Origin of the sequence: Paraburkholderia sp. BCC1876, from assembly GCF_902833695.1 — a bacterium.
GTDB lineage: Bacteria > Pseudomonadota > Gammaproteobacteria > Burkholderiales > Burkholderiaceae > Paraburkholderia.
In genome coordinates this window covers 57,672-284,912 of sequence record NZ_CADFGI010000008.1, presented here as the reverse complement: position 1 = coordinate 284,912, position 227,241 = coordinate 57,672, and the positions used below count along the sequence as shown (strand labels likewise).

The window sequence follows — 227,241 nt, the reverse complement described above, 5'->3', positions numbered from 1 at the left end:
AGGAGAACATCCCGAACATCATCTACCTGCCGAACAGGGATGCGAAGAACAACCTGCATCTCTACCAGGAAAAGTTTGGCCTGACGCTTGACCAGATCCAGATGATTTCCGACGCAGTGCCCAATCGTGACTACCTGTGGGTGCAGCCAAACCAGACGCGGATGCTCCAGGCGAGTTTCCCGAAGGAAACACTCGCTGCGCTGCGCTCGGACGGCCGCGCCCAGGCGGTGCTTGACAAACATTTTGCATCGGGCGTGCCGCACTGGAGGGAGGCGTACATGCAGGAAATGCTTGCGATGGACTGACAGGGCATTGACGACGGGCGCCGTCAATGAGATTGCGAATCCGCGGCATGCGGCTAATTTTGTGTGAAGGAAAAATGATGAAGAAAACGTTCATTCAACTCGTGGCATTGGCGGGCCTCATGTTCGGCATGGTCCAGGGCGCGTGCGCGCAATGGGTGGTGTTCGACCCGACCAACTTCGCACAGAACGTCATCACGGCGGCGAAGGCGGTGAAAGGCGAGATCTATCAGGACACGAACATCGTCTACCAGTACCAGATGATGGCGAACCAGCTTCTGCAGGCAACCAACCTTGACCCGACGGCGTTGAAGGCGCAGTACGACCAGATCACGGGCGACATCGACAAGTACAAAGGCCTGATCAGCAACGCGACCGACCTGTACGGCGACCTTCAGAAAGGTAACGAATGGCTCACGCATGTCCAGACGCTGGCGACCCGGTCGGGCAAGTCGAACACGCAATGGTTCGCGGACATGGCCACGTTGTACCAGCAGAACGACGCGCAGTCGAAAGGGCTATTCCAGTTGGGCAGCGACGTCATGCAACACACCCAGCAGTTGGCGCAGCGGCGCTCCCAGTTGCAGTCACAGATGGCACTGACGCCGACCGCGCAGGCAACGGCGGAGCTGACGACTCACTACCTCGATATTGTGACGAGCCAGAATGCTGATCTGCTGCAGCTTACCGCTGCCAAACAGCAGCAGGACGCGCAGAAGGCGTCGATTGCCACCGAAGACGATAAGGCCAAGGCGTCGGCGATGCAGAGCTTCACGGCCCAGCAGGCGGCTGAGCGGGCCGCTTTTGACAGTCTCAAATAATGAGCCAGGTCATGACGCTTCCGCCGCGATTGAAGGTGCTAATGATGATACTGATTGCATCATTCTCCCTCGGGGTAATCTGGCCGGCCGTCGCGCACGCGCAGGAGATACCGATAACACTGCCGGACGGGTCGATTGTGATGCCCGACGGATCGACAGTCGGCGCCCCTTCCGTTCCCTCGGGCACGGCAGGCTCGTCGGGTTCGTCGGGTTCGTCGGGCTCGGCGGGGGCGACCAACGCACCCGGCGAAATCGGCAAGGGTGCGTCATTGGCTATCGGCAAGCTGGACGCACTTTTCGATTCCGTGATTCCTGCAGCGGTCACTGCAAGCCAGCTGATCAAGGACGACGCGGACAAATTCGCGGGTGGCCTCGCAGTCATTACGATCGTGCTCGCGGCGATTCGGTTTGCGGGTACCGGCGACCCCGTTGCGGCATGGATCGCGCTGTTCGAGGAACTCGCGATGCTCGGCATATTTGCATCGATCTACGTCGGTTACGTGAAGGCGGCCCCCGGGTTTTATAACTGGTTCGTCCTGCTGTCCCAGAAGATCACCGCCAACATGCAAGGCGGGCAGGGCATCTTCGCATCCGCGTCAGGCCAGATTTTCGACGCGGTCATCGCCGCGTTCGCGGCAGAGCACTGGTACAACTATGTGAAGCTGGCCATCACGATGGTCCCGCTGCTGTTTGCCTGGGCGATCATGATGGTGACCTCAGTCGTGTTTATTTTCTATATACACATTGGACAGTTGCAGGCCGCCGTTGGGATTGTTCTCGGGCAAATCGCGTTTGCCTTGGGCTTCTCGTCTTTCACGCGTGGGTACTTCAAATCGTGGCTTGATTACATGATCAGCGCGGGCATGTATATCGTGGTGGCCGCGATTCTGGTCCGTCTCGTGACGGGGTCCATTACGACTGCTCTGGCCGGCGCACAGCAGATCGGGCTGTCCACGGCATATGGCTCGGCCTACGTGCTCGACCTGTCGTTCTTCGTTCTGTTGCTGGCGTTTGAAATCCCCAAAATGGCAGGCATCTTCGGCGGCGGCGCGAGTGCGTCCGGCTCGATTCTCGGCAAGATGGCCACGGCGGCGACAAAGATTCCCATGCCGGGAGCAGGCTGATGACCAGTGCTTTGCACAGACCGCTTTGCGCGAGTGAGCTGGTCGAGCAGCATCGCAAACGCGTGGACCTCATCTCGCAGTGCGCGAATGAGTCGAGCCGAACTGAATTCGACCGCAAGTGGATGGCCGTACTCCTGCGTTGCGCAAACTGGTTTTCCTCGTTGCCGTTGAACGCCGAAATCTACCGTGAGCCGGGTGGCGCATTCCGGTTCACGATCGAGACGGCGTTTTATGCGATGCGTCTTGCGGGTGGCCAGAAATTCGGCACGAACCTGACCTCCGAGAAGCGCCGCCGCATTGAGCCGCAGTATAACTACGCGGTGTTCCTCGCAGCGGTCTGCTCCGGACTGGACGAACCCCACCGGCACTTCGTTGTGACGCGCGAACGCGATATGGCGGAATGGAATCCGTCGGCGAATGGACCGGCTGCTGCGTGGCTAGGCGACGCTCCGTACCGCGTCGGTCGCCGCGACGCCGCGCTGCCTGTCGAGCGGATGCGCACCGGGATGCTGGCGCAGATGCTGGTCGGTCCGGACCTGCTGGGATGCCTCGATGCCGAGGTGCTGTCGGAATTGTTCGGCGCCATCAACCCGAGCATGCGGCCGCTGGAGTCTGAGTCACTGTCGCACAAGGTCGTGAGGCAGGCGATCACTACTGCCGCGGAGTTTGACCGGAAAGCGCAACGCGCGGTATTTGAACCGGTGCAGTTCACGGTGCCGCCAGCGGTGGACGTCGCTGCGCTTCTGCAGCCTGCAGTGACGCCGGCCGGCGGCAGTGGGACGATGCCTGTGGACGCCGCCGCGGCTGCCGATCCAACGGTCGGCTTATCGGGCACAAGCGGGAGTCCGGCACAGCCCAATGCGACGGCATCATCTGGTTCACCACTGGCGACGGCGCTGTCGCCGGCCGCGACCGGGACGGTAACCGCTTGCGATCCAGCACCGACTGCGGCTGCCGGCGCTCCCCAGTCGCGGGCGTCGAAGTCACTGATGGATGTGCTGGAGATCGAGGCCGACCCGCCCGCGAACATCGGGAGCACCGCCTCATCTCAAGTATCAGGCAAGGCGGCGAAAGCGGCTGACCAGATGGGGCTGCCGTTCGCTGCGGACGATGCCCCGGCCTCGGGAGCGGTTAACCCGGCTGATATACCCACTGTCTCAGGTCAGCAACGCCAGGCAGCGCCCGCCGCTGCCCCGGCACTCGACGACGTGCTTAACGGCGCGCCCAACATCATCCGCGAACTGTTCCGCGCATTGCGCGAGGACGTGGCAGACGGCAAAGCCAAAGTCGAGTGGTCCGAGAAAGGTCTCGTGCTCACAAAACGCCTGATCGGTAATTACGGCGTAACGAGCGATACCCTGGTCGAACACCTGCGCAAACGTAGCCTGTTGCTAACGAATGCCAACGGCGAAATCACACTGGCCCCCCGCGCTGGTGAGCTGATTCTCGAGCGGAGCGTTTCATGAACTATATCAACCACTTCCGGCCAATTTATGAATTTCGTGCCGGTGTGTTCTGGCTTCTTGCTGCCCTGGTCCTCCCATTGTCCGGGATGCCGTACGGCTGGGCTTTCGCGCTTTTCGCGGTACTCGTGCTGCTGCTTCGTTCGAGCCAGATCTGGACCGCGCTCAAATTCCGCATGGCGATCTCGACCAAATGGCTGACCACCCTTGACGTTTCCAGGCTGCTGAAAATCCAGCAACGCATGCGCAAGGAAGCCAACTCGATGTATCTCGGGATCGGCTACGAGTGGACCCAGAAGCATTGCCAGATTGCGCATGACATCCTGCGCATGCCGACCACGGATATCCCGGGCCTGCCGCGGTGGCTTTCGACGTCGCGAACGGGGCGCAAGATCGAGGATGCAATTGAGTCGATCTTCGCGCCGGCCGATAGCATTCGTGACCGGATGCCGCAAGGCGCATCGTGGATCCACGGGATGGAGCCGAAAAAAGGCCTCGTTCCATTCCACTATAAAGCGATGGGTGGGCATACGCTCGTTGGTGGCACGACCGGCAGCGGCAAGACCAGGACCTACGAGGTCATCTCGACGCAGGTTATTCATCTTGGCGATGTGCTGATCATGGTCGATCCGAAGAATGACAAGGATTGGCGTGAACGGGTGGAGAAAGAGTGCGCCCGCGCCGGCCGCAAATTTCTGTACTTCAATCAGGCGAAGCCTTCCGAGTCGATCCGGATGAGTCCGATCGAGAACTGGTCGCAGCCGTCGGAAATCCCGAGCCGTATCGCGCAACTGCTCGAGGAGGGACCCTTCCGGGACTTCGCCTTTCTCTTCATTGACCGGGCGGTCAAAGGCGAACTGTACATCGGCGACAAGCCGACCCTGCGCTCGATCCTCAAATACGCCCAGTCGGGCGTGACGACCCTGCTTGAGAAAGCGCTTAAGCGGTTCTTCCGGGAAAACGGGCTGGCCAACTGGGAGGATCTCGTCACGGCTAACGCGGCGAACATCGGAAACAGGCAGGGGGCGGGGCCCGTCGACGGGATGGTCGCCCTGTACAACGCCCGGTTCAGCGCTTTCGACAAAGGTCATGAAACGATCGACGGACTGGTTGCGACGCACACGCACGACAAGGAGCATTACATGCGGATCATCGCATCCGTGCTTCCGCTGCTGCAGATGCTCGCGACCGGGGAGACGGGACTCATGCTTTCGCCGAAGGCCGACGATTTCGAGGACGAGCGTGAGATCTGGGATATCGACAAGGTCATCAAGCAGAAGGCCGTGCTCTACATGGGCCTCGACTCACTGTCGAACAATATCGTCCAGAAGGCGATTGCCTCGATGGTGCTTGCTGACGTCGCCGCAGTGTGTGGCTCGATCTACAACTTCTACGATTCGCCGCCCGAAGTGGTGCTCATCATTGACGAGATCGCCGAGGCCATCAACGAACAGGTAATCCAGATCCTGAACAAGGGGCGAGGCGCGGGATTCAAGGCGTTTGTCGCATTCCAGGCGCGCGCTGACCTCGAAGCGAGACTCGGAAACGCCGCGAAAATGCTGCAGGTTTTGGGCAATCTCAACAACCAGATCATCTTACGCTTGGAAGATAGCGACACGGCGCAGTGGTTCTCGGACAAGGTCGGTGAAACCGCCATCCGGAATCTCGTTGTTACGGGCAGCACCAGCACGGGGAGCGAGGCGCATGTCGGTGAATTTAACGGGAGCGTGTCGCGCTCGCTGCAACTGGAGAAGGTCCCTCTGATCCCAACCCGCCTGATTCACAGCCTGCCGAACCTGCAGTACTTCATGCGGATTTCCGGCGCGGCGGTGTACCAAGGCCGCATTCCAATCCTTCAAGGCTGAAAACCTACGCATGTCTGCCGTATTCAAACAAATTATCCGCGACCACAAGCTCTCGTCCCGCCTCATTCCGGTCTTTACGCTGGCGCCGGAGCTTGAACTGGCGTGTGCGCGCGTAGCTGATTTCATCGGCGAGCGGTTCATGGGGGAAACCGATCCGCTCGTTGTCGAGATGCTGCAGTCGGGGCTCGCTGCTTTCAAACGCACGCGCAAGAGCGGCACGCCGCACGTCGCGTTCATGCAGGGCCTGTTCGAGCGTGCGCATCTCCTCTACAACAGGCGTTATGTAGCAAGCCAGGGCGAGAAGTACGCCGTGTGGTCGCCTATGTTCGAACCGATTCCCGCCTTCGAGGCGCGGTACGGCGAGTGGGAGATCGGCATGGTCGACGAGCGTTGCCCGGAGATCATTACTCACCGGTCAGCAGCATTCCAGCTGGCTGCGCGCGCGCTGACGGGAGAAAGCTTCCGCCTTTATTTCGAGGATTACGATGTCTCTCACAGTCTGGCTGATTGCGAAGCTCTCGCGGGTTGACGAGCCGGTCGCGCGCCGCGCGCTGTCCACCGCGCAGTCGCAGGACGAAATGTCCGCGTCGCCACCCGCCGACTTTGCGAAGGGCCGCGAGGCACTGGCCTACGCACTCGCCATCTTCATTGAGCGCAAGCCCATCCACTTCTATCTGGGCTTGACCGGGCTTTTCATCTTCCCGTTGTACCTGCTGGTCGAGGTGGGGGCGCACTTCTATGGCAAATAGCCGTTTTGTTTCCCACGTGAAATGGTGGTTTTTTATCGTGCCCATCATATCCGTGTTCATCATGCCGGTGATTCCTGAGCGTTCGCTGTTCGAGATTCCGGATCAGGAATCGGGCTCGGTCGTCGCAACGGTCGGAGAAGCCCGGGCGGACGAAGCGGTGGCGCACACCAATCTGCTGTTCAAGCGCCTGTTCGTCGAGCCAGGCTTCGTGCGGGCTACGATCGACGCGACACGCGAAGACACTCTGAGCGATGGCGGCGTATCGGACTTTGCCCACACCTGGGTGCAAAACTTCTGGTTGCTGATTTACCGGCTGCTCTACCGGGCAATCGTGATGAAGCTCTGGCTGCTCGGCACGGCTGTCTTCTGTCTTGCAATGTTTGTCGACGGATCGATGCGACGGAAGATAAAGGCGGCTGCCGCCGGGATGGCCAGTCCGCTGTCGTTCCACCTTGCAGGTCACGGCATTCTGCTGGTGTTCGGTATCACGTTCGCCGTGCTCGTCGCGCCGGTGCCCGTCCTGGCGCAATATTGGGTCGTCGTCGCGATCTGCCTGGGGCTGCTTCTGTGGAAGGCGTCGTCGTCCTATCAATAGCCACCGCGATATCCGGAAAGCTACCTGAAAATCGGGGGCTTTCCGCCTGAGTGCGCCCAACGTGTTGGACGCCTGCTATGTCCGCTCACTCCCGGTCGTGGCAGGATAAACGAGAAAAACAGTATGCATACCCTTCTTCGCAGCTCGTTTTATTCTTTCCTGATCGTGCTGCTCGCGGCGCTGTACTACATGAACCCCGAAACGACGCAACTTCGCGACGTGCTGTTGCTACTGCACTCAGGCCGCTTCTGGACCGCCGTTGAAACGGTCATGCTCATTCTTGTCGCTCTCCAAATGGCCACAGGGTCGACGGCCGGCACCGTTATGGACACGTTGATGTATCGGGGCTCCCGCCGAAGCACGCGCCGCTAGGGGCGCGCCCGTTCGGTTCTTTCCTCCACCCGAGCGCATGGCGTGTTGGCGGCCGCCCGGCGCGTCAGTGCCGTCCCTCTTCGTTCCGCACGCCCCGGCTTTCCCCGCCTGGATTCGCTTTCACGCGACGGTTCAATCCCTGCTCTTTTGTGGTCGCGGTTCCCGGACTTCGACCCTGCACGAAGGGTCGCCCGCACTTCGGGCCGTTCCACTCCCGCGGTAACACCTCAAAAGCGCTTTGAAATCGGGCATGTTTTGGCCTGCGGAGGGAATCGTTCCTCGCAACAATAAGCTCATGCCGCGCGGGTGCGCGTGCACACTCCAACAGGGACATCCATCGACATGAGTACCATCAACGACGAAAACAGGCTGGACGACGCCGAAGTGGCTATGCGGGGCACGGCGGCCGCTGATGGCCCGGGCGTGACCGCTGGCGTGACTGAGGCGGCCGATGCTTCGGGCCGGGCGCTGACGGACGGCGCCGACGACAACGAGCTCGAGCGGGAACTCGCGCAGATGGAGGGCGACGCCGCCATCCTGCAGAAGGAAGGCATGATCTCCGCGACCGAGGCGGAAGAAAAGCGCGCGCAGGTTGCGCGCACGCGCAAGATGTTCCGCGATCTGCCGCCTGACGAGCGCGCCCGGATCGTGCGCCGGCGCCGTGAGATCGGTCGCGAACTCATGGACCGCCAGCTCTCCGGCGCGGCGGTGGTGCCTGCCGCAGTTCGACTCAATCACACGCGCATGAAGCCGCTTTTTGAGCAATGGTGGCCGTATCTGAACCGGATGAGCATCAACATCCAGCGCTTCGGTCGCTCGACTTTCAGCGCGCAGGATCAGGGTGCGGTCGAGGAATGGTTCGAGAAGCAGGTCGGGCAGCTCGAAGAGTACGTCAATGAGCAGCTGTCGGTCGCCGGCGGGTTCCGCGAACGCACCGAGGCGGAAATGCGCGCCCGCGGCGACATCGTGTTTGAGCCGACGGTCACGAAAGCGTCGCTGGAAATCGAGGTCGAAGCATATTCCCGATTCGCGATGCGTCTGCTGTCGTTGATCATGAAATTCGATCGCGTCATGGACCATTTCGACTTTCTCGTCTGGAACGGCGTGCGCGACCAGTCGGACGTCGACGAGGAAACCTCGCGCTTCCTGCGCAAGTTCCATCCGGTGGGCGTTCGTGGCTATATGACCCACCTGAAGCTGATGACGACCGTTCGCGGCCGCTGATCGATGATGCCATGCTCGACGAACTGAATCCGCAGCAACGCGAGGTGGCGCTGACGCGGCGGCCCTGCGTCGCGATCGCATGTCCGGGCGCCGGCAAAACCAAGACGATCGCAGCCAAAGCGGCGCTCCTGCTTCGCGATCCGGCATTGAAGGTCGGGGCCGTCACTTTCAGCAAGGACGCAGCAGTCGAATTGCGCGACCGGATACTTCGGTCTGCCTCGCCAGACGCCAAAGGCCGGCTGACCGCGGGCACGTTCCACTCGCTGGCTTTCCGGCAGCTCGGCCTGGGCGGCGGCGCGCGACGCGATATCGCGTCCGATGGCGACCGGACCGGGCTGCTCGCACGCGTGCTGGCGGAACTTGGCCTGAACTGGAAGGTTGAAGAAGCGATTCCCGTCATCGAGCGTATCAAGACGAATTTTGGTCGCGTCGAGCAAGGCACGACTGAAGCGGAGTTGTACAACGCCTATCAGGAAGCGCTCGCCCGCAACGGCAAGATTGACTTCCAGGACATGCTGCGGCTCGCCGTCGCCGGCATGGAAAAGGGCGATATCAAACCTTATGCTTTTACGGATCTGCTTGTCGACGAGTTTCAGGACACCGACCCGTTGCAGTATCGCTGGGTGGAGCTACATGCCCGGGCTGGCGCGTGCGTCACGGTGGTGGGCGACGACGATCAGAGTATCTACGGGTTTCGCGCTTCGCTGGGTTATCGCGGCATGGAGGCCTTCGCCAAAGCGTTCGATGCCCAACGGATTGTGCTCGGCAGTAACTATAGGTGCCGCAGCGAGATTCTGGATGCGGCCGACCGCCTGATACGCCACAACGAAGACCGGATTCCGAAGCTGCTGCGCGCAGAGCGCGGCGCGGGTGGCGTTGTCGATTCGCAGCGCTTTGACGATGAATATGTCGATGCCGTCGCTGCAATCGAATCGCTCCAGCCGAAGCTCGCTGGCGGCCACTCGTGTGCCATCCTCGCTCGCACCAACCGCATTCTGGATCCGATCGAGTCCGTGTGCCGTTCCCATGGCGTGCCGTATTTCCGCGCCTCCGGACAGTCAATCATTAACAGGCCCCAAGGTGCCCTGATGTGTAACCTGCTCGAAATCGTGCAGGGCACCAAACTCAACGGCATCGACGCCGTTCTCGGTCATAGCGGCATGAGCTCGGTACACCTCTCCGTCCTGCATCGCGATATGGGCCCGGTGCTCGTGCAGCGGCCGAAAAAAGATCTGGTCGCCCTTGGGCTACCCGAGGACACAGCGACCGCGTACCGGGCCTTCATGAAGCGGCTGTCCGAATGGCAGGCGCTGCGGGAGCGGAAGTATTTCGAACTCGCGCTGGAGGGCGTGCGGGAATGGATGCTGACGTACGCGAAGACCGACGCTGCAATCCGGTCGATCCAGGCGACTTATGACGTGATCGCGCGCCTGAATGGCACTTTCACGGAGCGCATCGAATTCCTGAAACGCGACAACAACAGGCCCGTCGACGGGGCGCTGGTGCTCACGACCATGCACAGTTCGAAGGGGCTTGAGTGGGATCACGTGTGGATCTCGCGCGCAGAGGAAAACGTCGTCCCGGACGACAAGAGCCCCGAGTCGGAAGAACGTCGGCTGTTCTATGTGGCCATGACCCGCGCCCGTGACACCCTGACTATTGCCACCATCCGGAAAAATCCAATTTCGCGCTTCGTGATCGAATCCGAAGTGCAATAAGCTCGTGGAGAATCCGTGCTGAACCGCCTGTTTGCAATGCTTGGCTATGTGCCTGCGGCCCCTATGGCGCTGGTCCACGAAACACCCGCGCTTGAGCCTGAACCGGTCGTGCCGACGTTACCGCCGCATCGCGAGGCGGCCAGGGCGTTCCGCTTCGCTGGCGCGGCCCGCGATGACCTCTGTTTCTGGTATCGGGAGGGTGAGGACACGTACTGCTATGCGGTGGGCAAGGACGACTGGGCGCCGCTCGCCGTTGTCGGCTTTTCGCTCGTGGCAAACCGGGCGTGCGAAGACGCATTGAACAGTGGCATCGCGTCCAGTCTCTGGCTCAACTCGCGCGACGACGCTCTGAGAACGTGGAGGCAGGCCAATGCCGTCGCGCTTCACTCGCTTGGCCAGCGGCCCGCAAACGACGCGGGAGCGGTGCACGCGCTGAATCAGTCCAGCGATCTGGAGCGGGAGGTGATTCCCTCCGTCGACGGTGCCGGGATGGCATCGCTGTTTGTGACGACGTGGCGGCGCCGGTATGCCGACTCACCAGTGTTCTTTCTGGCAAATTCGCAGGCGTACGCGCTGCTGCATTCCCATCAGGCGCTCCAGTTGTCGGCCAACGCGGCGGCTCACGCGCTAGAGTGCGTGTTTGAATGGCTGGCCGTGTGGCTGGAAAGCCGCGGCGTCGATGTGGATCGGGAGAACTGGCTGGTGCATCTGCCCGGGTATCAGGCGCTTTTCTATCGGGCGGACCAGGGAATCTGAGCGGGGTGCGTCGGAGTTCGCGGGAAAGGAAAAAGGGGCTGTCGAATTTGACGGCCCCTTTTTTGTGTCCCGCGCGGTGAACAGAGTCGATGCTGGTGTCGCGCAGATCGAGAATCCGGGCTGCCGGTTAGTGGTCCTGAGACCGGGGGCGGGGCGCCCTGGTAGCGCGCATGGAGATGACACAGATGGTCAGGATGATTGCCACGAGCGCGGCGAATTCGATAACTACGGTTCCCCAGTCGAGATCCGGCATGATTGGCTCCGTTTCGTGGAAAGATTTACGTGATAACGGCCGGTTGTCGTGAAACTTGAAAAACTGGCCCGATATCCGCTCACCGCCCCCGGGTAAAGCGACGGTAGTAGGGTGTCGAAATCGGTGTTGCTGTCCGTTTTGGACTGCTGCCTGCCTTGTTCCCGGAAAGCATCAGGATTTCAGCGACGGTTTTTTTCAAGGCCGTTGGACCGAAGCCAAGTGTATGTCCCACGCCGTCGGCCAAATCGCGAGACTCCGCCCGCAGTGATGTTGGTGCCGCTGCGTCCGGTTCTGCGCCCAGATCGAGTATCCGGCGCTTTTCGTCGTCCGTAAGCGAAAGCGCGCCGTAGTCGACGGCCCGGTGGATGCTTCGGTTGCTAGCGTGAAAAATGGTGGTCTTTTTCATGATCAGTTCTCGTCCGGCTGCCGGCCGGTATGCGGGGCGCGGTTTGTGCCGCTTGCGGGTCCGCCCGATCGGCAACGGTGCTCCGCGAAGCGCTCGTACCCGTAATCCGTTATGCGGCCAACGGCCGGAGCCGCGAGTGCGGGATGCGACAGACCAACTGGTCGCGCTGGCGAGGGACCATGCGCCGACTGCGGTGCGGAACTCTCTCGAAGTAGCTCAGCCGCTTCCTGCCAGGCGGCACCTCCCCGGATAAATGCGTTCAGCAGATAGGTACAGAAAACAGTCAGCATCAGGCAGCAGAGCGAAAACATCGTTACAGCTCCGCCCATCCATACGAGACTTGGGAGGTCCAGATATGGCTCGGCGAAGATGTGCGTCCCCCATACGGCAAGGTACAGCTGATCCAGCGTCTCGTAGAGCGATCCGTGCCTGGCTAGAGTTGCGGCGTCGACGCGATAGAGCGTGGCGAGACCCGAAGCGAACAGCGCGCACGAGACCGCAAACGCGAAAAATGGGCGGACGCTGGCGGCAGCGCGGCGCCAGCCGCCAAGTGAATAGAACATGGGATGGAGCTCCGCTTCAGGATGTGACGCCCGTGCGCGTCAGGGGCTGGACGTTGCTCGCGGCGTTCTCGATCGTCAGCTCGCGCGCGACACGCGATATCTGACCTTCGAGCGCGGCGCGCGGGCCCAGCCGGATGGTGCCGCAATAGAAAATGTTGCCTTTGACGCGACCGTTGATTTCAAGTGAACCGCGTGCATGCACATCGCCTTCAACCATGCCATCGATGCGGACATGTTCACCTTCGACACGGCCCTTGATCATGCCTCCGGGTCCCACATGAAGCAGCCCGATGTTGGCGACCAGATTGCCACTGATAATGCCGAACGTGCTCAGGCCGTGGTCCAGAATGACGTCGCCATGGATGGTTGAGCCGGGGGCCAGCAGGGTGACGGTGAGCGGTTGGGATTTCATGATTGCCTCAGAAAAGTTGAACGTCGCTGACTCGGGCCGCAGCCGACGGCGGCTTGGTCGCGCTGACTGGCGTGGAAGCGGTGGGGTTAGCCGGGTCACCGGCGCTCTCACCAGCCGGTTTGCGACGAGGCACCACACGATGCATCGGACGCAGTGCACGGGCAGCTGCTTTATCGGCGGGTGGCGGCGCGGGGGCCGCCGGGGTGGCCTGGCCGACAGCGGGCGCTGCTTCGCCTGCGACCTTGACTGGTGCAGGTTGCGTTAGCGCCGGTGCAGACACGGCCGGTTGGGTCGCGCTGGCAGTGGATGCAGCCGGGGCGGCTGGTGCCGCGACGACAGCAGTGGCGGCAGCATCCCGATGGGCGGGTGCATGGATGGGCGAGGCGGCGGCCGCCGCGTTGTCCGGGAGCGATCGGCCTGGATCTGGCCGGGAAGAAGCACCGGTGCGCGCCGCATCAGCCGATCTGGCCAGTGCCCGCGGATCTATGGCCCCGAGGCTGTCCGCGCGGGAAGCGCCAGCGTTATCAAAGTCTGCCGAACTAAGCGGACGTGGCGGCGCGACATTGAGCGGCAAGGTTCCGTCACCGGTCGCCTGCGCCGTCGGCCGTTTCGACGACTGTGGCGGGGCCGCGATCGCGGCCGCCTGAGTACTCGCCGCGACGTGTGGCGCTGTCTGGTTACGTAGCACCTGCCAGATGCGCGCGGCGCTGGCGCCGGCCCCGGCGGCGAGCACGCCGACTGCCAGTGCGATCATCGCGTGGCGCCGGTACCGGGTAAATGCACCGAGCCGGATTCTGCGGCGTCGGACGCCGTCACCGGGCGCAGGCAGCGCGGGCATGCCCGCTATCTGGCCAGCCAGATCGATCGTATGTGCAGGCGACGCATATTGTGCGTGCAGCGCCTGGATTTCCTTCAGATCCATGTCGTCCTCGTTGGGTTACAGGTCGAGCGTAGCCATCCGGCGCACGAGTCAAGGCAGCCAGACGGAGTTGATGGGATGCTTCGGGTAGACAGGTAGCGAAAAGCTACATATTGCGAAAAGCTACAGGTAGCGATCAGCCGTCAATGCGCGTGCCGTCGGCCGCATACTGGTCGTTGTCAGGGATGCACACATGCCGGATGTGCCGGATGCGTTTCTCTGCGTTGGCCAGCGCAATCTCGCGGGCGTCATCAGTATCGAACTTGCGAGCAAATTGCACCTCAAGCGTTCGCACCCAGAGGCGATCGTATTGCGTAAGACATCGCACCAGACTTCCGGCAAGCGGCCGGGTGATGGTCAACTCGATTTCTTCATATTCCATACGCAGTTCGCGGGCGTTGTGTTTCTCGACCCATGCGATGGCCTTGGTGAGCCATTCGGACGTCTCGCGAAGCGCGGCGTCGAGCGCGCGGACCTTGCCCTTGCGGGCGACGGCCATTTTCGAGGCACAGAAGTTGTAGTCGGACCGGATGAAGTCGCGGGCGAACTGCGAGCTGTAACGCAGAATCGTGCGCGCGTTCGACTCAGGAATGATCCTGTCGATACGTGAATCGCTCGTCAGTCGTGCGATCGGCTTCAGGCCTGTCCCGCTCGACTGGCTCACTGGCCCGGGTGAGCCTGTCTGCATCACCACAACCGCAGTGCCCATCGCAGCGGTGGACCCGATGGACGACTGTTGGGCGTCGTCCTGACTGGAAGGCGGGAAATCCGGATCGGAAGAAGTATCTAGAACGGCGGCCATTGCTTTCAGGTGTGGTCTCTCTCACCGGCCATTGTGATTGACTAATGTCTGAGCAATCAAACCAAAAGCTACGCTGATTTCATTGTCTTTCCGCGGCTCGACGCTTCGGTTTCACGCCATACTGGCTTCATTCCTGGCGTCTCCGACGCATCGACCTCGACTCCCTAACCCGGAGTCCATCTTCTGTACCAAGCCGTGCCTTTGGGCATGCTCCGGCCAGTTCGCTACTGGTGTGGAATCTCTTCTGATGAGCGCCTCGCCCGCGCTCCCCGTCTTTCAGCCATGAAACTCGTTGCCGGCCGCATTCACTTGCGCCGCGACATCGTTCGAACCCGAAGATTCGGGTGTTCTCTCTCCAGAGCCCATTCGGGTAGAACGATTGAAGTAGGCTGATCCGTGATCCTGCGGCGGAATGCATTTTCCGAAAATGGGCTGTTGCGCAGCGTGACCATGCTGCGCGGGAACGACCTAACGTTCCCGATTGTGAGCCTCGCGGCTCCCTGGACACCACATCCCCGGAAGGGATGTGGTGTCTGGGTCATTTCATACCGAATACCGAAGCGCGTTCCTCTGACCGGGGAGCGCGCTTTTTTTTTGTCCTGTGATTTTCTCTTTCCCTGACCACCGGAGGTTTTGTGCTGCTTCCCGACCGTCTCAACGCGCGTAATGCCGAATCGATCAGCCGCACGATCGATGAGGAGCGCGCCTGTGCAGATACCGCTTCGCCAGCCTGGCAGCAGCGGTGCGAGGTTGCCCGGATCGCCGCGTATAGCGACCCCAAGCGCCGCGTCTTTCTTTCACACATTGCCGAAGTCCGCGGAGAAGCGGCTGCAACGGAACTGGCGCAGTCGGCCAGTGAGTTGCGCACGACGGCAATCTTCTTTCTAGCGAGGAAACCTTCATGAACGCTGTTCTCAGTCTGTCCGGTGCCCCTCCCCGGAGCATCGTCGAAGAAAGGGCATTGCGCCCGCCGACCATCGGCAAGATCCGGCCCGGCATCAAGGTGATCAAGCAGGCGATCGCGAATGAGAAGCCGGAAGCCGTCGCCCTCTATCGGGAGATGGTCGCCGCAGGCGACTCGTTCGAGACAATCGAGAAGACGCTCGAATCGCGGTTCCGTCTCAAGAATGCGTTGATCCCGCGCAACGTGCCGTATTTCACGTGTCGCCGCTCGGACTTCACGAATCCCGATGTGGCTGACGAAATTCTCCGCCTCTACGGCGAAGATCGCGGGCAGGGGATGAGGCTCTATCGGTTTCCGGTGCTGTTCGCCTTCAATGACTGGATGGGCAATCTTCCCAACCAGATGGCCACGTGGGGCGCTACCGGCCGGAAGTTCTATTCCGAGTACGGCGGCGACGGACAGCGATACTGCAGGACCTATGCTGAGGTGGAACGTGACTCGCGCGCGCAACGCGCGAAGCGTTCTTTCGGCGGCCGGGACATCATCCTGCGCAAGGACGGTGACATTCCTGACGGGGTGTGCAATCCGGAGCAATGTCCGCAGTACCAGTCGCGGCAGTGCAATCTCTCGGCAAGTTTCATCTTCGCGGTGCCGGACATCAAGGGGCTCGGTCTGATCGAGTTGCCGACCAACAGCATCTACGTCCTGCAGAAGGCGTACTCGGCCATGCAGACGGTGGTGCTCGCACGCGGCAGGCTGACCGGCACGCGGTTCTGGATATCGAAGCGGGAATTCGATATCACGCGTATCGGCGAACACGGCGAGCCCTTACGGGCAAAGCAGATGCTGACGGTGCTGGATGCGGAGATCGACATCGCTTCGTTGCTCGATGGTGCCGACGATACCGAACCGGCCCTGGAGTTGGCCAGCCGTGCAGTCGCGCTGGTGGAGGCGAACGGCAACGTTCATCCTCTTCACGCCGGCGGCGGCATTGCGATAGCCGATGCTGATCCGGATCCTCAGGAAAAGGCCGAGTCTGTGCCGCAGCAGACGCCAACGCGACACGACGCCACGTCAAAGCCGGATGCTACTTCAACCGGCTCGTTGCTCGCGCACGTCATGAGCCATGCCGGTGGGCAACCTGACACCGGCCCGGCGCATGAAACGCTTGAGGAGAAGCGGCACCGCCTGGCGGATCTGCTTCAACGGCTTGGCCTGAACGCCGACGACCGTAAGCACGATTTCCGTGTCTACGCTCACGCGCGATTGGGCCGCGGCTGGACCGACCGGCCGCAGGATGTCGATGCGATGAACGCACGGCTCGAACAGGCGCTCACGGACCGCGCCGCGCTCGACAGGGAAATCGTCGATGCACGGCAGCAGGCGTTGCTGATCTGACCGCTTCCTCACAACCTTTGCCAGCCCTTCGGGGCTGGTCACCTTTCCGACGCGAGAACATTTCAGCAAGCAGGCTTGCTCAAGTGCTTTCGACGGCGCGCTCGCGCATCGAAACCAGCGCCGTGATTTACGGCCATTTTCTGTTACCCGGTGACCCGTACCCCTAATCGCTTCGGCGAAATCGGCGACGGCTCTGAGCCCATTTACATTTTTGGAGAAAAACATGCTTTTGATTTCCCACAACGATCTGCTCCGTTTGCTCTCCGACACGAACAGCGTTCTACACGACCGCGATTACCGGAAGCCAGTATCACGCGGATTGCTTGAGACGATGTTGCAGGCCGACGGATATCTCGCGCCGGACCTTGTTCCGGTCGCGCATGCGTTTCTGGTAAGCATTCGACGTGGCTGTGAAGAGGTTGGTAGTTTCTTCCTTAATGAGGCGGCTCTTAATGACCTCATCGGAAATCTAGCCGAGTGCGGGGTGGAGTCGGAGCGCTACGAAACAGAAATCTACTGTGCTGAACAGCGTAGAGCGTTCATTTCGACGACGAATGGGCGTCGCGGGTCGACCACGTGAATTAGCAAGCGCTTGCGGGCCCGGTAGGGCACAAAACGCTTCGGAATTCCTTCCGATGCCCAATTTTTTCTGGAAGCCAAAGTCGACTCGCTGAGTCGCGCACACGATAGATGGCTTACGGACACGCATTACGACAGCTGGTATGGCTATCTGTTTACGTCATCACGTCCGGCGCGATTCCCCCTATTTTTTTCCGTGTGCCAGGCTATGGCGATCACTCAATGAGGCTGCCGATGGCGGCCTTTTTCTTTTATGGAGACGACCTTGAAAATCGCTCATTTTTCTGACCTGCATTACGCGCCGGACAACCTCGCCGAATCGGACCGCTGTTTCAGTTTCGCCGTTAAAGACGCGATCGATCGCCGCGCGGATGTGGGTGTCATTTCGGGCGACTCGACGGATCATCGACTCGACGCGCACGCGCCGGCGCTGCACGCGCTGGCCAGCCAGATCCACCGGCTGGCCGCAACGATGCCGGTGATCATGCTTCAGGGCACGTTTTCGCACGAGCCTCCGGGCACGCTCGATAACTTCGCGCTGATGGGAAGCGTGCATCCGGTCTTCATCGCGGACCGCGTCTGCCAGGTAGCACTGGTCGATGGTCATTTTCTGGCGTCGCATGGTCCGGTCTTTTCGGCCGACGAGTTGCGCGATCTCCTCGCCGTGCCGCCGCAGGCTGTGTTCACCTGTCTTCCCACGGTGAACAAGGGTCAACTCGCGGTGAGCGTTGGGGCGACCGCTGCGGCGACGGAACTGGGAGACGTGCTGGCCGCGTATCTCTCCGCGGCCGGTCGGGTCAATGCTGCGTTGCGCGAAGCGCGCATTGCGACCATCGGGGTATCGCACGGCACCGTGAACGGTTGTACGACCGAACACGGCGTCACGATGGCGGGGTTCGATCATGAGTTTTCGCTGACGGCGCTGTTCGAGGCCGGATGTGATGGCTTCATGCTTGGGCACATCCACAAGGCGCAGCAATGGGGCCGCGAAGGCAGGCTTGTCGCGTATCCGGGATCGATCGGCCGGTTTCACTACGGCGAAGAGGGCGACAAGGGTTACCTGCTATGGGACGTTGAACCAGGCCGCGCAACGGCGGATCTGGTCACGACGCCCTCGCGGCAGATGCTTAGCGTCGAGTTCGACGGTCCGCCGGATATGAAGAAGCTTCAGGAGATCGCAGGTACCGCGGGCGACAAGTTCGTCCGCGTTCGCTGGCAGATCGACGAAGAGCATCGGCAACTGGTGGATCGGGAGGCAATCGCCGCGATGTTTGCTGGCGCTGCGGGGCTTAAGGTCGAGCCACGGATCCTGCCCGTCGTTCGCAGCCGTGCCCAGGGGATCAGCCTGGAGACGACTGTCGAAGGCAAGGTGATCCGCTGGTGCGAGCTGTCGGACGTCGCGCCGGCGCCGGTAGTTGATTGTCTCCAGCTTCTTGAGATTGGGGACGCGGAGGCGATCGCGGCCCGCGTTCTGGCGGATATCGACAGCGCACCTGCGGCGCCAGCACTCAGCCTGGTTCAGGCGGTCGGGATTCTGGATCAGGAAGCTGTGCCTGACGGTGTGTCTGACGTTATGCCTGACAAGCAGGAGCGGGTACCGGTGACTGGCGCAGAACCGGCGGCGGAAGTCGCATCTGCGTCGCCGTCGCTTGCCTGGCTTTCCGATGATCTGTTCGCGGCCTGAGGCCGCATTTTCGTGTGAGCGGCCGGTACGGCGCTCACACGCGGACACCGCCGTGTTCCGATAGCCCGTCCGTTATCCGGGCTATCGAAACAGGGTTCACCCCGCGTCTTCGACGCATCGATCGCAGTCTGCTGCATCCATTTTCTTTCTGACCCTGGCGGGGAGCGATCCCCAACGGGAGCACTCCGCCGTTTTTCGTGGAGTGTGACCATGTTTGGACTGTATCCCGCTGGCTCGAGCTGGGTCCGGCATTACAACGCAACCGTATCTGCCCGCCTGCTGCAGCAGGATCTTGTGACGTACGCAAGATTCACTGCCGGCATTTTTCATCAACCTTTTGGCGTCGAACGCGGCGCCGTGCTCGCTCAACGCGACTGTTGTCTCGTGCTCGCGCACTCGACCGGCTGCGATCAGCCCGGCATCGTGGTTGTTCCTGATGTCGAGATGCAGAATCTCCTGTGGTCGTTCAACTCAGGCTACGCCAACCAGTGGAGTGGGCGCGAGCTCAAGGCGCTGACTGGCTGCGACGACTGGGATCGCCTCATCAGGCAGGTCACGTCGCAATTCTCGCAAGGCTGCGACGACGTCGCGAAGGCGGTTGCCGGGAAGCTGGTGCCGGCGCCTGCAGTCGAGGTATCGGCCGGCGTTGAAGCCCCCGATCCGGTCGTCCCGGCGTCGTTTTACAACGATGACGATGCGCCGTGCCTGCCGTCGGACTATCTTCACGATTCACCCGAGCCGGAGGTGCCGTCATGCGGCCGCTGATCCTGACGCTTGAAGGGTTTTACGGCGTTCGTGACGGGATGAAGCGCGAGAGCGTCACGCTCGATCTCGAATCGTTGCCGACTGGTCTGATTGCATTGACCGGTGCGAATGGCGCAGGCAAATCCACCCTGATGGACAACCTGCATCCGTACCGGATCATGCCGTCCCGAGCAACGAAGCTTTCGGTCGACGCGTTTTCGTACTGGGACAATATTTCTGGTGCGCAGGCGAGGAAGGAATTCGAATGGGAGCACGATGGTATCCGGTACCGCTCTTCATTCGCTTTTCGCAAGCCCGGCAAGGTTGGCAAGGCCGAGTACTTTCTCGCATGGCGCGGCACCGACGGTACGTGGCAGCCGTTCACGCTGCCGGACGGGACTGTCTCCGACGGCAAGGGCGAGACCTACGACCGCTGCGTCGAGGCGATCTGTGGCTCGCTTGAATCGTTCTTCACCAGCGTTTTCTGTGCGCAGAACCGACGTCCGCTTGCGTCCTACAACGCGAGCGAGATCAAGGGGTTGCTCGCTGAAATGCTGAAGATCGATCACCTGCGTGCGCTGTCGGCAAAAGCTGCAGAGGTTGCAAAGGTGCTCACGCGATCGCTCACGGCCGTGCAACAGGAAATCGTTGCGCTGTCCGGAAAGCGTGAACGGAAAGCGCAGACCGAACGTGCGATTGCAATTGACGAGAGCTCGCTCGTGGCTGCCCGGACGGAGCGCGATGCGCTGCAACTGGGCGCAACAAACCTGTCCACCCAACGCGCCTCCCTTGTCTCGAAACAGGGCGAGAACGCGACTGTCGAGACCCGACTCCGGGAACTGGCGACCCGTCGCAATGAGCTATCCGGCTCGTTGCAGACGATCTCCACTGAGCAGACGACTGCCACGCAGCGAGCGGACCAGCGACGCGTAGTGATCCGGCAGACCATCGCTGGACACGACGCGACGTTAAAGGATCGCGATGCAATCGCCGGCGCTGCCGCCGCGCGCGACGAAGCAACGCTGCGGATCAGCCGTGAGGAATCACGCGTCGCGCCGCTGCAGGCGGCGATCGCCGATCTGGACGCCAAACGCCTGTCGCTCACCTCGGTGACATCCAGTCTGCAAGGCCTGCAGTCTCAGGGGACGTCGCAGGCGGCTTTGCTCAAATCGTTGCAGCAACAGGCAGCGGTGGTGAGCGAAGTGCCGTGCGCGGGTCATGCGATGCACGCTACCTGTCCTCTTCTTGCACAGGCGCACAACGCCTCGGCGCAGGCTGCGGAGCAGGTGATCTCGCTGCAGAAGCTTCGGGAGAGTTTCCGGGCACATCGTGAGCAATCTGAGCTGCTGACCCCCCAGGTTGCACAACTGGCGGCGAAGCAGCTTGAGTTGCGAACAGCGACGGACGCTCTTGCGACAGCGCGCGCGGATCTTCAGAAAGCGACTGAGCTCGCGGCACGCAAACCGTTGCTCGATGCCGCCGCCTCCGGTCTTGACGTCGCCCGGCAGGAACTGGCGACGATGGAGGCGGAGGAACTGGAGAGTCGAACCCGCCGGGAGGCGGAAACGACCCGGCTGACCGGCCTGTTGCGTGAGGTTGAGGCGGAAGTCTCGCGCCTCGCCGCGGTGGACGTCTCGGCCGCGATCGCGGAGCTTGATCGTCAGCTGACGGCCGGTCGCGAAGCGATTGTGGCGCTCGACGCCAGGATCGAAGTACTGATCCGCTCCCATGCGACGCGGCAGGCCGAATGTGACGCGATGACGAAGGAGCTTGCCGGATTCGACGCAACGCAGTTGCGCGCCGACCGCATCTCTGACGCGATCGCCCGGTGGAAGCTGACCGCGAAAGGTCTGGGCAACGAAGGCGTTATTGCCCTGACCATTGACGATGCCGGCCCGGCACTCACGCAGAAGGTCAACGACCTGTTGCTCGCGTGTTACGGCATGCGCTTCACGGTCGAGATCCAGACGCAGAAGTCACTGGCCACCGGCGAGATGCGCGAGGGATTTGAAATCCTCGTGCACGACGCCGACAACGACAGCACCAAGGCGGTATCGGTGATGTCGGGCGGCCAGAAGGTCTGGATCAACGAGTGTCTGACCCGCGGTATTGCGCTGTACCTGGCGCAGAACGCTGGCCAGCCCTACCAGACGTTGTTCAGCGATGAATCCGATGGTCCGCTCGATCCGCAGCGCAAGGTGCAGTTCATGCGGATGAAACGCGAGGTGCTGAAGCAGGGCGGCTATGAGCGGGAGTTTTTTATCTCGCAAACGCCCGATCTGGTTGCCGAAGCCGATGCCGTGATCGACGTCGAGGCGCTTGCCGCGTAGACGTTCAATTCTTTAACTCTGTGGGGAACGCTCCCCACAGGGGCGTTCCTCGTCCATTTTTTTCGAGGCACGCAATGCAATCGAAATTCAATCTTTATGCACGCACGTCGGCAGTCACCGTCGCCGTGCGGCCGGCAAAACCGCGCGTCGGTACGAACCACTCGTATGAACTGAATGGCACGCTCATGCATGACATTCTGGTCGACGGTGTGTGGCTCACCCGCAGCGCGGTGCCGGCTGGCAATGTGCAAAAGCGCGCTGCCTAGGCGCAACCTTCACCCGCGCGCCCTTCGGGGTGCGCGTCATTTTCTCTCCATGTCCAACTTCCTGATGCTGTTGCTCGCTGCGGCGGGCTCCTCGTCGTTGTGCGCCTGTTCGGCCAACGCCCCTGTTACCCAACCCTCAATCCGTCCGGCGATCGTTGTCCATCGGCCGAAAGGCGAAGAGGGCGACTTCGTGATCTGCAAGGATGGCCAGGTGCTGGTCTTCACGACAGCGCACCCGAAAACCTGTTCCTGACGCGGTTTCCGTGTTCGGTCCTTTTGTGCCCCGCCTTCGAGAGAAGCGGGGCTTTTTGCGTATACGCTAAGGAGAACTCTCATGAAAAAGCAGATCCTCACTGCGGCGATCGCCGCTTCGCTGCTCACCGCCGGCGGTCTCATGTATGTGTCGCCGGCGGCCGCCGCTGGCCACGCCGAGATAGAGGTGGCGTTTTCGCCGGATGGCGGCGCCGAGCGACTGGTCCTGCGCACGATCGACCGTGCCCAGCGATCTGTTCGCGTGATGGCTTACACCTTCACGTCGCCGGCGGTTGTGCGCTCGCTGCTTCTGGCGAAACGCCGGGGCGTCGACGTGCAGGTGACGCTCGACTACCGGAGCAATATTGACGAAGACCGCAGCGGACGATCTCATGCAGCCATCGGCGCGCTCACCTATGCCGGTGTGCCGGTTCGCCTGGTACGTGCGTACCCCATTCAACACTCGAAATATATCTGGACGGAGACATCGGTTGAGACAGGTAGCTACAACTACACCCAGCAGGCAGCGCGCGCCAATTCCGAAAACGCCGTTGTGATTTCCGGTGATGACACCGTGATCCAGAAGTTTCTCGCGAACTGGACGCAGGTGACTTCGCTCGGCGAGCCGTACCGGCCGCAGTAATCATCGCGCCGTAGCCGGCGCTTCATCACTCCACCCATCACTTCAACTATCTACCTTTGCGGGGCACGCTGTCCCGCAGGGGATCGTGTTGCCGCTCGCACAACCCATGCGGAGCTTTTGATGACCTATTCATGTAGTGATTTTGCTAGCGACGTCCAACGGTGTCTGGTGGACTGCGGCGCCCTTCCGGAAGACGCGATCGCTGCCGGCGACATCGGCGATCAGGCCGATGCGTGCATCGCCGCCATCGTCTCGATGAATTGCCCGGCGGCGAGCGCGCTTTTTTCGCGCGAGCTGCTCGAGTCGGTCGAGACGATCAGCGGAATCGCGGAGCAATTCGGTAACGAGGCCGTGGTGACACTCTTTTATCTGCAGACCGCGATCCTTCGTGGCACCCATGTCGAGCTTGATCCGCGCGATGCGGAGATCGCCGCGTTTGTGCGAGCGCTGCCGTCCGGTAGCAGATGGATGACTCACATCCGGATGAACCACGGCTGAGGTCGCCGTCGGCGTGCGTGGTTTTCGCTACAAGGCGTCGCCATCCCAATCGGGAGTCTGTGATTGATTTTCTCTTGACCCCGCCCACGCGTTCTTCGGAACCGTGGGCTTTTCTTTTTGCATGAGTACGGTGATGACGCCGGGGCGAAACGTTACCGAAGGCCGACCGGCGCATCCTCGAAGACCTTGAGGAGATCCGCCTTCACTTCCGACAGGTCGAGAAGCTTGCGCGCCCGCGTGAACGCGACGTAGGCGAGGCGCGCTTCGTCGTCAGCGAGCGTCGTGCGGCCGTCGTCTTCTGCGCGGAAACGGAAATCGCCCGTGACCTTCACGCGATCCCATTCAAGTCCCTTTGCGCGGTGGATGGTCGATACCACGTAGTCGGCCTCTCTTTCGGACGATACGCGTGCGAGCAGCTCGCGCAGATAGTCGGTGCCGTGGTTGTCGATCAGCATGACGGCCGGCAAAAGGTCTCGTCCGGCCTGGCTTCGCGCGTACTCCTGGACGTCGCGCCACGACTCGAACAGCGTCAGCGATGTGGGTTTGTGGGCACGCTGGCCGCGCATCAGGCGGTCGGCGCAGTCGGCAAATGCCAGAATCTCTTCAATGTTCGCGCGTACCGCGACCTAGTGTCCGGCGGCGAGACCGTTCGCAAGGATGCCGATTACGGTTATGTTCTTCCGGCAAAGCACCGCGTCGACGTCTGGCCGCTCGTCCGGATCTTCGACCAGGATGGATTCTATGCCGGGTCGGCCGCGCACGGGAATCGACTCGCCGAACAGTTGCAGGACACGCGTCGCAAGTGCGGCGAGGGTGCGCCCGAAGCGGAATGACATGGTGAGCGCGCACTGACTCGCCTGGATATGTTCCATGGCGTTGACCGCGCCCCGCCACTCATAGATTTGCTGATAAGGGTCGCCGGCATAGATCACCTGTGCGTGGCGTTGCCGGCGCAGCACGGACAGCATCAGACCGTCACTGTCCTGCGCCTCGTCGATGAGAATGAAATCCGCGCCAATGGTCGGCTTCGACTGCTCCCAGAGTTTCAGATAGACGTCGGGCGTGATCGCGGTCCGTCCATGCGGATCAGCGCTCTCGGCCCAGTGACGCGTCACGTGCGGCAATAGCATCGCACGCAACTCCTCGGCGGCCACCTCCTCGATTTTGTCGTCGACGGGAATGTGCCATGCCACCGGCGCGGATTGCGCGGACCGGCAGAATCGGGCACTGCCGTCTGCCACCATGCGTCCAATCTGGAAGGCCGATAGTTCGACCGTTTTTCCGATGACGGTTGGCACCTTGAGCGGCCCCAGCCCGTATCGACCAGCGAGATGATGGGGCGGCTCCTTGGCGAGGTTCAGCCGCGCGGTAAGCGCCCGATCGCTCGCGGAGAAGGCGAGCGAATGCCAGGTCTGAGTCGAGACGTTGGAGGGGAATCGTTTCTTCGCGTCGACCACGATATCCTTGTTGAACGCCAGGTACTTGCCGCGGCGAGCCGACAGCCGCTCAGCGATCATAGTGAGCGTAGAGGTCTTCGTCGCGCCCGCGTAGGCCTTCAGTTTCAGGTGTTCGCCGGTGACGGCGGCGTCAATCGCGGCGAGTTGCTCGTCGGTGGGTTTGAGGGATGAGGAGGTCATTGTCTGGAGGTTGATTGGACACCTTCCAGCTTACGTGCGCGCGGCGCGTGTCAAGATGTCCGGTAAGTCAGTGTCGGTCAGTACATGATCGGGCGGCGCGGAGAAAGCGCCAGAAAAGCGGCACGCTATTGCGGCGCGCCGCTGGGTCCTTCGAACGGCGGGTGGGTCGCCTGCCGTCACCGGTTACACGATAGCGTCGGCAACTTCCTGTGAAAGGGGTTGCGGCGTCGCATGCGCAGTGTGGACGCGCACGCTACCGGCGATGGCACGGTCAGAAGCGATCGAAAATTCTTCCCGGAATCGACCACCGGCCGCCAGCACCGGCGTCGAGTCGAACGGCAACCCGCGCAGCAGGTAATCGTGCAGGTCGAATTCCAGCGCGAACTCGAACACCCCGCTCGGATCTTCGATCGCAACGCGGATCGAACCGACGCGTATCCCGGTCAACTGCTCGGCGACGATGCGGTTCAGGACATGGTCGCGGGCGGTTAGCGAGGACATCGGACTGACGAAAGACGGGTCAAGCTGCCGCAGATGGATCACGGCGAGCAGCTCGGGCGTGTTGGTGAACGCAATCCGGTACTGCATGACGGCCGGTGAGCCGCTTTCGTCCGGGTAGATGAGATCCATAAAACTTCCCTGATAAGCCATAGGGCGCTCCGTTGATGGTTTTACGCGGCAGGATAGACGCGCAAAACCAGCCTACGGAGTGCGAAGCAAAGTCAAGATCTTGCAGAAGAGGTCGGGGGAGAATCAGGGGACGGCGAGCGTAGCCCGCAGGCGGATAACGGTGCGCTGGCTTGCCAGCCCGAGAAACCGGCTCACCTCATCGTTGGTTCGGCCAGCCAGCAGCAACCGACGCGCAAAGGTATTGCGCAGCACACGCGGGCTCATATCGGGCGCGGCGAAGCCGATCGCTTCTAACGCTTCGCGCACGATCGCGCCGAGCAGCACGTCGTTGATCGGCTTGTCCTCCGTGCGAGGTGCCGGAAAGAGCACGGCCGTTTGCGCGGCCGAACGTGATCGTCGCCAGGCGATCAGTGCGGGTACGCTGAAAGCTGGCAACGAGACGATGCGCTCAAGGCGAGGGCCGCGCTTGGGCACGCGCAGATGCGGCCGCGTGTCGTCGAGAATGAGATGATCCCCGCATGTCGAGCGCAGTTCCGCAGCCGTAATGCCCGCGCCGAGCAGCAGCGCCACGACGGCCCGGTTGCGCAGCATCCGCGCGTCATCGCCGGCATCCGGCTGCGCATGCGCCTGCAGGGCGGCGTCGGCCGCAGCATTGAGAAAGAGTGGCTCGGGTTCGTCGTCCGGCCATTCGGCGGCCGCAGCGAACATCGCGGCAGGATTGCTTTCGCGCACACCCACGTCGACCAGGTGGCGGCACAGCCTGTCGACGAGCTTCGTATAGCGAAGACGCGTGGTGGTGCCGGGCGCGCAGCGATTGTCGACGTCGTTGAAGAACGTCTCGAGGTGGTCGGGCCCGAAGCTGGCCACCGTCGTACCGAGCTGGATCAGGTGCCGGACAAACCGCTCAAACATCGCAGTGTGCTGGACGATCGAGCGCTGCGAGAACGGGCGGCGATCCGCGCCAGCCGCCTCGCCGGTCTGCCATTCACGATACGCGTCATGAGGCAGTGCTATCCATCGCGAGCGGATATCCATATCTCGAACCTTATATACTGGATTGGCGTCGCCCCTCCACCTGGCGAATCTCCGATCCGCCAGCCTGTCTACAGGGGGAGGGGGTGCTTCCTGTCCCATACTCGGCCGCCATCGCACGCAGGCAGGCTTCCGGGCCGCCAGTCACGATACGCGAACTGCAGGCGAGCATGAGATTGACTGGCAACCCGAAGTCTTCCACCAGAAAACCGCGCTCGCAGACGCGGCCCGCTCCCGTCATCGTCGTTGGAACGTGACGGAGGAGGGGAGTCGCGCAGTCACGATAGCCCCATATGTCCTTGCCTGATGCTGTGGCGAAGCCAATTTCGAACGCCGTGCCGCTGTCCGGCTCGCCGGCGCCCCGAAAGTCGGCCAGATTGGCCATGACGATGTCGGCCGCGCCGATCGCCGCGATATTGGCGCGATAGATCCAGGCCGCGAGTTCGGCCCGCGGGAGACCGGTAGGTGCGACCGAGTCCAGCGGAAATGTTGCGTCGAAGCCAAATCGCGCGCACAGCCGCTGCAACGAGCGACCGTAGTCGGCTGCGTCAGTCCTGAAGACATCGAAGCCGGCGAGGTAAATCCGCTTGCGCGTGGCCGCGCGCGTATCACTGTTCATTCGGTTATGAGAAACGGCTCGCGCTTCTGACCCGCTAACCACAACGGAACCCGGCCGCGGCCGCTCCAGGTGTCGCCCGTTTCCGGGTTCCTGTACTTTGGCGTGGCCGGCACGGCTGAACCTTTGCGGCGCTTGCCGAAGACGTCCTCAGCAGTAAGGCCGAACTCAGCGACGATGTTCCGTACGGTTTCGAGCGCTGCGGCCGCTTCTCCGCGTCGCGCCTCCTCGATCAGCCGTTCCAGATCCCGCTTCTGTTCGAGCAATTCCTTGTATCGTGCCATCGTGCGAATCTCCGTTTGTAAGTGGTGGCCCGATTTTAACTGGATGCAGGCGTTGTCAAGGCTGACAACTCCGACACTTGGCTTATCCTTTTGTTTTACGAATTTTCCGGTGCTTCAGTACACTTCGCCGTTGACCAACAGACCGGCTGCGCAAGCTTCAAATCGGTACCGGCGATGCCTTCATCGTATTTTTCGACCATGAGCGCGGCCAGAGCCGGAGTCTTTGCCCCACGCGCTACATCGCTTTTGCGGCCGTCAGCGTAGGTCTGGATTTCTTCGATCAACGATACGTCTGCCATTTCAATTCACGCTCTTGTTCGGGCATCCGGCCTCGTGCGGGGCGCAGCTCGCTCCGACTTTCCTATCCAAGTTCGATGACACCCGATTTCCAGCGCTCGTGCTTGCCGAGCGTCTCCTGTTCCGCAGCGTCCGCGACCTGCAACAAAGCGTTGGCCAACGCTCGCAGATCCGCAGGATAAATGTCTTGCCCGTTCCCCATCGCAGAATCGAGTGTGACGAGCGGCGCACCGTGTCGGTCTTTGCATAGCCTGTATTCGAGTCGCTTCATGCCGTACCTTCCTTGTCGCGGCCAGCGCCGCTTTTCCTATTCGCGAATGGAGCAGGGCTAGCCCGCATACGAAGTTCTGACGAAATCGGCCAAAAGTGCGAAGCCGATCGAATACGCATGAAGGCACATCGGCAGCACCATTCCCAGTGTTCTAACTCGCGCTAAGCCGAGAATGATACCCATCAGAAAGATCGTAACATCCGATGTCAGATACACGTACGAGTGCATGTGCGTAAACCAAAGCGCAGTGAGAATCACCGCAACGAAGGCCCACACAATACTCTTCCGGAATGGGAAGAACGAGGCCAAAAAGTGCCGAAATGCGAGTTCCTCAACAATGGGAGGCAAGCACAGCAGGGATCCAATCAGGAAGCTTGTCTGAGTCGGCGTCAGCGAGCGAAACATGCCCTCCATGATGGGCTCGCGCGGCTGATGGATCCACACGGCGATACAGTTAGTCGCGACATATAACGCCGAGATCGCGGCGACCCCGACGATGACGTCTTTTGCTCGAAAACTCCCAACGAAGTTAATGGAGTTTGCGAAGTACCGCCTGTGTAGCAAGAACATCGCCCCCAAAAACACCGCGGCTGGCCCGTAATTCACGAGGATCGTGTAGTTCCCGACAGGTGAGCGGGCCAGCAGAATCGCGCCACCGGGCAAGATGAAGAATCGATAGAGAAGGTACACGCAGGGCCCAAACCAGGCCGCTCTGGTAAATTCCTTCGCAAAAAGCCCCCGAGGGCGCTTGGACTGAACCAATGCAGCCACGGATTCTGCCTGATTACTATCCATTTATTGTTCCCCCAACAGCCGGTTTTTTCCGATCAATGGAACACGATAAGCACAACGCCCGCAGCGCATGCGAACGTGACGGCCAACAGCGCCAATTTCGTTCCGATATTCATTTTCAGATTTCTCTTTTCTGCTTTCAATTGCCGCGCGTGGCGGCGATTTTCCGTCTCAATTGACCCTGATGACTTCAAGATCGTACTCAGCCATCCAGTCGGCACCAGCACCGCCGTCGCTCGTCACGACTCCATTGTCGAGCTGACTGCGAATCTGGTCCTCGAACTCATCAAGCGAGTCACAGTCCATCGCTTGAAGTTCTGCGTTCGAAACTTCAATCCTGATAATCATTGTCATCCTTTCTAAGATCGCTTCGCGTACGCGGCTATTCGCGAGCAAAGCCGGTGAATCAGCATCGTTCTAGGCCTCGCGAATATGGCGCATGTCTGCCCCGGCAACGACGAACGTTCCAGTGCTGTCCATGATGCTATCCAACTTTGCTTGCGCGGCTTCGTTATAGCCCAGGTCGGTCAGCGACTCACGTAGCGTCTTCGAGCCGATCGCCGAGGCCGAAGTACCGGCCCCTATCATCACACTTTGCTCCGAAGCGAATCGCGCGTTGATTTCGTGGGCAAGCGCACTCACTTTCTTATCGTCCATTGTGTTTTCCAATGCCGCGCGTGGCAGCGAATGTCCCGTGTGCTTTAACCTGCGGTCTCCACGTCGTAGCGCACGCTCAAGGCCACCGTCGCAAGCGACAGCGCACCCACAATAGCCACCAGGGGCCATTTCCCATGCGTGGCATCCAGCACGGCCGCGGCTAACTGGCTGTAGGGACCTGCTGATTCGGATGCGTGAATCTCTGCGGCACTCGGGATGAAAATTGCGAGGTAAACCGTGGAGAGAATCCCGAGGCCTGCCACGACTCTCAATATTCCGCCCATCCCCGATCGCCTGTAGACGAGAGGTAGTGAAGAGACAATCAAAATGAGTGCAAGCACAAAACCAAAGTCAAATCCTAGTCCGTCCATTTTCTTCCCCGTCAAGCTTCAGGCTTCCGTTGTAGCGGTGTTCGGTCAGCCTACGTCGTTGCTAAAGATACCGGTCTCGCCGCGGCAGATACTCTCTCACGAACCACGGGCCTTCGTTAGGGTAAAAGCTATAGTAAAAAATGGAGCTTTCGACTTTAGACATTTTGAACGGACCGTGTCAAAGCTCGCTAGCCGAAATCTTTCACGCTCCGACTGCGACGGGCCAGCGCCGGCGAGTAGGCCCCACGCATTAACGTCAACGATTTTCCGATGGTTATGCGAATCGGTCGAGGAACGCACGCACCCGGCTCCGACGCGGCGCACTGTCCGACTGGACGCCGGCCACCAATTGTCCGAGCGCCATTCGTGCGGTCAGCACACGTCCAGCAATCTCTGCCTCAATAGCGTCGAGTTCGTCATGATGCTCCGGCGAAAATGTTGCATCATCAAGCGCACGGCTTACGTGATCCCACGCCTGATGAAACATGTCATGCTCGACCTGTAGGCTACGGCTCACGCGATCAAATTCCTGAATCGCTGCCTCGACTAATCGCGCGGCATGGCCGCATTCTTCGCTGTCCACGCGGCGCAATCGCGTCGCCAGATACTGAAGCTCCGAAATTTTCAGCATAACGTCCCCCCTGAATTCCTTCGTATTTTCCGAGGTTTCCCGCTTACCAAACCCCGACAATGGCCGGCGCATCCAAGCTCAGCTTTGATACCTGCCCGAGGTCGTTCATGATGCTCATTTCTCGTGCCATCGCCATGGGGGCTTTGCGATACCACGTCGACGCGACATTAATAAGATCGAGCACATCATTCCTCTCAACGTTTAGCCTCATCAACTCTCTCGTCAGTTCAACGTCGACGTCGAGAAAATAATCCCCCGCTCGCTCCAATGCGTACGGACTCTCCGCCATACTCGCGACCGATTTTTGAAACATCTTGCGATCGCATTTCGAGGTGGAACCGGCATCCTGCATCATCTCTGGAAACAAAGGAGCTGTGAAGTCGATGCACCATCTATCAGTTTCAACCCAGCAATGGAACCCACCATCGAGGGAACTCGATTCAAAATTCTTCGTCGGATCAGCAACGGCAAGGACTACATCGCTTTCGTCCAGTTTGAAGTACGCAGAACCTGCTACAGGTCGGGCCTGAATTCCGTGATACTTCTTCAAGATGAACGCCCCGACCATGCTGAAGAAAACACAACTTTTAGCCTTGTTCTTCCCGAGTTCAACGATGATCCCGTGTGCCACCTGAAAAATTCTCTGGTAATCAACTAGCGTGAGCGGTCGTTGTCCTTGCTTCATATGTATCCACCTATTTTCCGTTGTCAAAGCGTGAGCATCTTCACGAGGCCAACGCCACCGAGAAACAAGACCACTACGGCCCAAGCGGGTAGACCGACCGCAAGGCCAACCGCGCCGCACGCTATGGCAAAGACGATGCCGCTGACGACCTTTTCGCGTTGTATCTCGCGGTACTGCTTTACGGCATTGACGTACTCCGACTCTGCTGCGGCAAGGCGGGAATCGCCTTCGATTCGCCCGGCACGGTACGCGGCGCGCGCGGCGTCGCGGGCTTTCAATGCACGAAGCATGTTCTCTCTCGAAGCGCTCACCATTTCCCCGATGTTTTCGAATGCCACACGTGGCGGCGAATTTTCCGTTGCCTAGCGATCTTCGTTCTGTTCTTCGATCGCGCTCAGGAAATCGCACGGGCCTGTTATGACCATGTGCGATTTGCTGGCACGGCTGTCGAACGCAACACGTTTGTTATCGTGACAGTAGTACGGCATGACCTCTACCGGTTCTTCGTCTTCACGACCCGCGCCAACATCAATCAAATCCTGTTCATCGTCCCATGCGGCATCAGCTTGGGAAGCGTCATGGTAGAGGCGTCGGCGAGCCATATCGACCGTGGCGTTGTACACGAAGTACATCACCGACTTGTCGGGGAACCGAACCGCGCCTGTATATCTCGACATAGTAATTTTCCTATCAATGCGAACCGCTAAAGGCGGCCATGAGAAGCGGCACCGCAAGAGCAACGATCGAAACGATTAACGCAAGAATCGCCACCAGTAGCGTCGAGGTGTTTGTCATGCGCGCGTAATAGAAGCTACGCATCTGTTCGATCATGGCTTCTGTGTCGCGTGCGCCCTCAGGAAACAGCTTCTTAAACTCAGCTTGCACGTTCGCCTCAATAGCCTCATGGAACTCTCGGTTCCAGCTATCGGTCCAGTTGACAAACCATTGGACTATCCGCCTCTTAGTCATGAACTGAATTTCCCTACCCGTTCAGGGTGCATTTGAGCGCGCGTATCGTCGCGCGTTCAGCTTCATTGATATCTTCACCCGGAGCCACGTTCCGCAACAGCGTAAGGGTGATTCGATCACCTTTCCGAACCGCTTCGGCCAGCGCACGGTGTACGCCACGATAGTTGTCCGGCCTGCCCTTGCGGTAAGCCAACCCAGCAAGCAGCCGCCTCACGTTCCGCGCATAGTGCTTGCGGGGCCTGCGACCTCCGGCCGACGCCTTTCCGACGTACCGGCCAAGCAATTCTCCGGTTTGAGCATCGTGGATCTCCCACTGGTAGAGCAGCGGTTGCGTCTCGACGGTGCCGTTCGTGACCACGTGGAAGTCCACCTGCTTTTCCTACTCTGGTTCGTATCCGGGCTGGTGAATCGGATCGGTCGGATGACCACCACAAACTCGACACCAGAACACGCCTTCGGACGATTGATCCATTGGAACGAGCTTATGACCAATCATCTCTCTGTCCTCGTTGTAGTAAAGCAGATGGAGGCAGGGCATTGCGCTCCAATCGATAACTTCCTTCCGAACTCGGCCCACGGGCGGTTTCCTACAGTTCGTCGTTAGCGAGCCACATGAGCGCGCCGTCGCGCTCATTGCCCGCGATGGTGGTCCATGTGCGCCCGTCCTCATCGACCGCGATGCAGCCGGGTTGCCAGTGGTCGGGATTGCGCAATGTGTTCACCCAGCCTTGTACTTCGCCGTTGAACAGCACGACAACGCCACCGCGACCGACGCGCCCTGTTTCTTTCCGCCACTGAAGTGCTGTGTCAAAGGGCGACATGCTGATTTTCCGATTTCAGTTAAGCGGCTTACCGCACTCAGGCTGACCGACCTCGCGGACTTCCATAGCCACCTTGCCATGCTGATACGAGCAGGCAAACAGAACCGGTGCGTCGGGCTTTTCTTCGCGCGTGAGCTTCGCAACCCGCTCGAAGGCGTCATCAAGACTCGGAGCCGTGGCGAGTTGTCCCCTAGCGTTCAACCGGGCCGCATTGCGCAGCGGGAAATCGCCAGTTGCCTCCCACTTGACCGTTCGACCATCGAGTGCGGCCCACCGCGATACCAGCGCCGAAGCCGATGCGTCGGCATCGGTTGCGACGTAGCGACCGGCTTCCGCGTGGGCTGCGACGCTGACTACGGCCAGCAGTGCAAGTGCGACTCTCTTCATTTCGTCAATCCCCTTTTTCCTGCATGTAACTGACAACGTACCCACATGCCACGATCAGTAGGGTGGCAATCGGTGAGGCCACGACGAGCCAGTCGGTTCGATGAAAGGAACTCATTTCTCTTGTGCTTTTGCTTTATAGCGCGGGTGGGTCGTCAACGGGGGGGCTGCGTGACGTTGTCGTTCGGGTGTTTACCTTGTTGCGAGCCTATTCCCGTTCAAGGCGAATTTCGCAGACTTGCGCTTTGTTCTCAATAGCTTTTACCGTACGCCGCCGACCGTCTATCACGACCCCGACTACGCTGCCCTGAGCAAACTCATGTCCACGAAGCCAAATCATCCCGCGTCCACCGAAAAATTCGACCGAGCTAACGTTGGTCGCTGTTCCATCAGCCATCAATAGCTGCACATCAACACGCGAGGTAGGGGTAGCCATCAACATCCTCTCCTTTGTCTGTTCTACGACTAAAGCTGAAAGACTTGGCGCGTCCAATCATCATCGGGACCGAAGGGGCCATGGATCGATTTGAAGCATCCCTTTGACGTTACCCGACGAGCCATGTCCTTTGCCGCCCAATGCACGTAAGTGCGCTTGTCCTTTTGATCATTTTCCGTGGTTATCGTCGCGCTCGGTCGTCAAGGCTCCGAACCGACCCGCGCACACGCGACGGTCCGCCAGCCAAAGAGTGCCGTTGCGGCGCAGACGACGCCCAAACCAACGGCGCCGCCAGGAGGCACTGTGAAGGAGAACGCCAAAGCCAAGAAGCACAGCAGCAGCCCTAAGGCCCCGGCGCTTGACAGCAAAAAGCCTAGTGCGAGCAGTAGCACGCCAGTTGGTCGCAGTTTTATTTGTTGCACACCACTCATGATGGTTTTCCGATTTTCCGTTCTAACGATATCGTTCGGGGCGTTTGATGCAGTCCTGCAGAACAATCGTTTCGATTTCATTCGGAGTCTGACTCTGCATTACTTCCCAAACCGATGTGATGATGTCCATGTGTTGGGTAATTTCACGCTTGGTATGGTCGCGAAGGATGTAGGCCCACGTCCTCTTGCCATAGTCTTCGTCTTGGTCGCTCTGCTTGGCGGCGAATTTGTCGCGATCTTGAGAAACCATGAGCGCGAAATGCGCGCGCTCGTAGCAAAAGTCGGTTGGATATGCCTTCGTCGAGCCGCTTACGCAAAACGCTGCGAAACCAAAAGCCACTGTCGAAAAGAGTTTAAGCACAATCACTCCCCCGTTTTCCGGGCTGGCTGATGTGAACCGACAATACTGTTTGACACAGGGCTCCGTTTCCGATCAGGGACATACCATCGCCGTAGCTGTCGCGCAATACGAATAGAGTTTGACACAACGGCTTCCATGCACGACACCTCATCAAACTTGCGACAATAGTGTTTGACACAACGCGCGCCGTGGACGGCGATCCGAGTGGACCGCAGGACTCACTCGCCAACGGTTCCGGCTTCTGTGTAACCCTCCTCGTTTTGTACCGCACTCACTTGTCGGGTCACCGCAATCCACAAGTCGCTGATCGACTGGTTGAGCTTCTCAGCTTTAAGCTCTAAGCGAGCAGCAAAGCCGAACGGCTCGATCTTCACGTATGGAACATGCAATACGCCTACACGATGGGAAGTAGCCTCGTGGAACGACACCTTGGTGTTGCGAGTGCGAAGCAGTGCGATGGCGACCATGATTGGGCCGTCAACTCCGAGTGCAACGAACGCTGCGCGCAGCGCCTCCGCGTCGTGTTCCCTGATCGATTTTTCAATTGGACCAAATCCGACCAGTCCGTGAGTGTTGTCGATAATCTCCCCAGAGACTATTTCGATCATGCCTCGCTCGGCGACGTGAACGTACGCGTAGCGTGGTACCGACTGGTCGGGGAATTCAGAGCCAAAGGTCCTGGAAGGCGCAGTGCGCCTGGTGCGCCCAGAGATCACATATCCACCGGGCTCCGCCCTTCGTAGCGCTTGAGCCGCGGCGTCACAGGCGCCGGACTCGGGTCGGACCAAGTCGGCATGGTCTGTAGCCAGCGCGAGCAAAACAAAGACCGGTCCGACTGTCACGGGCATCTGTAGCGGGCCGTCTATCATTGCGTCGAGTCGCGTCGCAAGTTCGCGTGCTGCCTTGTCGCCACCCGGGATCGAATTCTGCGCCATGGTTCAATACCCCCGTTTTCCAAATTCTGATTCTGTCTCAAACACTATTGTTTTGTGTCGAACTCTATTGTCGCGTCACAGCTGAGTTTGCTGGGGCAATACGAAGCGCTAAGCTGCCTCGGCTCCCTTTACGAGGACTTGCAATTCCTCTGCGCCAAGCGCTGGCAACTCCACCCCCGCGACGATCGCGGGCAGCGCAGCCATGATGCCGTTCCATGCCTTAGCGGCTTCCTCGTGAAAAATCCTCACGTACTGGTTATCTCCTGCCGCATTTTCAGCGTCGGAGAGATGTTGCGCGCGCGTCTCTGCGTGGCCGACGGCTTTCCACACTGCCATTCGTGCGTCGCCAGTTAAGTAGAGGCAGTTTGCGTCCATCCAAGCGCGGCATTTGACGACAACATCGACATTCTGGCGGGCCGCAAGTAGTTCCTTAACGCGGAGAAACGCCTCTTGGTGCGCGGCCATACGTCGCTCCGCAACTAGCGTCCGCAATGCATGGCGTTGCTTCGAAGCTTCGATCAACTCGTTGAATCGATGCTCTACCGCTTTTTGCGCAGCCGTGATTTCTGCGATGTCTTCTTTCGTGGCCAGGTTCTCACCCTTTTTTCGGAAATAGCTAGGCAAGAAATCGCGGACAAGCAAGCCGAGCAGGAAGGCCAAAATCCCGATCAAAACATCGATGACTGGAGTCATGGAATTTTCCTATTCGCCAAAGCCTGTTGCACGCGCCCACTCCTTGCCCGCCATGAAGTCACGATGCGGGTAGAGAGGAAACAGCTTGCGCGCTTTCGCATGCAGAGCAGTGCCTGCCTCAGAGTATGCGTCTGCCATTTCTTCGTGTGCCAGTGACGAAAACGGCAGGTTCTGTTCGTGGCACTGGCTAGCCAAGCTGTCGAGTACTTTGGATCGCAGGTAAGCGGCCCGGTTGAATGCGGTCGATTCGGTAGTCATGAGTTCCATGTTTTCCGTCGTTTCTATCAAACTCTCAGCGCTCATGCTTCAGCGACAGCGCGCCAGCATCCCAGCGATCGGCATTCATGACCAGAGCGGCGACAGGGCTGTTTCACCCGAAAGGCAACGCCGCATAGAGGAACGGCGAAAGCAATAAGGGCATGACGAAAGCGATCAGTTCCAAGAGCATATCGGTGTAGAAGCGACGCCGTTACCTCCAGCGGCTTCCCCTACCTGTCGCTGACCGGGACCCGGACCTGAGCCGCAAGCAAATGTCTCGTTCGGATTATGTTGCTGTTGACCTACCCCCGAACCACGGCTGAGACGACTAGACTCGAGTACGTTTGCTATTGCATTATTCATCGCCGTCGATGGCGCCAGGAAGTCCTCCACCGCTTTATTTCTCGCTTCCACTATAGCTCGATACTTACTCTGCCATATGCGAGCGCGCGCTTTGTCATGGGCAGCAAGAATTGCTTTCGCCTCCGGCATCATTTTTACGATTTCCAAGTCATACTTTAGGACTTCTGGCGGCTCTTGTCCGGTCCGGATCATTTGTTTATCAAAATTTATTTGCCGGTCTATATCGGATTGGTTAAGGGTTGCGTTTTTCTGTTCAGTTTCATATTGAGTAAGAGCCACATTCGGCTTTACGGTAACCGCGTTCGAATTGACTGAGTCGTGAACATGGCCGCTCTGTGTGGCCTTCACCTCGGTTTGTGGAGATGCTACTAATTGCTGTGAGCATGACAGCAATGGCAGGATTGCGATAACAGTAACAGCAATACTGATCTTCATTGTTTTCCTTTCGTGGATTACTCAAGCCACTGCGGCTTTGCGCTTGAGGTAGGCGCGCTTACCATAACGATAGGCTGCCCAACTGCCGAGGCCCACCATGACTGCTCCGCAGACCACCCACCCGACGACAGGTACGGCTGCCGATCCCGCCGCGGCGCCAGCGATCGACGACACCCCGCCGACCATCCCCGCGCCCCCAGCTGCGATGCTGCCACCGCCAGCAGCCGCAAGAGCACCGGTCGTTGCAGCTGCACTGCCGGCCACGCCTGCCAACGTCGCCCCCGCAGCAGCCTCCGCCGCGCCCGCGACCATCGCCACGCCTATTGACGCACCAGCTGCCGCCCCGGCAGTAGCGCCGGCTCCCGCTGCTATGGCTTCGCCTACGTCCAGTTGGTATTGTTTCATGTTCGCTTACCTCAGATCCGGCCGACGGCTGCCGGCCGTACGCGGGGCGCCCACGCGCCAGTTGTTTTCCGTGATTACTGATTGCGGCTCGCCGCGCGCTCTTGCCTGTCAAACCGCGCGCTGCATATTGCGATATATGCGCTGCCTATCGTGCGGCCCGCCAACGTATTCGAGCGCCACGCATTGAACGAACGTGCCTCGCGCGTTTGGCCGTCTTGCCCGGTGACGATGTGCGACTCGACGCCGATCCGTGTTACCGAACGACCCAGCACCACAAACACAGCAGCCGTCACGATTACGAATGCCCCAACAACGATGATTGTCTGCATGATTTTCCGGTGGTTTAGTGAGCGAACCGCGCGGCGATATCGAGTGCGCCCGCGAGCGCGACATAGAACGCGACCGTGCCGAATGCAGCGATAGCGATCCTCTGGTCCTGGCCGCGCTGAAGCGCGAACAGGTGCGTCGCAACCTTGCCCGTCTTGCGCCAACTGTCCGCATACGCGGCCTTCACTGACGCAGCGGGTGACATGACGAACATCATCATCTGGAGGGTGAGAGCCAGCAGCATAGCCAGCCCGATTGCCTGAAGCACCATCTAACTTCTCCTTTCCTCGTTGTCAGTCACAGTTCTCGCCTAGAACGAGCAACTGGGCGTCCGCCGGTACATCAATATCGGCGAGGCCGAACATACCCAACGTCTCGTGATCAGGGCGAAGGGGATAGACCGCCTGCTTCAGCTGGGTCATCTCGCCCGCTGCCAAACCATGCTTCGCGAGCCAGTCGAGATAGGCTTGCCGGTGTTCCGCTTTTACCCCGTAGTCCAACCGGTCCGCCTTGCACGTCCGGCAGAACTCCTCGTCGGCGAGCGCTGCCATCAGCTCACCGCCACGGGTCGGCTTGAGTTCAAGCGCGTATCCGTTGAGTTTGTAGATGGAGAAACCTCCGCACGTGTGCGATAACGCGCCCCATTCGCTTTCGTCCCTTCTGATCGATGGTCGCCACAACACCAGCCAAGGCCCGTTATCGTCAAGCCAGACCTCGTTCGAGCGAGCGTCATTTCCCCATCGCCTCAACATAATTTTCCGGTCTGTTTATTTGTGTCCGCTTGATTGCACGCGGTCGATAACGTCCAGCGCCTGCTCCCAAGCCCAACGAATGCCGGAAGCACGCATATCAGCGGCCAGTTCGGACAGGCCGACACCATCAAGCATTCGTGCGTAGTCGTCGTTGTGGGCCGCGTGTGCCTCGTCGCCCATGGCGACGACCGGCTTGTAGACCAACGAGGCCCACGCCATCATCACGCCCTTGGCCCGATTCTCGAAAGCCGCGCGCTCCCGCCGATTTTTGGTGCTCCTGGCCTGCGCCATGAATGCGCTAACTTGAAGTTCGACGTGCCGAGTCAATTCCGCGTAAGTGAAGTTGATTTCGCTCATGGCGTTGTCCGAATTTTCCGGTGTTACTCGACCGCGAGGCGGATAGGCTCCGCACGGCCAAAAAATGAGTCGGGCATCGCAAGCAGGCTTCGCAGTCGTTCAACGCTCGGTTGATCCCAAACCAAAAATCGGCGGGGAGCGTTTTGCGCATACACATCAGGTCCATCCCGGAAGCTGGTTGCAGGCCACTCGACCTGAGAGCTGCCCCCTTCGCTATCAGAAAGCTCGTTCGCTAAACAGCGAACAACCACGAAAGAATGGGGTAGCCCCTCGCCGTCATACGTGACGCCGCCACGAACGGAAAGCGTCCCGATGTTGTCGTGTGTCGCGTTTTCGCGCGGCAATTCTTGAAACACGACCGGCGCGGGCAGTGCGCAAAAATCCACGAACGAAACGATTTGCATGTTGGTTTTCCGTTATCAGTTGGCGCGTTGCTTCGGAAGGTACTTGCGCTCGATAGCGCGTTCGATTACGACGCTGGCGAGTAGACACGCGATGCCGACAGGTACGCCAAAGTCCCACAACACCCCGGCCACTTTGCACGACCACACTATTGCCACGCTGGCGATGCACCAGGCAATCGGCACCAACAACGTCCATCCGGGTAGCTTGCCCTCGACTGTCATTTTTCTCATGGTTTTCCGTGATTACTGATTGCGGCTCGCCGCGCGCTCTTGCCTGTCAAACCGCGCGCTGCATATTGCGATATATGCGCTGCCTATCGTGCGGCCCGCCAACGTATTCGAGCGCCACGCATTGAACGAACGTGCCTCGCGCGTTTGGCCGTCTTGCCCGGTGACGATGTGCGACTCGACGCCGATCCGTGTTACCGAACGACCCAGCACCACAAACACAGCAGCCGTCACGATTACGAATGCCCCAACAACGATGATTGTCTGCATGATTTTCCTAGGTGCGAGCGTGGATACGTTCCCACGTCTTCGTCAACGCCTTACACGTTGCGGTAACAACCGCTTCGACGTACGCGCAGTCTTGTGCGAGCTTGATGATTTGCGGGTCATTCTCGCCCGCGCCCGATGCGCGGAGAGAATTCGTCTCGCGTTTCAATTCTTCGACCAGGGCACTTGTCGTTGCCACAAGGTCGGCCGCGCGGGCCCCAATGTCCAATGCTCGTTGCGAAGCATTCACCGGGTTGTGCGCTGCGGCCAGAAGGCGATTGATTGCGTCCATTTCCATGTGGCTATTTTCCGTCGTCAAACCGTGGATGCACGAACCAGTTCGCCAAGCAGTGTTTCGGCAACTCTAAGAACTGGCAATCCCCCGACCTGCGTGCTTTTCGTTCCATAGGCCGAATGGACCGTCACCAAGTTGCCGTCCACTTCGAAGCGACCACTGTAGAGCTTTCCGTTGATAGTGATATTTATCTCGCTCATATCCCTTCCTGTTTTCCGTTGTCACGCTTTAGCGAAATGTTCCAGCCGATACGTATGCGTCTACGAGTTCTCGACCGATCTCATAGCGAAGAACATCCCCATTCTCACAGCGCAGAATAGGACCTTGCTCCCCAAGCACATTGGTGCCAACTTGAACAACTCCGCCCGCAGCCTGGAATTGGGCCACAGCGCCATCGAGGAAGGCGATGATTTTCTCTCGATTCAACGGAGGCGTTTTCGGCAATAGGCTGTGCACCGCATATAGTTTCTTGGCAATTTCGAACTGCTCGTACAATCGGAGCCGCTGTGCTTCGCGTTCCATCTGCCCGCCTTCATCAGTTTGCTTGCTCATACCCTTTCCCTTGTACCTGGGCTACCGGCGTTTCGCGATCACTGCGTGTCATATTTCGCGAGCAATTCCTGATAGTCGAGGCAACGCGCGTCCATGGCCGTCAACGCTGCTCGATACGCCTCGCTATGTGCGTTCGAAATCCGTTGAAATTCCTCTTGCGCCTTCGACCACGTGTGCCCGTTCGCCCGGAGAGAGTCGATTAGGGAACCGTGACTGCCAAGCGTTAGTCGCCATGCCTCGTGCTCACGCATGGCTGTTTCGCGTGCCACATGCCAAGCCTCAAGCGCCTTATCCAGTTGTTCTTTGGTAACCATAATTTTCCCTATTCTGCAAAGACTTCCTGCAAGGTTCGCAGGGTATCCAACAACGTGTTATCGGCTACTTCGCCCTCTTTCTTGACTAGGCGCACCTTGTCTACTGCGCGAATCTGATCCAGAAGGATCAAGCCCTGTTTGCGCTTGAACGTCACGGGAATCCGAAACGGCGCAGCACGCCCCTTGGAAGTCATCGGCGCGACGACTACTGTGCGCAAGTGGTCGTGCATTTCGGGAGGTGAAACGACGACGCAGGGGCGCGTCTTTTGAATTTCGCTACCAAGCGTCGGATCGAGCGCAACCAACCAGACTTCCCCGCGCATTACCATGCAAGCTCCGCGTCATCGGCATTCGAAAACTCGCCCATGACAAGCGTATCGCCTCCACTTTCCGCCAGAGCCTTGCTTGCTTCCGCCCAACCATCGCGGGCCTTGTGCTTCGGGCGTCGCAAAACAATCGCGTCGTTCTCGACCTCCATTTCCACCTCGCTGTCCAACCCGAGTTGCGCAAGGACGGGCTTCGGAATCAGCACGCCCTGCGAATTGCCCATTCTGCGAATCGTCGTTCTCATAGATCCTCCAAAGTAATAACAATGTTAAACCATGCGATCTAAGCCGTCAACACAATGTTATTACGACGGGCGTTCCGTGTCGTGCCCGCCGCATCGGGCCGGACGCCTTTGTCAGACGGCTCTCACAACACTTCGCAAAACATCTGTCGTAGCCTCTTATCGGACACGTCGAGATACGGCAAAACGTGGTCGAATTCCGTTTTTATAAGTGGCGAATACCACAATCTTGGCGGGGACACGGTTGGCCGATATGACTCTCATATTTCGGATGCGCCTGCTGTGGCTGATGCTGACAGTCGTTGTTGCGTTGCGGAGATAGAGCTGACCGCCTCCACGTCTGCCACCGAGCCCGTTCCGCCCCCCCCGTCAGACACCCACAGCGGTCAGTCAGTCGAATCAGCGTGTTGTGGACTGGAGCACCATAAAGCGGCCGTCGGCGACTTCACCCAACGGCCAAGAAGCGTGAATTGCCCGTACCATTGTTCGGATATTCAAACGACGGCTAGACTCTGATGCCAGCCTTCGCGGCTCCGGCGGCTCGCCGGCAGCAATGGGTCGGGCCGTGTCAGTTCGATCCCCGAACTCATCGCGCTAAAGCGGTCGCTGGAGTTCAGCGGCCGGCAAGCGGCCAGTCGGCAGTGCGTATTCCCGACCCGTTACCGTCATTTGTTTAGGGCTACCGCGACGGCCGCTTTGAAACACACAATGGCCAGTGAGTGCCGAGATGGCTAGGTTTCCTGACCGCTCACGGGCTAGGCATGCAGCATCGCTTGAACTTCTTGCCGCTTCCGCACGGGCAAAGCTCATTGCGCCCGACTTTGCCAAAGTTGGCGACGGATCGCGCCAGGCGTTTTTCTTTCAAATCGGTCGCGTTCTTTTTCAGTTGTTCAAGGTGTTCGCGAGAAAGTCCGTGCAACGAGACGGTCGACATCGAGGCTCGGGTAGGGCCATTGGGACCGTACGCCAACTCGAGCAGAACACGGTTCGATTCGCCACTGGCAATCATGGCGGCTTGCGCGTGTTCAGTGGCCTTTTCGTGGCTCAGCTCGACTATCCCCTCGATGTTTAGAAATATCGTCAACCGGACGTTACCGACCGTCGACAAGGGCAAACAGCGACCGCGTTTGGGGATCGCCGCTAGCTCCTCGTCAATCCATTTGCTCAAGTCCGACCGCCAATCCCCAGCAAGATCGAGCAGGTAGCTCGCGATTCGGGAGCGGTGCATCTGGCTTTGCTCCGCTAGGAAATCGATAAGCTCCCGGATTCGAGGCGGAACTTTTTGCGTCGGCAAAGCTGGTTCATCGGCTCCTGTGAGCTTCGCTGAGAAGTACGCGTCGATCGCAGAACGATAGCCACTGAAGCTTAATCGCGCCCCTTTGTTCGAAAGATCGTCGGCGTGCATCGCATAGTTGTTGTGCTCAAGGTAGAGCCCGAGGTGGTCCAATTCGTCGTCAAGCTGAAGTTTCTCAGACGGAGCAGCACGCATGCGCTGCTCGACAAAGTGGAGGAAATCGAGTGGGCCGGCGAAGATGTCGCCGTACACACGTAGGTCTGACAGCGAAAAGGGCCAGACTGGCACCTCGCCAACGTCAACTCCAATTTTGTGTAGATGCTGGGCTTGAGCTGCGAGTTCGGTAAACGGATCAAGCGTGACTGCGCAAATGGTCTTGCAACGAAAATCGCCCTTGCGCAGCTTGCCGACTGGTCGACGTTTTGCGTCAAAAATGTCGACCTCGTCGGCACTTTCCAAATATTTCAGAAACCGCTGTGCTTGCTTGCTTGGTGCACCGACAAGTGCTTCCAACGACTTGACGTATGCAGGCAGGTCATTGGCAGGCGAGGTGTAAGTGAACGCACCGGCCTTCACCTCAATAATAAACAGGTGGTCGTCGTAAATGATGACGCAATCGGCTTCAGCTAGGTTTTTTGCGCTGCCAGATTCCGAGATGACCGGATAGTAGATCTCACGAAGTACGGTCGCCCCTGGCAGCAGTCGGCTGAAATAATCCAGAGGTAGGTTTTCCGAAATTTCCTTCCGGTTCCGGATCCACTCCTGCTTTTCAGCCTCTGACTGCTGAAATATTCGTTTTTCTAGCTGGCGATAGAAGTTGTCAAAGAGCGAATGAAGTTCAAAGCAGTAGTACGTGCCGTTGAATTTCAGAAACGGTCGTCGGAATATCGGCTGGATCCGGAGTGGCCAGCCGTTGAACTCACCATCGGCAAGAAAATCTGGTTCTTGGCCCGGCGCCCACGAGAAATCGTCGAGAAAGGCAACTGGTAAATCCGTAACCTTTCGAAGGTCGAAGAGATCCATATTCCCGAGCGCGCCAGCGCTTCGAGTCAAAGTGTCGCCATGGCCAAGACGTTCAGCCACCGCAAAAATCAATTCACCTACAGACTGAGACTGCAAGTCAGCCTCATTCTGCTCGATCATCCGTTGGACTTCCGTCATGACTTCGGTGTGCAAGTTAAACATCGAAGTCATTGCCTCATGAAGGCCAAAAATCAACGACCGCCAAATCTTCCTGAGTTCCGCCACAAGATCGTCCGACGAGATCCCATATGCCGCTTCGATCAGTTTTGACTGGCTTCTCAGCAAATCCGCAATGGCGTCGACTTGATGTACCTGATAGTAGTCGCCCCGAACGTTACACCAATGCATCTGGGCCCGAACGAAAAACTCCTCCATTGCATCGTCGTACACTGTCCCGGTCGCTTTTCGATGAGCTGTCGCGCAGCTTGGATACTCGAAATTCAACTTCTGGAAAAGCGCACCGATGTTGATTCGAAGATCGTTCCAATCCTTGTCGGATAGCTCACTCTTTTGCGCTGCGCCCCGTGGAGCCGCCGCGATCACGCTTTGCACATAGTCGATCATCCGCAACGCAGTGGCGTCATCTTGCGTTACGTCCACCTCGACCTTAATGTGCCGGCTAGACATGACCTGCTCCTGCCACGCCCGAGTCAATAGTTGATCTGGCGGCAGAACACCCACCACAGAGACGATCCGCCTGACAAGGTCGTCTATCTCTTGAACGACAGTGGCGTACCGGGCCGACAATTCTGCGAGGACCTGTGCATGATGCTCTTCAGTCCAGTTAGATGTCAGCACGACTTGCTTGCCAAACCGGGCGACTTGGAACGGGCCGTTGGAGAATACCTCGTCCGGAAATGCCCGCTTAGTTTTGCGAGGGCGCTTGTTATGCTTTCCCATATTTTAAACGTCGCCCCGTATTTGTTGGACCGTTGTCCAGGTTTGTTGAAGTAATGTTGGATACATCGCCGCGTACGCTAGGTCCAAAGGACCCGTAGTCTTAAAGGGAGCCCTGGCTCCGCAAATCAGACGACATCTAAGTATATCGAGACGGCGGTGACGGCAACTGTAGACGAGCTTGATAATACTAACCTGCGCTAACGCGAATCACTCGCCTGTCACCACGACCACCGTTTCCGAAGTGAAAACGGCCTTCGAGTTGCGCGAATGAACGACTGAAAGTGGCCGGGTTGAGGTAATGCCCTCCGCAATCTGCTCGCCGGCAACTGGCCATTGAGCGGGGGCGGACGGAGCCTCATCTATGCAAATTGGAAGGAACCCTCGACCGGCGGCTCTTAGGCCGCGCTGCGACACCGGGCTGCCAACGCATCTCGCAGATAACGTTGCGCCGCGCAATGATCACAATGATCGGGAATCGTGGTATGCCCTTATATTCCCAGTCGGGGCTAAGCGAGGATTTTGCGGATGGCAGACGCGAACCCGGCCGGGAACACCACCTGACCGCTGTCCGTCAGAACGCGGCCGATTTTGTCGATCTTCCAAGCCCAATGACCCATCGTCTTATCGGATATCGCGGTCGCTAGGGCCTTTTTTTCGTGTGCGGTCAGTTCCATCCCATTGCCTACAACTGAAGGCGGTTCCAGTTGTGTATCGCCCAGAACGAGGACGGCTTTCTGGGCAGCGATATGCCGGACCGCGATCAGTTGGGCGCGCGTCGATTCAAGATCGGCAACGAGCAGATTGATCCGGGTGCGCAAGACGGGATCCGATATGCCCTCCAGCAATTCCTCAGCCGCGGAGGGCTTGGCCGCAGAGACGCGCTTTTTCCTACCGCCTGCATGATCCGCACAAGCCGCAATGAGGGCTCGGTATTTCTCGCCGGTCTTGTTCCGAATCGCCGGAGCACTTGGCCCACCGCGCTCGGCCGACAGCCTGCCCATCGTCGCAACGGAATAGTCTGCGCTGCCACGACTCTCCTGTTCTTGGCAGAGCGCAAAAATTAAGCGCAGAGATGCCTCCGTGCGCGGGTGTACGTTCCGGCAAAGCTCTTCGAGAAACGCGGTCGGTTCAGTCTTCGTCATCGTTAAGCCGTTTTCCGAAGTTTGAGAAGTTGGTTTGAGGTCAGCTTGTTGGCGGACAACACTCGCTCCACTTCGTCAGTCATACCCAACTCCTCGAGCAGAAGACGACCTTCGATCAGTGCGTTAGTGTCGGCCCTCCCGACACGCGCCATCAGCAATTCGACAAACTGGTTGCCCACGGTCAGAGCCTCAGATTCCGATAACGCAGCGAAGACGGCTGACCGACCATTGCGCGACAACAGAGCATCGAGCAGGCGACCGCGTCGGAGATTTGCGACGAGCACGTTCTCGTTGGGGTAGACGTTCGCACGCTGGCAAATCGCGTCATATAGCTCGAACTCGGTGCACTCTGCCAATGCCGCGCGCAAGTCAGTAAGACCGCCGCTCATTACGAGAGTCAGTTTCTTGTCGTCCTTTTCGGCTGCGGATGACATGGCCGCCTTGCAACGCTCTATGAGGCGGTAATTGGCATGCCATGTGTGCGCAATGGAATCAACCTCATCGAGGACGCGATCCCGCCTGTCATAGGCAAGGCCAATCTTGCCTGGCTGATCCTGATCGCGCCCGTCAAAGGCTGCCTCCTCCAATCGATAAATTTCGTCCTCAAGCGTGCGCAGTCGCTCTGCTGCTGTCGTCAATGACACACCAACGGCGTTGAAGCGGGCAACGAGCCCTGGGAGGAAAGCAGGACCAGTTATGAAAAACCGGCAGCGAACACAATTCTTGGCGCCACCCGGGACAGGCGAGTACAACGGCTTACTCGCCGCGCCGTTCTGAACTTGACCACCCTGATCGCAGCGAGTCCCCCCAACGGGGCAAATGCCAATATCCCCAACGACCCATGACCCCGGCGAGCTTTGTTCGAGGGCGGTTGCCCCCGCGCCGTCGTTCGAGATGACCAACGAGCTGGCATTTCTCACCTCTTCGTTTTGCAGAAACCTGAGGAAATTGCTAGTCTCTGCACGTTGAATTTTTTGCTGCGCCTCGGCCAAGACCTCCGTAACATGCGCGGGCCCTGGCTTGTTGTAATAGAGGGTCATCAGAATCATCGCGTGTCCAGCAACACACTTTGACAGGATCTGTATCGGCACGCCTCCTTCGGTGGCATACGCCGTAATAAGGGAGACCCGCAGGGTATGCAAATCGTAGTTTGCCCGACAGTTTCCACCTGACTGCGGCGTCACGAATCGGATCGCTTCGCCGTTTGCCAACCGCTCGCCGCGCGCGATAACGCGAGTTTCGAGCTGTCGAAGCAACAACGCCCAGAAAACCTGAAGACGCGAGTCCAAGACCGGCTCAGACGGGTAAACCGCGCAGGGATCGCGGAAGAGGAAGCACGCCGGTTCACGCAGTCGCAGCATCTCCGGCGTGTATGAGCGCAGGACCGTCCTATCATGAATAGCCTGCCACGGCAACGGAGCCATGACGGGGTTGAACGTTTCCTGCCACTCTCGCAGCTCACGCGCGATCCCTATGACCTCGTCATGCTGCCACGGGATTTCATATCCGCGATCGTTCTGAACCTTTCCAGAATCAGCAGTTTTGTTCGTGCTCACATAAAAACCTGTGAACTCTCGGCCTGTAACTGCGTCTCCGAATTTTCTCAGGAAGCCGCGCCGGGTCTTCCGCCGACGGTCCTTTTTCGGGGCAAGTCGACCAGCGTTTGGCAGCCACTCCTTACCGTCGTATTGCTCGGTATCTGCTTCGCCGGAGTCAAGCATTCGAACTTGATACGTTCGCAGTGGAAGCATTAGTTTGACGAGGATAGCGTATGCCCTGACGGGGTTCCACTGCTTCGAGAACTCTCCGGTGATTGGATTCTTCCACATGAAGTAGTCGCCCCGCAGCGTTTTGGGCCACGCGTAATCCTTCTCGGTGACGATTCGTACTAGCTCGTGCAAATAGCGCAGCGGCAATGCCTCTCGGTGCGTTTCCGCCTGCCTTGTGCGTACAGCGAGCCGGGTAATCGGGTTGTAGTGATTAGGACTGGCCACGGGGCGCCCGAAATCATCTTCACCCGTCAGCGCGGTGGCCAAATACCAATCGAAGAAATCGGCAAAATAGTTTGTGTAGTGCCGTCGGCTGCTGTCCGCCAAACCGCGCGAGCCGACCCACTCGGACCAGGTCGGCTTGATGCTGGCAGATCGGTCGCAATACGCAGCGACCGTTCGCGGAAGACCTGGGTTGTCGATCAGGTACTGAAGTGCCCGCTCGGCCATATACGTTCTCAAAGCAAGCCCTTGGCGCTGATCGCTCAACCACTGAGACATAGCGCGCTGCCAATCGGAAAGCGTCGGGTCGCTTTCGGTCGCCCACGCGAACGTCCGATCTACGCCCACCTTGCGCTTGATACGCCCAAGACCCCAGGAGCTACGGGAGTATGTGGCTTTCGATCCATAACGGTCACGCTGCACGAGCAGCAGCGGTGGCACCATAAACGAGAGGAGCCGATTTTCGTCAACGTGAGGTGCAGACGCGACAGTCTGCGGAACAATATCGCCCGGCTCCATCACACCGAGCGTGCGCCCGGCAATTCGAAACACCGTCGTAACCACTCTCGCTCGATTAGCGCCGCCGTAAGCCGCCTGAAGTTCCCTCAACCAAGGGAAGCCGTGCATCATGAACGGGTTGGGAAAAAGCGAGGTTTTCGTCGCGAAAGGGAAGTCGCGAGGAATCGCGACGATGCCGCCGGCCCAGAGACGGAGCAGCCAGCCATAAATGTGATTCTTCTGCCCCGGTGACTTCTCGCACTCGCGACCAGCATCCATCAGGGCGTCGATTTTCTGCGCGAAGTCGTGTGGCGACTCGATGCTGGCGAATGCGCGAATCGCGGCAGACACTGCCCTTGTAGGATGCTTCATCCGCCTATCCGGCGAACGGAAGGCCTCAACCCATTCCGCCGCGATCGCGGGGGCAGCGAATACCCTCTCAGGGTCCACAAGGAGCCTGTCCGTAGATTGGTTCACTTTCAGCTGTCGCCCGGTGATAGGCGATTCGCGGACATCGAACTCCTCGGTTTGGCAAAATCGCGCCCCTAACGTCATCAATCGTTCCCCTCAAAGGCACCCGGGTTCCACGACACGGACTGCAGCAGCCTTGATTCAGCAGCACTGAGCGCGCTGTCGATAGCACTTGGCGTAGGTACGGTGTACGGGGCCTGTGACTCAATCGCCTTGTGATGCAGCGCGTATTGAACAACCTTCCGATCGATACCCGCACTAACGAGGCTTTGTCCGTAGGCATGTCGATGCCCGTGCGGCGTGGTGCCAAATTCTTTGCCGACGACGAGTCCGATTCGTCGAACTGCTTTTGCGTGCGACTGACGATACGAGTCAATGGTATAGGGGTCGCCCGCGACCGTCTCCTTGTGGCTGACGAACAGATACGGATGCGCGTATCGGCGCGATCGATAGTGGTTTATGTAGATGCGAAACAGGAACAGGAAGACCTCACCCCAAAATCCGGGAAACCAGTGGACCAGCGCATATTTCTCCGACTGATCGGTCAGTTGAAGGTCCTTCCAGCCGGCATGGAATCGGCCGTGCAACAGCGTGCGAGGTTCCAGCTGCCATTTTGTCCGTAAGTAGATCTCGCGATCGCCGTGGAACTTCTTCTTTGTCACCGGATCGAGAAAGTCGGGCGGCGCAACTCCCTGCTCGGGATGAAACAATCGCACCATAGCCCTGTTTGGAGCGAGGGGGTCAATTGCAACGTCGGTCACGTACAGATGAAACGGTTCGGATTCGCGCAGGCCACCACCGTGCAGCAAGATCGTGATCATCGCGTCGCGGACATTGATCCGCTCATACCACGGCAGGAACAGGTCTTTTCTGGGCAGCGCGAAGCCCTTGGTGATAAGGTCCACCATGGCCGCGTCCGGAAATGTCTTGGGCGGCGAACCATGGGCAATCGCAATTTTCCGCAATATCTGGACAGTCCTCGCGCGCTTCGCTGCATCCACATGATTGCTGCGGTTCATGGTATGGCTCAGCAATGCATGTGCGTGGCGCTTCTCGAAGCGTCGCCAATACGCAATCTGCTCCGCAACCGACGCCGACCTCGACGGATTCAGGGCGGTCGTGTCGTAGCGGTTCACCAGCCAATCGGAGAATGCCGTGACCGCGCTCAAGATCACCCTGGCGCGAGAAACGGATTTCGGCTCCCAATAAAGGCCTGACGGGTCCGATCCGCTCAAGTCAATCGTGCCGCCAACAAGCGCATCGGCAAATGCAGCCAACACTTGCGGGCGGTTTGGTTCACTACGAAAGTGCGCCGCGTTCGCGTGCAGGAAGTCGGCCAGAAGCCCCACTGCACGGGCCAGATCCCGCTGCCATGCGATGGAACGCGTTCGGCCATGTTCAATGACGTACTCAACGAGCGGCCGCATTGCTTGAGGCACGCTGCCCTCGCCGGTGAGTACATACAGGACGTAGATCCGGATATCTGACTGGCCAGCGCGACGCACAAGCGTGTGCACGACCGTGTGATACCGCGCCGCTTCTCGCCTAAAAGTCATGTCCAGCGCTGGTGGCCGTTGCAATCCCAGCCGTAGGCTGGATTCTCGACCATCGCCATCTCGTAGTAGCTATTGCGAAACGCGTTGTACCAGTAGCGCCGCTACCGGATCTCGATGAGGTTCTTCGGGATCGTCCGTGGAATGAGGTAACCTTCGCCCTCGAACAAGATGAGGTAGTTCTCTGCCAAGGACTAGCTACTCTGGCTACCGTTTCCTCTTTCCCTTGCTCGCTGTCGTGAAACTCTGTCGCCATAAAGGCTTCCAGAACCCTCTCGATCGTCGCGGGCATTGCCACTTCAGTACCGTTGGTCAAGAGAATCTCGAACCACGGCTTGCTCTCGGTGACGATCAGGGCATTGACCGCCGCCATCGCCGGCAGCTGGTCTTCGAGCAGTCCGACGCGCACGCGGGTCCAATCCGACAGGCTGTCGTCACCCTCGACGAAAAGATCGTGGTCGTCGCGGAGATCGGCCAGGTGCCAATTCGACGCCCTCACTGCCAAGGTAGCGCGATCATAGGCCCTGACAAGGGCAACCAGGTGCTCAGAATAGGTTGGGTAGTTCGACACGCGATCCCCTGAGATGTTTCGGCCAGCGTTGATGCGACATCTTGATCTTGCGGTCCACGACTACGGCGCAGACGTCTCCGGCTGCTGCATAGCAGCCTCCTTGTACATTTCGTAGCGCACACCATGCAAAAGTTCTGGATGCCGCCGCTGGAATGTTCGCAGAGCTTCGTGGGCAATCTGACGAATCGACGCGTCGATCGCGCCCACAAGAGGCATCACTCCCGCGCCGGGCATCTGTAGAGACCACCCCAATGCGTTCCCTCTCGACAAATGGTGATACGCAGCCGTTAATCCGGGATCAACGTGGCTTCCACCGTCTTCGTTTGCCATCCAGCAAACTAGCTGTCGGCGATTGAATTTAGCACATGTATTGTCACAAATGACCGGCGACACCGCCCACCAGTCTGAAAAGCGAGCGAGAGTCCTGCCCTGCTTGTCCAAAACAGGGAGAGGTCGCATTCTCGGCGGCTGGACACCGAAATCGATCTGTACGGATATCAGCCCTGAAAAAGTCGACTGATTCTTTTCAAAAAATGGAGCCGAGCTATCGATAAATCTCCACTGCGTCGCACCCACCTGGGCCGCCAGAGATACGCTATCGCGGCCGCTAGAATTGAGAATAACGCGGAGAGCCTGTGCGATACGTATTATCTCGTCCCGATCACCTTCATCAAAGTCACGACACGATTTCGATAGCAGTCCGAGTTGTGATCGAAGGGCATCCATCGTTTCAGCCTTGGATCGCATAACTCGTGGTTCACGACTTTTTCGCATCTATCTAATCCTCTACTCAGCTCTCAAGCTAGCGGTGTCTTGCCAAAACGTTTTGTGTTTTCAGACTATTGAGTTTCCATGCTTTCGCTCAATGATGCGATTCAATCGGAGGCCAACTCGAAGAGCAGCATTGAGATCTACAGCTCGCGCGACCACGATCTGCGGAACTCGTTATGGCAGATAGACGCTCGCGTGATTTTTCGCCGTCGCCTTTCGCATGAGTTACGTTCACTAATCAACAAGCACCGCGAACAGGTCATCCTGATCTTCAAGAAGTGACACTTCCGGGCGAAACCGAATCAATTCCTTCTCTGTTTCAGATAATACGGCTGTTGCGTGACCGGGCGCCGTTGCAAGCAAAGATCGTACAGCGTCTTCATTTCCCGCGAAACCTACGACACGTATTGAATGATTCCACTCAAATGCCCATAGCCAGACCTCCGTACCCCCGGGGTCACGGCGGACTAGCGCTTTGAAGAAGGTGTCTGCTCCTATCGCACAGAGGCGGATGTCCCATTCCCGAGCGAGAGCCATGAACCAACGGAAGCGCGGCGACCCCCAATCGGTCCGGCGGCAAGCGCCCAAAGGGAAGAATCCGCCTCGAATGAAGCCGCCAACATTGGCTTCGCGTTGATACGAGAGCCAATAAAAGAAACCTCGAAAATGGTAGTGGGCCAGTCGATACAACCGGGCTTCCTCCACCTGGACGGGCGCCGTAAAGTTAAGGGCTAAAGTGGCACCGCGGAACGCGCCTCCAATCGTGATCTGCTCTCGACTATCGGCGACTTTTTTTCCCGTACGCCGGCTTTGCGATTTGGTGGCCTTACGGAGCACTTCGTCTTTCAGGCGTTGATCATCGATTGCGTACTGCCCGAACTGATCCGGCATCATGGAAATGACGGAAATATCGTCTTCTAGGTCCGACTTGTCACCATTGCAATCGTTGCAGGCGTTCAGAATCACATTCCACTGCCCTGCGAGAGTCCCCTTTGGAACGAAACGTCGACCGATGACGTGTTCCTTCGTCTCTTTGCGGTCTGCCCCGAAGAGACGCCCACAGTAAGCACACGTCGCATTGCGCAACACGATGGCGCGGTTCGCCGGAAGTTGCGTCGCGTCGGACATGACCTCTTTTCCTCAATTGTTCCTGCTCCAATCGTTGCGTCACCGCCTCCCTTCGGTTGCCAAAACCAATGAGATATATGGGGCCAGTTGCGAGCGCAATATTACACTATGCACTTGCAAAATGTCTGTGGCGGGGACACAAAAAAAGGTCCCTCGACCCGTACCGCCTCATGAAAGGCTTCAAATATTATGTTCCCGTCACTAGCATAAGGTTCCGCATGACCTAGAAGCTGCTGCACTGTCTCAATATCGTGCCCTTGCTCTACGAGGTTACTGGCAAACGAGCGTCGGCCCGAGTGGGACGATCCACCGCGTATCCCCGCATCCCTATAGAGCTTTGTGACGTGGGATTGCAAGCTGTCACACGCTGAGTAATCAACCTGATCGCCGGCCTCGTTGATGCGACGCTTGGCGTTCATCGCAAACTTGCGACCCTTGCCAGCAAGGACCAGGCAACTTGAAGGCGCGAGTCCGCGATAGCGCTCTGCGGTTAGCTCGGTTCCCATGCCGCGCGCAATGCGATGGTTCAAATAGCACTCCAGAGCCCACACCGTTTTCGGATGCGTGAGATAGACGCATCGCTGCCTACAGCCTTTCGTAATTGCGGCCCGAAGACTGACCTCTGAACGAATCGCGCCCGAAGGGAACAGTACGTCTTGAACTTCGATTTGACCTATTTCGCTCACGCGCATTCCGCACGTAAGGCCTAGCAGGAGAACGAGGCAATCGCGCTCTGGATGGCGCGATGTTGCAGACGTGACGGCGAGTAGATGCCGGATTTGAGCCGGTCGAAGTGTTGCTGCTTGGGCCATGCGCCCCTCTGAATGAGATCGGTAAATGACGTATTCAGAGAGAGATTTGGTTAGGCTCTTTCTCAAGCGTATCACGGCTTGTTTATTCGATTCCTCGGAAAAACCGGCGCGGCACGAACGATGCTGTGTGCATCGCACACCAAGGAGAACACCATGGAACGGACGTTTGAACAGACGATATCTGATCTGCGCATGCTGCTGCGTGATCAGCCTCCTTCCACGACCGCCGACGTGACCGACGGCGCGGTCGTTTTTCTCGCCGGCGACGAAGTGCGGGGCGCGTTTCTGAGCGCTGACGAGCCCGACGGTCTGGACGAGCCGTTTGTCGTCGACGCGTGGTTCGTCGGTCAGATAACTGACAATCTTCGGGACTGGTTCACCGAACCGCGCTTCACACGCCGGCCGTCGTTGCGCGCCTGGATACTCGATGCACCGCCGGCGGCGGTGGCGGATTAGCTTCCGCGCCGCAGTTGTAGCCGTTCGACGTGCGCTGCCCAGTCGGTGCCGCGGCGACGACCGGCGATAGAGCGGTGGAGTCGGCCGCCGCAAACTGCCCGGCACCGGGCGCCTACGGCAGCACTCCGGCTGCTTTGATGCTACGCGTCGCGCGCGACGGGCTGGTCGCCGCCGAGCAGACCCGTCAACGTGCGCGCGTTGCGCTGGCCCTGATCTTCATAATTGTTGTTGAAAATCACGTGTGTGCGTGCAACAAGCGCGGCGACTCTTCTGATCTCATCGGCAAGCCCTGCGAGTTCCTCGTCGTTGTAGTCGTAATTGAAACGGTCGCTTGCTGATGTGGCATCCTTGATATTCCAGGTGGCGTGGTTACGTCCATGCAAGCGGACGAGTGCCAGCCGGTCGTTAGTCGCCTCCCACACCGATGGAATGCTGTTGCCCGAGCCCTGCGGCTCGTCGACGATCACATTGACGAGGCCGCGCTCGCGCTCAAAGGCGAGGGTAGACGGCGCGTGCTTTTCGTCGAACCAAGATTTGTTGCGAAACTCGACGGCCATCGTGTAGCCAGTCATCACGTCCGCACAGTGCGCGACATGTGCCATGTCCTTCGGCGCGGTCGTCACCCACGGCGCGAACTGGAAGTGAACGGCGCCGAGCTGGCCTGCCGCGCGAAGTGGCTCGATCGCTTCGAGGTACCGGCGCCACAGTTCCGCGCGAATATCGTCCGGCACGTCCTTGTAGTACAGGTTTTTTTTGCCATTCTGGGGCAGGGCGGCCTGCATGTCCTTCGGAAACATGTCGCGCGCCGTCTGGTGTCCCGTGAAGAGCCGGAACGCCTTGATGTTGAAGGTGAAGTCCGCAGGCGTGCGTTCGACCCACAGGACCGAGTTCGATCCGCTGGGCATCGCGTAGTAACTGGAGTCGACCTCCACGATCGGGAACTGACTCGCGTAGAAGCGCAGGCGCGCCTCGGCGCTGCTGCAGCCGGGCGGGTAGAAGCGCTTGCTCTTGATCAGCGTCGGGTCAGTCCAGCTTGCCGTGCCCACGAAAATACTCATGCGGTTGTCCCCTGTAGTGGTTCAACGGATCAACAGAAGTTACGACTGACGGTAGGAAGTTCGCCAAGCAGCGCCGACACGTCAACGAGCCGCTGCGCGACCAGATGCCTGACCTCGCCCTCGCGCTGCCAGACGCCGTAAACCGCGAGCAGCGACGCACCGAGCGCCTCGCGCCGGAATTTTTCGAGCACCGATTCCCACACGATGATATTTACCGATCCCGTCTCGTCCTCGAGCGTCATGAACATCACGCCGTTGGCGGTGCCTGGGCGTTGCCGCACGGTCACGATGCCGCACGCGCGGGCGAGCTGTCCGTTACGATAACGCATCAGGACGTCGACCGGCATCAGGCGGTTCTCCAGCAGGCGCGGCCGCAACAAGGCAACAGGGTGGCGGTTGAGCGTCAGGCCGGTAGACCGGTAATCGCCCACGATGTCTTCGCCCTCGGTCGGCGCGGTCAGTTCCGGCGTTTCCTCGCCGCGTGCGGTGCCGCGTAGCAGATCGCGATCGGGTACGGCCGCAACCGCATGCCACAATGCCTGCCGGCGATTCCCGGAGAGTGCCGCGAGGGCGTTGGCGTCAGCCAGCACCTGCAGGTCGTGCCGGTCGAGCTGCGCGCGATTGGCCAGATCCGCCACGGTGTCGAAGGGTCTTACGGCCCGCGCGGCTTCAATACGCGCGGCAGCATCCACCCGCATGCCCCGAACGAGCGACAGGCCAAGCCGCACTGGCGCGAGAGACCCGTCGCCTTCGAGCGCCGAATCCCAGCCGCTTATGGTGACGTCGACGGGCAACACGATGACCGCGTGCCGCTTGGCATCCTGGACCAGTTGCGAGGGCGAGTAGAACCCCATCGGCTGGGAATTAAGCAGCGCGCAGAGAAATGCCGCCGGCTCATGGCGTTTCAGCCACGAGCTCGCGTACACCAGCAGCGCGAAGCTGGCCGCGTGACTCTCGGGAAATCCGTACTCGCCGAAGCCCTGGATCTGCGCGAAGATCGACTCGGCGAATTCGCGGTCGTACCCGCGCTCGAGCATGCCGTTGACGATCCGGTCGTAGTAGTGCTGCAGACCGCCCTTGCGCTTCCATGCCGCCATTGCGCGACGCAACTGGTCGGCTTCGCCCGCCGAGAAACCCGCCGCGAGCATCGCCACCTGCATCACCTGCTCCTGGAAGATCGGCACGCCGAGCGTGCGCGCAAGCGCCTTTTCGACGTCGGGACTGGGAAACGAGACCGGCTCAAGTCCCTGCCGGCGGCGCAGGAACGGATGCACCATGCCGCCTTGTACGGGGCCCGGCCGCACGATCGCCACTTCGATCACGAGATCGTAGAAAACGCGCGGCCGCAGCCGCGGCAGCATGCTCATCTGCGCGCGCGACTCAATCTGGAATACGCCAACCGTGTCGGCGCGGCAGATCATCTCGTACGTGGCCGGATCTTCGGCCGGTATGTCCTGGAGTTCGAATGGCTCGCCGCGCTGCTGCGCGACGAGGTCGAGCGCGCGACGGATTGCCGAGAGCATGCCGAGCGCGAGGATATCGATTTTCAGCAACCCGAGCGCTTCGAGGTCGTCCTTGTCCCACTGGATAACGCTGCGGTCGGGCATCGATGCGTTTTCTATGGGCACAAGCCGGGACAGCTTGCCGCGCGCGATGACGAAGCCGCCGCTGTGCTGCGAGAGATGCCGCGGAAAGCCGAGCAGTTGCATCGCGAGCGTCGCCCATTGCTGGATCAGCGGCGTCTGCGGATCGAGTCCGCTTTCCGCGAAACGCTTCAGCAGATCCTGGCTCGAATCGAACCAGTGGTGCGCCTTTGCAACGCGATCCACGATGGATGGATCAACGCCGAGCGCCTTGCCCGATTCTCGGATCGCGCTGCGCGGCCGGTAGGTCGTGACAGCGGCCGCGATCGCGGCACGCGTGCGGGTGTACTTCCCATAGATGTACTGGATGACCTCTTCACGCCGCTGGTGCTCGAAGTCAACGTCGATATCCGGCGGCTCGCCGCGCTCCCTGCTGATGAAACGTTCGAACAGCATGCTGCTTCGCGCAGGATCGACCTCCGTGACACCCAGGCAGTAGCAGACCGCCGAGTTGGCGGCCGAGCCACGTCCCTGACACAGAATCCCGGCATTACGCGCGAAGCGCACGATGTCGTAGACCGTCAGGAAATACGGCTCATATTTCAGGTCCGCGATCAGTTCGAGCTCATGCTCGATCTGCGCCTGCACGCTGTGAGGAACGCCGGCAGGAAAGCGCCGGTGCGCGCCGATGTATGTCTCCTGCCGCAGGTACGCCGTGGGTGTCGTGCCATGCGGCACCAGTTCGTCGGGATATTCGTAACGCAACTCGTCAAGCGAGAACGAACACCGGCTTGCAACGTTCAACGTCTCGGAAAGGGCCGCGCGTGGATAGAGATTCGCCAGCCGAAGCCGCGAGCGCAGATGCTGTTCGGCGTTGGGCGCAAGGTCAAAGCCGCATTCGGCGACCGGGCGGCCCACGCGGATTGCGGTCAGCGTGTCCTGCAAGGGCTTGCGTGAGCGCACGTGCATCAGCACGTTGCCGGTGGCCACGACAGGGACGTCAAGGCGGGCCGCGATGCGCTCGACCGAATCCTGGTGGATATCATCCATCGCACGCGCGAGAAGCGTGAGTGCTACCCACGTTCTGCCGGGGAAGGTCTGTGATGCCCACTCCAGTTGCGCGTCGAGCCGTACTGCGTTCGCAGGAAAATCCGGCACAACGATGACCAGACAGTCGGGCAGGCCGCGCAGGTGAGAATAGGGCGCTTCGCCGTGATCGAGATCGCGCGGCGCGAGCAGGTAGGTGCCTTTCGCGGTGCGCGTGCGGGCGAGCGTGATCAGTTCGGAGAGGTTTCCGTAGCCTTCGCGGTTCTGGGCAATGACAAGCAGATTGATAGCCGGCGAGCCGTCGGCGTTGGTCAGGCGAAAACGCGCCCCGACCAGCAGTTTGATCCCGGCCTCTTTCGCCGCTACGTGGGCGCGCACGATGCCGGCCAGCGAGCACTCGTCGGCGACCGCTATGGCCTCGTAGCCGAGTTGCGCGGCGCGCGCCGACAGTTCCTCCGCATGCGAAGCGCCATGCAGAAACGAGAAGTTGGAAGAGCACTGCAGCTCGGCGTAGCCGGGCAGGCCGAACGATGCGCTATCCACGGTCCGTCAGCCAAAGAGGCCATGCAGATACCAGCGTGCTTCCTCGTCGTCGCGACTGCCGACGCGCTCCCGGTAGATCCAGTAGCAGACCGCGTCGTCGGATTCGGCAACGAAGTAGTCGCGCGTGACAAGTTCGCCGTCAAACCAGCCGGCCTCCACGCGTTCACCGGGCGAGACCATGCGCAACGGCGTGCCGTAGAACGGACGGTGCGCGCGCATGAGCAGCTTCACTCGCTCCTCGAGTAACCAGATCGGCCGCGGCGTGTCGGCCGGCGGTGATGCCCATTTTGCGGGGTCAGCGAGTGGCACCCAGCGCGCGGCTATTTCCGGTCGATGATCGGCAACCGGGGCCGGCCGCAGCACGTTTTCTGCACCGAGCCGCGCAACGAGCAGCTCCATCAGGCGTGCGTGATCCGCCGGCGAGCCGCCGGGCTCCGGAAAGAGCGAATCTGACTCAGGCGCTGCCGCCTGAACGTCGCGTGCCTCGATCCCTATGGCGATCACGGCCGCAGCCAGATCGACACGCGCGAGACGCTCGCGCAACAGTCTGACCAGATGGTCCTCGCGCCACGTTGGCTCGGCGAGCGCGATATCGATCGTCGTTGGCTCAATAGCGGCGCGCCCGCGTTCATGTTCGAGCACCACGCTGAGCCGGACGATCGCCAGTTGCTGGTTCACGAGCCATCCGGTCATCTGCACGATCAGCCGGCGCGCGGCGAACAGGCAGGCCTCGGCGTTCTCGATGCGATCGGGCATTTCGATGCGCGCGGCAAACGTCGGCGGCAACTCAAGCCATTCATGAACTTCCGGCGCACCTCCTGCGGCGCGATCGAGCAGTTCCAGCAGGGCAACGCCACAACGCTTTTTCAGGCCCGCGCGCGGCAGCCGCATCAGTTCGCCAACCGTCTGGCAGCCGATACCGGTGAACCAGTCGGCGTACTTGCGGGCAGGTGGGAGCAGTGCGACCGGCAACGCAGACAGTGCACGCAAAAGCGAGCGCTGCGAGAGCGCTCGGCCGCCGCCGCGTCGGGCAAGGAGCCACGCTCCTTCGCCGGTCGGCGCGACGCCAAACGTTGCGGTCACCCCGATCGCTTCCGCGATGCGCTTCATCGCGCGCAGCAGCGCGCGTACGCCGCCGAACAGACGCAGACTCGCAGAGACGTCGATCAGTACCGTGTTTTCCGACGCCGGCGCGACCTGAGGCGAGAACTGCATCAGGCCAGTGGCCAGTGCGATAGTCGTGTCGTGCTCACGGGCCGGATCACGCTCGCACAGATGCGCGTCGGGAGACATGGTCAGAACGCCGCCGCGCCGCATGCCCGGCCGTGCCCCAACGACGCGCGCGGCCTCATCCAGCGAAACAACGCGCTCGTGATCGAACACGACGAGACCTGCGCCCGCGTCAGGCGACCACTTCGGCCGGAACACTTCGAGGCTCAGCAACGGGAGATGAACGCCGATCCACACTTGCATTTCGATTCACATTCAGGATGGGCGACGGGGAGAGCGGCACGAAGAGCGCGTCGTCGCGCCGGGGGCCCCGACGCTTTAAGAACTCCACATTCACACCGTCGCGCGCCGGACGGATCGCCAGCCGCAACGGCGCGGTCGACGCGTCGCTGGCGCTTGCCAGCGGGCGCATCATGAAAAACAGCGTGTCGGACGCCTGGGCCGCCAGATGAAGCCGGCGCAGGGATTCCGGCCGCACATGGTTTTGCCACAAGATCAGTGCGCCAGCGGTTCCGGCGCGCAGGATCTGCTCGGCGGCCCACAACGCATCGGCGGTTTTACTGGCATGCAGCACGCGCACATGTTCGGCAGACAAGCCCCACCATGCCAGAGCCGCTGGCTGGATCCGGTGCGGCGGCTGCAGCAGCATCACGGGGCGGCCTTCGACCGTGGCAAGGCTTGCGCGCAGCAGCCGAATCTCGCCCACTCCCGGGCTTGGCAACAGCAGGTCGGTGAGAGCGCCCTGGGGCCAGCCGCCACCGGGCATTTCAGCCCCCAGGTCTGCGCTACCACAGGGGACAACCTGCGCGCGCGAACCTCCCAGTTGAGATCCACGCCACAAACTTATTCCCCCCGACTCCGAATACATAGTTGTGTCGAGGGCACCATCAATGGAACGCGCCCGTTCTTCGGGGGTGCGTAACTGCTGTCCAGCTGTGGCAGTCCGAGTCACGATCAGGCTCCAATGGTACTGTATAAATATACAGGTATTTTAGCCCAAGATCCCAACTTTCAGATAGGCGACGCCGGGCTGCCAGGAAACCGCATTCGTTGGACTAGCACGCAGTTAGCCAGACGCAAAAGTACGGAATTGACGGGACTGCCGGGATAAGCGAATGTTCAAAGGACCACCGGGGGGCGCAGTTACGTCCCAGCAACTTGCCGACGCTGCTTCGCTCAAGGAGGGTGAGAGGCGCTAGACGACCCACAGCAGCCCTTCATCGAACATGCCATTCAACGGCCGCTAGTGGATTTCAAACGGACCGTCAGGAAAAGCCGTTACCGCGAAAGTTGGCGCAATCCAAATCTTCCCCAAGCTGAATCAGGGAAGAGAGACGGTTGTTCGCTGTCATCGGATGCTATATAGTCCGAGTTGATTCTGGAGATGGCGTTCCTCCTTTAACCATCGCGCTCACGGCGCGGTTAATGACGCCTACAGTTACCTGACTATCGTCGGGGCTGTAGGCGCTCGCGCCCACATCCTTCTCGTTGGTCAGGCCAAGCAACATCGCGCACATGACCAATGCACAAACTCAAACGCTTTGAACAACTCGAATTGCTGCCTTATCTGGGCAAGTGGTTTCTGATCGCCTGCGTCGCCGCGGCTCTCGCAGGTAGCGCCTCGGCCTTTTTCCTAATTTCGCTCGATAGCGCAACCGCGTGGCGCGAGGCTCACCGCTGGGCGATCTGGATGCTGCCCGTGGCGGGTTTCGCAGTGGGCTTGCTGTACCACCTGCTGGGCAAGCCGGTCGTTGCGGGCAACAACCTGATCATCGACGAAATCCACGATCCGAAGAAGGTCGTGCCGTTGCGCATGGTGCCGCTCGTGCTCGGCGGCACGATCGTCTCGCATCTGTTCGGCGCCTCGGTCGGCCGAGAGGGCACGGCGGTCCAGATGGGCGCTGCACTAGCCGACCAGTTGACCCACGCATTTCGCCTTGAACGTGAAGACCGTCGCATCCTGCTGATGATCGGCATGAGCGCAGGGTTCGCGTCGGTGTTCGGCACACCGCTAGCCGGCGCAGTGTTCGGCCTCGAAGTGCTCGCAATCGGGCGCATGCGTTATGACGCACTCTTTCCTTGCATCGTGGCGGGCATCGTCGCCGATCAGGTCTGTCTGGCATGGGGCGTCCATCACGTCCACTATGCGGTCGGCGCGATCGCGCCCATCAGCGCATGGAGCGTCGTTGCCGTCGTGATCGCCGGCATTGCGTTCGGTCTGGTCGGCATGGCATTCGCAACCAGCGCGCACAAGCTCGGCGCGCTGATGAAGCGCTACATCATGTATGGGCCGTTGCGCCCGTTCGTGGGCGGGATCGTCATAGCGACTGCCGTGTGGGCGCTCGATGCCTACCGGTACATCGGCCTTGGCATCCCCGATATCGTTCGCTCGTTTCAGCAACCGATGCAGCCGTGGGACTTTCTCGCAAAGTTCGGCTTTACGGTTGTGTCGCTTGGTACAGGCTTCAAGGGCGGCGAGGTCACGCCGCTGTTCTACATCGGCGCGACCCTCGGTAATGCACTGGCGCCGCTGCTGCATATGCCGTTCGCGCTGATGGCAGCCATCGGCTTCGTTGCAGTCTTCTCGGGGGCCGCAAACACGCCGATCGCCACCACCATCATGGCCATGGAGTTGTTCGGCACGGGCATTGGCCCGCTTGCCGCTATCGGTTGCGTGACCGCTTACCTGTTTTCTGGCCATGCAGGCATCTATCACGCGCAGCGCGTCGGGCATGGCAAACATCGCAAGCACCCGCTGTCGGTGCCAGACGGAATACGGAGTGCCGAACCCGGCGGGTCTCGCCCGCAGAAAGCAACAGCGGCGACACCAGTCGCGAATGGCAAGCAGCCGCGTAGGTCGATTGATACGGCAGTGACGACAGGGGAAAACGGTCAATGATTCAGCAAATCAACAAACAGCGCATTGCGGCGCTCCGACTTTACTTCCCGCTTGCGACCCGCGCCCGAGCGACGCGGTTCTGGCATCGCCTCAGCGCACCTGCACTCGCCCATCACCTGATAGCTGTAGCGAAGAGGTCTAACATCATGCAAGCGATACTGCATCACGTTAGCTCAGGGTATCTGCCGGGGGAGCGGCTCTCTCACCAGCATCCAGAAATCAGCGGAATGCGGCATCCGCAGTGTCTCGAACTGGTTGACACCGAAGAGCGCCTGCGTGATTTCATGCGCGAACACGCCGACGAGTTGCGCAAGGTCCACGCTGTAATGTTCCTCTGTGAACTGCCCGTCGCGCATCTCCTCACGGCCCGTGCGCTTTCAACATCAAGCGGAAGTTAAACCATGACCGGGGCGTACTCGCTTATCGCCATCAGCTTCGGTGCAATGCTGGGCGCACTCGCCCGCTATGGCTTGAGCGTCACGATGAACGCGCTTGTGCCAAACATTCCGATGGGGACGCTCGCGTGCAATCTGATTGCCGCGTATATCGTCGGGTTTGCGATCGCATTCTTCGGTTCGACAACTGGTCTGTCCGTTGCTTGGCGCCTTTTCCTCATCACGGGTCTGGCTGGCGGACTCTCGACATTCTCGACTTTTTCTGCCGAACTGCTGACTTTGCTTCGGGACGGTCGTCTCGGGTGGTCGGTCGGCATGCTGGCGCTGCACGTCGGCGGTTCGTTAGTCATGACCGCGCTGGGCATGGCCACGCTTTCTCTAACCCGTCACACCTGAAAAGGAGTCTGTCATGCAAGGCTATCAATTGACGTTTTTTACTGAACAGAACCGTAAGCATGGGCATCAGTCAATCTGCGACTGGCTGCTGAAATTCGCCGAACAGCACGGCGCTTCGGGCGGAACGTTGATGACTGGCGCAGAAGGGTTCGATCGCGCGGGCAAGTTCCATTCGGCCGGCTTTTTCGAACTCGCCGATCAGCCGCTTGCCATCACCGTTTCCGTCGATGAGCAGGCATGCCAAGGCTTGATGAACGCGCTCGCGGAAGAAGACGTCGATCTCAGCTACGTGAAGATTCCGGTCGAGTTTGGCCGAGTGGGCCGCTCTGTCGCGTAACAGGTTGTGATCGATTTATCAGATGCTACTGATCTCTTTTTACACCCTGGGAGCGCGCTAACAGAACGTACGCTGTCGTACCGACGTGCATCCGGACTGCGACGATAATTAGTGGGCGTTCGGCTGGTTGCCGCGTGTAATTCCACGGGCCGCAGCAACCGCTGCGGCTTCTTTTTAGCGTACAGCCGAGCCGCTGGGGCGAAGGTGTCTAGGGGCGCGTCATGATGCACGTTTTTCTCGCGAACAATCGCGATGAATTGATAGCACGTTGCCGTGCGAAAGTGGCGCTGAGGCATGGTCGGGAGGCAACTGCGCAACAACTTCAAAATGGGGTCCCGATTTTCCTGGATCAGCTCATCCGAACACTTCGAATTGAGCAAACATCAGTGCCTATGGACAGTCGCAAAATTTCTGGGCCTTCGGGGGGTGGGGCGTCGCTATCCGAAATGGGCACAAACGCAGCGCAGCATGGGCGGGAGTTGTTGAAACTCGGATTATCGGTTGACCAGGTTGTCCATGATTACGGCGACCTGTGCCAGGCGATTACGGATCTCGCGTTCGAGCGCGACGCGCCATTTGAAACGGACGAGTTTCGAACGCTTAACCGTTGCATGGACAATGCAATTGCGGATGCTGTCACCGAATTTAGCTATCAACGCGACTTTGCCATAGCGGATAAGCAAGCGCTCGAGTTGCGTGAGCAACTGGGGATGGCCTTGCATGAGCTACGCAATTCCCTTCAAGCCGCGACGCTCGCGTTTGACGCGATAAAAGCCGGAAATCTAAGTCTATTTGGTGCCACGGGCTCGCTTCTGGAACGCAGCCTGAACAGATTAAAGGGGCAAATCAATCGCGCTCTGGACGAGGTACGATCGGAAGAGGGTACTACTCTGCAATCTGGATTTTTTTCCGTTGCTAATTTCATCGCCGACGTGAAATCTTTCGCAGAACTTGCCGCTCTTGTTCGCGGATGCACAATGACGGTCGCTACGGTAGATCCATCCCTTGCAATTAGCGGAGATCGTGATGAGCTTTACGCGGCCGTCATAAACCTGCTGCAGAATGCTTTCAAATTTACGTACAATCACACCGAAGTGACGTTGGAAGCCTATGCGTTGTCGGATCGCATCCTGATCGACGTGTCGGATCAATGCGGTGGCCTGCCCCCTGGTAATGCAGAAAGGATGTTTACGCCCTTTATGCAAAACGGCGTGGACCGATCCGGACTGGGGCTAGGCCTTTCAATCGCCAAGCGCAACGTTGAAGCAAATGCAGGTGTTCTCAGCGTCCGAGATGTTCCGGGCACTGGCTGCGTCTTCACCATTACCCTGCCGCGATTTTCGTTGACTGCATGATGAGTATGATCGCTCGCCGTTCGCCCTCTTCGAATCGCGGAAGGCCGGCGAACTGACAAGCGCTCGGGACCCTAAATTGCTGCACTTCGAAGTAATTTAGGGGATCGGAATGTCACGGGACCAAGGCAAGTGCCTTCTTATTGCTGACGACGATCCGGAAATGCTGGCCGCATACTCAGTGTTCTTTCGTGATCAGGGTTTTGATATCCGGACTGCCGCCAACGGTGCTGATGCGTTTGCAGAATACTGCGTGTGGCGTCCGGACGCTGTATTGCTCGATATCGAAATGCCTCTTCTCGATGGCCGTGGAGTAGCAAGAGCGATCCGACTTGCTCGTGCGATCCCGGCACCGTTGCTGTTAGCCACGAGCGGCCTGACATCGCTCTCTGAAAATGACGAATCGATACGCGCCGGATTCGATGACCATTTCACGAAACCGGTTCTGCTGCCAGTCATACTCGCTGCTATCATCTGCGGGCTTGCGTCGAGTAAAACACAAACCTTTAGCCGCGTTGCGAACAAGCCGGCAGAAGAATCCTAGTCCAAACGTATCGTCAGGCAGCGAGCGAATCGTCAAGCGCCTGTGCCTTTCGACGTGAGCGTCCGCTAAGGGCGGCGGAGTGAACCCGTTACTGACATGCTGCTGCCAGACGTTTCTTGTTACGAGCGAGCGACCGCCGGGTACGCCTCGGACCGAATAGAATTTCCGGTAATCGCGTTGCCCGATAGCGAGCTCGCTTCACGATATGCGTTGACAGTTCTGATTTGTGACTGTATCGTAGGCTTCGAAATATTCAAGAAGCTCGATTGCTGATCACCATTTTCCGCCTCTCCTGCGCGGTACTCGTTATCCTCTCCTCTTCCTTGAAGTTTTTGTCGCTCCGCAACGGAGCTGTTATTTTTATTTCAAGGAATTCTCATGGATACCGGTACTGTTAAGTGGTTCAACGATAGCAAAGGCTTTGGCTTCATCACTCCTGATGCTGGCGGCGACGATCTCTTCGCTCACTTCTCGGAAGTTCGCGGCGACGGTTTTAAGACGCTCGCAGAAAACCAGAAGGTGACCTACGAGACAAAGCGCGGCCCGAAGGGCATGCAGGCCTCGAACATCTCGCCGCAGTAACGTATTTCAAGGGCCGGTCTACCGGCCCTTTGCATGTCTGCCTGACTAGTATCCTCGCGGAGCCGTGCGCTCCCGATCTGATCGCCGCGTTCGTCGTGCGCGTCATTTGTCTTCTCGACACGATCCGTCTCGCCTCAATCTAAAATTATTTCGCCTGTACGATATCGATGTCGTGCGGGTGATGGTCAGTTATCGCTTATGCAAAACAATAAACATCTTCACCACTACAACGGTTATTCAGTCGCACCTTCCGCACATCGTCTGCCGGACGGCTGGTTTGCCGCCAACCTCCTGCTCGTCAGGGGGGATGCCCTCGAGGCTGATCCGGTTTCCTACAAATTCCACGCGCTCGACTATTTCGATAATGAAACGCAGGCCCTGGGACACGCTACGAACTGGGCGCGTGACTGGGTCGACAGTCGCGGATAGTCGGCAATACACCTGCCTCGTAGCGGCAAGATGGACGGCGGCGAGGATCGACGAGCCAGAGGCACAGGCCTCGTCCGATCGCAGCGATACACAGCAAGAACACTTCTGCCTGCATGAACTGATTTCATTGCGGCGACACCGTTTGGCGCCGCGCCAGTGGTCCGGTGGAGAGGGGCGCGCAGGATGCCCATCGCATGACGCGTGAAACACGCCACGCCTATCACCCGCGCCAACATACTGTTCACACAACGTCGCAATGAAGCGCCTCGAAGCTGCTCGAGCTTCCGCCCGCCAGAACGTCACTCAACCGGATCACGGGATCCGGTCGCCTGATCGACACAACGCTGTTCCCGTCGATCGCATCTCCAGGAGCAGATATGGCGCTATTGATCATGCAGGTCGCGGTAAGCGGAGAACTGGTCGAGATTTTCGAAATGCCGGTTGATGATGTCGACGGCCACCGGATGCTCGCTGCCGCCAATGAGGACGAACGGGTGATTCATCCCTCGGGACACGCTCTCGAAGACGGTGAGGTCTGGATCGATCTGATCGACGGAGATGGCGAGACGCTGTTCGATCAGGTGGCATGTTTTCACCGGGTGGATGCATCGGACGCTTTGCAGATTCATTTCGGCATGAATGTCGATGTCGTGAGAGATTGCCTCTCGAAGTCGAACATCGCATCGCTCCATGCAAGGCACCGTCTGGCAGCCCAAGCCTACTTTCGCAAGGTTGACCGTCTGGTCGATTGCTCGCTGGTGGGCTCCCGGCAGAGCAATCGTCGTCGGGTCGGTGATGCCAGTGTCATGGACCTCGTGATAGAACTTCGCAGGCGGCTGGACAGTGTTGTCACCCAACTCGCGCTTAGCGAGCTGCCAACGCCCGTGCAGGCAGCAGCAGAGCAACTGAAAGACGCGGCAAAGAGTTATGTGGGCGCGGTTCAGCGTCTGTAAAGCAGCGGACTAACCCGAGTTGTGGAATGTGAAGGAACTGTATGCAGAGAACGGTGAACTATCGCGGGTTTGAGATTGATGTTGACCTGGTGCCCACGTCCAAAGACATGTTTGACGCGTGGTTCCGCATCGAGGGACCGACTCACACCCCCGGAGTGGCTGCGCTAGGCCAACGGATCAAAGTCCGCGGCGGACCGTTTTCGCGCCGTTGGGCTTACTTCGTCGCGGAGATCGCCGGTCAGGCGTCAATCGACGTCATCCTTGGTCCCGACGGCTAGTTGGCATCGCCAACAATTGCGAAGAGCGGGCTTATCTGGCGAGCTTCGCCGCTTGTCGTCAAGACAAGCATCGGACACGATTGAAAAGGAAAGAGGTTCATGGACGAACGCAAGCGAGACAGCATGATTGCCTATCTCCGGCACCGCATGGAGGACTTCGGCATCAGCCCGGACGATCTTGCCGCCGCACTCGCGGCGGTACCTGAAGCCGGCCGCTACCGCAGCGCGAATGGCGATAGCTGGAGCGGTGAAGGCGCTATGCCTCAATGGCTGAAGCAGGCCATTAGTGCTGGGCAATCCATCGGGCACTTCGAGCGATCGTCAGGGGCAGTTGTCAGGCCGCCCTCGCAGGCAGGCGCAGACTGGACGAACGACCCATTCGCAGGCAGTCCACTCGCGCGGCTGAGCCCCCGTTAGTTAGATCCTGCCTGTCTACCTGACTGACGGTTACCTGAGCAGTGCATTTTCATGAAGCTTTTGCTATCGCTCCCGCCGCGCAGATTAACCTGGCGCGAGCTGGTTTGCTTACCGAACTATTGATTACGCATTTCGAATGCGACCGCTTGATCGTGCGGCGCCAGCTTCGGCGAGGCGGCTATATAAGCATCCCGTTAATCATCTTCAAAAGCGGCGCGTGCGAGCCCCCTTTCTGACAATAGCCGTTAAAGTCAATGTCGGGACCGGTCGCGACAAACTCAGCTTTCCCCAACGCAGTGAACGCAATGATGCCCGCATCGCGGGAGGCCGGCATACCCCGCAGCACACGAGCTACGGCGAAACCATTATGTTCCGGCATGCTGATGTCGAGGACGAACACATGCGGTTGCCAAAAATCCAGCATCTTCAGTGCATCAACTCCGCACAAAGCAAACCGCGTCTCCAGACCATCAATCGCTAGGGATGCCGCCAACGCCTCGGCGTTCGCCCGGCTGTCGTCAACCACAAGGACGCGTGCAGAATTTCCGTTCAGCGGAATCTGTCGTTTTCTGAAAAGTACAGGCGATTCAGAAAATGGAATGTTTTGCATGGCTGCTCTCGCATGGGCAGGCACTACTAGCATGCCGTGTGCCTGAAGCATAACAGGCTGGTTTCGAGGTGCCGTCGGGGGCCAAATTCGATGTCGAGCGCCTCAAAGCGTCCAATCTGTCACCGTCCGAAGTTCAGTGATGATCCGATGTCTGAGAGTTCGCTTGGGCGGCCCGTAGATGGGGGAGGAACAAGGTAAGTGCGAATTCCTATCATAAGCGTCAAGGTTATATAGACCGGAAAGTTCATGCTGTTTCAGGGCGGTTCAGCTTGAATCTTATCTTTCGGCGAAGGCATTCCGGATCTGCTGGGCACGCTTGACTTCGTCGCTGTGCAGGTAGATCGACGTCGTCGCAATCGAGGCATGACGCAGGTTATCCCGTACCGTGGTCAGTTCGGCGCCGCGAGCGAGGGCGTGGGTTGCGTGGGTGTGCCGGGTCCAGTGCGGGCTCGCGCGACGCAGCTTCTCCGCGAGCACCGGATTGTCGGCCTTGATAACTTCCGCCGCTTTCGCAAAAAATCGCCGTGTGATCTCCCATAACCGGACACCGCTGATGCCTGCCGCGCTGTCCTGCTCGAGGCTGCCGATGAGAGGCGTATCGGGATGCCAGCGGCCCGGCGTGACCGGCAGCCTTCGCTCCACCAGGTAGCGGTCCAGCGCAGTACGGGCCAGTGGTGGCAGCGCGACCTTGCCCGCCTTGCGCCCTTTCCCGATGATGCTCAGCCAGTGATCGCCCCGGGCATCGGTTTCGACGTTGCCGAGACGGGCGCCGACCAGTTCGCTGACGCGCAGGCCGGTCGCATACGCTAAGTCCAGCGCAAAGCGCGGGCGTTGCGCAGCCGGCGCTTCCCAGCCATACGACCACTCAAGTCCGTCAGCAATGGCGCGCACGAGCATCCACTCGCCCTCGGTAAAGGCGTGGGACGTGTCGAGCACGCTTGAGCGGCTGGTGCCGCGCACCTTGACGCCGGCGAAAGGATTGGCCAGGAGATAGCGCTGCCCGATCAGCCAGCGGAACATCGCGCCGAGTACGGACAGCGCATAGGCGGATGAGCGGGCCGACAGCCCACCGGAGAATGGTCGCCACTCCGGCGAGGTGCGCGGGCGCATGGGTCCCACCCAGCGCTCGCGTGGCGTCGGCCGACGCAGAAAACTCCGGTACGCAATTGCATCCTCCGTCGTCAGCGACGACAGGGCCCGCTCACGGTCCACGATCGCCCAGAGGATCAGGCGTTCCGCTTCCTTACGGTAGGCTCGCTGCGTCGCAGGGGATTCGTGCAGCGACAGCCACGCCTGCACGGCGGCGTAATCGTTGTTGGCGTCGAGCGTGCAGGTGTGCCGGGGCGCGCGAAAAGCGCCCGACGAGCCATCGACCTCGTGTGGCAGCCGCAGCGACTCCCAGGGGACGACTGCGCCAGGACCGCGGACCGCGATCAGGGCGCGCGCCCGCTCGGACAGTGCAGGATGCGCGGCGAAGAACGCTTCGATCCGCCGTGCACTCGCCGGACCGAGCCCGGGGACCGCTTTCCACCACTGACGCCGCCGCGGAATCCGCACTGTGAGATCCGCCAGCGTCGCAATGTCATGTGCACGCAGCACGGAAACGGCGCGAGCCGTCAGCCACAAGCCGATGTCGTCACTGATCCGCGGTGACGGCGGGCCTGCATGTCGCAGAACTTCGATCGCATCTGCGACCGCCTTCGCTTCCCGGAAACGCTCACCGTCGGCGTGTTCAAAAACAGCAGCGAGATCCGGCCGGCAGACCTGCCGCGCGAACTTCGCCAGCCGTCGCCGAAGCTCGCCGAGCAGGCCGCGTGCCGACTGCCCTGCCGGGATTCGATCCGGCACATAACGCTCCGCGGCTTTGCGAACCGGCATGCCGGCGTACCAGGCGCGCAGCATGGCGAGTTCGTCGGCATCGGGAAAATCCACTCGCCGAGATTCGGGTGAAGGTGTCGAGGTCAGGCGCGTTTTCATGACAACGAGTTTAGTCGAGAAACGTTGCCACAGAGATAGTAGGAGTTATCTCAATAGTATGGTTAGCAATCGCATTTGTAGCCAAAACCTCTCCTTCCAATAGCGCGTCTCACGGTTTGTGAGCGGCCGTTATCGGCAATCGCGAATGCCTCTTGTCGACCCGGAGCGGTCAATCGTGGTTTTCCAAAGCGGCCGTTCGCGATCTCCGTTTCTCTCAGGTAGGTTGGAGCTTGCGCGCACAAAAACCATATTCTGTGGGCGTAAAAACTGAGAACCCGAACTCGACGAGCGCAGACCGCAGTCGCTCGGTAAGCGGTGTCCCATAGACCTCCAGGATTGAATAACCGGGATCGTACGAGTAACAATTGTGGTGATCGTCGACAGAATCTAGGATTGCGTCGCACCAGCCTTCTCGATCCACCCCATATTGAATGAACGTAGTGATGCCGCCTTCCATGTTGAGTTCGGGCGGCTTCGGCAAAGCTCTCCATATTTGCTCGGCAACGGCAACGTTCGCAGGGGTAGCAACGACCCAAGTGTGTCGAACTCTAGCAACTACTTCTTGAATACGAGCACTGAAATCAGGATCTACGATAAGTGCAACCGTGTCGTTCGTCGGCATTCGTCCTCTCCCGTTGCTCGCAATGATCCCGTCAGGAACAAATTGTCGACTATCTAGCCGCCAGAGTCGAATTTCAGAAACTGACCGTTCTCACCCTTTCTCGCGGCCAGGTTCATCTGGCTCTTGCTCGTCCTCGGAAAGAAGGTCGGATAGTTCAGACGGTGAGAGGCGCTTCATCTTCTTTTCGAGCTTGCGATCGTATAGCCGGCCGTTGGGCTCTGAGGTCTGAGCCTTGCGGGCGTACTGCTGCACGAAGCGACTGAGTTCGCCAGCGAGCCGAATTTTTGTGCGGTTCGTAGTCATGTGTCGAGCTTGTGCCAATCCAAGTCATGCCGTACGTCAGCCTGACGCCGATTGTTGACGATTCAGATACTGACGTCGAGTGACCGTTCGTGGCCGCTGCATGACGCATCGGAGCGTTTACAACCAGCGTTCGAATTCTGTTAGCTATCCCGTACTTCGCCGGTCGCGTAATCAAGCCGATACACGGTTCGATTGAAATCCACGGCTTCGATGTGGGCTGGCAGCAGGCGAAAGCCTTCTGAGAACACGTCGGTGCCAGATGCCTGCCACATAAGGTTTCCCTCTAATGAAAGGCGAGAAATCCCGAGTTCCCCATGTGAAATGAGTGCACCTCGACCATTTTCCCAGTGGATACCAAAGCACGTGGCCATATCGACCTGTGTTGACCATACCAACCGACGGGGCAATGAAAACGAGAGGCAGGCGACGTGATCGCCGACCGCAAGGTAAAGCTCGTTGCCGAGCACTATCGCAGAGTGATCATGCACCGATGAGCAGCCTCCATCTGCGCCAACGACCATTATTCCGCTACCGTTCAGCGCTATCCCATGGACAGATGTATGCGTGTGTTGTGTGAGCAGTACCTCGAACTCGTACGATCGCACATTGTCTTGCGACTCGAATGAGTACGTGGGCTCGTTCACAACGCTAAGTAAACCAAACTGCGTATCTATTTCTTGCACTTGGAGTTGTCGTCCGTCCTAGTAGGTAGGATTGTCGACGATTCCTGCATCGGCGTCGAACGTCCGATTGGCCGAAACCGGCGACTACTGGTGCGAGTTGCAGCTTGCGAGGTTGTAGAATTGATCAGCGGCGGACGGATGGGTTCCGCGAGCACACTTCGCCTGTCCTTTCGCGATCATGTGCATAACTTCAATGCCGGCCAGAAGGATCCGGGCACAGCGAAAAGTCTTGAACCCCAGCATCGGCCGCGTTCGTCGCCTGATCGCCCGATGGTCCTGCTCGACCAGGTTGTTGAGATATTTCGACTGGCAGATCTTGATGGGCGTTTCACGATCGGCATTGATCGATTCGAGCGCGGCGAGATTGGCCCCGCTTTTGTCAATGATTACCGTCTCGGGTGCCCCGTTCTGGGCGATCGATTTCTCAAAGTAACGCCGGGCTGCAGTCTTGTCCCGATGGGCGCGTAGCAGAAAGTCAATGGTGTGGCCGTCCTTGTCGACAGCGCGGTAAAGATACCGCCATTCGCCCTTGACGCGGATGTACGTCTCGTCCATTCGCCAGCTCTTGCCAACCGGCCGCTTGCGGCGCCGAAACGCTTTCTCCAGCACCGGCAAAAGCTTGATGGCCCAGCGGTGCACAGTCGAATGATCGACCGAAACGCCGCGCTCAGCCATCATGTCTTCGAGGTGCCGCAGGCTCAGCGGATAGGCTACGTACCAGCGCACGCAAGTCAGGATCACGTCGAGCGGATAATGCAGGCGTTTGAGCACGCGGGCCACCGCCGGATTCAACGTCTTCATCGAGCTTTCAGTCGTTCATGTCGTTCCGCTCATCATAGCGGACCGCCTTACTGCAACAGAACCGTATCTCGGTCGCGACGACCGCGAAGCCGCGAACGTGTGCGCCGGCGCGTGCGGCTTCGACGGCCGCATTGAGTGCGAGGGTGTTGGCCTGGAACGCGATTCGGCGTAGTGCTTACGCACGGCTTGCGGCGGCACCTGGTTCGCCCGGGCCTGCTGGCTCCCGAAAATCCTCACCTTCGGAATCAGGTGGAGCAGCACACCCTCACGTACGCCTTCCAAACGCGGCATCGAGTTGCCGTGCCCGTTTGCCTTCGTCGCCCAGTCTGGCCGGCAGCAGAACCTTCGGCCGCAGGCGTGCAGGCGTCACTAGCGCTGCGCTGCGGCAACGATGTTCGAGCGCGTGCCACCCATGTACGTCCACGCACCTTGACGCCCGCAAACGGATTAGCAAGCACGTAGCGCTGCTCGATCAGCAGCGGAACAGTGCGCCGACCACTGGCAGCGCGTAAGCACCCGAACACGAAGACATACTTTGCAGTCGGGCACGCTTGCGCAGCAGGTCATAGGTAGCCCCAAGCCACGGCTGCGGCGACATCATCCGGAAAGATGACGCCCATCCATATCCTGGTGCAAAAGTCGGAAATGTACCCGGGTCGGGTTTCGCCGTTTGTCTTCCGGTTGCGATCTGTTATATGCTGAATTCGATAGCTGCGCATAAAAACACAGGAGCGGACTTGTGGAAAATCGTTCTGGTCAACAGCCGCGCTCTCGTTCTGCCGCTGGCGACCTCTGGAGGGCAATGAAAATAGCAAGCGTTGCCAGCATCGTGCTGCTTTCTTTCGCAACAGGGCTTGTTCCCACACTATCGATTGCCGCGACTCCAGTCTCGGACACAGCAGTCACCATCGGTTTCATCACGGATTTCTCGGGTCTATACGCAGACAACGACGGTCCCGGTGGGCTCGAGGCAGTACGTATGGCAATCGCGGATTTCGGTGGAAAAGTGAATGGAAGGCCGATAAAGCTGCTCTATGCCGATCACAAAAACGAGGCAGACATCGCCGCGTCACGCGCGCGCGAGTGGGTCGACCGTGACGACCTGAACATGCTGCTCGGCGGCACGAACTCGGCGACCGGTCTTTCGATGAACCAGGTGGCGGCCGAAAAGCATCTGGTGTACATCAACGTGGGTTCGGGCGTCGATGCATTGACGAATGAACAATGCACGCCCTACACCGTCCACTATGCGTACGACACGACCGCGCTCGCAAACGGCACCGGTGCGGAGGTGACGAAGCAGGGCGGCAAAACGTGGTACTTCATCACGGCAGACTATGCGTTTGGCAAAGCGCTCGAAAAGAACACGTCTGACGTGGTGAAAGCGAATGGCGGCCAAGTACTGGGCTCGGTACGCCACCCGCTATCGGCTTCGGATTTCTCGTCGTTCCTGTTGCAGGCGCAATCGTCGAAGGCGCAAATTCTCGGCCTCGCCAACGCTGGCGGAGACACCGTCAACGCGATCAAGGCGGCGCAACAATTCGGAATTACGACGACGATGAAGCTCGCCGCCTTACTGGTGTTCATCGGCGACATTCATAGCCTCGGTCTCGAGACCACGCAAGATCTCGTGCTAACGGATAGCTGGTATTGGAATAAGGACGAGAAGACGCGTGCCTGGGCGCGGCGCTATTTCGACAAGATGAAGAAGATGCCGTCGAGCCTCCAGGCCGCCGACTACTCCGCTGCTACGACCTACCTGAACGCCGTGAAAAGCGCCGGCACCACTGATCCTGACAAGATTATGGCGCAATTGCACAAGACACGCATCGACGACATCTACGCGAAAGGGTATATCCGCGAGGACGGCAGCATGATTCACGACATGTATCTGATGCAGGTAAAAAAGCCGTCCGAATCGAAACAGCCGTGGGATTACTACAAGATCGTCGCAACGATATCGGGCGAGCGCGCATTCGGCAGTAAAGCGCAAACGCGCTGTACGTTATGGAAATAAACGCTCGCCCGGGGCGTGGGAATGTCGGAACGACGAAACGCGGAACCAGAAAAGCCAGAACTTAAGCGTCGCGGTCTTTCAGGAAAGACAACACGCTCTTGACGAAAGAATCCGAGTACTGGAATAGCGACCCGTGATTCGCGTCGGGGTAGATGATCAGTTCCGCGTTGGGCAGGTTCTTTTTTAGAATGAACGAATTGATCGTCAGAATGATGATGTCGTTGTCGCCATTCACAACCAGAACCGGTTGCTTGATCTGTTTCAGGTAAGCATACGGATCGGGCTTCGATGCACCCCATGTCGCGATCGCGGCGAGTTGTGCCGGCGCGACCTTCTTCTCGTCCACCTCCACATCGCGATTCTTTTGCCGCGCTTCCATACGCTTCAGGAAGGCTTGGCCCGCCTTCTGGCTAGCCTCGGACGGTGTAAAGAAAACGCCGAGCCAGAGGTCGTCCGGATGTGCGTACTTCTTGCCGAAGACGGCGCGTGATTCCGGCGTCTGCGTGGTCATACCTTCGCCACTACGCGGCCCCGTTCCGGCAAGCACAAGGCGGCGTACGAGTTCGGGATGATCGAGCGCGATCTGTTGCGCGATCAGGCCACCCATCGAAAAGCCCAGCAGGTCGACCCTGGTTAGACCCAGCGCGGTGATGAAACTGGTCGCGTCGCGCGCCATTTCGTCGATGGTGACAGGCACTTCGCCGCTCGTACCGGCAATGCCTGTGTTGTCGAAGATGATCACTTCACGATCGCGCGCGATTCCACCGGTGATCGCCGGATCCCAGTTGTCCATATTGCCGAGGAAGTGCATCAGGAATACCAGCGGCACGCCGCCGTTCTTGTTGCCGAAGCGCCGATACGCGAAGCGGATGCCGTCTGCTTCCACGAATTGCGTGGGCGCTGTCATAGGCAAGCGGTTGAGGCCCGCCGTCATCGTGGTGCCGGTGCCTTGCACCGTGGCCGCCGATGCATTCGCCGTGGAGGCGGCAGTCGCGGCAATCAGAGTGCCTGCTGCGGCGAGGAAATTTCGTCTTAACATGTTGCTCTCCATCAAAATCCGTGTGCCCGTGGCACGCACGGCGCCGAATTCGTTGCGCTATCAAGGTTGGAGCGCACTATAGATTCTTCCATCAGCGCTGAGAAAGACTTCTTGGGCTGAGTGGCATGCCTGACAGGCATGGCGTCCGACACGTCACGCTGTGCAATTACACGCTGACTACGATTTTCCCAAACTGATTATTGGTTTCCAGGTAGCGGTGCGCCTCGACCATCTCATCGAAGGCAAAGGTCCTGTCTATCATTGGCTTCAGAGCGCCTGCTGCAAGACCCGCCGTAATAAATTCGACCGCTGCTTTCTGGCGGACCGGATCGCCGCTGGTATTCCAGATCGTATAGCCGAGAATCGTCGGTAACTTGATCAACAGATCGAGATAGGAGAACTGCGCGGGCTCCTCACTCAACGCGCCGTATGCGAGCAATATCCCACCCGTCTTCATGGCCTTCACCAGCTTGCCGAGACTCGGTCCGCCTACCGGGTCGAATACGACACGAGCGCCGACACCGTCGGTAATTCGCATGACTTCCGCAACCAGATCCTGTTCTTCGGTCACGATGACAAACGCGGCGCCGGCGTCGAGCAACTGCTGGCGTTTGGCCGCTGTACGGGTCAACGCGATCGGCGTGGCGCCTACCATGTTCACGAGCTGGATCGAGGCGAGTCCAACGCTGCTGGATGCGGCAGGAATCAACACGACGTCGCCGGCTTTAAGGTCTGCGGCCTCGATGAAGGCGCCGTACACCGTGATGAACATCATCCAGATCGACGCCGCTTCTTCGAAAGACAAGCCCGGCGGGTGCTTCACCACTGCCGATATTGGCGCAAGGACCAACTCGCCGTACATGCCATATTGGTTCTGTGAAAATGCCGGAACCGTATTGACGGCTTCGCCCACGACAAAGCCCGTCACGCCCTCGCCGATAGCCTCGACAAAGCCGGCCGCCTCGTAGCCGAGCCGTGCGGGAAGCTTTACCTCTTCGATGTACTCGCCGGTTCGCCACATCGACTCGGCGCGATTCAATCCCAGAGCCTTGACGCGAATGCGCACTTCGCCCGGACCTGGTGCGGGCACTTCGACTTCCTTGAATTCGAGAACTTCGGGACCGCCGGTAGAGGAAAATTCAATGACGCGTGACATAGTTGTCCTTCGGAGCAGTTAAGAGTCAGATCCGGTCGGATGATCCGGGCCGCAATCTGATTCGTTCGGAACCAATATAGGCCTGGCGCGTCATTAGAGGAATGCTCGTAACGGGATATAAGTCATTCCGCGCCGGGATAACTGTGCAGTGCAATCAGAATCACATCGTGCGTAATAGCGTGCGAATGCAAGGCCGGTCGAACCCCATTCATGCGTCGCATACATAACAGATAACCGGATTCCACATCTACCGCGCGAGCGTGCCGGAAGCTATCTTATGTCTCACAACACAAATATTAGAGTGAGGATGACGATGAGCCGTTCGGTACGCATATACGAGTTCGGTGGCCCCGAGGTGCTGCGAATCGAGGAGGTGCCCGTCGTCGTTCCCGTTTCCGGTGAGGTCCGCTTACGCATTCACGCAATCGGACTTAATCGGACCGAGCTGACGCTACGATCCGGCCGTGCGTATGCAAAGCCGGTGCTGCCGAGTTGTATCGGTTTCGAAGCAGCGGGAGTAGTCGATGCTCTCGGGCCAGGCGTCACCGGCTTCGCGATTGGCGACAGGGTAGCGCTCGTGCCGGCATACAGCGCAGCGCAATATCCTTTATACGGAGAGATGTCCGTCGCGCCAGCCCGTTCGCTGGTCAGAATTCCGGCGCATTCCAGTTTCGTGGAAGCAGCGGCGACGTGGTCCGCTTTCGGCACGGCATGGAGTGGACTGGTCGCGCTTGGAGAATTGCGCGAAGGGCAGGTCGTATTGATTTCCGCTGCATCGAGCAGCGTCGGCCTCGCGGCAATACAGATCGCCAGACGTCTCGGCGCGCGACCCATTGCCGTCACCCGACGCGCGGCCAAAGTGCCCGCTTTGCGCGAACTCGGCGTTGCCTCCGTCATCGTGTCGGACTCCGAGGACGTGGCGGCCGAGGTTGCTCGGCTCACTGGCGGCCGTGGCGCTGATCTTGTCTTCGACCCGGTTGGCGGACCGGGTTTAGCAAAACTCGCGAAAGCAACCGCGAGCGGCGGCTTGGTCGCGCTTTACGGCGCACTCGCGCCGGAGACAATCGCGATCGCACCTTTCGACCTGATCGGCCGCGATATCACGCTACGCGGGGTTTCGTTGACGACCCGTATGCTCGACGATCTGCAACTCGCCGCAATGAAAGCCTTCGTTGAAGAAGGAATCGCGGAAGGTGCGTTGCGTCCTGTAATTGCGCGCACATTCGCGTTCGATCAGATATCAGAAGCTCACCGCTACATCGAAGCAGGTGAACAGGTTGGGAAAGTCGTGGTGACGGTGTAGTTCGATGCCGCGACTCAATTGCCGAGTAACGCTCGCGCTGCCTTGAGGTCTTTGGTGTTACGTCCTTCGTCGAATTGCCTGTATAGCGGTGACACGAGTTCTTCGACAGAATAGTTCGGGTCCCGAGATTTCAGAAAGGACGCGAGACCGGTTGCGCATCGAAGTTGCCATGAAAGAAACCCGCCACTCGTGGCTCTGGCAAGTGCTTCCGAAAAGAGCGAACCGACCAGCGCGTTATCGACCGGCCCCTGGCTCGTCCACAGCAACTGCGCTTTTGCGCGCATCATTTCGGGAAGAGAGCATTCGTCTTTTGTATCGACTGCGCGCTCGACCGACGGCATCAGCAACTCATACGCCTGAGCATGCTTTCCATGTCCGACAAGCGCTTCGGCCGTAGCGGTGACGAACGGCGTCAACGAGAGATAAAAGCGCTTGGACCCAATGCGAGTCATGGCGGGGTAGATGATCTGGCTGTAAGCGGATGAGTTGCCCGACCGCAATTCAATCAGCCCCTGCCACATCTCGGCGCGCGCGCGCCAGGTCGCGATGCTGTGACGCCGCGTCTGCAACGCCAATTCATCGGTGGCTTCCTCCAGCATGAGATCGTCGCCGATCAGGATTGCCAGCGTGCAAACCGCCTCGCTCAGTGCGTAGCAGATCGACACCGGATGATCGAATTCGCGCGCATCTTCGCGCGCCTGCAAGGCAGCCGATCGGGCCTGGTCAACGTGTCCTTTGAACCATAGCGCGTGCGAAAGCGACGTATGCGAAAGCATCTTTTCGTCGTAAAGGAAACGCATGCGTTGCGCGCGTGGCAGCGCAGCGCCAGTGTTGGCGGCTCGGTCGAGTTCCAGCAGCGCAACATCGAGTTCGCCCTTCAACAATGTCGACATGCCGCCAAGCCGGTGCGCTGCCAGCTTGTCGCACAGCCATTCCGAGCGCGAGGCGACAGCCTCGAAAGTTTCGGCAAGCGCGGGCATTTGCGAGTACTGGCCGTTCAGGTAATAGCACATCCAGCGGCCCCAGATTCCAAGGAGCTGATAGCCGCCATTGCCGATCTTCGCTGCAATCTCGATCACCTTCTCGAAGGCATCGCTTGTCCGGCTGTCCACCGCGCAACAGAGAAGGCACATTCCGCGCGCGGCAAACAGCTTCATTTCGCGCTCGCTGCTGCGATCCGATGCATCAGCCAAGGTTTGGAGCGCCTTGTCGACGCGTGCGAGGCATTCGTCCAGCAAGGCAAGCTGCATCGACAAAGGAATGGCCGCGATCGTCAGATCGACAGCAATATTCGAGTTGCCCGAGGCGGAAAAACTCCACTCCACCGCCGCGCGAAGATCTTCGAGGTGCGACGCATAGCGACCTCCCCAGTCGACATCGACTCGCGCGGAGGCCTGGCTTTCCGCTTCCGCGAATATCCCGAGCAGGTATGCCGCGTGACGGCTGCGCCACTCGGACCAGGAGCCGTCTGCATGAAGTTTCTCCCGAGCATACTCGCGAGTCGTCTCCAATAAGCGGAAGCGGGCTTTCCCTTCTGCGGGAACCGCTGAAATCAGCGATTTGTCGACCAGTTCGAGAACGGCAGTGAACACGGCGTCTGCGGGAATTTCACTCGTTGCAGCCAATACCTGTGCCGACTCGATCGAGAAAGCGCCGGCGAAGACACTCAGGCGGTTCAGAATCGCGCACTGCGTCGCGGACAACAGGGTGTAACTCCAGTCGAGCGTGGCGCGCAGGGTTTGTTGCCGCGGCAATGCCGTGCGCGAGCCGCGCGTGAGCAACTGGAAACGGTCGTTAAGGCGATCCGCTATTTCTTCCAGTGGCATCAAGATCGCGCACGCCGCGGCAAGCTCGATGGCAAGTGGTATGCCATCGAGTTGCCTGCAAATGCGGATCGTCGCAGACAAGGTCCGCTCGTGACCCTGGCCGGTCGCGCACAGGTTGCCAGCCCGCTCTTCAAATAGCTGTACCGCGCCGAACTCGCGCGCGTTGAGAGCGTTTTCGTCGAGCGGAACGCTCAGTGAAGGGACGCGGTAAATATATTCTCCGCAAATGCGAAGCGGCTCGCGGCTTGTCGCCAGTACGGTCGCGCCGGGCGCGATGCAAAGCAGCCGTTCGCAGATTTGCGCCACTCCGTCGATGAGATGCTCGCAATTGTCCAGAATGAGCAGAAAGCGCCGGGTGGCGAGGACTGGCGCCAGTCGGTCGAGAGAGGGCGTACCGTCGCCGGGAGGAAAACCCAGCGCGACGGCGATCGTGCTCGGCAAGAAGTCGGCCGATGTAGTTGCCGCGAGTTCCGCCAGATATACGCCGTCCGGAAAGTGCGGCGCGAGTTGACGCGCGGCTTCGAACGCAAGCCGGGTCTTGCCGATTCCACCGGTGCCTGCCAGTGTGACGAGGCGACGGTTTAGCGCCGCATGGCAGACGTCCGCCAGCGCATCCGAACGTCCGAGTATGGGCGCGATATCCGCGGGAACGGGCACGCCGTTTCCTGCGGGAAGTTCCAGACGCGACTCGACCGATCCGCACGCGGCAAGTTCGCCCGTAAATTGATAGCCGCGTCCTGTGATGGTGCGAATAGCCGTACGGTCGCATCCCAAGGCGCGGCGCAATGTCGAGATTTGCCCTTCGACCGTGTTTTCCTCCACGATCCGGCGGGGCCATACGTGCGTAATGATCGCGTCCTTGCTGGCAATGTTGCCGCGCGACTCGACGAGAAAAACCAGCAGGTCGAACGCACGATCCCCAACGTCGACCTTTTTGCCATTGTGTAGAAGCTCTCGCCTTCCCGGCGCAACGGTGGTCGCCCCAAAAGAGAAGTCGCCTAGCGGAGAAGTTTGCGCATTCATGTCGGCTTTTTGGTCATCAAGCTCGGTTCTGGGGAGGGCGTCTCCAAGTATGGCATAGATGGATTCGGAAAAGCGATCCCGTCTATCGGCCATTATTGAGGTCAAAAGGACGTTCATTCTGCCTTCAGATCAGACCCGCACAATGAGTTGTCGGGTAGGTGAAAGCATTGTTCAATCTTTAGGATCTGCTCATACAGGCCACGTCCCCAAGGCTTCGCGCCAGTCGCATATAACGCGGCATTTGCAGCACTTCTCAGCTTGGCTCAGGCGGAATCAAGGATTAAATGCCGTGGTCGCAGTAGATTGCCTGCTGACGCGGCAGTCACTCTGTCGGCCCGTAACGGCCCGCCGCCCGTCCGCATATATGCAAGTACTTATCCTGCTTTGGAATGAGCGTTATTCGAAACGCCGTCTTTGTCGGGCTTAAGGGAATGGATAGAGTGCGATCGGGACGCCGGCAAAACCGTCTCATGCTCATCAGACGAAACCGGAAATATCATGGATAAACTTTTTTCCCCAATTACGGTTGGCCCATTTGTTTTGTCCCATCGCGTCGTTCTCGCACCGATGACGCGATTACGCACGATACAGCCATGCGATATCCCGAGCCCGATGATGGCGGAATTTTATGGGCAACGCGCGTCGAATGGTGGTCTGGTGCTTATCGAAGGTACCAGCATATCGCTGACGGCCAGATCCTACCTCGGCGCCGCCAGTTTCTTCCATGACGGACAGACCGACGGCTGGAAGGCGGTCGCGGACGCGGTGCACGCGAAGGGCGGCCGGGTGTTCATGCAATTGATTCATGGCGGCCGCCAAAGCCACGTCGAGATGACGGGTGGCGAAGATCCAGTGGCCCCCTCCGTGGTGCCGTTCGACGGCGTTGCGCTGACGAAAGACGGTTTCGTACCTGCCTCACCGCATCGAGCGCTCGAGCTAGCCGAGATTCCCGGGATCATCGAAGATTTTCGTATTGCGGCGCAGCGTGCAATGGACGCCGGCTTTGACGGCGTCGAGCTTCATGGCGCCAACGGCTATCTGGTCGACCAGTTCATTCAGGACGGAACCAATAAGCGGGACGACGCGTACGGCGGCCCGGTCGAAGCTCGCGTCAGATTCCTGCGCGAAGCGGTCGAAGCGCTGATTTCGGTCTGGGGAGCGAATCGTGTCGGCGTGCGCATTTCGCCGTCGGGAGAATGGGGCGGTATTTCCGATAGCGACCCGGAGGCAACTTTTAGTCACGTAGCCAAGGTGCTGCACGGGTATGGCATCGCCTACCTTCACGTGATCGAACCGCGCGTGAAGGGCGACGACACCCTGCACGATGGTCATCCACCGGTCGCATCGAGCTATCTTCGACCGCACTTCAGCGGACCGATCATCGCGGCGGGTGGATTCGATGGCGAGAGCGCGCACGCCATCGTCAATTCTGGCAACGCCGACCTGGTCGCCTTCGGCCGGCACTTCACGTCGAACCCCGACTTACCCTACCGCATTCAGAACAGACTGCCGCTCGCGCCGTATGTACGCGCGGGCTTCTGGGGCGGCGACGAAAAGCTTTACACGGATTTCCCCACTTACGACGGCAAACATGGACGCTGAGCCGTACGTCACCCACACCGGTTATTCCTGGAGATTCAGATGACGCGTATTGTTCAGTTTGCCAAAGCGGGCGGTCCCGAGGTGTTGGAGTTTGTCGATGCATCCGATCGTGCGCTCGGCGCGAGCGAGGTCCGGATTAAAGTCAAGGCGATCGGGATCAATCGCGCGGAGTCGATGTGGCGTACGGATATGTACATCGAGCCGGTGCAATTTCCGGCCGGTCTCGGTTACGAAGCGGCCGGCGTGGTCGATGCGGTTGGCGCCGACGTGACGGGCATTGCCGTAGGTGACGACGTGAGCGTGATTCCGTCGTTTTCGATGAACCAGTATTTCACCTACGGCGAAGTGGTCGACCTTCCGGACTACGCGGTGGTCAAGCATCCCGGGACGCTCTCGTACAAAGAGGCGGCTTCCGTCTGGATGATGTTTATCACGGCCTACGGCGCGTTGATTGAAGACGCGAAAGTCGGCAAGAGCGACTTTGTTCTCATACCGGCCGCATCGAGCAGCGTGGGATTGGCTGCGATTCAGATTGCCCGATACGCGGGCGCGACGCCGATTGCGCTCACCCGTACATCGGCAAAGAAGGAACAACTGTTGGCTGCCGGCGCAGCCCATGTCATCGCTACCCACGAAGAGGACATGGTCGCGGAGGTCATGCGAATTACCGAAGGAAAAGGCGCGCGAGTCGCGTTCGACCCGATAGGCGGACCGGGCTTTCCGAAGCTAATCGACGCACTGGCTTTTCAGGGCATCGTTTATATATACGGTGCGCTGGCGGAGGGCGTGACGCCCATGCCGGTGCTTGCGATGATCGCGAAGATGCCGACTATCAAAGCCCACAACATCTGGCTGACGAGCGGCGACGAAAACCGCCGCAAGGCCGCCGTGGAGTATGTCACTGCCGGTCTGGCTAGCGGCGCACTGAAGCCGGTTATCGATCGTACGTTCGCGTTCGACGATATGGTCGAGGTACATCGCTATCTGGAGAACAACGGGCAGTTCGGCAAGGTCGTCGTGACGGTCTGAAGCGCGCTGAAGACAAGATAATGGGTGTTTGGGGCATGCTGGCCCCGAACACCCGTGCGCGCGTCGTGTGCACGATAGGCGAATCGCTTTCCTCTGATCGCCGGCCTCGGGGTCGTGACAAAGGTAGCAAGCATTCTCTGGAGGCCACCCCGTGCGTGGGGTGCGTCTCGCCACGCCCCAATGATTTCACGCTAGCAAAAGTAACGATCAGCACAGCATCCGGAATCCGCTCATGAGCCACCAAAGCATTGCAAAAGACGAACCCGTTCTCGAATGGCTGGCGCGACGGCCAACATCGGAGATCGAGGCTAATGAAACGATTACGGCAGCGTACTCGCGCGTTCGGGCCCAGACCGACGCGCTGGTTCGAACACTCGAGCCGGAGGATCGGGTCGTGCAATCCATGCCCGACGCAAGTCCGGCAAACTGGCATCTTGCGCACACTAGCTGGTTCTTCGAAACCTTCGTGCTGGTGCCGCATGTGCAGAACTATCGCGTGTATAACGACCAGTTCGCGTATCTCTTCAATTCCTATTATGAAGCGGTCGGCCCGCGCCAGCCACGGCCTCGGCGCGGTCTGCTGACAAGACCGACCAGCCGGGCAATCGATGCTTACCGCAAGAGCGTCGATGTGCAGATGCAAAAGCTGTTCGCCGCCGGACTGCCTGAAACCATCGAGCCAATCGTCCGGCTCGGCATCGCACACGAACAGCAGCATCAGGAACTGATACTGACGGACATGCTGCATCTGTTCGCGCAGTCGCCATTGAAGCCCGCGTTTCGGCCGGACTGGCCCCGGCTCAAAAAAAGCCGGAACGCGCAGTTCGTCCGTCACCCGGGCGGGTTGCGAGATGTGGGTGTAACGGGAACCCAGTTCGCATTCGATAACGAAGGACCGCGACACAAGGTTTGGCTTGAGCCCTTCGAGATCAGCGATCAACTCGTGACCAACGGCGAGTGGATCGAGTTCATGCAAGACGGCGGCTATTCTCGCGCGAGTCTCTGGTTTTCCGAGGGATGGGCGCTCGTGCAACAGGAGCAGTGGCAAGCCCCGATGTACTGGCAACGATCCGCCGACGACACCGGCTGGCTTTCGATGACGTTAGCCGGATTGCGGGCAATCGAGCCCGACGAGCCCGTTTCGCACATCAGTTATTACGAAGCCGCAGCGTTTGCCTGTTGGGCAGGCGCGCGCCTGCCCACCGAGCATGAGTGGGAAATCGCAGCAAGCGCGGGACTTCTTTCTCAAGTCGACACTGAAGTCTGGCAGTGGACCCAAACCGCCTACGCGGCCTACCCAGGGTTCCGCGCCAGCGACGACGCGATCGGCGAATACAACGGCAAGTTCATGGTCGGTCAAATGGTGTTGAGAGGTGGGGCGCAAGCCACACCGGATCAGCACACCCGGCTGTCGTATCGCAACTTCTTTTATCCCTCACAGCGCTGGATATTTTCGGGCCTCAGACTGGCTCGTGACGCCAGCTCGCTCTTGAAGAGCGATCACGAAAACGCGGCATTCAGAAAATCCGTTCTTGATGGCCTGTCCGATGGTCGCAAAAGAACGTCACCGAAATACTTCTACGACGAGCGCGGCTCGCAACTCTTCGAGGCAATATGTCGCGCTCCAGAGTACTACGTGACCCGCGTCGAGAATGAATTGCTTCGTCGTATCGCCCCCGAGATTGCCGACGCCATTCACGATAGCCGCGTGCTGGTCGAATTCGGCAGCGGCGCGAGCGAAAAAACGCGTTATTTGCTGGACGCCGCCGGACAGATCGACACCTACATTCCCGTGGACATCAGTCGCTCCGCGCTCGAAGAGGCCGTGGAGAAGATCACTTCGGCGTATCCACGGCTGCGCGTCGAGCCTGTCGTGGCGGATTTTACGGCGGAGTTCAGGCTACCTGTCGATCAATCGCAAGGGCCGCGGGTCGGATTCTTTCCGGGCTCCACGATCGGCAATTTCTCTCACGCGGAAGCGGTCGAATTTCTTGCTGCCGCCAGGACTTTGCTTGGCGCGGACTCGCGTTTCATCGTCGGCGTGGACCTGGTCAAGAGCCGGGAGACGTTGATCGCCGCATACGACGACTCGCAAGGCGTAACCGCAGCCTTCAACAAAAACCTGCTGGTGCGGATTAACAGCGAGTTGCAAGGCGACTTCGCGGCCGACGAATTCGACCACGCGGCGGTCTGGAATGAAGCGCTGAGCCGTATTGAAATGCATCTGGTCAGTCGCCGCGACCAGATCGTCACGGTGTCCGGCCGCGCGTTCGCATTTAAGAGCGGAGAGAGCATCCACACGGAAAGCTCGCACAAATTCACCTTGCGCTCCTTTGGCGAACTCGCCCGGTCGTCCGGATGGGCGGTGGGCCAATACTGGCTAAGCGCCGGCGGCGAGTTCGCGATTATCAGTCTCGCGGCTGGCGGACGGTTGGATCAATGATGAATGGCGAGCATGTCTTTGTCTTCCCTACTCAAATATTAAGGAGCACCCTGTGCCGTTAGTTCATGTTTATATGGTCAAAGGACGAGGCGCGGAGGAGATTCGTCAGACGCTGGACACTATCCACCGTGTGGTTGTGTCGACCTTCAAGGTGCCGGTGCGTGACAGATATCAGATCGTCCATGAACGTGACCCGTCGCACTTTATTGTCGACGATACCGGGCTCGGAATAAGTCGATCCGAGAAGGTCCTGCTCATCCACGTTATCAGTCGAGCACGCACGCAAGCGGCGAAGGTCGAGTTCTATCGAGCCGTCTGCGAAGCGCTACAGGAGTCGTGTGGCGTGAGCTCGGACGATGTCATGCTCACGTTCACGACCAACGACGACGAAGACTGGAGTTTTGGCCGCGGACGCGCGCAGTTTTTGACAGGCGATCTTTGAGCAGACAAAGCTCGCCGCAACACCACGGGAGACTAACTGTGAAGACTACCCCTAAGCAGAACAAGGCGCTTCTGCTTGAAGCGTTCGACACGCTTTTCAATAAACGCGACTATGCCGCCGCCGAGTCTTTCTGGTCTGAAGACTACATCCAGCACAGTGCTCATATTGCGCCGGGACGTAACGGGCTTTTCGATCTCATACGGGCCCTGCCCGAAACGCTGCGCTACGAGAATCAACTAGTCGTGGCCGAGGGCGATTACGTGATAGCTCACGGTCGGTTTTCTGGAAACGGCCGGCCGGCGGCCTGGATTGCTGCGGACGTAGTGCGTTTTGCCGACGGCAAACTGGCCGAACACTGGGATGTCTTGCAGGACGAGGCAACGCGGGCTCAATCAGTGAGCGGGTTGCCGATGTTTGGAGACAGCTTTCCCCTGTGATGACGTTGTAGCGGCGAGCGAGCAGAGGTTTTATCGCCGCACGGCAGACGCCGTGCGGCACACATCAGGAAAGTTCTTCGATCGAATCCACTCGGTCGGTATAGAACGCCACATGGTCCTTGATCTGCTCGACAGCGGAATAGGGCGACTCGTAAGTCCACACCGCGTTGACCGAGCGTTCTCCACCCAGGGGAATGGAAAAGTACGCGGCGTCGCCTTTGTACGGGCAGTAGCTCGCATGCGCGGTCCGTTCGAGTTTCGTCATGTCGAGATCTTTTCTCGGTATGTAAAAAACCGGCGGATAGCTGGCTTCCCGAAGGGTCAACGCATCGGTCGAATCGGCTATCACTTCTCCTGCCAGCTTCACGACGACACGTTTAGCGTTGCGTTCGATTGAAATAGGATGGTCGGGGCCGGGAATCTTCACGGTTTTTCCCGCGCCTGCGGCACTGGTTGTCGACATGGTGTTCTCCTTGAGTGATGGGGAGTAATTGCTGGACGCGGGTCCGGCAGATGGGAATCGGGAAAAATTGCGCAACGGCGTCTTAACCGTTCACGCTGTCATGCCGCCATCGACACTGATGTTCTGCCCGTGAATGAAGCGGCCTGCTGATGACGCCAGAAGCAGCGCGAGCCCTGCTACGTCGCCGGGTTCGGCTATCCGCTGCATGGGTGTTGCTGCTGCAACCTGCGCTTCGCGGCCCGGGTCTTCCCATAGCACGCGCGAGAAATCGGTTCTCACAGGCCCAGGGCAAATCGAGTTGACGTTCACGTTGAATGGCCCAAGCTCGATCGCAAGGTTTCGCACATATTGATCGATTGCAGCCTTCGCAACGGCGTAAAGCCCGAGTTGGGCGGTTCCGCGTTTGGCAACACGGCTCGACATGAAGATGATCGACCCATCGCGCCGGTCGATCATGTCCCGGCTGAAGGCGTTGATCAACGTGAGGTTGCGCTTCACGTTGTTGGCCATCACGTCGTCGAACTCCTTCTCCGTGCGTCCGATCATCGGGCCATTCGGCGTGTTTGCCGCGGCGTTGAGCACCAGCACATCGATACGGCCGAATGCGTCTTTGGCTGTGCGAGCAAACGTCTCGACGCTTTCAGGATCATTCAGGTCCATCACCAGCGCGCGGGCGCGGAACCCCCGGCTTGAAAGATGAGCCTCGGTCTCTGCGGCGCTCTTTGCGGACCGTCCTGATATCACCAGTGTTGCTCCGGCGGCGCCGAGTGCTTCGGCGATCGCCTGTCCCATGCCTTTGGTGGCGCCGGTAACCAGCGCTACTTTTCCCGACAGATTGAACATGTCCATCCGATGATCCTCTGACTGTGTTTGGCGCTCTGCTTAGTGCGAGTCAAGCTGACAGCCAAGACTATGGCGTCGGCGATCAGAAGTAAATGTCGAAGATGGGATAGGGCTTATTCCGAACCGGGATGACCGAGCGTTTCCTCGACGTCGAATACTCACTTCCGTTGCTCGCGGTTTTGCCATTTTTCTGGAATGAAGCCTATCCAGTTTCGCCTCTATTTCAACCGGAAGACGGCGCATAGAGTTCACCTCGACGCGGCGTGCCGCATACCGCAGCGCGCTTTAACGCTTCCGAGGAGTCGAACATGTCGACACAGTTTTCTTCCAGTCCAGTGTCTCGCGGACAGTCTGCGCAAGCAGCCACATTGCCTATAGCCGGCCTGCTTGCCTTGGCAATGACGGGTTTCGTGGCCATCGTAACCGAGACATTGCCAGCGGGCTTGCTTCCGCAAATTAGCCATAGCCTCGCAGTACCTGAATCATGGGCGGGTCAGCTCGTCACGCTCTATGCGCTCGGCTCGGTTGCCGCCGCCATTCCTGTCACCGCGGCAACGCGAAGCTGGCCGCGCCGTACGGTGCTGCTCATCGCGATTGTCGGCTTCCTCGCGTTCAACACCATCACGGCGTTGTCGCCGTGGTTCTGGCTGACATTGATCGCGCGTTTCATGGCCGGAGTCGCAGCGGGGATCACGTGGGGGCTGGTGCCCGGCTACGCGCGGCGTATGGCGCCCACTCATCTGCAAGGCAGGGCGATGGCGATTGCGCTGGTCGGTACGCCTATCGCACTTGCGCTCGGCGTGCCCGCCGGGACGTGGCTGGGTGACCTCCTGAACTGGCGCGCCGCATTCGGCGTGATGTCGGCGTTGACGGTCGCTCTGATTCTGTGGGTTATCTGGAAGGCGCCGCGGCTGTCGGGTCAGCCTGCTGGCGAGGGCCCAGGCATTCGTGCAGTTTTTGTGACGCCCGGCGTGCGTCCGGTTCTGTTCGTCATCCTTGCCTGGATGCTGGCGCACAACATTCTTTATACCTATATCGCGCCGTTCCTCGCGCTGGCGCATCTGACCCAGCACGTCGATCTCGTGCTGCTCGTGTTCGGATTGTCCGCGATTGTCGGGATCTGGATCACGGGTGTTCTGGTCGACCGGTGGTTGAGAGTGCTGGTACTTGCCAGCCTCGCGGCGTTCGCTGCGGCGGCCGCTGCGCTGGGCATCGACGGCACCTTGCCGGTGGTCGTGTATCTCGCCGTGGCTATCTGGGGACTCACATTCGGCGGTGCCGCTACGTTATTGCAAACCGCTTCCGCGGATTCCGCCGGAGACGGCGCCGACACCGCACAGTCGATGATCGTCACCGTATGGAATGCGGCTATCGCGGGTGGCGGGTTGCTGGGGGGCATTCTGCTCGACACGACCGGTGTCGGCCCGATGGCGTGGGTTCTCCTCGCCTTACTGCTGACCGCACTCCTTGCTGCGTGGCGCTCACGCGCCCACGCGTTCAAACCAGGCCGCCGGGCGGCAGTCTGAAGGTCAAGCCCGCTTATCCGCATTTCTCTGGAGTCGCATCATGCCTCTTGCTCTTCTCGCATTAACCATCGGCGCATTCGCCATCGGAACAACCGAATTCGTGATTGTGGGCCTGCTGCCCACGATAGCCGGCGATCTCGGCGTCACGCTACCCTCGGCCGGCCTGCTGGTGAGCTTCTATGCCTTGGGCGTGGCGATCGGCGCCCCTGTTCTCACCGCGGCTACGGGCCGCATGGAACGCAAAACGCTGCTGGTCTCGCTGATGACGTTGTTCACGGCGGCGAATCTGCTGGCATGGTGGGCGCCCGGATACGACACGCTGGTGCTCGCCCGCATCCTGAGCGGGTTCGCGCATGGCGTGTTCTTCTCCGTCGGCTCCATCATTGCGACGAGCGTCGTTCCGAAGGAGAAATCAGGCAGAGCGATCGCGACGATGTTCAGTGGGCTCACCGTCGCGTTCGTTACGGGCGTGCCATTGGGAACGTTTGTCGGGCAGCACTTCGGGTGGCGGGTGACCTTTCTCGTCGTGTCACTGTTTGGGCTGGTGGCCATGGCGAGTGCGCTCATGTTCGTGCCTCGCAATATCGAGCATGTGCCGCCTGCATCGATCAGAAAGCAGGCCGAGTTATTCCTTCAGCCACGGCTTCTGCTCGTCTTCGCGATGACAATTGTCGGCTACGGCGGTTCGCTCATCGCCTTCACCTATCTCGCGCCCATTCTCGAACAGACCGCGGGCTTCAGCCCTTCGGTTGTGGGAATCGTGCTGCTGCTTTACGGCGGATCCGTCGCGGCGGGCAACATGTTCGGCGGAAAACTCGCGGATACCCACGGACCGGTGACGGCGCTCAAGCTGATCTTTGCCGTGCTGGCCGTCGTGCTGCTGTTGCTCGGCTTCGTCGCGACGAGCAAGGTGCTCGTGATCGCCGTGGTTCTCGCATGGGGCGGCGTTGCGTTCGGCAACGTGCCCGCATTGCAGGTGTACGTGGTGAAGCAGGCTGAGCGTTACGCTCCGCACTCGGTGAACGTCGCTTCGGGGATGAACATCGCGGCGTTCAATCTCGGCGTGGCCGGCGGCGCATGGACGGGCGGAATCGTCGTCAGCCATCTCGGCCTCATGCACACGCCGTGGATCGGTGCGATGGTCGTCCTCTTCGCGCTCGCGCTGACGTGGATCAGCGGAAGGATCGACCGCCGCGATCAGCTTCTGGCTGCCGCGCCATCCAGCGTTCACAGCGCCTGAGCGCAGCGCTGCGCGGCCGCACTAATCCGGTTTTGGAATGATCCCTATCCCTTGCGATACCTATCTGAGCATCAGCTAAAGCCCTACATTTGAATGCGACGAAGCATGCGTGCCGGGGCCTCCCGGCAGTTCCCAGACATTGAAAGGTACCATCATGGCAAAGCTCTTCACCTCCGCGAAAGTCGGCGCTTACAACCTGACTCACCGTGTCGTTCTCGCACCGATGACCCGCGTACGTACCATCCAGCCGGGTGACATCCCCAGCCCGATCATGGCCGACTTCTACGGTCAGCGCGCTTCCAAAGGCGGCCTTCTCGTCATCGAGGCTGCCAGCATTTCGATCCAGGCGCGTTCGTACCTCGGCGCGGCAAGCATTTACCACGACGGCCAGCACGAAGGCTGGAAAGCAATCGCCGATGCGGTTCACGCCAAGGGCGGCCACGCGTTTCTGCAACTGATCCACGGTGGCCGTCAGAGCCACGTGGAAGTGACGGGTGGCGCTCATCCGGTTGCTCCGTCCGAAGTACCGTTCGATGGTGTCGCGCTGACGAAGGACGGCTTCGTGCCGGCATCGCCGCATCGCGCGTTGGAAATCGATGAAATCGCGGGCATCGTCGAGGATTTTCGTCGCGCTGCGGAACGCGCCAAAAAGGCTGGTTTCGACGGTGTCGAACTGCATGCCGCAAACGGCTATCTCGTCGACCAGTTCATTCAGGACGGTACGAACAAGCGCACGGACGCTTACGGCGGTCCGGTCGAGAACCGCGTACGGTTCCTGCGCGAATCGCTCGAAGCACTGATCTCGGTGTATGGTGCAGACCGGGTTGGCGTACGCATTTCACCGTCGGGCGAGTGGGGCGGTATCTCGGATAGCGATCCGCAAGCAACCTTCAGCTACGTAGCCAAGGTGCTGGATAGCTACAAGATCGCCTATCTGCATGTTATTGAACCGCGCATCAAGGGCGACGATACGCTGCACGAAGGTCAGGCCGTCGTGGCGGCTTCCTACCTTCGACCGCATTTTTCCGGCCCGATCATCGCAGCCGGCGGCTTTGACCGGGACGGCGCGATCGCGACTGTCGAGAAGGGCGATGCCAACCTCATCGCATTCGGCCGTCACTTCTCGTCGAATCCGGATCTTCCGTACCGTCTCGAACATGACTTGCCTTTGACGCCGTACGTGCGCGCCGCCTTCTGGGGCGGTGACGAAAAGAACTACTCGGACTTCCCCGCGTATAGCGGGCAAAACAAGGACGATTCCTTGCAGGATGTGGTCGACGCCGAGGCGGTTTGATCCGGTGCCGCGCTTCGTGCGTCCTGTGCGATGCGCGGCATTTATCCGTGACGGTGTTGGCAACGTAACATTTCGGGAGCTGACATGAGCCCAATTTCTTTCGGGTCGAAGTTCGACGTCGATCGCGCGGCAAGTACGGCGATGACGGCGGCCGCTGGCGCTGTTTCGAGCGCCCTGCGTGCCGGCAAGCGAGTCCCTGCGTTCGAACTCCCCGATACCGAAGGCAACGCGGTGTCGCTCGATCAGGCGCTCGGAGCGGGGCCGGTGGTACTCAACTTCTTGCGAGGCGCCTGGTGCGCGTTTGGCGAAGAAAGTCTGGCGCAGTTGGCCTCGACCTACGAGAACATCGTGTCGGCGGGGGCGTCCGCGTTCGCGATTGCTCCACCTGGCCGGATCTCGCAGTCTGGCGGATCGGTGCCGATTCCCGAACTGGCCGACCGGGACATGAAGGTTGCGCGCGCATTTGGCCTCGCGTTCGAACTGCCAGTCGAACTCAGGCCGAGGTATCTGGAGCTAGGCTATGTTCCGCCGAAGACGCGCAAGTCGGACAGCTTTCTGGTCCCGATTCCGGCCACCTATCTCGTCGATCAGGAAGGCGTGATCGTGTTGGCTCACATCGACGCCGACTACCGCCATCACCTTGATAGCGAAGCGTTGCTGGCGGCGTTGAAAGCGTTGCAGGCGCGCACCGCCGCGCGTAAGCGGGCAGGCACAGGGCCGACAGGCAAATGGCGGCTGGGGCGCGATCTTTGACGGTATGCGTAAGAGCATGGTTAAGAGCGGGACGGGCGCGACAGAAAAAATCACACCGCCAGTACACGGCGCATGCACGCACCTTCCGCATAAGGTAACCTCCTGAGATCGCTGCTTAGGCTCATTGTTCGCACGGATGTGCGCTGCGGGCCAAGGCATCAGTCAGCGTTTAAACGCCATTTCACGGGAGAAGCTCGATGGACCGCCTCGCCGCGATTGAAATCTACATCCGCGTCGTCGATACGGGCTCATTCTCGGCGGCGGCGCGACACTTCGATATCGGTCAGCCCGCCGTCTCCAAAGCGGTCGCCCAGTTGGAAGAATGGCTGGGTGTGAAGCTTCTATTGCGCTCTACGCGATCCTTGACAGCCACCGAAGCTGGCCAAAGCTTCTATGTGCGCGCGAAACGTGCTGTCGAAGAGGCGGACGAGGCTGTGCTTGCCGCGCGGGGTACAGCCGCGGGTCTCGCGGGCAAACTGCGCGTCTCGGCGGCCGTGTGTTTTGCACGGCTTCATATCGTGCCGCGTTTGCCGGAATTCCTCGACAAACATCCCGATCTCGATCTGGAACTGGTACTCGACGATCGCAATATCGATCTCGTCGCCGAGGGAATCGACCTCGCGCTGCGCATGGGCGATCTCGCGGACTCGAACATGACAGCGCGTCGCATCGGCGAGGCGCGGCGCAGGGTGGTCGCCACTCCGGCCTATTTCGCACGTCACGGAACACCCACGACACCGTCCGGGCTTCTTGCACATCGCGCCGTCATCTACACACGCGATCTGGGCGGCGGCGACCACTGGACTTTCAGCAAGGACACGATCGAGCAATCGGTGCAACTCGAAGGACGGGTCTCGATCTCGGCAACGGAAGGTCTTCGGGCTGCTGTGTTCTCGCACATGGGTCTTGCCGTGGCTTCGGAGTGGGCATTCTCGCCGGAACTGCGCTCCGGCGAAGTCGTATCCGTGATGGACGACTGGATGCTGCCCACGATTGCGTTGTCCGCGCTGTATCCGACCGGTCGCATGGCGAGCAGCAAGGCGAGGCAGTTTGCCGCTTTCGTCGAGGAGTGTCTGGCGCCGGAGTTTGCACCTGAACTGCCACGAAGCGATTCTCGTCAACGAGCCGCGTGAAGGCCCGTTGGCCTTCCATGTCGTTAGACACCTGGAAGAGTGGCTCTGCGAATAAGTATCGACGACTTGAGGCGGTTCGTTCAGAACGGGATATTTCAGCGTAATTCGATAAGACACGAATCCGCGCTTTGTTTCTCCAGGCTTTGCAACACGGCCGACAGAATCATTTGTGCGCAGTTGAGCGGGCGAGCCGCTGCGCGACTTGCCGGACTATAAACGGTGTCTCCGCGCCTGACCGCCATGCCGGTTACGGCGCAACGTCCGGATGACCTTGCGGTCTTTTGTATCCAGAGTTGCTCGCAGTAACAGGCCTGGGTCGAATCGTGCCAGGTCAGCGATACCGTCTTTGCACCGCAACGCTCGACAAAGCTGACGCGTACGTTTTTGTTCAGCGTGGACTGGGCATGCGCGTGTTTGACTGACACAGCCGGCGCACCGTTAGCCGCCCAAAGTGGCCGCGTCTTGAATGCACCGACATTCCTTCCGGCCGTCTCGGACTCGTAAACTTCCAACAGACCGGACACGAGCTTCGTCCATGGATCTGCACGGTCCGGGATCGCCCTCGGGCACGGCGTACGCGTCGCAGGTGGCGTCCGAATTGCCGCCATGGGGGCGCGTGATTCCTTCTGCGTGTCCTCAACTGCAGGTCGGTCGACGCTCGCCGCTCCGAAGCTGTGTGCGTGCGATATTACGCGAGCGTGATTGTCTATCTGATTCACAGTCAGGTCCATTTTCAAACTCCTCTTTGCGGGTCGGCCAAAGTGCAGGCTGCTACCGGAAATCGTGCCGATAGAAGGAAAAGACCGCTTGTCGGGCCTTGCGCATGACCATGCTGGCTAAATTAGCGGTCGTTCCGAGGTTGGTCCTTGGCCGATTCTGATGCCACCTGAGAAAAGCTGTGAAAGCGCTGAATGACTTGGAATGCGCGCGTGGCGCTTCCTACAATGTCTTCTACCGTGGCGTATTTATCCGATCGCTAATGCATCACCTCAAATGGAATGAACATTGTGACTACTCATACGCACCACACCGCGCCCACTCAGTACGTTGAAGCTAACGGAATTCGATTCGCGTATCGACGATTTGGAAATGCCGACGGCGGCCTTCCGCTCGTCTTCAATCAGCATTACACCGGGACGATGGACTACTGGGACCCCGTTGTGATCGACGGTCTCGCCGCATCTCGCGAAGTGATCCTGTTCAACAACGCTGGGGTGTCGAGCAGTTCCGGCGAAGTGCCTACCACGATCCAGGAAATGGGTGCTAACGCAATCGCATTTATCCATGCACTCGATCTAAAGAAGGTCGATGTATTGGGTTTCTCGATTGGTGGGATGGTCGCGCAGGAAATCGCATTGCAGGCACCCGCACTGGTGCGTCGCCTGATACTGGTTGGTACTGGGCCTCGTGGTGGCGAAGGCATTGCTCCGATGACCGAAGCGGCCGCGGAAATTTTCAGTGCGACGTATGAGCCCGCTGAACACCTCTGGCTTGCGGTTCACTTCACGCCGTCCGCACCCAGCCAGGCGGCGGGCCTTGAATTTCTGAAACGTAAGCATTTGCGTCAGGAAGGTCGTGATCCCGAAGTCAACGATAAGGTTGGCCCGGCTCAGATCGAAGCGCTCGACAAATACGGAGTGCAGTTCGAAGGCGTGCTTGACTATCTGAAGGACATCCGTCAACCGACGCTGATTGTGCAGGGGCATAACGATGTCATCGCGCCGACGATCAATTCCTATACGATGCAGCAGATCATTCCGGATGCGCAGTTGATCCTGTATCCGGATTCTAATCATGGGTCGTTTTATCAATATCCCGAACTGTTTGTCCAGCATGCGCTTCTATTCTTGAACGCCAAACCATAACGGGCGCGTACCACCACGGACTCGCCCTTAGGTTTAATTCGTGAAGGACATCTTTTCGCTCCGTCTTTACACCCGCGTCGCCCGATTGGGAAGTTTCTCCGCCGCGGCGCGGGAGTTCGGATTGTCGCAGTCGCAGGCTTCACGTGTCATCGCGGACCTCGAGGGCGAGCTTGGCGCGCGCCTGCTGAACCGCACGACCCGGGCTGTCGTGCTGACCGACGCGGGGGCGCAATTCTTGTCGCGAATCGATCCGATTCTCGTGGCTCTCGACGAAGCGGAGCAGAGCGTGCGCGAGGGCGGCGACTTGCGCGGCATGTTACGCATGAGCATGCCTAGCAGTATCGCGACGCGGACGGTCATTCCGGCGCTCGCTTCGTTTATGGCGGCGCATCCGGAACTGCGCGTCGAAGTGATGCTTGGGGACCAGCCGCAGGATTTGATCCGCGACGCGGTTGACGTCGCAATCCGACTCGGCCGGATGCTGGATTCCACGGCGACCGCCCGGCTTATCGCGACCATTCCTCGTGTCGTCGTTGCTTCTCCCGCTTACCTGGATTTACACGGCGCACCCGATAAACCCGAAGCGTTGAGGGCGCATCGCATAGTCGGTGGTCCAGCATCGATGGTGCCGACCGCGTGGCGGTTCGAGCGAAACCGGCAAGAGGTCACGGTGGAACTCGATGCACACTTCACAGCCACTGAAAATGACGGCGCTGTAGCTGCGGCGAAGGCCGGTCTCGGCGTCACTTCGACGAGCGAGTGGTCATGCCGACACGAACTGGCGGACGGTGCGCTCATCCGGCTGCTGCCGGAGTGGAAACTCGCGGCCATTCCAGTTCACGCCTACTTCCCATTGGGCCGGGCGACCCGTGCGGCGGGTCGTGCGGTGGTCGAGCATCTCGTAGCCGTTATTCGGCGCGACGAAGGCGCTGATTGGTAACACTTGCGCCGCGTCTATCGTAAAACGAAGGAAAGTTGTCACTGGACTGTGCTCGCGGGGGTGACGGTTTAGCCATTGAATTGACAACATTGCTTCGTTAGCCCCTAGTCGGTGCGAGGCATTCGCCAGTCGGCCATGGCCGCCGAAATTCCATTCCGCTTGTCTCGCGTGCGTTGACGCAACTCGTACCGTAACGGCGTCACCTTTAATACGATCTACTCTGCTTCGTTACCCTGACGAGCGACCAATCGTAACCAAGCGCTCTCACGCGAGCCTCCAGACTGGCCAGGACTTCAGGGGCCGGGTGTGCAGTGCGCGTCAGTACCCATAGGTAGCGACCCGACGGCTCGCCGACGATCGTCCAATCATAATCGTCGCCATGGTCCAGCACCCAGTAATTCCCGTAGAACGGTCCGAAGAATGAAACTTTCAGTTTCGCATTCGTCGTGGGATCCGCGATTTTCGCTTTGCCAACCGATTGGCTGAAATCGCCGGAGCCGCCGGGTTTGCGGCCGCTATTGATGACCTTGACCGTGCCGTCGTCGTTGAGCGAATACTCCGCTGTGACGTCGTCCATGTCCCGTTCGAAAGACGCCTCATAGCGGAATTGCTCGTACCACCGGCCCATGTATTTGCTTAGGTTGACGGATCTGGCCGGTTGCGGCACGGCGCGGTTGCCGACCGGCCCGGGTCGAGGGATGTATGCGCAGGCTCCCAGAAGTAGTGCTGCCCCGGTTAGCGCGGTCGCGATAATCTTTTTTTGCATAGTTGGATTGTCCTTTCAAGAGCGGCGTGGGCAATATACTAATCGTCTGGAAAGAAACGACATGCCAAGAAATCAATTTGACGCCAACGGAAGGCAAACCACCGGGCATCCTTGAAGATTGCCTGATGTTCAGTGGCTCGAGTCGTGAGAAGCCTCGTGACGGAGGGGGAAGCGGATATCAAAGGTCGTGCCGAGTCCTTCGCGGGTCTCAAAGCGAATCCTGCCGTCGAGTACCCGGCAAAGCTCCTTGACGATCGCCAGTCCGAGGCCCACGCCGGGTATATCGTCGCCCGCGGCCCGTTCAAATTCGTCGAATACGCGGTCCCGGTCCGCGGGCGCAATGCCTACCCCTGTATCGGCAACGCGCAGATACCAGCTGCTTTGGCCGTAGCCGCCCATCGCCAGCTCGATTTCACCGGTTTTCGTGTACTTTGTCGCGTTCGACAGCAGGTTCAGCGCCACCTGCTTCACCTTGATCCGGTTCGACAGCACCGTGGTCACGTTCGCATGGAAGCGGGCTGACAGGCGTAACCCCTTCGCCTCGATAGCGGGTCGGCAGGCCGTGACCAGCTCATCAAAGAGTTCGCGCAGGTCGAACGGCTCGACGGCCAGCGGGGTGCTGTCGCCAAGCACCACCGAATATTCGACCATGTCGTCCACCAGCTGCTTCATGTCCGCGGCCTGCCGCGTGGCCAGCGCCAGTCCGGACTCGGCTTTCGATGGTGCGCGCGAAATCAGCTGCAGCGCGATGGAGAATGCGTTCAGGAAGTTGCGCAGATCGTGCACGACACTGCGGGTAATCTGCATGCGCGATTCGTACAGGTCACTCACCAACCGCTGCTTAAGCGTCAGTTCGTGGTTTGCCCGCTCCAGACTGCCAGTGTATTCATCAATTTTCCGGTCGCGCTCGGTGTCTGCTTCCAGAATACCGAACTCGCTGAGTTGGACGATCTCTTTAATGGTTAAGACGTTGTTGATTCTTCGTCGAGTGATCATAAGATAGGAGACGCCCCCGTCAGTGTCTACCTCGTAGAAGTGAAAACCCATCACGCCGAGCACCGGATTGACCTGCATGCTCTGCGTGCCCCAAAGGACGAAGAGAAGCATCGCCGCCGCGAAGAGCCACGCGACGAGATCGGGCGAGGACGGTTGGCCCCTAAAAATCATGGGAAGCGCATATGCGATAAAAAAACCTATGACTTCTTTGTCGGCACTCTTCGCCTTGAGAATGGTTACTTGGAGCGTTTCGAGCCGAGAGGAGGCAAAGCCAATTATTGCGCGAGCCAAAAAGCCGAGGCCCAAGCAGAGGGCGAACGCAAGCACCGCCCACGCGTAATTTCGCGAGCGCGCGAACTGAAACGCCAAAGACACCGATAAAGGTGAAATGGCGGTGAGCGCGAGAAGAATTCGGACGAGCCGGCTGAGCATGTCCTTATTATCCGCCAAATGGACTGCGTGAGGCAGCCGGCAGCGCTGAGTGAATACATCCTGCTCTCAAAAACGCGCTATCGAACCGATCCATCATTGCTGTGAGCTCAGCCAATCGCATCGCACGCTGACAATGTACAAAATGTGGCCACTGCTGCCGCGTGGCGGTTGCCCATCAGCACCTTGGCCACGCTCACGTCTTCGTCGGGCCTTATGTAGCGAAGCTGCGTGCCATCATGAAAAATTGAACCGAACTCTTGATGCTTTCCACATCCAGGTCAAACTCCGCAATGGTTGTCAGCGGGGCGACCCATCGATTCTTAGGCTATATTCATCGTTTCGGCTTCTTGGGAAGGCGCGCAGCAAGATGGACATTTTTGGCGTTATAAGAAAATGGGAGCTTGATAGTCCCAACCTTGATTTCAATAGATTCAGTCGGAAAGCCGTGGGGCAAATGGCTGATGATATTCAGAATTGTTATTTGAAGCCGTTGCCGCCATCCGTAGGACGCTTCAACCAGAGTCTCCACACGGCGACGCAGATTGTCGAAAGCAGAACGCGTGCGGAGGAGCTTGCGCTACCTCTGTTGTTCTCGAAGCAGATTATGTTGCCAGACCCTCTGTACAGCCTAATGTCGCCGCGCGCTTCGGCGCTCTGGAAGCGTTTGCCGGAAGGTGGTAACAAGAGCTATTCCAAAGCTCCTCCGATAAGCTCCGGGTGGATGAACTATTGGTCCACGGACATATCAGAGCGCTTCGCGTTCCTCAACTCGACGCTGCCGCCGCTCGTAGCGCAACTGCTCAAGCTTCGGCCTATGATCGATGCACGACACATCGTACTCCAACCGTGGGAGGTGGCGGTGGAGCCCGAGGTCGAATCACTCAGGCAGTCGGTTGTTGAGTTGGAGAGGAAGCCGGACGTAATCAAGGAAATTACACAGCGGTTTATCCAGGCCAATTATTCAGCCGGTGTGCGTCTTGGCCCAATCGGTCTCGAAGTCAGTGAGGACGTCCCATCGCAAGGGCTGCGGAAGGGCGATCCGATGTGGCTCGGCGACAAGGTAGAAATACTGGTGATGGGACTTATCCATTCCATCGTAGCCACCAAGTATTCGTCAAGTCTTCTGGACACGCTACCTGGCGATCGGCTGGTTTACGACTATGTAAGAACGGGTGGAATCTTGAAGCCGAAAACGGACGACATCGTCAGTTCCATCCAGGTGCCGAATCTGTCGGAAGCTGTTTGGAACGACATCGTTGCAATTAAGAATGATTCTGAGTTGCTCAATCAACTCAAGGAGACGATTGCCGAGGTCGCGTACTGCAACGACGACGACCAGAAGGTCCTCCTCAAGGAGGAAATCGCGAGCATTGCGTCAAAGCTCAAGGCCGATGCGGCTCTGAAAAAATACACCAAATTTTCAGTCTCGGACTTCGGTGTTGGGCTGATTACGGGCTCCGTTTCGAATGCGATGACCGGTTCTACTGTTGCGGTTGCAGCGACTGCGGCCGCAGTCAGCACCGGCATTTCGTTCGGGTACAGGCTAGTGTCGGAATATTTCGGAACGGAGAATAAAAGTTTGCGGCGGCGCAGGGATGTAATCGTCCGGATCAACCAGAAGCTATAAATCCCGGCCGTGCATTAGCGCTCGAACTGCATAGCACCACGTTCTGCGAGACGAGACATGTTTGGGCAGACTAGGGATCACGACACTTGAGTGTCTATTACCGCCTGCGGTGCGTGATCCGGCTTTCTTGACGTCAATGCCTCTGTCGGACGCGACGATTGAGGCATTCGAAAACCGCGGTAGTATCCCATCCACTGGTATCTGGCAAGGGTGCAGCCGACTCTTTGAGAGCGGATTTGGAGTGTATATTTAACACTGCCGATGAGGTCGAATTCGCAAGATGCAAGATACAAGAACCCGACAGCGTCGGCAATATCACTTCCAATCACAGATTTGGGGGCGATGTCGGCCAGATGTCGAGTGTGAACCGAGCCTCATCGGCACGAGGTTCGATGCGTTGATGCATAATGCATCATCTAGGCCCGAGAACGATGACTGCGGACGGTAGGGTATGCCGATTTTTGTGGGACAATTCGGTATAAAGAACTCACGCCATAAGAAAATGAGCGCTCAAACATTTCCCGCACACATCCCTATAAAAGTCGCCCCATACGCGCCGAGCGACCAGCAACTGCCTAAGCTGAAATCGCGAATCACTGAGGAACTCGTCATCGCGCTCGTAGGGCCAGTGGGATCGGGCTGTACAACGACGGGCCAACTGATTGGCAGCATTCTGGAAACCGATTTTGGTTATAAAGCCTGCCATTACAGATTGAGCGAATTCATCGTTTCTCACGCATCCGTTGTGCGGGAAACGGTTGATCAGAATGCGGACGGTGCAAAGCGGATCACAGAATTGCAGCGAATCGGTGACCGACTTCGCGAAGCATGCGGAGAGGGCTATCTCGCGGCAAAGGCGGTTGAGGCCATCGCAGCGGAACGGGAACAGGATGGTTTTGGTACTAGCGCAGACGGCGGTGAGGTTCCGCTCAGCCTGCGTCGCGTGCATATTATCGATTCCTTGAAAAATCCCGAGGAGCTCACCTTGCTGCGCGACACCTACGGAGAAATGTTCTGGTTGTTTGGCGTTTTTGCTCCCGAATCGGTGCGGCGGGAGCGTTTAGAGCATGATCGTCGTCTAGATCGGGCCGCGTTGCAAGCCATTATCACCCGTGATTATCGCGAAACGCAGGACTATGGTCAGAATGTCCGAGATGTGTTCCATCAAGCAGACTTTTTCGTTCGGAATGACAGGTCAAACAATCAGACGTTGAAAACCGCAGTGACTAGATATATCGAGATACTGTTTGGCTTTCCCGTGCACACCCCGACCCGCGACGAGTCGGCAATGGCGGCCGCTCACGCGGAAGGTTCAAAATCGGCATGTTTGTCGAGACAGGTAGGCGCAGCGATCGTCAGCTCGGCGGGAGAACTGATCGGGCTCGGACGGAATGATGTTCCGAAATTTGCCGGCGGCCTGTATAGCGAAGATGACAGTGAGAACGATCACCGGTGCTTCAAGTGGAGCGGCCACTGCTGCCATAACGACGAGAAGAAGGACCGCTTGTATGACCAGATTGCCGAAAAACTCCTAGAGAGGGAATTGATCACCAGTCGCGCGCTGCTTGGCAAAGTGATTGAGGCGCTAAAGGAGACAGACGTACGCTCCCTCATCGAGTATTCGCGCGCGGTCCACGCTGAGATGGACGCCATCGTGTCCGTAGCACGTGCCAACAAGGCGGGATTGGCCGGCGGCACGTTGTATGCCACGACTTTTCCGTGCCACTCGTGTGCCCGTCATATCGTAGCCAGCGGTATTGCTCGGGTCTTGTACATCGAGCCTTACCCGAAGAGTTTGGCGCTTGATCTGCACCGCGACGCGGTCTCTGACGACGAGTCGCAATCTTCCAGTAAGGTCGTGTTTCTTCAATACTCGGGAGTAGCGCCCAAAAATATGTTGACGTTTTTTAGCACGCGATTGACACGCAAGTCCAGCGATGGAAAACTACATGTGATGGAAAAACGCACTGCAAAGCCATTGGTAGGCGTATCGTTGGATGACGTTCCGACCCACGAACGAATGGTTGTCGCGGAGTATGCACAAAATGAAAGAAAGGCAACCGGTGCCGAGCAAGCAACTCTCTTTGGATCTGGGACAACCTGAGGATCGGCCGGTCGCAGCTGTCTGTGGACCGTCGCAACCGAATTCCGTGGTCATGTTTCCACTTCGTGCCCCGACCGCTGGCTTCCAAGATCGGGTGATCGAGAAACTCATGCGGACGCGGGTAGTCGTAACGAAATGACTGAGCAAGTCGGTCAAGGAAAGGGCGCCATGACGCCTTTTTTCTTTGTTGTTAAATTTGACATAACATAATTTATCAACAATTTTAACGGGGTCCGATGCTATAATCGCGGCGACTTCAAACAGTTCCAGCTTGTCGATTGCCGGCTCCCCCAAGGATAATCTCTGTTCTGAACGCGATCATCAGCGCCCACTGACCAAACGCATGACCAAAGATCCGGATACTCCCGTGTGGGCTGAGGACTACCGTCACTGGTTCGCCGAACTCAAGCAGCGCGTCGAGCGCGCGCGGCAGCGCGCGGCGGCCAGCGTCAATCGCGAACTGGTCGCACTGTACTGGCAAATCGGCCGCGACATTATTGACAGGCAGCAGAAACAAGGCTGGGGCGCGGGCGTTGTCGACCGGCTGGCGCGCGATCTCAAGGCGGCATTTCCTGACATGCGCGGCTTCTCGCCGCGCAACCTCAAGTACATGCGTGCGCTCGCGCAAGCCTTTCCGCAGCCGGAATTTGTGCAACAACCCGTTGCACAATTACCGTGGTCGCACGTAGTGACGCTGCTCGATAAACTGAACGACCCCGCGCAGCGGCTTTGGTATGCGGAGAAATCCCTTGAGCACGGCTGGTCGCGCAGTGTGCTGACCATGCGATCGAGACGGTCGCCCACGCGCGTACCGGCAAGGCTGTGACGAATTTCGCCGACCGGCTGCCTCCAGCGCAATCGGATCTCGCACGCGACGTGCTCAAGGATCCTTATATCTTCGACTTCCTTGGCCTGACCGAAAGCGCACAGGAGCGAGACGTCGAGCGGGCGCTCACCCAGCACATCACGCGTTTCCTGCTCGAACTGGGCGCAGGGTTCGCTTTCGTCGGGCGTCAGTACCGGCTGGAGGTAGGCGGTGACGAGTTTTTCATCGATCTGCTTTTCTACCATCTCAAGCTGCGTTGCTATGTCGTTGTCGAACTGAAAACGACGCCGTTCAAACCCGAGTACGCAGGCCAGTTGAACTTCTACCTGTCGGCTATCGACGCGCAGGTCAAGGCACAGGAAGACCAGCCCACCATCGGTCTGTTGCTGTGCAAGGAAAAGAACCGACTCGTGGCGGAATATGCGTTGCGTGGCGTAGCCAAGCCAATGGGTGTCGCCGAATACCAGTTCATGCGCGAGGTACCGGAATCACTGGAGACCGATTTGCCCACCATTGACCAGATTGAGGCGGAATTACGTCCCGATCTTCCTGACCCGGCCACGTAGTAATTGTCAGCACCCGCCCTGCTCTCGACCGGCCGCAAGGCAACCGCCGGTCACCTGATCAGAAAGTCGTTCACGGTCAGCCACAGCGGCTCATCTGGTCGCGCGAGTAACTTTCTTTGTGTGACCGCGACAATGCGGTTGCGACCGTTTTCAAATGCTTTGAGCGTACGCGCCGGGTCCGCGCTACGTGGTAACCAGAAATGCTGTTCGAGTGCGTCACGCGCAATTGCGCCTTCGACCTCGCGGCCGCGGATCGACACCATGAAAACCACGGCCCGTCCGTCCAGCGAGACGGCGTGCGCGCGATCAAGAACTTCCATGACGTACCTCGACAATATCATTCGCGGTCTTTGTACTTGTACTGCGCCGCTCAGGGATTAATCTACCAGAAGTCGAAAGCAGCGCAATCGTCAATGACGCAACGGCCCAGCTTCACCAGGTATCTATTATCGGTAACCGCCGGCGACGCACCTGCCCGTTATTTTTTCAGACGCCTGACGTGTTGGAGACGGGTTTGTGATTTGACGTGTACGCGATTGCCAGAGACGGTTAGTTGCGTATTTGAAATCAGGATTCTCCATTTTGGTGAGCGTTTTCGGGAGTACATGTGTACCGCCATCTGGCGAGTGATCTGGCGCTACGGCGTGAAGACACTTGCCTATAAAGCTGAATTTACCAGCGAGAACGCAATAGTCGTTTCTGCAGAAGCGTTCGTAGATCGCGGCGCGCATCAGTGACGATGTGGATGTAAATCGTGTCGTCGCGCATCTCATAGATAACCCGATTCTGTCCGCTCAAGGCTTCCCGGAAATTCAGACCGCCGAAATCTGCAAGCTCAGCCGGTACATAACAGCTCTGTGGGAACTGCCTGATATTGCCAAACGTGACGGTCAATTCCGCGGATGTCTGCTTCCACGTCCCGGCACCGAAACTTTTGAGGATGTAGCGGCGCAAATCCTTCGTATCCCTCTTGCACCTCGTCGAGAATCAGAAGCTTCAGCTTCGCCTGCCCCATCAGCGGATTTTCTCCTTCCGATCAAGGTCGTCGAGCTCGGCAAGAAACTCATCAGCATCCCTGAATTTTCCCCGCTCGATGTCCTTCTGGCCTAAGGCCAGGAGCTTGAGCAACGCCAGCGTTTGCTGGGTGTCTTCGTAGCTCTGCACGTCCTGCACGACGAGCTTCGCCTCACCGTTCTGCGTAATGAGCAGCGGCTCGCCAGAAGCCGTCAAATCCTTGACGATCTGCGCTGCGTCGCTTTTCAGGTAGCTGATTGGTTTTACGTGGTCTGTCAGGCGCATGTCTGATCCTTCGTTTTCCACCTCATTCAGACCGAATCTAGACTAAATTCAGTTTTATCCAAAGCCCTAAATCAGGCAGTGGACCCTCGTGATCTGTCATCGGGGGCTCGATTTACCCATTCACAACATACGCTGCAGTTCGGCAATATTCGTCGGTCGCATGTTGGCAGTGCCGTTTAGTTTGCTTCATCAAGGGCTGCATTCACTCCTTTCCAGATCAGAATTCACCACTCGCGCGCCATCCGCCCGAGCGGAAGTGAATGCGGTGCCAGCTTGCCCCTGGTTCTCCCGGCCACCTGACGACCGTTTGCGACGCAGATGCTTGACGCAGCCAGAACAGAATGAGGAACAACGCCATGCTCGAGGCCGTCAGGTACTCAACAGAATTGGAGAGTCGGATGTTCCTCCGAGGAACGTCCTGAGCTTTTGCTCGGCTTCGAGTACAGCATGCAGAGGCGCACTGGCGAGTTGTGAGTCGTGGAGGGCCAGCAGCGCTTCAAAATCGACGACGACATCGGAAGGAATTTGCCACTGCCCAGTCTCGTGGGCGTAGGCCAGGGTCGCTTCAACGGCGCACTCGGCAATCTTGAACTGCTCGGCTGGATAATTGCCATATCCAGCACGCTGCAGAAACCAACTCAAATACACGGCGCGTATGAGCTCGTTCACGAGGTGCCCATTTCCGTGACCAGTCCGGCACGCGACCAGTGCAAGGTGATTTGCCAAGGACTGTTCGTTCGCAGACGCTCGATCCATCGGCAACAGCAGCGCCTTTGTCAGCGGTTTATGGGTTCGGCCGCCGCGAGATTTGGTTCGTCGGGAAGACATTGATTCGGAGTTGGACGGTACGGTTCGAGAAGCAGTGAATTAGAGCTGGGCCCCTCGCGGCATCTCCGGTTCTCGCGGACTGCAAAGCGACAAGCCGTGCCACTAATCAACGTCAGGACCGTCCTTCGGCGGTAATTGATTCACTCTGTTTTCAAGCCGGCTAGTCACGTCAGACCCAAGGCAATTGGGCAGCAGGTTGTTGCACAAATTCAGCGTCCGGCAAGCCTGCGCCAGCGAGCGAACATGTATACGCCCACAAGATATCCGCTTTGACATATCCACCTTCAGATCCAAGCGCAGTCTCACAGTCCTGACCGCCATAAAAGACGCCCACGACGGAGACAGTTTCGTCGTCCAGCAAGTAGGCGATGATCGCGCGCTTGCGAACGTGCGTAATTCTAAGTCCCGGCAACAGGTCTTCACGCGCGACCCCGCGAGCCGCGAGCGTCTGCATCGGCATAACGTGCCTCAGTGATTGGTGTACCAGCCTGCCCGATCCGTTCTTCGAGTGCCTGCAACTGGCCGAGTACTTCAGGGGCAAACTGAACCTTCCAATTCATCCGCGACGCGCCCGGGATTTATTGAGCTCAGCGCGCAGCTGATCGGCAGATAGTGCTCGCCCGGGATTATCGTGCAGTGCTTGCGCAGGAGGAACAACCTGATCGCGCAACCATGCTTCGACTGCCCGACCCCGCTCACAAAGCACCCGGAGCGCATCTCGAAGCACTCCGCTGTCGGATGCGTAGTCGCCGCGAGCGACCTTGTCGCGGACAAACTAGGCCATTTCATTGGGTAGCGTGATACTCAACTGCTGCGTCGTTCGCATCTCAGCCTCCCGACATTGAATAGGATTAAATCCTCCTTCCGAGGAATTTGTCATGCAACTAGTCCCGGTTTAAAAATTGGGGCCAATTATGTTATGTAAAATTGTTAGGGCAATTAACAGAAACAGACAGTTGTGTCGGCTTTGGCGACCAGACATGGAGAATTTAAGAAGACGGTACACTGGCCATTGCGAGTGGCGATTGCGAACTAAAAACTAGAAGCCACGTCCCAGTCGTTTCCGTTGAGGAGCAAATCGTCGAGGCGAGGCTAGCCGACCTCCATCGTATCTAGGAGTGTCCGACCGTCGGCATAACAAAAAGGCGCTCATCCCACACCACGGGTTGCGGCTCGGTCACAACGATCCGCGTTGCGTCGGGGTGTGCGGGATTGACTAGCACGTTGAACTCTGCACGGACGACGACGGAAGGTACCATCAGGAGCGCGGAACGCGACTCGGTCAGCCAGGCGTCGCCGAACTCCCTTGCCGCCTGCAGTGCTGGCGCATCCCATCCTCTTGGCAACGATTCGGCCGAACGGAGTTCGACGCGAATGTCGTCGGGAACCGCTGCTTCAACCCATCCGTGTGTCTTCGGTACCTTGCCGATGCGCGCATGAACAAGAACCTCGAGCATCGCACCGGCGAAGGTCGACGCGGCGTAGATCACCGGTCGCCCCGGGCTATTGAAACGGCCGCCCACCAGCATCGCGCCGGTGCCGCTCCAGACCGCATGTCGAGTGTCGGCGATTCGAAACAACTTCACGCCGGCAACCCATAAAACAGTTTCCAGAGCAGCTCTTCGACCCGGCGCGCGCCGAGCTCGGTCAGCGCAACATCGAGTGGCGCCCGCCCTTCGAGCTCCGGGTGCGGCGTCGACAGGAATTCCCGCGCGTCCTCTTCGTCGTTCCAGACGTAGGCCGTCGTCGCGACGATCCTGGCCAGCCGCTCAGTCTTTTCCGATTCGTCTGGCGTCAGCCGATCGCGACGCCGCTTATAAGTCGCTTCGGGGATGATGCGGGCAAGCAGCGCACGCCGAGCGTCAGCGCCCTGCGTCGCATGTTCGACGCCCGCGCGCAGCGCGGACTTGGGCAGTCCGTCGCGGACAAGTGCTTCGAGTTCCGCGAGCGTGTGCGGGACCTGCCGCAGTTCCATGACTGCGGCCACTGCCTCAGGCGTAATCAGTGGCATGCGCCCCCCGATTAAAGTATCAGTTGATACCAAATGATAGCGCAATTGATACCGTTAGCAAACCCATCTTCAACTAGCAGACTCCATCAGGGAGACTGCCGGGACGGCTTCCTCGACATCGTCCATGCTTGCAAGAATCACCCACATAGCATGACGGCCCGTTACGCCCTACAGAAATCTTTCATACACGAAATGCTCAAGCAATTAAGCATCCGCTCGCGACGGGATGTCGCACTGGGCATACGGATAAACCATTTATAGTGCACCGCACAAGCCCGTGTGATCGGCAGACGCGATCTAACGGTTGTGTTATAGTGCACTGCACAAACTTCGTCCGATCGGCAAGCGCGATCCGACGGCCGCGTCCGGCGTTGCCGGGTTGCGGACCGAGATGCCGCTGAAGTTGAGTCGACACGCCTGTCAGGTACGTCCAGTTTCTGTCTACATCATCAAAATGAGGTCCCTGTGAAATACCTTACCCGCATCGCCGCGTCTGGAGCACTCCTGCTCGTCGCTCTCGGTATCGTCACCTTCGCCCAGATCAAGTTCGCGCCGCAATCCGCAGACAACAACCCGGTGGCACGGATCGTCCTGAACGTCGAATCACAACTGAACGGTTGAGAGACTCCACGGCGTATGTAGCGCGCGCCCCGCAGGCAAAGAAAAACCCGCCGGACTCCGAAGAGAACTGGCGGGTTTGAGCTATTGATTTCGGATTCACATACCAGGCGACGGTAACGGAGTTGACGCCTGCTCAGGCTCCTCTAGCGGCCAGTCAGCCTCCATGTCCACGGCATCCAACACCTCGGCCGGTCACCAATCGTCAATTCGAGACGCTTCATCGTAGCCTCGTGAGACAGCCAATCCTTCCCCTTCGACGTTTCGATTATCAGAAACTGAAGAGCGTGTCGCCACACTGATCCAGCGCAAGCCAGCCCTCCCTGCCCTGCGCAAATTGTCACCGCGCAACCTGAAGGCATGAGCGAATCCAGAATTTGTGCAGCAGACTCCCGCACAAATTGAAGCTTCTTTGGCTTGGTAGCCATAGGACTACGAATTAAACATCGATCACTTTAATTATGCAAAGTTATGCGGCGGATGAATGCGAAGTGTCGTGCTACAACAACCGACGGAAATCGTGCTTCCGGTGATCTCTGCGTTTCCTAAAGCAATGGCTGTTGCGCCGAGACTATTCGCTTCGCGTTGGTTCCCACCGCATATGCTGGAATAAGTGCCCGTTCGTGGACAGCCATGCAACTCTGCGAATCGTGTTTAGATCTGAAGGGACAGCCATCCGTCGTGGATATGCGCAGCGGAGTGGCGCTTCTTGGCGTAACCCCGCTGTGCGGTATGCCGGCCGTCGAGCACAACCGGTGCGCCGCTTGCGGGACCTCGTTTTCACGGGTTCGGCTAGACGAATTGTGCTATTGAGTCTTGCACTTACTCGGGCGGCCAGATCCTCAACATGCATAGCGCAAGACGCTCAACGGGGTTCGAGCTGCCCGTTCAACGGTTATCTTCGTGCCGCGGCAAGGGCTTCCAGCCCTGCCGTCGACCCGCGTATCACGATCGCCCCGGGCAAGACCAGCGAGCGCGTGGACATCGACGGATCGGCGAGCCGTTGGGTCAGCAACTGCATGGCCATCTTGCCGATCTCATAGACCGGCTGAGCGATCACCGTGATGCCCGGCGACACCAGTTCGGTCCAAGGGTCGTTGTCAAAGCCCGTTAAGGCGATTGCTTCACCCGGAACCGCGCCCTGCGCCCGCATGGCCCGATAGGCGCCGAGCAGCAGGAGGCCGTTGCTCGCCACGATCGCATCGGGCCGGCTGGCCGCGCGTCCCGTGAGCCAACAGCCGACATGCCTCACCGCGCCCGCAGGGTTGGGCTCGACGAATTCCGCCTGCACCGGCAAGCCGTGCCGCCCCAGCGCCTGTACAAACCCCTCGTGGCGCTCGCGCCCGGTTGTGCTGGTGTTGCCGAACAGCCCGGCGATACGCCGGTATCCGCGCTCAACCAGATGCTCGACGAGCCGCGCCGACGCATCGCGGTTATCGAGCACCACCGCATCCGCGCTGCCCGCCGGACCAGCGCGGTCGATCATCACCACCGGGAAATCGTAAGCGTCGGCCTTGAAGCTTTGCGCGGCGTCGTGAGTAGGCGAGTAAATGCAGCCAGTGACCCGCTCCTCTTCCATCAGCCGAAGATACATCGCCTCCTTCTCGGGGTTTTCGTCTGTATTGCAGAGGATCACGCGTAGACCTTGCTGATAGGCAGCGTCCTCCACCGCGCGACTGACTTCGGTAAAAAAAGGATTTCGCACGTCCGACACGATCAGGCCGATGGTCGCCGTATCCCCAGAGCGCAGACGGCGCGCCGCCGCATTCGGGCGGTAGCCCAACTGCTCGATGGCACCGAGCACCCGCTGGCGGACCGTGTCGCGGACCGGGCCGTTATTCGACAGCACGCGCGAGACCGTCGTGACCGACACCCCCGCCGCCTCGGCAACATCCTTGATTCGCAGATTCATGAAGTGGTATCGATTCCGTAACCGGCTCGGTATTTTCCCTGGATTGCCTATCAGGCAGCTGAAACGTCTCACTATGGCGACTCCCGGCTGCACAGCCTTTGCGGACCATTCTACCTGGCTTTCAAGCAAAATCATTGAAATCTGCGAAGACGGCGAAGACTTGACGGCCAAAGTGGTATCGATTCCAATACGACCACTTTAATGATTCGATTTCAGGAGACGCGATGCCGTCGCTGCTTACCGCAGAGTTGGTTCGACTGAACGCACGTGCCAGCTCGAAAGACGACGCGATCGTCCAGGCCGGCGAATTGCTAGCCGCCGCCGGCTATATCGAGCCCGCCTATATCGAGAGCCTGCAAGGCCGCGAACAAGTCTCGAATACTTATCTGGGTAGCGGCGTCGCGATTCCGCACGGCATGCAGGAAGATCGCCATTTGATCCGGCGCACTGGCGTGGCCGTGCTGCAATTGCCAGAAGGCGTCCAATGGCATGACGGCGAACGCGCGAATCTGGTCGTGGCGATTGCCGCCCAATCCGACGAACACATCGCGTTGCTGCAACGGCTCACCCGTCTGATCGGCGACCCCGCGCAACTGCTGGCACTCGTCGAGGCCCGCGATCCGCACGTGCTGGTCGAAGCGTTGAACGGCGCGGCGCACGCCACACCCGCTGTGATCGATACCACCCCGGCCGACTTCGAGCGGCGCCTCGAATTGATCCTCGACTATCCGCAAGGCTTGCACGCGCGCCCGGCAAGCGCATGGGTCGCGACGTCGAAGCGCTATCGGGCCGCCCTGCGCGTGCGCCACGGCAAGTTAGCCGCCGACCCGAAGAATCTTGTCAGCCTGCTGCAACTGGGCGCAACGGCCAACGCGCAACTGGTGCTCTCGGCGCAAGGCGTGGACGCAGCCGACGCTCTCGCGGCGCTGAAGCGCACCATCGAAGCCTTGTCGGCCGAAGAACACGAGCGGGCGGCTGCCGCCCGGGCGCGCCGGCAGAAAGCCCAGCCGGTGGCATGGACACCACTCGACCCCGCCACGCTATTCGAAGGTGTCAGCGCGGGTCCCGGCCTTGCGATCGGTCCGGTACGTGTGCTGCGCACCACACAACCAGACATTCAGGACCGTCCCGCCGACACCTTGGAAGCAACCCATCAGTTGGAGCGGGCCCTGCGCGAAACCGCCGGCGAACTCGATGCGCTCACACGCGACACCACCGCGCGTCTCGGCGCAGCCGAGGGCGAAATCTTTGCCGCTCACCGCGAATTGCTCAACGACACCGAACTGCTGAACGCCTTCGCCCGCATGCTGCTGGACGGCCACGGCGTCACCTGGTCATGGCATCAGGCGGCCGAGCAACAGGCCGCGCGCCTCGCTGCCCTGCCCGATCCGCTGCTCGCGGCGCGCGCCACCGATCTGCGGGACGTCGCGCGTCGCGTGCTGAAACATCTGGGCGAAAACGTCGCCACCGACACGCGTCTCGACACGCCCGCGATCCTGATCGCCGAAGACCTTACGCCATCCGACACGGCCATGCTCGATCCGGCGGTCACGCTCGGCTTCTGCACGGTGTCGGGCGGTCCGACCTCGCACACGGCCATCCTTGCCCGCACGCTCGGCGTGCCGGCCGCCGTCGCCTGCGGCGCCGCGCTGATGGATATCGCGGACGGCAGTGAAGCCGTGCTCGACGGCAGCAGCGGCCGCCTGTACATCGGCGTATCGGCGCAGGACCGCGATCGCGCCCGCCACACGCAGCGGCAACTGGCGGACGAGGCGCAGCGCGACGCCGCCAATCGTGCCCTGCCCGCCGCCACACTCGACGGTCACGTGCTCGAGATCGGTGCGAACATCACGCGTCCCGAGCAGGTGCGCGACGCGATCGCCAACGGCGCAGACGGCGTCGGCCTGATGCGCACCGAGTTCCTCTTTCTCGAACGTCACGACGCGCCCAGCGAAGACGAGCAATACGACTGCTATCGCCGCATGGTCGAAGCCAGCGGCGGCCGGCAGCTGATCATTCGCACGCTCGACATCGGCGGCGACAAGCAGGTGCCGTATCTGAACCTGCCGCACGAGTCGAATCCGTTTCTCGGCGTGCGCGGCCTGCGTTTGTGCCTGCGCCGTCCCGACCTGTTCCTGCCGCAATTGCGCGCGCTGTATCGCGCCGCCAAGGACGGTCCGCTGTGGATCATGTTCCCGATGGTCTCGACGCTCGACGAAGCGCGTCAGGCGCTCGCCCTTGCCGAAACGGTCCGCGTCGAACTTGGCGCGCCGACGGTGCCGCTCGGCATCATGGTCGAAACGCCATCCGCGGCGGCCTTCGCCGATCACTTCGCCGCGCTGGTCGACTTCCTCTCGATCGGCACCAACGATCTGACCCAATACGTGCTCGCGGTGGATCGCGAGCATCCAGAACTGGCACGCATGGCCGAGAGCCTGCATCCCGCCGTTCTGCGCATGATCAAACAGACCGTGGATGGCGCGCGCCGCCATCGCAAATGGGTCGGCGTGTGTGGCGGGCTTGCCGGCGATCCGCTCGGTGCGTCGATCCTCGCGGGTCTCGGCGTGGATGAACTGTCGATGAGCGCCCGCGACATCCCGGCCGTCAAATCGCGGCTGCGCGCCTCGCGTCTCGACGCTTTGCAGGCGCTCGCGCACCGCGCACTCGATTGCGAAGATGTCGACGCCGTGCGTGCGCTCGACAGCGACGATATCAAGGCCGCCGCATGAAAACCGTCGTTACCGTGACCCCCAATCCTGCGCTCGATCAGACCGTGCGCGTGGCCAACCTCAAGCTCGGCGAGGTCAATCTGGCGGCGTCGCTCGAATTCAATGCCGGCGGCAAAGGTGTGAATGTGGCCGGATGTCTGGCCGACTACGGCATCACGACGATCGCCACCGGCCTGCTAGGTTCAGAGGATGCCGAAGCATTCGCTGCGATGTTCACGGAGAAGCGGATCGCCGACCGCTTCGTGCGGATTGACGGACGCCCGCGCATCAACGTGAAACTCGTCGACACGGCGCGCAACGAAACCACCGACATCAACCTCGCGACCTCGCAGCCCACCGTGGCCGATGTCGCGGCGCTGGAGCAACGCATTGCCGAACTGGCCGTGCCGGGCCGCTGGTTCGTCATGGCGGGCAGCTTGCCGCCGGGCGTCGACGTGTCGTTCTATCGCCGCGTCACGCGCAGCTTGCATGCGGCAGGTGCACGGGTTGCGCTGGATACGAGCGGCACGCCGCTGGCCGACATGCTGGGCACCGCCGAAGCTGGCGATCTGCCGGATCTGGTGAAGCCGAACCGCGCGGAACTGGAGGCGGCGCTGGGCCGCACGCTTCTTGACGACGATGCGCTGATCCGCGCCGCCTGCGAGCTGCTCGAGCGCGGGATTGCCTACGTCGTGGTGTCGCTGGGCGAGCGCGGCGCGTTGGGGGTGACCCGCGCAGATGTGGAGTCTTCCACGAACGCAACCGCCAATGCGACCGCCTACGAAGGTTGGCGCGCGGCGCCGTTGCGGGTGCCGGTTGCGAGCACCGTCGGCGCGGGCGACGCGCTCGTCGCCGGTTTGATCGCCAGCCTCGTCGAGGCGCGGCCATGGCCGGAACTCGGCCGGCGCGCGACGGCGTTCGCAGCGGGCAAGCTCGCACGCGTCGGCCCTCATCTGCCCGATCATGCGCACCTCGACGCGCTCGCCGCGCAAGTCGAGCTCGTCAGCTTCAGCGTCGCTGCGGATTCGCTGCGCGTCACCCATCATCAAGCCGTGTAAGCCAGAGAGAGCAATGGACAAGCTGATTGGACTGGTATCGTCCCCGCAACAAAGCGCAGCGCCGATGGTCGCGGCGCAAGCCCTCAATCGCGCCGCACAGAAGCGCGGCGCCCGGCTCGCGATCGAGACGCGCAGTGCGCTCGGCGTGGAGCATCCGCTGAGCCCCGCCGAGATCGCCGGCGCGCGAACCGTGCTTATCGCAGCCGACGCAACGGATCACGTCGACGAGACGCCGTTCGCTGGAAAGACCATTCATCGTGTTTCGCTCGACGATGCCATTCGCGAGGCCGACGCGGTGCTAGCGCGCGCCGCAGCCGGCAGCGTGGCGGCAGGTGTGCCGACGTCGGCAGCGCCGGGCAAGCTCAGGATCGTCGCGATGGCTCCGGTGCAAATTGGCTGGTGCGAGCGAAAAACGGCCTATTCGCCGTCACATCATCGTAATGAAAGGACAGCCATCCATACAGCAGGCGCAGTAGTATCTTTGAGGCGCAGCTTTGTGAGGTTAAATTGACCCTTTCGAATGCGATGAATCAGTTCGATTCCGGAGATCGCAACGGCTGCATTCCTGAAGCGTTTGAAGCCGAGCATCGTATTGATTCTGGACTTGATGTTGCGATGATCCTGCTCGATCAGGTTGTTCAAGTACTTCGACGATCGCAACGTCGTGTCCTCGGGCAGCAACTCGTCAGTCTTCATTTCGCGCACCGCGCGATGCGACGCCGCGTAGCCGTCCAGTGTGATGGTCTTCGGAGCGAGCCCTCGACTCCTGATCGCCTTCGCAAAGAAAGCCTTGGCTGCAGCGACATCGCGCCGGGTGCTAAGCCGGAAGTCGACTGTCTTTCCCGCTCGATCAACTGCACGGTAAAGATAGACCCATTTGCCACGAATTTTCACATAGGTCTCGTCGACGCGCCACGAACGACCAGCGGATCTCGCAAGCCGATCCCAGCGCTTTACGAACTGTGGTGTGAAGCGTTTGACCCAGCGCATGATCGTCGTGTGCGAAAGCGACAGGCCGCGCTCGGCCATCATTTCCACGAGGTCTCGAAGGCTGAGCTTGTAACGCAGGTACCAACGCACGCATAGGACGATGACTTCGCGGTCAAAATGCCGCCCTTTGAACAACCAGTCGATGTCTCTCAGCGTACTCATAGCGGGCTCGCGCTCGTCAAAAAACCGAGCTTACCTCACCGACCTCGCTAATTTGCACCAGAGCCTTTGATCGCAGGCAAAACCCCGGACCAAGCAGGAGTCTTTCATCATGATCCTTAGCGAATTAGTTCTTGACATTCGATCGCCTGAGCAGGTCAAGCTGGCCCGCATAACAGTTCAGCAACTGGCCGTACGGCTCAGTTTTGATGATCTTGTTCGAACCAAGTTCGTGACAGCTGCGAGCGAATTGGCACGTAATACGCTCGTGCACGGGAAGGGCGGCACGCTCACCATATCGGAGATCGAATACGAAGGGAAAGTCGGAATCCGCCTCGTATTTGAGGACACCGGGCCGGGCATTTCGGATATCGGCCGAGCCCTACAAGACGGCTTTAGTACGGCGAAAACTATGGGCTATGGATTGGGAGGTGCGCGCCGTCTCGTGGATGAATTCGATATCGAGTCCACGGTCGGTTCGGGAACAAAAGTCACCATCGCTCAATGGAAACGATGTTAAAAATTGTGACCCTAACTATCGTAAGGATGGTGAACGCGGACCAGCTCGGATTTACGCGCATTGGGAGTAGCCCAATATCCGACTCTGAGGTGAAAAAGACCAGGGGCGGTGACGCGCGCTGCGTCAGAGGTCGCGATTTAACTCGTTTTCGCAAGCTGCATAGATCCCGCGAATGACCGGCGACCGGTAGTCGAGCCGCCAGCCGTGGGTAAATAGCTGCGCGAGCCAGTCCGGATCGGCGAAGCGCGGCTCATGAATGAAGTGAAACGCCACGTTCTCCGAAAGCGCGCCGAGGCGTACACGCTCTTCCCAGCCTGCGGCGGCGTCGTTGTTGTCCAGCCAGACCCGCGTTGACTCAACGAGGTGATCAGTTCTGAGCCATCCGCCTGTTCTGGCTCGGGCGACAAGCTGCACGACAACAAGGTAGGTCAAAAGCTCGGCGCAGGCGGCGTCATCGTCAACACGTCGTGGACAACAGCGTTTGTCGTCTTCCATGGTTCCCTCGGGGCTCTGCAGAAAATCGCTCTGCTTGCAACCGGCGTACCCGATGCCGCGTATAAGAATGACCAATAGTAACCGGGGTCGCGGACGAGGCGCGACGCCCGATCTGATCGGGGGTTCATTCCATGTCATACGTACTCAACGACTGTGCTCGCATAGACTGTCTCTGCTTTCTCGTCATTGGCCAGCTCATCGCCAGGGTGAAAACGGGAATCTGGCTTCATTCCGACCGGATAGCCCAGCTGCTCCTAATCTGGAGCGCTGGACGGCGGGAACACGGCGAGGTCGAGTTCTCCGTTTTGGACGAGCCTTCCGAATCGATAGCCGCCGATCTGTTAAACATCCCGGATCTGCAAGATATAGAAACCTTGACGAAGCTTTTCTCAAGCAAGGGAACGCTGGACTATCACGCTGCAAACGTTCAGGCGATCCTCAGGATTTGCATGGCGCGGCTAGCGACGTCTTGAACGAGGCTATTGGGGGATCGGGCGCGGGTCGTCCTCGAGATTGCCCGGCTCGGGGTTCACCGCCTCGGCCGATCGCTGCTCGACGCGCCTCGCCGGGCAAGTCCCGCGACGGTCACTCTTCCTAGCAGCCCGCACGCAACGCTAGTCACCCGAGGGTGACTAATCCCTTCCGACCGTGAACGACGCCGCCCCGTGCCTCGATACGCAGCGCCGGCGCCATCAAGAATGGCACGGAGAGGATGGGGCCGGCACCTTTGAAGATTTAAAACGCAGTCCCCCTCCCCGCCTGCTCATCTCTTGAGCCACTGGTTTTGATGCAGCAAGCCGCAGACAGTCAAGATGCAAGGCTACATGGGACTCCGGACCGTTTCAGAGCCAATCTAGTGATGCGATGTGATGCGCGTACGTCCGACGACGACTGCCTCCGATCGACCCTGAGCGGACTCCCACGCGCACCGGAAACGGCCATTGACGCTCCTGTTGTCGGCGGGCTTCAGGCGGCCATTAGTCAAGGGAGGTATCAAACATACCGGTAGGAGAAGTTGCCTTGTTAGGCGGGCGGGGCGTTGGAATAATGCCCGTGAGTCAACTGGCTAGACCACGGTCGCGGAAGCGACGAACCTGACATGAGCAATCTAACGAAGGTAACTGGTAATGCGCATATCGCTTTTGCACACGATTGATGGCAACAGGCGTGTATTCGAGGACGCAGCCAACCATCTTGGCCTGCGGGTCGAAGATCTCCGCCATGAAGTCCGGCCGGACCTCCGTGAGGCTGTCCAACATGCGGGGACGTTTTCAGCCGAATTGAAGGCGCAGACGAATCGTTGCCTCTTGGGCCTGGCGGCCGACTCAGATGCAGTCATCCTGACCTGCGCGACGCTTGGGCCGGCTGTCGAAGAAATTGAAAGTTCGCCAATTCCCATTGTGAGAGCAGATGCTGCATTGGCCGCGGCAGCAGGGAAAGTTGGCGGCAAAATCGCAGTGTTGTGTGCCGTTGAGTCGGCCATCGAGTCAACCAGACGACTCTTCGCTCAGCACGCGAGCGACATTGCTACGTCAGTGGAAGTCATCCACGTTGCGCAGGTGTGGGAGCTATTTAAGAATGGTGACATCGACGAATGCTTCGCTGCTATCGCAGCATCAGCGAATGAAGCATATGGAACAGGCGCAACCGTTGTCGCGTTCGCTCATCCCTGGATGGCACCGGCGGTCAACCTCGCCCGCAAGGGAAGTCGACCGCTCGATAGCGCCCATGTCGCGTTGCGCACAGTGATGCAGCAGATCGGCGGCCCCTCTCTCGGCATCTGATATTCGAACGCGGTGTCCGATTGTCGATGAGCTTCAGTGCAACGTCGAATGTCTCAAACTGGCCGAACCCTGTCTTATGCAAACAGCATGGACCACGCGAATCTCGCACGGTCGCCATCGACATCACACGACCCATCTCAGCCCGTCAGCTAGTCGCGTGGAAAGTCAGAGCCTCGGCCAATTGCGGCCGCTCATAGTCGCAGGTCCGCAGTACTTCTCAGGCTGATTTGCCACATCAGGTTTTCCGCGTGTGTCGCGCATACGTTCAGTTTCCACGAAAAACTGCAGCAGGCGCGCCAGAGGGTTCGTGTCGCTATCGGGCCACTACGCGCGCGACGACCCTTGAATCCCCGCGCCAAATAGCCGGATCAATGCTTCGTAGTCGACCGGCTTGGTCAGATGATGGTCGAACCCGGCCTCAGCCGATCTGAGGTGATCCGACGGCAGTCCATATCCGGTGACCGCCACCAGGATCACGTTCCGGTTGGACCCGGATTCGCGTAACCTTCTCGATACCTCGTAACCATCCATGTCCGGGAGGCCGATATCGAGAAGTACGACGTCGGGGCTGAAAGTTGCCGCCGCACTGATTCCCGAAACACCATCCAGGCAGGTCTCGACCTCGTGGCCTTCATTCGCCAGAAGCATTGCGAGGGCCTCACTCGCGTCGGCGTTGTCGTCAATGATAAGAATCCGCTTCGGTCGCACGGCAACCGGTTCTGGCTGCGAATTGACCTGCTCCCCGAAGACGGCTCCCGGAACGAGCGGCAGATTGACGACGAATTCACTGCCGGTCCTGCCATCGCTAATGGCCCGGACCGAGCCGCCGTGTAACTCAACGAGCCTGCGCACCACGGACAGGCCGACACCCAGGCCACTCTGGCGCTGGCTATCGGATACGGGTCCCTGGACAAACATCTCGAAAAGACTCCCGAGCATCGTGGACGGAATGCCTCTCCCGTTGTCCTTGATGCTGAGCGAAATCCGATGGGCCGTTCTTGTCGCCCGCAATTGTACGGCCCCGCCAGGCGCGGTGTATTTCGCCGCATTGATCAAGATATTCTCGATGACCTGCGACAGGCGCGTCGGGTCCGCGTTTAGCCAAATGGATTCTTCCGGCAGCGAGACGGACAGCGTATGACGGCGCTCGTCGAAGATTGGCTGGCAAACTTCAATGGCGCTCTGGACAATTGTTTTCAGCAAAACCGTCTGTCGATTCAACTCGATATTGCCACTCGTTATCCGGCTGATATCGAGCATGTCGTTCACGAGGTGCATCATTGCGCGACCTTGCCGCTGGATGACACCGGCAGCCCAGTCCTTCTGTGTGACTGCGACCGTTTCCGACGCGAGCAGATTTCCGGCTGAGACCAGCGCAGCAAGCGGATTGCGCAGTTCATGGCCGAGCGTCGCCAGAAATTCGTTTTTCCGTCGGTCGGCGACCGCCAGCTGTTCGGCACGCTCGCGAAGGTGAGCATTGCTCACGCTGCGGTTGACGAGATCGCGCTCGGTCGATGCCACGGCAATCGCATTGCCCCCGCTGTCCGACAGAATCGACAGCGTAAGCCATATGTCGACCACGCGGCCGCCCTTCGTTACTCGCTGTGTCTCGTAGGAGTGCAGTGCCTCGTTATGCTCAGCATGGTGGACGAAGTCGAGGTGATCTTGCCTGGCACCCCGTGGCACCAGATCGGAAACAGTCATGCGCAGCGCTTCGGTCTCGCTGAAGCCGTACATCGCGCTCGCAGCCTTGTTCCAGGCGAGAAAGCGGCCTTTGAGGTCGAATACCGTCACCGCGTCGTTTGAATCCTGAACCACTGCGGCAAGGCGTCGGGCGCGTTCGTCGGACAGCTTGACGTGCGTAATGTCGGTCCACGTCACCACGACGCCTGCAGGTGGTGCTTCGCGAATCGCGATATACGGCGTGATGCGGCGAACATACCATTCTGCAGTCGCGGTTTCTATCTCCTTCTCGACCTGCAGGTCCCCGCCCGTGAGTATCCGATCGACCTCTGCCGGCAACGCGTCGCCGAGCGGGTTGCCGAGGACCTCTACGATCTTGCGTCCGATGTCAGGCGGCGCCAGTCCTAAGATCCTCGCCGCGCTCGGGGTAAACCGTTTAATCAGCCCCTGCCTGTCGAGAAGCAGTGTCGCGATTTCCGTGCTGGCAAGCAGATTTGTGACGTCCTCATTGAGGACCTCCATTTGATGAACCTTCTGCTCAAGTTGAGAATTGACGACATTCAACTGCTCATTGAGCGCCTGCAGTTCCTCTTTGGACGTTTCGAGCTCTTCGTTTGCAGAGCGCAGCTCCTCATTCATCGAAAGGATTTCTTCGTTCGATACCCTCAGTTCGCTATTGCTCTCTTCCAGTTCCTCGATCGTGCTGCCGAGCTCCACCTGCGTGGTGCGAAGCTCGCTCTCGAGGTGCCACAGATCGGAATCCGCGCCGGAGGGCACCGTCGACGTAGGCCGGTCGGCCGTCGGCAACCTGGCAAAGATGACAAGCAATGCCCTGCCGGCATGCGTCGTGTCGAACGGTCGCGTCACCGTGATTTTTACCGCAGGTGCACCACCGTCAGCGACGATTTCGCTGACCGGCGAGTCAGCATGATCCTGGATTGCCCGGCGCAATACGATCCGCAGTTTGAGGCGCAGTCCATCGCGCGCCATGTCGAGAATGTTGCCCGTCGGCTCACCTGCCGGCTGCGTCAGGTATTCGTCAGTCGAGCCGCTCACGTAGAGCACCTGGTGAGCAGAATTGATCAGCACCGAGGCAGCATGGTGCTCTTCCAGCAGCGTGGCGTTGACCAGTTCCGCGTAACCCTTGCTGCGGACACCGACACGGCTCGCCGGCGGGAATTCTTCATGGCGCGCTGTTCTTGCGGAAAACCGATAGGCAGTGGGTGCCGCCGCCAGGATCGGACTGCGCTGGTAGATACGCCAGGCTCTCGAGACTTCCTGAAACTGGGTGGAATCGGGATCGGTACTTTCCGAGCGCCCCAGAAACAGATAGCGCTTCGGATTGAGTGCGAAGTGGAACAACTCGAACACCCGCTGCTGTGCTTCCGGTTCGAGGTAGATCAGCAGGTTCCGGCAACTGATCAGATCGACCCGCGAAAACGGCGGGTCAGCAATCAGGTTCTGCGGAGTAAATAGAACCGTTTCGCGAAGTTCCTGCCGGATCTGGAATCCGTCGTTGTGAGGTTGAAAGAACCGATCGAGCCGCGCCTCACCCACTGGTGACGCGACGCTGGCTGAATAGATGCCCTGACGTGCGCGTCCCAGCGCAACGCGGTTCACGTCAGAGGCAAGGATCATGAACGGTCGCGTCGCCCGGCGCTTCTCGATCTCCTCGGTCAGCAGCATGGCCATCGAATAGGCTTCTTCGCCTGTTGCGCATCCCGGCACCCATACACGAATCGGCTGCTCGCTCTGCGGCTCCTCCAGCAGTACGCTCAGCACGCGTTCGGACAGCGCGGTCCATGCATCGGGGTCGCGGAAGAACTCCGTCACACCAATCATCATGTCCAGGCTAAGCGCCTGAGCCTCCTCGACTGAGGCTTTCAGGACGTCGCAATACGCGCGCAGGCTGTCGACCCGGTTGACCGCCATGCGACGGGCAATGCGACGTTGAAGCGTCCCCCGTTTGTAGCCCCTGAAATCTGATCCGGCAGCCGCAAGCGCCCTGAGCACCGGTTCAAGATCAACCGGCTGCGGTGGATCAATGGCTGCTTGAGGCATCCCGCCCGTGGAACGTCTGATGTATTCAAACAGCGCAGCCGGCATGTCTTCGACCGGGAGTACATAGTCCACCAGACCCGTTGAAATTGCGTGGCTGGGCATTGTGCTGTGTTCGGCCGTTTCCGGCATTTGCGCCATCACCATACCGCCTTCGGCCTTGATCGCTCTAAGACCTGCTGAGCCGTCCGCGTTCGCGCCGGTAAGCACAATCCCGATGGCGCGGTCGTGCTGGTCGGCGGCCAGCGATGTAAATAATGCGTCAATCGGCATGGGGATTGCTGGGCGATCGACGGCGGCCCGCAACCGGAACGTGCCTTGCTCGATGACAACGGACACTTTCGGCGGGATGACATAGACGTGCCCCGCGCGCAGCATTGCGCCATCCTCGATGGCTGACACAGGCAAATGCGTGTCCTTGGCCAGCAACCCCGGGAGGTGACTCTCGGAACCCGGAGCCAGGTGCACCACGATCACGAAGGCAACGTCGTCCGGAATTTCGGACGCCGCCCTGAAAAACAGGCTTAACGCATGGAGGCCGCCGGCCGACGCGCCGATCGCGACTATTCGGGGAGCGACGACCAGCCTTGGCGCTGTAGAGGTCTTATTGGAATCATTCATGGCACACCGCTCAAGACTGCTGGAGCGCCAGTGTAGCGCCTATTACATCGCCACTGATCGAACTCCCGGTGCGGAGGCGTTTCACGCCCGGTGGCGGACGTTGGATACGGAGCACGCGAAAACGTGTTGGCATGAAAGGAGACTTACGACGATATGCTTGACGTACCATGCAGCACGGCTGCAGATATCCGTATCGATGTGTCACGCACTGCACTGGAACAGGTTGGTGAAGGCATACGGTTTCCCGACCGTCCGCGAGGGATGTGGTAAATGTTGAAGGAAGATCATCGAAACGGTAATTATCTGCTCGCGGTGCTGGACGAGGCGGAGTGGGCTCGTGTCGCGCCGCATCTGGTGCCAGTGGACCTGTCATTGGGACACGTCATCTACGAGGCTGGCGACCGTCTCGATCATGTCTATTTCCCATCGACATCCATCGTGTCGCTGCTCTACGTGTTAGAGAGCGGCGCATCCGCTGAAATTGCCATCGTGGGAAACGAAGGGATTATCGGTATCGCGCTCTTCATGGGCGGTGAAACCATGCCGAACCGGGCGGTTGTCCAAAGCGCCGGACGCGCGTATCGACTGGATGCCGGCGTCCTGAAAGAGGAATTCCGTCGTGCGGGTGCGGTGCAACGCCTGTTGCTGCGCTATACCCAGGCATTGATCACGCAGATGGCGCAGACCGCCGTGTGCAACCGGCACCACTCGATCGACCAGCAACTCTGTCGGTGGCTGCTGTTGAAGATCGCTAATTCTGCTAGCGGTGCCCATAAGGGCGCTAATGGCGTCCGTTAACTCTGCTAGCGTGGCTTTTCCATCGGAACATGAACGCACTGCCCGGAACGACTAACTAGGCGCAGCACGACACTTCGGTTGTCGACGTTCAGTCACACACTTGATAAAGACTCCGACATAAAGCACAAGTCCCGACCTGTATGGCGTTTTCGTTCACCTCAAAGGTTGGCACCGCCCGAATATCGAAATAAATGACCTTCGTCAATATTGCTTGCCGCCGCCTGTGGCTCGCGGACCTGTCGCGCCGATCGGCAGCCACATTAGCCGAATTAGAGAACACGCCGAACGCGCTAGCAGAATTAACGAACATCCTCCTGCTCGCCCGTTGCCGGAACGCAACGGATGACACAACTGGCAATCTTGCCTCGTCGCCATGCCTGGCGGGCCCTGCGGCTCATCTCCCATTAGCAAATGCGGTGGACATCGCTAGCAGAATTAACGGACACCAACAATTGTCTCGCCTTGAGCGCGAGCTTCGTCAGGGGCTGGATGCGTGATGGCGTCGTCACAGCGTGGCTACAGTCATGCACTCCCGGCGCCGCCGCGACACTTGGTCGCCTTGTATCAGTTTCGGAGACGGCGACCGCACCGAAGCGGAGGATGAAGTTGCCGTATGCACCAGCCACTCAGGCAGCGTATCGCAAGCGGCGCTGAACGGAATTCGACATCCAGGCTTTGGACAAATTGTTCGCTGCGGTGTGAACTACTCGACAGAGGTCCTTGCAAAGTGGGGGGCTTCACATATCTGAAGGCGGTTCGTTTCCACTTCAGATGAAAGGGGCAGCTCAAGTTAATCGGGCGAAGATTTTCGAACCACCGCAGTCGGCCACGAAGAGACGCCCGCCTAAAGACATCGAACGACCGAAACGCATTCGGCAAACAGCCGTTCCAAAAATCCGCTGATAAGGTGGTTTTGCCGCGCAGCTGGCCCGACGCCGGGCTTTCATGATATTTCGACAAGCTTTCGATCGCACGTCTAGCCGCCGAGTTTTCAAGTCGCCCTTCGTGAAATTTGTATTGAATCGTGTATAAATATGGTGACCGCAATGCGACATAACAACCATTTCATTTGCGCGCACGACGATGGGCAAACAGAAAGACGATATCCCTCTCGCAGAACGTAGGGCTCTTGCCGCCAAGCTGCTGTTAAATGGTGAGGGTATTAGCGAAGTGTCCAGGAAGGCTCGACTGAGTCTTCGGACCGTGAGCAAGTACAAGGACCTGGTTGAAAGGAGCGGAGCTGATGCTGTTGCGCGCCTTCGTATCCACGGAGGGCCCTCGCGACTGGATGATGCGTCGCAAAGCTGGCTCGTTAGCGCAATCAAGCACTCGCCGGGGCTTCACGGCTATCCAGGGCCGACCTGGACCATAAGCCAACTGCGCGAACTGATCTTTCGGCGTTTCGGCGTCCAGTTTTCACCTTCGCATGTTGGCTACCTCGTTCGGGGTTACGGCCTCGCCTATCGACTCACCTATTCGACTTCAGAAAAGGCGTCGTCTGCTACCGCTCATAAACCACAGAGCGACGTCTATGCCGCGCGCCGGAAGATTGCTGCGAAAATGCTGCTGGATGGGGACAGCGTCGAGCACGTCTCGAAAGCGCTCAACATCAGCGTGCGCACCATTGCAAAATACAGATCAATGGTAGTTGCTAATGGCGTTGAGGCTGTTGAGCATCTCAAGGCATCCGGGCGCAGTGCCACACTTGGCCCCGAGGCCCTTAAGTGGTTACGGGCGACATTGGAGGGCAGCCCCATGGCCCACGGCTATGAAACCGAACTCTGGAGAAACGGCGATGTTCAAAAGCTGATCAAGGAGCAATTCGGGATCTACCACTCTGCCGGGCATGTCAGGACCCTCGTCGGGAAGCTAGGCTTGGACCACAGGATGCGACCGCCGAAGCTGCGCACGGAGAAGAAGCGCCTGACGATCAATGATGAAACGCTGGCGTGGGTTGCCGCAACGGTCAAGGAGTCGCCGAGAATACACGGCATAGACGCTGATCACTGGACGAACGGCCGATTGCGCACCGTACTTCATCGGCGGGTGGGTGTCGATTATTCTCGAGGATATATCTGGGAAATTGCCACGCGTGCCGGCGTGGCGGACCTGCTTACAAAACTCCGTAGCTGATCAATTCATTCTGGCCCTGGCCGCCTCGTCATGTGTGGCCGTAGCGACAGCGTGGCGGCGCTCCCAACGGAGTGTCTCTGATTCGTGATGTTCTCAAGGTAATGCCCCTTGTGCCGCCGCACTCGTCAGATAACGTCTTTCCAGGCTTCACCTTTTTTGATTGCATAGATGGTCACGACATGCACTCCGAATGCATGCGCCAGCGAAGCAACTGATTCTCCGGCCGCCAATCGCTGGCGTATCGATAACACCTTGGTTTCGTTCAGTTTGGCTGTGCCGTTGCGAAAACGAACGGGCAGATCGGGATTGGTAAGTCTTTTTTCTTCGTATCTGCGGCGGGTGCGCTCCCTTTTTGCCGCATTGAATTTCTCCTTGTTCTCCCTGGCGTAGCGCCGTTTCGCATCCGGGTTTTTCTCATAACTACGCCGCGCGGTCATATTGGTCCGCTCGCGGTTCCCGGCTCGCCATTCAGCCTGGCATAAAGTTACACAGGGCCGGCAATAAGATGCGTAGCCAAGCCCCTTCCGATGGAAATCCAGTTCCGCGATTTTCGTCTGGCCGCATCTGGGACAGCGACGTGGGGTTTGAATTGCGATCATGACTTGCCCCCTTTCTCAACAGTTCTGACTTCCTCTCCCGTGCAGTCGACGGAAAATATCGGACTTGGATGTTGAACAAGCGAATGGCAGAACTGCAAGTCTTCGTGCGAAAACATTTTTCAAAAGTGTCAGGATGGAGGATGTTGACGCAATCAGTTTCGCATGCCCGCCAAAAAGGCGAACGGGAGGGCTGGTGGATGCTCTTGCGTCGCGTCCAGGCAGTGCGCCTGATTGTGATAGGCGTGCAGCCGGACTGGCACCTGAGATGCATCAACGCTGCAAATGGCACGAGTTGCTGGAAGGTGGATGGCCGTTTGCTGGACGAAATCGGACGGACATCTTACGTACTTGAGCGGCTGTTGAGGGTCGACAAGAGGCGGTCGTGCCTGCCTGACAGCGGCCGTTCACGAACCCGGCGATGAGGTCATGGGAGCCGAGATCGTGGTTACAAGTGCGCATGCTGACCGCGCCGTTACGCGCCCAATCCGCTAGAAATCCACATAAAAATTTCATCGCGACGGCGAGCCGACCTGCCGCCTTCTGGAGCAGGCGGTTACGCGTTTTTTTTGACCTTTGCCAGAAGCGCTCACGAAAACAGTGGCAAAGATTCGACGGCGGTTTGGTGCCGACGTCGCGGGGACTGGGATCGACCGGGCCGTGCAACAGTCTTCCCGCTAGCCGAACCTAGCCGCCGGTTCAGATCCGACAGCGCCCGACAGACGGTCGTGCGCGCGGGCGTCCCCGCCAATGCCAGTTCAAGCTGGTCCAGCAGTTCCGGAAGACTCACTCCCCCTGTTCTCTTTCGCGCGAACTTCCGCTTCTGCATAAGGCCCCCCTCATCGCTGTCGACATGCGCGCTGGCACCGACGTCACCACCAATCGTCAAGCTCCAGCGACATCTGTTTCCTCGTGCTTGCGCCAGGCGCACCGTCGGACACATTTCCCTTTGGCATCGGTGGCTTCAGCACATCGGGATGGAAAACCACATCCATGCCGAGCCGGACAAATCCATCATTCTCCCGCTTCGAGCCCTCGGCGCTTTTCGGGATCGTGATGCTGCCAACGGGCTCTCCCGCACCGCTGTTCACGCCACGTCAGCCAGCATCGAGTGACGACAGTCCGCCGTGGCGCACCGGCATGCGTACTGCGCCCGAACCTCTTCATCCAGCGAATCGTCGGCGGCCAGCAGATACTCAATAAACAGTTCTTCACCGGCCCCGATCGGCCGGAGCGTGTGGATGAAGATGCGCCCGGCGTCCTCGATGGTCTCGCAGTTGGGCGCGCACGCGTGATTGAGCCAGCGCGCACTATTGCCACCGCGGCTCCCGTCGATCACCCGCCCATCCGACAGTCCGAACAGAAACGTATGTCCTTCGACGCCTTCACGCCGGTTGTTGGCGTTCACAATTGATGCTAGCCGTGTTCACAGGAGCGCTAGCAAGTTCAGTAACGCCGCTAGCGTAGCCGTCTGCTTCGTGGAAACCGGGGGGTTCGATAGCGCGATATTGCCCGAAGCGCTGCGCCGAAGTTGGCAGCTTTTCGAAAAACCGATGCGGGGACCGTTTCCAGCAGACTATGGTGCGTTCCGCAATATTCAGCTGCCGGATCGAGCCATTCCCTCTTCCACCGCGGTGCCGAAACGTCGACTTCGTTGACCACGAGGCATCTGAAGCAATATACAAGGTTACGCTGGTCGACCATCCATTCAGGCGGCGTCTGGATTGCTGCCAATCTCCCGTCGCTCACACGGGCCAACTTCGAGAGTCGATCTAGCGGCGATGCGGCGACTGGAGGAAACAATATCCACCCCGCTTTGCCAAGGTTCGGCAGGTCCAGCCCTGTGCTTGTCTCCCAAAGCATGCCCACGCTGATCTGGTAACGCGTCGCGACTCGACCCAGCCAGCTGCCAAACGCCTCTTCGAAAAACGGCCGAGGAGCAACTGGCCATGGCGTGACAGGATCACGCATGTTCGCGAGCGACCCGTTCGAGGTGTGAGATACCGATGAACTCGTCACCGTTTCTGATCGACAGTTCGGCTGCGTCGTTCAGGATCGTCGAAATGGCGCCCGTCAGACCACCGCTCAATTCCAGCACGTACTGGACGATCTCGCGTCGTGAGAGATCCGATGGTTTCCTGAGCGGCAGAACCTTTTCGAACGCGGCGAGAAGTCGACGGAGGTTATCGCTTTCCCTCCACCGGGGTATCTCGAACGGCCTGTAACGGCTCACCATCTGCGGATCGGTTTGAAGCGCGAGCACTGCGTCGCGGGTGCCCACAAGGACCATGCTGATCTTCAGGTCATTTGCGAGGTATTTCAGCAGATTCAGAGAAGCACGCTGCTCGCGATACGTTCCCGCGAGCAGGTGATGGACCTCGTCCACGATCAGCATCTGCGGCGACATTGTTTTCAGGATGTCCCGCGCCAGCCGTTCGAGAGAAGCCAAACCAGCGGCAGCGTTATGGGGAGCACCGAGCTCAAATAGCAACCCAGAATAAAACCTATGCTGATCCGGAGTCGGAGGCATCTGGACGGTAACAACGGGACACCGCTCTACACCTCGTCTCTCATCAAATTCGTTGGGATGGGCGCGCCTGAACTTCGCAGTAATCTTGGTTTTCCCAATGTTCGAATCGCCGTGGAGTAAAAGGCATGGCATCCGGTCGCGTGGAGGTGTTTCATAGAGCCTTTGAAGCACCTGTAATGCTTCCGTCGCTCGTGGATAATCGATCCAGCGATCACGAAGGAGACTTTTTACACGCTCTTCGTTTCCCAACTGCGCCTGCTCTCTGGCAGCTGGAAGTAAGTGCGCCAGCTCATCGTGCTTCATGTTGGCTCCCTACCACTGTTCGACATCGTACGCCGTCACAGGCGAGTCATAGTTCACCTGTTCCGCGTCCCGTTGTTCGAGTTGCTGCTGGGTGCCTTGACGGTCGAGCATCCCTACAGAAGGAATGCTTTGTAGTCTCGAACGCCGACGCCTCCGTGTGGCACGCGTCGCATTCACGATCACGCTTCGCTGCTGCATGACCGTCTCAAAAATTTCCCTTTCCGAGATCGTTCGCTGTCCTCTCGCCCTGATCGCTTTCAAGGCTGCCCGCTGTTCGAAGAGCGAGATGGGAGGCCGTCGCAAGTCCGCGTAGCGCACCTCTATGTAGCTCTTCTTTCCCGCACTTACGAATACCCGCGACAGGTCTTCGGGATGGTAACGAACAGTCACAGCTCGGCGTGTCTCCCGCCACGCGGCGAACAACGGATGCCAGTACCGGATCCGAAATAAGTTGAGGCCGTCCGCCTGAATTGTTCGTAGCTCGACTGGCAGAAACCTTATCAAAAATTGAAGTTCTGCATCCGGTGCATTCGGCAGATATCGGGCCTCGGCCGAACTGGAAAGCTCGCGCCACTTTTCGGCAGGAGGAAGCTCAGACAAGCCGCGATGAGGGCTTTGGTGATATCGTCTTCCGATTTCGATCGTCATCCATTGTTCGAAGTCCCTTAATGTCAGGCTGGCGGTTTTCTCCGCTTGGCGAGCCTTGCGTCCTTTTGCGGACGATCCCGTCGCTCCTGGCAACCCACGCACGCGCTCCATCAACGTCCGGTTCAACCGTTCAATGTGGCCACCAAAATGAGGCTTACCGACTGGACGATACATGAGGTCAATGCCATATTCACGGCACCCGCTGCGGAGCGCCCTGCTCTTGAACTCAGCTGCGTTATCGAGATGCAGGACACGCGGAATGCCTCGCATGGGCCAGTCTGCTTCTACGCCTATCTTGGCAAGCCATGACGCTTTCGGCAACGCCACCCGCGTGAGAAGCAAGCCAACCGTGGCCGCACCGGGCCGCTCCATTCCTAAGTAGAAACCCAGCACGCACCTCGACGCAACGTCAAGTGCGAGGGACAGCCAAGGTCGGCCAATGACCTGCCCGTCCAACTCGCTCACCAGCAGTATGTCGGCTTGCGTATGATCGATCTGGACGATATCAAGCGGATACCGGACCCCGAACGTGCCGGGTGCAACCATCGATTCGGGAAGTGCAGCTCGTGCCAATGCGTCCTGCTGGCGATATGCTGTCCATCGGCGAGCCACCGTAGACCGACTGGGAGAATCCAGGCCCACAACCGCACATCGACGTTTTATTTCAAGCACCAGATCGGTTGCTGGATGGGCTAGTTGCCGTTGCGCGGGTAACCACTCATGCACGACATCGTCGATGACAGTCTCAACCGCGGCATCCAGTCGGCCGCCTGGTATGCGACCGCAAGGCGACGGCTGCAAAGTGCTCGTCACAGGATTCGCGAGAAAGCGGCGACGCAGGCGATAGACAGTCGCCCAGTGAACGTTGAGCAATTGCGCCGCTCGTTTCGCCTGCTCCCGGGAAAGCACGCCGTTTCCAAGCGGTCTAAGCACTGACGCTATCTTCGCTGCCCGAGCTTCAGTCTCTTCTGAGGAAGCCATGTCTACCCCCAATAGGCAGGAAGGACGCGCTAGCAGCATTAAAGAACATGAAATCGACGCTAGCAACGTTAGTGGACAACGTGTCACTCAGTCGTTGTATCGCTACAACAACGCAAAATCGTTGGATTTTCCACTTTTCGCTCGGTATGTATGACGTTTTTCGACAAATTCGGCGCTAGCAGTTTCGTTGACACGGCTAGCGGCAATTGTGAGCACCAACAGCCGCTGAAACCGTCGGCACCGCTGTTGTGCGTGTAAATGTATGCACCGCCCAGTTGCAAGGCCGGAGTCAGTTGGTACTTCAGGTTGACTTCACCCGAGTTGAACGTCGCGCTGCCGCCTCTGTATTTCGGTGCGCTGATCGCGCCACCTGCTGATACCGAGCCGAGGTTGCCGAAATGTGTGTTCGAATATTCGAGACCGACCGTTGCCGGTCCGAGTGCGTACGAACCCCCGACGACGAAGATCTGCTGCGACGACGCCGATGCGTATCTAATATCCCTCTAGTTGACTACGCCGTCAGCTTGCGCTTGCGCAGCTTCGAGAATCCGCAACGCTAGCAGATTGGCAGCTGGCTGGCGGCTATGTGCAGGACGCTCGACCAAGCCAACTTCCCTGAAGAAGGTGGCTTCGCCAAGATTCAAAGCGACAACCCCCTCCGGAAGCGACAACGCAGATGTAGACGGAAGCAGCGCCACTCCTGCACCACGCCGAACGAGTTGAACGATCCCTTGCAGTTCATCAAGCTCGATTGCCTCCTTCACAGAAATTTTCGAGCGACGCAGAAATTGATCGACCAGCCTGCCGTCAAAAGCGTTTCGATCGTAGCGGATGAACGGCTCCGATTCCAGCAATGCTCGCCACGTGAAGCCTTGATGTGTCCTGGGTGCCAGCAGGAAGAAGGGCTCAGATAACAGCACTCTCCACTGTAGATCCGCGGGGAGAGTGAACCGTGGTTTGATTATCACCGCCATGTCCACCTCCCCAGAATCCACCTGTCCCAGCAGATTCAGGGAAACCCCAGGAACCAGCCTCACACGGCATTCCGGATTCTCAGATCGGAAGATTGCAAGTGCGTCCGCAAGGAATGACGCCTGCGCCGAGGAGATGGCGCCGACCCGGATCAGACCGGCACGGGAGCTTGCCGCGCTACGGCCAAGCTTTGAATAGGCCGCCATGATTTCGTCCGCTACAGCAAGAGCTTCGTAGCCAGCCGAATTTAGCACGGCTTGCCGGCCGCTCCGATCAAATAACGCGAGGCCAAGCTCCTCCTCAAGCCTATGGATTTGCGCACTAACAGCCGATTGCGTGAGTCCGATATTGGCGCCAGCACTAGCGAACGATCCGTAGCGCACCACGGCCAAGAAGGTCTGAAGTTCCCGAAGCATCGCGACTCATCAAAAAAAATGTTCACAAGGGCAAAAACATATCGTTTTCGGTGCTTTATTTTTCGCCATAGACTACCTCTAACGATTCATCTTGAGAAGTGACGAACTGTACCTCGTGAATTTCTAGGGGTGAACCCTAGGTGACCAACGAACCGCGCTGCGGCTTGTGCGCCCAGCTTCCCGCGCACTTCAGAATAAAGATTTTCATGTCGAGATCAATCTAAAGAGGAGTATTAACCATGCTTAAGAGCCTTAAGGTGTTATCAGGGATCGCTTTGCTGGCAGTCGCTTGCAGTGCCATGGCTGACGATCTGGGTCCCACCCTGCAGAAGATCAAAGACACCGGAATCATTTCGCTTGGCGTGAGATATGACTCTCCCCCGTTTAACTACAACCTCGGTGGTAATCAGCAGGCTGGATATTCCTACGACATCAGCACAAAGATCGTCGATGCCGTCAAGCAGAGACTGAATATGCCGACATTGCAAGTGAAGGAGCTGAGCGTCACTTCTCAGAACCGGATCCCGCTGCTGATGAACGGCACAATTGATCTCGAGTGCGGCACGACGACCAACAACCTGGAGCGCGAGAAGCAGGTGGGATTTTCAACCTCCATCTTCGTCATCGGCACTCGCCTTCTTGTCAGGAAAGACAGTGGAATCAAGGAGTGGTCGGATCTGAAAGGCCACAACGTGGTTGCGGCAGCGGGATCGACCGGTGAGCGCCTGCTGCGAAACATGAACGATAAGGAAAAACTGGGAATGAACGTCATCGGTGCCAAAGACGTCGGGGAGGCATTCTTGATGCTGGAGTCTGGCCGCGCTGCCGGATACATGGACGACGACGCAATCCTGTACGCTGAGCGGGCAAAGGCGAGATCGCCCCAGGACTGGGTGGTGGCGGCTAAGCCGTTCACCCGGGAAGCTTATGGCTGCATGCTCCGAAAAGACGACGCACCGTTCAAGAAGCTGGTGGACAACGTCATTTCCAAAATGATGACGGACGGTTCGATCAACAAGCTCTACACCAAATGGTTCACGCAGCCGATACCGCCGCGGGGATTCAACGTTGATTTCCCCATGTCTTCCGATATGAAGGCGCTTATCGCCAACCCGAACGATAAGGCGCTTGACGAGTAGTGTGCCTGTGTCGAACCTTGCCGTAGCGGAAGGCAGTCGCTTTCCGCTACGGCAACGACCGGTACGCACAAACTCGTTACCCAATCGGCGCGCAGGCGTGTGCTCATATCCAGTGACTACACGAAGCGCAAGATCCACGTTTTACATTTGGCGAACGCCGAAAGACCGCGAACTAGCCTTAGGAGTTGCGCGGGTCGGGACGCGGTCATACGGATACCATGCCTTACCTCTTCCACTGGGGCGTATTTCTTGAAAAAGCCTCGGCCAGCGAGACGTACCTTGACTGGATAGTATCCGGGCTGAAGGTAACCATCGCCGTTGGGTCAGTTTCCTGGATCATCGCCCTTTGTATTGGCTCCGTTCTCGGCGTGATGCGCACGCTACCAAACAAATGGGCCTCCGGATTCGCCAGCGCGTACGTTGAACTCTTTAGAAACGTTCCGCTTCTGGTGCAGTTGTTTATCTGGTATTTCGTCGTTCCAGAGTTTCTGCCATGGGGAACGGCAATCAAACAGATGAACCCTGTCACCCAGCAATTCCTGGCCGGTGTCATCTGTCTTGGAACATTCACGGCCGCCCGGATTTGCGAGCAGGTGCGCTCCGGGATTGGTAGTCTTTCGCGTGGCCAAGGAAACGCAAGTCTCGCCCTGGGTCTGACATCTCTACAGACATACCGGTACGTCGTGCTACCGATGGCGTTCCGTATTATTGTGCCGCCACTCACAACGGAGTTCGTCAACATCTTTCAGAATTCTGCGGTGGCTTCAACCATCGGCCTTCTGGATCTGGCCGGCCAGGGGCGCCAGTTAGTCGACTACACGGCCCGTCCTTATGAGTCGTTTATCGCGGTAACGCTGTTGTACTGCCTCCTGAACGTGGCTGTCATGATGCTGATGCGCTGGATCGAACGACGCGCTCGAGTTCCCGGTTATATCAGCACCAAATAAGAGATCAATATGGCCTACGCATTCGATTTCAGTCTGATTAATCCCGCTAACCTTAAGGTGCTTGGCGAAGGCATGGTGGTATCCCTCGAGATTACATTGACGGGCGCGATCGTCGGCATTGTCTGGGGCGCCATTCTCGCGATGATGCGTCTATCCTCGATTCGGCCGTTGAGCTGGTTTTCGGAAGGGTACGTGACCGTGTGCCGCTCCATTCCACTGGTGATGGTATTGCTGTGGTTCTTTTTGATCGTTCCGCAATTGCTACAGAAGGTATTAGGTCTGTCGGCCGCCTCGGATCTACGGATGACGTCCTCGCTGATCGCCTTCTCGCTGTTCGAGGCCGCGTACTGCTCAGAGATCATCCGCGCGGGTATTCAGGGCGTTCCACGTGGTCAGCTATTCGCCGCACAGGCGCTGGGGATGCACTATGGACAGGTCATGCTATTGGTCATCCTGCCGCAGGCCTTTCGCAATATGGTCCCGCTGCTTCTGATGCAAGGGATCATCCTCTTCCAGGACTCATCGCTCGTCTACGTCAGTGCACTAGCAGACTTCTTCGGCCGAGCCTATGACATCGGTGAGCGCGACGGACGCACGGTCGACATGCTGCTGTTCGCCGGCGTCGTCTATTTCGTGATCTGTTTCTTCGCTTCCCAGTTGGTAAGGCGTCTCCAGAAAAGGGCTTCCATATGATCGAGATAAACAACGTATCCAAGCATTACGGGGCTTTCCAGGTACTAACCGATTGCACCACCCAGATCGCCAAGGGTGAGGTGGTGGTGGTATGCGGCCCGTCTGGATCGGGCAAATCCACGCTAATCAAGACCATCAATGGCCTGGAGCCGATACAGAAAGGCGACATCCTGGTAAATGGTACGCCCGTATGCAGCCCGAAGACGAATCTTTCCAGGCTTCGGTCAAAGGTAGGCATGGTGTTTCAGCACTTCGAGCTGTTCCCACACCTGACGATCACCGAGAACCTGACGCTCGGGCAGATCAAGGTGCTGGGCCGCAGCAAGGACGAGGCGACCGAGAAGGGCCTGAAGCTGCTCGACCGCGTGGGCCTAAAGACGCAGGCGGACAAGTTCCCCGGCCAGTTATCGGGCGGCCAGCAGCAGCGCGTAGCCATTGCTCGCGCGCTCTCAATGGACCCGATCGCCATGCTGTTCGACGAGCCGACGTCGGCGCTTGATCCCGAGATGATCAACGAGGTGCTCGATGTGATGGTCGAGCTTGCGCGCGAAGGGATGACGATGATGTGCGTGACACACGAGATGGGGTTCGCGAAGAAGGTTGCACACCGCGTGATCTTCATGGACCATGGAAAGATACTGGAGGACACCCCGAAGGATGAATTCTTCGGCAACGTTGAGGAGCGAACCGATCGTGCGAAACAGTTCCTTTCGAGAATTCTCCATCACTAACCTGTTCTCGACGAAAGGTTGCGCGCTGCCGCGGTGATTTGATGACGGTTGAAGTTTTTGTTGATCATTCAATCGATCAAAATATTTGGTGAGTGGCAAGGATATATATTGATATTCATCTGAGTAGCTTGCCACTACCATGATGATCACGCTGTAGATTAAATTAGGAAAACGAATGTTATCGCCTATGCTTTCCCAACTTCTTGGTGCGGTGAAACCTTCACCGACACTCTCCATTACCAAACGTGCCGCCGACATGCGTCGAAGGGGCATCGACGTTGTCAGCCTTTCTCAGGGAGAGTCAGACTTCCCTACGCCCGAACATATCTGTGATGCAGCGAAACGTGCAATCGACTCCGGTGCCACACGCTATACCGACGTTGATGGCACCCCCGAGTTGAAGGAAGCTATCGTTCGGAAGTTCTGGCGTGACAACAGCCTTTCGTACGATGTCAGCGAAATCAGCGTTGGCACCGGTGGCAAGCAGGTTATTTTCAACGCCCTATTCGCTTCACTCAATCCTGGCGACGAGGTCATTCTCCCGGCACCCTATTACGTCTCGTACCCCGACATGGTCCGGTTGATCGGCGCTGTGCCTGTCGAAGTCCAGTGCGGCGAGGCACAGGGGTTCAAGATCACTGCAGAGCAGCTTCGCGAAGCCATTACGCCTCGCACCAAGTGGCTGATCCTCAACTCCCCAGGCAACCCCACTGGAGCAGGTTATTCGCGCGCAGAACTGGGCACCCTGGCAGCGGAGCTCCTCAGGCATCCGCACGTTATGGTGATGACGGACGACATTTACGAACACATTCGTTATGACGGATGGCAGTTCTCGACTATTGCCTCCGATACGCCAGAGTTGCGGGAGCGAATTCTGACCGTCAATGGCATGTCAAAGGCTTACTCGATGACCGGATGGCGTATCGGATTCGCCGGCGGCCCAAAGTCGCTGATCGAAGCAATGGCAACCGTCCAGTCGCAAAGCACGAGCAATCCCTGCTCCGTCTCTCAAGCTGCTGCGCAAGCCGCATTGGATAGCCCGATGGATTTCATCAAGGAACGCAATGACGCTTTCCAACGCAGGCGTGACACCGCGTTAGAAAAATTGAACGCGATCGACGGCATTCGCTGCAGACGTCCGGAGGGCGCGTTCTATCTCTTTCCGTCCTGCGAAGGTCTGATCGGCAGGGCGACACCAGAAGGAAATATCCTTCAAAACGATGTTGACCTTTGTGACTACCTGTTCGACTACGCGCGCGTTGCAGTGGTGCCCGGAATCGCGTTCGGCACGGGTGGTCATTTCCGGATTTCGTTTGCGACGTCAGACGAGCGTTTGGCGTTGGGGTGCGATCGAATCAGTCAGGCTTGCGAACTGCTGAGATGAAAATCTGGCGGATTTGCATCTGCATATAGCTGAAATCTGCACAAGCATGCTTGCCCGATTATCAGGCACTTCCGTATCTATCGAACACTAGTGAGTTTTCCATGGACCTGGGTATCAAGAATCGCGTTGCACTTGTCATGTCAGCTGGAGGTGGACTGGGCTCAGCCATTGCGTTGGCACTCGCTCGCGAAGGCGCGATGGTTGCCGTATCGGACCAGAACAGTAAAGCGCTCGAAGACACCGTGTCACGTATTCATGCCGCCGGAGGAATCGCGCACGGTTTCCAGGCCGATCTTGCCGACCTCGAGAAAATTTCGACCCTGGTCGCAGATGTCAGGAGCACGATCGGCGATCCGGAAATCCTGATCAACAATTCCGGCGGACCACCGCCCTCGCTGGCCGCAGGCGTGGCACCGCAACAGTGGCGAAACCAGTTCGACGCGATGGTTGTGTCATTGATGCATCTCACGGACCTGCTGTTGCCGGCGATGAAACAGAAAGGCTGGGGCCGCATCATCACGAGTACCTCCTCCGGCGTCGTCGCACCAATACCCAACCTGGGCATGTCCAATGCGTTACGTCTGGCCCTGGTGGGCTGGTCGAAGACGCTTGCCAATGAAGTCGCCGCCGATGGCATTTGCGTCAATGTCGTCCTGCCGGGACGAATAGCTACTGACCGCATCCGCTCACTGGACGAGGCGCGTGCAAGTCGTGAAGGCAAGACCTACGAAGAAGTCGTAGCTGCAAGTACGGCGTCGATACCGGCAAGGCGCTATGGGAAACCTGAAGAATATGCTGACGCAGTGGCCTTCCTTGCCAGCGAACGTGCTGCTTTCATTACGGGCTCCGTGGTACGCGTCGACGGCGGCATGATCCCCAGCATTTAATCAATATCTTTAAGGAACAGATGATGGAAACAACTCAAGTAGTGCGAAGCGCCGCGGATCGAGAGGCTATTCGCCAACGCTTCCTGTTAGTTGATACGTCTAACGTCGCGGATGTGCTCGACACGCTCGGTTTGTTCAACCAGGGGCTCTCGTCGGTCCTTACCCCGTATCCCGCCTCCAGTGGCAAGCTGGCGGGCTGGGCATATACGATTCGCGGCCAGATGTCACCGTATGAACTCGGCGGCGACCCGGACAAGATGCAAGCGTGCGCAGGGGTGTCGACAGGCGATATCACGGTCTGGAGCGGCGACGGCGAAGGCGTCTGCTATTTTGGCGAGCTCATCGCCATCGGAATGAAAGAGCGAGGCTGCGTAGGGTCGTTAGTCGACGGTGGCATTCGCGATATTCGCTGGATTGCCGACCAGGATTTTCCTGTGTTCGCGCGCTATCGCACTCCGGTGCAATCCATTGCGCGTTGGAAGGTCAATGGCTGGCAAGTGCCGGTAAGCGTCCGCGGCGCCACTTCACAGTGGGTAGCGGTGCGCCCCGGCGACTTCGTGCTCGGCGATGAAGACGGTGTTCTGGTCATTCCAGACGAAGTGGTCGATACCGTGCTGGTTGAAGCAGAACGCCTGACGGAGAAGGAACGGCTCATCCGTATCGACTTGCAACAAGGGCTTAGTCTAGCTGAGGCGCTAGCGAAGTATGGGCATGTCTGATCATGTAGTGTCGCCGGGTTGAACTGACTAAATTTTCAGAAGAGGCCGATAAGAGCTCGGTCGTTCAACTCGGCTCTACGACAGTCGCTTAATGGTCGAACTCCGCCCGATGCAGAAAAACCGTGAAGAGTTTTCGAAAATCGCCCAATGTTCCTAGCCGATTCGGCGGGAGGTGCCAGTCACATGTCCGAGTGGCGCTCACCAAAACAGCGGCAGCGATTCGGCGACCATCTGGCGCCGACGCCGCGGCGACGCTGATCGACTGGTCCGCGTCGCGGTTTTGCTGCCGGCTGAACCAAGCCGCCGGTTCAGATCTGACAGCGCCAGACAGACGGACGTGCGCGCGGGCGTCCCCGTCAGTGCCAGTTCAAGCTGGTCCAGCAGTGTTCTCGCAGACTCACTTCCCGTGCCCTCTTTCCTGCGAACTTCCGCTTCTGCATAAGGCCGCTCCCCTGTAGCTGCCGACATACGCGTTGGCTTCTGTCGGGTGTCACTAATAATGAAAAATGCGTCGTTGAATTTAAGGCGATTTTTCATCAATAACGGCAGCGTGCGGCCAGCGCGTGCCACGGAAAGTGACACATCCGTTGAGCTTTGCCAGGCTAACTGAAAAAAACCGGCGATCGCGGAGTAGCGGCCGCTAGGCCTCGTTGAAACAGATCCCAAGGTCAGTCGAAAGAACATTTCCATAATACTTGAAATGTGGAAATGATGCGCCTATGCTTCGGACATGGACTCAAACCTCGTCGTACGCGCCTTGAGCGCTCTTGCACATGAATCGCGATTGGCCATTTTTCGAACGCTCGTCGTTGCCGGACCCGATGGCATGCCGGCTGGTGAAATTGGACAACAACTTAGGCTCGCGCCATCCAGCCTGTCTTTTCACCTGAAGGATCTTTCGCACGCGGACCTTGTGAGGGCGCGTCAGGAAGGACGCTTTATCTACTATTCGGCCAATTTCGACGCAATGAATGGCCTTGTCGGTTTTCTCACCGAGAACTGCTGTGCGGGCGCGACATGCGCGGCGAGCAGCCCTCCAGCCTGCTGCGGAGATGAATCATGAAGCGAATGCACGTCCACGTATCTGTCCAAAGCCTGAGCGAGAGCATCCGTTTTTATAGCGCGATGTTCGGAAACGTTGAGCCGACCGTGCTCAAAGCCGATTACTGCAAATGGGAGCTGAAAGATCCCGCAGTGAACTTCGCCATTTCCCAGCGTGGCGCAAAGCTCGGTGTCGACCATATTGGAATTCAGGTCGAGACCGACGAGGAATTGGCAGAGATGAACGCTCGATTCGCCGCTGCAGATCTGCCCGTCGAAGAGCAGACGGGTGCGACCTGCTGCTACGCGAAGTCAAACAAGGCTTGGACGGTCGATCCGCAAGGCGTCGCATGGGAAACCTTCAGGACGCTCGCGGCCGCGCCAACCTTCGGGGAGTCGAGGAATGGACCCGATCATTCGTCGGAGGCCTGCTGCACCCCCACCGCATCCACCATTCAATTCCGGAGTCGCACGTGACCGACCGACCATACTCAATCCTCATCCTTTGCACGGGCAACAGCGCGCGCAGCATCATGGCCGAAGCGCTTTTCAACGTGCTAGGGAAGGGGCGCTTCCAGGCGTATAGCGCAGGAAGCCATCCCGGTGGAAAGGTCAACCCTTTCGCTGTTGAGCGCTGCGAGTCACTGGGCTACGACGTTTCGCAACTACGCAGCAAGAGTTGGGACGAATTTGCGACGCCTGATGCTCCGCATATGGATTTCGTCATCACAGTCTGCGACCAGGCCGCCGGCGAAGTCTGCCCGATCTGGCCGGGCAAACCAATGACCGCACATTGGGGTTTCGACGACCCGGCCGCGTTCGAGGGCACGGATGAAGAAAAGCGCCAACTATTCAGCAAGGTGTACCGGCAGATACTCGGCCGGGTGAGCCAGTTCGTGAACTTGCCGCTGCACGTATTGGACGGCAATGCCATTCAGCGCGAGTTACGCGCGATCGGTGAGCGGCCAGCAGAGGGCTCGAATGAGCAGCACTGAACACGCCGGTTCGGCATTGAAGCCCGGCATTGGCTTTTTCGAGCGGTACCTCACGGTGTGGGTGGCGCTGTGCATCGTCGGCGGCATCGTGCTCGGCCAACTGCTGCCGGGCGCGTTTCAAGCTATCGGCCGCATGGAGGTTGCCCACGTCAACCTGCCGGTGGCGGTGCTGATCTGGATCATGATCATCCCCATGCTCGTGAAGATCGACTTTGCGGCCATGACCCAGGTGAAGAGCCAATGGCGTGGCATTGGGGTGACATTATTCGTGAACTGGTTGGTTAAACCGTTTTCGATGGCGCTGCTTGGCTGGATTTTTATCCGCCACGTATTTGCACCATGGCTGCCGGCAGACCAGCTCGACAGCTACATTGCCGGGCTGATCCTGCTTGCAGCCGCGCCTTGTACCGCGATGGTGTTTGTCTGGTCGCAACTGTGCAAGGGCGATCCGTATTTCACGCTGTCGCAAGTGGCGTTGAACGACTCCATCATGATCGTGGCCTTTGCGCCGCTCGTCGCTCTCCTGCTGGGGCTGTCGGCCATAACGGTGCCGTGGGATACGCTCATTGCCTCAGTCGGCCTATACATCATCGTGCCGGTCATTCTCGCGCAGATAATCCGACGCTTGTTGCTCGCGAAAGGCGACGCGCATTTTCAGCGACTCGTGGGAAAGCTCGCTCCGTATTCGATTTCGGCGTTGCTCGCGACACTCGTGCTCCTGTTCGCTTTCCAGGGCGAGGCCATCGTTCACGAGCCGCTGATTATCGCCATGCTCGCGGTACCTATCCTTATTCAGGTCTTCTTTAACTCAGGCTTGGCGTACCTGCTCAATCGCAGGCTAGGTGTTGCCCACTGCGTTGCCGGACCGTCGAGCCTGATTGGTGCAAGCAATTTCTTCGAGCTGGCCGTAGCCACCGCGATCAGTCTCTTCGGATTTCACTCGGGCGCGGCGCTGGCTACAGTGGTCGGGGTGCTCATCGAAGTGCCAGTCATTTTGCTGGTGGTCGGCATCGTCAATCGCTCGCAACGCTGGTATGAAACCAAGTCCGTCTGACCCAAGGGCTCGCGAACAAGAGGCATAACTGGGAGGTGCGTCATGACAAATGCTGACAGCAATACCTGTTCGCTGTTGTCTGGTTCGGGCGGTCTGCACTGCAACTCGATGCAAGCCTTCATTGCGCTGCGATTGAGTGCGGCCCGGGTTTCCGACGACATAAGAAATCTGGACGCCGGTGGACCGACTGCACCGAGTCGTTTGCCATCGCCCAGCGTATCCGCCGCGACGTTGGCTGATGCCCTGTCTCGAGCGCTTAGCCGAAAGTCCGGTCAGCTAGCGGAATCAATGGTTTTGACCGCCACTCGAAGCGAACATGAGAGCGTAATGCGCTTCGTCCTCGGTGGCACGACGACCGCGGCTGTGCTGTTGCTGGATGTGCCGGTCCTATTTCGGATTCCGAGTTGCGATTGGGAAACCCCGCTCCTGCGAACGCGCAATCGCCTCTCTGACGACGGTATCAAGCTCTATGCCGTTTTGATGAATGACAGCAGTGAACGCAGTCTTTCAGGTGCATTGCGTCGTGCACGCTATCGCTACCAAGCCAATCGGTTCGCCCGGTTTTGCGACACGAACGGCATCGGGCTGCTAACCAACGACGAGATGCCGGCTGCTCGAACGGTCGGAGAAACTCAAGACGGCTTGGCGTCGTCGATAGTGTCGGCGTTAATGTCCGCACGTCACTTCTGCTGCGGAGCTTTCCGCATCGGCAAAGCAGAACCCGCGGCGGGTATCCGCGTCCTATCCCTTTGAGGTCGCATGTCAAGCTTACCCGTCGACCGCCGAAGCGAAAAAGCAGGACAAGTCGGTCACCGCGCAACGTGGGCGCTTGCCATCGCGCAGCTCGTGTCGTGGGGATCGGTCTATTACGCGTTTTCGCTCTTCGTGGTTCCGATGGAGCGGACGATGGGATGGAGCCGTACGGACACCAATGCGGCCTTATCCCTGGGCCTTCTTGTCTCCGGACTCGCGGCTTATCCGATAGGCATATGGATCGACCACGGCCACGGCAGGAAAATCATGATGGCAGGCTCCATCCTGTCGACAGCGATGCTGCTGTTATGGTCACAAGCTCACGCACTGGCTACGCTCTTTGTCGTTTGGATTGGGTTAGGTGTATCGATGGCGGCCACGCTGTACGATCCGGTGTTCGCGGTAGTAACGCGCGACTACCCCGGTAGCTTCCGCACAAAAATAACGCTCATCACGCTGGTCGCCGGGTTTGCCAGCACCGTGTTCATCCCGCTGACCCAAGGCTTCGTCGACTGGTTCGGATGGCGAGGCGCGCTGATCGCGCTCGCTGCGGTGAACCTCACGATCAGTCTTCCCATCCACGCGAGCGCGATCAACCGAAACCGCGCGGCTGATGCAACGGCCGGCGACAGGGCACGAGTGAAGGCGGCTAACAGCGCTTCGACACATCGCGCGCTGCGCACTCCGACGTTTTGGGCACTGGCTGTGTGTTTCACTGCCTATTACGCCACATTCGCGGCGCTGACGTTCCACCTGGTGCCGCTCATGGTCGCACGCAAGGTCCCAGCGGGTTGGCTGTTGGCCACCATGGCAATCATCGGTCCCGCTCAGGTGGCCGCGCGTGCACTCTGGTTTGCTGCCGGCCGCAGCGTGCGGCCAGCGTTGATCGGCGTGATCGTCACTTCAGCGTTTCCGGTTTCGGTTCTCGTGCTGCTGTACGCGGGAACTTCGCCCTACATGTTGCTGCTGTTCGGGCTGGTGTACGGAGGAGCGAACGGCATGATGACGATCTTGCGCGGAACGATCGTCCAGGATGTGATGTGGACCGAGGGTTACGGCGCCATCAGCGGGCTGCTCTCCGCTCCGTCGAACATTGCCAAAGGCATCGCGCCAATTTCCGCTGCAGCGCTGTGGACCATCCAGCGAGACTATGCGCTAGTCGAGTGGGTGATTCTCGGAGTCTCGCTCGTATCGACGGTGGCGTTTCTGGTCGCGATGCGGCTCGCCCCTAGTCAGCGGGCCATCGAACACTGCGTCGCTGCCGGCGTGATGCGGAAGTGACGACGTTAAGAGGAGTGGGAATCGCGATGAAAACACGTGCAGCAAGCGCTGAAGACTATGACTTCATACGGACCGTCCTGGTCGCGAGTGACCTTCCGGTTGAAGACCTCTCGGAAAATGCGCCGATCCGATTTCTCATTGCCGACTACTCCGGCGGTCAGTTCGGTGGCTGCATCGGCTTGGAGGTGCATGCGCGCGACGGCCTGCTGCGCTCACTGGCGGTGCCGTCGAACCTGCGAGCGCGTGGCATAGGAAGGACCCTGGTCGACGCGTTACAAAGCTTGGCTGCGGCAGAAGACATTGAGCGACTTTGGCTCCTGACGACGACCGCAAGTGCCTTCTTCTTGCATGCCGGATATGAAGTCACCGATCGTATTACGCAATAAACTTGTCAACTTTGCGACATTAAAGTCGTCAACTCGCGGGTCTGCTCCGCGTTGAATGCCGCGAAGGCTTGCTGGTCAACGGTTTCCGGGACGCGAATTAAACATGTCAACTGCTTCACGTTCGTTACGAGCAAAACGCACAACGTTTAGACGCCGCCGCTGATTCGGTTGCTGACCAAACGTGCCAGTTTCACCACGGGCACAAGCCGGCCAGGAAGAGACACCCGATGCCACCGCCGTTTGGACATTCGTGCGGCCGCTTCGCTCCGTCAACGGCCCTTCGACCACCGATGATGTACGTCGCGCGGCTGGCCGTTGCGGACGTTCAGACTTCGAATTGGGTGAGACGGCTCCATGTCGCTTTCCTACCGTCGACGCACGAGGGACTTCCAACGTCGGATTGCAAGGTTAGCGAACGCGTACCTGGCCATATTGAGACCTTGGAGCAGTTTCTGTGAAAGACTGCTTCGAAGTCCATTGGCACCGTTCCGGCGACGAGCGGCCTGGCTGTGAACTACACCGAACATTCCGCTGGCCCCGGCTGCGCGCGCCGTCCGATTTACGGCCGGGATGTGATATTCATGGGCTCGGAGGCGGAGAATAGTCGGGTTGTCCCTTCGTTCGAGCATGGTCCGACTATAAAATGAAATTTTCGTGAATACGCGTGCGGCGCGCAGCGGCTCACACTGCCCCTACGTGCAAGTCGAACTATTTTCGATCTGGTCAATCATCAATAGCAGACGCATCACGCGCCGGGCACCATCTGGAAGCGAGGATTGCCTCATTTGCAGCACTGCGATACGGCGGTGCCAATAGACCAGTCCTAAAGCGCTGTCGGCAACGAGTTGGGGGACTATGCGCTCTAGATGGGTGAGATCTTTTTCAAACTGATGATGCGACACATTCCTCCCATGTAAGATGTCCAAACCGCCTGAGATATAAAACTCAGGAATCGATGCATCAATCCTTCACTAATGTCGCTGAATAGCGCCACTTGCTTGCATGGGGATCAATGCGCGCGTCATTGGCACGTCGTGATTCCGCCCGTGCACTATCCGCCTGTTTTAGCACGAGTGCTTGAGCCTCGCGCGACAGAGCATACTCGCTCACTTTGCCAGTCGTACGTGGTGCAACTCTGAGTTGCGATTGCATGACGGTTCCAGAAGAAGGGGGGCGCTGAGCGCGACCCGCCTGCTGACTGTATACCCATCGCGGTTTCCCGCCGGTACGCCACCGTACCGACTTCCCGCCGTCGCGCGAGCATCGTTAATGCAAGCCCTTTATCTTTTGTCACTGGACCGATTTCGCGGATCGCATCGTCACGCACGGCGCAGCAGGGGCTCCGTCAGTAAACGGGAAGCACCTGTCAAGCGCGCATGAAAGCGTGCAAGGGAGACACAATGTCAACCACCGATTCGATTCTGGAGGAGCCGCAGGCCTTCCTTCCGCACGCCAGTGTAGAAGCTTACGCCGCCATTTCCGGCATGGATGCCTACCGCGCGTTGGTCGCCGAGGCTGAACGCGATTACGCGGGATTCTGGGCGCGCCGGGCGCGCGAGACGCTCGATTGGAAAAAGCCGTTCTCGACGGTTCTGGATGAATCGCGCGCACCGTTCTATGAATGGTTTAACGACGGTACCCTCAATGCGTCCTACAACTGCCTCGATCGCCACGTCGAAGCCGGTAACGGCGACCATGTCGCGGTGATCTTCGAAGCGGACGACGGCACCGTCACGCACGTGACCTACCGGCAATTGCTCGAACAAGTCAGTCGCTTTGCCAATGCCTTGCGGACCCGTGGTGTGAAGAAGGGCGACCGCGTCGCGATCTATATGCCGATGTCGATTGAAGGCATCGTGGCGATGCAGGCATGCGCTCGCATTGGCGCGACGCACACCGTCGTGTTCGGCGGCTTCTCGTCGAAGTCGCTTAATGAGCGGATTGTCAATGTGGGCGCAATCGCGCTGATTACCTGTGATGAACAGATGCGAGGCGGCAAAGCGCTCCCATTGAAGAGTATCGCAGACGAGGCCCTTGCGATCGGCGGCTGCGAGGCGGTGAAAAGCGTCATCGTCTATCGACGCACGGGCGGCAAGGTTGCGTGGCACGAGGGACGCGACCTGTGGATGCACGAGCTCACGCAAGCCGAAGCACCCACGTGTGAACCGGAATGGGTGGCTGCGGAACATCCGCTCTTCATTCTCTATACGTCTGGTTCTACGGGGGTGCCGAAGGGCGTGCAGCACAGCACGGGCGGCTTCCTGATGTGGGCCGCGCAGACCATGAAGTGGACTTTCGACGCAAAGCGTAGCGACGTTTTCTGGTGTACCGCCGACATCGGCTGGATTACCGGCCACAGCTATATTGCCTACGGTCCGACGGCGATCGGTGCGACCCAGGTCGTGTTCGAAGGCGTGCCGACGTACCCGAATGCAGGCCGTTTCTGGGAGATGATCGCGAAGCACCGGGTGACGGTGTTCTACACCGCGCCGACCGCGATCCGTTCGCTTATCAAGCTGGCCGCGTCCGATCCCAAAGTTCATCCGAACCGTTACGACCTGTCGAGTTTGCGTCTGCTCGGCACAGTCGGCGAACCGATTAACCCCGCCGCATGGACGTGGTTCTACGAACACGTCGGCCATAGCCATTGCCCTGTTATTGACACCTGGTGGCAAACGGAAACGGGTGGTCACATGATTGCACCAATGCCTGGCGCGACGCCATTGGTACCGGGCTCGTGCACGCTGCCGCTACCGGGCATCATGGCCGCGGTCGTCGACGAAACCGGGCAGGACGTGCCGAACGGACAGGGCGGCATTCTCGTCATCAAACGGCCGTGGCCGTCGATGCTGCGCGGCGTCTGGGACGATCCGGAACGCTACAGGAAGAGTTACTTTCCAGAAGAACTCGGCGGCAAGTTGTATCTCGCTGGCGACGGCGCGGTGCGTGACGAGGACACCGGCTACTTCACGATTACTGGGCGTATCGACGATGTGCTCAACGTATCGGGCCACCGGCTCGGCACGATGGAGATCGAGTCGGCACTCGTCGCGCACCCACTGGTGGCGGAAGCCGCGGTCGTCGGCCGTGCAGACGAGACGACTGGCGAAGTTGTCATCGCGTTCGTGGTGTTGAAGGGCGAGCGGCCAACTGGCGATCAGGCGACCAGGATCGCGGCCGAATTGCGCAATTGGGTCGGCAAGGAGATTGGGCCGATCGCGAAGCCGAAAGAAATCCGCTTCGGCGAGAATTTGCCGAAAACGCGTTCGGGCAAGATCATGCGTCGCTTGCTGCGCTCGCTGGCGGCTGGAGAAGAAATCACGCAGGACGTATCCACGCTGGAAAATCCGGCGATTCTCGATCAGCTCGGGTGATGGATCGCGTAGGCCGCGAGATTGCCAGAACGTTTTTTATTTTCAGGGGCAGGCCATGGCCAGCGCACCGATCCGAATTACATTTGCGAACCCCGCGCCACTGGGTCTCGCCGGCTTTGCATTGACGACGTGGCTGCTGAGCATGATCAACGCCGGCTGGTTTTCAGGCGAGTCGATGGGTCTCGTACTCGCTTGTGCACTCGCTTATGGTGGAACTGCGCAGGCCATTGCCGGGGTGATGGAATTGCCGCGCGGTAATACCTTCGGCGCGACAGCCTTTCTCAGTTATGGCGCGTTCTGGTGGTCATTTGCACTGTTCGTGCTCTTTTTACACGACAAGGTGCCTCCGGCGTTCGTCGGCTGGTATCTGTTCCTTTGGGGTGTCTTCACGTTCTACATGTGGCTGGCCACCTTTCGCTCGCCTCGCGCGCTGCAGTTCATTTTTCTGGCGCTATGGATCACCTTGGGGTTGCTGGCTGGAGGAGAGTGGACGGGTTCAGGTCTGGTGCGGATGGCAGGCGGCTATATGGGGCTCGTCACCGCAGCGCTCGCGTTCTATCTGTCCGCAGCCGATGTAATCAACGAAGTGCATGGACGGGTCGTTCTCCCGGTCGGCGATCCACGGATACTTAGCCGGCATGCTGTGGCGCTCTGATCGTCGCAAGCGGCGCCGACAGCGGATTGTTTCGAGCCGTGAAAGTGGGCGTGAGCGTGACGGATGTAGTAGCACCTGGGCCGATCATTAAAGCGGCAAGCCAGCCGGATGTAGCAATCAATGACGGTCTGAGCAGCACCGAAGCGTACCGCAGGTGCGCCGATGGCAAATGGTGCTTGAGAAATTCTGGCCATCCGTTCTTGAATTGCTGGTGTCGGACACTAACCGTGTTGCCTATGCGGGAGGCCAAACGTTATGAACTTGTCGGGAAAAGTGGACGGCGCCGGCTGGACGGTCACGGCTAGCGCGCGCGAAAGCGGCGCTGAATTCGGCTGTTTGATCGGCATGAGCATTGCCGCGCCAGCCGGGGTTGTCGTGCGTGAATTCACGCACGACCGAACCTTCAGTACGCCGCAGGAGGCTGTGCTGGATGGCTTGAGAGCAGGCATGTCGTGGGTCGCGTTGACGACGTCGAACACGATTAACGCCGGCTAGCGGCACAGCGTTTCCCGGCGAGCGCCGCTTCCACCAGGCGAACTCAGCATCCCAACGACGCTGCAGACCGTTTTCAGGTGATGAAAGCCGTGCGTCAGTTCAACTACCCAAAAAAACATGTATCGCTGTGCAGACACCGATCTAAATCAACTGGAGCTATCGACAATGAAAGCACTCGTTTATCTTGGTCCTGGCAAGAAGGCCGTCGAAGAACGGCCCAAGCCGGAGATCGAGGCGCCCACCGACGCCATCGTCAAGATCACAAAGACCACGATTTGCGGCACAGACCTGCATATTCTCAAAGGCGACGTCGCGACTTGCCAGCCTGGGCGCGTGCTGGGCCATGAAGGCACCGGCGTGATCGTTCAGGTCGGTTCAGGTGTTACTGCGTTCAAGCCGGGGGAACGCGTCCTTATCTCTTGCATCAGCGCGTGTGGGAAGTGCGAGTACTGCCGCAAGCAGATGTATTCCCATTGCCTGAGCGGCGGCTGGATTCTTGGCAACAAGATCGACGGTACGCAGGCCGAGTTCGTGCGGATTCCGCACGCCGATACCAGTCTTTACCGGATTCCCGACGATGCCGACGAAGAGGCGCTGGCCATGCTGAGCGATATTCTGCCAACGGGCTTCGAGTGCGGTGTGCTCAATGGGAAAGTGCAACCTGGCAGTACTGTGGCCATTGTCGGAAGCGGGCCGATCGGGCTCGCGGCATTGCTCACGGCGCGCTTCTATTCTCCCGCCGAAATCATCATGGTCGATCTGGACGACAACCGGTTAGAGACCGCGAAGCGTTTCGGTGCGACCGCGGTGATCAACAGCGCGGATGGCAATGCGGCGAAGGCGATCATGAAATTCACCTCTGGACGTGGCGTTGATACCGCCATCGAAGCGGTCGGCATACCTGCAACTTTTGAGTTGTGCGAGGCGATCATCGCGCCGGGCGGAACGCTTGCTAATGTCGGCGTGCATGGCGTGAAGGTGGATCTGCATCTGGAACACCTTTGGGACCGGAATATCACAATCACCACGCGACTGGTCGATACCGTAAGCACGCCAATGCTGCTGGAAACGTTGCGCTCCCGCAAGCTTGATCCCAGGCTTCTGATTACCCATCGCTTTACATTCGGGCAGATCCTCGATGCGTACGATACCTTTGCGCGCGCGGCCGACACGCGCGCGCTCAAGGTGATCATCGCGGCCTAGCCTGCAGCGATGCATGGGGCGCGGTTAGCGGGGCAGTTCGTACACTGCCGCGGCGACATCGGCATGACCGTGTCTGGCGGCGTCCACGACACTGGTTTGCGCTTGCCGGCTCGGCACCAGCAACACGGGGAGGCTTGCGCTGCGCACGACGCGTTCGGCCACGCTGCCTAGAAACAGACGCTTGAAACCTCGCCGCCCATGTGTGCCAAGCACCAGCAGGTCCGCGTTGAACTCGTTGGCCGAAATGCGGATTCGCTCGGAGATGTCCTCGCCGATCGGTGTGACGTCGACGATCCGCGGCACGCCTGCCACGTTTTCATGCTTCATCCGCGCCAGTGCATCCGCCAGCAGTCGCTGGCCTTCCTCAACAAAGGCATCGCGCAGGATCGTCGGATCGTAGCCAGACGCGTCGTATGCCATCAATGGGTTGTCGACGACATAGAGCGGCTGCAACTGCGCGTCATTGTCGTGCGCGAGTTGCAGCGCACTGTCGAACGCATGTTCAGACGTCTCGCTGCCGTCGATCGCTACCAGAATGCGTTTATACATGTTGTCCTCGAAGAATTCATTCGGACGGCGGCGGCCGTCGCGAAATTGCATTGTGTGCGCTCAAAGCGCCGCAGCCTGAATCTTGCCGTCCACGATGTCCTTGCCGAACTGCATGGCAAGGTCGATCGCATCTTTGAAAGTGGTGGGGCTCGCTGCGTCGAAGACCGTCGAATAGCGTCGCGCATCCGCTTCGCTCGACGGGATCGTGTCGATTCGCACCACCGAGGAAAAGCGCCGCGCGCCCTTGGCATACGGGTCGTCGAAAGGCGGGAACTGCTGGCTCGCGTAGGCACGTAACTCGTGTCCGTTGTATGTCGCAGTGGGGATGATCATGATGACGGGCTCCTTGACGAACGGTTTATTCCGCTGGGCTCCGCCCAGATATCGACGGCGTAACAGACAATCGGAAATAGCACAGTGAATAGCACTACCTTGCGCTCAATGACGGCGTAATGCAACGAACAGATCGCCTGGAATGCCGCAGTGCGGTACGGCACCGTACCGACTTCGACCGGTCCTGCGCGCACCGTGAATAGGGAAGCTCCTCCGTCTGCCGAATATCGCCAATCCATTTGCTCAGGTACTCGGTTATGTACCTGTCGCGCTCATTTCATGTCTGGAGTGTCACGTCATGACCTTTCTCAAGTCTCCGCCATCCACGCCCGACGCCGTCGCTGATGAATACGCCGCGACGATCTCCGGCTCTTCGCTCCCGAAGTACCGGATTCCGAAGACATCGTCCGACCGCCGCGCCGTATTCGATCTGGTGCGCGACGAATTATTCATGGACGGCAACTCACGGCAGAACGTCGCGACGTTTTGCACCACTTACGCCGACGACGAAGTTCGGCGCCTGATGGATCTGTCGATCGATAAGAACATGATCGACAAGGACGAATATCCGCAAACCGCCGAGATAGAGATGCGGTGCGTGCATATGCTCGCCGATCTGTGGCATGCCACGAAGTCGTGGAAGGCCACTGGTTGTTCGACGACGGGTTCGAGCGAGGCCTGCATGCTCGGTGGTCTCGCGCTGAAGTGGCAGTGGAAAAAGCGCAGGCAAGCGCAAGGCAAGCCGACTGACAAGCCGAACTTCGTCTGCGGACCGGTGCAGGTGTGCTGGGCGAAATTCGCGAGGTACTTCGACGTTGAGATGCGGCAGGTGCCGCTCAGCGGCGACGCGACCGGACTACGGCCGGAAGATCTAGCCCAGTATTGCGACGAGAACACAATCGGCGTCGTGGCCACACTCGGTATCACGTTCACCTGCGTCTATGAACCGGTGAAGGCGCTGGCGGGCGCGCTAGACGCCTTGCAAGCCAACGTCGGCCTCGATATCCCGATTCACGTCGATGCCGCCAGCGGCGGCTTCGTCGCACCGTTCATTCAGCCTGACCTCGAATGGGACTTCAGCGTGCCGCGCGTCAAATCGATCAATGCGTCGGGTCATAAATACGGGCTCGCGCCGCTCGGGGTCGGTTGGGTAGTCTGGCGCAGCACACAGGACCTGCCCGGCGAACTGATCTTCCGCGTCGACTATCTGGGTGGCGACATGCCGACGTTCGCACTGAATTTCTCCCGGCCGGCCGGACAGATCATCGCGCAGTACTACATGCTGCTGCGCCTGGGCCGTGAAGGCTATCGACGTATCCAGCAGGAGTGTGCCGACACCGCGCAAGCGCTGGCCGACGGGCTGGCGAAGATCGACGCACTAGAGATGATTTACGACGGACGCGGCGCGTTGCCGGCTGTCTGCTACAAACTGAAGCATCCAGAAACGGCGGGCTTCACGCTATTCGATCTGTCCGACCAGGTACGCATGCGCGGCTGGCAGATCGCCTCGTACGAGTTGCCAGCAGGACGCGAGGAGACCATCGTGCAACGCGTGTTGATCCGGCGAGGCGTACGGCGTGCTCAAAGACACAGAGAAGCGCGCGGCCTACGACCGGCTGGGCGACCAGTGGCGCAATGGTCAGGACTTCAAGCCGCCGGCCCAGTGGGACGAAGGCTTCGAATTCAGCGGCGCGGACAACCCCGGCACCGAGGATGCGCGCTTCAGGGAATTTTTCGACGCCCTATTTCGTGGCCGGGAAGCCGGTGGTGATCGTGCGTCGACCAGCCAGGCACGGCACACTGCCGGTGCCGGTCATGGACGCGCGACAGATCAGGAACTGGAAGATGCTTATGCCGGCGTCGGCTTCTCGGTTCCCGGTGAGGATCATCACGCCAAAGTGGTGATCGATCTGGAGGATAGCTATCGCGGAGCGCAGCGCACGATTTCGCTGGAGACGCCGGTGCTCGATGCGAGCGGCCGTGCCATGCTGAAGTCGCGCACGCTCGATGTCTCCGTTCCGAAGGGCGTGCACACTGGGCAGCACTTGCGGCTTGCCGGCCAAGGGGGGACGGGCTTCGGAGAAGGGCGCGCTGGAGATCTGTACCTGGAAATCACGTTGCGCCAGCATAAACTTTTCAGCGTCGACGGCCGCGACGTGACGATCGTCGTGCCTGTCGCCCCTTGGGAAGCAGCGCTTGGCGTGCGCATTACCGTGCCGACGCCCGACGGCGCCGTTGAAATAGCTGTACCCGAAGATTCCCGCGGAGGCCGACGCTTGCGCTTGAAAGGCAAGGGAATTCCAGCGAGCGGTGCGGCGGGGACACCGGGCGACCTCTATGCGCAGTTGAACATTGTTTTGCCGCCGGCTGACAGCGAGCAGGCACGCGCGGCTTACGAGACTTTACGACAGGCGTGCGACTTCGACCCGCGTGCGCATTTTTCTGGTGATACATCATGAACGAACCGCGCACTGGCTGGCTCGAATGCCTGATCGTCGAGGAGCAGGTGGAGTTCACGCTACTCGAATTGTGCCGGGTGTCGGGCGCTTCTGAAGTTCAACTCGTTGAATGGATTGAGCATGGAGCGATTGAGCCGAAATCAGTCAGCGAGGACGATGGCCCGCACTTCGACGGAGTGTCATTGCGCCGCGCCCGCAAGGCTCGCCGTCTCGCGCAGGATCTCGAGATCAACGCGGCGGGCATCGCGCTCGCACTCGATCTGCTTGACGAAATCGCAGCCTTGCGAGCGCGCAGTATCTGAGGCGATACGGCGGTTCCTCACCCAATCCAGGTGGCAGCCATCGCCACGACGGTTGCGGCCATTACGCCGGTCGCTACCCAGCCGAGGGTACGTAGCACGGGCGGCAGCGTAAAGCCGGACATGATGCGGGTACGCATCGAGAGATGCATCATGACGATCATCACGGGCACCGCGACGATACCATTGAGGACTGCACTCCAGTAGAGCGCCTTCACCGGATCGATTGATGTGAAGTTCAGGCCGGCACCGATTGCCGTCGCCACGGCGATCACGCCGTAGAATGCCTTCGCCTGCGACGGCAGACGCGCAAGGCCCACTCGCCATGCGAACAATTCGCCCACCGCATAGGCACCTGATCCGGCCAGCACAGGCAGTGTTAGCAAACCGGTGCCGACAATGCCGGCCGCGAACACAACGAACGTGAATGGTCCTGCGATGGCACGCAGCGCTTCCGCTGCCTGAGCCGAAGTCTGAATATCGGTGACCCCGTGCGCATGCAAAGTCGTCGCCGTCGTCACGACAATGAAGAACGCAATCACATTTGAGAGCGCCATGCCGAGGTAGGTGTCGATGCGAATCCGCGCGAACTCCGTGGGCGCTTCCCATGGCGCGTGGGTCAACGGATGCGCGCCGGGTCGTTCCTTTTCGTCTTCGACTTCCTGCTCGGCCTGCCAGAAAAACAGATAGGGGCTGATTGTCGTACCCATGACCGCGACGATGGCGACGAGGTAATCCGGCTTGATGGATAACGGCGGCAGCAAGACAGCCCAGCCCACCTGATTCCATGGAACTTTGACGACAAAGGCGCAGACCACATAGCTGAACAGCGACAGGCACAGCCATTTGAGAACCGAGACATAGCGTGCATAGCGCGTGAACACTTCCAGCACCACCGACAGCAGCCCGAATCCGCACACATAAAGTAGTGCGGGACCCGAGATCAGCAGTTTGAGCGCCGCACCCATCGCGCCAAGGTCCGCACCCAGGTTGATGATGTTCGCGACGAGCAGCAATGCGACTACGCTGGTCGAAAGCCATTGCGGATAGTGCTCACGCAGATTGCCTGCGATGCCGCTGCCAGTCACCCGCCCGATGCGTGCGCTGATTTCCTGGATCGCGGCCATCAACGGATAGCTGAACAGGAGTGTCCACGCAAGGCCATAGCCGAATTGAGCGCCGACCTGTGAATACGTCGCGATACCGCTCGGATCGTCGTCTGAAGCGCCGGTGATGAGCCCCGGGCCCATCACCTGCAAAAGCTTTGGGCGCGTCGGCTGCTTGACCGGTTCGCGGGTGAGGGTATCCATAAAAGGGGTGCTCCTGATGGCTGGCGAGGCCGTACCGGCCCCTCAGGCAGTTTCGGGTGTGGCAGGCTCGGTGGGTGTGACGCCTTCGTGCGAATCGAGACGGGTCGGTTGATGGGTCACGAGAACGGCTTTTGCGCGCGCCATCTCATCCGGCGTGCCGTGGGCCATCACGATGAATCCATCGGCTTTGATGGCGGCCTCGTAGTGGACCACGCTTTCTTTCGGCAGTCCCGCATTGACGAATGTTGCGCCTAAAGCGCTGAGGGTGCCGACAACAACAGCCCCTTCGACCGCCGACACGATGACAACAGCGAGATGGCCCAGCACCACGATCGGGCCAAGCACCGGAATCGTCAGAAACACGCCGCCCATCAGCAGACCCCACAGGCCGCCCCAGAACGCGCCGTATTTGCCCCACATCTTCATACGATCGCCGATCGTGTAGAGACCGACGATCTTTTCCTCGGTGTGATAGCCCTTGCCGACCACACTGAAATTTTTCATATCGAAGCCGCTGTCTATCAGCTTGCGCACGGCAGCATCGGCTTTGTGGTGGTCATCGAAGACCGCGATTACGACGTCATAGGGAGTCATGCGATTGATCCTTGAAACGATGGGAAGTAGGCGAACTATTGCGACAGCTCACAGTAAGATCTGGACGTGCGGCCCCGCGCTATTTCAGATTGTTGAGCTCGGCACGTGCAAGCGTCTCAGCCGATTTCCATGCAACATCTTCACATTCAAAGAAAGTGTCGAGTTTGACGATGAGTTCATTGTTCTTTGCTGCGCCTTTCGGAACGACACACACGCTCGCTATCCAACCATCGGCAATATGGTTTCTGACGGTCATGTAAGCGTCGTGTGTCTTGCTTGAGATGATTCTGTCTTCCATAGCGTCGCCCGTTTGATTAAACAACAGCCGCACTGGCCGTCGTCGCTGCCGGAAAGCTTGCGGTTCGTGGACAACCAGCAGCATTGCTCTTAATCCGCTACGACTCGTCTGTCGGCGCCGACATCCGGTCAATATCCGTGCTTGCCGTAAAAAACTCGTCCGGGCATAACTTTCTCCCCGCTGGTCGGCGATATGAGACACGATACGCCCACTGAGAAAGAAAGCGGTACGACAACGTACAAAGCCCTGTCTATGTTCAAACGCACAATCCGCCTTGATCTTCACGGCCTCTTTTTGATAGCAGGCAGCCTCCGGTTCTCCGACGCTTGCCGCAATCATCAGACTTGATTGAACGTCACGGTGTTTTGCGCAACTTGGTCGTTCTCGCCAATTTGATTGTCTGTGTTCGTGCAATGCGCATGGACAGGTGTGCCGCAGAGCATAGTCATGCCAGGGCGCGGATCGGCGCCGTAATTTCGGCGTGACTTATAATCTGCTGTGTACCGGCCAGATTTTGATTTGCGCTACGATTGCCCCATGGTGACGTGCTGCGGTAGGGTCCGCAAACGTGTCGGAGCATTCTTCCTCCTATCCATACTTACCCGTCAGGGAATCGTCGGCGAAAGTGGCGTGGTTCCCGGCGAACTGCGGAGAGTGCGCAATGTCTCAAGATCATCGTCAACACGAAAATCATCTGCTGGCGGTGTTGCCAGACCTGGAGTGGGGGCGAGTGCGTCCCCATCTGGAGGCCGTGGATATGCCGCTTGGCAAAGTCGTCTACGAATCCGGCGATCGCCTCAACTACGTCTATTTTCCGACCACCTGCATCGTGTCGCTGCTGTATGTGATGGAGGACGGTGCGTCCGCCGAAATCGCGATCGTCGGCAACGAAGGGCTCATCGGCATCGCGCTTTTCATGGGGGGCGAGACCACGCCCAGCCGGGCGGTCGTGCAAAGCGCGGGCAATGCGTACCGCCTGGACGCTCAAATCCTGAAGGCCGAATTTCATCGTGCCGGTCCTGTCCAGCGCCTTTTGCTCCGCTATACGCAGGCGCTGATCACCCAGATGGCGCAGACTGCTGTGTGTAACCGACATCATTCAATCGACCAGCAGTTGTGCAGGTGGCTGCTGCTCAGTATCGACCGTCTCTCTTCGAACGAACTGAAGATGACGCAGGAACTGATCGCCAATATGCTGGGCGTGCGCCGATCCGGTGTCACTGAGGCCGCGTTGAAATTGCAGGATGCAGGCCTGATTCGCTACAGCCACGGGCACATCGAGGTACTGGACAGACCGGGACTTGAAACACGAGTGTGCGAATGCTACGGCGTAGTGAAGCGCGAGTTCGACCGGCTGTTACCCGCTTTGAAAGCACTATAGAAATGGCGTGAGCGCGCCTCAGTGCAAATTCAGTTTCATGAAAGAGCTGGACGGGGAGCAAAGAAAAGAATTGCAGCTGTGGTGCCGCTTTGCGGCGCATTACGAAGTCATTGAAACGGGGGATTCGAGTCGACGAGTTTGTCAATGCATCAAGCACCGGTCGGGCTGCTCGACGCCGCAGCAGTGAGCAATCCGCCACATTGCTGACGAAGAACACAGGCCGCCTCAATGGCGGCAATGGCCGATAACTCACCGAGCAAACCAGCGAGGCGAGCGTCCGCTGCACTCCGGAAGCGGTCGTGGCGGTGTGGAAACTCAGAACGGCAGTTGTGGGTCGAACTGGGACATTGGGTCGATGCGGGTAAGCTCGCTATCGTGCTTCAAACGCCTGACTCATCTGGCGGGCACGCTTGACCTCGTCGCTCTGCAGGTAAATCGAGGTCGTCGCGATTGATGCATGGCGCAGGTTATCGCGCACTGTAGTCAACTCGGCGCCGCGGGCGAGAGCATGTGTTGCGTGGGTGTGGCGAGTCCAATGCGGGCTGGCTCGCCGCAATTTTTCTACGACAACAGGATGGTCAGTGCCGATCACATCAGCGGCCAGCCGGAAGAACCGCCGCATTACGTGCCACAGGCGGGTACCAGTAATGCCCGTTCTGCTGTCATCGCCGAGGCTAGCAATAAGCGCCGTCTTGGGCTCCCAGCGCGTCGGCGTGACAGTTATCCGACGCTGTATGAGATACCGGTCGAGCGCCGTGCGTGCCAGCGGCGGCAGCGCGACCTTGCCGGGGCGACTACCCTTCCCGACCAGATGCAGCCAGTGATCGCCATGCTCGCTAACGCGGACGTCGCCGAGTGTGGCACCGACAAGCTCACCCGCGCGCAGCCCGGTCGCGTAGGCAAAGTCGAGCAGGAAGCGCAGCCGCTGCGCTGCCGGCTCCGACCAGCCGTACGACCACTCGAGCCCCTCGGCGATCACGCGTATCAGCACCCATTCACCTTCGGTGAAGCCGCGTGCCGTGTCGAGTGGCGTCAAGCGCGTCCTGCCGCGTACTTTGACGCCGGCAAAGGGGTTTGCGAGCACATAGCGCTGCTCGATGAGCCAGCGGAAAAGCGCCCCCAGCACCGACAGTGCGTAGGCGGTCGAGCGTGCTGAGAGATTGGTGGCAAACGGCCGCCAATCAGGCGCGGTGCGCGGCCGCGGTGGCCCGACCCAGCGCTCGCGCGGCGTCGGCCGGCGCAGAAACGCCCGGTATGCGATCGCGTCTTCGGTCGTCAGCGACGACAAGGCGCGACCGCGCTCGACGACAGCCCACAGGATCAGCCTTTCAGCCTCCTTGCGATAGGCGCGGTGAGTGGTCGGTGTCTCGTGCAGGGCAAGCCACGCATGCACGGCGTCGTAGTCGTTGTTCGCGTCGAGTGTGCAGGCCTGGTGCGGAGCGCGGAACGTGCCGGCCGAGCCGTCGACCTGGTGGGGCAGCCGCAAGCGCTCCCACGGCACAACAACACCCGGCGTGGCTACGGCAATCAACGCACGAGCCCGCGCCGTCAACTGCGGATGGCCTGCAAAAAAAGACTCGATCTGTTGGGCGCCAGTTTGTCCAAGACCGGCGATCGCGCGCCACCAGCCGCGCCGGCGCGGCACGCGCACGGTCAGGTCCGCGAGCGTCGCGATGCCGTGGTAACGCAGCGCTCGCGCCGCACGTGGCGTCAACCATAGGCCGACGTCGTCGGTGATCTGCGGCTCCGGAACAGGGAGAACGCGCAAGAGCTCGATCGCGTGCGCAACCGCCCTAGCTTGAGCCACCCGGTCGTTTACAGGGTGCTCGAGGAGTGCAACCAGATCGGCACGCTGGCGCTGCTGGGCGAATTCGATTATCTGCCGCCGGATGCTGCCGATAAGACCGCGGGCGGACGCCCCGATTGCCCGCGCATTTGGCAGGTAACGGTCCACTGCAGCCCGCGGGGAAAGTCCCGCATACCAACCACGCAGCGCCGCGAGCCGATCTGCATCGGGAAATGCGCCGAATTGTGAGATGGGGGCGGAAGCGGCGGCCGGGGTGAGACGCGTTTTCATGGATTACAGTTTAGGTCGAAAATCCGACTAGTACGATAAGAAGGATTATCTGAATAGACGGCCTTTTCGACGTCGATGAAGACGCCAATCTACGTTAAGGGCGGCCCAGACATTGCTCGAAATACCGGCGCGTGAATGCCTTGCGGTGATCCGTTTTCATCGGGTGCGCCCTGTTCGGGGTCCAGCCCCGTCCACCATAACTCGCACGACAACACGTGCAGCGGTACGCTGCTTCCAGGAGTTGTACGCTCACCCGATACGGCGCCTCGTAGCCGCAGCTCCGACATGCTGTCTCCAATGGCCGACGATGGGCGGGACAGACACCGATGCTCTCCATCTGATGGAGCACGCTGTGGTAACCGATCGCCACGCAGCGGCGGCAGAAGCGGAACGCTGGGTTATAGCGGCGCCGCCCGGACGACTGCAGCAGTGCTGCGCGCAGCGTTCTGACAGGCACAGGAAGGCTTTCGCGCAATCGCGCGATATCGACTCGGCCCAGCTCCGGCACAATGCCCTCGTAGGGATCGACGTCCGGCCCCATCAGTCGCGCGACAACATGGCCAGGCAGCGCATTGGCCTTCTCGAATTTCCACAATATCGAGACGAGCGACTCGCAGGGATCGAGCCATTCCTTACTGAAGATGTAGCCCAGCGCAGGCGTTAGCTTGCGCTCGTCAAGTGTGAGGATCGGAAAACGCGGCGCCCGCAGCAATGCTGCGCTACGCTGCGGCGACGAGAACGCGGCCGGTTGCATGACGGGACTGGACGTAGCCGCAGTGATGGACCGCATGCGCCCATAGCGCAGCATCTGGCGTGTATTGAAGGCCGTCCTTCAGCTCACTCTCCTTGAGCACGATCTCGACAGCCCTGGCGAACGACTCCATGGGTATCTCGAGTTTTCCGGGCAGATTCGCCCGATGGTGTGCAGTCTCAAACGCGTGCCACAGAACGCCTGCGTCGCTGACAAGACGATATCCAGTCTCGAATGCGCGAGGGACGTAAAAGCGGGTGAAGCTCCAGTCGCTGCCCTCCGGGTAAGCCGTCCTGTCATAGCCGTCAAGACAGGTAGCCACCTCCTCCGCGTCGCGTATACCGTAGAAAGACAGCTCGTCGACCATCAGCCGCGCGACGATCTGCGTCTTTCCGGCGATCTGCAGGCCGGTCTTCTGCGCAAGAAGCTCCTGCTGGCCAACCAGAAACGTGAACAGCTTGATCTGCTGACGGTCCAGTGCGTCGTGGACATCACGCAGCCACTCATATTCGTTCTCGTTGTAGCGTTGCGCCTCGTCGCAAAAAAGCAGTACGGTTCCGCTGCCCGCGCGGGCGGCCGCCTCGCGTATTCTTAGCGAGAGTCGCATCCGCTTCGACGGGTTCGAACCGGCGTTCGGATCGGGATCCCCAACGGCCTCGAGCAGGTTTGCAAAGAATGGGCCTTCGGCATGCCTGGGCTTATGCTCGCACTGCGCATGGTAGCTGGTCATCTTCGGATAGTTGCGCGCCAGCAGTAGTCTCACGTACTCAATCGCCCGCGTCTTGCCGATGCGGGATGGCCCGTAGATCAGCGCACCCATGATCCTGTAGTGCAGACACCGGACCACGAGTTCGTAGAAAGCCTGGATCGCCGGAGTCGCAATGCGGTAGTTGCCGGTAGCAAGCGGATGCAGCGATGGATCGATCGGTCTCGGAAGGTCAACTGACACGATGTACCTCCAGTTTTTGGTGATGGCTTAGAACACCTGGCCTGAGCCGATCGAAAGCTTGCGCACGCGAACCCCTTTGCGAGGGGGCGTTACCAGGGTCACGTCCGTGGGCGCTTGAATAACGGACGCAACAGCGGGTGGCGCAGGCGGCGCCGCGGAGCGAACTGGCCCGGCTGGCGTGCGAACGGTCGGCGCACCTGCCAGTACCCGGACGGTCTGCGCCAGGTCATTCGCCGCCCGCCGGCTCTTCTTCGCCTGCGCGAGTTTGGCCTGGACATACGCTTCAATAGGATTCGAGTCAATTTCGCCACGGGGTCGCCGTCTGCCGCGCAACTTGAGGATTTCCTGCCGCAGCTTCAGGTTATGTGGCATCACGCCCCAAGCACCTTGCGCATTCAGGACACCCAACTCGGTGCCGTCTGGCAGGAACGCCCGCACGCTACGCAGATCGTCCGCGTTCAGGTACACCAGCAGTTTCCTGCCTATCAACTGGGTGCTGGCAGCCAGGGCGTCGTTCGTATAACGAACCCCATACAGGTTGATATGCGGGCGCACGCCTTGCGGCAGATACGCACGGACACTGCAGTGGCGCGCGGACTGCATCAGGCACAGCGTGCGACGATGGTGTCCAGCGAGCCATGTCACCATTACCTGTTTGCCACGAATGAAATACTCCATCGCCTCGAGGGGCGTGACATTGTTCAGGCCGGCATGCGGGGTACCGTGGTAGCTTGCGATCGAATATTCAATCAGCTCCTCCAGCTCATCGAGCGACACGTAAAGGCGCAGGTTGCCCTTCGGATCGGCCAGTTCACGCCGGAGGTCGCGCGGATGGGAACCCGTATACCCAGGCAACCGCGAAGAAAGCCGGCTGGCCACTGTTCCGAAGAATCGCTCGATGTATGGACGCTCGTCCGGGCTGTACTTCGGCCCAGCATCCACACAGCAGCCAACAAACTCACAAAGCGCTGTGAGCGTCTCATGCGCCAGATTCGCCTTCGCGTTGTCGAGCCTGATCCACTCCCACGTCGTCCACGCCAGCTCGGGCAAACGATGTGACGCAAAGCCTTCATGCGGACTATAGTCAAGTCCGGGTATCGAAAATGACCGCTGCGGATGAGGCTCAAGCGCCTTCTCTACAGTCTTGATCACGTCGTAGCGACTGTATTCGCGCGCAAGGACGATGTGGTGGCCCAACACCATCCGCGTGCAAACGTCGATGATCACCAGCAACCATACCCGTTCAATCTCGAATTCGTGTTCGAAGCCCAGCGGATCGCGCACAAGTACCTTCAGACGGACGTCGAGCCGGTGCCCGTCAAACTCGACAACCTGATACGGCCGCGTCGCAGCCGGCGTTGCATTCTCGTCGTGCCGGGGCAGACCTTTCAGATGCGAAGCACCCGCCGAACGCGCAGCGGCCCCGAAACTGCGCAGCATCTCCGCTTTCAGTCGCTGGGATAGCGAGCGGATCGCGTGACCCGCCGTGTTGAAGGGATAGTCCGCCGCCGTAAGTCCAACAGCTCGACATTGCCGCAGAAACTCGTCATGCATCGACCGCAGGCCTCGCAAGCGCGTGCGAAGACGGCCTTCCGTGCCGACCTGTTGTAGCAGTACCCGGCGTTGTTTCACCTGTAAGAGCAGCCACGCTGCCAGCGCCGGATATCGCTCAAATAGCAGCGACAAGGCACCTGCGGCACCACGGCTGCCGCGCTCACCGTGAACCTTTACGGGACTTGTCCTGACATACTCCGAAATCCGCACGTGTTTCAAAAGCCCGCGAAACCCGAAGATGCGTCCGTCAGGATGCTGTGCCAATCCCCTGTCAAGCAAACGATAGAGTTGTCTTCTGTTCACGCCTGTCGCCAGCTCGATATCCTCGATAAACTCTCCTTGCGCATAACGCTCGACGGCATCCACACGAAGCTGGAAAGAGCGACGCTCTTCTTCACCGAATTCGGTATAGGCGACGCCGGGCCATGTCGCAACGTCCAAGGTCTGAAAATCAGCGCGTCGCCGGTTCACGACGGTTCTCCAACAGCGACAAACTCCGTGAGCAGCGACAATTCGTGCGTGCGTAGTTCCGGCGCCTGCACACGGCCGGCATGCAGCAAGCCGAAAACCGCAGAACGCACCAGCACCGGATCCCCAGTCGTGAACTCGCGCTCAATCGAAAGTAGCCGGTGCGGACGAGCGACAAACCGCTCAATCGCGCTACTGAGCGATGGAGGGATGAGGCCACGCGTGGCAACGAGGCAAGGGAGCATCCGCTTCCAGTTCGCGATCCATACGCGAGAGGCGGCGATTTCAGATGACTGAACTGACCTGAGCGCCAGCCCTGCTTTATCGAGAACGGTGTCTGGTTTTGCAGGAGACTCGGAGATCGAATCGAATAGGATAACTAACTCCTGACGATCAAAGTAACGCGCCCAGAAATCCGCGAGATAGCGTTTCCCTTCAGCCTGGATAAAACCCGGTCTCTCACAGAACGCGGTGACCGCTGGATCTGCCTCAAGAATTACCCACTGCTCAAACGCGGACTGGCGGTACAGCGTCAGTCGTCGGTCCGCCTTCAGGCTGAACGCTTCAAGGCGATGGGCGCCGCGAGGACGGTCGAGGGCGATAGGCCGATAATCGAGAATATTGTCCATCAGATCAGTGGCTTACGGAGAAAATTCGAAGTCTAGGACGCGAATTGACAAATTTAATGCGGACTTATGCGAATTGACGACTTTATTTCGTTCGGACTGGCATTAAAAATGTCAACTCGTGCCGTGGAACTCAGTCTTCACAAGCGTTCTGGATTGACAGATTTATTGCGTTCTACGCCGATCGAGCTGCGGCGCCAGAACCAATCAAACGTAGCCGTCAGTTTGCGAGCATTTGTCCCGCGAATGCTATCTGCATGACAAGGACACTGCGACCGCCTTCGGGCGACGCGGCCTAACGCCGGCACCTTCACGCGGACCGCGTTCCCGATTCGCCTCCGTCCGCACCGGCATCAAAGGATGCATCCGATGGGTGTATGCCACCGTTTTTTCACTATCTGTGGCAGTAGTTTTGCACTTACTTGGCGCAGTTTTCACTTTCCGTGGCACGCGACAGCTTCGACGTCACCACCAATCGTCGAGCTCCGGCGGCATCTGTTTCTTCGCGTTGGCGCCAGGAGCACCGTCGGATATATTTCCCTTTGGCGAGGGTGGCTTCAGCACACATCGAGATGGAAAATCACATCCACGCCGAGCCGGGCAAATCCATTACTCTCCCGCTTCGGACTCCCGGCGCTTTTCGGGATCGTGATGCTGCCAACAGGCTCTCCCGCCCCCCTCCTTACGCTGCGTCGGCCAGCATCGAGTGACGACAGTCCGCCGCGGCGCACCGGCACGCATACTGCGCCCGGACGTCTTCATCCAGCGGATCGTCAGTGGCAAGCAGATATTCAATGAACAGTTCTTCGCCAGCCTCGATCGACCGCAGCGTGTGGATGAAAATCCGCCCCTGAACTTCGATGGTCTCGCAGTTGGGCGCGCACGCGTGATTGAGCCAGCGCGCGCTGTTACCGCCACGGCTGCCATCGATCACCCGCCCATCCGACAGCCCGAAAAGAAACGTATGGCCTTCGACGCCTTCGCGCTGATGACGGCGCACCGCATTGCGCCACGAGGTGACTTCACCCTTGTACTCAAGCACCCGCTCTCCTGCCGCGAGTGCACGCATGGCGAACACGCCTTTACCGTGAACTGGAGACCGCCGGACAATCACGCGCCGCATACTCTTTCCTATCCCGATGTCAGCGGCAGTATACGAGCAGCAAATTTCCGCATCCAGTGCGATGGGATGCCCACGCACTTGCGACTTTCGGGCACCGGCGGCCATATCGAAGCTGGAGCGTCGAGGTGTCTGATGCGCAGGCATCCCGGAATGACCAACCGGTCGGCCCGCGAAGAGACCCCGCTTCAGAAAAGCTGATTCCCCAGCTCACGCAGGCTGACCCACTTCACCGTGCTCACAAAGGTCCTGCCTGTGGTGTCAAGCGATTCGATCATCGCGCGTTGCCCGCGGGCTTCCGCAATGACGCGCACGATTCGCGTCCGGTAGCGCAGTAACGCACCGATCGTTGGGCACGAGATTTCGCGCCGGGTCCGCGATAGATTCTTTGCCATACGGCTATCTATATCGATGTGCAGAGAACGCAGGGGCCGCAGTACGTCGCGGCATCTCGCACTGATGCTGCCAGGCCGACTGGCCGGGGTCCAGGCTCTGCCCGATCACGCCGTGTCGTCGCTGCCGCCAGTACCTGCAGCGGATCTCTGCCGACGGCTTGCGTCCGGTCCCAGACGCCGTTCACGGCGTCCTTGAACGCCTTGCCCGCCGTGAACCTCACCGTCTTCGCAGCCGGGATCCGGATCTCGGCGCCGGTCACCGGATTTCGGCCGACCCGCGCGGCGCGCGCGCCCGTCGAAAACGAGCCTAACCGCGAAGCTGCACGGTGTCGCCCTTCGTCACTTCGCGGATGATAGCCGCGATCACCGCATCGATTGCCTCGCCGGTTGCTGCCTTGCTCCCGCCGGTCTTCGCGGCGACCGCTAGCTGTTACTTACCGTTGACGGCGTCCTTGAACGCCTTGCCCGCCGTGAACTTGACCGTCTTCGCTGCGGGGATCTGGATTTCGGCGCCGGTCGCCGGATTGCGGCCAACCCGTGCGGCGCGCGCGCCCGTCGAAAACGACCCGAAGCCGATCAGCTGGACCGTATCGCCCTTCGTCACCGCGCCGGTGATCGCGGCGATCACGGCGTCAATCATCTCGCCGGTCGCTGCCTTGCTTTCATCTGTTACGGCCGCGACTGCATCCACCAGTTCCTGCTTGTTCATTGCTGCTTCCTCGTTGTGGTTGTGATGCCGCCACCCTACCCGATCGGCGCGCATTCGCGCAATCACTCCCGGCGGCCGGATCAGCCGCAGTGCACCGGGTGACCCAGGCGTAACCGGGCCGCGGGGAAGCGTCCCGGTACGGCTTTCCGCGGGATTCGCAGACGTGATGGATCGACGCGCGCCTCCGTGTCCGAAAATGAAGGGGTAGATAGCGCGGACTATCTACCCCTCTCAATTCACTGGCGGCTGTGAGAACGGCTGCGCGTCGTTCATTCCGGCGCTTTCCGGTCGTTTCAATGCTGATAAGTCGTATTATCAGCATTGCATTTAATGGTCTAAAATGGGGGCAGGGCGCATCGCGCCCCGCTGGCTATGGCCTCTCCGTCGCCGGCATCCCCAAGGTAACGAGGCGTGAATGTCGCAAGTGCCGGTCGATGTACGTGCATTGAAGGAAAAGTAGCAGCAGTACAGAAGTAAAAGTAGAACCGGCATTGCGAACGCGTCCGGCAGGGCGCTTGCTATTCGCTCACCAAGGTCAGCATCGAACCAGTACACCGCTTCGTTCCACAGTGGCAGGCGTAGTCGGCGAGAATATCGGGAGTAATCGCATCATCGACCGTGAGTCCATAGGCGATAAAAAGCTCGTCGCCCGGCATCACGCCCCTGAGCGTCTCGATAAAAACCCGCCCGCGCCCGTCCTCGATCGCCTCGCAGTTTGGCTGGCATGAGTGGTTCAGCCAGCGCGCGCTGTTGCCCCCGAGGCTGCCGTCGATCACCCGTCCGTCGGCCAGTCCAAAAATGAACGTGTGGCCCGGCATGCCGGAGCGCCGGTAGCGGGCAGAGGCCCGTCGCCACGATGTCACCTCACCGCGATATTCGAAGATCCGCTGCCCGGCTGGAATCGCCTGTAGCGCGGAGACACCTCGCCCATGAACCGATGATTTCCTGACCGTCACGCGTCGCACTTCTGACTCCTGATCCGTTGAAGCCTGCGAGCATAGTGAGCAGCGCGGCGCGCGGCAACCGGCACCGTCAGAACAGGCCGGTCTGCCTGGGATCACGTGGCGGCGGTTGGGGTACGTCAGTCCGCCTGGTTTGTCCACGTTTGCCGCGCCTGCCTCCGACCCGCCGTAGCCGTGCCAGCATCAGGAATCCCACTACCCCATCGTAGAAGCGCAGCTCGAACACGGCGGTTTCGCCGGACGGACACGGTGCGGTTGCGCGGAACGACAGGCGAAGACCCCGCCGTTTCGCGCGGGCCATCATCTGCGTCCGGCTCATGCCGTGCCAGCAATCCGCCATGAAGCGCGTCACGATCCCGGGCAGGGATTCGTGAGCAACGCCTTCGGGAAGCGTCAGCCCGGCGAGCAGGTAGATATCAGCCATGCAGCCCATTCCTTCGCGGCGGATTACCCGACATTTATACCGTTTTTTTGCGACGCGTGGCGCCTTTGGCGGCCGGCACCGTGCGCGACGATCGGGTGGGCCGCGGTGCCGTCCGGACGCCAGCCGATGCGGACGACGCCTGGTTTTCCCGCGCACGCGTTCCGGCCTCCCGCAGCGTCATCATCTCCGCCTGCAGCCGCAGGGTCTCCGCCTGAGCAGCATCCAGCCGCCCCTGCAGCACGCCTGCCTGATGACGCGCGTCGCCCAGTTGCGCCTGCATGGTTTCCAATGCACGGCGGTGGTCGTCGTCCTTCCGGTCCGCGCGACGCGTAGCGTCGTTCAGTTCCTTGTGCAGCTTCGTTGCGGTATTCCGCTCGCGGTCGATCTCGAGCAGCGCCCGCTTCTCCGACGCTCGCAGGCGTTCCTCCGCGCGTTCAGCCGCTTCCCGCAGTTTCTCCAGATCACGCGAAAACCCTTCCCTCACCTCCACCAGCTCGCGATCGCGCGCGGCCAGTGCCGCCCTGAGGCGCGCCAGTTCTGCCTCGAGCGCCTGTCGCTGCGCATGCCCTTCGGCCTGCGCCCTGTCCAGCTCCCGCACCTCGACCTGCGCGGCGAGTAGCGCGGCGGTGCGCTGCTCGAGCGCCGTCTCGACGCGACCCAGTTCGTCGCGGGCGGCGATCACCAGCTGCTGCGATTCAGTACGCTGCGCCTCGACTTCGTCACGGAGCGCGTCGAGCGCGGTGCCGGCCGCCGCAGTGGCGCGCGTCCAGAGGGTCGCGACCAGTTCACCGGCGACCGCACCGAGATCGGCAGGCAGGTCCGGGTGCTCGATACGCACCCGACTCTTCTCGCGAAGTTCTGTCCAGAACTCGCCAAGCACGGCGGTTGGCGTACCCATGCTCCCCCGCTTCACGAGCTGGTACAGCCGGTTCGCGGTCGGCGTGATGCCATGGCGGAAGAACAGCAGCGCGCAGACCTCACGATACAGCTCGCGCGTTCTGGGGAATTCCGCTTTCAGGCGCTCGATGTCGGCGGCCAGCGCCGCATCGGAGGACAGGACGTCGCTCATGAAGTTTCCGTTGGACGATTTTTTTAATATTACTACGTAAACCGATAGATATCTAATTACCAGTGGACCATATTTTGACATTAATCCTATAATGTTGAATTTTTTGGACCGGGTTCGATCATAATTACGTCCACGCCAGCAACCCGGACCGCCGCCCTCTGCACCATGACCACCGCCCTGCCCGCCCCGCGCCCGATCGATGCGCTGGAACTGTCCCCCGACCTTGATGGCCGTTACGGCACGAACCGCGCCAACGGACGCATGCAGGTCGCCGCCGACACCGATCTCGACGCGCTACGCGCGTGGCTCGCCCGCTTCGCCGATACGAAAACCACCTTTGACAACTACCGCAAGGAAGCCGAACGGCTGCTGCTATGGTCGGTCCTGCAGATGGGCAAACCGCTCTCCTCGCTCACGCACGAGGACCTGCTGGTCTACCAGCACTTCCTCGCCGATCCCCAGCCCTCCGCGCGGTGGACCGCTGACGGCGGGCGCAAACACCCCCGCAACGATCTGCGCTGGCGGCCGTTCTATGGTCCGCTTTCCGCGACCAGCCAGCGCCAGGCGATGGTGATCCTCAACGTCATGTTCGCGTGGCTCGTGCAGGCCGGCTATCTGGCCGGCAATCCGCTGTCGCTTTCGCGTCAACGCGCCCGAAGGGCCAGGCCGCGCATCGTCCGGTATCTGTCACCCGAGCTGTGGCTCGAGGTCAAGACCTACATTCAGGGCATGCCCGTGCAGACCGCCCGCGAGCGCGAACACCACGCACGCGTGCGCTGGCTTTTTACCCTGCTCTATCTGGGCGGTCTGCGCATCACGGAGGTCGGGACGAACACGATGGGACAGTTTTTCCGGCGCGCTGACGAAAACGGCACGGATCGCTGGTGGCTCGAAGTGATGGGCAAAGGTGGCAAGGAGCGGCTGGTGCCCGCCACCGCGGAAATGATGGTCGAGCTTGGCACCTACCGGCAGGCACGCGGACTACCGCGACTGCCCTCGCCGGGCGAGGACACGCCGCTCGTGCTTCCGGTGGGCCAGTCGCTCAAGCCGCTCACGCGCGCCGCGTTGCACCGGATCGTGAAGGATGTTTTTGGCGGTGCGGCGCAATCCCTGCGCGCAGGAGGCGAGGAGCACGCTCAACGGGCGGAGCGTCTCGAACAGGCATCGGCGCACTGGTTGCGTCACAGCGCCGGGTCCCACATGGCCGACCAGCAGCTGGATCTGCGACTCGTGCGGGATAACCTCGGGCACGCGTCACTGACGACGACCAGTCAGTATCTTCACGTCGATGACGATCGCCGGCATCGGGAGACCGATGAGAAACACCGTATTGGGTGGTGACGGCTGGCTGCCTGCCTGAACCAACTGCAGCCTACCGGCTGATCGCGATATCGTCGGCGGTGAGCCGGATGGGTTCACCGGGACGCAGGCGGGCCGTTCTTTCGGCAACTGCGATAATGCGGCGCCGCCCGGCCGCAAATGCGTTCAGCATGCGGATCGGGGCGGCGTCCTCGGTCAGCCAGAATTGCGCGTCGAGCGCCTCCCGCGTAGGTGCGCAGGCGACATCGCTAGGGCTTTGACTTCCTGTCACCTGTTTTCAATTTACCGGATGGCTACAGAAGAGCTGCGTTCAGCGGATGGACGCCTGGACCGCTCGCGGTATAGATCTCTCTCACCACACCTGGAGACGGGTTTGCAGTTGAGGGGGACGCAGGAGTGCTGGACAGTTAGTTGCGTGCGTCGGTTTGAAATTGATCTCCAAGGTGAGTCTTTACGGGAGTGGCGAATTGCTGACGGTCACGGCACCACACAGCGGAACGGAACGGCAGCTTTCTGCATCGGCGAACTCACACTTTCGACCCCTATGCGCAGGTCACAACTATGCGGAGATTTTACCGGGGCACGTGGTGGGTGCAGCGGCGACGTGGCCTTGGCGAGGTTGATCTGTGGATATCTGGACATAGTTTCCGCGGCGGATTGAAGTGGTGGTCTCACTTTAGGAGACTGCCATGGCGAACACCCGATCACATCAACTCACCGGCTTCGACTGGCTCGCCCAAGGGCCGCTCGCCCCGCACGTTGATGCGTTTAAGCGGTATCTGACTGAGTGTGGCTACGCTACGCACACATTTGCCAACTGCATGGGCGCAATTGCCCACTTTGCTCAGTGGTTACACGGTCGCCGTCTGCGCGTTGCACGCATCAATGAGGCAGTAGTTGTCGAATTTCTTGACGATCATCTTCCTCGATGCCACTGCACTGGCCCGGTTCAGCGAGATCGACGCGGTCTGAGCGCTGCCTTGGGCCATTTACTTGTTGTGTTACGCGCTCAAGGTGTTGTGGCCCCACCCAGGTTACACAGAACCCCGGTAGACGAGGAGTTGCTCTGTTACGACGAGTACATGGATCATGTGCGTGGCTTGGCACCCAAGACCCGGGAGATGGCCCTACGCATCGTGGGGCGACTGCTGGCATCGCGCTTCGCCGACGGCGTGATCGACCTCACGGCCGTCAGGTCAGACCATGTCCGGCGCTTCTTCGCGCAACAGGCTAAGCTCTACAGCAAGCCGGTAAACTCCGGTGCGGTGGTCGCAGCGCTGCGCGGGTACTTTCGTTATCGCGCTTCGCTTGGTGACGCTGTGCACGGGTTGATTGGCACGGTTTCCTATCCCGCCAACTGGCAGTTAGCATCACTTCCCAAGACCTTGAGCGCCGAGGAAGTCGAGCAACTGATCGGTTCACTCGGTAAGCCAGGACGCTCTCTGCGCCGCGCCGACGCTATCGTACGCTGCGCGCTCGATCTCGGTCTTCGCAGCGGTGAGGTCGCCCGGCTTAGCCTCGACGACATCGACTGGCGCGCTGGCACGATCGTGCTGCGTCATACAAAGGGTCGCCGCGCCGACGTATTGCCATTACCGGCGGCCACTGCAAAGGCGATCGCAGCTTACCTGAAGTACGAACGCCCCAAGACGCGCAACCGTGCAGTCTTCGTGCGCCATGTCGCACCACGCGATCAGCCAGTCGGCCCGGACTGCATACGCAAGACCATTCGTCAGGCCTTCAAGAGGGCTGGGTTGCCCTACACGCGCTCGCACCTGCTTCGGCACACGATGGCCAATCGGCTACTGGCAGGCGGATCTTCCCTCAAGGAGGTCGCCGACGTCCTGCGTCACCGCTCGCTGAACACCACGCTGATCTACGCGAAGCTCGACAGCCGGAAGCTGGTCGAGGTCGCCTTGCCGTGGCCAGGGAGCCCAACATGAGCACCGCCGCCTCCCTACAACGGCTCGTTGAGCGCTACCTGAACGAGCGTCGCCAACTGGGCTTTGCCATGAACACTTCGGTCTACGCTCTACGCAGCTTCGCGCATCATATTCAGGCCGTTGGTTATCGAGGACCATTGACCGTGGAAGTCATGGCCGAATGGGCCCGATGCGACAGCCACGCCAGTACAGACCCATGCACCTGGGCTCGCAGGCTGAAGCAGTTGCATTCCTTCATGCGGTGGTTGCAGCAATTCGAGCCGCGTACCGAAGTCCCCGACGATGCGATCTTCGGTCGGCTACCGGAGCGGCAGGCTCCGCACATCTACAGTGAACGTGAGATTGTCGATCTGCTGGCCGCGGCGCGGCGGTTGGGTCCGGCCCCTGGCTTGCGGGGTGCCGTCTATGAAACGCTGTTCGGTCTGCTTGCGAGTACTGGCCTGCGCATCTCGGAAGCGCTGGCACTGCACAACTCCGACGTTGACCTGAAACGCGGCGTGCTCACCATTGAACGGACCAAGTTCGCCAAGTCGCGTCAGGTACCGATGCACCCGAGCACGGTTGAAGCACTACGTCGCTATCGCTGGGTGCGTGACGTTGCCGGCGTGTCTGCGCAAACCGATGCCCCGTTCTTCGTCGCCACGCGTGGGCGACGACGGGGTTTGCCTCTGGACAGACGCCACGTGGAACGTGTCTTCGTCGGCCTGCGCAAGCAACTGAACTGGCGTAACCGTGGCACTCACCATGCCCCGCGAATCCACGATCTGAGGCATACCTTTATAGTGCGCCGCATCGTCCTGTGGCAAGCGCAGGGCATCGACATCGACCAGTCCATGCTGTCGCTATCGACCTACGTTGGGCACGCGATGGTCACCAACACCTACTGGTACCTCTCGGCGGTGCCGCAGTTGATGTCGTTGGCCGCAAGGCGCTTCGAGTCATTCGCGTCGCAGGCGGAGGCTTCCGATGCGTAATGCCACCATACCGAAACCGCCGTCGTTCGCCGCGCTGGTCCAGCAGTTCTTCACCGAGTATCTCGTCGCGCAGCGTGCGCTCAGTCCGCGTACAGTGGCCTGCTACCGCGATGCACTGACGCTGTTCCTGGATTTCGCCAGCCATAAGCTGGGCAAGGCGCCGACCGCCTTACGGCTGACCGACATCCAGCCCGAGATGATTCTGGCGTTCCTGGACCATCTGGAGCACGATCGACACAACGCGATTCGTAGCCGCAACCTGAGGCTGACTGCTTTACGCGCATTCCTGAAGTTCGCCGGCCGGCGTGACGTGACCTCGCTTCACGTCGTCGAACGAGCATTGGCAGTCCCTATGAAGCGCTTTGAGCGTCCAATGCTGGAGTTCCTCACACGCGACGAGATGGTTGCGCTGCTGGGACAGCCGGGCAACACGTGGTCCTCGCAGCGTGACCACTTGCTGTTGGCGTTGCTCTACAACACCGGTGCACGGGTCTCGGAGATCATCGGCGTGCGTGTGATGGATATCGTGCTCGACGGTGCCCCCTGCGTCCACCTTCGCGGCAAGGGTCGCAAGCAGCGATCAGTACCTTTGTGGAAGACCACTGTGCAAGAAATCCGCGCCTGGCTACGCCTGAATCCGACACTCCATGACGAGGCGGCATTGCTGCCTAATCGCGATGGGCAGGCGATGTCCAGGTCAAACGTCGCACAGCGTCTGACACTCGCTGTTAACCGGGCATCCGCCCAAGAGCCCAGCCTGTTGAAGAAACACGTTTCGCCTCACACCGTGCGCCACACCGTGGCAATGCATCTGCTGCAGTCCGGCGTGTCCTTCAACGTCATCGCGCTTTGGCTTGGCCACGAGAGCACCAACACCACTCACCGCTACGTCGAAGCTGACCTCGCAATGAAAGAGAAGGCGCTTGCACGACTTGAACCGCCCGCTACCACCATGCGCCGGTTCAAGGCGCCAGACTCACTCATGCAGTTCCTGCGGACGCTATAACTATGCACAGATGGTATCGGTCCGAATCCTCACTGGATCTAGGCCGGTACCGTGGATCTCGTGGCATGTGTGCATAGTTGCGACCTGCGCATAGGGGTCGCTATGCAGAGATTTGCATAGCGGCCCAATGGCGACGATGGTCGAATCTCGCCAAACGGCCGCTTACTCGCTAGGTTGGGACGTTCAATAGAGCGACTGCAGGATTGGCCCGCTCGATCGTTCGCCGTGAGACCGCGAGGTCACCGATCCGGCTGCCCCGCACTAATCGAAAAGCTGGGGCTGTGGGGCGATCCATTTTCCATTGAGAATTTCGGCACGTGGACGATAGGGCCGGAGCGTATAGTTCCAGCCGTTCATTGTCGGCAGGCAGTTCGTGATCTTGCCATCGCACCCTCCGAACTGGACGGTAACAGAGCCGTCAGCGTCCGTTTTCGATGTGATGTTATTCAGCGAATAGGCGTTGTACTCGTTCTTCTCGAACTACTTCGCTCCTACGCCCCTCGGCTCAGCGTGCCCCTGAGCCCGTTTATCGCGAGTGCTGCAATGGCATTCAGTTCCGTTTCGGTCATTGCTAACGCACTAAGGTTAAGAACGGCACGCATTTAGTGCGGCGAACACGAGCGACAGCGATCGCTTTACAACGGGCGCCGGTATTTTCGCTGCCCTTTGACCCGTGGGTACGTCGCGAGCGTTCGCACCTTCCTGCGGTTAGGGCACAGCCCAAGTCAGCAAATGCGTGGCATAGGCTCTCCGCTCAGCCAGTCAACCACGCGCTGGCCGCCCACGCTTGTGTTCATCTGAACAAATCGATTGGAGTCTTCGGTAACGTAGCCGATGCACGTGGCCGCCTTGCCTGACGGATGAGCCTTCATTGCCTGCAGCAAGGCAGGCACCGCCTCTCGCGCGACAACGGCCACGAGCTTGCCTTCATTGGCGATATAGAGCGGATCGAGGCCCAGCAGTTCACAGGCCGCTTCGACCTGGGGCAGAATCGAAATAGCCGACTCTTGCAGCATCATGCCCACTCCTGACTGTCGCGCGATTTCGTTGAGGGTGGTGGCGAGACCTCCCCGTGTGGGGTCCCGGAGGACGTGAATGGCCCCTGGTGGCACGGCCGCCAACATCGCGGCAACCAGTGTATGCAAAGCGGCCGTATCGGATTCGATGGTGGTCTCGAACTCGAGCGATTCGCGCAAAGACAACACCGCAATACCGTGGTCACCAATTGTTCCGGAAAGCAACACAGCATCGCCGCTTCGCGCGCATGCGCCGCCCACCGGAGGTCCATCGGATAAAACGCCGACGCCCGTCGTGCAGATAAAAACGCCATCGCCCTTTCCCTGCTCGACAACCTTGGTATCGCCCGTGACGATGGGCACACCGGCATCGATCGCGGCGCGGGCCATCGAATCCACGATACGCTTCAGATCCGATAACAACAGACCTTCCTCAAGAATGAAACTGGCGCTCAGGTAAAGCGGCGTTGCGGCAAGCATCGCCACATCATTGAGTGTGCCGTTGACGGCGAGACAACCAATGTCGCCGCCCGGAAAGAAAAGCGGCGAGATCACATGTGCATCGGTGGCCATCACGAGGCGCTGGCCTGCGGTTGGCGGAAGCAGCGCGCCGTCGTTTCCTTGTCGCAAGAACTCGTTGTCGAAAGCGCGCACGAAGAGTTCCTCGATGAGCTGCATCGACAGACGCCCTCCTGCTCCATGATTCATGTCGATCCGGCCGTGTTTCAGATCCAGAGGCCGCGCGTAATGCCGTTTTGGAATGTTCATGAATCCGCCGTCCTTAAGAGAGCACGATGTCGCGCCGTGCGAACTCAGGTTGCCACAACAGGAATATCCCGGAACCGGCCATAGGAATAGTGAGCAGCGCACGAGCCTTCACTCGACACCATGCACGATCCCATCGGGTTTTCTGGCGTACAAATTACGCCGAACAGTTTGCAGTCAGTAGGCTTCTTCACACCGCGTAAGATTGCGCCACATTCGCACTGTTTGTGATCAGGCACGGCCCGATAAGTCAGATCGAAGCGGCGTTCGGCATCAAACGTTTCAAACTCCGGGCGAATGCTCAAGGCGCTTGCCCTCACCTCACCCAGACCGCGCCATTCGAACGACTGCCGCAACTTGAAAATTTCCGCGGTCACGGCCTGAGCTACTGCATTGCCGCTTCGGCTCACCGCGCGCGTGAATTCGTTTTCTATCTCCGCGCGCCCCTCGTTCACCTGGCGCACGAGCATGAGGATGGCCTGCATCACGTCCAGCGGCTCAAACCCCGCGATCACGACCGGCTTACGATGAGCGGCCGCGAAGCCCTCATAAGGAAGCGAGCCGATGACGACGCTCACATGCGCGGGCCCGACGAAGCCATCAATCGCCACGCCCCCTTGTTCCGGTAACCCGGCAGCGTCGAGAATGTGCATGATGGCTGGGGGTGTCAGCACATGGCAGCACAACACGCTGAAGTTCTTCAACGACTGCCGCGCCGCTTGCCGGATCGCGAGCGCGCTCGGGGGCGTCGTGGTCTCAAACCCGATGGCGAGAAAAACAACTTCGCGTTGTGGGTTATCGATAGCGAGCTTCAACGCGTCGAGCGGCGAATAGACAATTCGGACGTCAGCGCCTAGCGCTTTGGCCCGGATCAGCGACAAGCCGTCCGAGGCTGGCACCCGCATCACGTCACCGTAAGTGCACAACATCACCTTGCATTCCAGTGCCAGGCGGATTGCCATGTCCACACGCCCTACCGGAAGCACGCAAACCGGGCAGCCCGGTCCATGAATCATCTGCACATTCGCCGGCAGCAAATCGGCTACGCCGTAGCGGGCGATGGCATGCGTGTGGCCACCGCAAAACTCCATGAAGCGGTAGTGCCTCAATGACTCGGCTTCGCCTTTTATGTTAGCGGCGAGGTTGCCCGCCAGTTCGCGGTCGCGAAATTCGTCGACATATTTCATGCCGCGAGCTCCGCAAATAATTTGAGTGTCGCCTCTGCCTCTTCAGGGTCGAGCATGCCGATGGCGTAACCCACATGAACGATCACATAGTCGCCGACTTGAACCTCGGGCACCAACGCAATCGAGATATTTTTACGGATGCCGCCAAGATCGATGGTCGCCGTCTCGAGATCCAATAAAGCGACCACACGGGCAGGCAGGGCAAGGCACATATCAGACCTCGACTATGGAGAGATTCATAAGTGCGGCTTCGACGGTACAGGCTGCGACCCATGCCTGACCGAGGGCCAGACCGGCATCGCCGCATCCCACGCTGTCCGGCCGCAAAACAGCCAAACCCGCGTCCGACAGGGTCGCGCTCAGGCGCTCGCTGAGCACCTTGTTGAAGAAGCAACCACCACCCAAAACCACGGTTCGCGTGCCATACCGGCGCGCCGCTGCGATGGCGCTATCGGCCATACCATTCACCAGCCCCAGATGAAAGCGCGCTGCGCCGCGTGCGGTCTGCTCGAGATCACCCTCTTCAACGGCGAAAAATTCTGCGACTAAAGGCGCGAGGTCGAGCGACGTCCAGGGCTGGTCGAATTCCGGGTGCGCCTCCAGCCATTGACTCGCATGCTGCTCGAGCAACATGGCGGCTTCCGCCTCGACGCGTTGATGCAGACAGAGCCGCAGCGCGCCCGCCGCCGCATCGAACCAGCGGCCGGCGCTGGTGGTGCTGGGGCTGTTGACCTGACGCTCCATCAGCGTACGCACGAGACGGGCTGCTTGCGCGCCGACCAACGGTCCAAACCTGGCTTCAATTTCGTCGCCGCGACCGAGACCATGCAGCACGGCGGCGGCCATACGCCAAGGCTCGCGCGCCGCAGTGTCCCCCCCGCCAACAAAATGGACGCGAGATGATCAATTCGACGCCAGCGCTGCGCTGAAGCATATGAGTCGACCCAAAGCACTTCGCCTCCCCATGCGCCGCCATCGTCACCCAGTCCGACCCCGTCCAGCGCGAGGCCGATGACTGCGCTTTCGACGCCCTGTTCGGCCTGCACCACCGCGATGTGCGCATGATGGTGCTGCACGGCGATCGCCGGAATACCTAGGCGGTCGGCGAGCGCACACGCAACGTGGCTGCTGTGCATGTCCGGGTGCAAGTCATGCGCGATAGCATCAAGCGGGCCGGACGCCTCGCCAAGCAACGCCTCGACTGAGTGGTCCAACGCCTCACGGCTGGCGGCATTGATCAGGTCGCCGTGCGAGGCCGACCACACGACCCGCCGTCCCTCGATCAGACACGCTGTGTTCTTGAGGTAGGCGCCGCAGGCCAGCACCCGCGCAGGCGCCGCTTTCGGCAACGAGGCAACGTGGCTCACGGCGTGGAGCTTGCAACGCGCGCAGGCGGAGCCAGCTTTCGCCCATGCTGCACCCGTCCCGGCATGGCGCGACGAAATCCTGCACCGTCCGGCGGCAGCAGCCAGTCAAGCCAGTCATTCATACCGTCGCCGCGGGTCGCCGAGACGAGCAGCACCTCGATCAACGGGTTCACCCTCTGCGCATACTGGATGCAACGGGCCACGTCGAAGGTGACGTACGGCATCAGATCGATCTTGTTGATGATCATCAACGAGGCAGCCGCGAACATGTCTGGGTATTTGAGCGGTTTGTCTTCACCCTCGGTCACCGACAGCACCACGATCTTGGCGGCTTCGCCGAGGTCCCACAGCGCGGGACAAACCAGATTGCCGACGTTTTCGATGAACAGGATCGCGCGCGAAGCATCGCCATGATGCGCGGCGACATGCAGGTCGAGGCGCGAGAAGGCATCGCCGACCATCTGTGCATCCAGGTGGCAACCACGGCCAGTGTTGACCTGGATCGCCGGCGCACCGGTGGCGCGAATGCGATCAGCGTCGACGCTGGTCTGCTGATCGCCCTCGATAACCGCCACGTTAACAGTCCGCTGCCTCGCTTTGAGGGCGGTGATACTGGCACAAAGCAGCGTGGTCTTACCCGATCCGGGGCTGGATACGAGATTGAACGCGGTGACGCCATGTGCCGAGAAATGAGTCCGATTCTGGCTCGCGAAACGCTTGTTTTCACCCAGCACGTCGGCTTCCATATGGATCACACGCGCCTGGCTAAGGCCCGGTACGGACGAACCGGCGGCACCTGTCCCATAGTGCAGGTCACCGTCGGAGGCGCTCACGCCGGTTATCTCAGCCTCGGCGGCGCCAGCATGAACTCCGGGATTCGACTCGGCGTTGCAACCGCATACGATGCACATGATTCTCTCCAGATACGTTCAATCGTTCATCACAAGGAGGTCGACGATTCGCAGGTCGGTGCCTCCGGTTGCTTGCAAGGCATAGCTACCGCATCGCGAGCACGAGTCGAGATGGCTGGCAATTTCCACGCTGGCGTCGCAGTCCAGGCAGCGCGCAAGGCCAGGGGTCTCGTCAATCATGATCTCGCCGCCCGCGAGACACGTGCCGGGCATGATGGCGCTCAGCGCGAAGCGCAGCGCCTGCGGCTCGACACCTGCCAGCGCACCGACTTCGAGACGCAGTTGCGCGACCCGCAGGAAATGCTCCCGGGAAGCTGTGGCTTCGATCATCCGTAGAATGCCGCCGGCGAGGCTGAGTTCATGCATGAGAAGCCTGTTGCGTGAGCGGCTCAAGTAAAGCGTTGCCATCAAGCCAGTGTTGACCCCAAACGAGGGCCTGCGAAAGATTGATGAGCGCCTGCCTTCCCGGCGGCTCACCGAGTTCAAACCCTGTACCGCGAATCGCCAGCAACGTGCACGGAGGCGGCGCCATGCCGGAAAGCTCGCGATAGACCTGCATCACAGATTGCGCCGACATGGCGTGGGTGGTGAAACTCGCGTCGCGTGCGGCATGGAGCCTAGTCACTTCGAACGGTGCGGCGCAATTCAGACTGGCGTCGACAAACAGCACCCGCTCGCGGCCCGTCAGGTCAAGTGCATGCTCGATCTGCAACTGGTAGTCCTCCAGAAAGTCCACGCGGATGCCGACGGAGGATCCAGCGAGCGTGCCCATTTGCTGCACGAACAAAGGCCCGAGCGCGTCGTCGCCGCGGCTCACATTGCCCCAACCGAACACCAGCAGTGGCGCCGTCATTCCTCGACTCCTATAGGCGCCGCCAGATTGCGGGAAAGTTCGCCGTCGGCCGAGCGCGTGACATGGTCCGCCAGTCCACCGTCGGCATCTAGCAGCACCACGTCCAGCGGCATCTTGCCTAGCGCATGCGTCGCGCAAGAGAGGCACGGATCGAAGGCGCGGATGGCCACCTCGATGCGGTTGAGCAACCTTTCGGTCAATTCCTTGCCGTCCAGATACTCGCGCGCAACCGAGCGCACGGCCTCGTTCATGGCCTGGTTGTTGTGCGTCGTGGAAACGATCAGATTGCACATCGTGATGAGATCGTCGGGACCCACGCGGTAATCATGAATCAGCGTGCCGCGCGGTGCTTCGATCATGCCGATGCCACCGCCTTGGCGCTCGCCACTGGCCATCAGATCGCCTTGCAGGATGTCCGGATCGTCCAGCAGATCCCTGATCACCTCCACCGTGTGGAGGACCTCGATCATGCGTGCCCAGTGGTAGGCAAGCGTCGCGTGCACCAGCGATCCTTTGCCCCAGTCGACGAACTCCCTGCGCTGCGCCTCGGCCAAAGGACTCGGAATGAAGTCGCAGTTCTGCACGCGTGCGAGCGGTCCGACCCGATACCAGCCGGTTTCGCGTCCGATGCTGCGCAGATGCGGAAACTTCATATAGGTCCACGGTCGCGTCTCTTCCTCGATCAGGTCCCTGTAGCGCTGGTCGCTCACGCCGTCGAGGATGATCTGACCGTCGGCATCGCGAGCGCGCAGCACGCCGTCGTAGAGGTCCATGGCGCCGTCCGCTCGCACGAGCGACAGCATCTTCGAGGGGAAGCTGGCGAAACTGTCGTAAAGCACGCGGTTTTGCGCGTGCAACTGCTTGACGACGTCCACGGCTTCGGCCGCCCACTCGATCATCTGGTCCGCGTCCTTGCGCAGCATGTCGCGGTCAGCCTGGCTGACATGCTTGTTCATGCCGCCCGGTATCGAACCGGTGCCATGGATACGTTTGCCCGAAGTCACACGAATCAGCTCCTGACCGAACTTGCGCAACAGAATGCCTTTTCTGGCGATGTCGGGATGCGCCTGTGCCACCCCCACAATGTTGCGCAGGTTTACGTCCGAGTCGAAGCCGAACAGCAGGTCGGGCGACGCCAGGTAGAAGAAATGCAGCGCATGCGATTGCATCACCTGGCCGTAGTGCATCAGCCTGCGGATCTTCTCGGCACTGCGGGTAATGGGCTGCGCGCCCACGACGAGGTCCATCGCCTTGCATGCGGCCAGTTGATGCGATACCGGGCAGATCCCGCAAAGACGCTGCACCATCACCGGGACTTCCCAGTAGGGGCGGCCTTCGATGAACTTTTCGAAGCCACGGAATTCGACGATGTGCAGGCGCACCTGCTGAACATGCCGCTCTTCGTCGAGCAGGATCGTCACCTTGCCGTGGCCTTCCACACGCGATACCGGGTCGATCGCTATACGGCGCAGGCCTTGTGGGTTGGCGGCAGTCTCGAGGTCGAAGTTCATGGCGGTTCAGTCTCCGGCACTCAGTCGTAGTGCATCAGTGCGTGGGTCAGGTGCGGCGTGCGCCCGGCCATCAGGTCGTTCAGAAAGCTCCAGAACGCATCCGCCGAGGGCGGGCAACCGGGCAGGAAATAGTCCACATGCACGACCGCGTGGATCGGCCGCACTTGCCGGAGCAGCGGCGGCAGTTCGGGGTCGTTTGGAATCGCACTGCCCTCGCTCAAGCCAGGACGATCGTGATAGACCTCATTGAGCACATCGACCAGATCGAAACGGTTGCGCTCGGCCGGCAGACCGCCGTTGATTGCACAGGCACCCATCGCCACCAGTGTCTTGCAGTTGGCGCGAAACGCGCGCAGCACCGCCACGTTCTCGGCATTGCACACGCCGCCTTCGATCAGACCGATATCGCATTTGCCGACTTCCTTGATGTCGGTGAGCGGCGAGCGGTCGAACTCGACGTGCTCGATCAGCGTCAGCAGGCGTTCGTCGATATCGAGGAAGGACGTGTGGCAGCCGAAGCAGCCCGCCAGCGACACCGTTGCCACTTTCCACTTATGCGGTTGATGGGCGGTGTCGACATTCATGAGCGTGCTCACGAGGCCTCCTGCGTGTCGACGTCGGCGGCCGTATGCGGGTCGTAGCGGCGCACCCCGATCGGGATCACGAAGCCGCGCCGTTTCGGCAGGATCGCGCCCACCGGACAGATGCTCGCGGCGCGGTCCGATAGCGCCATGTCGCTATCGACTAGCAAGCCGCTCATACTGTTGACCACCAGATGCGTGCCGATACCGTGCCCGGCGATCGCAAACACCTCCTTGCCGTCGATGTCATGACTCGCCCGCAAGCACAGTTCGCACAGAATGCAGCGGTTAAAATCGATCATCACGTCGGCATGGCTGGCGTCGATCGGGCGGCGCGGATAGAACTCCTGGAATAGCACGTCTTCCATGTTCATCTCGTAGGCCGTCGCCTGCAGCAGACAGTTGCCGCTTTTTTCGCACGACGGGCAAAAGTGATTGCCTTCGACGAACAGCATCTGCAGCAACATCTTGCGCTCGGCGTTGAGTTCATCTGTATTGCTTTCCACCACCTCGCCCGCAGCGGCCTGAAGGGTGCACGCCGAGCCAGCGCGACCCTTGACCTTCACTGTGCACACGCGGCACGACCCCTGCGGATGAAAGTCTGGATGCCAGCACAGGTGGGGGATATAACGCCCCGCGCGCCGCGCCGCCTGCAGAATCGTTTCACCCAGCTCGAAGGGTACGTCTTCGCCATCGAGCGAAAAGGTAGCGGCGGTTTGAACGGGCGTGCTCATGATGGACTCTCCAGAGCCGCGGTCGCGCCTTCTTGCCCGGTAATGCGGCGGGTGTGCGCCAGTTCGGCGTCGAGATCGAAAGCCGGCTCGAACCTTAGCGAGGTCAAACGCCGCTCGTAAGCGGGCCGGAACTTGACGATGGTGTCGTGCAACGCGTTACACGCCGCGCCGCCCAGACCGCAATGCGTCGTGCCGTGCATCAGACTGTCGATGTCAGACAGCACGTCGACGTCGCGGCGCGAGCCTCGGCCGGCGGCGAGTTTGTCCATGGTCTTGACCACCAGCGCGGTGCCGACACGACACGGCGTGCAAAATCCGCAACTCTCTTCCGCAAAGAAGCCGGCGTAGTTACGCGCCACTTCGAACATGTCGCGCGAGCGGTCGAACACCATGAACGCGCCTGCCGTCGGCACATCTTCGAACGCAATGCGACGGCCGAACTCCAACGCCGACAGGCACTTGCCGGATGGACCGCCCACTTGCACCGCCTGGGTGTCGCGCGCGCCACAATCATCCAGAATGCGATCGATGCTGGTCCCCATCGGATACTCATAGATGCCCGGCCTATCACAGTCTCCCGACACCGAATGAACGCTCGTGCCGGTGGATTTCGCCGTACCGATCGCCGCCCACCAGGCGCCGCCTTGCAGCGCGATATGCGTCGCGGCGCAGAGCGTCTCGACGTTATCGACTGCGGTCGGCTGTCCGAGGTAGCCACGCTCGGCGGGAAAAGGCGGACGAATACGCGGCGTGCCGCGCTTGCCTTCCAGCGACTCGATCAGCGACGACTCTTCCCCGCACACGTACGCACCGGCACCGACGTGAATGTCGATGTCGAAGTCGAAACCTGCTTGCCCCAGAATCGATGCGCCCAGCAGATGCGCGTCGCGGCGGCGCTGCAGCACGTCGAGCAACGGCTCCAGCAGGTAGCGATACTCGCCGCGTAAATAGAGCATGCCATGCCGCGCACCGATCGCGAGCGCTCCGATCGTCATCCCTTCGAAAACCATGTCGGGATGGCGCGACAGCAGCACACGATCCTTGAACGTGCCGGGTTCGCCTTCATCGGCATTGCACACCATGTAGTGTTCACTGCCTTTCGCATCCCGGCACAATTGCCATTTCATGCCGGTGACGAAGCCTGCGCCGCCGCGTCCGCGGAGATTCGAACGCTTCATCTCGCCGAACAAAGCCGGTACGCCGCGTGCCAGAGCGGCCGCAATGGCTTCACCTGGATGGAGTGACGTGCCGAGGAGAACATCCGCGCGCCGGACGTGGTCGTTGACGCGGGACCATTCCGCCGGCCAGTCGGTCAGCGGCACGCCTGCTTCGATCAGCCCGGCAAGCGTCCCAACACGCGCAGCATCGAGCCGCGTCACCACCTGATGGTGATTGATCAGGAGCGACGGTCCTTGATCGCACAAACCCGTGCAGGAGCAGAAATCCACACTGACGCGGCCGTCGGCGCGCGTCTTGCCGCGTTCGACGCCCAGCCGCTGACACAGATCGTCGAGCAACGACACGTTACCGAGCATTCGGTCGGTGATGTTGTCGCTAAACAGCACGCGGTAATCGCCCACCGGGCTGGTATGAAAGAAGCGGTAAAACGTCGCCACACCCTCAACGTGAGCGAGGGTCAGGCCGAGTCCGTCGGACAGATCACCCAGCATAGGACGTGGCAGCCAGCCGTGTTGCACCTGGGCTTCACGCAGAATCTGCACAAGCGCATATGGACTGCCGCCGTAGCGCGCCAGCAGCGCAGCGACCGGCTCGCCCGGAACGTCGGCGAGCCGGGCAAGACTGGATGCGGAAGCCACCATGGCGCGCTCCCCTCAAGCCTTCGCGAATTCGAGCACCACGCGCGACGGCACATCGCCATGCGCGAGGCGTTGAAACACATTGTTGATCGCCGAGAGCGGCTGCAGTTCGATATCGGCCTTCACCTTCCCATCCGCGGCAAAGGCAAGTGCTTCGGCCATGTCGCCGCGATTACCGACGAACGAGCCACGAATCGTGATGCAGTTCGCCACGACATCGAACAACGGTGTCGGAAACTCGCCGGGTGGCAGTCCAACGAGCACACAGGTGCCGCATTTGCGTGTCATGCCGACGCCCTGCTTGAATGCCCCGAGCGACGGCGCCGTGATCAGCACGCCGTGCGCGCCGCCCCCCGTGGCTTTGATCACCGCGGCGATCGGATCGCCGTCTTTCGCGTTGACCGTGGCATCCGCGCCGAGGCGTTTAGCATGCGCGAGCTTGCCGTCATCGATATCGACGGCACACACATGCAGGCCCATCGCCTTCGCATACTGAACACCCAGATGCCCGAGGCCGCCGATGCCCGAGATCACGACCCATTCGCCGGGTCGCGCCTGCGTCTCCTTGATGCCCTTGTACGAAGTGATTCCTGCGCAGATCAGGGGCGCCGCGTCACGGGCCGCCAGATGCGCTGGAATGTGAGCGACATAGTTCGGATCAGCGACGATGAATTCGGCGAAGCCGCCGTTCTTCGTATAGCCGCCAAACTGCGCTTCGGCGCACACGGGCTCGCGCGCAGCAAGGCAAAACTCACAATGTCCGCAAGCGGAGTAGAGCCATGGGACCCCCACCCGGTCGCCCTCCTTCACGGCCGTGACACCCGCGCCGAGTGCAGTGACGATACCGATGCCCTCATGGCCCGGTGTAAACGGCAACGCGGGCTTTAACGGCCAGTCGCCATTCGCGGCATGCAGATCGGTGTGGCATACGCCGCACGCTTCGGTCTTGACCAGAATCTGGCCAGCGCCCGGCGTGGGAATATCCAGTTCTTTCAGCACCAACGGCTTGCCGAACTGTTCGACAACGGCAGCTTGCATTGTGGATGTCATGGCTTGTTCCTCGGTTGCGACGAAGGGGGCGCTCTACGCCACGGCGGGCAAACCGAGCCCGCGGACCGCTTCGATCATCTTGATGAGCACGGCCTGGGCGTCGCCATAGACCATGTTGCAGTTGTCTGCGTAGAAAAGTGCATTGACGATGCCGGCGTAGCCTTTGCCTTCGCCGCGCTTGATCACGAACACCTGCCTGGCGTGATCGGCGTTGAGGATCGGCATGCCGTAGATGGCTGATGATTTGTCGGTGCGCGCGGCCGGGTTCACTACGTCGTTGGCGCCGATTATCAGCGCCACGTCAGTCGTGGCGAACTGGTCGTTGATATCCTCGAGCTGAAAGATCATGTCGTAGGGAACACCGGCCTCTGCCAGCAACACGTCCATCTGGCCCGGCATGCGGCCTGCCACCGGGTGGACCGCAAACTTCACCGAGACGCCGCCCGCCTGCAGCAGTTTGACGAATTCGTAGAGCTTGCCCTGCCCCTGCGAGACAGCAAGACCGTAGCCCGGCACGATGATCACCGAGGCGGCATAGCGCATCGCGATGCCGGCGTCGCCCGGCTGGGTAGGCTTGAGCTCGCCCTTGATCTTGCCCTGCTTGTGCGTCGACGCCACGTCACCGAAGTTGGTGAAGATCACATTGCTCACGGAACGGTTCATCGCCTTGGCCATTAGCAGCGTCAGCAACATGCCGGCCGCGCCCACTACCATGCCCGCGATCATCAATGCTGGGTTCTGTAGCACATAGCCTTCAATGCCGACTGCGAGACCCGTGAAGGCGTTGAAGATGGAAATCACCACCGGCATGTCGGCGCCGCCAATCGGCAGCGTCATCAGGATGCCCAGCGCCAGCGCGCAAGCGAAGAACACGTAGATCCACGTCGGCATCGCCAGGATCAACGCTGCCTTGTCCGCACGAGCGACGACGATGTAGGCACCCACGGCGACGGTCAACAGCAGGACCAACCCGTTGAACGCCTGCTGCCCTTTCACGCGGACCGGCTTGTTAATCACGCCGTCGAGCTTGGCCCAAGCGATCAGCGAGCCCGACAGCGACACGGCGCCGATCAGCGCGCCCAGCAAGGTCATGACGAGTGCTGTTGCGCCCTGTGCCTTGTTGCCGAACAGTTCCACCGCGGCAATGGCGCCGGCTGCACCGCCGCCCATGCCGTTATAGATCGCCACCATCTGCGGCATGGCGGTCATCGCCACCTTGCGGCCGCCCCACCAGGCCACACCGCCGCCGAGCGCCAAAGCGACGACGGCGAGACCCAGGTTGACCGGCAGGTTGGGCCGTGCCGCCGCACCGACATCGAACGCATACAGGAAGCTTGCCAATACGGCGACCGCCATGCCGATGCCGGCAACAAAGATGCCCGAGGGGGCCGTCACCGGTGACGACATGCGGTGCAAGCCGTACAGGAAGAGGAAGGCAGCAGCGAGGTCGACCGCGCCGATGCCGATGTGGGAGACCAGGATCAACATGACGGCGCCCTCAATGTTTCTTCACGTGGATGGACTTAACGGTGCCGGCCTTGCCGTGTGCGCCGTGTCCTGCAGGGTGGCCACTGGTCTTGAACATGGCGAGCATGCGGTCAGTGACGGCATAGCCGCCCGCGGCATTGCCCGCACCGAGCAGCACGGCAACGAAACCGATTACCTGCTCCTGCAACGTGCTCGCGTTCAGCAGCGCATAGATTCCGCCCACCACCACGATGCCGTGCACGAAATTCGATCCCGACATCAGCGGCGTGTGGAGGATGGCCGGCACGCGTCCGATGATCACCCAGCCGGCAAACGCTGCGAGCATGAAGATATAAAGCGCGACGAAGCCGGAAATGCTGATCTGGAAGTCCATTTCTATACCCTCAGTCGGGGTGGATTCATGTCGGAGTCACGGGCGTAGCAGGCTTCGCGTGTGGACCCTTCGCGTGCGGCCTGTTTGCTTCAGGGACGGCCTTCGCCGCCTCGTCGCTCGCATCCGCCTTGTTCTCGCCTGCATGAGTAAGCACCGTTTTGGCGAGTACCTCGTCGCTCCAGTCGATCTCGACGACGTTGTCTTTCATGAACAGCGCCAGCAGGTTGTACTGATTCTTCGCATACAACTCGCTTGCGTCTTCACCGAGCAGCGAGGGTACGTTCAGCGGCGCCACAATCGTCACCTTGCCGATGCGTGCGGTCCCGCCTGGCCGCGTGTCTTCGCAGTTGCCACCGCCTTCGGCTGACAGATCGACGATGACGGAGCCCGCTTTCATGCCGGCGACCTGTGCGTGACTAATGAGCTTGGGTGAGGCTTTGCCGGGAATCGCGGCGGTTGTGATGATCAGATCGGCGCTCTGGATGTGTTTCGTCAGCACTTCCGCCACCCTGGACTTCTCATCGTCGGTCAACTCGCGGGCATAGCCGCCTTTGCCGCGCGCGTCGATGCCCGTATCGACGAAGGTCGCGCCCAGCGAGAGTGCCTGCTCCTGGGTCTCGGGCCGCACGTCGTAGCCCTCTACGACCGCGCCGAGCCGGTGCGCAGTAGCGATAGCTTCCAGCCCTGCCACGCCGAGTCCCATCACCAGGACGTGAGCCGGTCCGATCGAACCGGCTGCGCTGGTGATCTTGGGCACCACGCGGGCCAGATGTGTCGAACCGAGCTGCACCGCGTAGTAACCGGCGAGCGCGGACTGGCTCGACAGCGCGTCCATGGACTGCGCCCGCGTGATTCGCGGCACACGCTCCATAGCGAAACAGGTGATCTTCTTTTCGAGCAGGCGCTTCACGAGCGCCGGCTCGTTGTGGGCATAGATGAATGAAACGAGAATTGCTCCCTCCTTCATCGCGCTGACCACTTCCAGCGCGGGAGGCTGCACGGCGAGCACGACATCGGCGTCTTTGACGAGCGCCGTGCGATCGGCAATGAAGGCGACATCCGGGAAGGCAGCGTCGTCCAGATGAATGGCTGCGCCCGCCCCCGGCTGCATGTGCAGCCGGGCTCCCAGTTTGACCAGTTTCGAAATCACGGATGGCACAAGCGCCACACGGCGCTCATGTGCCCGGGTCTCCGTCAAAACGGCAACGTTGATATACATGGCGACCTTTCCCTGTGACGATCAGGCCGGAGCGTCGAGGCGGGCAGTGCGAACCAGCTTTGTGTTGACGAACTCCTGGATGCCCATGTTGCCGAGCTCACGCCCGTAACCAGAATCCTTGATGCCGCCAAACGGCAATTCCGCATCGGACCAGTCGATGTTGTTGATGAACATCATCCCGGTTTCGACACCACTCGCTACACGCTTGCCGCGCGCTTCGTCTGCCGTGAAGACCGAACCACCGAGGCCGAAGTCGGAATCGTTGGCGAGCGCAATCGCAGCGGCTTCATCCTTGACGCGGAAGAACGACACGACCGGGCCGAAGAACTCGTCACGGAAAGCAGGGTTGTCCGGCTTGATATCGGTGAGGATCGTGGTTTCCATGAACGACCCCGGCCGGTCGATGCGCTTGCCGCCCATCACCAGCGTGGCGCCGTGTGCCACCGCGCTGTCGACCTGCTTGAGCAGTTGCACAAGCGCCGCTTCAGTCGATAACGGACCGTGGGTGGTTTTCTCGTCCATCGGGTCGCCGGCCTTCAACTCGGACAGCGCAGCCTGGAACTTCGCGAGAAACTTGTCTGCAATCGAGTCGACCGCGATGAACCGCTTGGCCGCGCAACAGGTTTGGCCGCCGTTATACATGCGCCCCCATACGGCCCACGGGATCGTCTTTTCGAGGTCGGCGTCGTCGAGCACGATGAACGCATCGCTGCCGCCTAGCTCCATCGACGTCTTCTTCAGGTTCTGTCCGGCTCGCGCGGCAATGCTTCGGCCGGCTTCGACGCTGCCGGTCAAGGCCACGCCCTTGATACGCGGATCGTCAATTACGCGGTCGGACTGTTCGTGCGAGATCAGCAGATTGGTGTAAGCGCCCTTTGGTGCACCTGCGTCGATCAGAAGCTTTTCGAAGGCAATCGCGCATTGCGGTACGCACCCGGCATGCTTGACCACCAGCACGTTGCCTGCCATCAGGTGTGGCCCCGCGACGCGGGCCAACTGGTAATACGGGAAATTCCAAGGCTCCACACAGAAAAGCACGCCGAATGGGCTGTTTTCCATATGCGCCTCGCCGACTTTCGGATGCAGCTTGGTCGGCGCGAGGAAGGTCTGTGCGTGCTCTGCGTAGTAGGCGAGGATATCTGCGCTGAACTTCACTTCTCCGCGCGCTTCATCGATGCGTTTGCCCATTTCAAGGGTCGCCAGTTTGGCGAATTCATCGACATTCGCGCGCATCAGGGCTGCGGCCTTGGAAATGATCTCTGCCCGCTGTGCGTAGGTTGTGTGCTTCCACTTATTGAAGCACGATTCAGCGGTGGAGATCGCCTCTTCAAGCTGGTTGTCGTTGAGCTCGTCGAAGCTCTTCAGGACCTTGCCGGTGTTGGGGTTGACGCTTTGGTAAGCCATGTTGGTACTCTCTTTAAATGAAAGTGTGCTTGAACCCTATCAATAGGCAGAAAGCACACGTCACACCAAAACCAGTCACTCAATTCGCCATCCTAACAATCAGTAAGAAATGGCGTTATATTCTGGTGCTGGACAATTCATCTGTCATTTCCGCATCTTGTCTCGACAAAGTTAATGAGTCGCTTCATCTACGGGGATGTTCCATCCTAGGCCGCACTGCACAGGAACAACAGCCTCGGAAACTACTCACTGCAGTCCGGCTTTGAACCCGCCGCGTCAAATTACCCGGGCGTATTCGCGAGTCGGCGCGCGCAATACCTCGGCAATTGTCGACACGAGGATGGCGGGGCTGTCATTTTTTATGCCGCTACCAGCCCGCCAAGACCTCGTAACACGCCGGGCAGGAGATCCGGCAGGTCTTCAGCCAGCAGCCCGGGCCCAAATGCGGCCGCTGCGGCGCCGTGCAGCCAGACAGCGGCAGCGGATGCAAGGAACGGCTCCATCCCTTGAGCCAACAGTCCGAGTACGATGCCGCCTAGTACATCCCCCGCGCCAGCGGTGGCAAGACTTGCCGGCGCATTGGCATTGACGATGGCGCGGCCATCGGGAGCGGCGATTACCGTATCGCTGCCCTTTATCACGATCACGGCATCGCTCAGACGCGCAGCAAAGCGCGCGCGGCAGAGCTTGTCACCCGTGACGTCGAACAGACGAACGAATTCGCCCTCGTGTGGAGTCATGACACACGGCCCGGCGATGGCGCCGAACAACAGATGCGGATCATCATGGAAACTCGACAACGCGTCGGCATCGAGCACGGTTGCCCGGCGAGTATTGAGCATCTCCAGCGTATGCGTTCGGGTCGCATCGCCTACACCCGCTCCGGGTCCGATCAGCAGGCCTGAGTAGCGGCGATCAGCCAGCAGGCGTTCGAAATCACCCGGTGCGGCAAGCGCATTCACCATAATGCTGGTGAGCGCCGCTGCGTAGACCGGAAGCGCAACCTCCGGCACTGCGATAGTGGTCAGCCCCGCACCCGAGCGTGCCGCAGCGCGGGCGGCCATGCGGGCCGCCCCCGTAGTCGGGTAGCCACCCCAGACGAGCGCGTGACCTCGCGTATATTTGTTTCCGTCGACCTGAAGCGCGGGCAGAGCATGAGTCCACAACGCCGGATCGTTCTCGAACGTGTTCGGGCTGACCTGTTCGAACACCGATTCGGGCGTTCCGATGTCTGCCACTATCAGTTCACCACACAGCCTGCGTCCCGGCTGGAGCAGATGCCCGGGCTTCTTGCGAAAGCAGGTGATGGTGAGCGCTGCGGGCACTGCACCCACGTCGGCGCCGGTGTCGCCCATTAACCCGCTCGGGACATCGACAGCAACGATCGTCAGCTTGCGCGCCGCTGCAGCCGCCAGTGTCTGAGCGGCAGGCCCCTCAAGCGCGCGGCTCAGGCCCGCACCGAAGATCGCATCGACAACCAGGGCGGCGCCGTCCAGCGCGGCTGGCGTCATTGGTTCCACCGGGCCTCGCCAGAGCGCAGCGTGATAGGCCGCGTCACCGTGCAAGCTCTCCCTCGGCACAAGCAGCGCAATGCGCACAGGCCAATCGGCCTCAGCCAGCCGCCTGGCTGCAACGAAGCCGTCACCACCATTGCTCCCTGGTCCACACAACACGACAACGGGGCAACGTGCCCAGCGTTTCTGGATTTCTTGCGCCACCGGTCGGCCCGCGTTCTCCATCAGCGCAACTCCGGGAATACCGGATGCAACCGTGAGGCGATCCGCCTCCTTCATTTGCTGCGCATCAAGTAGTGCTGTCAGCGGGTTCATGTTGCTCCTCTCCCAAGTCCGCTAATTCGTGAGGCCTACCATTGGTCGGTACCCTTTGACTATCGTCGCGGCACATATAAGTGCGATTGAAGGGATACTCGCTTTGCGTAGCAAACAGTCCAGGCGCCCGCTGGTCGGGTGCCTCAACGATGCCATCGGGGCGGGAGGCAAGAACCTGAAACAGCGACGTCCAACCCCTCTCGAATCCCATCGCGGAACCGGCAAGGTACAGGCGGTAAGCGCGGAGGATCCGTTCGGCATCTGGACCTAGCACGCGCCTCGCTTCACGGAGACTCGACTCCAATGCGTCGGCCCAGTGCCACAGTGTCAAGGCATAGTGCGGACGCAAACACTCGGCATCCACCGGCTCGAGATTTGCACGTGTCATCGCATCCAGCATGGCGCCGACATGCACGAGCTGACCGCCAGGGAAAATGTATTTTTCGATGAAATCACCCATGCCGCCGTCAAGCGGCGCGTGCTCTGCGCCACCTGCGGTGATACAGTGGTTCATCAGAAGACCACCCGGCTTGAGCACCCGGTATATCTTGGCGAAGTACGGAATCAGGTTAGGCCGGCCTACGTGCTCGCACATGCCCACGGATGCCACCTTGTCGAATGGCCTCGATTCGTCGATATCGCGATAGTCCATTAAAAGCATGCGCACCCTGCCTTGCAAGCCCCTGGTTTCGATCAGCCGGTTGACATACTCGTATTGATTTCTCGACAGGGTGATCCCGGTAGCGTCGACGCCATAGCGCTCCGCCGCCCATAGCAGGAGCCCACCCCAGCCTGCACCGATGTCGATGAAACGCTCGCCACAACGAAGTCTGAGTTTTTTGCAAATCTGGTCGAGTTTCGCCTCCTGCGCGTCGGCAAGCGTCATGGACGGATGGGCGAAGTAAGCGCAGGAATAAACCCGCTTCGGGTCGAGCCACAGGGCGTAGAAATCGTCCGACACGTCGTAGTGCCGCTGGATCTGCGCACTATCGCGCGCGCGACTGTGATGGCTGCGTTCCCAGATGTTACGTTGGGCTCGATTGATTGAACGAAGGAGCCAGCCTTCCGCCTCCCGGGTGGGATCGTCGCCGAACAAGGCTGGCGCTGTCGCCATCAGGTCGCGCATATTGCCTTCGATTTCGAGGCGGCCTTCCACGTAATCTTCTGCTAACCGTCCGATCGCACCCTGCGCCAGATGCAGGAGCGCACGCATATCGCGGACGATGAATGCGAGACGAGGGTGGCTCGCGCCGAAGTGCTGTCCACCGGGAAGCCGGATGGAACACGCCAGCGGTAGATCGGCAAGGCGTTGCTCCGCCGTTCGGAGCAAGTGACGGGAAAGCGACATGAATTCCGCCTCGCTGGTTCAGTGGACAGAATTTGGGCACCGCGGCGCGACGAACTCACTCGGGGTCCGCTTTCGAAAGCGAGGTCTTCCAGTACGCGTCTACCTTTTGACTGACCTCGTTAAAGTTGGCGCCATTATTGAGCTGGGTGCCACTAACCTCCGGCGCAGCCTTCATTGCACTGGGTGTTGCAGTCAGAACCAGGAGGCTGACGTTCGGCGTTACCTTGAAGTCTGCCCATGGAACCGGGACATATTTCTCGTCGATCCCGAATACACCGCCCCGACCGATCACCAGATACGCAATCTTGCCGGTCTGCGGACTTGTCACAATGTCGTGAACACTACCCAATGCTTCATCTTGTGGGTTGCGAACCTCGGTGCCGACAAGCTGGTCTGAATTGAACGAAATATTCTGGCCGGTGACTGGTTGCGCGGAAGCAATCTGGCGCTGCTCCCAACCATTCATTCTCGCTAGCGGCGCGCCGGTGCCGTGCAAGCTGCTCACGTAGCTCTGGTAGATTCCGCGACTCGTGGTGAGGAGCGCTTCACATTGCTGCTGCTGGCCGTGTCGAGCCAGAATATTTGCTGAGACTAGCAGAGCCCGAATTTCATAACCGGGGCGGGCATCTCTGACGCCATCTGATGCGACAGCCGGGTATTCATCGCCGGGGTAGCCGTACCAACCATACCCTGATGCGCTTGCGGGGGAGCCGTATCCGTAGCGAGACCCACCCAGCCAGTAACCGTCTTTAGCGATCGACAGGTTGAAGGTATGAAGGTCCGAGAGGCATTTCTGCGCTCCACCTACCACCTTGGAGGGTGCAGTGGTGTGAACGGCGGCAGTGCCTGCCGAGTTCGCCGCAGCAGAAACCGAACAGGCGAGTCCCAAACAGGTCGTCGCAGCCAGATACCCTGCCAATATAGATAATTTCATTTCGCTTTCCTCATTGTCACCGTTTCAAGTACCTCGCAAATGCGAGCACAGTTTGCGGCAGGCACCTTGATCTTAATGAGCAATGAGCAGCATGGGCAGACTCGGAAACTACTCACGACATCGACTGACTAGGCAATATTCAGTTGTCGGAAGATGGGAATCTTGAGCGCGTTCAGCGCAACCAGGATCGAGGCGAGCCAGGCAGTAAGCACCTGCAGCCCGGCGACGATACCCTCCTCGACGTACTTGCCAGGCACCAACTGAAGGACGATCGCAGCTTCGAGCGTCCATGGCACGAGAGACCGAAATTTCGCGATTGCCGTGCGCAAGGGATGCACCGACGTGTCAGATATGGCGTTCGGGCCGGACTTGGCGAGTCGCTGGCGAGCTTCACTGGAGCTTAGACCGCCTGGTGCGGGTGCGTTGGAGACGGCCGCCTTATCAGCTGCCGGCGCGGGTGTTGCCAGGGCCGTGTCGCTCATGAGATCGGCTCCGGAGTCTCATTGCTGCGTACATCGATATCTCCTGGCCCTTCTTCGAGCTGCGCCTGACCCAATCGTATCGAGGTGCCGGCGGTGCCGGCGACCATCTTTCCGATGTCATCGAGTGAACCAATGACCGCGCGATTGCGCGTACGTATGGCGAACTCACAGGCCGCTTCCACCTTCGGTCCCATCGAACCAGCCGCAAAAGCCAGCTTGCCTAGCGCGTCAGGACTCGCGCGGCGAACCGGCCGCTGTGACACTGTGCCCCAATCAAGGTAGAGACCTCGCACATCCGTTGCGATGACAAACAGATCCGCTTCGATCTCTCTCGCGAGCAGCGCCGCGCTACGATCTTTGTCGATGACCGCTTCCACGCCCCGATAGCTCCCGCTCGCCCCGGCGACGACCGGAATGCCTCCGCCCCCCGCGCAGATCACGATCGACCCGTGCGCGAGCAACCATCGCACAGGCTGGATCTGAAGGATGCGCACGGGCTTGGGACTCGCAACCACGCGCCGGTATGCCGGCCCATCCAGCGCCATCGTCCAGCCTTTCTCACGCGTGGCCGTATTCGCATCAGCCTGACTGTACATCGCGCCGATCGGCTTGTCGGGCAGCGCGAAAGCGGGATCATCGGGATTCACTTCGACCATGGTCAGCATGCTTGTACAAACGCGCTGGCCCAGACAACTGTTGCGCAACTCGAGTTCTAACAGATAGCCGACCAGACCTTCTGTCTCAGCATCCAGTACGTCGAGCGGGAAGCGTTCGTCTTCCGGCATGCTCATGCCTTGCGACGCCAACAGCCCCACCTGAGGGCCATTGCCATGGACGATCACGAGGCTGTTGCCGCTTGCGATTTCCGCCAGTTGTGCGGCCGCGCGCCGCACGTTTTCGCGCTGAGCCTCGACGCTCGGGTGTTCCCCGCGTCTGAGCAAAGCATTTCCACCAAGTGCGACTACAATGCGCATCTCAACCTCCGTTATCCGTCAAGCGTTGCGACCAGAATCGCCTTGATCGTATGCAGCCGGTTTTCCGCCTGCTCGAACACGATCGAAGCCTCGGACTCAAACACCTGATCGGTCACCTCCACACCGCTCGCAAGCTCATACTCATCAGCTATCTTCTTGCCCAACTCTGTTTGCGTGTCGTGAAACGCGGGCAGACAATGCATGAACTTGACGCGCGGATTGCCGGTAGCGGCAAGCAGCGCAGCATTGACCTGATACGGCAGCAATTCCTTGATGCGTTCACCCCATTTCTCGAACGGCTCGCCCATTGAGACCCAGACGTCGGTGTAAATGAAATCGACACCCTTGACCGCGTCATAAGGCCGATCGGTCAACATCAGGCGCGCGCCGGTTGTGGCCGCGATGGCGCGGCATTGCGTAACCAGTTCACCCTGAGGCCATAGGTGACGCGGCGCACAGAGCCGCACGTCCATACCAAGCTTCGTGCCGACGATCATCAGCGAGTTGCCGGTGTTGTTGTGCGCGTCGCCGACGTAAGCATAGGCCACCTCATGCAAAGGTTTATCGCTGAACTCATGCATCGTGAGCATGTCGGCGAGCATCTGGGTTGGATGAAACTCGTCCGTCAAACCGTTGTAGACCGGCACGCCGGCGAACTTCGCGAGTTCTTCGACGACATCCTGACCGAAGCCGCGGTATTCGATTGCGTCGAACATTCGGCCGAGCACGCGCGCGGTGTCCTTGATCGACTCCTTATGACCAATCTGGGAGCCGCTTGAATCCAGGTACGTCACGTGCGCGCCCTGATCGTGCGCGGCCACCTCAAACGCACAGCGGGTACGCGTCGACGTCTTCTCGAAGATCAGTGCGATGTTCTTGCCGCTCAGACGCTGGCTTTCATTTCCCGCATACTTCGCCCGCTTCAGATCGCGCGACAGATCCAGCAGAAAGTGAATCTGACGCGGCGTGTATTCCATCAGCGTCAGGTAGCTTCGATTGTGTACGTTGAACATGATTGAGTCCGTAGTTGGGCAAGCGGCCCAAGGCTTAAAGTTCGACCGGATCGCGTGCGACCGGGCAACTCAGACAATGCGTACCGCCGCGGCCTCGCCCAAGTTCGCCGCCCGGGACTTCGATCACGTTGACGCCAGCATCCCGCATTTTCTGATTGGTGTAGGTATTGCGGTCGTAGGCAAGGACGACCCGGCGGTCGAGCGCGAGTACGTTGTTGCCGTCGTCCCATTGCTCACGCTCGGCTGCGTAAGTGTCCCCGCCGGTCGTCAGGACTCGCAGCGTGTGCACGCCGAGCGCGCCGGCCACCACTTGCAGGAAGGTCTGTTCATGACGTTCATAGCGAACTTCGCCCGGCACATCGCCCGGATAGAGACTGGTGCAACGAATACGGTCTGCGATCTCCGGATAGATGCTGACAAGATCGATATCCAGGAACGAAAATATCGTGTCCAGATGCATCGACGTCCGCATCTTTGCCAGTTGACATGCAATCACCCGCCGCGCGCCGTTAGCTGCGAACAGCCGGCGCGCCAACTGGGTCACTGCCTGAGGGCTGGAACGCTCGCCCATTCCCATGAGCACGACGCCCTGTCCTATCGACATGACATCGCCGCCCTCGAGCGTTTCGGCGCCGAAATGCTGTTGCGGGTCGTCTCCCCACCACATGTTGGCCGCGCCTGAGAAACGCGGGTGAAAATGGTATATCGCATCGAGCAGCAATCCCTCTTTTCTACGTGCGGGCCAGAACATCGGGGACAGCACGACCCCGTCGTAGATCCACGCGCTGGGATCTCGCTGAAAGATCAGGTTGACGAGCGGTTGAATGACGAAATCGGAAGCTTCGAGATATCCGCCGAACAGACCGCGCGCATCGAACGGCAATTCGGCCTTCGCCACACCGCCTACAAGCAACTCGGCCAGCCGTTCCGGACGCATCTCCGCGAGCCACATACGCAGCTCCCGCAACATGCCGGTGCCTACCTCTTCCTCGACGATGCGGCGGTCCAGAATCCAGTCGCGGGCGACGCGATTGGCGCACATATCAGCCAGCAAATCCCCGAATTCCAGCACCTCGATGGCTCGCTCACGCATCGCCGCTGTGAAGTACGCGTGATCTTCGATCGCCCGATCGACCCAGATCACGTCGTCGAACAGCAATGACCCGCAATTCGCAGGCGTAAGCCGTCGATGGGCCAGTCCGGGGCGGCACACCATCACCGTGCGAAGCTTGCCGACTTCAGAATGAACGCCTAAGGCCATGGGTGCTACTCCTTACGATCGATACGCCTGGCGCCGTCACGGCGGACCCGCGCCGCGAATATTTCGCAGGGCTTCTCTATAAGCACGATGCGACCTTAAGCAAAACGAGTCGGTACGGTGCCGTACCGGGACAGGTGCCCGAGCCCGCCCTGCCGAGAGCAGCGACAGCCAAATCGTTCGAGCACGACCGGATGCCGGCCGGTGGGGTCGGTCTCACCAGGTTTGTCGCCCAGAACATGGATGATCGACTGGGTGTCATCACATCGCGCGCCGGGCGCGTGGTCCTGTCGACGCATGAAGGACGAGACGGACACCGCATCGCGGGGGAATTGATCCTCGACAGCGACCAAGGCATTGTTGTGGCGTGTGATTGATGTCTTGGAGACGGTCGTCAATGTACTTTGCTATCGGCGGTGGCGAGCGGGCCGCCGCGACGAACCTAGGCATTCTCGGGGACGGCCTCCGCGTGTGCCATGGTCCTGCTACGAATCCAGCATTGCGCCCAACTGCGCGTAATGTTTTCTTTCCTTCGATGTGCTCGCATCGTCGTCCGCCCGCAAGGCCGCGTTGGCTGCGACGAGCAACGCCGCGTCCTGTTGCCGCAAAGCTTTGTCGACCGCCTCGAACGTTTTCAGTAAAATCTTGCGCCCTGCCTTCGTCCCGCCTCCGCTTTTCGTCACAGCATCGCTTTCTTTCCTGAGGCGCCTGACGAGTTTCGCGGCACAGCGGCTGTCCAGCAGATGGTCGATCACCAGCATCTTGATGTGACTTGCCATCTCGGACAGCGCGGACTCGCTGGTTTGCGTCGTACCGTTCGATGCGTTTGACTTCATCCTGCCCATTATCATTCTCCAGAACCGATCCACTCGTTGGATCATAGGCCGCGGGCGCGTTTCGGAAAGGCTCGTAAACTAACTCGGCTGTGAGAACGGCCAATGCGTCCAATCGCTTACGACGCGACAGCAACTGCTTGCGCGTTGCTGCACTGTTTCGCATAGCCTTTCGCTGCTTCATTACTGTGCAAAGCAGCACGTACCGCAAGATCGAGCGCCAGTTTCGCCTCGCGGGCCGCCTCACCGATCTTGCTCTTCTGGAAATGTCCTGCGACCCGGCTCAAATGCGTGCAAGCCTCTTCATGCAGGCCGGCCGCCGCGGCGTGATGTTCCGCGCAGCTCAAGCCGATGTTCGTGTTTCCCTCCGACTCCGTAGCGGCATGGTGCAAGTTTGATGAGGGTGTATCCGGTGCATCTTTGCGCGCAGCATGACCCGCGTAGTAGACGTTGGCGGCGAGCTCGAATTCGAGAGCCTGCAACGCATGTCCGTGTGCGATCAACGCCTGGTGCGCCGCGTGAGCAAAGTCTTTGCCTGCTTCGAAGTGTCTCGACGCCTCGCGGTGAAATCGCGCCGCCTGTTCGTGGTGCGGTTGCGCGGACAGATGATGAGAGCCGTCTTGTGAATTCGCGGACATGATGCTTACCCCCGGGATTGTTTGCGTTCCGTATGAGGATGATTCATCGCGCGGCGTCGCGCTAGCATCGGAAACTACTCACAGGCGTGGCGTCAATAGCCGCTTCGATTGACGCCCTAACGCCCGTTTCAATGCCGAAGACGCAATCATGCGGCTCGTGGTACGGGACCGTACCGACATCCATGGCTAGCACCCTCACTATGGCTGTCGGGAAAGTCGGTCATATCTTGCTGCACAGGGGCAGCGTCGCCATACAGGGAATTGCTCCCACGATCCTCACTGTATTCGGGATCCACGTCCGTCGATCAGTACAAGGATAAAAACGATGAATCCGCTCACCTTGTTTCTCCTTAGCGCGTTGCTTCTCGCACTTCACGACGGATGGCAAGGCGTCCGCCGTGGAGCCGTCGCATTAGTCCAGGCGCATGTCATTCATCAAGTGTAGTGAACGTAAGATAAAGACGGCATTGATCATGAGTACACCGGCTCCGTCTCAAGCGGGATCCCCTGAGACAACGAAACATGAGGCCATCGCCGCTAAAGGACTCACGAAATGGTTCGGGGAAGGCGCTACGCGGATGACTGCGGTGAAAGGTGTGGACTTTGTGGCCCACTTCGGCGAAATGCTGTTCATCGTCGGACCGTCCGGTAGCGGTAAGACCACGCTGCTAAGCATGGTCTCCGGCATCTTGCGCCCCAATGCTGGAACGGTAAGCGTAAACGGAGACGACATCTGGACGCTGACCAATGACCAACTAGCGGATTTCCGTCTGAACAGAATCGGCTTCGTCTTCCAGGACTACCACCTCTTTCCCAGACTGACGAGCGCCGAGAATGTCGCGATTCCTTTGATCCTGAAGCATCTCGACTGGAACGAGCCGACTGTCGCGGCGAATAAATATCTCCAGTTTAGCGGTCTGAAAGACTGCAGCGAAATCTTGCCGGTCAAGCTCTCGGGCGGCGAGCAGCAGCGCGTAGCCATGCGCGCGCCGTCGTGAGTGGGCCGCAGATCCTGATACTCGACGAGCCGACCGGATCGCCGGACGGCGACACCGGAAGAATGATCATCGCCTTCGTCAAGGAGAATGTGCTCAAAGGGTCGCTGCATCGTCATCGCCCCCCATGACGCACGCATCGCCGAGCACTACACCTACCAGACGGGCATCGGCACCAGCATCCTGTTGATGACAGTGATCAGCTTCATCGTCGGACTATCGATTTCCGGGCAGACCTTTTACACCTTTATCCTCGAGAATCTGGATAAATTCGGTGCGCTGAAGGCTATCGGCGCAAAGGGCCGAGAGTTGGTCTACATGATCCTTTTCATGGCGACCTTTACGGCATTGACCGGCTACGGGCTCGGCATCGGACTGGTCACACTGGTGCTCTCGATCGCCAAGGCTTTGCTGCCTAACTACGCGGCGATTATGACATTCTGGAACCTGGCGTTGTCGTTCGGCATGGTCGTGCTGATCGCGGGCGTGTCGAGTTACATTGGCGTACGCAAGGTCCTGAAGATCGAGCGATTCGATATTTTCAGAGGCTAGTACCCGAACCGGGCCTGCCACCGTCTCGCAAAGAATCCTGGTCAGTGATGCGGGTACTGTTCGGTATCTCTATCCAATGTGCAATCCAATATCATCGCTCGTTAAGAGACCGCGTCGGCGAGCGTTTTGATCTTTACCTGAAGAGGCTCCGCGCGACTTAGTGTGAACATCTCGCCATTGCCTAAAACCTTCATTGGGTCACCCGCTTCCATGGCGATGTGAACAATCGCAGTCGGTTCCGATATCCTGATCTTCAGACAACGACTGCGCCACTGCACCGTAAAGGAAAGGCTCTTCCACGCCGCAGGCAACATCGGGGCCAGCGCCAGATGGTCGCTACCAAACGATAGGCCAGCGAAACCAAGGACCGCCATCATCCAGATGCCACCGAGACTTGCAATGTGCACGCCACCTTCCATGGCCGCGTGCCTGTCGTCGAGATCGATGGCCGAGGTCTTGCGAAAGAAGTCGAGCGCGGTCTCAGTGTCACCGAGTCTGGCCGCGACTATGCCGTGCATGGCGCGGCTCAGAGAGCTGCCATGGCCGCACCGCGACGCGTAATATTCGAAGTTCCTCGCGGCGGCGTCGCCAGGAAACTCCGCCGGCAGCAGCGCCAGCAGGGCTACCACATCTGCCTGCTTGACAACCTGGGATCGCTGGGTACGCTCGCGGCCAAGTACGACGTCGATTGGGACTGAACGGCCCGCATAGGCAGCAACATCAATGTCTTCGAGGATGAAAAATCCCGCAAACTGCTCGAACAGACCGGTGTTCGAATCGAAGCCCGTGGCGATCGCCTCTGCAACCTCACCCCAACGCTGTAGTTCAGCCTCGTCGAGTTTCAGTTGACCTGACAGGCATCGCCAACTCTCCGGCCAGCGCTCACGCAGTAATGCAGCAGTTTCAATGGCGCGCCGAATATTCCAACGTGCCATCACGTTAGTAAAAGCGTTGTCGTCGATCGACTCGTGATATTCATCAGGTCCGATCACGCCACGAATATGACAATGGCCATCCGATTCCATCGTCGCGCGGCTTGCCCAGAAGCGGGCGGTCTCCAGAAGAATCTCGGCGCCGGCCTCGCGCAGGAACGCATCATCTCCGGTGATATGCCAGTATTGCCAGACGGCGTACGCAATGTCCGCGCTGATATGTTGTTCCTGCTTGCCGCAGTTGACATCCACAAGCTTTCGATCAGGGCCGACGACTTGAGAGGGGCACGCCTCCACACCGGTATCGGCCGATTCCCAGGCATACAACGCACCCTGCCAGCCCATTGCCGCTGCTTTCGCGCGTGCTCCGCCAAGCGTATGGAAGCGATACATCAACAATGCTCGTGCTGCCTGAGGCCACGTCAACGTATAGAACGGCAGCAGATAGATTTCCGTGTCCCAGAAGACGTGCCCGTGATAGTCGTCGCCCGTCAGCGCCCTCGCAGCGATCGAAACATGTTCGTCCGCTGGATTGGCCGCACCATTCAGATGGTAGAGCGCGAAGCGCAAAGCCTGTTGCGCGACCGGATCGCCCTCAACCTCGACGTCGCTGCATGCCCAGCGGTTATCCCACGCCCGCTCGTGCGCCGCTACCACGGCTGGCCAGCCCAGAATCTGCGCAGACTCCAGGGCTTCCTGTGCGCCGCGAGCAGGAGCGATATCATTCTTGCCGGCGCGTGTTATGGCCACCGTTCGCGCGAGACATATAACCTGCCCCGGGCTCGACGTCCACTTCCACGACCATTGCGACAGGCCGCATACGGTAGAAGGAACAAGCTGCCGATCAATTTGCAGGGATACTGCGGTGGCGACCGCGAGGCGTGTACCGGAGGATTCCCCACGCCATACGCTGAGACCGTGCTCCGCCCGGTCGGATAATAGTCCGATATCTACCGCATCGATCGACGCGTCCAGTGTGACCTCGATCCCACCCTGTTCCATCTCCAGCATGATGATCTGCATTCCAATCGCGCGCTGGCTCAGAGAAGCGATATGGAAACTCCGCAACCTGACGCCGGAAGCAGACGCGTTCGACAGGCGCGCCCTGCCGATCACAGCGCCACGTCGCATGTCGAGGATCCTCTCCTGCCCCGTTGCGTCCTCGATGTGGTGTATCAGAGGTTCCCCTTGCAGCAGGATCCGGACCTTCATCCAGTCGGGCGCCACGGCGAGTCTCGGGATGTCCGGATCTTCACCCGCTTTATCGAACAGTCCGGCGACGAGTGTGCGCGAGGTGGCTACCCAGCGACCGCCACGGCGTATCGCCCGCGCGCCGCGCACGCCTAAAAAGCCGTTACTGATTGCGAAACGCGCGGCGCGGCTTCCTTCAAGCAAAGCGTCGTAGCCTTCTTCCCGCACGATCCAGCTCGAATCGGCGGTTGGGCGCATCACCTGATCTAACTGTTCAGGACTTTTCATAGATCCGCCGGTAAAGCCTTCCACGAGACAGTTGATCGAGATCGATCTCGTCCAGACTGCTCACGACCAGATTGGCGCCCGCCGCCCAGAGCGACTTCGCGTCATCCAGCCGGGCGACCCCAAGTGCTGCCATGCCACCCGCGCGGGCGGCCTCGATACCAGCCGGCGCATCCTCGACCACGACGCAGTTCTCGGGCGCTGCCGGCAACTCCGCGGCAGCGAGCAGGAATATCGCCGGATCCGGCTTGCCGGCAGGCAAATCCCGGCCGCAGACATTGGCACCAAATACGTCGAAGAGGTTGTGGTGGTCATCAAGCCGGATGCGTCGCATCATGTCGTTAGCGTTCTTCGACGATGACGCGACGGCAATCGGAAAGCCGAGTGCCCTCACAGCATTCACGAAACGAAGCGCGTCTGCAAAAGCCGACACCGCGCCGGTGCCGATGAGCACCTCCAACCGCCTTTGCTTGCTCTCTGCATAGGCTTCAGCACGTTGCGCGGCGTTCGGCACCCCTAGCGCTTGCAGCGCTGCGAGCGCGCCACTCAGCCGCGGCTTTCCGGCCACCTGGGACTGGTACATCGCCGTGGTGAATTTCGCCTCATCGGCGAAGCCCTTGAGTGCTTCGCGCCAGGCACGTTCGTGAGGAGACGCGAGCAGCACGCCGTCGACATCAAAAATGCCGGCGGACAACGTGTCGTGGGGGGGCGGCGTGGGGGCGCGGGCTTGGCGACCTGTCATAGCATGGCATCTGTCCAAAATGATGGCGGGCGGGCGCAATCAACCGGGTGTAACTAACCTTGACTCCGAAAATCGAGTCACGTCTGGATGCACAGTAGCCGACAGACGCCCGACACAACAGGCTCGGAAAACACTCAAGCCGTCCAGTTCGCGGTTTGCTCAATAACTGAACGATTGGCGGGAGTCCGTTCCGCGTGGATGGGAAGCATCCGATCCACGCCGGCGGGCCAGATGCCTAAGCGCGGAGACCTGAGTAGTTTCCGACTCTGTCGCGCTAACGTGAGCCGTCCTACCATCATAAAAATAGAAACAGTTGCTTCTTCAGCGTCAGCGCAGGCTTGCGCAGAGGATGCGCCGGAGGTGCCTTTTTTCACGCCCTGAATGCGCTCAACGTTCTCGGTTCATCATCCCTTCATCAATTTTCGAGGAGACATCATGGCAGTCATCTATGACGACACCAAGCTGCAACAGGCTGTCCTTGCAGAGCTTGCATGGGAGCCGAGTGTAACGGCTGCTCATATCGGTGTGACCGCAGTCTCTGGCGTTGTTACGCTAACCGGTCACGTCGAGAGCTTCGCGGAGAAACATGCGGCGGAAACGGCCGCCGCCCGCGTGAAGGGAGTCGAGGCAGTAGCCGAAGAAATTGAGGTCCGACTGGGTTTCGACTCACAGCGCAGCGATAACGATATCGCGGCAGCAGTGGTCAATCGACTTGACTGGGACGTCGCCGTACCAAGGGATGCAATCAAGGTGAAGGTCGAAAACGGCTGGATCACCCTGAGCGGAGAGGTAGACTGGAATTTCCAGAGACAGGCAGCCGTCCAGGACGTACGCAGACTGCTAGGGGTCGTCGGTGTGTCAAATCAGATCGCGATCAAAGCCGGGGTCGATGTTTTGCAGGTGCGCGGAAACCTCATGCACGCCCTTTATCGCTCCTGGTCCGACCCACAGAACATCACGGTAACCGCGGACGGTGGAACAGTGCGGCTGACCGGCACTGCCCGAACGCCGCATGATCGCAACCTTGCCGCGATGACCGCGTGGTCGACACCCGGGGCAACCGCGGTGGTGAATGACATTACGATCGCGTAGCAACTGACCCGCTTGCGTAACTTCAGTCCGCGGTATTCCCGTGGGCGGGAAATTGCGAGCGGGCCTTTCCGTCTGGCAGCGGTGACCACCCCGGCCGCGCACTCTGAGCTGAATCGATGATCACCAGATAATGTCCGGCCCATGGCGTCGGAGTGCGTCTGGGCTTCAATATCCACAGCGATTGGCCCGCTGCCACCCGCGCTTCATAGTCCGCGTCAAGAATTCCGTGGTTGTCAAAGAAGACATTCAGCGCGGCTGGAATGCGAACACACCCCTTTGAATGACGAACGCCGAGGACGGGCTCCAGCTTGTCCGGATCCGTCGCGTGCATCTGGAACCGCATCTGGGACTTCCCGCCCTTTCCCCACCCTCGTTCGCCCTGGGCCCAGCCGAAATCGTAGATGCGCATATCACGAGCACCATAGCCCCGAATCTTGAATTCGTTGAGCGTCCCTTCCGAGCGAAAGTCCATATTCCGCGGCGTATGTTCGAACACGCCCAGAGGCGTGATGAAGTGATCGTAACTTCCAGGAAGACCAGTTGACACCGGCGTTGCTCCGAGCATCCGCCAGATGCCATCCGGCTTTGCCCGAAAGTAGATGAATAGCGCCTGCACGTTCTTGCTGCGATCGACAAGCACAACATACTCGTTTGCGATCGATCCAACGGAGTTTTGCTGCAGGGCCTGCTGCAACTTTGCGCCATAGAACAATTGTGCGGCTGCTGGGACGTTTAGCCGTCTTTCAACTTCCTTCGCGAAAGTCTTGCCCATTTCACTGGCGCCGGCGGGGTCGAGCGCTTGTGCCTGTGCCTCATTAGGCACGACCAGGTCAGGCGTAGCGTCGACATTCGGATCGCCATCTGATTTAATCTGCCCTGGCTGCGCCGCGTCACCGGTTGAAGGGATAGATGATGCTGTACCTGCGCCGATACCGTCATTCGACGAGTAGATATCGTCGGACGATATGGGTACGCGAGAATCGCGTAAAACCCAGCGCGTTCGCATTGCGTCGACTTTAAGAATCCATTTGGCCTTGTCACGCCTACTTCCGAACCCCTGTATGACGTGTTGCTGCTCACCGGTCGCCGCCACCGGACGCGCATTGGAAGCTTGCGCTGGATCAACACTGCTACTTGCGCGGTTCAATTGCACTGTTGCTGCTAGAACTGCAACCAGTGCTAAAGCTGCCGCGCCAATCCGATACGTCACTATGCCGTTTTTCACGTTGAATTTTCGCTATGTCGCCTGCCAGCACTCAAGTGACGTCATGAAGGGCACGGCCGTTTTATTTCAAACGATGCAATATTGGCCATCGTGGTTTTGGTGATTGCTACCAGTGCATCGCTCGCAAAGAAACCGTGACGGCAGTGGCCAAGACGTTCGGAAAGTCAGGAAGCGCTCGAAAACATTGTCGTCGATCACTTCGTATGAGATGACGGATCTCGCACTTCCGAAGAACACTCGCATACCTGAAGTCACGCGTTGTTGCTGCGCGACTTCACGCGCACCGGCGCGAGTACCGGCATGATCTGCCCGAGCGTGCCTGAGGATTGGTTCCGCAGTGTGATAGTACGGCGCCTGCGAGACATCATCCATTCAAGCAGGCACGTGCACACTCGCGTCGATGTCGAAAAATATTTGCGTTTCATCATGACTCCCTTCGAATCATCTAGATCTTGCTGTGAGGACTGACTTTAAGCGGCGGTCTTAAGCGGTGTGACGGGCGCACCTGCGAGATCATTTCCCGCGATCGCCAGTGCAAGCGCCGGATTCAGGCTATCAACCATCGACGTCGGCATCAGAATCGTCGCTCCGCGTTCTTTAGTCGTTTCGTAGATGATGTTCATGGCACGCAACTGGAGCGCACCGGGTTGCTTTTCATAAACTCTCGCAGCCTCAACGAAGTTCGCTGCGATTGCGGCTTCCGCAGAACCCAAAATGACGCGAGCCTGCTTTTCCCGCTCGGCCTGTGCCTGACGCGACATCGCGTCTTGCAAGGCAACCGGAATCGCCACGTCGCGGATTTCAACTGAGCCGACTGCGATACCCCACGCCGCTGTCTTGCCGCCGATCTCGTCTCGCAGATGAGCATCCGCAACGGTGCGATCCGACAGAAGCGTTGCCAACATCGAAGAGCCGATCAGTTCGCGTAGCGTCGTCTGGGCGACACGGTCGATTGCCTGACGGTAATCCGTGATGGATAGCGCGGCTTTCTGTGCATCGCAAACATGCCAGAAAATGATCGCGTCGACGTTGACAGGTACCGTGTCCTTCGTCAGTGCCTGCTCCGCATTGAACGCGGTCGTCTGGATCCGTTCGTCGATGATGGCGACCACACTGTCCAGAACGGGAATGATCATGAAGAAGCCCGCGCCTCTTACGCTCTGCAATTTTCCGACGCGCAAGATCACGAACTTTTCCCAAACATTCGCTACCTTGACGGACATGACGACGAGAAAAGCAATGATAAAGAGCGGGATCCCAGCGTAGACATTCACCAATGCGCCAGTTGCAAGCCCGGCGAGTACGAAGACTGTGGAAATTAGCAGCGTGATTGGATTCATTACACTCTTCTTCGAAACAGACAGCGTGTTCAGGTGAACATTCTGCCGGATGCAACCCACACATCCGAGGGGGTTATCTCTCGCTTGCCGGCTCGAGTGGCGCGCTATCCTGGCTTTCTTCCGGCAGCCAATACTCATGTTGCCCGTAGTGTTTGTGTAGCCGCTCCTCGAAGGATCTATCGATCGGAAACTTGCCGCTGAATGCCGGACTGCCTTTTATTTCATCCCGTGTCAACTGCGTCGACACGGTCGATCCGATCCAATCTATATGGTTCAGCCAGCGGGTGGAAATCAACACTTCCTTGCCCCCTGGCCACCAGTTTCTCGTATCGACGATCAGGTATCGGATGACCCACGCAGCGTCGTCGAACACGAAGCCGTGAACATGGCCAATTCCGCCGTCCGGCGCCTCGATGCCATAGCCCTTGATTGCGCGGGTGCTGCGCAAATGGGTGTCTTCGGTGCGTGCGTCCTCTTCATGCTCAAGTCGCCGCATTCGCGCATCGATTTCGACGTCTGGTGCTGCACTCACGGACCCGAAGGACGGATAGGCGCCCATGCCCCACACGTAGGCACCACCCCAATACGGCGGATAGCCGTAATAGCCAAGGTAGTCGATCTCATGCTGGCGCGACACGGGCTTATGCGTATCGATGTCCGGACAGTCCTTGACCTGCTGACGAGTCACATTTACCTTGATCGTCCCAACATCCTGACTGTTCGACTCGAACGAGTAGGGTGAGATCAGGACACGATCTCTATCGAACCAGTGCCCTGTTTCGACGATCAGCTAACGGACGCCCCACGCCTCGTCGTCAAAATAGACCTCGTCGACGCTGCCGATTCCGCCATCACGCGCCATCACCGGGTTTCCGTAAAGGCTCTCAATGCTTCGCAACATAGTCGATGCTCCCTGCTCCGATTCAGCTAAAGCCCTTCCAATTGAGATAGGCTCGAATGTCCGGCGATCCGCTTTGACGACGCAGACTGGTCAAAGTGAATACGCGACGGCTTCCTGTAACTCGATAGTAGAGATTTGGAGATCATGTCGATAGCGTCGGAAACTACTTAGCGACCCGCTACCAAAGCGTTGCGCTCTCGTCGCAAAGCGCTATCAGAGCGGGTCGGTCACGGCGCACACCGCTTCCTGATCTGATAAGGCCGGAAACTACGCAGCGGGAGCGGTTCGATGCCCGACCCTGGGTGCCCTACAACAGCGACAAACGGTCAATGGAGACTCACGACACTTGAACATGACAAAAATTCAAATGAGCCCGTTTTTCTGATCGATAGCGTACAGACTCGAAATCAAAAGCAGTACAAAATGTGTCGCATGAATGTCACTCGATACCGATTACAGCCGACGTTCCTGAGGGCACTGTCATGACTATTCCCACCACCCAATACAAAGGCTATGAGCTGCGCGCCTACACTCATCAAGCCTTCCCTCCTTTCGACGACCCTTATGCACAAGGTCCAAGGCGATTTTCCTCAGTCGTGCGCATTGACGCCAACCCACCAACCGATATCGAAGCGCGCCGCTTTTCGACCGTGTTCGACGGGGTGCCCCCTTCCAACCCGGACGCAGCGATCGCTCTTGCGATGCAGTTCGGCAAAGATATCGTTGACGGCAAGGTGCAGGCAAAAGAACTGCCTGTGACAGTGTCGTGAACTCTGCCGCACGAGCCTTCTCAGGCTATTCACCGAGTTCAAGGGCCTGCCACGTGCTCGCGTCTAGCACGCCTTTGCAATTCAAGCCCGCGTGCTGCATGTCTCTTTACAGACCGTAACGCTCTCGCAGGCTGTCCCGGGTGCGCTGTCTCGCCGAGTTGGAACAAACGGCCAGCGGTGCCGGCTGGTGTCGAAACCGGTACAGCGAGACTCCGAACATCAATCCCATTCCTAATACGATTCCAATAATTGCGGAGGTCATATCTATTTCTCCGAGTTGATGTACAGCCGAGAAAGTGCTTGCGCTCGAGCATCTGGCGCCCGGCGCCCGGCACGTCGATTTTGTGGAGGGCAAGATAGTACACGCGCTATTCTGCGAAGAAGACGAGCACGTCCGACCGAGGCGCGAACATCTTCAGGCTCTGGCTTTCGGCGCTGATCTCTCGAGATGGCCTCCAAATTCATTGCGCATGGCTGACAATATTTTCGAAGCAAAGTCGGCGTCTCCTCGCGAGCTAAAGCGCTCAAAGAGTGCGGCGCTCAACACGGGAGCCGGTACGGCTTCATCAATAGCGGCCATGATCGTCCAGCGACCTTCGCCGGAGTCCGACACCCTGCCCTCATATTTCGCCAGCGCGGGATCGTCCTGAAGAGCGGCTGCGGTAAGGTCCAGCAACCAGGAACCGATGACGCTGCCTCGACGCCACACTTCGGCAATTTCGGGCAAATCAAGCGTGTATTGGTAATACTCCGGGTTTCGCAGCGGTGTCGTTTCAGCGTCGGCATCGCCTGTCCGCGTACCTGCGTTCGCGTTATGCAAGATATTCAGCCCCTCGGCATAGGCGGCCATGATCCCGTATTCAATGCCGTTATGAACCATCTTGACGAAATGGCCGGCGCCGTGCACGCCACAATGCAGGTAACCTTGGTCGGCGGTACGCTCGAGGCTGCCGTCCTTGCTTCTCCCTTGTGTGACGGGGACGTCACCCGCGCCCGGCGCGAGTGCCGCAAAGATTGGTGCAAGACGCTGCACGACGTTTTTTTCTCCGCCAATCATAAGGCAGTAGCCACGGTTGAGGCCAAATACGCCACCGCTCGTTCCTACATCGACGTGATGAATCTCTCGGGATCTCAGCTCAGCGCTACGGCGAATATCATCGCGGTAGTACGAATTCCCTCCATCGATCACGATGTCGCCTGAATCGAGCAGCGGCGTAAGTTTCGCCAGTTCCTGATCGACGACGGCAGCGGGTACCATCAGCCAGATTGCGCGCGGTTTGGTCAAACGGGAAACGAAGTTTTCCAGAGAGTCAGCGCCTATAGCACCGAGTGCCTGAAGTTCTTTCACTACGTCCTCGTGAGAGCCGTACACGACACATTCCTGATCTTTCTGCAGAAGGCGGCGCACCATATTGCTGCCCATGCGCCCAAGTCCAATCATTCCTACTTGCACAGTGAGTCTCCTTGGAGGTCTGTTGAGGCAACCGGGAGCGTTTCACCCGGATCCGTCTGACACTGTTTGTTCGGCGGACGTCCAATTGGAACGCTATCGTCCTTGATGATAGGCGTCGCGCGTTTGACTGGGCAGGTTCGGAAACTACTCATCTTCACGCTGTCGATGCATTACGTTCATGCAATTCGAAGGAAAACGAACCAGTCGCCTTTTTGCAATGAAGGCCGGCGAACAGCTATCAGCCATGGAGATGATGGCGGTCGACCCGATCAAGGTCGTCATTGCGCCGCGGATGCCGGCAGGCGTAATCGCAATGCCGCTCCTCGCCGCCATTTTCAATGCCGTAGGCGTGATCGGTGGCTATATCGTCGGTGTTGTAATGATTGGCGTCGATTCCGGCGCTTTCTGGTCACAGATGCAAGGCGGCGTCGGTGTTTGGCGAGATGTCAGAAACGGTGTGGTAAAGAGTATCGTCTTTGGCTTTGCGGCGACCTTCATCTCCCTCTACCAGGGGTACGAAGCGCAACCGACCCCGGGAGGCGTGTCGAGTGCAACAATCAGAACGGTAGTCTATTCGTCACTTGCCCTGCTTGGCCTTGACTTTATGATGACTGCGCTGATGTTCAACTAACTCGGGCAAGCACTTCCGATCTACACAAACCATGCGATTCATTCAGCGGAGTTGCCGTAAACGAGAAATTGCTATCTCGAAGTCGCGGAGATTCTCCTCTACCGTCTTGAGACAAGACAGTAACGATATCGGCGTACGGAGAGAACTTTGTCGATGTGAATGCTGCCCGGCAGGATGCGCGATGTTGATATGACATTGCGCAATCCAGCATACCTGCCGTTCTGGTCAAATGACCCGCCAACTGTGCCCATCAAGTTGGCGGCTACAGGCTTCTTCAGGCGACAGTAATCTTGTTATTGACAGAAGTGGTGCCAGGCGCGGCCCAGGCGGCGGCGCTCGCCTCCTCCCGTTCGTACCAGGACTCAACGCTACCGGTCAGATTCACTTTGCCACCCTGCGCGGTCACGGTGATTGAGGCGGGGTCAAACCACGCCCGGTCCAATGCAACCAGGATGTTGTGCCGGATCTCCGATGTGTTGGGTCTCGGCTTGATGGTGATGTCGTTTGACAGGCCGACAACACCTAGAATGCTGCGAACATCATCCACCGCAGCTTGTTGCTGGTAATGCCAATCGACTTCGCCGGTGAGGGTGACGCGGCCTTTTTCGACTTTCACTTTAACGGTGTCGACTGGAACGGACGAATCCCATTTCAGACGATTGACCGCCGCGGACGCGATTTCTTCGTCGCCGTACCGTACGCAAGACGGCAACTGAACCGCGATCTCCTCGGCAACCGCCTTGACGTCCTTGACCCGGCGCGTAGCCTTCTCCGCCGCAAATTTTTCCGGGAAGGTCCCGACATGACCCATGAGCGTCACGACGCCGGATTTTGCGGTTACGCCGATATGAGCGGCATTGACACTCGGCTCCCACTGCAGTTCGTCAAGGACGGCCTGTTTCAACTGTTTATCGTCAGACATGGCAATTTCCCTACGTTATTGTGCAACTCGTGGCGCTCTCACTTAGAGCGGCTTTCGCCCGTGAGAGAACATGACTCGGAGGCGACTTCAACCGGTCAGCCCTTTCCGAGATTGGCATGGCGCCGCGACCGGTAGCGGTTGTTGTTATCCTTGCGCCGGCGCCAGGCCGGGGGTTCTCATGCCAGGTCTATCGCGGCACGGGTTTGTTCAAGGGTGGGGTAATCGGTATACCCATGGGCACCGCCACCATAGAACGTTTCCTGACCCATGAGGCTGTTCAACGGGGCGTTCAACTTCAGGCGCTCGACCAGGTCCGGGTTGGCCATGAACAGTCGTCCAAATGACACCAGGTCGACGCGGCCGCTTTCCACCGCGACCATCGCCATCTTCCGGTCATAGCCGTTCTTGACCATCCACACGCCGTCGAAACGATCATGCAAGGCCGCGTAATCGAACGCGAAACTGTCCCTTGCCCCACCGGTCTCGCCTTCCACGATGTGCATATACGCCAAACCAAAGTAGTTGAGCGCTTCGACGACATGATTGAAGAGCGCCTGCGGATCGCTGTCCCGTGAATCACCGGCGGTTGAGACCGGGGATAGTCGAACGCCCAGCCGATCGGCGCCAATAGCGTCCGCACAGGCCTTGGTGACCTCGAGGAGCAGCCTCGAGCGGTTCCCGATCGAGCCGCCATAGGCGTCAGTACGATGATTGGTTCCGTCGCGTAGAAAGGCGTCGAGCAGGTAGCCGTGGGCACCATGTAGTTCGACGCCATCGAAGCCGGCCTCGATGGCGCGGGTAGAGGCGTAGCGGAAGTCCTTGATAATGCCGGGGATCTCGTCTACCGTGAGCGCCCGCGGCATCGATACATCGACGAAGCCCCGCCCGGCCAGGAACGTGTTCGTATTGGCGCGGATTGCAGAAGGGGCCACAGGGGCCTGACCGTTTTTCTGGAAGCTTGTGTGTGAGACACGGCCGGTGTGCCACAACTGAACCACCATGACGCCGCCTGCGGCGTGCACAGCGTCAGTGACCTTTCGCCAACCTCGTACCTGATCGTCAGTAAAGCAACCCGGCGTACCTGCGTAGCCCTGCGCCTGCTCGGATATCTGCGTGGCTTCCGCGATAATCAGACCGGCCGTGGCGCGTTGGACGTAATAGTCGAGAGCAAACGGTCCTGGCATCAAGCCCAGCCCCGCGCGATTTCGGGTGAGCGGGGCCATGACGATACGATTAGCGAGTTCGAACGCACCCGCACGCGCGGGTTCGAATAGCGCTCCAATCGAGCGGGTCTGATAAGACTTTTCCATACTGAAACTCCCGGATGGTCGACTGCGAATCGCGCCGATACAAGGCGCTATATCGGCGGCACTAAGGTATCGGATGCCAACATGTCCACTATCGTCGCGCGAAGACGGAGATGCTGGATCGGCGCGAGATCGAAAGACGCGTGGCGTAAGCCGGCGAAGCCGCGCAGGCTTCGCTCAAACTGTCGAAAGCTACACTCTTATGGTCCGCGACATCTTGAGATCTATCCAGACCATACCTTCGCGCAGCCCATAAAGAACAGCGTCCTGTTCAGTGTCGAACGTTCTCTCGGCCTTGTACTCGTGGGCAAATTCGCCTGCGTCACCGTGAATCGTCATATGAATCTCGCAACTGAAGCCGCCGTATGACTCGCGTGTATCAGCTCTCACCGCCCAATTTCCCCTTTCGTCTGTGATTTTTCCTGAAAGGTTCATGAAATTCACCTCAAAAGTTTGTGGTCGCGCCGGCTAGCCGGGGGCAGGTCACCCGGAGCGCACGGAAGTGGCGAACAGCATGCCTATCTCGCTGCACTGCTCTTGCCAATATCGAATCGAGCAACTCAAAGCGCCATCAGATCCGGCAACAGTCGATCGAATTCGCGTTTGACGACGCCATAACATTCGCACACCCGCTGCTCCAACGCCGGTCTGTCAAGCACCTCGATATGGCCGTGGCTGTAGCGAATCAGCCCTGCATCCTGAAGTTTCATCGCCGCCTCGGTGACGCCTGCCCGCCTCACTCCGAGCATATTGGCAATCAGTTCCTGAGTCATTTTCAACTCGTTCGACGGAAGACGGTCCATGCTAAGCAATAACCAACGGCATAGTTGCTGGTCGATCGAATGGTGGCGATTGCAAACCGCTGTCTGAGCCATCTGTGTGATCAATGCCTGGGTATAGCGAAGGAACAGGCGCTGCACGGGTCCTGCCCGACCGAACTCGTCTTTCAGGACCCGCGCATCCAGCCGATACGCCCAACCCGCGCTTTGCACAACCGCACGGCTAGGCGTAGTCTCTCCGCCCATGAACAGGGCAATGCCGACGAGGCCCTCGTTGCCGACAATCGAAATCTCGGCAGACGCGCCGTCCTCCATGACGTAAAGCAGGGACACGATCGAGGTCGTGGGGAAGTAGGCGCGGCTCAATTGCTGCCCTGACTCATAAACAACCCGTCCCAACGGCATGTCGACCAGCACGAGATGCGCGCTAACGCGCGCCCACTCCGCTTCGGGAAGCGCCGCAAGCAGGTGATTACCGCGAGGATCATGCCCGTCTATCATTTGCTATTTCCGAAATCGATAATGATCCATGCCGCTTCCGCGGAATCTATGGCGACGCAGTCGACATCCAACGACCCGGCTGGATGAACTGCGTGGGTATCAACTATGCGCAAACGAATCTCCGAGTATCTCGTCACGCTCAGCGGCATCGGATAGAAAAAACTCCTTTCTAGCCTCGTCAACGACCTTCCGGACGTATCCGCCGTACCCCGTGCCGCCAAATTCTTCCATATCCCAGTTGCGCGCATGCACATCGAGCGAATGAGGTTTCGGCATTGGAATGGCAATCTCAGGCAGTCCCGTTATCCTTGTCGGGCTTGGCTGCAGCCGCTGCTGGACTTGCTGCCGGATCTGCTCGCGGCTAAGGAATTTCTTCGACATGATGGGGCTCCGGACGGGCGAACGTCCGCTAATAGCGAACGTAAAATAGAAATCGGCTCAATAAAGAGATTCCGCGGACACTGCAGTCGCCTCCGCATTAATGACTCGAAATAGCTCGGCGAACCGCTCGTCTGGCTCGTTGTCGAAAAGCGGATCAGGCCGCGCTTGCGAACCTGCGCCCTCGACAGTGCGCCAATCTGCCTCGCTAAGACTCTTCTGCGCTGCGGGGAATAGTGTCAACTCCTCAACGACCATGTTGTGCCGTAGCCGCTCTGCGTAGAGTCGTATTCGAATATCCACTAACTCCTGCGACATGTTTTCTCCCCGGACTGCAGATTCCAGGTCGCGCAACAGGTCACGACCGTTCCGGATCAGCGTCGCATGCTGCGATTCGATCTCTTCGCCGATGTCGACGGGTAACGCCTTTTTTTCCAGAAGCACCTCGACCATCCGGTCTTCAATAACGTGATGGTCCACGTCCGGAAAGCGCGTCAGGTAACACAACGCATCGACCAGCAACGCGACATTTGGCGCGCCGGCGTCGGTACGCAGGCATGACTGATGGTTCAGCAGGCGCACAAGCCGCGCAAGCCTGACATGCTCCGTGTGCAGCTTTGCGATAACGGTGCTCATGACATACCTCCCGACCTCATTTGCTTTCATCATAGTGCCGGGCTGAATGCTGAGGCAGCGTCGGAAACTACTCAGATCGACATACTCAGCAGAGTGGCGGGAGCATTTGGGGGACCCGGTCATGAAAGGAAATTCGTGTACTATCAAGATGATGTCTTCCCCGTGAAGGCAACCCTTCAAGGCAATCCTCCATGCCTGAAAGTCTTTCCCATCGCCCTGACAAACTCCCCGCTCGCACGAGTGCCCAGGGCCATCCCGGCAGCGATTCAACGTCAAAAGCCGAGGACTTTCCCGTCGTCGGAATAGGCGCATCTGCAGGGGGTCTGGAAGCCTGCAGGAAGCTGCTTGGCGCACTCCCCGTCAATGCAGGCATGGCGTTTGTTCTGGTTCAGCATCTCGACCCGACTCATAAAAGCATGATGGTCGACCTGCTAGGCGAACATGCGTCTGTCAACGTGAGGGAGGCGGAAGACGGAATGCTGATCGAGCGCGAATATTTGTATGTTATTCCGCCCGGCGCATCGCTTTCAGTCCGCAACGGCACGCTTCAGCTGTCGAAGCCGCTGGCTCGCCATGGCGCCCGCCTGCCATTCGATTTTCTGTTGCGCTCGATGGCTGAAGAATATGGCGCGCGCGCCATCTGCGTCATCCTCTCCGGCATGGGTGCCGACGGCAGCCTCGGGTTGAAAGCCATCAGGGAAGCAGGTGGTCTGGTGATTGCCCAAGACCCGAATGAAGCGGCCTACGATTCCATGCCGCAAAGTGCGATCGCCACAGGTGGAGTGGACCTTGTCCTTCTCGCAAATGCGATACCTGCTGCACTAGCTGAGTTCCAGCGCCGCATGGCGTTACCGCTTAAAGACAGTGCGGCTGGCGCAGAAGAGGCAACGTCGGCGCAACTGTCGAAGATCGTTGAATTGCTGCGCGTCAAGACGACCCACGACTTCACGTTCTACAAGCCTGGCACCCTGGTGCGCCGGATCAGGCGACGCATGGCGCTGGTCGCGCTGGACACCGGCGACATCAGCCAATATCTCGAGGTTCTGCAGCGCGACAGCGAGGAACTGGACCGGCTCGCGGCGGACCTGCTTATCAACGTCACCCGTTTCTTTCGCGATACCTCGGTATTCGAGTTTCTCGAGAAAACCACCGTCCCTGAACTGGTTCAAAACCGCGCAGCCGGGCAGTCCCTGCGCATCTGGGTAGCCGGTTGCAGCAGCGGCGAAGAAGTCTATTCGTTGGCAATGGTGTTTCGCGAGCAGATCGTTCTGTCCGGCATCGATATCAAGCTGCAGGTATTTGCATCCGACATCGCCCCCCACGCTGTCGCCCGCGCGCGTGAAGGCCTTTACGCGAAGAGCATTGAGGCCGACGTGTCTCCCGGGCGACTGGCGCGGTTTTTTTCCAGGGAAGAACATCAATACCGGGTCCTGCCTGAACTGCGCTCGGTCGTGGTATTCACGGTCCAGGACGTGCTGGCCGATCCGCCTTTTTCGCGTCTCGATCTTGTTTCATGCCGCAATCTGCTGATCTACCTGATGCCCGAAGCGCAGGCGAAAGTCATCGCGCTGTTTCATTTCGCCTTGCGTGAGGGCGGCATCCTGCTTCTGGGCAGCGCCGAGACGGCCGGCAACACGAGCGGGCGTTTCGAGCTCGTTTCGAAAGCCGAGCGGGTATACCGGCATATCGGCCACTCGCGTCCGGGAGACCTCGGCTTTCTGGCCGGTACCGGCGAACTGTCGCGCCTTCCGCTTCGCAACGGACAAGCCGCCGCGGTTCGCCCGCGCCACGCCGCTATGGCGGATCTATGCCGGCAACTCGTGATGGATGCCTTTGCCCCGGCGGCGGTGCTGACGGACCGCAATCGCGAGTGCCTGTTCTTCCTTGGGGCCACCGACCGTTATCTGCATGTGCCACGCGGCGCGCCCACGCGCGATCTGCTCTCCATGGCGCCCGATGCTATGCGCACCCGACTGAGACTGGCCACCGAACAGGCCAGCCGGGACGGCACGCGGGTAGTAGTCAAGGGTGGTGGCAGCGTATTGCGCGACGGCAAACAGGTTTCGTTCAATATCGACGTTCTGCCGGTAACGAATGGAGGCGAGGCGCTGCTGCTGGTCTGCTTTGTCGATCTGCCTGAACACGCGCCATCGCATACCAATCCCGTGGCTGCCGCAGATACTTCCCGAGTCGAGGAACTGGGACGCGAGCTTGAGACAACCCGCGACGAACTGCATCGCGCCATCCATAGTCTTGAACTGGCCGGTGAAGAGCAGAAGACCATCAATGAGGAAGCGCTGTCGGTCAACGAGGAATACCAGTCGACGAACGAGGAACTGGTCACGTCGAAGGAAGAGTTACAGTCGCTAAACGAAGAACTCACCGCATTGAATGGACAGCTGCAGGAAACGCTGGAGCGCCAACGAATCACCTACAACGATCTACAGAATGTCCTCTTCAGCACCGATGTCGCGACGCTCTTTCTCGATAGAGACCTGAACATCCGCTTCTTTACGCCCGCCACGAAACTGGTTTTCAGCGTGATTCCCGGCGACGTCGGTCGCCCTCTTGCGGACCTGCGCTCCCTTGCGGCCGACGCCGATCTGCTGACGGACGCACAGACCGTATTACAGACGGGCACGCCAATCGAACGCGAAATCGAAGCGCGCAGCGGCGTGTGGTTGGTCCGCCGCATCCTGCCTTACCACACCAACGACAACGGTATCGAGGGTGTGGTGATCACGTTCACCGACATCACGGACAGAAAGCACACGACGAAAGCGCTCGAAGCGGCGCGCCAGCAAGCCGACCAGGCAAACGTCGCCAAGTCCCGGTTTCTGGCGGCTGCAAGCCACGATCTACGCCAACCGCTGCAGACACTGACGTTACTTCATTCGTTGCTCGCGAAGCACGTGGAGGGCGATATGGCCGGGAGTATCGTGGCTCGCTTTGAGCAGACACTGGACGCGATGTCGGGCATGCTCAACACCTTACTCGACATCAACCAGATCGAGGCGGGGACCGTCCACGCGGAGATATCCAGCTTTCCGCTCAACACCCTCTTCGACCGCCTACGAGACGAGTTCGCGTTCCACGCGCAGGCACAGGGCCTCTCCTTGCATGTGGTGCCTTGCCACCTATCGATACAAAGCGACTCGCGTCTGCTTGATCAGATCATCCGCAACCTGCTTTCGAATGCGCTGAAATATACGCAGCGCGGCAAGGTGTTGCTAGGCTGCCGGAGAAGGAACGGCGTGGTTAGCATAGAGGTATGGGACACTGGAATCGGTATTCCCGCTGCAGAGCTCAAATCGATCTTCGACGAATACCATCAGCTCAACAATGCTGCGCGCGAGCGTAGACTTGGCCTCGGGCTGGGCTTGTCCATATCCCAGCGCCTCGCGCGTTTGCTGAAGCATCGGATCCGGGTACGCTCCGAGCCAGGCAAGGGTTCGGTGTTTACCATCGACGTTGGCGGCGCCGTCGAGGAACGCACCAGCGTCGCTATTCCGCTACCGACGAAGGTAGCCGATGAGACCGTCGATGCCGCCCACCGAACCGGCGCAATTCTGGTCATCGAGGATGATCCTGAAGTACGCAGCTTGCTGGAACTCATTCTGACCGACGAGGGCCACCGTGCGGCCGCCGCGCGCGATGGAATCGCGGCGCTTGAATGGGTGACGCGCGATACGTTCCGGCCGGACCTGATCCTCGCGGATTACAACCTGCCGAACGGAATGAACGGACTGGAGGTCGCAACGAAATTGAGGGAGACGCTGCGCCGCCAGATTCCAACCATTATCCTGACGGGCGACATCTCGACAGAGACGCTCAAGGCGATCGCGCTCAAGCAATGCGCGCAACTCAACAAGCCGGTCCAGGTCAATACGCTCTCGCAGCTGATTCAGCATCTGCTACCGGAATTGCCGCCGACGCCGCTGCCGCATCAAGACAACATGCACGGTAAAGGCGGAACGGATCCGGTCATTTACGTGGTGGACGACGATTCGACTGTACGTGATGCGATAAGAGCGGTGCTTGAGGAAGACGGCCAGAGCGTCGAAACCTATCCGACCTGCGAAGCCTTTCTCTCCGCCTATCATTCGGGCCGAGAGGCTTGTCTATTGGTAGACGGCTACCTGCCGGGCATGAGCGGACTTGAATTACTCGAACATATCCGCGAAACGAAGCGGCCACTCCCGGCGATCATGATCACGGGTCACAGCGATGTTTCAATGGTAGTGCGCGCCATGAAGGCCGGAGCGGCCGATTTCATCGAAAAGCCGATCGGGCGGACCGAACTGCTCGACGGCATCAGACGCGCGTTCGAACAATCGCGCGACTCGAACAAACTGTTCGCGTGGCGTGAGACGGCCGCGCAACATATCGCCACGCTCACGCCGCGTCAGCACGAGATCATGAACCGGGTGTTAGCCGGTCAACCCAGCAAGATCATCGCGTCGGATCTTTCCATCAGCCAACGCACGGTCGAAAACCACCGTGCCGCGATCATGACGAAAACGGGCGCCGGCTCCCTTCCGGCGTTGGCCCGCATGGCACTGGCCGCGGCCTCGTACAACGCCGAGCCATCCGCCGCCTCCGACGAATCAGCCGCAACAGCCTGATCGCCCAAAGTAAGACATCCCGGCGATCCGGCCCAGCCGCTTCTCTCAAGGCGGCAGCGAGACCCAATGATGCTACCCGACGGGTCAGGCGGCGTCCTCCGCATGCTCATCCTTTTTAACTTTTCTAATTTTTTGCTTCGTCGGCGGCGGTAAATCGACGGGAGTAATGCTCACCTGACTGATTGTCGCGTCAAAAGCCAGACGCACGGTGTTGCCGCTTTTTAACGCCTCGCCAAGGAGCTCCCGCGCGAGGAGCGTCTCCACTTCGAGTCTGATCTGGCGCTTGAGTTCACGTGCCCCGTATTGCGGTTGATAGCCGGCTTCCACCAGGTGCTCGACCAGAGAATCGTCAATTTGCACGGTGATGCGCTGTGCCGCTGCAGTACGGACGACGCGGTCAAGTTGTATCCGGACGATTGCCCGAATATCTTCCCGCGTCAGCGAGTGGAACACGATGACTTCGTCGATCCGGTTGAGGAATTCCGGTCTGAAGTAGCCTTTGAGCACCTGCAGCAATGCATCACGAAGCGCTTTCTCGCTCATCCGCTCCGCTGGCGCCTGTTCCAGGTCGTCCATAATCAGCGATGCACCCAGGTTGCTGGTTGCGATGATAACCGTGTTCGAGAAGTCGACCACGCGCCCCTTTCCGTCAGTCAGTCGTCCGTCGTCGAACACCTGGAGTAAAACGTTGTTCACATCGGCATGCGCTTTTTCGATCTCATCGAGCAAAATGACGCTGTATGGCCGGCGCCTGACCCGCTCCGTCAGCTGACCACCCTCGTCATAGCCGACATAGCCTGGCGGCGCCCCGATCAGACGAGCGACCGCATGGCGCTCCATATACTCGGACATGTCGATGCGGATGATCGCCTGCTCGTCGCCGAATACTGTTTCCGCGAGCGCTTTCGCCAGTTCAGTTTTACCGACGCCAGTCGGTCCAAGAAAGAGCAACGTCGCAATCGGCCGGTTGGCCTGACCGAGCCCTGCTCGCGATACCCGCACCGCGTCGCTTACCGCCCTCACAGCCTGCTCCTGACCGATGACTCGCTCGCGCAACCGCTCTTCAAGCTTCAGCAACTTCGCCCGCTCCTCCTGGGTCAGTTCACTCACAGGAACGCCCGTTAGTTTCGAAACGACGGCGGCTACGGCGAGCACCGTCACCTCCAGTGTTTCCGAACCGGTTTTGCGCTGCCAGGCTTCCGTCTGCTCATCGAACTCTGCCTTCTTTATCTTGATGCTTTGCTCAAGCACCTTGGCCGCATCGTAGCGCTTGCGCGACGACGCATAGTCCTGCTCGCGTTTCAGCTGCCCCATCTCCGCTTCGAGTTCCTGCATGGCAAGAGGTCTTGAGCTGGCACCAATCCGGACGCGAGCGGCGGCCTGATCGATCACGTCGATCGCCTTGTCCGGTAAAAAGCGGTTCGTGATGTACCGATCGGACAACTCGGTTGCCGCGACAAAGGCCTCGTCGGAGAATGTCACCTGGTGGTGTTCTTCAAGCTTGTCGCGCAGGCCGCGAAGGATCACGATGGTTTGCTCTACGGTCGGCTCGCAAATGAGGACCGGTTGGAACCGACGCTCGAGCGCCGCATCCTTCTCGATGTACTTCTGATATTCGTTCAAGGTCGTGGCGCCAATCAGGCTAAGCTCACCGCGCGCCAGTGCAGGCTTCAATACGTTGGCGATGTCGAGCCCACCCTCGCCTCCACCTTGCCCGGCGCCGACAATAGTGTGCAATTCGTCGATAAAAAGAATGAGTTCATCCTTCCTGACGGTCACTTCGTCGATCAGCGCCTTTGCGCGCTCCTCGAACTCGCCCCTGTATTTGGCGCCAGCCACCATGGAATTGAGGTTCACTTCCACCAGACGCCGACCGCGAAGCACTTCCGGCACTTCGCCGTTGACAATCCGCTGTGCAAGACCTTCGACGATCGCCGTCTTGCCAACCCCAGGCTCGCCAATCAGCACCGGATTATTCTTCCGACGCCGGGCGAGCACCTCGATCGTGCTTTCGATTTCTTGCGCACGTCCTACCACCGGGTCGAGCTTGCCCTGTTTGGCGAGCGCGGTCAGGTCGCGACCAAATTTGTCCAGAGTAGGTGTCCCGGTCGATGCTTCGACGCGACCATCCTCCGATCCTTTGCCGATCACTTTCACGGTCTTCTGACGAATCATTTCCGGGGACACGCCGTACTTCCTCAGCAACGTTCCAGCGAGACTGTCTGAGACAGAAGCAAGACCGATCAGCAGATGTTCAGGACCGACGTAGGAGTGTCCCAATTCATGGGACGCCTCAAAGGCATGAACGAAAACTTTCTTGAGCCGCGGCGAAATCGTCATCCGGTCCGTTGTGGCCTCGACGGGAGAAATGCCATGCGGCGCATGCTGATCCAGGTAGCTCTTGATGTCTTCCGGCGAAAGCTTCAGTTCCTTCAGCAATGCCACACCAACATCGGTATCGGCCAGCACATATAGCAGATGTTCCGTGTCGAGTTCGGTTCGATGCAACTCATGTGCCTTTTCTCCAGCGCGTTGCAGAAGCTCGATTGTTTGCTCACTGAACGCATCGGTCGGTTCCACAGATTCCTTCTCCAGGTTTGCGTTCCACGATGACTCGTCGCCTTGAGCGGCGTGCGTGTCGCCTAGAAAGTTTGACAATCCGCCCTGGCCGAGAATCGAATCGAGCGGAGACACCATGCTTTGATGGCGCGTCAGTTCACGGTAGTGGTAGTCGCAGATCGACATCGACCTGCGCTTGCCGTTTTGCGCCACGACGACTCGAACGACGGCGGGACGCGCGTTGCAGATCTCACAGAGTTGGTTCGGCATTTTTTCCATCCTGCATGGCGAAGCCTCGGGATGAATAGCGCGATGGGCATTGATGAGCCTGAACTCAACGCTCCGAGGATAGATAAACTTAAAATATGGATCGGAGTGTTGGCTTGAATGCTGGCTCGCAGGCCGCTGTCGGGTCCGGAGCCCAACCGCCGATGATCACAATGATAATTGCGCACGTGGCATCAGCGATAGGCTCGGAAACTACTCAGCCCCGAGCAGGAACGTGGCAAAAGGGCGAAAACCAGAATGCTTCTGAATGCCATGCGAGCAACTGTGATAGGCGTCGGCTGCCGTACCGGATCCGAACCCCATGCCTGCGCAACACTTTTCGAGATAGAGGCTAATCCGGATCAAGATCAATCCATCAGCTTACCGAAGATACGGTAAAACGGCTCCCTCCCCACGTCACCTCAACATGACCCGGCTAACGATCACGGCCAAAGGTCGCTCCACCCAACGTTGGAATCTCGGATTCAATGCTAGCGGCTTGAGTGTCATTCTCAGGGCTAACTTGACCGGATACCGTACGCTAACCAATCCAAAAACCTCCCTTCGGATTGTGGCGAACGTAGAAGGCACCGTTCGCTCACCGAAGCGCCAGTAGGTAGCGCAACGTAAGGCGATCTCGGTATCACTGTGACGCAGTTCGGCAAGGCGACGCCAAAGGGCAGCGATGACCAACAACCTACCCACAGGCTCCTGCATCTGATACTTGAGAAAGTATCTATAGAAATGCCCGTAGTGCTGCAACTCATCGTTACGGATGCGCCAGGTGAGGCCGCGAAGAACCGGCTCATCACACACTGAGTTTAATGCCTGGTAGTAAGTGGTGGTTCCCATCTCGACGACGCAACGCGCGACCATTTCCTGGCCTCGTGTTGGCTCGAGGTTATCGGCGGTGCAAAGCTTCGAATATTGCTCGAGAAAATCCACATACGCCCCATTCCAGTCGAATTCTGGCCACACATGCTGAACATAGGCCTTCAGTGCCTGTCCGTGCTGGAGTTCCTCTGGCTCCCAGTGATCTCGCAGCCAATCGCAGATCTCCAGATCTTTGGCAAAATAGTGCAGCAGATTGCGCGTATAGAGACCCGAGCCGCTTTCGATAAGTGAGGCACTACACACAAGAACGAAGAGATCGTCTCGCTCATGTATACGTGTGAGATCGATGCCGGCGAAATTCAGATCCTGGAGACGCCAGTGTGACCTCACTGCTTTACGATCGTCATACAAGCGATTCTCCCATTTTCGACTACACAAGGCCATGAGCCGAGCGCAGGTAAATCACGACTACTCGGCAAAAAACCCTTTCAGTCAAGGCCATTGCGGCGCCCGGCCGTCGACGGAGAAATCAATATGCTGCACTCACTGCTTATGAAGCTGGGTCTCGTACATGCGGCTTAGGGGAACAGCATCCACGTATGTAGGGCTGCGCTTGATTGCACCGCGGCTGAGCGCAGTCGAAATAGTTTGGGTGGTCGAATCGATCCTGTTCAACGATTCGGTTTCCAGGAGCACGTCGCTTTCGCGTTGCCACCAGTCCCCCGTATCGACTGTGAGGTAACGTATTAGCCACGTCTCGTCATCGAACACAAAGTCGCGAATGTGACCAATTGGTCCGTCTGAGGCCTCGATCACGAAACCGCCGGCCTGTTTCGTATTCATCAGTTCAACAGTGGCATTCGGGAGGTCCGTTTTGGGCGCAATTCGCACATTTGCGTCAGGCTCATCAGCAACCGGCGGACCGGATCGCCCCTCAGGACGCTTGGGAACTCCCCGGAAACGCTCCTGTTGCCAATAAGGTTTATATCCGTAGTGGGCGAAGATCGCGACCTCTTGCACGTGAGAAATCGGTGTCTGTGTATCTATCGACGAGCTGCTCAACATATTCTGTTGCGCGTGATTCAATTTAATAACGTTTGAAGCGAAATCGACCAGCTGAACACAACAGGTCGGCACCCAGATTTTTTCTCCGTAGGCCCACGCTGTCGTATCGACGATCAGGTAGCGCACACACCATGTCAGGACGTCGAAATAGACGTTTTCGACGTTGCCAAGGTCACCATCCTGGCAGGTCACGCCAGACTTGAGCAAATCGTCTATGCTTCGCAACATGATTCGTTACCCCTTCATATCAAAAAACTGCTGAACCTATATCGCTTTCTAAGCGAAGGGAAGATTCCGATAGCGAAATCTGGCAAGACCTTTGACCAATGTGCACTGACCTGCAGAGCCGTTTCCGGTTCCGGTGCGATTGAAAAAATCATAAAGCGGAATCGACGCTGGCGATAGGTTCGGAAACTACCCATATAAGCCCAATTCATCCTGACTTCTGCGGCGGCGAAAAACGCTAGCATTTCGCCGCCTTCTTCCTTTCGATTTTGGTCCCCGGTCCCTCGCGCATTGACCAGGTTTGACCGGCACAGATAACTGCTCCACGTTCCCAACGAGCTTTCCGTCGAGAGCAAGAATCAATTTCCCGGCCTCGATCACAACGCCCGCTCCGAAAGTCGCCAGGATGTCTGCGAAATCGTCGTGCCGCCGCGCACCCCAGATTCGGCCGGGATCATCATCCGCAGGATTGATACCCTACAACGCAACAGCATCGTGGCGGAAAACCCGTTGACGCCCGCCAGAACGGGGACAACACCGGCAGCCATTGGGCCGGGCAAAACACGTCTGCTTGTCGTGGC

Annotated in this window: 229 protein-coding genes, 10 pseudogenes and 1 riboswitch (1 of these 240 cut by a window edge); of the genes and pseudogenes, 94 read left to right on the top strand and 145 right to left on the bottom strand. The window is 59.4% G+C overall.

What is annotated here, in order from left to right; genetic code table 11:
- The 12 genes from HWY05_RS27195 to HWY05_RS27140 all read left to right on the top strand — a co-directional run.
- Positions 1–305: the final stretch of a type IV secretion system protein VirB4 gene (locus tag HWY05_RS27195; RefSeq protein ID WP_176060271.1), read on the top strand. It extends 2,158 nt beyond the left edge of the window; 305 of the gene's 2,463 nt are visible here — the last part of the coding sequence; the start codon falls outside the window, past its left edge; it ends in the stop codon at positions 303–305.
- 119 nt (positions 306–424) lie between these two features.
- Positions 425–1,123, top strand: coding sequence for a DUF4141 domain-containing protein (locus tag HWY05_RS27190; protein ID WP_244146718.1), 699 nt, complete (start codon positions 425–427; stop codon positions 1,121–1,123).
- Positions 1,123–2,247: a type IV secretion system protein gene (locus tag HWY05_RS27185; RefSeq protein ID WP_244146711.1), complete on the top strand. Its 1,125-nt coding sequence runs from the start codon at positions 1,123–1,125 to the stop codon at positions 2,245–2,247. Before HWY05_RS27190 ends, HWY05_RS27185 begins: the two co-directional genes overlap by 1 nt.
- Positions 2,247–3,713, top strand: a complete 1,467-nt coding sequence (locus HWY05_RS27180) for a TraI domain-containing protein (RefSeq protein ID WP_176060270.1) — start codon at positions 2,247–2,249, stop codon at positions 3,711–3,713. Before HWY05_RS27185 ends, HWY05_RS27180 begins: the two co-directional genes overlap by 1 nt.
- Positions 3,710–5,575: a conjugative transfer system coupling protein TraD gene (gene traD, locus HWY05_RS27175; RefSeq protein WP_176060269.1), complete on the top strand. Its 1,866-nt coding sequence runs from the start codon at positions 3,710–3,712 to the stop codon at positions 5,573–5,575. Before HWY05_RS27180 ends, traD begins: the two co-directional genes overlap by 4 nt.
- Before the next feature lie 10 nt (positions 5,576–5,585).
- Positions 5,586–6,104: a hypothetical protein gene (locus tag HWY05_RS27170; protein ID WP_176060268.1), complete on the top strand. Its 519-nt coding sequence runs from the start codon at positions 5,586–5,588 to the stop codon at positions 6,102–6,104.
- The gene (locus HWY05_RS27165; protein ID WP_176060267.1) at positions 6,061–6,324 is read left to right on the top strand and encodes a hypothetical protein; all 264 of its coding nucleotides are present in this window, start codon (positions 6,061–6,063) and stop codon (positions 6,322–6,324) included. The genes HWY05_RS27170 and HWY05_RS27165 overlap by 44 nt, the downstream gene beginning before the upstream one ends.
- Entirely contained in the window at positions 6,314–6,919 is a 606-nt protein-coding gene (locus HWY05_RS27160; protein WP_176060266.1) for a DUF4400 domain-containing protein, read from the top strand. The genes HWY05_RS27165 and HWY05_RS27160 overlap by 11 nt, the downstream gene beginning before the upstream one ends.
- 123 nt (positions 6,920–7,042) lie before the next feature.
- Positions 7,043–7,291, top strand: coding sequence for a hypothetical protein (locus tag HWY05_RS27155; protein ID WP_176060265.1), 249 nt, complete (start codon positions 7,043–7,045; stop codon positions 7,289–7,291).
- A 342-nt stretch (positions 7,292–7,633) separates the two neighbouring features.
- Positions 7,634–8,515, top strand: a complete 882-nt coding sequence (locus HWY05_RS27150) for an ATPase (protein WP_176060264.1) — start codon at positions 7,634–7,636, stop codon at positions 8,513–8,515.
- An 11-nt stretch (positions 8,516–8,526) separates the two neighbouring features.
- Positions 8,527–10,233, top strand: coding sequence for an ATP-dependent helicase (locus HWY05_RS27145; protein ID WP_176060263.1), 1,707 nt, complete (start codon positions 8,527–8,529; stop codon positions 10,231–10,233).
- A gap of 15 nt (positions 10,234–10,248) precedes the next feature.
- A complete protein-coding gene (locus tag HWY05_RS27140; RefSeq protein ID WP_176060262.1) occupies positions 10,249–10,989 on the top strand; it encodes a hypothetical protein in 741 nt (246 codons plus the stop codon).
- Positions 10,990–11,321: 332 nt separating this feature from the next.
- On the opposite strand, the gene HWY05_RS27135 is transcribed toward HWY05_RS27140, so the two are convergent.
- The 5 genes from HWY05_RS27135 to HWY05_RS27115 all read right to left on the bottom strand — a co-directional run bounded on the left by HWY05_RS27135 (position 11,322) and on the right by HWY05_RS27115 (position 14,230).
- The gene (locus HWY05_RS27135) at positions 11,322–11,648 is read right to left on the bottom strand and encodes a hypothetical protein (protein WP_176060261.1); all 327 of its coding nucleotides are present in this window, start codon (positions 11,646–11,648) and stop codon (positions 11,322–11,324) included.
- A 2-nt stretch (positions 11,649–11,650) separates the two neighbouring features.
- Positions 11,651–12,211, bottom strand: a complete 561-nt coding sequence (locus HWY05_RS27130) for a hypothetical protein (protein WP_176060260.1) — start codon at positions 12,209–12,211, stop codon at positions 11,651–11,653.
- Positions 12,212–12,227: 16 nt separating this feature from the next.
- On the bottom strand, positions 12,228–12,623 hold the full coding sequence (locus HWY05_RS27125) for a polymer-forming cytoskeletal protein (RefSeq protein WP_176060259.1): 396 nt from the start codon (positions 12,621–12,623) through the stop codon (positions 12,228–12,230).
- Between the two features lie 7 nt (positions 12,624–12,630).
- Positions 12,631–13,545, bottom strand: a complete 915-nt coding sequence (locus HWY05_RS27120) for a hypothetical protein (protein ID WP_176060258.1) — start codon at positions 13,543–13,545, stop codon at positions 12,631–12,633.
- 133 nt (positions 13,546–13,678) lie between these two features.
- Positions 13,679–14,230, bottom strand: a complete 552-nt coding sequence (locus HWY05_RS27115) for a DUF1845 domain-containing protein (RefSeq protein WP_244146717.1) — start codon at positions 14,228–14,230, stop codon at positions 13,679–13,681.
- Positions 14,231–14,982: 752 nt separating this feature from the next.
- Here HWY05_RS27115 and HWY05_RS27110 point away from each other — a divergent pair.
- From HWY05_RS27110 to HWY05_RS27065, 10 genes are all read left to right on the top strand, one after another.
- Complete coding sequence (locus HWY05_RS27110; RefSeq protein ID WP_176060352.1) at positions 14,983–15,249, top strand: hypothetical protein; 267 nt, start codon at positions 14,983–14,985, stop codon at positions 15,247–15,249.
- Complete coding sequence (locus tag HWY05_RS27105) at positions 15,246–16,646, top strand: hypothetical protein (protein ID WP_176060256.1); 1,401 nt, start codon at positions 15,246–15,248, stop codon at positions 16,644–16,646. The genes HWY05_RS27110 and HWY05_RS27105 overlap by 4 nt, the downstream gene beginning before the upstream one ends.
- Before the next feature lie 223 nt (positions 16,647–16,869).
- Positions 16,870–17,226 (top strand): hypothetical protein, encoded by a 357-nt coding sequence (locus HWY05_RS27100; protein WP_176060255.1) that lies wholly within the window; start codon positions 16,870–16,872, stop codon positions 17,224–17,226.
- A 264-nt stretch (positions 17,227–17,490) separates the two neighbouring features.
- Positions 17,491–18,909, top strand: a complete 1,419-nt coding sequence (locus HWY05_RS27095; protein ID WP_176060254.1) for a metallophosphatase family protein — start codon at positions 17,491–17,493, stop codon at positions 18,907–18,909.
- 210 nt (positions 18,910–19,119) lie between these two features.
- Positions 19,120–19,674 carry a hypothetical protein gene (locus HWY05_RS27090; RefSeq protein ID WP_176060253.1) on the top strand — a complete coding sequence of 185 codons (555 nt, stop codon included), beginning with the start codon at positions 19,120–19,122 and terminating at the stop codon, positions 19,672–19,674.
- Complete coding sequence (locus HWY05_RS27085; RefSeq protein ID WP_176060252.1) at positions 19,662–21,983, top strand: SMC family ATPase; 2,322 nt, start codon at positions 19,662–19,664, stop codon at positions 21,981–21,983. The genes HWY05_RS27090 and HWY05_RS27085 overlap by 13 nt, the downstream gene beginning before the upstream one ends.
- A gap of 74 nt (positions 21,984–22,057) precedes the next feature.
- Positions 22,058–22,249 (top strand): hypothetical protein, encoded by a 192-nt coding sequence (locus tag HWY05_RS27080; protein WP_176060251.1) that lies wholly within the window; start codon positions 22,058–22,060, stop codon positions 22,247–22,249.
- Between the two features lie 49 nt (positions 22,250–22,298).
- Complete coding sequence (locus HWY05_RS27075; protein ID WP_176060250.1) at positions 22,299–22,502, top strand: hypothetical protein; 204 nt, start codon at positions 22,299–22,301, stop codon at positions 22,500–22,502.
- Between the two features lie 81 nt (positions 22,503–22,583).
- Positions 22,584–23,144: a phospholipase D-like domain-containing protein gene (locus tag HWY05_RS27070; protein ID WP_176060249.1), complete on the top strand. Its 561-nt coding sequence runs from the start codon at positions 22,584–22,586 to the stop codon at positions 23,142–23,144.
- A 120-nt stretch (positions 23,145–23,264) separates the two neighbouring features.
- Positions 23,265–23,642, top strand: a complete 378-nt coding sequence (locus HWY05_RS27065; protein ID WP_176060248.1) for a hypothetical protein — start codon at positions 23,265–23,267, stop codon at positions 23,640–23,642.
- Positions 23,643–23,794: 152 nt separating this feature from the next.
- Here HWY05_RS27065 and HWY05_RS38745 read toward each other — a convergent pair whose 3' ends face one another.
- The 44 genes from HWY05_RS38745 to HWY05_RS26850 form a co-directional block, all read right to left on the bottom strand.
- Complete coding sequence (locus HWY05_RS38745) at positions 23,795–24,208, bottom strand: 3'-5' exonuclease (protein ID WP_347880819.1); 414 nt, start codon at positions 24,206–24,208, stop codon at positions 23,795–23,797.
- Positions 24,209–24,268: 60 nt separating this feature from the next.
- Positions 24,269–25,279, bottom strand: a complete 1,011-nt coding sequence (locus HWY05_RS27060; RefSeq protein WP_347880818.1) for a UvrD-helicase domain-containing protein — start codon at positions 25,277–25,279, stop codon at positions 24,269–24,271.
- 183 nt (positions 25,280–25,462) lie between these two features.
- A complete protein-coding gene (locus HWY05_RS27055; protein ID WP_176060247.1) occupies positions 25,463–25,930 on the bottom strand; it encodes a hypothetical protein in 468 nt (155 codons plus the stop codon).
- 102 nt (positions 25,931–26,032) lie between these two features.
- Positions 26,033–26,944 (bottom strand): site-specific integrase, encoded by a 912-nt coding sequence (locus HWY05_RS27050; protein ID WP_176060246.1) that lies wholly within the window; start codon positions 26,942–26,944, stop codon positions 26,033–26,035.
- Between the two features lie 10 nt (positions 26,945–26,954).
- Positions 26,955–27,560 carry a nucleoside 2-deoxyribosyltransferase gene (locus tag HWY05_RS27045; protein WP_176060245.1) on the bottom strand — a complete coding sequence of 202 codons (606 nt, stop codon included), beginning with the start codon at positions 27,558–27,560 and terminating at the stop codon, positions 26,955–26,957.
- Positions 27,557–27,841 carry an H-NS histone family protein gene (locus HWY05_RS27040; protein ID WP_176060244.1) on the bottom strand — a complete coding sequence of 95 codons (285 nt, stop codon included), beginning with the start codon at positions 27,839–27,841 and terminating at the stop codon, positions 27,557–27,559. The genes HWY05_RS27045 and HWY05_RS27040 overlap by 4 nt, the downstream gene beginning before the upstream one ends.
- Positions 27,842–27,936: 95 nt before the next feature.
- Positions 27,937–28,140 (bottom strand): hypothetical protein, encoded by a 204-nt coding sequence (locus tag HWY05_RS27035; RefSeq protein WP_176060243.1) that lies wholly within the window; start codon positions 28,138–28,140, stop codon positions 27,937–27,939.
- Between the two features lie 62 nt (positions 28,141–28,202).
- Positions 28,203–28,409, bottom strand: a complete 207-nt coding sequence (locus HWY05_RS27030) for a hypothetical protein (RefSeq protein ID WP_134965703.1) — start codon at positions 28,407–28,409, stop codon at positions 28,203–28,205.
- A 57-nt stretch (positions 28,410–28,466) separates the two neighbouring features.
- Positions 28,467–29,204: a CPBP family intramembrane glutamic endopeptidase gene (locus HWY05_RS27025; RefSeq protein ID WP_176060242.1), complete on the bottom strand. Its 738-nt coding sequence runs from the start codon at positions 29,202–29,204 to the stop codon at positions 28,467–28,469.
- Positions 29,205–29,372: 168 nt separating this feature from the next.
- Positions 29,373–29,549, bottom strand: a complete 177-nt coding sequence (locus tag HWY05_RS27020; RefSeq protein WP_176060051.1) for a hypothetical protein — start codon at positions 29,547–29,549, stop codon at positions 29,373–29,375.
- A 69-nt stretch (positions 29,550–29,618) separates the two neighbouring features.
- Complete coding sequence (locus HWY05_RS27015) at positions 29,619–29,858, bottom strand: hypothetical protein (RefSeq protein ID WP_176060241.1); 240 nt, start codon at positions 29,856–29,858, stop codon at positions 29,619–29,621.
- 44 nt (positions 29,859–29,902) lie between these two features.
- Entirely contained in the window at positions 29,903–30,244 is a 342-nt protein-coding gene (locus HWY05_RS27010) for a hypothetical protein (RefSeq protein WP_176060240.1), read from the bottom strand.
- Between the two features lie 259 nt (positions 30,245–30,503).
- Entirely contained in the window at positions 30,504–30,860 is a 357-nt protein-coding gene (locus HWY05_RS27005; RefSeq protein ID WP_176060239.1) for a hypothetical protein, read from the bottom strand.
- A gap of 43 nt (positions 30,861–30,903) precedes the next feature.
- Positions 30,904–31,545, bottom strand: coding sequence for a DUF2026 family protein (locus HWY05_RS27000; RefSeq protein WP_176060238.1), 642 nt, complete (start codon positions 31,543–31,545; stop codon positions 30,904–30,906).
- A 23-nt stretch (positions 31,546–31,568) separates the two neighbouring features.
- The gene (locus tag HWY05_RS26995; protein ID WP_176060237.1) at positions 31,569–31,835 is read right to left on the bottom strand and encodes a hypothetical protein; all 267 of its coding nucleotides are present in this window, start codon (positions 31,833–31,835) and stop codon (positions 31,569–31,571) included.
- Positions 31,836–31,907: 72 nt separating this feature from the next.
- Positions 31,908–32,222 carry a hypothetical protein gene (locus HWY05_RS26990; RefSeq protein WP_176060236.1) on the bottom strand — a complete coding sequence of 105 codons (315 nt, stop codon included), beginning with the start codon at positions 32,220–32,222 and terminating at the stop codon, positions 31,908–31,910.
- A gap of 13 nt (positions 32,223–32,235) precedes the next feature.
- Entirely contained in the window at positions 32,236–32,514 is a 279-nt protein-coding gene (locus tag HWY05_RS26985) for a hypothetical protein (RefSeq protein WP_176060235.1), read from the bottom strand.
- 13 nt (positions 32,515–32,527) lie between these two features.
- Positions 32,528–32,884 carry a hypothetical protein gene (locus HWY05_RS26980; RefSeq protein WP_176060234.1) on the bottom strand — a complete coding sequence of 119 codons (357 nt, stop codon included), beginning with the start codon at positions 32,882–32,884 and terminating at the stop codon, positions 32,528–32,530.
- Between the two features lie 217 nt (positions 32,885–33,101).
- Complete coding sequence (locus tag HWY05_RS26975; protein ID WP_176060233.1) at positions 33,102–33,335, bottom strand: hypothetical protein; 234 nt, start codon at positions 33,333–33,335, stop codon at positions 33,102–33,104.
- Between the two features lie 15 nt (positions 33,336–33,350).
- Positions 33,351–33,722 carry a hypothetical protein gene (locus tag HWY05_RS26970; protein WP_176060232.1) on the bottom strand — a complete coding sequence of 124 codons (372 nt, stop codon included), beginning with the start codon at positions 33,720–33,722 and terminating at the stop codon, positions 33,351–33,353.
- 205 nt (positions 33,723–33,927) lie between these two features.
- Positions 33,928–34,155: a hypothetical protein gene (locus HWY05_RS26965; RefSeq protein ID WP_176060231.1), complete on the bottom strand. Its 228-nt coding sequence runs from the start codon at positions 34,153–34,155 to the stop codon at positions 33,928–33,930.
- A gap of 453 nt (positions 34,156–34,608) precedes the next feature.
- Positions 34,609–34,953, bottom strand: coding sequence for a hypothetical protein (locus HWY05_RS26960; protein WP_176060230.1), 345 nt, complete (start codon positions 34,951–34,953; stop codon positions 34,609–34,611).
- A 212-nt stretch (positions 34,954–35,165) separates the two neighbouring features.
- Entirely contained in the window at positions 35,166–35,555 is a 390-nt protein-coding gene (locus HWY05_RS26955) for a hypothetical protein (RefSeq protein WP_176060229.1), read from the bottom strand.
- 435 nt (positions 35,556–35,990) lie between these two features.
- On the bottom strand, positions 35,991–36,575 hold the full coding sequence (locus HWY05_RS26950; RefSeq protein ID WP_176060228.1) for a hypothetical protein: 585 nt from the start codon (positions 36,573–36,575) through the stop codon (positions 35,991–35,993).
- Between the two features lie 9 nt (positions 36,576–36,584).
- Positions 36,585–36,842: a hypothetical protein gene (locus tag HWY05_RS26945; protein WP_176060227.1), complete on the bottom strand. Its 258-nt coding sequence runs from the start codon at positions 36,840–36,842 to the stop codon at positions 36,585–36,587.
- Positions 36,843–37,007: 165 nt separating this feature from the next.
- Positions 37,008–37,631, bottom strand: coding sequence for a hypothetical protein (locus tag HWY05_RS26940; protein ID WP_176060226.1), 624 nt, complete (start codon positions 37,629–37,631; stop codon positions 37,008–37,010).
- Between the two features lie 748 nt (positions 37,632–38,379).
- Positions 38,380–38,634, bottom strand: coding sequence for a hypothetical protein (locus tag HWY05_RS26935; RefSeq protein ID WP_176060225.1), 255 nt, complete (start codon positions 38,632–38,634; stop codon positions 38,380–38,382).
- A 22-nt stretch (positions 38,635–38,656) separates the two neighbouring features.
- On the bottom strand, positions 38,657–39,115 hold the full coding sequence (locus HWY05_RS26930; protein WP_176060224.1) for a hypothetical protein: 459 nt from the start codon (positions 39,113–39,115) through the stop codon (positions 38,657–38,659).
- 15 nt (positions 39,116–39,130) lie between these two features.
- Positions 39,131–39,472: a hypothetical protein gene (locus HWY05_RS26925; RefSeq protein WP_176060223.1), complete on the bottom strand. Its 342-nt coding sequence runs from the start codon at positions 39,470–39,472 to the stop codon at positions 39,131–39,133.
- A gap of 23 nt (positions 39,473–39,495) precedes the next feature.
- Positions 39,496–39,876 carry a hypothetical protein gene (locus HWY05_RS26920; RefSeq protein WP_176060222.1) on the bottom strand — a complete coding sequence of 127 codons (381 nt, stop codon included), beginning with the start codon at positions 39,874–39,876 and terminating at the stop codon, positions 39,496–39,498.
- A gap of 15 nt (positions 39,877–39,891) precedes the next feature.
- Positions 39,892–40,107 (bottom strand): hypothetical protein, encoded by a 216-nt coding sequence (locus HWY05_RS26915; RefSeq protein WP_176060221.1) that lies wholly within the window; start codon positions 40,105–40,107, stop codon positions 39,892–39,894.
- Positions 40,108–40,381: 274 nt separating this feature from the next.
- Positions 40,382–40,669: a hypothetical protein gene (locus tag HWY05_RS26910; RefSeq protein WP_114158417.1), complete on the bottom strand. Its 288-nt coding sequence runs from the start codon at positions 40,667–40,669 to the stop codon at positions 40,382–40,384.
- Positions 40,670–40,686: 17 nt separating this feature from the next.
- Positions 40,687–40,866: a hypothetical protein gene (locus HWY05_RS26905; RefSeq protein WP_176060220.1), complete on the bottom strand. Its 180-nt coding sequence runs from the start codon at positions 40,864–40,866 to the stop codon at positions 40,687–40,689.
- Positions 40,867–40,894: 28 nt separating this feature from the next.
- Entirely contained in the window at positions 40,895–41,218 is a 324-nt protein-coding gene (locus HWY05_RS26900; protein WP_176060219.1) for a hypothetical protein, read from the bottom strand.
- A 38-nt stretch (positions 41,219–41,256) separates the two neighbouring features.
- Positions 41,257–41,532 carry a hypothetical protein gene (locus HWY05_RS26895; RefSeq protein ID WP_176060218.1) on the bottom strand — a complete coding sequence of 92 codons (276 nt, stop codon included), beginning with the start codon at positions 41,530–41,532 and terminating at the stop codon, positions 41,257–41,259.
- Positions 41,533–41,540: 8 nt separating this feature from the next.
- Complete coding sequence (locus HWY05_RS26890) at positions 41,541–41,861, bottom strand: type II toxin-antitoxin system PemK/MazF family toxin (protein WP_176060217.1); 321 nt, start codon at positions 41,859–41,861, stop codon at positions 41,541–41,543.
- Positions 41,855–42,103 (bottom strand): AbrB/MazE/SpoVT family DNA-binding domain-containing protein, encoded by a 249-nt coding sequence (locus HWY05_RS26885; RefSeq protein WP_176060216.1) that lies wholly within the window; start codon positions 42,101–42,103, stop codon positions 41,855–41,857. Before HWY05_RS26885 ends, HWY05_RS26890 begins: the two co-directional genes overlap by 7 nt.
- 745 nt (positions 42,104–42,848) lie before the next feature.
- Complete coding sequence (locus tag HWY05_RS26880) at positions 42,849–45,317, bottom strand: SEC-C metal-binding domain-containing protein (protein WP_176060215.1); 2,469 nt, start codon at positions 45,315–45,317, stop codon at positions 42,849–42,851.
- A gap of 506 nt (positions 45,318–45,823) precedes the next feature.
- Positions 45,824–46,459, bottom strand: a complete 636-nt coding sequence (gmtX, locus tag HWY05_RS26875; protein WP_176060214.1) for a gamma-mobile-trio protein GmtX — start codon at positions 46,457–46,459, stop codon at positions 45,824–45,826.
- 2 nt (positions 46,460–46,461) lie between these two features.
- Positions 46,462–49,320 (bottom strand): VPA1269 family protein, encoded by a 2,859-nt coding sequence (locus HWY05_RS26870; protein ID WP_176060213.1) that lies wholly within the window; start codon positions 49,318–49,320, stop codon positions 46,462–46,464.
- A 182-nt stretch (positions 49,321–49,502) separates the two neighbouring features.
- Positions 49,503–50,975 carry a gamma-mobile-trio recombinase GmtY gene (gene gmtY / locus HWY05_RS26865; protein ID WP_176060212.1) on the bottom strand — a complete coding sequence of 491 codons (1,473 nt, stop codon included), beginning with the start codon at positions 50,973–50,975 and terminating at the stop codon, positions 49,503–49,505.
- Between the two features lie 628 nt (positions 50,976–51,603).
- On the bottom strand, positions 51,604–52,317 hold the full coding sequence (locus HWY05_RS26860; RefSeq protein WP_176060211.1) for a hypothetical protein: 714 nt from the start codon (positions 52,315–52,317) through the stop codon (positions 51,604–51,606).
- A 231-nt stretch (positions 52,318–52,548) separates the two neighbouring features.
- On the bottom strand, positions 52,549–53,442 hold the full coding sequence (locus tag HWY05_RS26855) for a hypothetical protein (protein ID WP_176060210.1): 894 nt from the start codon (positions 53,440–53,442) through the stop codon (positions 52,549–52,551).
- Between the two features lie 101 nt (positions 53,443–53,543).
- Positions 53,544–54,254 (bottom strand): site-specific integrase, encoded by a 711-nt coding sequence (locus HWY05_RS26850; protein ID WP_244146710.1) that lies wholly within the window; start codon positions 54,252–54,254, stop codon positions 53,544–53,546.
- A 153-nt stretch (positions 54,255–54,407) separates the two neighbouring features.
- Here HWY05_RS26850 and HWY05_RS26845 point away from each other — a divergent pair, with 153 nt between their 5' ends.
- A complete protein-coding gene (locus tag HWY05_RS26845) occupies positions 54,408–54,710 on the top strand; it encodes a hypothetical protein (RefSeq protein WP_176060209.1) in 303 nt (100 codons plus the stop codon).
- Positions 54,711–54,850: 140 nt separating this feature from the next.
- On the opposite strand, the gene HWY05_RS26840 is transcribed toward HWY05_RS26845, so the two are convergent.
- Genes HWY05_RS26840 through imuA form a run of 4 tightly spaced genes read right to left on the bottom strand, consistent with a single transcriptional unit; the run spans position 54,851 to position 61,039 of the window.
- Positions 54,851–55,768, bottom strand: a complete 918-nt coding sequence (locus tag HWY05_RS26840; RefSeq protein WP_176060208.1) for a DUF72 domain-containing protein — start codon at positions 55,766–55,768, stop codon at positions 54,851–54,853.
- Between the two features lie 29 nt (positions 55,769–55,797).
- Positions 55,798–58,941, bottom strand: coding sequence for an error-prone DNA polymerase (locus HWY05_RS26835; RefSeq protein ID WP_176060207.1), 3,144 nt, complete (start codon positions 58,939–58,941; stop codon positions 55,798–55,800).
- A 6-nt stretch (positions 58,942–58,947) separates the two neighbouring features.
- Positions 58,948–60,414, bottom strand: coding sequence for a DNA polymerase Y family protein (locus HWY05_RS26830; RefSeq protein WP_176060206.1), 1,467 nt, complete (start codon positions 60,412–60,414; stop codon positions 58,948–58,950).
- Complete coding sequence (gene imuA / locus HWY05_RS26825; RefSeq protein WP_176060205.1) at positions 60,344–61,039, bottom strand: translesion DNA synthesis-associated protein ImuA; 696 nt, start codon at positions 61,037–61,039, stop codon at positions 60,344–60,346. The genes HWY05_RS26830 and imuA overlap by 71 nt, the downstream gene beginning before the upstream one ends.
- Positions 61,040–61,542: 503 nt before the next feature.
- A riboswitch (Fluoride riboswitch) is annotated at positions 61,543–61,613 on the top strand.
- Positions 61,614–61,693: 80 nt separating this feature from the next.
- Between imuA and HWY05_RS26820 the strand changes: the two genes are divergently transcribed.
- From HWY05_RS26820 to HWY05_RS26770, 11 genes are all read left to right on the top strand, one after another.
- Positions 61,694–63,070 carry a voltage-gated chloride channel family protein gene (locus tag HWY05_RS26820; protein ID WP_176060204.1) on the top strand — a complete coding sequence of 459 codons (1,377 nt, stop codon included), beginning with the start codon at positions 61,694–61,696 and terminating at the stop codon, positions 63,068–63,070.
- Positions 63,067–63,468 carry a DUF190 domain-containing protein gene (locus tag HWY05_RS26815; protein ID WP_176060203.1) on the top strand — a complete coding sequence of 134 codons (402 nt, stop codon included), beginning with the start codon at positions 63,067–63,069 and terminating at the stop codon, positions 63,466–63,468. The genes HWY05_RS26820 and HWY05_RS26815 overlap by 4 nt, the downstream gene beginning before the upstream one ends.
- A gap of 3 nt (positions 63,469–63,471) precedes the next feature.
- Positions 63,472–63,861, top strand: coding sequence for a fluoride efflux transporter CrcB (crcB, locus tag HWY05_RS26810; protein ID WP_176060202.1), 390 nt, complete (start codon positions 63,472–63,474; stop codon positions 63,859–63,861).
- A gap of 13 nt (positions 63,862–63,874) precedes the next feature.
- Complete coding sequence (locus HWY05_RS26805) at positions 63,875–64,198, top strand: DUF190 domain-containing protein (RefSeq protein WP_176060201.1); 324 nt, start codon at positions 63,875–63,877, stop codon at positions 64,196–64,198.
- 221 nt (positions 64,199–64,419) lie between these two features.
- The gene (locus HWY05_RS26800; protein WP_176060200.1) at positions 64,420–65,553 is read left to right on the top strand and encodes a HAMP domain-containing sensor histidine kinase; all 1,134 of its coding nucleotides are present in this window, start codon (positions 64,420–64,422) and stop codon (positions 65,551–65,553) included.
- Between the two features lie 109 nt (positions 65,554–65,662).
- Entirely contained in the window at positions 65,663–66,094 is a 432-nt protein-coding gene (locus HWY05_RS26795; protein WP_176060199.1) for a response regulator, read from the top strand.
- 378 nt (positions 66,095–66,472) lie between these two features.
- On the top strand, positions 66,473–66,676 hold the full coding sequence (locus HWY05_RS26790; RefSeq protein ID WP_176060198.1) for a cold-shock protein: 204 nt from the start codon (positions 66,473–66,475) through the stop codon (positions 66,674–66,676).
- 198 nt (positions 66,677–66,874) lie between these two features.
- Positions 66,875–67,105 (top strand): hypothetical protein, encoded by a 231-nt coding sequence (locus HWY05_RS26785; protein ID WP_176060197.1) that lies wholly within the window; start codon positions 66,875–66,877, stop codon positions 67,103–67,105.
- 377 nt (positions 67,106–67,482) lie between these two features.
- The gene (locus HWY05_RS26780; protein ID WP_176060196.1) at positions 67,483–68,058 is read left to right on the top strand and encodes a hypothetical protein; all 576 of its coding nucleotides are present in this window, start codon (positions 67,483–67,485) and stop codon (positions 68,056–68,058) included.
- Between the two features lie 41 nt (positions 68,059–68,099).
- The gene (locus HWY05_RS26775; protein WP_176060195.1) at positions 68,100–68,336 is read left to right on the top strand and encodes a hypothetical protein; all 237 of its coding nucleotides are present in this window, start codon (positions 68,100–68,102) and stop codon (positions 68,334–68,336) included.
- A 99-nt stretch (positions 68,337–68,435) separates the two neighbouring features.
- Positions 68,436–68,753, top strand: coding sequence for an H-NS family nucleoid-associated regulatory protein (locus HWY05_RS26770; protein ID WP_176060194.1), 318 nt, complete (start codon positions 68,436–68,438; stop codon positions 68,751–68,753).
- Positions 68,754–68,931: 178 nt separating this feature from the next.
- Here HWY05_RS26770 and HWY05_RS26765 read toward each other — a convergent pair whose 3' ends face one another.
- From HWY05_RS26765 to HWY05_RS26735, 7 genes and pseudogenes are all read right to left on the bottom strand, one after another.
- Positions 68,932–69,363, bottom strand: coding sequence for a response regulator (locus HWY05_RS26765; protein ID WP_176060193.1), 432 nt, complete (start codon positions 69,361–69,363; stop codon positions 68,932–68,934).
- 276 nt (positions 69,364–69,639) lie between these two features.
- The gene (locus HWY05_RS26760) at positions 69,640–71,340 is read right to left on the bottom strand and encodes a site-specific integrase (protein WP_176060192.1); all 1,701 of its coding nucleotides are present in this window, start codon (positions 71,338–71,340) and stop codon (positions 69,640–69,642) included.
- Positions 71,341–71,554: 214 nt separating this feature from the next.
- A complete protein-coding gene (locus tag HWY05_RS26755) occupies positions 71,555–71,962 on the bottom strand; it encodes a hypothetical protein (RefSeq protein WP_176060191.1) in 408 nt (135 codons plus the stop codon).
- A 90-nt stretch (positions 71,963–72,052) separates the two neighbouring features.
- Entirely contained in the window at positions 72,053–72,265 is a 213-nt protein-coding gene (locus tag HWY05_RS26750) for a hypothetical protein (protein WP_176060190.1), read from the bottom strand.
- Between the two features lie 140 nt (positions 72,266–72,405).
- Positions 72,406–72,753 (bottom strand): hypothetical protein, encoded by a 348-nt coding sequence (locus tag HWY05_RS38445; protein ID WP_244146709.1) that lies wholly within the window; start codon positions 72,751–72,753, stop codon positions 72,406–72,408.
- Positions 72,754–73,032: 279 nt separating this feature from the next.
- Entirely contained in the window at positions 73,033–73,749 is a 717-nt protein-coding gene (locus tag HWY05_RS26740) for an IS6 family transposase (RefSeq protein WP_176060188.1), read from the bottom strand.
- A gap of 7 nt (positions 73,750–73,756) precedes the next feature.
- Positions 73,757–73,921: pseudogene (locus HWY05_RS26735) on the bottom strand (methyl-accepting chemotaxis protein); the annotation flags it as partial.
- A gap of 657 nt (positions 73,922–74,578) precedes the next feature.
- Here HWY05_RS26735 and HWY05_RS26730 point away from each other — a divergent pair.
- Entirely contained in the window at positions 74,579–75,766 is a 1,188-nt protein-coding gene (locus tag HWY05_RS26730) for an ABC transporter substrate-binding protein (RefSeq protein ID WP_347880821.1), read from the top strand.
- A 61-nt stretch (positions 75,767–75,827) separates the two neighbouring features.
- Here HWY05_RS26730 and HWY05_RS26725 read toward each other — a convergent pair whose 3' ends face one another.
- Positions 75,828–76,805 carry an alpha/beta hydrolase gene (locus tag HWY05_RS26725; protein WP_347880817.1) on the bottom strand — a complete coding sequence of 326 codons (978 nt, stop codon included), beginning with the start codon at positions 76,803–76,805 and terminating at the stop codon, positions 75,828–75,830.
- 166 nt (positions 76,806–76,971) lie between these two features.
- On the bottom strand, positions 76,972–77,961 hold the full coding sequence (locus HWY05_RS26720) for a zinc-dependent alcohol dehydrogenase family protein (protein ID WP_176060187.1): 990 nt from the start codon (positions 77,959–77,961) through the stop codon (positions 76,972–76,974).
- A gap of 277 nt (positions 77,962–78,238) precedes the next feature.
- On the opposite strand from HWY05_RS26720, the gene HWY05_RS26715 reads away from it, so the two are divergent.
- Positions 78,239–79,264, top strand: coding sequence for a zinc-dependent alcohol dehydrogenase family protein (locus HWY05_RS26715; RefSeq protein ID WP_347880816.1), 1,026 nt, complete (start codon positions 78,239–78,241; stop codon positions 79,262–79,264).
- Between the two features lie 14 nt (positions 79,265–79,278).
- Here HWY05_RS26715 and HWY05_RS26710 read toward each other — a convergent pair whose 3' ends face one another.
- A complete protein-coding gene (locus HWY05_RS26710; RefSeq protein WP_176060185.1) occupies positions 79,279–82,230 on the bottom strand; it encodes a winged helix-turn-helix domain-containing protein in 2,952 nt (983 codons plus the stop codon).
- 381 nt (positions 82,231–82,611) lie between these two features.
- Here HWY05_RS26710 and HWY05_RS26705 point away from each other — a divergent pair, with 381 nt between their 5' ends.
- The 5 genes from HWY05_RS26705 (at position 82,612) to HWY05_RS26685 (ending at position 88,066) form a co-directional block, all read left to right on the top strand.
- Positions 82,612–83,715, top strand: coding sequence for an alkene reductase (locus HWY05_RS26705; protein ID WP_176060184.1), 1,104 nt, complete (start codon positions 82,612–82,614; stop codon positions 83,713–83,715).
- Between the two features lie 39 nt (positions 83,716–83,754).
- Positions 83,755–84,744 carry a zinc-dependent alcohol dehydrogenase family protein gene (locus HWY05_RS26700; protein ID WP_176060183.1) on the top strand — a complete coding sequence of 330 codons (990 nt, stop codon included), beginning with the start codon at positions 83,755–83,757 and terminating at the stop codon, positions 84,742–84,744.
- A gap of 232 nt (positions 84,745–84,976) precedes the next feature.
- Positions 84,977–87,187, top strand: a complete 2,211-nt coding sequence (gene egtB, locus HWY05_RS26695) for an ergothioneine biosynthesis protein EgtB (protein ID WP_176060182.1) — start codon at positions 84,977–84,979, stop codon at positions 87,185–87,187.
- Positions 87,188–87,239: 52 nt separating this feature from the next.
- Complete coding sequence (locus HWY05_RS26690) at positions 87,240–87,629, top strand: tautomerase family protein (protein WP_176060181.1); 390 nt, start codon at positions 87,240–87,242, stop codon at positions 87,627–87,629.
- 38 nt (positions 87,630–87,667) lie between these two features.
- Positions 87,668–88,066 carry a nuclear transport factor 2 family protein gene (locus HWY05_RS26685; RefSeq protein WP_176060180.1) on the top strand — a complete coding sequence of 133 codons (399 nt, stop codon included), beginning with the start codon at positions 87,668–87,670 and terminating at the stop codon, positions 88,064–88,066.
- 64 nt (positions 88,067–88,130) lie between these two features.
- On the opposite strand, the gene HWY05_RS26680 is transcribed toward HWY05_RS26685, so the two are convergent.
- Positions 88,131–88,529, bottom strand: a complete 399-nt coding sequence (locus tag HWY05_RS26680) for a DUF427 domain-containing protein (protein WP_176060179.1) — start codon at positions 88,527–88,529, stop codon at positions 88,131–88,133.
- Positions 88,530–88,619: 90 nt separating this feature from the next.
- Complete coding sequence (locus HWY05_RS26675; protein WP_176060178.1) at positions 88,620–89,378, bottom strand: glucose 1-dehydrogenase; 759 nt, start codon at positions 89,376–89,378, stop codon at positions 88,620–88,622.
- A gap of 302 nt (positions 89,379–89,680) precedes the next feature.
- On the opposite strand from HWY05_RS26675, the gene HWY05_RS26670 reads away from it, so the two are divergent.
- From HWY05_RS26670 to HWY05_RS26635, 7 genes are all read left to right on the top strand, one after another.
- Entirely contained in the window at positions 89,681–90,898 is a 1,218-nt protein-coding gene (locus tag HWY05_RS26670; RefSeq protein ID WP_176060177.1) for an MFS transporter, read from the top strand.
- 40 nt (positions 90,899–90,938) lie between these two features.
- Complete coding sequence (locus HWY05_RS26665) at positions 90,939–92,138, top strand: MFS transporter (RefSeq protein ID WP_176060349.1); 1,200 nt, start codon at positions 90,939–90,941, stop codon at positions 92,136–92,138.
- A 154-nt stretch (positions 92,139–92,292) separates the two neighbouring features.
- The gene (locus HWY05_RS26660; RefSeq protein ID WP_176060176.1) at positions 92,293–93,432 is read left to right on the top strand and encodes an alkene reductase; all 1,140 of its coding nucleotides are present in this window, start codon (positions 92,293–92,295) and stop codon (positions 93,430–93,432) included.
- Between the two features lie 84 nt (positions 93,433–93,516).
- The gene (locus HWY05_RS26655; protein WP_176060175.1) at positions 93,517–94,185 is read left to right on the top strand and encodes a peroxiredoxin-like family protein; all 669 of its coding nucleotides are present in this window, start codon (positions 93,517–93,519) and stop codon (positions 94,183–94,185) included.
- Between the two features lie 197 nt (positions 94,186–94,382).
- Positions 94,383–95,318 carry a LysR family transcriptional regulator gene (locus HWY05_RS26650; protein WP_176060174.1) on the top strand — a complete coding sequence of 312 codons (936 nt, stop codon included), beginning with the start codon at positions 94,383–94,385 and terminating at the stop codon, positions 95,316–95,318.
- 1,007 nt (positions 95,319–96,325) lie between these two features.
- Positions 96,326–97,183: an alpha/beta hydrolase gene (locus HWY05_RS26640; RefSeq protein WP_176060172.1), complete on the top strand. Its 858-nt coding sequence runs from the start codon at positions 96,326–96,328 to the stop codon at positions 97,181–97,183.
- A gap of 40 nt (positions 97,184–97,223) precedes the next feature.
- Entirely contained in the window at positions 97,224–98,123 is a 900-nt protein-coding gene (locus HWY05_RS26635; RefSeq protein WP_176060171.1) for a LysR family transcriptional regulator, read from the top strand.
- Positions 98,124–98,328: 205 nt separating this feature from the next.
- Here the strand turns inward: HWY05_RS26635 and HWY05_RS26630 are convergent, their stop codons facing one another.
- Positions 98,329–98,889, bottom strand: a complete 561-nt coding sequence (locus HWY05_RS26630) for a lipocalin family protein (protein WP_176060170.1) — start codon at positions 98,887–98,889, stop codon at positions 98,329–98,331.
- A gap of 129 nt (positions 98,890–99,018) precedes the next feature.
- Positions 99,019–100,317: a HAMP domain-containing sensor histidine kinase gene (locus HWY05_RS26625; protein ID WP_244146708.1), complete on the bottom strand. Its 1,299-nt coding sequence runs from the start codon at positions 100,315–100,317 to the stop codon at positions 99,019–99,021.
- A gap of 367 nt (positions 100,318–100,684) precedes the next feature.
- On the opposite strand from HWY05_RS26625, the gene HWY05_RS26620 reads away from it, so the two are divergent.
- The 3 genes and pseudogenes from HWY05_RS26620 (at position 100,685) to HWY05_RS26610 (ending at position 105,440) form a co-directional block, all read left to right on the top strand.
- Entirely contained in the window at positions 100,685–101,944 is a 1,260-nt protein-coding gene (locus HWY05_RS26620; RefSeq protein ID WP_176060169.1) for a hypothetical protein, read from the top strand.
- Positions 101,945–102,395: 451 nt separating this feature from the next.
- Positions 102,396–104,048: an anti-phage dCTP deaminase gene (locus HWY05_RS26615; RefSeq protein WP_176060168.1), complete on the top strand. Its 1,653-nt coding sequence runs from the start codon at positions 102,396–102,398 to the stop codon at positions 104,046–104,048.
- Between the two features lie 343 nt (positions 104,049–104,391).
- Positions 104,392–105,440: pseudogene (locus HWY05_RS26610) on the top strand (PDDEXK nuclease domain-containing protein).
- Positions 105,441–105,490: 50 nt separating this feature from the next.
- On the opposite strand, the gene HWY05_RS26605 reads toward HWY05_RS26610, so the two are convergent.
- From HWY05_RS26605 to HWY05_RS26575, 8 genes and pseudogenes are all read right to left on the bottom strand, one after another.
- Entirely contained in the window at positions 105,491–105,760 is a 270-nt protein-coding gene (locus tag HWY05_RS26605) for a DUF1488 family protein (protein WP_176060167.1), read from the bottom strand.
- Positions 105,761–106,112: 352 nt separating this feature from the next.
- The gene (locus tag HWY05_RS26600; protein ID WP_244146707.1) at positions 106,113–106,394 is read right to left on the bottom strand and encodes a type II toxin-antitoxin system RelE/ParE family toxin; all 282 of its coding nucleotides are present in this window, start codon (positions 106,392–106,394) and stop codon (positions 106,113–106,115) included.
- 60 nt (positions 106,395–106,454) lie between these two features.
- Positions 106,455–106,739 (bottom strand): type II toxin-antitoxin system Phd/YefM family antitoxin, encoded by a 285-nt coding sequence (locus HWY05_RS26595; RefSeq protein ID WP_176060166.1) that lies wholly within the window; start codon positions 106,737–106,739, stop codon positions 106,455–106,457.
- Between the two features lie 369 nt (positions 106,740–107,108).
- The gene (locus tag HWY05_RS26590) at positions 107,109–107,408 is read right to left on the bottom strand and encodes a hypothetical protein (protein ID WP_244146706.1); all 300 of its coding nucleotides are present in this window, start codon (positions 107,406–107,408) and stop codon (positions 107,109–107,111) included.
- A 328-nt stretch (positions 107,409–107,736) separates the two neighbouring features.
- Entirely contained in the window at positions 107,737–108,027 is a 291-nt protein-coding gene (locus HWY05_RS38170) for a hypothetical protein (RefSeq protein WP_208459113.1), read from the bottom strand.
- 96 nt (positions 108,028–108,123) lie between these two features.
- Positions 108,124–108,393, bottom strand: a pseudogene (locus HWY05_RS38435) (type II toxin-antitoxin system ParD family antitoxin).
- A gap of 286 nt (positions 108,394–108,679) precedes the next feature.
- Positions 108,680–109,153, bottom strand: a complete 474-nt coding sequence (locus tag HWY05_RS26580; protein WP_176060165.1) for an RES domain-containing protein — start codon at positions 109,151–109,153, stop codon at positions 108,680–108,682.
- Complete coding sequence (locus HWY05_RS26575) at positions 109,150–109,578, bottom strand: antitoxin Xre/MbcA/ParS toxin-binding domain-containing protein (RefSeq protein WP_176060164.1); 429 nt, start codon at positions 109,576–109,578, stop codon at positions 109,150–109,152. Before HWY05_RS26575 ends, HWY05_RS26580 begins: the two co-directional genes overlap by 4 nt.
- A gap of 465 nt (positions 109,579–110,043) precedes the next feature.
- On the opposite strand from HWY05_RS26575, the gene HWY05_RS26570 reads away from it, so the two are divergent.
- Positions 110,044–110,199 (top strand): hypothetical protein, encoded by a 156-nt coding sequence (locus HWY05_RS26570; protein ID WP_176060163.1) that lies wholly within the window; start codon positions 110,044–110,046, stop codon positions 110,197–110,199.
- An 892-nt stretch (positions 110,200–111,091) separates the two neighbouring features.
- On the opposite strand, the gene HWY05_RS26565 is transcribed toward HWY05_RS26570, so the two are convergent.
- Positions 111,092–112,108 (bottom strand): LacI family DNA-binding transcriptional regulator, encoded by a 1,017-nt coding sequence (locus HWY05_RS26565; RefSeq protein ID WP_176060162.1) that lies wholly within the window; start codon positions 112,106–112,108, stop codon positions 111,092–111,094.
- 224 nt (positions 112,109–112,332) lie between these two features.
- Here HWY05_RS26565 and ptsP point away from each other — a divergent pair, with 224 nt between their 5' ends.
- The 3 genes and pseudogenes from ptsP to HWY05_RS26550 all read left to right on the top strand — a co-directional run.
- Positions 112,333–114,837, top strand: coding sequence for a phosphoenolpyruvate--protein phosphotransferase (gene ptsP / locus HWY05_RS26560; RefSeq protein WP_176060161.1), 2,505 nt, complete (start codon positions 112,333–112,335; stop codon positions 114,835–114,837).
- Positions 114,834–115,874, top strand: a complete 1,041-nt coding sequence (locus HWY05_RS26555) for a 1-phosphofructokinase family hexose kinase (RefSeq protein ID WP_176060160.1) — start codon at positions 114,834–114,836, stop codon at positions 115,872–115,874. Before ptsP ends, HWY05_RS26555 begins: the two co-directional genes overlap by 4 nt.
- A 13-nt stretch (positions 115,875–115,887) precedes the next feature.
- A pseudogene (locus HWY05_RS26550) lies at positions 115,888–116,202 on the top strand (PTS fructose transporter subunit IIB); the annotation flags it as partial.
- Positions 116,203–116,306: 104 nt separating this feature from the next.
- Here HWY05_RS26550 and HWY05_RS26545 read toward each other — a convergent pair.
- On the bottom strand, positions 116,307–117,026 hold the full coding sequence (locus HWY05_RS26545; RefSeq protein ID WP_176060159.1) for an IS6 family transposase: 720 nt from the start codon (positions 117,024–117,026) through the stop codon (positions 116,307–116,309).
- 109 nt (positions 117,027–117,135) lie between these two features.
- Between HWY05_RS26545 and HWY05_RS26540 the strand changes: the two genes are divergently transcribed.
- The gene (locus tag HWY05_RS26540) at positions 117,136–117,543 is read left to right on the top strand and encodes an anti-sigma regulatory factor (protein ID WP_176060158.1); all 408 of its coding nucleotides are present in this window, start codon (positions 117,136–117,138) and stop codon (positions 117,541–117,543) included.
- A 123-nt stretch (positions 117,544–117,666) separates the two neighbouring features.
- Here HWY05_RS26540 and HWY05_RS26535 read toward each other — a convergent pair whose 3' ends face one another.
- Positions 117,667–118,038 carry a hypothetical protein gene (locus HWY05_RS26535; RefSeq protein ID WP_176060050.1) on the bottom strand — a complete coding sequence of 124 codons (372 nt, stop codon included), beginning with the start codon at positions 118,036–118,038 and terminating at the stop codon, positions 117,667–117,669.
- 131 nt (positions 118,039–118,169) lie between these two features.
- On the opposite strand from HWY05_RS26535, the gene HWY05_RS26530 reads away from it, so the two are divergent.
- Both HWY05_RS26530 and HWY05_RS26525 read left to right on the top strand, forming a co-directional pair.
- Entirely contained in the window at positions 118,170–118,511 is a 342-nt protein-coding gene (locus HWY05_RS26530; protein ID WP_176060157.1) for a hypothetical protein, read from the top strand.
- Between the two features lie 654 nt (positions 118,512–119,165).
- The gene (locus HWY05_RS26525; protein WP_176060156.1) at positions 119,166–119,822 is read left to right on the top strand and encodes an aspartate/glutamate racemase family protein; all 657 of its coding nucleotides are present in this window, start codon (positions 119,166–119,168) and stop codon (positions 119,820–119,822) included.
- Between the two features lie 324 nt (positions 119,823–120,146).
- Here HWY05_RS26525 and HWY05_RS26520 read toward each other — a convergent pair whose 3' ends face one another.
- The gene (locus tag HWY05_RS26520) at positions 120,147–124,184 is read right to left on the bottom strand and encodes a CheR family methyltransferase (RefSeq protein ID WP_176060155.1); all 4,038 of its coding nucleotides are present in this window, start codon (positions 124,182–124,184) and stop codon (positions 120,147–120,149) included.
- A 270-nt stretch (positions 124,185–124,454) separates the two neighbouring features.
- On the opposite strand from HWY05_RS26520, the pseudogene HWY05_RS26515 reads away from it, so the two are divergent.
- From HWY05_RS26515 to HWY05_RS26505, 3 genes and pseudogenes are all read left to right on the top strand, one after another.
- A pseudogene (locus HWY05_RS26515) lies at positions 124,455–124,928 on the top strand (Crp/Fnr family transcriptional regulator); the annotation flags it as partial.
- Between the two features lie 245 nt (positions 124,929–125,173).
- On the top strand, positions 125,174–125,479 hold the full coding sequence (locus HWY05_RS26510) for a hypothetical protein (RefSeq protein WP_156126655.1): 306 nt from the start codon (positions 125,174–125,176) through the stop codon (positions 125,477–125,479).
- A 706-nt stretch (positions 125,480–126,185) separates the two neighbouring features.
- Positions 126,186–127,115 carry a winged helix-turn-helix domain-containing protein gene (locus HWY05_RS26505; RefSeq protein ID WP_176060154.1) on the top strand — a complete coding sequence of 310 codons (930 nt, stop codon included), beginning with the start codon at positions 126,186–126,188 and terminating at the stop codon, positions 127,113–127,115.
- A gap of 125 nt (positions 127,116–127,240) precedes the next feature.
- Here the strand turns inward: HWY05_RS26505 and HWY05_RS26500 are convergent, their stop codons facing one another.
- From HWY05_RS26500 to HWY05_RS26470, 7 genes and pseudogenes are all read right to left on the bottom strand, one after another.
- Entirely contained in the window at positions 127,241–127,714 is a 474-nt protein-coding gene (locus tag HWY05_RS26500) for a hypothetical protein (RefSeq protein ID WP_156126656.1), read from the bottom strand.
- A gap of 869 nt (positions 127,715–128,583) precedes the next feature.
- Positions 128,584–128,802 carry a hypothetical protein gene (locus HWY05_RS26495; RefSeq protein ID WP_035553150.1) on the bottom strand — a complete coding sequence of 73 codons (219 nt, stop codon included), beginning with the start codon at positions 128,800–128,802 and terminating at the stop codon, positions 128,584–128,586.
- Positions 128,799–129,107 (bottom strand): annotated as a pseudogene (locus HWY05_RS26490) (SET domain-containing protein-lysine N-methyltransferase); the annotation flags it as partial. The pseudogene HWY05_RS26490 and the gene HWY05_RS26495, both read right to left, overlap by 4 nt.
- 62 nt (positions 129,108–129,169) lie before the next feature.
- Positions 129,170–129,682 (bottom strand): TniQ family protein, encoded by a 513-nt coding sequence (locus tag HWY05_RS26485; RefSeq protein ID WP_153141880.1) that lies wholly within the window; start codon positions 129,680–129,682, stop codon positions 129,170–129,172.
- The gene (locus tag HWY05_RS26480; protein ID WP_176060153.1) at positions 129,675–130,544 is read right to left on the bottom strand and encodes a TniB family NTP-binding protein; all 870 of its coding nucleotides are present in this window, start codon (positions 130,542–130,544) and stop codon (positions 129,675–129,677) included. Before HWY05_RS26480 ends, HWY05_RS26485 begins: the two co-directional genes overlap by 8 nt.
- 9 nt (positions 130,545–130,553) lie before the next feature.
- A complete protein-coding gene (locus HWY05_RS26475; protein WP_176060152.1) occupies positions 130,554–132,173 on the bottom strand; it encodes a Mu transposase C-terminal domain-containing protein in 1,620 nt (539 codons plus the stop codon).
- Between the two features lie 503 nt (positions 132,174–132,676).
- Positions 132,677–133,561: a LysR family transcriptional regulator gene (locus HWY05_RS26470; RefSeq protein ID WP_176060151.1), complete on the bottom strand. Its 885-nt coding sequence runs from the start codon at positions 133,559–133,561 to the stop codon at positions 132,677–132,679.
- Between the two features lie 299 nt (positions 133,562–133,860).
- Here HWY05_RS26470 and HWY05_RS26465 point away from each other — a divergent pair, with 299 nt between their 5' ends.
- The 7 genes from HWY05_RS26465 (at position 133,861) to HWY05_RS26435 (ending at position 140,061) form a co-directional block, all read left to right on the top strand.
- Entirely contained in the window at positions 133,861–134,700 is an 840-nt protein-coding gene (locus tag HWY05_RS26465) for a transporter substrate-binding domain-containing protein (RefSeq protein ID WP_244146716.1), read from the top strand.
- A 218-nt stretch (positions 134,701–134,918) separates the two neighbouring features.
- Positions 134,919–135,647: an amino acid ABC transporter permease gene (locus tag HWY05_RS26460; protein WP_176060149.1), complete on the top strand. Its 729-nt coding sequence runs from the start codon at positions 134,919–134,921 to the stop codon at positions 135,645–135,647.
- 9 nt (positions 135,648–135,656) lie between these two features.
- Entirely contained in the window at positions 135,657–136,340 is a 684-nt protein-coding gene (locus HWY05_RS26455; RefSeq protein ID WP_176060148.1) for an ABC transporter permease subunit, read from the top strand.
- Complete coding sequence (locus tag HWY05_RS26450; RefSeq protein ID WP_176060147.1) at positions 136,337–137,071, top strand: amino acid ABC transporter ATP-binding protein; 735 nt, start codon at positions 136,337–136,339, stop codon at positions 137,069–137,071. Before HWY05_RS26455 ends, HWY05_RS26450 begins: the two co-directional genes overlap by 4 nt.
- Positions 137,072–137,258: 187 nt before the next feature.
- Positions 137,259–138,455 carry a pyridoxal phosphate-dependent aminotransferase gene (locus tag HWY05_RS26445; RefSeq protein ID WP_244146705.1) on the top strand — a complete coding sequence of 399 codons (1,197 nt, stop codon included), beginning with the start codon at positions 137,259–137,261 and terminating at the stop codon, positions 138,453–138,455.
- 101 nt (positions 138,456–138,556) lie between these two features.
- The gene (locus HWY05_RS26440; RefSeq protein WP_176060145.1) at positions 138,557–139,342 is read left to right on the top strand and encodes an SDR family oxidoreductase; all 786 of its coding nucleotides are present in this window, start codon (positions 138,557–138,559) and stop codon (positions 139,340–139,342) included.
- Between the two features lie 20 nt (positions 139,343–139,362).
- On the top strand, positions 139,363–140,061 hold the full coding sequence (locus tag HWY05_RS26435) for an RraA family protein (protein WP_244146704.1): 699 nt from the start codon (positions 139,363–139,365) through the stop codon (positions 140,059–140,061).
- Positions 140,062–140,259: 198 nt separating this feature from the next.
- Here HWY05_RS26435 and HWY05_RS26430 read toward each other — a convergent pair whose 3' ends face one another.
- On the bottom strand, positions 140,260–140,745 hold the full coding sequence (locus HWY05_RS26430; RefSeq protein ID WP_176060144.1) for a hypothetical protein: 486 nt from the start codon (positions 140,743–140,745) through the stop codon (positions 140,260–140,262).
- A gap of 46 nt (positions 140,746–140,791) precedes the next feature.
- Here HWY05_RS26430 and HWY05_RS26425 point away from each other — a divergent pair, with 46 nt between their 5' ends.
- The 11 genes from HWY05_RS26425 to HWY05_RS26375 all read left to right on the top strand — a co-directional run bounded on the left by HWY05_RS26425 (position 140,792) and on the right by HWY05_RS26375 (position 151,298).
- On the top strand, positions 140,792–141,124 hold the full coding sequence (locus tag HWY05_RS26425; protein WP_176060143.1) for a metalloregulator ArsR/SmtB family transcription factor: 333 nt from the start codon (positions 140,792–140,794) through the stop codon (positions 141,122–141,124).
- Positions 141,121–141,579 carry an ArsI/CadI family heavy metal resistance metalloenzyme gene (locus HWY05_RS26420; RefSeq protein ID WP_176060142.1) on the top strand — a complete coding sequence of 153 codons (459 nt, stop codon included), beginning with the start codon at positions 141,121–141,123 and terminating at the stop codon, positions 141,577–141,579. Before HWY05_RS26425 ends, HWY05_RS26420 begins: the two co-directional genes overlap by 4 nt.
- Entirely contained in the window at positions 141,576–142,097 is a 522-nt protein-coding gene (locus tag HWY05_RS26415; RefSeq protein WP_176060141.1) for an arsenate reductase ArsC, read from the top strand. The genes HWY05_RS26420 and HWY05_RS26415 overlap by 4 nt, the downstream gene beginning before the upstream one ends.
- Entirely contained in the window at positions 142,084–143,151 is a 1,068-nt protein-coding gene (gene arsB / locus HWY05_RS26410) for an ACR3 family arsenite efflux transporter (RefSeq protein WP_176060140.1), read from the top strand. The genes HWY05_RS26415 and arsB overlap by 14 nt, the downstream gene beginning before the upstream one ends.
- A 42-nt stretch (positions 143,152–143,193) precedes the next feature.
- Positions 143,194–143,904 (top strand): hypothetical protein, encoded by a 711-nt coding sequence (locus tag HWY05_RS26405; RefSeq protein WP_176060139.1) that lies wholly within the window; start codon positions 143,194–143,196, stop codon positions 143,902–143,904.
- A gap of 6 nt (positions 143,905–143,910) precedes the next feature.
- Entirely contained in the window at positions 143,911–145,185 is a 1,275-nt protein-coding gene (locus HWY05_RS26400) for an MFS transporter (protein ID WP_176060138.1), read from the top strand.
- Between the two features lie 26 nt (positions 145,186–145,211).
- Positions 145,212–145,571 carry a GNAT family N-acetyltransferase gene (locus HWY05_RS26395; protein ID WP_176060137.1) on the top strand — a complete coding sequence of 120 codons (360 nt, stop codon included), beginning with the start codon at positions 145,212–145,214 and terminating at the stop codon, positions 145,569–145,571.
- A 1,400-nt stretch (positions 145,572–146,971) separates the two neighbouring features.
- A complete protein-coding gene (gene acs / locus HWY05_RS26390) occupies positions 146,972–148,945 on the top strand; it encodes an acetate--CoA ligase (RefSeq protein WP_176060136.1) in 1,974 nt (657 codons plus the stop codon).
- A gap of 55 nt (positions 148,946–149,000) precedes the next feature.
- Positions 149,001–149,600, top strand: coding sequence for an acetate uptake transporter (locus HWY05_RS26385; RefSeq protein WP_176060135.1), 600 nt, complete (start codon positions 149,001–149,003; stop codon positions 149,598–149,600).
- 255 nt (positions 149,601–149,855) lie between these two features.
- Positions 149,856–150,095, top strand: a complete 240-nt coding sequence (locus HWY05_RS26380; RefSeq protein ID WP_176060134.1) for a hypothetical protein — start codon at positions 149,856–149,858, stop codon at positions 150,093–150,095.
- 165 nt (positions 150,096–150,260) lie between these two features.
- Positions 150,261–151,298 carry a zinc-dependent alcohol dehydrogenase family protein gene (locus tag HWY05_RS26375; RefSeq protein WP_176060133.1) on the top strand — a complete coding sequence of 346 codons (1,038 nt, stop codon included), beginning with the start codon at positions 150,261–150,263 and terminating at the stop codon, positions 151,296–151,298.
- Positions 151,299–151,322: 24 nt separating this feature from the next.
- On the opposite strand, the gene HWY05_RS26370 is transcribed toward HWY05_RS26375, so the two are convergent.
- Together HWY05_RS26370 and HWY05_RS26365 are read right to left on the bottom strand one after the other, a co-directional pair.
- Positions 151,323–151,847, bottom strand: a complete 525-nt coding sequence (locus HWY05_RS26370) for a universal stress protein (RefSeq protein WP_176060344.1) — start codon at positions 151,845–151,847, stop codon at positions 151,323–151,325.
- 60 nt (positions 151,848–151,907) lie between these two features.
- The gene (locus tag HWY05_RS26365) at positions 151,908–152,180 is read right to left on the bottom strand and encodes a hypothetical protein (RefSeq protein WP_176060132.1); all 273 of its coding nucleotides are present in this window, start codon (positions 152,178–152,180) and stop codon (positions 151,908–151,910) included.
- 298 nt (positions 152,181–152,478) lie between these two features.
- Between HWY05_RS26365 and HWY05_RS26360 the strand changes: the two genes are divergently transcribed.
- The 3 genes from HWY05_RS26360 to HWY05_RS26350 all read left to right on the top strand — a co-directional run bounded on the left by HWY05_RS26360 (position 152,479) and on the right by HWY05_RS26350 (position 154,941).
- A complete protein-coding gene (locus HWY05_RS26360; RefSeq protein ID WP_244146703.1) occupies positions 152,479–153,951 on the top strand; it encodes a glutamate decarboxylase in 1,473 nt (490 codons plus the stop codon).
- A 127-nt stretch (positions 153,952–154,078) separates the two neighbouring features.
- On the top strand, positions 154,079–154,639 hold the full coding sequence (locus tag HWY05_RS38430; RefSeq protein WP_347880820.1) for a DnaJ C-terminal domain-containing protein: 561 nt from the start codon (positions 154,079–154,081) through the stop codon (positions 154,637–154,639).
- The gene (locus HWY05_RS26350; protein WP_176060130.1) at positions 154,636–154,941 is read left to right on the top strand and encodes a chaperone modulator CbpM; all 306 of its coding nucleotides are present in this window, start codon (positions 154,636–154,638) and stop codon (positions 154,939–154,941) included. The genes HWY05_RS38430 and HWY05_RS26350 overlap by 4 nt, the downstream gene beginning before the upstream one ends.
- 17 nt (positions 154,942–154,958) lie before the next feature.
- On the opposite strand, the gene HWY05_RS26345 is transcribed toward HWY05_RS26350, so the two are convergent.
- The 3 genes from HWY05_RS26345 to HWY05_RS26335 all read right to left on the bottom strand — a co-directional run bounded on the left by HWY05_RS26345 (position 154,959) and on the right by HWY05_RS26335 (position 157,224).
- The gene (locus HWY05_RS26345) at positions 154,959–156,248 is read right to left on the bottom strand and encodes a divalent metal cation transporter (protein WP_176060129.1); all 1,290 of its coding nucleotides are present in this window, start codon (positions 156,246–156,248) and stop codon (positions 154,959–154,961) included.
- A gap of 42 nt (positions 156,249–156,290) precedes the next feature.
- On the bottom strand, positions 156,291–156,842 hold the full coding sequence (locus tag HWY05_RS26340; RefSeq protein WP_176060128.1) for a general stress protein: 552 nt from the start codon (positions 156,840–156,842) through the stop codon (positions 156,291–156,293).
- A gap of 79 nt (positions 156,843–156,921) precedes the next feature.
- Positions 156,922–157,224 (bottom strand): hypothetical protein, encoded by a 303-nt coding sequence (locus HWY05_RS26335; RefSeq protein WP_176060127.1) that lies wholly within the window; start codon positions 157,222–157,224, stop codon positions 156,922–156,924.
- 577 nt (positions 157,225–157,801) lie between these two features.
- Here HWY05_RS26335 and HWY05_RS26330 point away from each other — a divergent pair.
- Positions 157,802–158,521: a Crp/Fnr family transcriptional regulator gene (locus HWY05_RS26330; protein ID WP_176060126.1), complete on the top strand. Its 720-nt coding sequence runs from the start codon at positions 157,802–157,804 to the stop codon at positions 158,519–158,521.
- 370 nt (positions 158,522–158,891) lie between these two features.
- Here the strand turns inward: HWY05_RS26330 and HWY05_RS26325 are convergent, their stop codons facing one another.
- From HWY05_RS26325 to HWY05_RS26275, 11 genes and pseudogenes are all read right to left on the bottom strand, one after another.
- Positions 158,892–160,598 carry a site-specific integrase gene (locus HWY05_RS26325; RefSeq protein WP_176060125.1) on the bottom strand — a complete coding sequence of 569 codons (1,707 nt, stop codon included), beginning with the start codon at positions 160,596–160,598 and terminating at the stop codon, positions 158,892–158,894.
- Positions 160,599–160,692: 94 nt separating this feature from the next.
- Complete coding sequence (locus HWY05_RS26320; RefSeq protein ID WP_176060124.1) at positions 160,693–161,352, bottom strand: hypothetical protein; 660 nt, start codon at positions 161,350–161,352, stop codon at positions 160,693–160,695.
- Complete coding sequence (locus HWY05_RS26315; protein ID WP_176060123.1) at positions 161,318–162,298, bottom strand: ATP-binding protein; 981 nt, start codon at positions 162,296–162,298, stop codon at positions 161,318–161,320. Before HWY05_RS26315 ends, HWY05_RS26320 begins: the two co-directional genes overlap by 35 nt.
- A 27-nt stretch (positions 162,299–162,325) precedes the next feature.
- Positions 162,326–164,323 carry a DDE-type integrase/transposase/recombinase gene (locus HWY05_RS26310; RefSeq protein WP_176060122.1) on the bottom strand — a complete coding sequence of 666 codons (1,998 nt, stop codon included), beginning with the start codon at positions 164,321–164,323 and terminating at the stop codon, positions 162,326–162,328.
- Positions 164,320–164,949 (bottom strand): hypothetical protein, encoded by a 630-nt coding sequence (locus tag HWY05_RS26305; protein ID WP_176060121.1) that lies wholly within the window; start codon positions 164,947–164,949, stop codon positions 164,320–164,322. Before HWY05_RS26305 ends, HWY05_RS26310 begins: the two co-directional genes overlap by 4 nt.
- A gap of 679 nt (positions 164,950–165,628) precedes the next feature.
- Positions 165,629–166,069 (bottom strand): SET domain-containing protein-lysine N-methyltransferase, encoded by a 441-nt coding sequence (locus tag HWY05_RS26300; RefSeq protein WP_176060343.1) that lies wholly within the window; start codon positions 166,067–166,069, stop codon positions 165,629–165,631.
- A 571-nt stretch (positions 166,070–166,640) separates the two neighbouring features.
- A pseudogene (locus HWY05_RS38425) lies at positions 166,641–166,891 on the bottom strand (HU family DNA-binding protein); the annotation flags it as partial.
- Complete coding sequence (locus HWY05_RS26290) at positions 166,892–167,170, bottom strand: HU family DNA-binding protein (protein ID WP_176060120.1); 279 nt, start codon at positions 167,168–167,170, stop codon at positions 166,892–166,894.
- A 518-nt stretch (positions 167,171–167,688) separates the two neighbouring features.
- A complete protein-coding gene (locus HWY05_RS26285; protein ID WP_176060119.1) occupies positions 167,689–168,135 on the bottom strand; it encodes an SET domain-containing protein in 447 nt (148 codons plus the stop codon).
- 67 nt (positions 168,136–168,202) lie between these two features.
- Complete coding sequence (locus tag HWY05_RS26280) at positions 168,203–168,556, bottom strand: hypothetical protein (protein WP_176060118.1); 354 nt, start codon at positions 168,554–168,556, stop codon at positions 168,203–168,205.
- A gap of 34 nt (positions 168,557–168,590) precedes the next feature.
- Positions 168,591–169,625 (bottom strand): DNA-binding protein, encoded by a 1,035-nt coding sequence (locus HWY05_RS26275; RefSeq protein WP_176060117.1) that lies wholly within the window; start codon positions 169,623–169,625, stop codon positions 168,591–168,593.
- A gap of 165 nt (positions 169,626–169,790) precedes the next feature.
- Here HWY05_RS26275 and HWY05_RS26270 point away from each other — a divergent pair, with 165 nt between their 5' ends.
- From HWY05_RS26270 to HWY05_RS26250, 4 genes are all read left to right on the top strand, one after another.
- Positions 169,791–170,966: a tyrosine-type recombinase/integrase gene (locus tag HWY05_RS26270; protein WP_176060116.1), complete on the top strand. Its 1,176-nt coding sequence runs from the start codon at positions 169,791–169,793 to the stop codon at positions 170,964–170,966.
- A 668-nt stretch (positions 170,967–171,634) separates the two neighbouring features.
- Positions 171,635–172,888 carry a tyrosine-type recombinase/integrase gene (locus tag HWY05_RS26260; protein ID WP_176060114.1) on the top strand — a complete coding sequence of 418 codons (1,254 nt, stop codon included), beginning with the start codon at positions 171,635–171,637 and terminating at the stop codon, positions 172,886–172,888.
- The gene (locus HWY05_RS26255; protein ID WP_176060113.1) at positions 172,885–173,862 is read left to right on the top strand and encodes a tyrosine-type recombinase/integrase; all 978 of its coding nucleotides are present in this window, start codon (positions 172,885–172,887) and stop codon (positions 173,860–173,862) included. Before HWY05_RS26260 ends, HWY05_RS26255 begins: the two co-directional genes overlap by 4 nt.
- A complete protein-coding gene (locus HWY05_RS26250; protein ID WP_176060112.1) occupies positions 173,855–174,868 on the top strand; it encodes a tyrosine-type recombinase/integrase in 1,014 nt (337 codons plus the stop codon). The genes HWY05_RS26255 and HWY05_RS26250 overlap by 8 nt, the downstream gene beginning before the upstream one ends.
- A gap of 261 nt (positions 174,869–175,129) precedes the next feature.
- Here the strand turns inward: HWY05_RS26250 and HWY05_RS38740 are convergent.
- The 25 genes and pseudogenes from HWY05_RS38740 to HWY05_RS26135 all read right to left on the bottom strand — a co-directional run.
- Positions 175,130–175,330: pseudogene (locus HWY05_RS38740) on the bottom strand (carboxylesterase); the annotation flags it as partial.
- Positions 175,331–175,593: 263 nt separating this feature from the next.
- The gene (hypE, locus tag HWY05_RS26245) at positions 175,594–176,652 is read right to left on the bottom strand and encodes a hydrogenase expression/formation protein HypE (protein WP_176060111.1); all 1,059 of its coding nucleotides are present in this window, start codon (positions 176,650–176,652) and stop codon (positions 175,594–175,596) included.
- A gap of 44 nt (positions 176,653–176,696) precedes the next feature.
- On the bottom strand, positions 176,697–177,836 hold the full coding sequence (gene hypD, locus HWY05_RS26240; protein ID WP_176060110.1) for a hydrogenase formation protein HypD: 1,140 nt from the start codon (positions 177,834–177,836) through the stop codon (positions 176,697–176,699).
- On the bottom strand, positions 177,833–178,048 hold the full coding sequence (locus HWY05_RS26235; protein ID WP_176060109.1) for a HypC/HybG/HupF family hydrogenase formation chaperone: 216 nt from the start codon (positions 178,046–178,048) through the stop codon (positions 177,833–177,835). Before HWY05_RS26235 ends, hypD begins: the two co-directional genes overlap by 4 nt.
- Position 178,049: 1 nt before the next feature.
- The gene (locus tag HWY05_RS38735) at positions 178,050–178,592 is read right to left on the bottom strand and encodes a hypothetical protein (RefSeq protein WP_347880815.1); all 543 of its coding nucleotides are present in this window, start codon (positions 178,590–178,592) and stop codon (positions 178,050–178,052) included.
- Positions 178,580–179,203, bottom strand: a complete 624-nt coding sequence (locus HWY05_RS38730) for a hypothetical protein (protein WP_347880814.1) — start codon at positions 179,201–179,203, stop codon at positions 178,580–178,582. Before HWY05_RS38730 ends, HWY05_RS38735 begins: the two co-directional genes overlap by 13 nt.
- Positions 179,200–180,114, bottom strand: a complete 915-nt coding sequence (gene hypB / locus HWY05_RS26225) for a hydrogenase nickel incorporation protein HypB (protein WP_176060108.1) — start codon at positions 180,112–180,114, stop codon at positions 179,200–179,202. Before hypB ends, HWY05_RS38730 begins: the two co-directional genes overlap by 4 nt.
- Before the next feature lie 18 nt (positions 180,115–180,132).
- Positions 180,133–180,480, bottom strand: a complete 348-nt coding sequence (locus tag HWY05_RS26220) for a hydrogenase maturation nickel metallochaperone HypA (protein WP_176060107.1) — start codon at positions 180,478–180,480, stop codon at positions 180,133–180,135.
- Positions 180,473–180,967 carry a hydrogenase maturation protease gene (locus HWY05_RS26215; RefSeq protein WP_176060106.1) on the bottom strand — a complete coding sequence of 165 codons (495 nt, stop codon included), beginning with the start codon at positions 180,965–180,967 and terminating at the stop codon, positions 180,473–180,475. The genes HWY05_RS26220 and HWY05_RS26215 overlap by 8 nt, the downstream gene beginning before the upstream one ends.
- On the bottom strand, positions 180,964–182,478 hold the full coding sequence (locus HWY05_RS26210) for a Ni/Fe hydrogenase subunit alpha (protein WP_176060105.1): 1,515 nt from the start codon (positions 182,476–182,478) through the stop codon (positions 180,964–180,966). Before HWY05_RS26210 ends, HWY05_RS26215 begins: the two co-directional genes overlap by 4 nt.
- Before the next feature lie 20 nt (positions 182,479–182,498).
- Positions 182,499–183,074 (bottom strand): NADP oxidoreductase, encoded by a 576-nt coding sequence (locus tag HWY05_RS26205; protein ID WP_244146702.1) that lies wholly within the window; start codon positions 183,072–183,074, stop codon positions 182,499–182,501.
- Positions 183,071–183,793, bottom strand: coding sequence for a 2Fe-2S iron-sulfur cluster-binding protein (locus HWY05_RS26200; RefSeq protein ID WP_176060104.1), 723 nt, complete (start codon positions 183,791–183,793; stop codon positions 183,071–183,073). The genes HWY05_RS26205 and HWY05_RS26200 overlap by 4 nt, the downstream gene beginning before the upstream one ends.
- The gene (locus HWY05_RS26195) at positions 183,790–185,613 is read right to left on the bottom strand and encodes an NAD(P)H-dependent oxidoreductase subunit E (protein WP_176060103.1); all 1,824 of its coding nucleotides are present in this window, start codon (positions 185,611–185,613) and stop codon (positions 183,790–183,792) included. Before HWY05_RS26195 ends, HWY05_RS26200 begins: the two co-directional genes overlap by 4 nt.
- Before the next feature lie 12 nt (positions 185,614–185,625).
- Positions 185,626–186,660, bottom strand: a complete 1,035-nt coding sequence (locus tag HWY05_RS26190) for a zinc-dependent alcohol dehydrogenase (RefSeq protein ID WP_176060102.1) — start codon at positions 186,658–186,660, stop codon at positions 185,626–185,628.
- A gap of 33 nt (positions 186,661–186,693) precedes the next feature.
- Positions 186,694–188,148 carry an NAD(P)(+) transhydrogenase (Re/Si-specific) subunit beta gene (locus tag HWY05_RS26185; protein ID WP_176060101.1) on the bottom strand — a complete coding sequence of 485 codons (1,455 nt, stop codon included), beginning with the start codon at positions 188,146–188,148 and terminating at the stop codon, positions 186,694–186,696.
- A 10-nt stretch (positions 188,149–188,158) separates the two neighbouring features.
- The gene (locus HWY05_RS26180; protein WP_169490387.1) at positions 188,159–188,521 is read right to left on the bottom strand and encodes an NAD(P) transhydrogenase subunit alpha; all 363 of its coding nucleotides are present in this window, start codon (positions 188,519–188,521) and stop codon (positions 188,159–188,161) included.
- Positions 188,522–188,546: 25 nt separating this feature from the next.
- The gene (locus tag HWY05_RS26175) at positions 188,547–189,740 is read right to left on the bottom strand and encodes an NAD(P) transhydrogenase subunit alpha (protein WP_176060100.1); all 1,194 of its coding nucleotides are present in this window, start codon (positions 189,738–189,740) and stop codon (positions 188,547–188,549) included.
- A gap of 21 nt (positions 189,741–189,761) precedes the next feature.
- Entirely contained in the window at positions 189,762–191,144 is a 1,383-nt protein-coding gene (locus tag HWY05_RS26170) for an NAD-dependent succinate-semialdehyde dehydrogenase (RefSeq protein ID WP_176060099.1), read from the bottom strand.
- Between the two features lie 359 nt (positions 191,145–191,503).
- Positions 191,504–192,973 (bottom strand): NAD(P)H-hydrate dehydratase, encoded by a 1,470-nt coding sequence (locus tag HWY05_RS26165; protein ID WP_176060098.1) that lies wholly within the window; start codon positions 192,971–192,973, stop codon positions 191,504–191,506.
- Positions 192,948–194,321 carry a class I SAM-dependent methyltransferase gene (locus HWY05_RS26160; protein WP_176060097.1) on the bottom strand — a complete coding sequence of 458 codons (1,374 nt, stop codon included), beginning with the start codon at positions 194,319–194,321 and terminating at the stop codon, positions 192,948–192,950. The genes HWY05_RS26165 and HWY05_RS26160 overlap by 26 nt, the downstream gene beginning before the upstream one ends.
- A 55-nt stretch (positions 194,322–194,376) precedes the next feature.
- Positions 194,377–195,255, bottom strand: a complete 879-nt coding sequence (locus HWY05_RS26155) for a PRC-barrel domain-containing protein (RefSeq protein ID WP_176060096.1) — start codon at positions 195,253–195,255, stop codon at positions 194,377–194,379.
- 128 nt (positions 195,256–195,383) lie between these two features.
- On the bottom strand, positions 195,384–195,737 hold the full coding sequence (locus tag HWY05_RS26150) for a cation-transporting P-type ATPase (RefSeq protein WP_176060095.1): 354 nt from the start codon (positions 195,735–195,737) through the stop codon (positions 195,384–195,386).
- Entirely contained in the window at positions 195,734–196,711 is a 978-nt protein-coding gene (locus HWY05_RS26145; RefSeq protein ID WP_176060094.1) for a carbamate kinase, read from the bottom strand. The genes HWY05_RS26150 and HWY05_RS26145 overlap by 4 nt, the downstream gene beginning before the upstream one ends.
- An 11-nt stretch (positions 196,712–196,722) precedes the next feature.
- Positions 196,723–197,727, bottom strand: coding sequence for an ornithine carbamoyltransferase (locus tag HWY05_RS26140; RefSeq protein ID WP_176060341.1), 1,005 nt, complete (start codon positions 197,725–197,727; stop codon positions 196,723–196,725).
- Between the two features lie 31 nt (positions 197,728–197,758).
- Complete coding sequence (locus HWY05_RS26135) at positions 197,759–198,985, bottom strand: arginine deiminase (protein WP_176060093.1); 1,227 nt, start codon at positions 198,983–198,985, stop codon at positions 197,759–197,761.
- 2 nt (positions 198,986–198,987) lie between these two features.
- Here HWY05_RS26135 and HWY05_RS26130 point away from each other — a divergent pair, with 2 nt between their 5' ends.
- Positions 198,988–199,359, top strand: a complete 372-nt coding sequence (locus tag HWY05_RS26130) for a hypothetical protein (protein WP_176060092.1) — start codon at positions 198,988–198,990, stop codon at positions 199,357–199,359.
- A gap of 108 nt (positions 199,360–199,467) precedes the next feature.
- Here the strand turns inward: HWY05_RS26130 and HWY05_RS26125 are convergent, their stop codons facing one another.
- Positions 199,468–199,851 (bottom strand): hypothetical protein, encoded by a 384-nt coding sequence (locus HWY05_RS26125; protein ID WP_244146701.1) that lies wholly within the window; start codon positions 199,849–199,851, stop codon positions 199,468–199,470.
- A gap of 83 nt (positions 199,852–199,934) precedes the next feature.
- The gene (locus HWY05_RS26120; protein ID WP_176060091.1) at positions 199,935–200,453 is read right to left on the bottom strand and encodes a hypothetical protein; all 519 of its coding nucleotides are present in this window, start codon (positions 200,451–200,453) and stop codon (positions 199,935–199,937) included.
- Positions 200,454–200,926: 473 nt separating this feature from the next.
- On the opposite strand from HWY05_RS26120, the pseudogene HWY05_RS26115 reads away from it, so the two are divergent.
- Together HWY05_RS26115 and HWY05_RS26110 are read left to right on the top strand one after the other, a co-directional pair.
- A pseudogene (locus tag HWY05_RS26115) lies at positions 200,927–201,598 on the top strand (ABC transporter ATP-binding protein); the annotation flags it as partial.
- A pseudogene (locus HWY05_RS26110) lies at positions 201,584–202,000 on the top strand (ABC transporter permease); the annotation flags it as partial. The pseudogenes HWY05_RS26115 and HWY05_RS26110, both read left to right, overlap by 15 nt.
- 101 nt (positions 202,001–202,101) lie before the next feature.
- Here the strand turns inward: HWY05_RS26110 and HWY05_RS26105 are convergent.
- Positions 202,102–204,411, bottom strand: coding sequence for a glycosyl hydrolase family 65 protein (locus HWY05_RS26105; RefSeq protein ID WP_244146700.1), 2,310 nt, complete (start codon positions 204,409–204,411; stop codon positions 202,102–202,104).
- A complete protein-coding gene (locus tag HWY05_RS26100) occupies positions 204,398–205,150 on the bottom strand; it encodes an HAD family phosphatase (RefSeq protein ID WP_035553066.1) in 753 nt (250 codons plus the stop codon). Before HWY05_RS26100 ends, HWY05_RS26105 begins: the two co-directional genes overlap by 14 nt.
- Positions 205,151–205,585: 435 nt before the next feature.
- Here HWY05_RS26100 and HWY05_RS26095 point away from each other — a divergent pair, with 435 nt between their 5' ends.
- Positions 205,586–206,242 carry a BON domain-containing protein gene (locus tag HWY05_RS26095; RefSeq protein ID WP_035553069.1) on the top strand — a complete coding sequence of 219 codons (657 nt, stop codon included), beginning with the start codon at positions 205,586–205,588 and terminating at the stop codon, positions 206,240–206,242.
- A gap of 22 nt (positions 206,243–206,264) precedes the next feature.
- Here HWY05_RS26095 and HWY05_RS26090 read toward each other — a convergent pair whose 3' ends face one another.
- The 3 genes from HWY05_RS26090 to HWY05_RS26080 form a co-directional block, all read right to left on the bottom strand.
- The gene (locus HWY05_RS26090) at positions 206,265–207,467 is read right to left on the bottom strand and encodes a L,D-transpeptidase (protein WP_244146699.1); all 1,203 of its coding nucleotides are present in this window, start codon (positions 207,465–207,467) and stop codon (positions 206,265–206,267) included.
- A 470-nt stretch (positions 207,468–207,937) separates the two neighbouring features.
- Positions 207,938–208,807, bottom strand: a complete 870-nt coding sequence (locus tag HWY05_RS26085) for a slipin family protein (protein WP_035553071.1) — start codon at positions 208,805–208,807, stop codon at positions 207,938–207,940.
- Positions 208,808–208,880: 73 nt separating this feature from the next.
- The gene (locus tag HWY05_RS26080) at positions 208,881–209,495 is read right to left on the bottom strand and encodes a PRC-barrel domain containing protein (protein WP_347880813.1); all 615 of its coding nucleotides are present in this window, start codon (positions 209,493–209,495) and stop codon (positions 208,881–208,883) included.
- 695 nt (positions 209,496–210,190) lie between these two features.
- On the opposite strand from HWY05_RS26080, the gene HWY05_RS26075 reads away from it, so the two are divergent.
- Positions 210,191–210,478, top strand: coding sequence for a hypothetical protein (locus tag HWY05_RS26075; RefSeq protein ID WP_035553076.1), 288 nt, complete (start codon positions 210,191–210,193; stop codon positions 210,476–210,478).
- Between the two features lie 415 nt (positions 210,479–210,893).
- Here HWY05_RS26075 and gnd read toward each other — a convergent pair whose 3' ends face one another.
- A complete protein-coding gene (gene gnd / locus HWY05_RS26070; protein ID WP_176060090.1) occupies positions 210,894–211,931 on the bottom strand; it encodes a phosphogluconate dehydrogenase (NAD(+)-dependent, decarboxylating) in 1,038 nt (345 codons plus the stop codon).
- A gap of 178 nt (positions 211,932–212,109) precedes the next feature.
- On the opposite strand from gnd, the gene HWY05_RS26065 reads away from it, so the two are divergent.
- A complete protein-coding gene (locus HWY05_RS26065) occupies positions 212,110–212,562 on the top strand; it encodes an ABC transporter permease (RefSeq protein WP_176060089.1) in 453 nt (150 codons plus the stop codon).
- A gap of 274 nt (positions 212,563–212,836) precedes the next feature.
- On the opposite strand, the gene HWY05_RS26060 is transcribed toward HWY05_RS26065, so the two are convergent.
- From HWY05_RS26060 to HWY05_RS26035, 6 genes are all read right to left on the bottom strand, one after another.
- Positions 212,837–213,484: a BON domain-containing protein gene (locus HWY05_RS26060; RefSeq protein WP_176060088.1), complete on the bottom strand. Its 648-nt coding sequence runs from the start codon at positions 213,482–213,484 to the stop codon at positions 212,837–212,839.
- Positions 213,485–213,660: 176 nt separating this feature from the next.
- Positions 213,661–214,794, bottom strand: coding sequence for an alkene reductase (locus tag HWY05_RS26055; RefSeq protein WP_176060087.1), 1,134 nt, complete (start codon positions 214,792–214,794; stop codon positions 213,661–213,663).
- 189 nt (positions 214,795–214,983) lie between these two features.
- Positions 214,984–215,226, bottom strand: coding sequence for a hypothetical protein (locus HWY05_RS26050; protein ID WP_035553084.1), 243 nt, complete (start codon positions 215,224–215,226; stop codon positions 214,984–214,986).
- 125 nt (positions 215,227–215,351) lie between these two features.
- On the bottom strand, positions 215,352–216,071 hold the full coding sequence (locus HWY05_RS26045) for a Crp/Fnr family transcriptional regulator (protein WP_176060086.1): 720 nt from the start codon (positions 216,069–216,071) through the stop codon (positions 215,352–215,354).
- Between the two features lie 99 nt (positions 216,072–216,170).
- On the bottom strand, positions 216,171–216,452 hold the full coding sequence (locus HWY05_RS26040) for a hypothetical protein (protein ID WP_176060085.1): 282 nt from the start codon (positions 216,450–216,452) through the stop codon (positions 216,171–216,173).
- 57 nt (positions 216,453–216,509) lie between these two features.
- The gene (locus HWY05_RS26035; protein WP_176060084.1) at positions 216,510–217,085 is read right to left on the bottom strand and encodes a hemerythrin domain-containing protein; all 576 of its coding nucleotides are present in this window, start codon (positions 217,083–217,085) and stop codon (positions 216,510–216,512) included.
- A 191-nt stretch (positions 217,086–217,276) separates the two neighbouring features.
- On the opposite strand from HWY05_RS26035, the gene HWY05_RS26030 reads away from it, so the two are divergent.
- A complete protein-coding gene (locus tag HWY05_RS26030; RefSeq protein ID WP_176060083.1) occupies positions 217,277–221,710 on the top strand; it encodes a chemotaxis protein CheB in 4,434 nt (1,477 codons plus the stop codon).
- An 84-nt stretch (positions 221,711–221,794) separates the two neighbouring features.
- Here the strand turns inward: HWY05_RS26030 and HWY05_RS26025 are convergent, their stop codons facing one another.
- The 3 genes from HWY05_RS26025 to HWY05_RS26015 form a co-directional block, all read right to left on the bottom strand.
- The gene (locus HWY05_RS26025; protein WP_176060082.1) at positions 221,795–224,539 is read right to left on the bottom strand and encodes an ATP-dependent Clp protease ATP-binding subunit; all 2,745 of its coding nucleotides are present in this window, start codon (positions 224,537–224,539) and stop codon (positions 221,795–221,797) included.
- A 414-nt stretch (positions 224,540–224,953) separates the two neighbouring features.
- Entirely contained in the window at positions 224,954–225,781 is an 828-nt protein-coding gene (locus HWY05_RS26020) for a ferritin-like domain-containing protein (protein ID WP_176060081.1), read from the bottom strand.
- Between the two features lie 132 nt (positions 225,782–225,913).
- Complete coding sequence (locus tag HWY05_RS26015) at positions 225,914–226,663, bottom strand: PRC-barrel domain-containing protein (RefSeq protein ID WP_176060080.1); 750 nt, start codon at positions 226,661–226,663, stop codon at positions 225,914–225,916.
- Positions 226,664–227,241: the final 578 nt, after the last annotated feature.

Bases quoted from the DNA above. Each gene is read 5' to 3' on its own strand.
- HWY05_RS27190 (WP_244146718.1), top strand. From the start codon at position 425: ATGTTCGGCATGGTCCAGGGCGCGTGCGCGCAATGGGTGGTGTTCGAC.
- HWY05_RS27185 (WP_244146711.1), top strand. From the start codon at position 1,123: ATGAGCCAGGTCATGACGCTTCCGCCGCGATTGAAGGTGCTAATGATG.
- HWY05_RS27180 (WP_176060270.1), top strand. From the start codon at position 2,247: ATGACCAGTGCTTTGCACAGACCGCTTTGCGCGAGTGAGCTGGTCGAG.
- traD (WP_176060269.1), top strand. From the start codon at position 3,710: ATGAACTATATCAACCACTTCCGGCCAATTTATGAATTTCGTGCCGGT.
- HWY05_RS27170 (WP_176060268.1), top strand. From the start codon at position 5,586: ATGTCTGCCGTATTCAAACAAATTATCCGCGACCACAAGCTCTCGTCC.
- HWY05_RS27165 (WP_176060267.1), top strand. From the start codon at position 6,061: ATGTCTCTCACAGTCTGGCTGATTGCGAAGCTCTCGCGGGTTGACGAG.
- HWY05_RS27160 (WP_176060266.1), top strand. From the start codon at position 6,314: ATGGCAAATAGCCGTTTTGTTTCCCACGTGAAATGGTGGTTTTTTATC.
- HWY05_RS27155 (WP_176060265.1), top strand. From the start codon at position 7,043: ATGCATACCCTTCTTCGCAGCTCGTTTTATTCTTTCCTGATCGTGCTG.
- HWY05_RS27150 (WP_176060264.1), top strand. From the start codon at position 7,634: ATGAGTACCATCAACGACGAAAACAGGCTGGACGACGCCGAAGTGGCT.
- HWY05_RS27145 (WP_176060263.1), top strand. From the start codon at position 8,527: ATGCTCGACGAACTGAATCCGCAGCAACGCGAGGTGGCGCTGACGCGG.
- HWY05_RS27135 (WP_176060261.1), bottom strand. From the start codon at position 11,648: ATGAAAAAGACCACCATTTTTCACGCTAGCAACCGAAGCATCCACCGG.
- HWY05_RS27130 (WP_176060260.1), bottom strand. From the start codon at position 12,211: ATGTTCTATTCACTTGGCGGCTGGCGCCGCGCTGCCGCCAGCGTCCGC.
- HWY05_RS27125 (WP_176060259.1), bottom strand. From the start codon at position 12,623: ATGAAATCCCAACCGCTCACCGTCACCCTGCTGGCCCCCGGCTCAACC.
- HWY05_RS27120 (WP_176060258.1), bottom strand. From the start codon at position 13,545: ATGGATCTGAAGGAAATCCAGGCGCTGCACGCACAATATGCGTCGCCT.
- HWY05_RS27115 (WP_244146717.1), bottom strand. From the start codon at position 14,230: ATGCAGACAGGCTCACCCGGGCCAGTGAGCCAGTCGAGCGGGACAGGC.
- HWY05_RS27105 (WP_176060256.1), top strand. From the start codon at position 15,246: ATGAACGCTGTTCTCAGTCTGTCCGGTGCCCCTCCCCGGAGCATCGTC.
- HWY05_RS27100 (WP_176060255.1), top strand. From the start codon at position 16,870: ATGCTTTTGATTTCCCACAACGATCTGCTCCGTTTGCTCTCCGACACG.
- HWY05_RS27090 (WP_176060253.1), top strand. From the start codon at position 19,120: ATGTTTGGACTGTATCCCGCTGGCTCGAGCTGGGTCCGGCATTACAAC.
- HWY05_RS27085 (WP_176060252.1), top strand. From the start codon at position 19,662: ATGCGGCCGCTGATCCTGACGCTTGAAGGGTTTTACGGCGTTCGTGAC.
- HWY05_RS27080 (WP_176060251.1), top strand. From the start codon at position 22,058: ATGCAATCGAAATTCAATCTTTATGCACGCACGTCGGCAGTCACCGTC.
- HWY05_RS27075 (WP_176060250.1), top strand. From the start codon at position 22,299: ATGTCCAACTTCCTGATGCTGTTGCTCGCTGCGGCGGGCTCCTCGTCG.
- HWY05_RS27070 (WP_176060249.1), top strand. From the start codon at position 22,584: ATGAAAAAGCAGATCCTCACTGCGGCGATCGCCGCTTCGCTGCTCACC.
- HWY05_RS27065 (WP_176060248.1), top strand. From the start codon at position 23,265: ATGACCTATTCATGTAGTGATTTTGCTAGCGACGTCCAACGGTGTCTG.
- HWY05_RS38745 (WP_347880819.1), bottom strand. From the start codon at position 24,208: ATGCGCGGCCAGCGTGCCCACAAACCCACATCGCTGACGCTGTTCGAG.
- HWY05_RS27060 (WP_347880818.1), bottom strand. From the start codon at position 25,279: ATGACCTCCTCATCCCTCAAACCCACCGACGAGCAACTCGCCGCGATT.
- HWY05_RS27055 (WP_176060247.1), bottom strand. From the start codon at position 25,930: ATGGCTTATCAGGGAAGTTTTATGGATCTCATCTACCCGGACGAAAGC.
- HWY05_RS27050 (WP_176060246.1), bottom strand. From the start codon at position 26,944: ATGGATATCCGCTCGCGATGGATAGCACTGCCTCATGACGCGTATCGT.
- HWY05_RS27045 (WP_176060245.1), bottom strand. From the start codon at position 27,560: ATGAACAGTGATACGCGCGCGGCCACGCGCAAGCGGATTTACCTCGCC.
- HWY05_RS27040 (WP_176060244.1), bottom strand. From the start codon at position 27,841: ATGGCACGATACAAGGAATTGCTCGAACAGAAGCGGGATCTGGAACGG.
- HWY05_RS27035 (WP_176060243.1), bottom strand. From the start codon at position 28,140: ATGGCAGACGTATCGTTGATCGAAGAAATCCAGACCTACGCTGACGGC.
- HWY05_RS27030 (WP_134965703.1), bottom strand. From the start codon at position 28,409: ATGAAGCGACTCGAATACAGGCTATGCAAAGACCGACACGGTGCGCCG.
- HWY05_RS27025 (WP_176060242.1), bottom strand. From the start codon at position 29,204: ATGGATAGTAATCAGGCAGAATCCGTGGCTGCATTGGTTCAGTCCAAG.
- HWY05_RS27020 (WP_176060051.1), bottom strand. From the start codon at position 29,549: ATGATTATCAGGATTGAAGTTTCGAACGCAGAACTTCAAGCGATGGAC.
- HWY05_RS27015 (WP_176060241.1), bottom strand. From the start codon at position 29,858: ATGGACGATAAGAAAGTGAGTGCGCTTGCCCACGAAATCAACGCGCGA.
- HWY05_RS27005 (WP_176060239.1), bottom strand. From the start codon at position 30,860: ATGCTGAAAATTTCGGAGCTTCAGTATCTGGCGACGCGATTGCGCCGC.
- HWY05_RS27000 (WP_176060238.1), bottom strand. From the start codon at position 31,545: ATGAAGCAAGGACAACGACCGCTCACGCTAGTTGATTACCAGAGAATT.
- HWY05_RS26995 (WP_176060237.1), bottom strand. From the start codon at position 31,835: ATGCTTCGTGCATTGAAAGCCCGCGACGCCGCGCGCGCCGCGTACCGT.
- HWY05_RS26990 (WP_176060236.1), bottom strand. From the start codon at position 32,222: ATGTCGAGATATACAGGCGCGGTTCGGTTCCCCGACAAGTCGGTGATG.
- HWY05_RS26985 (WP_176060235.1), bottom strand. From the start codon at position 32,514: ATGACTAAGAGGCGGATAGTCCAATGGTTTGTCAACTGGACCGATAGC.
- HWY05_RS26975 (WP_176060233.1), bottom strand. From the start codon at position 33,335: ATGTCGCCCTTTGACACAGCACTTCAGTGGCGGAAAGAAACAGGGCGC.
- HWY05_RS26970 (WP_176060232.1), bottom strand. From the start codon at position 33,722: ATGAAGAGAGTCGCACTTGCACTGCTGGCCGTAGTCAGCGTCGCAGCC.
- HWY05_RS26965 (WP_176060231.1), bottom strand. From the start codon at position 34,155: ATGGCTACCCCTACCTCGCGTGTTGATGTGCAGCTATTGATGGCTGAT.
- HWY05_RS26955 (WP_176060229.1), bottom strand. From the start codon at position 35,555: ATGATCGAAATAGTCTCTGGGGAGATTATCGACAACACTCACGGACTG.
- HWY05_RS26950 (WP_176060228.1), bottom strand. From the start codon at position 36,575: ATGACTCCAGTCATCGATGTTTTGATCGGGATTTTGGCCTTCCTGCTC.
- HWY05_RS26945 (WP_176060227.1), bottom strand. From the start codon at position 36,842: ATGGAACTCATGACTACCGAATCGACCGCATTCAACCGGGCCGCTTAC.
- HWY05_RS26940 (WP_176060226.1), bottom strand. From the start codon at position 37,631: ATGAAGATCAGTATTGCTGTTACTGTTATCGCAATCCTGCCATTGCTG.
- HWY05_RS26935 (WP_176060225.1), bottom strand. From the start codon at position 38,634: ATGGTGCTTCAGGCAATCGGGCTGGCTATGCTGCTGGCTCTCACCCTC.
- HWY05_RS26930 (WP_176060224.1), bottom strand. From the start codon at position 39,115: ATGTTGAGGCGATGGGGAAATGACGCTCGCTCGAACGAGGTCTGGCTT.
- HWY05_RS26925 (WP_176060223.1), bottom strand. From the start codon at position 39,472: ATGAGCGAAATCAACTTCACTTACGCGGAATTGACTCGGCACGTCGAA.
- HWY05_RS26920 (WP_176060222.1), bottom strand. From the start codon at position 39,876: ATGCAAATCGTTTCGTTCGTGGATTTTTGCGCACTGCCCGCGCCGGTC.
- HWY05_RS26915 (WP_176060221.1), bottom strand. From the start codon at position 40,107: ATGAGAAAAATGACAGTCGAGGGCAAGCTACCCGGATGGACGTTGTTG.
- HWY05_RS26910 (WP_114158417.1), bottom strand. From the start codon at position 40,669: ATGGAAATGGACGCAATCAATCGCCTTCTGGCCGCAGCGCACAACCCG.
- HWY05_RS26905 (WP_176060220.1), bottom strand. From the start codon at position 40,866: ATGAGCGAGATAAATATCACTATCAACGGAAAGCTCTACAGTGGTCGC.
- HWY05_RS26900 (WP_176060219.1), bottom strand. From the start codon at position 41,218: ATGAGCAAGCAAACTGATGAAGGCGGGCAGATGGAACGCGAAGCACAG.
- HWY05_RS26895 (WP_176060218.1), bottom strand. From the start codon at position 41,532: ATGGTTACCAAAGAACAACTGGATAAGGCGCTTGAGGCTTGGCATGTG.
- HWY05_RS26890 (WP_176060217.1), bottom strand. From the start codon at position 41,861: ATGGTAATGCGCGGGGAAGTCTGGTTGGTTGCGCTCGATCCGACGCTT.
- HWY05_RS26885 (WP_176060216.1), bottom strand. From the start codon at position 42,103: ATGAGAACGACGATTCGCAGAATGGGCAATTCGCAGGGCGTGCTGATT.
- HWY05_RS26880 (WP_176060215.1), bottom strand. From the start codon at position 45,317: ATGGGAAAGCATAACAAGCGCCCTCGCAAAACTAAGCGGGCATTTCCG.
- gmtX (WP_176060214.1), bottom strand. From the start codon at position 46,459: ATGACGAAGACTGAACCGACCGCGTTTCTCGAAGAGCTTTGCCGGAAC.
- HWY05_RS26870 (WP_176060213.1), bottom strand. From the start codon at position 49,320: ATGAAGCATCCTACAAGGGCAGTGTCTGCCGCGATTCGCGCATTCGCC.
- gmtY (WP_176060212.1), bottom strand. From the start codon at position 50,975: ATGACTTTTAGGCGAGAAGCGGCGCGGTATCACACGGTCGTGCACACG.
- HWY05_RS26860 (WP_176060211.1), bottom strand. From the start codon at position 52,317: ATGCGAAAAAGTCGTGAACCACGAGTTATGCGATCCAAGGCTGAAACG.
- HWY05_RS26855 (WP_176060210.1), bottom strand. From the start codon at position 53,442: ATGTCCGACGCGACGCAACTTCCGGCGAACCGCGCCATCGTGTTGCGC.
- HWY05_RS26850 (WP_244146710.1), bottom strand. From the start codon at position 54,254: ATGGCCCAAGCAGCAACACTTCGACCGGCTCAAATCCGGCATCTACTC.
- HWY05_RS26845 (WP_176060209.1), top strand. From the start codon at position 54,408: ATGGAACGGACGTTTGAACAGACGATATCTGATCTGCGCATGCTGCTG.
- HWY05_RS26840 (WP_176060208.1), bottom strand. From the start codon at position 55,768: ATGAGTATTTTCGTGGGCACGGCAAGCTGGACTGACCCGACGCTGATC.
- HWY05_RS26830 (WP_176060206.1), bottom strand. From the start codon at position 60,414: ATGCAAGTGTGGATCGGCGTTCATCTCCCGTTGCTGAGCCTCGAAGTG.
- imuA (WP_176060205.1), bottom strand. From the start codon at position 61,039: ATGTATTCGGAGTCGGGGGGAATAAGTTTGTGGCGTGGATCTCAACTG.
- HWY05_RS26820 (WP_176060204.1), top strand. From the start codon at position 61,694: ATGCACAAACTCAAACGCTTTGAACAACTCGAATTGCTGCCTTATCTG.
- HWY05_RS26815 (WP_176060203.1), top strand. From the start codon at position 63,067: ATGATTCAGCAAATCAACAAACAGCGCATTGCGGCGCTCCGACTTTAC.
- crcB (WP_176060202.1), top strand. From the start codon at position 63,472: ATGACCGGGGCGTACTCGCTTATCGCCATCAGCTTCGGTGCAATGCTG.
- HWY05_RS26805 (WP_176060201.1), top strand. From the start codon at position 63,875: ATGCAAGGCTATCAATTGACGTTTTTTACTGAACAGAACCGTAAGCAT.
- HWY05_RS26800 (WP_176060200.1), top strand. From the start codon at position 64,420: ATGATGCACGTTTTTCTCGCGAACAATCGCGATGAATTGATAGCACGT.
- HWY05_RS26795 (WP_176060199.1), top strand. From the start codon at position 65,663: ATGTCACGGGACCAAGGCAAGTGCCTTCTTATTGCTGACGACGATCCG.
- HWY05_RS26790 (WP_176060198.1), top strand. From the start codon at position 66,473: ATGGATACCGGTACTGTTAAGTGGTTCAACGATAGCAAAGGCTTTGGC.
- HWY05_RS26785 (WP_176060197.1), top strand. From the start codon at position 66,875: ATGCAAAACAATAAACATCTTCACCACTACAACGGTTATTCAGTCGCA.
- HWY05_RS26780 (WP_176060196.1), top strand. From the start codon at position 67,483: ATGGCGCTATTGATCATGCAGGTCGCGGTAAGCGGAGAACTGGTCGAG.
- HWY05_RS26775 (WP_176060195.1), top strand. From the start codon at position 68,100: ATGCAGAGAACGGTGAACTATCGCGGGTTTGAGATTGATGTTGACCTG.
- HWY05_RS26770 (WP_176060194.1), top strand. From the start codon at position 68,436: ATGGACGAACGCAAGCGAGACAGCATGATTGCCTATCTCCGGCACCGC.
- HWY05_RS26765 (WP_176060193.1), bottom strand. From the start codon at position 69,363: ATGCAAAACATTCCATTTTCTGAATCGCCTGTACTTTTCAGAAAACGA.
- HWY05_RS26760 (WP_176060192.1), bottom strand. From the start codon at position 71,340: ATGAAAACGCGCCTGACCTCGACACCTTCACCCGAATCTCGGCGAGTG.
- HWY05_RS26755 (WP_176060191.1), bottom strand. From the start codon at position 71,962: ATGCCGACGAACGACACGGTTGCACTTATCGTAGATCCTGATTTCAGT.
- HWY05_RS26750 (WP_176060190.1), bottom strand. From the start codon at position 72,265: ATGACTACGAACCGCACAAAAATTCGGCTCGCTGGCGAACTCAGTCGC.
- HWY05_RS26740 (WP_176060188.1), bottom strand. From the start codon at position 73,749: ATGAAGACGTTGAATCCGGCGGTGGCCCGCGTGCTCAAACGCCTGCAT.
- HWY05_RS26725 (WP_347880817.1), bottom strand. From the start codon at position 76,805: ATGTTAAGACGAAATTTCCTCGCCGCAGCAGGCACTCTGATTGCCGCG.
- HWY05_RS26720 (WP_176060187.1), bottom strand. From the start codon at position 77,961: ATGTCACGCGTCATTGAATTTTCCTCTACCGGCGGTCCCGAAGTTCTC.
- HWY05_RS26715 (WP_347880816.1), top strand. From the start codon at position 78,239: ATGTCTCACAACACAAATATTAGAGTGAGGATGACGATGAGCCGTTCG.
- HWY05_RS26710 (WP_176060185.1), bottom strand. From the start codon at position 82,230: ATGAACGTCCTTTTGACCTCAATAATGGCCGATAGACGGGATCGCTTT.
- HWY05_RS26705 (WP_176060184.1), top strand. From the start codon at position 82,612: ATGGATAAACTTTTTTCCCCAATTACGGTTGGCCCATTTGTTTTGTCC.
- HWY05_RS26700 (WP_176060183.1), top strand. From the start codon at position 83,755: ATGACGCGTATTGTTCAGTTTGCCAAAGCGGGCGGTCCCGAGGTGTTG.
- egtB (WP_176060182.1), top strand. From the start codon at position 84,977: ATGAGCCACCAAAGCATTGCAAAAGACGAACCCGTTCTCGAATGGCTG.
- HWY05_RS26680 (WP_176060179.1), bottom strand. From the start codon at position 88,529: ATGTCGACAACCAGTGCCGCAGGCGCGGGAAAAACCGTGAAGATTCCC.
- HWY05_RS26675 (WP_176060178.1), bottom strand. From the start codon at position 89,378: ATGGACATGTTCAATCTGTCGGGAAAAGTAGCGCTGGTTACCGGCGCC.
- HWY05_RS26670 (WP_176060177.1), top strand. From the start codon at position 89,681: ATGTCGACACAGTTTTCTTCCAGTCCAGTGTCTCGCGGACAGTCTGCG.
- HWY05_RS26665 (WP_176060349.1), top strand. From the start codon at position 90,939: ATGCCTCTTGCTCTTCTCGCATTAACCATCGGCGCATTCGCCATCGGA.
- HWY05_RS26660 (WP_176060176.1), top strand. From the start codon at position 92,293: ATGGCAAAGCTCTTCACCTCCGCGAAAGTCGGCGCTTACAACCTGACT.
- HWY05_RS26655 (WP_176060175.1), top strand. From the start codon at position 93,517: ATGAGCCCAATTTCTTTCGGGTCGAAGTTCGACGTCGATCGCGCGGCA.
- HWY05_RS26650 (WP_176060174.1), top strand. From the start codon at position 94,383: ATGGACCGCCTCGCCGCGATTGAAATCTACATCCGCGTCGTCGATACG.
- HWY05_RS26630 (WP_176060170.1), bottom strand. From the start codon at position 98,889: ATGCAAAAAAAGATTATCGCGACCGCGCTAACCGGGGCAGCACTACTT.
- HWY05_RS26625 (WP_244146708.1), bottom strand. From the start codon at position 100,317: ATGCTCAGCCGGCTCGTCCGAATTCTTCTCGCGCTCACCGCCATTTCA.
- HWY05_RS26620 (WP_176060169.1), top strand. From the start codon at position 100,685: ATGGACATTTTTGGCGTTATAAGAAAATGGGAGCTTGATAGTCCCAAC.
- HWY05_RS26615 (WP_176060168.1), top strand. From the start codon at position 102,396: ATGCCGATTTTTGTGGGACAATTCGGTATAAAGAACTCACGCCATAAG.
- HWY05_RS26605 (WP_176060167.1), bottom strand. From the start codon at position 105,760: ATGGAAGTTCTTGATCGCGCGCACGCCGTCTCGCTGGACGGACGGGCC.
- HWY05_RS26595 (WP_176060166.1), bottom strand. From the start codon at position 106,739: ATGCGCCTGACAGACCACGTAAAACCAATCAGCTACCTGAAAAGCGAC.
- HWY05_RS38170 (WP_208459113.1), bottom strand. From the start codon at position 108,027: ATGCCGATGCAGACGCTCGCGGCTCGCGGGGTCGCGCGTGAAGACCTG.
- HWY05_RS26575 (WP_176060164.1), bottom strand. From the start codon at position 109,578: ATGCCACTGATTACGCCTGAGGCAGTGGCCGCAGTCATGGAACTGCGG.
- HWY05_RS26565 (WP_176060162.1), bottom strand. From the start codon at position 112,108: ATGAATCTGCGAATCAAGGATGTTGCCGAGGCGGCGGGGGTGTCGGTC.
- ptsP (WP_176060161.1), top strand. From the start codon at position 112,333: ATGCCGTCGCTGCTTACCGCAGAGTTGGTTCGACTGAACGCACGTGCC.
- HWY05_RS26555 (WP_176060160.1), top strand. From the start codon at position 114,834: ATGAAAACCGTCGTTACCGTGACCCCCAATCCTGCGCTCGATCAGACC.
- HWY05_RS26545 (WP_176060159.1), bottom strand. From the start codon at position 117,026: ATGAGTACGCTGAGAGACATCGACTGGTTGTTCAAAGGGCGGCATTTT.
- HWY05_RS26540 (WP_176060158.1), top strand. From the start codon at position 117,136: ATGATCCTTAGCGAATTAGTTCTTGACATTCGATCGCCTGAGCAGGTC.
- HWY05_RS26535 (WP_176060050.1), bottom strand. From the start codon at position 118,038: ATGGAAGACGACAAACGCTGTTGTCCACGACGTGTTGACGATGACGCC.
- HWY05_RS26530 (WP_176060157.1), top strand. From the start codon at position 118,170: ATGTCATACGTACTCAACGACTGTGCTCGCATAGACTGTCTCTGCTTT.
- HWY05_RS26525 (WP_176060156.1), top strand. From the start codon at position 119,166: ATGCGCATATCGCTTTTGCACACGATTGATGGCAACAGGCGTGTATTC.
- HWY05_RS26520 (WP_176060155.1), bottom strand. From the start codon at position 124,184: ATGAATGATTCCAATAAGACCTCTACAGCGCCAAGGCTGGTCGTCGCT.
- HWY05_RS26510 (WP_156126655.1), top strand. From the start codon at position 125,174: ATGACCTTCGTCAATATTGCTTGCCGCCGCCTGTGGCTCGCGGACCTG.
- HWY05_RS26500 (WP_156126656.1), bottom strand. From the start codon at position 127,714: ATGATCGCAATTCAAACCCCACGTCGCTGTCCCAGATGCGGCCAGACG.
- HWY05_RS26485 (WP_153141880.1), bottom strand. From the start codon at position 129,682: ATGCGTGATCCTGTCACGCCATGGCCAGTTGCTCCTCGGCCGTTTTTC.
- HWY05_RS26480 (WP_176060153.1), bottom strand. From the start codon at position 130,544: ATGAAGCACGATGAGCTGGCGCACTTACTTCCAGCTGCCAGAGAGCAG.
- HWY05_RS26475 (WP_176060152.1), bottom strand. From the start codon at position 132,173: ATGGCTTCCTCAGAAGAGACTGAAGCTCGGGCAGCGAAGATAGCGTCA.
- HWY05_RS26470 (WP_176060151.1), bottom strand. From the start codon at position 133,561: ATGCTTCGGGAACTTCAGACCTTCTTGGCCGTGGTGCGCTACGGATCG.
- HWY05_RS26465 (WP_244146716.1), top strand. From the start codon at position 133,861: ATGGCTGACGATCTGGGTCCCACCCTGCAGAAGATCAAAGACACCGGA.
- HWY05_RS26460 (WP_176060149.1), top strand. From the start codon at position 134,919: ATGCCTTACCTCTTCCACTGGGGCGTATTTCTTGAAAAAGCCTCGGCC.
- HWY05_RS26455 (WP_176060148.1), top strand. From the start codon at position 135,657: ATGGCCTACGCATTCGATTTCAGTCTGATTAATCCCGCTAACCTTAAG.
- HWY05_RS26450 (WP_176060147.1), top strand. From the start codon at position 136,337: ATGATCGAGATAAACAACGTATCCAAGCATTACGGGGCTTTCCAGGTA.
- HWY05_RS26445 (WP_244146705.1), top strand. From the start codon at position 137,259: ATGCTTTCCCAACTTCTTGGTGCGGTGAAACCTTCACCGACACTCTCC.
- HWY05_RS26440 (WP_176060145.1), top strand. From the start codon at position 138,557: ATGGACCTGGGTATCAAGAATCGCGTTGCACTTGTCATGTCAGCTGGA.
- HWY05_RS26435 (WP_244146704.1), top strand. From the start codon at position 139,363: ATGATGGAAACAACTCAAGTAGTGCGAAGCGCCGCGGATCGAGAGGCT.
- HWY05_RS26430 (WP_176060144.1), bottom strand. From the start codon at position 140,745: ATGTTCTTTCGACTGACCTTGGGATCTGTTTCAACGAGGCCTAGCGGC.
- HWY05_RS26425 (WP_176060143.1), top strand. From the start codon at position 140,792: ATGGACTCAAACCTCGTCGTACGCGCCTTGAGCGCTCTTGCACATGAA.
- HWY05_RS26420 (WP_176060142.1), top strand. From the start codon at position 141,121: ATGAAGCGAATGCACGTCCACGTATCTGTCCAAAGCCTGAGCGAGAGC.
- arsB (WP_176060140.1), top strand. From the start codon at position 142,084: ATGAGCAGCACTGAACACGCCGGTTCGGCATTGAAGCCCGGCATTGGC.
- HWY05_RS26405 (WP_176060139.1), top strand. From the start codon at position 143,194: ATGACAAATGCTGACAGCAATACCTGTTCGCTGTTGTCTGGTTCGGGC.
- HWY05_RS26400 (WP_176060138.1), top strand. From the start codon at position 143,911: ATGTCAAGCTTACCCGTCGACCGCCGAAGCGAAAAAGCAGGACAAGTC.
- HWY05_RS26395 (WP_176060137.1), top strand. From the start codon at position 145,212: ATGAAAACACGTGCAGCAAGCGCTGAAGACTATGACTTCATACGGACC.
- acs (WP_176060136.1), top strand. From the start codon at position 146,972: ATGTCAACCACCGATTCGATTCTGGAGGAGCCGCAGGCCTTCCTTCCG.
- HWY05_RS26385 (WP_176060135.1), top strand. From the start codon at position 149,001: ATGGCCAGCGCACCGATCCGAATTACATTTGCGAACCCCGCGCCACTG.
- HWY05_RS26380 (WP_176060134.1), top strand. From the start codon at position 149,856: ATGAACTTGTCGGGAAAAGTGGACGGCGCCGGCTGGACGGTCACGGCT.
- HWY05_RS26375 (WP_176060133.1), top strand. From the start codon at position 150,261: ATGAAAGCACTCGTTTATCTTGGTCCTGGCAAGAAGGCCGTCGAAGAA.
- HWY05_RS26370 (WP_176060344.1), bottom strand. From the start codon at position 151,847: ATGTATAAACGCATTCTGGTAGCGATCGACGGCAGCGAGACGTCTGAA.
- HWY05_RS26365 (WP_176060132.1), bottom strand. From the start codon at position 152,180: ATGATCATCCCCACTGCGACATACAACGGACACGAGTTACGTGCCTAC.
- HWY05_RS26360 (WP_244146703.1), top strand. From the start codon at position 152,479: ATGACCTTTCTCAAGTCTCCGCCATCCACGCCCGACGCCGTCGCTGAT.
- HWY05_RS26350 (WP_176060130.1), top strand. From the start codon at position 154,636: ATGAACGAACCGCGCACTGGCTGGCTCGAATGCCTGATCGTCGAGGAG.
- HWY05_RS26345 (WP_176060129.1), bottom strand. From the start codon at position 156,248: ATGGATACCCTCACCCGCGAACCGGTCAAGCAGCCGACGCGCCCAAAG.
- HWY05_RS26340 (WP_176060128.1), bottom strand. From the start codon at position 156,842: ATGACTCCCTATGACGTCGTAATCGCGGTCTTCGATGACCACCACAAA.
- HWY05_RS26335 (WP_176060127.1), bottom strand. From the start codon at position 157,224: ATGCTGCTGGTTGTCCACGAACCGCAAGCTTTCCGGCAGCGACGACGG.
- HWY05_RS26330 (WP_176060126.1), top strand. From the start codon at position 157,802: ATGTCTCAAGATCATCGTCAACACGAAAATCATCTGCTGGCGGTGTTG.
- HWY05_RS26325 (WP_176060125.1), bottom strand. From the start codon at position 160,598: ATGAAAACGCGTCTCACCCCGGCCGCCGCTTCCGCCCCCATCTCACAA.
- HWY05_RS26320 (WP_176060124.1), bottom strand. From the start codon at position 161,352: ATGCAACCGGCCGCGTTCTCGTCGCCGCAGCGTAGCGCAGCATTGCTG.
- HWY05_RS26305 (WP_176060121.1), bottom strand. From the start codon at position 164,949: ATGGACAATATTCTCGATTATCGGCCTATCGCCCTCGACCGTCCTCGC.
- HWY05_RS26300 (WP_176060343.1), bottom strand. From the start codon at position 166,069: ATGCGGCGCGTGATTGTCCGGCGGTCTCCAGTTCACGGTAAAGGCGTG.
- HWY05_RS26290 (WP_176060120.1), bottom strand. From the start codon at position 167,170: ATGAACAAGCAGGAACTGGTGGATGCAGTCGCGGCCGTAACAGATGAA.
- HWY05_RS26280 (WP_176060118.1), bottom strand. From the start codon at position 168,556: ATGGCTGATATCTACCTGCTCGCCGGGCTGACGCTTCCCGAAGGCGTT.
- HWY05_RS26275 (WP_176060117.1), bottom strand. From the start codon at position 169,625: ATGAGCGACGTCCTGTCCTCCGATGCGGCGCTGGCCGCCGACATCGAG.
- HWY05_RS26270 (WP_176060116.1), top strand. From the start codon at position 169,791: ATGACCACCGCCCTGCCCGCCCCGCGCCCGATCGATGCGCTGGAACTG.
- HWY05_RS26260 (WP_176060114.1), top strand. From the start codon at position 171,635: ATGGCGAACACCCGATCACATCAACTCACCGGCTTCGACTGGCTCGCC.
- HWY05_RS26255 (WP_176060113.1), top strand. From the start codon at position 172,885: ATGAGCACCGCCGCCTCCCTACAACGGCTCGTTGAGCGCTACCTGAAC.
- HWY05_RS26250 (WP_176060112.1), top strand. From the start codon at position 173,855: ATGCGTAATGCCACCATACCGAAACCGCCGTCGTTCGCCGCGCTGGTC.
- hypE (WP_176060111.1), bottom strand. From the start codon at position 176,652: ATGAACATTCCAAAACGGCATTACGCGCGGCCTCTGGATCTGAAACAC.
- hypD (WP_176060110.1), bottom strand. From the start codon at position 177,836: ATGAAATATGTCGACGAATTTCGCGACCGCGAACTGGCGGGCAACCTC.
- HWY05_RS26235 (WP_176060109.1), bottom strand. From the start codon at position 178,048: ATGTGCCTTGCCCTGCCTGCCCGTGTGGTCGCTTTATTGGATCTCGAG.
- hypB (WP_176060108.1), bottom strand. From the start codon at position 180,114: ATGTGCATCGTATGCGGTTGCAACGCCGAGTCGAATCCCGGAGTTCAT.
- HWY05_RS26220 (WP_176060107.1), bottom strand. From the start codon at position 180,480: ATGCATGAACTCAGCCTCGCCGGCGGCATTCTACGGATGATCGAAGCC.
- HWY05_RS26215 (WP_176060106.1), bottom strand. From the start codon at position 180,967: ATGACGGCGCCACTGCTGGTGTTCGGTTGGGGCAATGTGAGCCGCGGC.
- HWY05_RS26210 (WP_176060105.1), bottom strand. From the start codon at position 182,478: ATGAACTTCGACCTCGAGACTGCCGCCAACCCACAAGGCCTGCGCCGT.
- HWY05_RS26200 (WP_176060104.1), bottom strand. From the start codon at position 183,793: ATGAGCACGCCCGTTCAAACCGCCGCTACCTTTTCGCTCGATGGCGAA.
- HWY05_RS26195 (WP_176060103.1), bottom strand. From the start codon at position 185,613: ATGGTGGCTTCCGCATCCAGTCTTGCCCGGCTCGCCGACGTTCCGGGC.
- HWY05_RS26190 (WP_176060102.1), bottom strand. From the start codon at position 186,660: ATGACATCCACAATGCAAGCTGCCGTTGTCGAACAGTTCGGCAAGCCG.
- HWY05_RS26185 (WP_176060101.1), bottom strand. From the start codon at position 188,148: ATGTTGATCCTGGTCTCCCACATCGGCATCGGCGCGGTCGACCTCGCT.
- HWY05_RS26180 (WP_169490387.1), bottom strand. From the start codon at position 188,521: ATGGACTTCCAGATCAGCATTTCCGGCTTCGTCGCGCTTTATATCTTC.
- HWY05_RS26175 (WP_176060100.1), bottom strand. From the start codon at position 189,740: ATGTATATCAACGTTGCCGTTTTGACGGAGACCCGGGCACATGAGCGC.
- HWY05_RS26170 (WP_176060099.1), bottom strand. From the start codon at position 191,144: ATGGCTTACCAAAGCGTCAACCCCAACACCGGCAAGGTCCTGAAGAGC.
- HWY05_RS26165 (WP_176060098.1), bottom strand. From the start codon at position 192,973: ATGAACCCGCTGACAGCACTACTTGATGCGCAGCAAATGAAGGAGGCG.
- HWY05_RS26160 (WP_176060097.1), bottom strand. From the start codon at position 194,321: ATGTCGCTTTCCCGTCACTTGCTCCGAACGGCGGAGCAACGCCTTGCC.
- HWY05_RS26155 (WP_176060096.1), bottom strand. From the start codon at position 195,255: ATGAAATTATCTATATTGGCAGGGTATCTGGCTGCGACGACCTGTTTG.
- HWY05_RS26150 (WP_176060095.1), bottom strand. From the start codon at position 195,737: ATGAGCGACACGGCCCTGGCAACACCCGCGCCGGCAGCTGATAAGGCG.
- HWY05_RS26145 (WP_176060094.1), bottom strand. From the start codon at position 196,711: ATGCGCATTGTAGTCGCACTTGGTGGAAATGCTTTGCTCAGACGCGGG.
- HWY05_RS26135 (WP_176060093.1), bottom strand. From the start codon at position 198,985: ATGGCCTTAGGCGTTCATTCTGAAGTCGGCAAGCTTCGCACGGTGATG.
- HWY05_RS26120 (WP_176060091.1), bottom strand. From the start codon at position 200,453: ATGTCCGCGAATTCACAAGACGGCTCTCATCATCTGTCCGCGCAACCG.
- HWY05_RS26105 (WP_244146700.1), bottom strand. From the start codon at position 204,411: ATGAAAAGTCCTGAACAGTTAGATCAGGTGATGCGCCCAACCGCCGAT.
- HWY05_RS26100 (WP_035553066.1), bottom strand. From the start codon at position 205,150: ATGACAGGTCGCCAAGCCCGCGCCCCCACGCCGCCCCCCCACGACACG.
- HWY05_RS26095 (WP_035553069.1), top strand. From the start codon at position 205,586: ATGGCAGTCATCTATGACGACACCAAGCTGCAACAGGCTGTCCTTGCA.
- HWY05_RS26085 (WP_035553071.1), bottom strand. From the start codon at position 208,807: ATGAATCCAATCACGCTGCTAATTTCCACAGTCTTCGTACTCGCCGGG.
- HWY05_RS26075 (WP_035553076.1), top strand. From the start codon at position 210,191: ATGACTATTCCCACCACCCAATACAAAGGCTATGAGCTGCGCGCCTAC.
- HWY05_RS26065 (WP_176060089.1), top strand. From the start codon at position 212,110: ATGCAATTCGAAGGAAAACGAACCAGTCGCCTTTTTGCAATGAAGGCC.
- HWY05_RS26060 (WP_176060088.1), bottom strand. From the start codon at position 213,484: ATGTCTGACGATAAACAGTTGAAACAGGCCGTCCTTGACGAACTGCAG.
- HWY05_RS26055 (WP_176060087.1), bottom strand. From the start codon at position 214,794: ATGGAAAAGTCTTATCAGACCCGCTCGATTGGAGCGCTATTCGAACCC.
- HWY05_RS26050 (WP_035553084.1), bottom strand. From the start codon at position 215,226: ATGAACCTTTCAGGAAAAATCACAGACGAAAGGGGAAATTGGGCGGTG.
- HWY05_RS26045 (WP_176060086.1), bottom strand. From the start codon at position 216,071: ATGATAGACGGGCATGATCCTCGCGGTAATCACCTGCTTGCGGCGCTT.
- HWY05_RS26040 (WP_176060085.1), bottom strand. From the start codon at position 216,452: ATGTCGAAGAAATTCCTTAGCCGCGAGCAGATCCGGCAGCAAGTCCAG.
- HWY05_RS26035 (WP_176060084.1), bottom strand. From the start codon at position 217,085: ATGAGCACCGTTATCGCAAAGCTGCACACGGAGCATGTCAGGCTTGCG.
- HWY05_RS26030 (WP_176060083.1), top strand. From the start codon at position 217,277: ATGCCTGAAAGTCTTTCCCATCGCCCTGACAAACTCCCCGCTCGCACG.
- HWY05_RS26025 (WP_176060082.1), bottom strand. From the start codon at position 224,539: ATGCCGAACCAACTCTGTGAGATCTGCAACGCGCGTCCCGCCGTCGTT.
- HWY05_RS26015 (WP_176060080.1), bottom strand. From the start codon at position 226,663: ATGTTGCGAAGCATAGACGATTTGCTCAAGTCTGGCGTGACCTGCCAG.